Annotated in this window: 216 protein-coding genes, 1 tRNA gene and 2 pseudogenes (2 of these 219 running past the window's edge); 75 read left to right on the top strand and 144 right to left on the bottom strand. The window is 69.4% G+C overall.

The features are described from left to right. A protein-coding gene (locus tag DMH03_RS19985) for a long-chain fatty acid--CoA ligase (protein WP_125793512.1) crosses the window boundary here: on the top strand, positions 1–1164 show its 3' portion. The gene continues 627 nt to the left of window position 1, outside the view; only the last 1164 of its 1791 coding nucleotides appear in the window; the start codon falls outside the window, past its left edge; it ends in the stop codon at positions 1162–1164. Between the two features lie 289 nt (positions 1165–1453). On the opposite strand, the gene DMH03_RS19980 is transcribed toward DMH03_RS19985, so the two are convergent. The 3 genes from DMH03_RS19980 to DMH03_RS19970 all read right to left on the bottom strand — a co-directional run bounded on the left by DMH03_RS19980 (position 1454) and on the right by DMH03_RS19970 (position 5560). After that, on the bottom strand, positions 1454–2563 hold the full coding sequence (locus DMH03_RS19980) for an NAD(P)/FAD-dependent oxidoreductase (RefSeq protein ID WP_125793511.1): 1110 nt from the start codon (positions 2561–2563) through the stop codon (positions 1454–1456). 66 nt (positions 2564–2629) lie between these two features. After that, positions 2630–3577 (bottom strand): ferritin-like domain-containing protein, encoded by a 948-nt coding sequence (locus DMH03_RS19975; protein ID WP_125793510.1) that lies wholly within the window; start codon positions 3575–3577, stop codon positions 2630–2632. A 738-nt stretch (positions 3578–4315) separates the two neighbouring features. Then, on the bottom strand, positions 4316–5560 hold the full coding sequence (locus DMH03_RS19970) for an aminotransferase class I/II-fold pyridoxal phosphate-dependent enzyme (protein WP_125793509.1): 1245 nt from the start codon (positions 5558–5560) through the stop codon (positions 4316–4318). A 177-nt stretch (positions 5561–5737) separates the two neighbouring features. Here DMH03_RS19970 and DMH03_RS19965 point away from each other — a divergent pair, with 177 nt between their 5' ends. After that, positions 5738–6241 (top strand): hypothetical protein, encoded by a 504-nt coding sequence (locus tag DMH03_RS19965; RefSeq protein ID WP_125793508.1) that lies wholly within the window; start codon positions 5738–5740, stop codon positions 6239–6241. Here the strand turns inward: DMH03_RS19965 and DMH03_RS19960 are convergent, their stop codons facing one another. The 13 genes from DMH03_RS19960 to DMH03_RS19900 form a co-directional block, all read right to left on the bottom strand. Then, positions 6242–6736 (bottom strand): hypothetical protein, encoded by a 495-nt coding sequence (locus DMH03_RS19960; protein WP_125793507.1) that lies wholly within the window; start codon positions 6734–6736, stop codon positions 6242–6244. Continuing rightward, on the bottom strand, positions 6733–7221 hold the full coding sequence (locus tag DMH03_RS19955; RefSeq protein ID WP_125793506.1) for a hypothetical protein: 489 nt from the start codon (positions 7219–7221) through the stop codon (positions 6733–6735). Before DMH03_RS19955 ends, DMH03_RS19960 begins: the two co-directional genes overlap by 4 nt. Next, positions 7221–8456, bottom strand: coding sequence for an MCE family protein (locus tag DMH03_RS19950; protein WP_199748943.1), 1236 nt, complete (start codon positions 8454–8456; stop codon positions 7221–7223). Before DMH03_RS19950 ends, DMH03_RS19955 begins: the two co-directional genes overlap by 1 nt. Continuing rightward, positions 8453–9658 (bottom strand): MCE family protein, encoded by a 1206-nt coding sequence (locus tag DMH03_RS19945; protein WP_125793505.1) that lies wholly within the window; start codon positions 9656–9658, stop codon positions 8453–8455. The genes DMH03_RS19950 and DMH03_RS19945 overlap by 4 nt, the downstream gene beginning before the upstream one ends. Then, positions 9655–10836, bottom strand: coding sequence for an MCE family protein (locus DMH03_RS19940; protein WP_125793504.1), 1182 nt, complete (start codon positions 10834–10836; stop codon positions 9655–9657). Before DMH03_RS19940 ends, DMH03_RS19945 begins: the two co-directional genes overlap by 4 nt. Then, a complete protein-coding gene (locus DMH03_RS19935; protein ID WP_199748942.1) occupies positions 10833–11864 on the bottom strand; it encodes an MCE family protein in 1032 nt (343 codons plus the stop codon). Before DMH03_RS19935 ends, DMH03_RS19940 begins: the two co-directional genes overlap by 4 nt. Further along, on the bottom strand, positions 11861–12898 hold the full coding sequence (locus tag DMH03_RS19930) for an MCE family protein (protein WP_125793502.1): 1038 nt from the start codon (positions 12896–12898) through the stop codon (positions 11861–11863). Before DMH03_RS19930 ends, DMH03_RS19935 begins: the two co-directional genes overlap by 4 nt. A gap of 115 nt (positions 12899–13013) precedes the next feature. Beyond that, positions 13014–14330: an MCE family protein gene (locus DMH03_RS19925; RefSeq protein ID WP_125793501.1), complete on the bottom strand. Its 1317-nt coding sequence runs from the start codon at positions 14328–14330 to the stop codon at positions 13014–13016. Then, the gene (locus tag DMH03_RS19920; protein ID WP_125785417.1) at positions 14327–15175 is read right to left on the bottom strand and encodes an ABC transporter permease; all 849 of its coding nucleotides are present in this window, start codon (positions 15173–15175) and stop codon (positions 14327–14329) included. The genes DMH03_RS19925 and DMH03_RS19920 overlap by 4 nt, the downstream gene beginning before the upstream one ends. A gap of 1 nt (position 15176) precedes the next feature. Next, positions 15177–15962, bottom strand: coding sequence for an ABC transporter permease (locus DMH03_RS19915; protein ID WP_091597335.1), 786 nt, complete (start codon positions 15960–15962; stop codon positions 15177–15179). A 91-nt stretch (positions 15963–16053) separates the two neighbouring features. Then, positions 16054–16815 (bottom strand): glucose 1-dehydrogenase, encoded by a 762-nt coding sequence (locus DMH03_RS19910; protein WP_125793500.1) that lies wholly within the window; start codon positions 16813–16815, stop codon positions 16054–16056. A 16-nt stretch (positions 16816–16831) separates the two neighbouring features. Beyond that, positions 16832–17716: a 3-oxoacyl-ACP reductase gene (locus DMH03_RS19905; RefSeq protein ID WP_125793499.1), complete on the bottom strand. Its 885-nt coding sequence runs from the start codon at positions 17714–17716 to the stop codon at positions 16832–16834. 85 nt (positions 17717–17801) lie between these two features. Then, positions 17802–17993, bottom strand: coding sequence for a ferredoxin (locus tag DMH03_RS19900; RefSeq protein WP_007033756.1), 192 nt, complete (start codon positions 17991–17993; stop codon positions 17802–17804). A gap of 103 nt (positions 17994–18096) precedes the next feature. Here DMH03_RS19900 and DMH03_RS19895 point away from each other — a divergent pair, with 103 nt between their 5' ends. The 4 genes from DMH03_RS19895 to DMH03_RS19880 all read left to right on the top strand — a co-directional run bounded on the left by DMH03_RS19895 (position 18097) and on the right by DMH03_RS19880 (position 23276). Continuing rightward, positions 18097–19278 (top strand): acyl-CoA dehydrogenase family protein, encoded by a 1182-nt coding sequence (locus DMH03_RS19895; protein ID WP_125793498.1) that lies wholly within the window; start codon positions 18097–18099, stop codon positions 19276–19278. 175 nt (positions 19279–19453) lie between these two features. Continuing rightward, positions 19454–20527: an acyl-CoA dehydrogenase family protein gene (locus DMH03_RS19890; protein ID WP_125793497.1), complete on the top strand. Its 1074-nt coding sequence runs from the start codon at positions 19454–19456 to the stop codon at positions 20525–20527. Beyond that, positions 20524–22035 (top strand): long-chain-fatty-acid--CoA ligase, encoded by a 1512-nt coding sequence (locus DMH03_RS19885; protein ID WP_125793496.1) that lies wholly within the window; start codon positions 20524–20526, stop codon positions 22033–22035. The genes DMH03_RS19890 and DMH03_RS19885 overlap by 4 nt, the downstream gene beginning before the upstream one ends. A gap of 143 nt (positions 22036–22178) precedes the next feature. Continuing rightward, on the top strand, positions 22179–23276 hold the full coding sequence (locus DMH03_RS19880) for an alpha/beta hydrolase (RefSeq protein WP_125793495.1): 1098 nt from the start codon (positions 22179–22181) through the stop codon (positions 23274–23276). Here the strand turns inward: DMH03_RS19880 and DMH03_RS19875 are convergent. After that, positions 23228–23833, bottom strand: coding sequence for a TetR/AcrR family transcriptional regulator (locus DMH03_RS19875; RefSeq protein ID WP_125793494.1), 606 nt, complete (start codon positions 23831–23833; stop codon positions 23228–23230). The genes DMH03_RS19880 and DMH03_RS19875 overlap by 49 nt on opposite strands. 65 nt (positions 23834–23898) lie before the next feature. Here DMH03_RS19875 and DMH03_RS19870 point away from each other — a divergent pair, with 65 nt between their 5' ends. After that, a complete protein-coding gene (locus tag DMH03_RS19870) occupies positions 23899–24324 on the top strand; it encodes an SgcJ/EcaC family oxidoreductase (protein ID WP_125793493.1) in 426 nt (141 codons plus the stop codon). Positions 24325–24375: 51 nt separating this feature from the next. On the opposite strand, the gene DMH03_RS19865 is transcribed toward DMH03_RS19870, so the two are convergent. From DMH03_RS19865 to DMH03_RS19855, 3 genes are all read right to left on the bottom strand, one after another. Beyond that, entirely contained in the window at positions 24376–27069 is a 2694-nt protein-coding gene (locus DMH03_RS19865; RefSeq protein ID WP_125793492.1) for a bifunctional GNAT family N-acetyltransferase/acetate--CoA ligase family protein, read from the bottom strand. 1 nt (position 27070) lies between these two features. Next, the gene (locus tag DMH03_RS19860; RefSeq protein ID WP_125793491.1) at positions 27071–28243 is read right to left on the bottom strand and encodes an acetoin utilization protein AcuC; all 1173 of its coding nucleotides are present in this window, start codon (positions 28241–28243) and stop codon (positions 27071–27073) included. Between the two features lie 221 nt (positions 28244–28464). Further along, a complete protein-coding gene (locus DMH03_RS19855; RefSeq protein ID WP_125793490.1) occupies positions 28465–29313 on the bottom strand; it encodes a sulfurtransferase in 849 nt (282 codons plus the stop codon). Positions 29314–29421: 108 nt separating this feature from the next. Here DMH03_RS19855 and DMH03_RS19850 point away from each other — a divergent pair, with 108 nt between their 5' ends. The 3 genes from DMH03_RS19850 (at position 29422) to galE (ending at position 32411) form a co-directional block, all read left to right on the top strand. Then, a complete protein-coding gene (locus DMH03_RS19850; RefSeq protein ID WP_125793489.1) occupies positions 29422–30141 on the top strand; it encodes a metal-dependent transcriptional regulator in 720 nt (239 codons plus the stop codon). Further along, entirely contained in the window at positions 30138–31319 is a 1182-nt protein-coding gene (galK, locus tag DMH03_RS19845; RefSeq protein ID WP_125793488.1) for a galactokinase, read from the top strand. The genes DMH03_RS19850 and galK overlap by 4 nt, the downstream gene beginning before the upstream one ends. A gap of 138 nt (positions 31320–31457) precedes the next feature. Then, positions 31458–32411, top strand: a complete 954-nt coding sequence (gene galE, locus DMH03_RS19840; protein ID WP_125785518.1) for a UDP-glucose 4-epimerase GalE — start codon at positions 31458–31460, stop codon at positions 32409–32411. Here galE and DMH03_RS19835 read toward each other — a convergent pair. The 3 genes from DMH03_RS19835 to DMH03_RS19825 form a co-directional block, all read right to left on the bottom strand. Further along, entirely contained in the window at positions 32386–33450 is a 1065-nt protein-coding gene (locus DMH03_RS19835) for a DUF4192 domain-containing protein (RefSeq protein ID WP_125793487.1), read from the bottom strand. The genes galE and DMH03_RS19835 overlap by 26 nt on opposite strands. A 150-nt stretch (positions 33451–33600) precedes the next feature. Continuing rightward, entirely contained in the window at positions 33601–34455 is an 855-nt protein-coding gene (locus DMH03_RS19830) for a M23 family metallopeptidase (RefSeq protein WP_125793486.1), read from the bottom strand. A 216-nt stretch (positions 34456–34671) separates the two neighbouring features. Further along, on the bottom strand, positions 34672–36483 hold the full coding sequence (locus DMH03_RS19825; protein ID WP_125793485.1) for a Xaa-Pro dipeptidyl-peptidase: 1812 nt from the start codon (positions 36481–36483) through the stop codon (positions 34672–34674). Positions 36484–36565: 82 nt separating this feature from the next. Here DMH03_RS19825 and DMH03_RS19820 point away from each other — a divergent pair, with 82 nt between their 5' ends. Next, the gene (locus DMH03_RS19820) at positions 36566–38131 is read left to right on the top strand and encodes a DUF4139 domain-containing protein (protein WP_125793484.1); all 1566 of its coding nucleotides are present in this window, start codon (positions 36566–36568) and stop codon (positions 38129–38131) included. A gap of 18 nt (positions 38132–38149) precedes the next feature. Here DMH03_RS19820 and DMH03_RS19815 read toward each other — a convergent pair whose 3' ends face one another. Next, entirely contained in the window at positions 38150–40798 is a 2649-nt protein-coding gene (locus DMH03_RS19815) for a LuxR C-terminal-related transcriptional regulator (RefSeq protein WP_158633103.1), read from the bottom strand. A gap of 560 nt (positions 40799–41358) precedes the next feature. Between DMH03_RS19815 and DMH03_RS19810 the strand changes: the two are divergent. Further along, a pseudogene (locus DMH03_RS19810) lies at positions 41359–41922 on the top strand (GAP family protein); the annotation flags it as partial. Here the strand turns inward: DMH03_RS19810 and DMH03_RS42590 are convergent. The 3 genes from DMH03_RS42590 to DMH03_RS19795 are packed head-to-tail and all read right to left on the bottom strand — an operon-like array spanning position 41865 to position 44007. Continuing rightward, the gene (locus tag DMH03_RS42590; protein ID WP_125793481.1) at positions 41865–43043 is read right to left on the bottom strand and encodes an AI-2E family transporter; all 1179 of its coding nucleotides are present in this window, start codon (positions 43041–43043) and stop codon (positions 41865–41867) included. The pseudogene DMH03_RS19810 and the gene DMH03_RS42590 overlap by 58 nt on opposite strands. Continuing rightward, positions 43037–43477, bottom strand: a complete 441-nt coding sequence (locus tag DMH03_RS19800; RefSeq protein WP_125793480.1) for a hypothetical protein — start codon at positions 43475–43477, stop codon at positions 43037–43039. The genes DMH03_RS42590 and DMH03_RS19800 overlap by 7 nt, the downstream gene beginning before the upstream one ends. Then, complete coding sequence (locus tag DMH03_RS19795) at positions 43474–44007, bottom strand: DUF1269 domain-containing protein (protein ID WP_125793479.1); 534 nt, start codon at positions 44005–44007, stop codon at positions 43474–43476. Before DMH03_RS19795 ends, DMH03_RS19800 begins: the two co-directional genes overlap by 4 nt. A gap of 194 nt (positions 44008–44201) precedes the next feature. Here DMH03_RS19795 and DMH03_RS19790 point away from each other — a divergent pair, with 194 nt between their 5' ends. Beyond that, positions 44202–46010: a glycoside hydrolase family 15 protein gene (locus DMH03_RS19790; protein ID WP_125793478.1), complete on the top strand. Its 1809-nt coding sequence runs from the start codon at positions 44202–44204 to the stop codon at positions 46008–46010. A 65-nt stretch (positions 46011–46075) separates the two neighbouring features. Here DMH03_RS19790 and DMH03_RS19785 read toward each other — a convergent pair whose 3' ends face one another. Genes DMH03_RS19785 through DMH03_RS19775 form a run of 3 tightly spaced genes read right to left on the bottom strand, consistent with a single transcriptional unit; the run spans position 46076 to position 47962 of the window. After that, positions 46076–46507, bottom strand: coding sequence for a CBS domain-containing protein (locus tag DMH03_RS19785; protein ID WP_125785391.1), 432 nt, complete (start codon positions 46505–46507; stop codon positions 46076–46078). Positions 46508–46550: 43 nt separating this feature from the next. Further along, the gene (locus tag DMH03_RS19780) at positions 46551–47033 is read right to left on the bottom strand and encodes a type IV pilus biogenesis/stability protein PilW (protein ID WP_125793477.1); all 483 of its coding nucleotides are present in this window, start codon (positions 47031–47033) and stop codon (positions 46551–46553) included. Then, the gene (locus DMH03_RS19775) at positions 47030–47962 is read right to left on the bottom strand and encodes a neutral zinc metallopeptidase (RefSeq protein ID WP_125793476.1); all 933 of its coding nucleotides are present in this window, start codon (positions 47960–47962) and stop codon (positions 47030–47032) included. Before DMH03_RS19775 ends, DMH03_RS19780 begins: the two co-directional genes overlap by 4 nt. Before the next feature lie 106 nt (positions 47963–48068). Between DMH03_RS19775 and DMH03_RS19770 the strand changes: the two genes are divergently transcribed. After that, positions 48069–50075, top strand: coding sequence for a prolyl oligopeptidase family protein (locus DMH03_RS19770; RefSeq protein ID WP_125793475.1), 2007 nt, complete (start codon positions 48069–48071; stop codon positions 50073–50075). A 63-nt stretch (positions 50076–50138) separates the two neighbouring features. On the opposite strand, the gene DMH03_RS19765 is transcribed toward DMH03_RS19770, so the two are convergent. After that, positions 50139–50453 (bottom strand): multidrug efflux SMR transporter, encoded by a 315-nt coding sequence (locus tag DMH03_RS19765; RefSeq protein WP_125785387.1) that lies wholly within the window; start codon positions 50451–50453, stop codon positions 50139–50141. Beyond that, entirely contained in the window at positions 50453–51109 is a 657-nt protein-coding gene (locus DMH03_RS19760; RefSeq protein ID WP_125793474.1) for an FMN-dependent NADH-azoreductase, read from the bottom strand. Before DMH03_RS19760 ends, DMH03_RS19765 begins: the two co-directional genes overlap by 1 nt. A gap of 93 nt (positions 51110–51202) precedes the next feature. Between DMH03_RS19760 and DMH03_RS19755 the strand changes: the two genes are divergently transcribed. Continuing rightward, the gene (locus tag DMH03_RS19755; protein ID WP_125793473.1) at positions 51203–51790 is read left to right on the top strand and encodes a TetR/AcrR family transcriptional regulator; all 588 of its coding nucleotides are present in this window, start codon (positions 51203–51205) and stop codon (positions 51788–51790) included. Here DMH03_RS19755 and DMH03_RS19750 read toward each other — a convergent pair whose 3' ends face one another. Next, entirely contained in the window at positions 51791–52189 is a 399-nt protein-coding gene (locus DMH03_RS19750) for an SRPBCC domain-containing protein (protein WP_125793989.1), read from the bottom strand. 55 nt (positions 52190–52244) lie between these two features. Here DMH03_RS19750 and DMH03_RS19745 point away from each other — a divergent pair, with 55 nt between their 5' ends. After that, positions 52245–52844, top strand: a complete 600-nt coding sequence (locus DMH03_RS19745; protein WP_125793472.1) for an ABATE domain-containing protein — start codon at positions 52245–52247, stop codon at positions 52842–52844. Between the two features lie 18 nt (positions 52845–52862). Next, on the top strand, positions 52863–53912 hold the full coding sequence (locus DMH03_RS19740) for a DUF2293 domain-containing protein (RefSeq protein WP_125793471.1): 1050 nt from the start codon (positions 52863–52865) through the stop codon (positions 53910–53912). Between the two features lie 26 nt (positions 53913–53938). On the opposite strand, the gene DMH03_RS19735 is transcribed toward DMH03_RS19740, so the two are convergent. Both DMH03_RS19735 and DMH03_RS19730 read right to left on the bottom strand, forming a co-directional pair. Then, a complete protein-coding gene (locus DMH03_RS19735) occupies positions 53939–54475 on the bottom strand; it encodes a hypothetical protein (protein ID WP_125793470.1) in 537 nt (178 codons plus the stop codon). Next, a complete protein-coding gene (locus DMH03_RS19730) occupies positions 54472–55545 on the bottom strand; it encodes an XRE family transcriptional regulator (RefSeq protein ID WP_199748940.1) in 1074 nt (357 codons plus the stop codon). The genes DMH03_RS19735 and DMH03_RS19730 overlap by 4 nt, the downstream gene beginning before the upstream one ends. Positions 55546–55658: 113 nt before the next feature. Between DMH03_RS19730 and DMH03_RS19725 the strand changes: the two genes are divergently transcribed. Beyond that, positions 55659–56015: a DoxX family protein gene (locus DMH03_RS19725; protein ID WP_125793469.1), complete on the top strand. Its 357-nt coding sequence runs from the start codon at positions 55659–55661 to the stop codon at positions 56013–56015. Here DMH03_RS19725 and DMH03_RS19720 read toward each other — a convergent pair. The 5 genes from DMH03_RS19720 to DMH03_RS19700 all read right to left on the bottom strand — a co-directional run bounded on the left by DMH03_RS19720 (position 56003) and on the right by DMH03_RS19700 (position 61754). Further along, complete coding sequence (locus tag DMH03_RS19720) at positions 56003–56665, bottom strand: hypothetical protein (protein ID WP_125793468.1); 663 nt, start codon at positions 56663–56665, stop codon at positions 56003–56005. The two genes, DMH03_RS19725 and DMH03_RS19720, sit on opposite strands and share 13 nt — an antisense overlap. Beyond that, on the bottom strand, positions 56665–57654 hold the full coding sequence (locus DMH03_RS19715) for a PQQ-binding-like beta-propeller repeat protein (RefSeq protein ID WP_125793467.1): 990 nt from the start codon (positions 57652–57654) through the stop codon (positions 56665–56667). The genes DMH03_RS19720 and DMH03_RS19715 overlap by 1 nt, the downstream gene beginning before the upstream one ends. A 98-nt stretch (positions 57655–57752) precedes the next feature. After that, positions 57753–60569 (bottom strand): vitamin B12-dependent ribonucleotide reductase, encoded by a 2817-nt coding sequence (locus DMH03_RS19710; RefSeq protein ID WP_125793466.1) that lies wholly within the window; start codon positions 60567–60569, stop codon positions 57753–57755. Between the two features lie 34 nt (positions 60570–60603). After that, positions 60604–61092, bottom strand: coding sequence for a transcriptional regulator NrdR (gene nrdR, locus DMH03_RS19705; RefSeq protein WP_034311932.1), 489 nt, complete (start codon positions 61090–61092; stop codon positions 60604–60606). Positions 61093–61394: 302 nt separating this feature from the next. Further along, positions 61395–61754, bottom strand: a complete 360-nt coding sequence (locus tag DMH03_RS19700) for a LysM peptidoglycan-binding domain-containing protein (protein ID WP_233611562.1) — start codon at positions 61752–61754, stop codon at positions 61395–61397. A gap of 454 nt (positions 61755–62208) precedes the next feature. On the opposite strand from DMH03_RS19700, the gene lexA reads away from it, so the two are divergent. After that, positions 62209–62925 carry a transcriptional repressor LexA gene (lexA, locus tag DMH03_RS19695; RefSeq protein WP_125785377.1) on the top strand — a complete coding sequence of 239 codons (717 nt, stop codon included), beginning with the start codon at positions 62209–62211 and terminating at the stop codon, positions 62923–62925. 65 nt (positions 62926–62990) lie between these two features. On the opposite strand, the gene DMH03_RS19690 is transcribed toward lexA, so the two are convergent. The 3 genes from DMH03_RS19690 to DMH03_RS19680 form a co-directional block, all read right to left on the bottom strand. Continuing rightward, positions 62991–64004 carry a hypothetical protein gene (locus tag DMH03_RS19690; protein ID WP_125793465.1) on the bottom strand — a complete coding sequence of 338 codons (1014 nt, stop codon included), beginning with the start codon at positions 64002–64004 and terminating at the stop codon, positions 62991–62993. A 290-nt stretch (positions 64005–64294) separates the two neighbouring features. Further along, positions 64295–65728: a GTPase HflX gene (hflX, locus tag DMH03_RS19685; protein ID WP_125793464.1), complete on the bottom strand. Its 1434-nt coding sequence runs from the start codon at positions 65726–65728 to the stop codon at positions 64295–64297. 43 nt (positions 65729–65771) lie between these two features. Beyond that, a complete protein-coding gene (locus DMH03_RS19680; protein WP_125793463.1) occupies positions 65772–66269 on the bottom strand; it encodes a transcriptional regulator in 498 nt (165 codons plus the stop codon). Between the two features lie 61 nt (positions 66270–66330). On the opposite strand from DMH03_RS19680, the gene DMH03_RS19675 reads away from it, so the two are divergent. Then, complete coding sequence (locus DMH03_RS19675) at positions 66331–67575, top strand: MFS transporter (protein ID WP_125793462.1); 1245 nt, start codon at positions 66331–66333, stop codon at positions 67573–67575. On the opposite strand, the gene dapF is transcribed toward DMH03_RS19675, so the two are convergent. From dapF to DMH03_RS19660, 3 genes are read right to left on the bottom strand one after another with little or no spacing between them, the layout of a single operon-like run. Continuing rightward, positions 67572–68396, bottom strand: coding sequence for a diaminopimelate epimerase (gene dapF, locus DMH03_RS19670; protein ID WP_125793461.1), 825 nt, complete (start codon positions 68394–68396; stop codon positions 67572–67574). The two genes, DMH03_RS19675 and dapF, sit on opposite strands and share 4 nt — an antisense overlap. A 10-nt stretch (positions 68397–68406) precedes the next feature. Beyond that, positions 68407–69309, bottom strand: a complete 903-nt coding sequence (miaA, locus tag DMH03_RS19665; RefSeq protein ID WP_199748939.1) for a tRNA (adenosine(37)-N6)-dimethylallyltransferase MiaA — start codon at positions 69307–69309, stop codon at positions 68407–68409. Further along, on the bottom strand, positions 69306–69995 hold the full coding sequence (locus tag DMH03_RS19660) for a class III extradiol dioxygenase subunit B-like domain-containing protein (protein WP_125793460.1): 690 nt from the start codon (positions 69993–69995) through the stop codon (positions 69306–69308). The genes miaA and DMH03_RS19660 overlap by 4 nt, the downstream gene beginning before the upstream one ends. Before the next feature lie 235 nt (positions 69996–70230). On the opposite strand from DMH03_RS19660, the gene DMH03_RS19655 reads away from it, so the two are divergent. Together DMH03_RS19655 and DMH03_RS19650 are read left to right on the top strand one after the other, a co-directional pair. Continuing rightward, positions 70231–71544 (top strand): DUF349 domain-containing protein, encoded by a 1314-nt coding sequence (locus DMH03_RS19655; protein ID WP_125793459.1) that lies wholly within the window; start codon positions 70231–70233, stop codon positions 71542–71544. Between the two features lie 171 nt (positions 71545–71715). Further along, positions 71716–72174 carry a hypothetical protein gene (locus tag DMH03_RS19650; RefSeq protein ID WP_125793458.1) on the top strand — a complete coding sequence of 153 codons (459 nt, stop codon included), beginning with the start codon at positions 71716–71718 and terminating at the stop codon, positions 72172–72174. On the opposite strand, the gene DMH03_RS19645 is transcribed toward DMH03_RS19650, so the two are convergent. Together DMH03_RS19645 and miaB are read right to left on the bottom strand one after the other, a co-directional pair. Next, positions 72171–72632 carry a hypothetical protein gene (locus DMH03_RS19645; protein WP_125785367.1) on the bottom strand — a complete coding sequence of 154 codons (462 nt, stop codon included), beginning with the start codon at positions 72630–72632 and terminating at the stop codon, positions 72171–72173. The two genes, DMH03_RS19650 and DMH03_RS19645, sit on opposite strands and share 4 nt — an antisense overlap. After that, positions 72629–74143 (bottom strand): tRNA (N6-isopentenyl adenosine(37)-C2)-methylthiotransferase MiaB, encoded by a 1515-nt coding sequence (miaB, locus tag DMH03_RS19640; RefSeq protein WP_199748938.1) that lies wholly within the window; start codon positions 74141–74143, stop codon positions 72629–72631. Before miaB ends, DMH03_RS19645 begins: the two co-directional genes overlap by 4 nt. A 16-nt stretch (positions 74144–74159) precedes the next feature. Between miaB and DMH03_RS19635 the strand changes: the two genes are divergently transcribed. Further along, positions 74160–75071, top strand: a complete 912-nt coding sequence (locus tag DMH03_RS19635) for a TAXI family TRAP transporter solute-binding subunit (protein WP_125793456.1) — start codon at positions 74160–74162, stop codon at positions 75069–75071. On the opposite strand, the gene DMH03_RS19630 is transcribed toward DMH03_RS19635, so the two are convergent. Both DMH03_RS19630 and DMH03_RS19625 read right to left on the bottom strand, forming a co-directional pair. Then, a complete protein-coding gene (locus tag DMH03_RS19630) occupies positions 75061–76470 on the bottom strand; it encodes a HAMP domain-containing sensor histidine kinase (RefSeq protein WP_125793455.1) in 1410 nt (469 codons plus the stop codon). The two genes, DMH03_RS19635 and DMH03_RS19630, sit on opposite strands and share 11 nt — an antisense overlap. A 4-nt stretch (positions 76471–76474) precedes the next feature. Next, positions 76475–77164 (bottom strand): response regulator transcription factor, encoded by a 690-nt coding sequence (locus tag DMH03_RS19625; protein WP_199748980.1) that lies wholly within the window; start codon positions 77162–77164, stop codon positions 76475–76477. A gap of 396 nt (positions 77165–77560) precedes the next feature. Between DMH03_RS19625 and DMH03_RS19620 the strand changes: the two genes are divergently transcribed. The 6 genes from DMH03_RS19620 to DMH03_RS19595 all read left to right on the top strand — a co-directional run bounded on the left by DMH03_RS19620 (position 77561) and on the right by DMH03_RS19595 (position 82497). Further along, positions 77561–78289: an amino acid ABC transporter ATP-binding protein gene (locus DMH03_RS19620; protein ID WP_199746565.1), complete on the top strand. Its 729-nt coding sequence runs from the start codon at positions 77561–77563 to the stop codon at positions 78287–78289. Between the two features lie 56 nt (positions 78290–78345). Then, positions 78346–79263: a glutamate ABC transporter substrate-binding protein gene (locus DMH03_RS19615; protein ID WP_125793453.1), complete on the top strand. Its 918-nt coding sequence runs from the start codon at positions 78346–78348 to the stop codon at positions 79261–79263. Positions 79264–79348: 85 nt separating this feature from the next. After that, positions 79349–79996, top strand: a complete 648-nt coding sequence (locus DMH03_RS19610) for an amino acid ABC transporter permease (RefSeq protein WP_125793452.1) — start codon at positions 79349–79351, stop codon at positions 79994–79996. After that, positions 79993–80862: an amino acid ABC transporter permease gene (locus DMH03_RS19605; protein ID WP_125793451.1), complete on the top strand. Its 870-nt coding sequence runs from the start codon at positions 79993–79995 to the stop codon at positions 80860–80862. The genes DMH03_RS19610 and DMH03_RS19605 overlap by 4 nt, the downstream gene beginning before the upstream one ends. 815 nt (positions 80863–81677) lie before the next feature. Then, positions 81678–81905 carry a hypothetical protein gene (locus DMH03_RS19600; protein WP_125793450.1) on the top strand — a complete coding sequence of 76 codons (228 nt, stop codon included), beginning with the start codon at positions 81678–81680 and terminating at the stop codon, positions 81903–81905. A 148-nt stretch (positions 81906–82053) separates the two neighbouring features. Next, entirely contained in the window at positions 82054–82497 is a 444-nt protein-coding gene (locus DMH03_RS19595; RefSeq protein ID WP_125793449.1) for a class I SAM-dependent methyltransferase, read from the top strand. Between the two features lie 147 nt (positions 82498–82644). Here DMH03_RS19595 and DMH03_RS19590 read toward each other — a convergent pair. The 5 genes from DMH03_RS19590 to DMH03_RS19570 all read right to left on the bottom strand — a co-directional run bounded on the left by DMH03_RS19590 (position 82645) and on the right by DMH03_RS19570 (position 87259). After that, positions 82645–82716, bottom strand: a tRNA-Glu gene (locus tag DMH03_RS19590). A 711-nt stretch (positions 82717–83427) separates the two neighbouring features. Continuing rightward, positions 83428–84180 (bottom strand): succinate dehydrogenase/fumarate reductase iron-sulfur subunit, encoded by a 753-nt coding sequence (locus DMH03_RS19585; RefSeq protein ID WP_125793448.1) that lies wholly within the window; start codon positions 84178–84180, stop codon positions 83428–83430. Next, on the bottom strand, positions 84177–86093 hold the full coding sequence (locus DMH03_RS19580) for a fumarate reductase/succinate dehydrogenase flavoprotein subunit (RefSeq protein WP_125793447.1): 1917 nt from the start codon (positions 86091–86093) through the stop codon (positions 84177–84179). Before DMH03_RS19580 ends, DMH03_RS19585 begins: the two co-directional genes overlap by 4 nt. Positions 86094–86144: 51 nt before the next feature. Then, positions 86145–86975, bottom strand: a complete 831-nt coding sequence (locus DMH03_RS19575; RefSeq protein ID WP_125785357.1) for a hypothetical protein — start codon at positions 86973–86975, stop codon at positions 86145–86147. Further along, positions 86972–87259 carry a hypothetical protein gene (locus DMH03_RS19570; RefSeq protein ID WP_016332714.1) on the bottom strand — a complete coding sequence of 96 codons (288 nt, stop codon included), beginning with the start codon at positions 87257–87259 and terminating at the stop codon, positions 86972–86974. The genes DMH03_RS19575 and DMH03_RS19570 overlap by 4 nt, the downstream gene beginning before the upstream one ends. A 263-nt stretch (positions 87260–87522) precedes the next feature. Here DMH03_RS19570 and edd point away from each other — a divergent pair, with 263 nt between their 5' ends. After that, positions 87523–89412 carry a phosphogluconate dehydratase gene (edd, locus tag DMH03_RS19565; protein WP_125793446.1) on the top strand — a complete coding sequence of 630 codons (1890 nt, stop codon included), beginning with the start codon at positions 87523–87525 and terminating at the stop codon, positions 89410–89412. Then, positions 89409–90029, top strand: coding sequence for a bifunctional 4-hydroxy-2-oxoglutarate aldolase/2-dehydro-3-deoxy-phosphogluconate aldolase (gene eda, locus DMH03_RS19560; protein ID WP_125785355.1), 621 nt, complete (start codon positions 89409–89411; stop codon positions 90027–90029). Before edd ends, eda begins: the two co-directional genes overlap by 4 nt. A 45-nt stretch (positions 90030–90074) precedes the next feature. Here the strand turns inward: eda and DMH03_RS19555 are convergent, their stop codons facing one another. From DMH03_RS19555 to DMH03_RS19525, 7 genes are all read right to left on the bottom strand, one after another. Beyond that, complete coding sequence (locus tag DMH03_RS19555) at positions 90075–90512, bottom strand: GNAT family N-acetyltransferase (RefSeq protein ID WP_125793445.1); 438 nt, start codon at positions 90510–90512, stop codon at positions 90075–90077. Between the two features lie 165 nt (positions 90513–90677). Further along, positions 90678–91118: an iron chaperone gene (locus DMH03_RS19550; protein WP_125793444.1), complete on the bottom strand. Its 441-nt coding sequence runs from the start codon at positions 91116–91118 to the stop codon at positions 90678–90680. A 50-nt stretch (positions 91119–91168) separates the two neighbouring features. Then, entirely contained in the window at positions 91169–91792 is a 624-nt protein-coding gene (locus tag DMH03_RS19545) for a glyoxalase (RefSeq protein ID WP_125793443.1), read from the bottom strand. A gap of 676 nt (positions 91793–92468) precedes the next feature. Continuing rightward, positions 92469–92996 carry a regulatory protein RecX gene (locus DMH03_RS19540; protein WP_199748979.1) on the bottom strand — a complete coding sequence of 176 codons (528 nt, stop codon included), beginning with the start codon at positions 92994–92996 and terminating at the stop codon, positions 92469–92471. Positions 92997–93115: 119 nt separating this feature from the next. Continuing rightward, positions 93116–94156 (bottom strand): recombinase RecA, encoded by a 1041-nt coding sequence (recA, locus tag DMH03_RS19535; RefSeq protein ID WP_101606377.1) that lies wholly within the window; start codon positions 94154–94156, stop codon positions 93116–93118. 206 nt (positions 94157–94362) lie between these two features. Continuing rightward, on the bottom strand, positions 94363–94557 hold the full coding sequence (locus DMH03_RS19530; protein ID WP_125785350.1) for a DUF3046 domain-containing protein: 195 nt from the start codon (positions 94555–94557) through the stop codon (positions 94363–94365). A 99-nt stretch (positions 94558–94656) separates the two neighbouring features. Next, positions 94657–96561, bottom strand: a complete 1905-nt coding sequence (locus DMH03_RS19525) for an Hsp70 family protein (protein ID WP_125793441.1) — start codon at positions 96559–96561, stop codon at positions 94657–94659. Between the two features lie 348 nt (positions 96562–96909). Between DMH03_RS19525 and DMH03_RS19520 the strand changes: the two genes are divergently transcribed. After that, positions 96910–101532: an ATP-dependent helicase gene (locus tag DMH03_RS19520; RefSeq protein ID WP_199748978.1), complete on the top strand. Its 4623-nt coding sequence runs from the start codon at positions 96910–96912 to the stop codon at positions 101530–101532. 37 nt (positions 101533–101569) lie between these two features. Beyond that, positions 101570–102070 (top strand): peptide deformylase, encoded by a 501-nt coding sequence (gene def, locus DMH03_RS19515; RefSeq protein WP_125793439.1) that lies wholly within the window; start codon positions 101570–101572, stop codon positions 102068–102070. A 64-nt stretch (positions 102071–102134) separates the two neighbouring features. On the opposite strand, the gene DMH03_RS19510 is transcribed toward def, so the two are convergent. From DMH03_RS19510 to DMH03_RS19495, 4 genes are all read right to left on the bottom strand, one after another. Next, positions 102135–103220, bottom strand: a complete 1086-nt coding sequence (locus DMH03_RS19510) for a GNAT family N-acetyltransferase (RefSeq protein ID WP_125793438.1) — start codon at positions 103218–103220, stop codon at positions 102135–102137. A 95-nt stretch (positions 103221–103315) separates the two neighbouring features. Next, positions 103316–103999: a VOC family protein gene (locus DMH03_RS19505; protein WP_125793437.1), complete on the bottom strand. Its 684-nt coding sequence runs from the start codon at positions 103997–103999 to the stop codon at positions 103316–103318. 236 nt (positions 104000–104235) lie between these two features. Further along, positions 104236–105000, bottom strand: coding sequence for a maleylpyruvate isomerase family mycothiol-dependent enzyme (locus DMH03_RS19500; RefSeq protein WP_125793436.1), 765 nt, complete (start codon positions 104998–105000; stop codon positions 104236–104238). A 198-nt stretch (positions 105001–105198) separates the two neighbouring features. Beyond that, on the bottom strand, positions 105199–105681 hold the full coding sequence (locus DMH03_RS19495) for an SAV_6107 family HEPN domain-containing protein (protein ID WP_007029300.1): 483 nt from the start codon (positions 105679–105681) through the stop codon (positions 105199–105201). A gap of 221 nt (positions 105682–105902) precedes the next feature. Between DMH03_RS19495 and DMH03_RS19490 the strand changes: the two genes are divergently transcribed. Both DMH03_RS19490 and DMH03_RS19485 read left to right on the top strand, forming a co-directional pair. Then, entirely contained in the window at positions 105903–106433 is a 531-nt protein-coding gene (locus tag DMH03_RS19490; protein WP_125793435.1) for a YbaK/EbsC family protein, read from the top strand. After that, the gene (locus DMH03_RS19485; protein ID WP_125785342.1) at positions 106430–106993 is read left to right on the top strand and encodes an N-acetyltransferase; all 564 of its coding nucleotides are present in this window, start codon (positions 106430–106432) and stop codon (positions 106991–106993) included. The genes DMH03_RS19490 and DMH03_RS19485 overlap by 4 nt, the downstream gene beginning before the upstream one ends. Here the strand turns inward: DMH03_RS19485 and DMH03_RS19480 are convergent. The 3 genes from DMH03_RS19480 to DMH03_RS19470 form a co-directional block, all read right to left on the bottom strand. After that, positions 106990–107871: a DMT family transporter gene (locus tag DMH03_RS19480; protein WP_125793434.1), complete on the bottom strand. Its 882-nt coding sequence runs from the start codon at positions 107869–107871 to the stop codon at positions 106990–106992. The genes DMH03_RS19485 and DMH03_RS19480 overlap by 4 nt on opposite strands. Positions 107872–108329: 458 nt before the next feature. After that, a complete protein-coding gene (locus tag DMH03_RS19475; RefSeq protein ID WP_199748937.1) occupies positions 108330–110015 on the bottom strand; it encodes a DUF885 domain-containing protein in 1686 nt (561 codons plus the stop codon). 42 nt (positions 110016–110057) lie between these two features. Next, positions 110058–110945, bottom strand: a complete 888-nt coding sequence (locus tag DMH03_RS19470; RefSeq protein WP_125793432.1) for a methylenetetrahydrofolate reductase — start codon at positions 110943–110945, stop codon at positions 110058–110060. 135 nt (positions 110946–111080) lie between these two features. On the opposite strand from DMH03_RS19470, the gene merB reads away from it, so the two are divergent. Then, positions 111081–111758, top strand: coding sequence for an organomercurial lyase (gene merB / locus DMH03_RS19465; protein ID WP_125793431.1), 678 nt, complete (start codon positions 111081–111083; stop codon positions 111756–111758). Here merB and DMH03_RS19460 read toward each other — a convergent pair. Both DMH03_RS19460 and DMH03_RS19455 read right to left on the bottom strand, forming a co-directional pair. Beyond that, entirely contained in the window at positions 111755–112060 is a 306-nt protein-coding gene (locus DMH03_RS19460) for an AzlD domain-containing protein (RefSeq protein ID WP_125793430.1), read from the bottom strand. The two genes, merB and DMH03_RS19460, sit on opposite strands and share 4 nt — an antisense overlap. Beyond that, positions 112057–112725, bottom strand: coding sequence for an AzlC family ABC transporter permease (locus tag DMH03_RS19455; protein WP_125793429.1), 669 nt, complete (start codon positions 112723–112725; stop codon positions 112057–112059). Before DMH03_RS19455 ends, DMH03_RS19460 begins: the two co-directional genes overlap by 4 nt. Before the next feature lie 48 nt (positions 112726–112773). Here DMH03_RS19455 and DMH03_RS19450 point away from each other — a divergent pair, with 48 nt between their 5' ends. The 5 genes from DMH03_RS19450 to DMH03_RS19430 all read left to right on the top strand — a co-directional run bounded on the left by DMH03_RS19450 (position 112774) and on the right by DMH03_RS19430 (position 117668). After that, positions 112774–113322, top strand: a complete 549-nt coding sequence (locus DMH03_RS19450) for a CGNR zinc finger domain-containing protein (RefSeq protein WP_125793428.1) — start codon at positions 112774–112776, stop codon at positions 113320–113322. Positions 113323–113390: 68 nt separating this feature from the next. Then, a complete protein-coding gene (locus DMH03_RS19445; protein ID WP_125793427.1) occupies positions 113391–114482 on the top strand; it encodes a polyprenyl synthetase family protein in 1092 nt (363 codons plus the stop codon). Next, positions 114482–115957: a phytoene desaturase family protein gene (gene crtI, locus DMH03_RS19440; protein WP_125793426.1), complete on the top strand. Its 1476-nt coding sequence runs from the start codon at positions 114482–114484 to the stop codon at positions 115955–115957. The genes DMH03_RS19445 and crtI overlap by 1 nt, the downstream gene beginning before the upstream one ends. Beyond that, complete coding sequence (locus tag DMH03_RS19435) at positions 115954–116883, top strand: phytoene/squalene synthase family protein (protein WP_125793425.1); 930 nt, start codon at positions 115954–115956, stop codon at positions 116881–116883. The genes crtI and DMH03_RS19435 overlap by 4 nt, the downstream gene beginning before the upstream one ends. Beyond that, a complete protein-coding gene (locus tag DMH03_RS19430) occupies positions 116880–117668 on the top strand; it encodes an LLM class F420-dependent oxidoreductase (protein WP_125793424.1) in 789 nt (262 codons plus the stop codon). Before DMH03_RS19435 ends, DMH03_RS19430 begins: the two co-directional genes overlap by 4 nt. A 58-nt stretch (positions 117669–117726) precedes the next feature. Here the strand turns inward: DMH03_RS19430 and DMH03_RS19425 are convergent, their stop codons facing one another. After that, positions 117727–118287 (bottom strand): CGNR zinc finger domain-containing protein, encoded by a 561-nt coding sequence (locus DMH03_RS19425; RefSeq protein WP_125793423.1) that lies wholly within the window; start codon positions 118285–118287, stop codon positions 117727–117729. A gap of 22 nt (positions 118288–118309) precedes the next feature. Here DMH03_RS19425 and DMH03_RS19420 point away from each other — a divergent pair, with 22 nt between their 5' ends. Then, positions 118310–119476 carry an MFS transporter gene (locus tag DMH03_RS19420; RefSeq protein ID WP_125793422.1) on the top strand — a complete coding sequence of 389 codons (1167 nt, stop codon included), beginning with the start codon at positions 118310–118312 and terminating at the stop codon, positions 119474–119476. Here the strand turns inward: DMH03_RS19420 and DMH03_RS19415 are convergent. Next, positions 119445–119813: an Rv2175c family DNA-binding protein gene (locus DMH03_RS19415; protein ID WP_125793421.1), complete on the bottom strand. Its 369-nt coding sequence runs from the start codon at positions 119811–119813 to the stop codon at positions 119445–119447. The two genes, DMH03_RS19420 and DMH03_RS19415, sit on opposite strands and share 32 nt — an antisense overlap. Positions 119814–119997: 184 nt before the next feature. On the opposite strand from DMH03_RS19415, the gene DMH03_RS19410 reads away from it, so the two are divergent. Both DMH03_RS19410 and DMH03_RS19405 read left to right on the top strand, forming a co-directional pair. Beyond that, positions 119998–122061, top strand: a complete 2064-nt coding sequence (locus DMH03_RS19410) for a PASTA domain-containing protein (RefSeq protein WP_125793420.1) — start codon at positions 119998–120000, stop codon at positions 122059–122061. A gap of 130 nt (positions 122062–122191) precedes the next feature. Next, entirely contained in the window at positions 122192–122971 is a 780-nt protein-coding gene (locus tag DMH03_RS19405) for a hypothetical protein (RefSeq protein WP_125793419.1), read from the top strand. Positions 122972–123088: 117 nt separating this feature from the next. On the opposite strand, the gene DMH03_RS19400 is transcribed toward DMH03_RS19405, so the two are convergent. Then, entirely contained in the window at positions 123089–123922 is an 834-nt protein-coding gene (locus tag DMH03_RS19400) for an NAD(P)H-binding protein (RefSeq protein WP_125793418.1), read from the bottom strand. Positions 123923–124017: 95 nt separating this feature from the next. Between DMH03_RS19400 and DMH03_RS19395 the strand changes: the two genes are divergently transcribed. Next, positions 124018–124767: a TetR/AcrR family transcriptional regulator gene (locus DMH03_RS19395; protein WP_125793417.1), complete on the top strand. Its 750-nt coding sequence runs from the start codon at positions 124018–124020 to the stop codon at positions 124765–124767. 71 nt (positions 124768–124838) lie between these two features. Here the strand turns inward: DMH03_RS19395 and DMH03_RS19390 are convergent, their stop codons facing one another. The 16 genes from DMH03_RS19390 to DMH03_RS19315 all read right to left on the bottom strand — a co-directional run bounded on the left by DMH03_RS19390 (position 124839) and on the right by DMH03_RS19315 (position 143101). Further along, entirely contained in the window at positions 124839–125648 is an 810-nt protein-coding gene (locus tag DMH03_RS19390) for a cell division protein FtsQ/DivIB (protein WP_125793416.1), read from the bottom strand. 2 nt (positions 125649–125650) lie between these two features. Next, the gene (gene murC / locus DMH03_RS19385; RefSeq protein ID WP_125793415.1) at positions 125651–127060 is read right to left on the bottom strand and encodes a UDP-N-acetylmuramate--L-alanine ligase; all 1410 of its coding nucleotides are present in this window, start codon (positions 127058–127060) and stop codon (positions 125651–125653) included. Continuing rightward, the gene (gene murG / locus DMH03_RS19380) at positions 127053–128180 is read right to left on the bottom strand and encodes an undecaprenyldiphospho-muramoylpentapeptide beta-N-acetylglucosaminyltransferase (protein WP_125793414.1); all 1128 of its coding nucleotides are present in this window, start codon (positions 128178–128180) and stop codon (positions 127053–127055) included. Before murG ends, murC begins: the two co-directional genes overlap by 8 nt. Next, entirely contained in the window at positions 128177–129655 is a 1479-nt protein-coding gene (gene ftsW / locus DMH03_RS19375; RefSeq protein ID WP_125793413.1) for a putative lipid II flippase FtsW, read from the bottom strand. Before ftsW ends, murG begins: the two co-directional genes overlap by 4 nt. After that, entirely contained in the window at positions 129642–131045 is a 1404-nt protein-coding gene (gene murD / locus DMH03_RS19370; RefSeq protein WP_125793412.1) for a UDP-N-acetylmuramoyl-L-alanine--D-glutamate ligase, read from the bottom strand. Before murD ends, ftsW begins: the two co-directional genes overlap by 14 nt. A gap of 3 nt (positions 131046–131048) precedes the next feature. Next, a complete protein-coding gene (gene mraY / locus DMH03_RS19365; protein WP_125793411.1) occupies positions 131049–132134 on the bottom strand; it encodes a phospho-N-acetylmuramoyl-pentapeptide-transferase in 1086 nt (361 codons plus the stop codon). Further along, positions 132131–133660 carry a UDP-N-acetylmuramoyl-tripeptide--D-alanyl-D-alanine ligase gene (murF, locus tag DMH03_RS19360; RefSeq protein WP_125793410.1) on the bottom strand — a complete coding sequence of 510 codons (1530 nt, stop codon included), beginning with the start codon at positions 133658–133660 and terminating at the stop codon, positions 132131–132133. Before murF ends, mraY begins: the two co-directional genes overlap by 4 nt. Beyond that, on the bottom strand, positions 133657–135162 hold the full coding sequence (locus DMH03_RS19355; protein ID WP_125793985.1) for a UDP-N-acetylmuramoyl-L-alanyl-D-glutamate--2,6-diaminopimelate ligase: 1506 nt from the start codon (positions 135160–135162) through the stop codon (positions 133657–133659). The genes murF and DMH03_RS19355 overlap by 4 nt, the downstream gene beginning before the upstream one ends. An 812-nt stretch (positions 135163–135974) precedes the next feature. Continuing rightward, entirely contained in the window at positions 135975–137903 is a 1929-nt protein-coding gene (locus DMH03_RS19350; RefSeq protein ID WP_125793409.1) for a penicillin-binding protein 2, read from the bottom strand. Next, on the bottom strand, positions 137903–138613 hold the full coding sequence (locus DMH03_RS19345; protein ID WP_125793408.1) for a hypothetical protein: 711 nt from the start codon (positions 138611–138613) through the stop codon (positions 137903–137905). The genes DMH03_RS19350 and DMH03_RS19345 overlap by 1 nt, the downstream gene beginning before the upstream one ends. Continuing rightward, positions 138610–139569 carry a 16S rRNA (cytosine(1402)-N(4))-methyltransferase RsmH gene (rsmH, locus tag DMH03_RS19340; RefSeq protein WP_125793407.1) on the bottom strand — a complete coding sequence of 320 codons (960 nt, stop codon included), beginning with the start codon at positions 139567–139569 and terminating at the stop codon, positions 138610–138612. The genes DMH03_RS19345 and rsmH overlap by 4 nt, the downstream gene beginning before the upstream one ends. Before the next feature lie 204 nt (positions 139570–139773). After that, entirely contained in the window at positions 139774–140205 is a 432-nt protein-coding gene (gene mraZ / locus DMH03_RS19335; RefSeq protein ID WP_005156436.1) for a division/cell wall cluster transcriptional repressor MraZ, read from the bottom strand. Positions 140206–140691: 486 nt separating this feature from the next. Then, positions 140692–141444, bottom strand: a complete 753-nt coding sequence (locus DMH03_RS19330; RefSeq protein WP_125793406.1) for an ESX secretion-associated protein EspG — start codon at positions 141442–141444, stop codon at positions 140692–140694. After that, complete coding sequence (locus DMH03_RS19325; protein ID WP_125793405.1) at positions 141441–142019, bottom strand: PPE domain-containing protein; 579 nt, start codon at positions 142017–142019, stop codon at positions 141441–141443. Before DMH03_RS19325 ends, DMH03_RS19330 begins: the two co-directional genes overlap by 4 nt. A 187-nt stretch (positions 142020–142206) precedes the next feature. Beyond that, positions 142207–142743, bottom strand: a complete 537-nt coding sequence (locus tag DMH03_RS19320) for a DUF3558 domain-containing protein (RefSeq protein ID WP_199748936.1) — start codon at positions 142741–142743, stop codon at positions 142207–142209. 4 nt (positions 142744–142747) lie between these two features. After that, positions 142748–143101, bottom strand: coding sequence for a hypothetical protein (locus tag DMH03_RS19315; protein WP_125793404.1), 354 nt, complete (start codon positions 143099–143101; stop codon positions 142748–142750). Between the two features lie 285 nt (positions 143102–143386). On the opposite strand from DMH03_RS19315, the gene DMH03_RS19310 reads away from it, so the two are divergent. Genes DMH03_RS19310 through DMH03_RS19300 form a run of 3 tightly spaced genes read left to right on the top strand, consistent with a single transcriptional unit; the run spans position 143387 to position 148264 of the window. After that, a complete protein-coding gene (locus DMH03_RS19310; protein ID WP_199748935.1) occupies positions 143387–144466 on the top strand; it encodes a MoxR family ATPase in 1080 nt (359 codons plus the stop codon). A gap of 19 nt (positions 144467–144485) precedes the next feature. Continuing rightward, a complete protein-coding gene (locus tag DMH03_RS19305) occupies positions 144486–145760 on the top strand; it encodes a DUF58 domain-containing protein (RefSeq protein WP_125793403.1) in 1275 nt (424 codons plus the stop codon). Continuing rightward, positions 145757–148264 (top strand): DUF3488 and transglutaminase-like domain-containing protein, encoded by a 2508-nt coding sequence (locus tag DMH03_RS19300; RefSeq protein WP_125793402.1) that lies wholly within the window; start codon positions 145757–145759, stop codon positions 148262–148264. Before DMH03_RS19305 ends, DMH03_RS19300 begins: the two co-directional genes overlap by 4 nt. 314 nt (positions 148265–148578) lie before the next feature. On the opposite strand, the gene DMH03_RS19295 is transcribed toward DMH03_RS19300, so the two are convergent. The 3 genes from DMH03_RS19295 to DMH03_RS19285 form a co-directional block, all read right to left on the bottom strand. Beyond that, positions 148579–148995 (bottom strand): DUF3040 domain-containing protein, encoded by a 417-nt coding sequence (locus tag DMH03_RS19295; protein ID WP_125785309.1) that lies wholly within the window; start codon positions 148993–148995, stop codon positions 148579–148581. Between the two features lie 197 nt (positions 148996–149192). Beyond that, complete coding sequence (gene dinB, locus DMH03_RS19290; protein WP_125793982.1) at positions 149193–150410, bottom strand: DNA polymerase IV; 1218 nt, start codon at positions 150408–150410, stop codon at positions 149193–149195. A 197-nt stretch (positions 150411–150607) separates the two neighbouring features. After that, positions 150608–151339 (bottom strand): methyltransferase domain-containing protein, encoded by a 732-nt coding sequence (locus DMH03_RS19285; protein ID WP_125793401.1) that lies wholly within the window; start codon positions 151337–151339, stop codon positions 150608–150610. Between the two features lie 109 nt (positions 151340–151448). On the opposite strand from DMH03_RS19285, the gene DMH03_RS19280 reads away from it, so the two are divergent. The 4 genes from DMH03_RS19280 to DMH03_RS19265 all read left to right on the top strand — a co-directional run bounded on the left by DMH03_RS19280 (position 151449) and on the right by DMH03_RS19265 (position 155242). Beyond that, a complete protein-coding gene (locus DMH03_RS19280) occupies positions 151449–152315 on the top strand; it encodes a ParA family protein (protein WP_125793400.1) in 867 nt (288 codons plus the stop codon). A gap of 6 nt (positions 152316–152321) precedes the next feature. Continuing rightward, positions 152322–153125 carry a DNA-formamidopyrimidine glycosylase family protein gene (locus DMH03_RS19275; protein WP_125793399.1) on the top strand — a complete coding sequence of 268 codons (804 nt, stop codon included), beginning with the start codon at positions 152322–152324 and terminating at the stop codon, positions 153123–153125. A 126-nt stretch (positions 153126–153251) separates the two neighbouring features. After that, positions 153252–154301, top strand: coding sequence for an adenosine deaminase (gene add, locus DMH03_RS19270; RefSeq protein ID WP_125793398.1), 1050 nt, complete (start codon positions 153252–153254; stop codon positions 154299–154301). Between the two features lie 380 nt (positions 154302–154681). Continuing rightward, positions 154682–155242, top strand: a complete 561-nt coding sequence (locus DMH03_RS19265; protein WP_125793397.1) for a GNAT family N-acetyltransferase — start codon at positions 154682–154684, stop codon at positions 155240–155242. On the opposite strand, the gene DMH03_RS19260 is transcribed toward DMH03_RS19265, so the two are convergent. Then, complete coding sequence (locus tag DMH03_RS19260) at positions 155239–156150, bottom strand: SDR family NAD(P)-dependent oxidoreductase (protein WP_233611561.1); 912 nt, start codon at positions 156148–156150, stop codon at positions 155239–155241. The two genes, DMH03_RS19265 and DMH03_RS19260, sit on opposite strands and share 4 nt — an antisense overlap. Positions 156151–156216: 66 nt before the next feature. Here DMH03_RS19260 and DMH03_RS19255 point away from each other — a divergent pair, with 66 nt between their 5' ends. Both DMH03_RS19255 and DMH03_RS19250 read left to right on the top strand, forming a co-directional pair. After that, positions 156217–156807 carry a TetR family transcriptional regulator gene (locus DMH03_RS19255; RefSeq protein WP_125793396.1) on the top strand — a complete coding sequence of 197 codons (591 nt, stop codon included), beginning with the start codon at positions 156217–156219 and terminating at the stop codon, positions 156805–156807. A 21-nt stretch (positions 156808–156828) separates the two neighbouring features. Further along, a complete protein-coding gene (locus DMH03_RS19250; RefSeq protein ID WP_125793395.1) occupies positions 156829–157878 on the top strand; it encodes a quinone-dependent dihydroorotate dehydrogenase in 1050 nt (349 codons plus the stop codon). Here the strand turns inward: DMH03_RS19250 and DMH03_RS19245 are convergent. The 4 genes from DMH03_RS19245 to DMH03_RS19230 form a co-directional block, all read right to left on the bottom strand. Beyond that, complete coding sequence (locus DMH03_RS19245) at positions 157838–159472, bottom strand: amidase family protein (RefSeq protein ID WP_125793394.1); 1635 nt, start codon at positions 159470–159472, stop codon at positions 157838–157840. The two genes, DMH03_RS19250 and DMH03_RS19245, sit on opposite strands and share 41 nt — an antisense overlap. A 396-nt stretch (positions 159473–159868) precedes the next feature. Further along, positions 159869–160852 (bottom strand): hypothetical protein, encoded by a 984-nt coding sequence (locus DMH03_RS19240; RefSeq protein WP_125793393.1) that lies wholly within the window; start codon positions 160850–160852, stop codon positions 159869–159871. 74 nt (positions 160853–160926) lie between these two features. Next, the gene (locus DMH03_RS19235; protein ID WP_125793392.1) at positions 160927–161772 is read right to left on the bottom strand and encodes a PspA/IM30 family protein; all 846 of its coding nucleotides are present in this window, start codon (positions 161770–161772) and stop codon (positions 160927–160929) included. Positions 161773–161992: 220 nt separating this feature from the next. Then, positions 161993–162874 (bottom strand): RNA polymerase sigma-70 factor, encoded by an 882-nt coding sequence (locus tag DMH03_RS19230; RefSeq protein ID WP_125785299.1) that lies wholly within the window; start codon positions 162872–162874, stop codon positions 161993–161995. A 169-nt stretch (positions 162875–163043) separates the two neighbouring features. Between DMH03_RS19230 and DMH03_RS19225 the strand changes: the two genes are divergently transcribed. Continuing rightward, the gene (locus DMH03_RS19225) at positions 163044–163529 is read left to right on the top strand and encodes a carboxymuconolactone decarboxylase family protein (RefSeq protein ID WP_125793391.1); all 486 of its coding nucleotides are present in this window, start codon (positions 163044–163046) and stop codon (positions 163527–163529) included. A 51-nt stretch (positions 163530–163580) separates the two neighbouring features. On the opposite strand, the gene DMH03_RS19220 is transcribed toward DMH03_RS19225, so the two are convergent. The 4 genes from DMH03_RS19220 to rimO all read right to left on the bottom strand — a co-directional run bounded on the left by DMH03_RS19220 (position 163581) and on the right by rimO (position 166676). After that, the gene (locus DMH03_RS19220; protein WP_199748934.1) at positions 163581–164030 is read right to left on the bottom strand and encodes a helix-turn-helix domain-containing protein; all 450 of its coding nucleotides are present in this window, start codon (positions 164028–164030) and stop codon (positions 163581–163583) included. Between the two features lie 101 nt (positions 164031–164131). After that, positions 164132–164593, bottom strand: a complete 462-nt coding sequence (locus DMH03_RS19215) for a CinA family protein (protein ID WP_125793389.1) — start codon at positions 164591–164593, stop codon at positions 164132–164134. Beyond that, positions 164590–165231 (bottom strand): CDP-diacylglycerol--glycerol-3-phosphate 3-phosphatidyltransferase, encoded by a 642-nt coding sequence (gene pgsA, locus DMH03_RS19210; protein WP_125793388.1) that lies wholly within the window; start codon positions 165229–165231, stop codon positions 164590–164592. The genes DMH03_RS19215 and pgsA overlap by 4 nt, the downstream gene beginning before the upstream one ends. Continuing rightward, positions 165228–166676: a 30S ribosomal protein S12 methylthiotransferase RimO gene (rimO, locus tag DMH03_RS19205; protein WP_125793387.1), complete on the bottom strand. Its 1449-nt coding sequence runs from the start codon at positions 166674–166676 to the stop codon at positions 165228–165230. The genes pgsA and rimO overlap by 4 nt, the downstream gene beginning before the upstream one ends. An 88-nt stretch (positions 166677–166764) precedes the next feature. Between rimO and DMH03_RS19200 the strand changes: the two genes are divergently transcribed. Further along, a complete protein-coding gene (locus tag DMH03_RS19200; protein ID WP_199748933.1) occupies positions 166765–167292 on the top strand; it encodes an amino-acid N-acetyltransferase in 528 nt (175 codons plus the stop codon). A gap of 43 nt (positions 167293–167335) precedes the next feature. Here the strand turns inward: DMH03_RS19200 and DMH03_RS19195 are convergent, their stop codons facing one another. Next, a complete protein-coding gene (locus DMH03_RS19195) occupies positions 167336–167869 on the bottom strand; it encodes an ABATE domain-containing protein (protein ID WP_125793385.1) in 534 nt (177 codons plus the stop codon). Between the two features lie 58 nt (positions 167870–167927). On the opposite strand from DMH03_RS19195, the gene DMH03_RS19190 reads away from it, so the two are divergent. Together DMH03_RS19190 and DMH03_RS19185 are read left to right on the top strand one after the other, a co-directional pair. Continuing rightward, complete coding sequence (locus DMH03_RS19190; RefSeq protein WP_125793384.1) at positions 167928–168776, top strand: alpha/beta fold hydrolase; 849 nt, start codon at positions 167928–167930, stop codon at positions 168774–168776. Between the two features lie 10 nt (positions 168777–168786). Further along, positions 168787–169431 (top strand): nitroreductase family protein, encoded by a 645-nt coding sequence (locus DMH03_RS19185; protein ID WP_125793383.1) that lies wholly within the window; start codon positions 168787–168789, stop codon positions 169429–169431. An 84-nt stretch (positions 169432–169515) separates the two neighbouring features. Here DMH03_RS19185 and DMH03_RS19180 read toward each other — a convergent pair whose 3' ends face one another. Together DMH03_RS19180 and DMH03_RS19175 are read right to left on the bottom strand one after the other, a co-directional pair. Then, positions 169516–169980, bottom strand: a complete 465-nt coding sequence (locus DMH03_RS19180; protein ID WP_125793382.1) for a hypothetical protein — start codon at positions 169978–169980, stop codon at positions 169516–169518. A gap of 109 nt (positions 169981–170089) precedes the next feature. After that, positions 170090–172417 carry a DNA translocase FtsK gene (locus DMH03_RS19175; RefSeq protein WP_233611560.1) on the bottom strand — a complete coding sequence of 776 codons (2328 nt, stop codon included), beginning with the start codon at positions 172415–172417 and terminating at the stop codon, positions 170090–170092. A gap of 298 nt (positions 172418–172715) precedes the next feature. Between DMH03_RS19175 and DMH03_RS19170 the strand changes: the two genes are divergently transcribed. The 6 genes from DMH03_RS19170 (at position 172716) to DMH03_RS19145 (ending at position 177820) form a co-directional block, all read left to right on the top strand. Next, positions 172716–173525 (top strand): 1-acyl-sn-glycerol-3-phosphate acyltransferase, encoded by an 810-nt coding sequence (locus DMH03_RS19170; RefSeq protein ID WP_199748932.1) that lies wholly within the window; start codon positions 172716–172718, stop codon positions 173523–173525. Between the two features lie 48 nt (positions 173526–173573). After that, a complete protein-coding gene (gene wrbA, locus DMH03_RS19165) occupies positions 173574–174188 on the top strand; it encodes an NAD(P)H:quinone oxidoreductase (protein WP_125793379.1) in 615 nt (204 codons plus the stop codon). Between the two features lie 70 nt (positions 174189–174258). After that, positions 174259–174549, top strand: coding sequence for a hypothetical protein (locus tag DMH03_RS19160; RefSeq protein ID WP_125793378.1), 291 nt, complete (start codon positions 174259–174261; stop codon positions 174547–174549). Continuing rightward, a complete protein-coding gene (locus DMH03_RS19155) occupies positions 174549–176081 on the top strand; it encodes an alpha/beta hydrolase (RefSeq protein WP_125793377.1) in 1533 nt (510 codons plus the stop codon). The genes DMH03_RS19160 and DMH03_RS19155 overlap by 1 nt, the downstream gene beginning before the upstream one ends. Before the next feature lie 65 nt (positions 176082–176146). Next, positions 176147–176695, top strand: a complete 549-nt coding sequence (locus tag DMH03_RS19150; protein WP_125793376.1) for a hypothetical protein — start codon at positions 176147–176149, stop codon at positions 176693–176695. A gap of 153 nt (positions 176696–176848) precedes the next feature. After that, positions 176849–177820, top strand: coding sequence for a DMT family transporter (locus DMH03_RS19145; RefSeq protein ID WP_125793375.1), 972 nt, complete (start codon positions 176849–176851; stop codon positions 177818–177820). Here the strand turns inward: DMH03_RS19145 and DMH03_RS19140 are convergent. Beyond that, complete coding sequence (locus DMH03_RS19140) at positions 177797–178387, bottom strand: DUF305 domain-containing protein (RefSeq protein ID WP_125793374.1); 591 nt, start codon at positions 178385–178387, stop codon at positions 177797–177799. The two genes, DMH03_RS19145 and DMH03_RS19140, sit on opposite strands and share 24 nt — an antisense overlap. A gap of 152 nt (positions 178388–178539) precedes the next feature. On the opposite strand from DMH03_RS19140, the gene DMH03_RS19135 reads away from it, so the two are divergent. Next, on the top strand, positions 178540–179949 hold the full coding sequence (locus DMH03_RS19135) for an amino acid permease (protein ID WP_125793373.1): 1410 nt from the start codon (positions 178540–178542) through the stop codon (positions 179947–179949). Here the strand turns inward: DMH03_RS19135 and DMH03_RS19130 are convergent. From DMH03_RS19130 to thyX, 7 genes are all read right to left on the bottom strand, one after another. Continuing rightward, positions 179879–181435: a VWA domain-containing protein gene (locus DMH03_RS19130; protein ID WP_125793372.1), complete on the bottom strand. Its 1557-nt coding sequence runs from the start codon at positions 181433–181435 to the stop codon at positions 179879–179881. The genes DMH03_RS19135 and DMH03_RS19130 overlap by 71 nt on opposite strands. Positions 181436–181677: 242 nt before the next feature. Continuing rightward, positions 181678–182511, bottom strand: coding sequence for a pentapeptide repeat-containing protein (locus DMH03_RS19125; protein WP_125793371.1), 834 nt, complete (start codon positions 182509–182511; stop codon positions 181678–181680). Between the two features lie 67 nt (positions 182512–182578). Then, positions 182579–184267 (bottom strand): ribonuclease J, encoded by a 1689-nt coding sequence (locus DMH03_RS19120; protein ID WP_370310846.1) that lies wholly within the window; start codon positions 184265–184267, stop codon positions 182579–182581. Between the two features lie 5 nt (positions 184268–184272). Further along, positions 184273–185286: a 4-hydroxy-tetrahydrodipicolinate synthase gene (gene dapA / locus DMH03_RS19115; RefSeq protein ID WP_125793370.1), complete on the bottom strand. Its 1014-nt coding sequence runs from the start codon at positions 185284–185286 to the stop codon at positions 184273–184275. A gap of 111 nt (positions 185287–185397) precedes the next feature. Next, positions 185398–186906, bottom strand: a complete 1509-nt coding sequence (locus DMH03_RS19110) for a serine/threonine-protein kinase (RefSeq protein WP_125793369.1) — start codon at positions 186904–186906, stop codon at positions 185398–185400. A gap of 82 nt (positions 186907–186988) precedes the next feature. Then, positions 186989–187381, bottom strand: a complete 393-nt coding sequence (locus DMH03_RS19105; RefSeq protein ID WP_125793368.1) for an ACT domain-containing protein — start codon at positions 187379–187381, stop codon at positions 186989–186991. Continuing rightward, a complete protein-coding gene (gene thyX, locus DMH03_RS19100) occupies positions 187381–188133 on the bottom strand; it encodes an FAD-dependent thymidylate synthase (protein WP_005156312.1) in 753 nt (250 codons plus the stop codon). Before thyX ends, DMH03_RS19105 begins: the two co-directional genes overlap by 1 nt. A 133-nt stretch (positions 188134–188266) precedes the next feature. Between thyX and DMH03_RS19095 the strand changes: the two genes are divergently transcribed. Continuing rightward, positions 188267–188791, top strand: a complete 525-nt coding sequence (locus DMH03_RS19095) for a toxin-antitoxin system HicB family antitoxin (protein WP_125793367.1) — start codon at positions 188267–188269, stop codon at positions 188789–188791. An 11-nt stretch (positions 188792–188802) separates the two neighbouring features. Next, positions 188803–189711: a DUF4097 family beta strand repeat-containing protein gene (locus tag DMH03_RS19090; RefSeq protein ID WP_125793366.1), complete on the top strand. Its 909-nt coding sequence runs from the start codon at positions 188803–188805 to the stop codon at positions 189709–189711. A 214-nt stretch (positions 189712–189925) separates the two neighbouring features. Here the strand turns inward: DMH03_RS19090 and DMH03_RS19085 are convergent, their stop codons facing one another. Next, the gene (locus tag DMH03_RS19085) at positions 189926–191146 is read right to left on the bottom strand and encodes a winged helix-turn-helix domain-containing protein (RefSeq protein ID WP_125793365.1); all 1221 of its coding nucleotides are present in this window, start codon (positions 191144–191146) and stop codon (positions 189926–189928) included. 59 nt (positions 191147–191205) lie between these two features. Here DMH03_RS19085 and DMH03_RS19080 point away from each other — a divergent pair, with 59 nt between their 5' ends. Continuing rightward, positions 191206–191766: a GNAT family N-acetyltransferase gene (locus DMH03_RS19080; RefSeq protein WP_233611559.1), complete on the top strand. Its 561-nt coding sequence runs from the start codon at positions 191206–191208 to the stop codon at positions 191764–191766. Between the two features lie 66 nt (positions 191767–191832). Here the strand turns inward: DMH03_RS19080 and DMH03_RS42585 are convergent. Next, a pseudogene (locus tag DMH03_RS42585) lies at positions 191833–192135 on the bottom strand (GtrA family protein); the annotation flags it as partial. A gap of 254 nt (positions 192136–192389) precedes the next feature. Here DMH03_RS42585 and DMH03_RS19070 point away from each other — a divergent pair. Continuing rightward, on the top strand, positions 192390–192911 hold the full coding sequence (locus DMH03_RS19070) for a YqaA family protein (RefSeq protein ID WP_199748930.1): 522 nt from the start codon (positions 192390–192392) through the stop codon (positions 192909–192911). Positions 192912–193049: 138 nt separating this feature from the next. Here the strand turns inward: DMH03_RS19070 and DMH03_RS19065 are convergent, their stop codons facing one another. The 13 genes from DMH03_RS19065 to DMH03_RS19005 form a co-directional block, all read right to left on the bottom strand. Then, complete coding sequence (locus DMH03_RS19065) at positions 193050–193499, bottom strand: tetratricopeptide repeat protein (RefSeq protein ID WP_125793363.1); 450 nt, start codon at positions 193497–193499, stop codon at positions 193050–193052. Next, the gene (gene dapB, locus DMH03_RS19060) at positions 193496–194242 is read right to left on the bottom strand and encodes a 4-hydroxy-tetrahydrodipicolinate reductase (protein ID WP_125793362.1); all 747 of its coding nucleotides are present in this window, start codon (positions 194240–194242) and stop codon (positions 193496–193498) included. The genes DMH03_RS19065 and dapB overlap by 4 nt, the downstream gene beginning before the upstream one ends. Further along, positions 194239–195603 (bottom strand): pitrilysin family protein, encoded by a 1365-nt coding sequence (locus DMH03_RS19055; RefSeq protein WP_125793361.1) that lies wholly within the window; start codon positions 195601–195603, stop codon positions 194239–194241. The genes dapB and DMH03_RS19055 overlap by 4 nt, the downstream gene beginning before the upstream one ends. Positions 195604–195697: 94 nt before the next feature. Beyond that, positions 195698–197962, bottom strand: coding sequence for a polyribonucleotide nucleotidyltransferase (locus DMH03_RS19050; RefSeq protein ID WP_125793360.1), 2265 nt, complete (start codon positions 197960–197962; stop codon positions 195698–195700). A gap of 253 nt (positions 197963–198215) precedes the next feature. Next, positions 198216–198485, bottom strand: a complete 270-nt coding sequence (rpsO, locus tag DMH03_RS19045) for a 30S ribosomal protein S15 (RefSeq protein WP_072028105.1) — start codon at positions 198483–198485, stop codon at positions 198216–198218. A gap of 128 nt (positions 198486–198613) precedes the next feature. Continuing rightward, the gene (gene thpR, locus DMH03_RS19040) at positions 198614–199123 is read right to left on the bottom strand and encodes an RNA 2',3'-cyclic phosphodiesterase (RefSeq protein WP_125793359.1); all 510 of its coding nucleotides are present in this window, start codon (positions 199121–199123) and stop codon (positions 198614–198616) included. Between the two features lie 16 nt (positions 199124–199139). Then, positions 199140–199622 carry a helix-turn-helix transcriptional regulator gene (locus DMH03_RS19035; protein WP_125785266.1) on the bottom strand — a complete coding sequence of 161 codons (483 nt, stop codon included), beginning with the start codon at positions 199620–199622 and terminating at the stop codon, positions 199140–199142. A 114-nt stretch (positions 199623–199736) separates the two neighbouring features. After that, positions 199737–200699, bottom strand: a complete 963-nt coding sequence (locus DMH03_RS19030) for a bifunctional riboflavin kinase/FAD synthetase (protein ID WP_125785265.1) — start codon at positions 200697–200699, stop codon at positions 199737–199739. 39 nt (positions 200700–200738) lie between these two features. After that, positions 200739–201662 carry a tRNA pseudouridine(55) synthase TruB gene (gene truB / locus DMH03_RS19025; RefSeq protein ID WP_125793358.1) on the bottom strand — a complete coding sequence of 308 codons (924 nt, stop codon included), beginning with the start codon at positions 201660–201662 and terminating at the stop codon, positions 200739–200741. 29 nt (positions 201663–201691) lie between these two features. After that, on the bottom strand, positions 201692–203002 hold the full coding sequence (locus DMH03_RS19020) for a nitrate/nitrite transporter (RefSeq protein WP_199748929.1): 1311 nt from the start codon (positions 203000–203002) through the stop codon (positions 201692–201694). 205 nt (positions 203003–203207) lie between these two features. Next, positions 203208–204536, bottom strand: a complete 1329-nt coding sequence (locus DMH03_RS19015) for an MATE family efflux transporter (protein ID WP_370310837.1) — start codon at positions 204534–204536, stop codon at positions 203208–203210. A 56-nt stretch (positions 204537–204592) separates the two neighbouring features. After that, positions 204593–205033, bottom strand: coding sequence for a GbsR/MarR family transcriptional regulator (locus DMH03_RS19010; RefSeq protein WP_125785261.1), 441 nt, complete (start codon positions 205031–205033; stop codon positions 204593–204595). Next, positions 205030–205845, bottom strand: coding sequence for an alpha/beta fold hydrolase (locus DMH03_RS19005; protein ID WP_125793355.1), 816 nt, complete (start codon positions 205843–205845; stop codon positions 205030–205032). Before DMH03_RS19005 ends, DMH03_RS19010 begins: the two co-directional genes overlap by 4 nt. Positions 205846–205934: 89 nt before the next feature. Between DMH03_RS19005 and DMH03_RS19000 the strand changes: the two genes are divergently transcribed. The 3 genes from DMH03_RS19000 to DMH03_RS18995 are packed head-to-tail and all read left to right on the top strand — an operon-like array spanning position 205935 to position 208956. Beyond that, positions 205935–207032, top strand: coding sequence for a TetR/AcrR family transcriptional regulator (locus DMH03_RS19000; RefSeq protein WP_125793354.1), 1098 nt, complete (start codon positions 205935–205937; stop codon positions 207030–207032). Beyond that, positions 207029–207643, top strand: a complete 615-nt coding sequence (locus DMH03_RS42350) for a transcriptional regulator (RefSeq protein WP_233611558.1) — start codon at positions 207029–207031, stop codon at positions 207641–207643. Before DMH03_RS19000 ends, DMH03_RS42350 begins: the two co-directional genes overlap by 4 nt. After that, entirely contained in the window at positions 207640–208956 is a 1317-nt protein-coding gene (locus tag DMH03_RS18995) for a PEP/pyruvate-binding domain-containing protein (protein WP_199748928.1), read from the top strand. The genes DMH03_RS42350 and DMH03_RS18995 overlap by 4 nt, the downstream gene beginning before the upstream one ends. A gap of 365 nt (positions 208957–209321) precedes the next feature. Here DMH03_RS18995 and DMH03_RS18990 read toward each other — a convergent pair whose 3' ends face one another. Genes DMH03_RS18990 through DMH03_RS18980 form a run of 3 tightly spaced genes read right to left on the bottom strand, consistent with a single transcriptional unit; the run spans position 209322 to position 212209 of the window. Then, complete coding sequence (locus DMH03_RS18990; protein WP_125793352.1) at positions 209322–209909, bottom strand: histidine phosphatase family protein; 588 nt, start codon at positions 209907–209909, stop codon at positions 209322–209324. 52 nt (positions 209910–209961) lie between these two features. Continuing rightward, positions 209962–211152 (bottom strand): preprotein translocase subunit SecY, encoded by a 1191-nt coding sequence (locus DMH03_RS18985; RefSeq protein WP_125793351.1) that lies wholly within the window; start codon positions 211150–211152, stop codon positions 209962–209964. Positions 211153–211210: 58 nt separating this feature from the next. Then, a complete protein-coding gene (locus DMH03_RS18980) occupies positions 211211–212209 on the bottom strand; it encodes a bifunctional oligoribonuclease/PAP phosphatase NrnA (RefSeq protein WP_125793979.1) in 999 nt (332 codons plus the stop codon). 40 nt (positions 212210–212249) lie between these two features. Between DMH03_RS18980 and DMH03_RS18975 the strand changes: the two genes are divergently transcribed. Further along, positions 212250–213296 (top strand): TRM11 family methyltransferase, encoded by a 1047-nt coding sequence (locus DMH03_RS18975; RefSeq protein ID WP_199748927.1) that lies wholly within the window; start codon positions 212250–212252, stop codon positions 213294–213296. Between the two features lie 205 nt (positions 213297–213501). Here DMH03_RS18975 and DMH03_RS18970 read toward each other — a convergent pair whose 3' ends face one another. From DMH03_RS18970 to rimP, 7 genes are all read right to left on the bottom strand, one after another. Next, positions 213502–214368, bottom strand: coding sequence for an alpha/beta hydrolase-fold protein (locus tag DMH03_RS18970; RefSeq protein ID WP_199748926.1), 867 nt, complete (start codon positions 214366–214368; stop codon positions 213502–213504). Next, positions 214349–214825, bottom strand: coding sequence for a 30S ribosome-binding factor RbfA (rbfA, locus tag DMH03_RS18965; RefSeq protein WP_125793349.1), 477 nt, complete (start codon positions 214823–214825; stop codon positions 214349–214351). The genes DMH03_RS18970 and rbfA overlap by 20 nt, the downstream gene beginning before the upstream one ends. Positions 214826–214854: 29 nt before the next feature. Continuing rightward, positions 214855–215148 (bottom strand): DUF503 domain-containing protein, encoded by a 294-nt coding sequence (locus tag DMH03_RS18960; RefSeq protein WP_125793348.1) that lies wholly within the window; start codon positions 215146–215148, stop codon positions 214855–214857. Between the two features lie 73 nt (positions 215149–215221). Further along, the gene (infB, locus tag DMH03_RS18955) at positions 215222–218254 is read right to left on the bottom strand and encodes a translation initiation factor IF-2 (RefSeq protein WP_125793347.1); all 3033 of its coding nucleotides are present in this window, start codon (positions 218252–218254) and stop codon (positions 215222–215224) included. A 144-nt stretch (positions 218255–218398) separates the two neighbouring features. Then, the gene (locus DMH03_RS18950) at positions 218399–218701 is read right to left on the bottom strand and encodes a YlxR family protein (RefSeq protein WP_192745667.1); all 303 of its coding nucleotides are present in this window, start codon (positions 218699–218701) and stop codon (positions 218399–218401) included. Between the two features lie 23 nt (positions 218702–218724). After that, positions 218725–219765: a transcription termination factor NusA gene (nusA, locus tag DMH03_RS18945; RefSeq protein ID WP_125793346.1), complete on the bottom strand. Its 1041-nt coding sequence runs from the start codon at positions 219763–219765 to the stop codon at positions 218725–218727. Continuing rightward, positions 219762–220301, bottom strand: coding sequence for a ribosome maturation factor RimP (rimP, locus tag DMH03_RS18940; RefSeq protein WP_125793345.1), 540 nt, complete (start codon positions 220299–220301; stop codon positions 219762–219764). Before rimP ends, nusA begins: the two co-directional genes overlap by 4 nt. Before the next feature lie 135 nt (positions 220302–220436). On the opposite strand from rimP, the gene DMH03_RS18935 reads away from it, so the two are divergent. Continuing rightward, complete coding sequence (locus tag DMH03_RS18935; RefSeq protein ID WP_199748925.1) at positions 220437–221375, top strand: ferritin-like domain-containing protein; 939 nt, start codon at positions 220437–220439, stop codon at positions 221373–221375. Between the two features lie 80 nt (positions 221376–221455). Here DMH03_RS18935 and DMH03_RS18930 read toward each other — a convergent pair whose 3' ends face one another. From DMH03_RS18930 to DMH03_RS18910, 5 genes are all read right to left on the bottom strand, one after another. Further along, positions 221456–222076 (bottom strand): hypothetical protein, encoded by a 621-nt coding sequence (locus DMH03_RS18930; RefSeq protein WP_125793344.1) that lies wholly within the window; start codon positions 222074–222076, stop codon positions 221456–221458. Positions 222077–222164: 88 nt separating this feature from the next. Next, a complete protein-coding gene (locus DMH03_RS18925) occupies positions 222165–223184 on the bottom strand; it encodes an aminotransferase class V-fold PLP-dependent enzyme (RefSeq protein ID WP_125793343.1) in 1020 nt (339 codons plus the stop codon). A 10-nt stretch (positions 223185–223194) separates the two neighbouring features. Next, positions 223195–223956 carry an isocitrate lyase/phosphoenolpyruvate mutase family protein gene (locus DMH03_RS18920; RefSeq protein ID WP_125793342.1) on the bottom strand — a complete coding sequence of 254 codons (762 nt, stop codon included), beginning with the start codon at positions 223954–223956 and terminating at the stop codon, positions 223195–223197. A 132-nt stretch (positions 223957–224088) separates the two neighbouring features. Then, positions 224089–225594 carry a PH domain-containing protein gene (locus tag DMH03_RS18915; protein ID WP_125793341.1) on the bottom strand — a complete coding sequence of 502 codons (1506 nt, stop codon included), beginning with the start codon at positions 225592–225594 and terminating at the stop codon, positions 224089–224091. Further along, the gene (locus tag DMH03_RS18910) at positions 225591–226103 is read right to left on the bottom strand and encodes a PH domain-containing protein (protein ID WP_125793340.1); all 513 of its coding nucleotides are present in this window, start codon (positions 226101–226103) and stop codon (positions 225591–225593) included. Before DMH03_RS18910 ends, DMH03_RS18915 begins: the two co-directional genes overlap by 4 nt. Before the next feature lie 84 nt (positions 226104–226187). Here DMH03_RS18910 and DMH03_RS18905 point away from each other — a divergent pair, with 84 nt between their 5' ends. Continuing rightward, positions 226188–226805 (top strand): TetR/AcrR family transcriptional regulator, encoded by a 618-nt coding sequence (locus tag DMH03_RS18905; RefSeq protein ID WP_125793339.1) that lies wholly within the window; start codon positions 226188–226190, stop codon positions 226803–226805. Here the strand turns inward: DMH03_RS18905 and DMH03_RS18900 are convergent. Continuing rightward, a protein-coding gene (locus DMH03_RS18900) for a helix-turn-helix domain-containing protein (protein ID WP_125793338.1) crosses the window boundary here: on the bottom strand, positions 226790–226903 show its 3' portion. Its footprint extends 249 nt past the window's final position; the window shows 114 of its 363 coding nt (coding positions 250–363); the start codon falls outside the window, past its right edge; the stop codon is at positions 226790–226792. The two genes, DMH03_RS18905 and DMH03_RS18900, sit on opposite strands and share 16 nt — an antisense overlap.

The raw sequence follows: 226903 nt of genomic DNA, 5'->3' as shown, positions 1-226903 counted from the left end.
GACATCGCCGCGTTCCCGCAGCTGATGGAGCAGGGCAACTCGCTGCTGGTGTTCCTGCCGCTCGCGCACGTCCTCGCCCGTGCCATCGCGGTGACGGCGCTCAGCGCGCGAGTGACCCTCGGGCACACCTCGGACGTCAAGAACCTCGTCGCCGACCTCGGTACCTTCCGGCCGACGTTCGTCGTCGCCGTGCCCCGGGTGTTCGAGAAGGTCTACAACGGCGCGAAGCAGAAGGCGCACGGTGACGGCAAGGGCAAGATCTTCGACGCCGCCGAAGCCACCGCTGTCGCGTACAGCCAGGCTCAGGACACCGGCGGCGCCGGGCTGGGCCTCAAGGTCAAGCACGCGCTGTTCGACAAGCTCGTCTTCAGCAAGCTGCGCGCGGCCCTCGGCGGCCGATGTGTCGCCGCGGTGTCCGGCGGTGCCCCGCTCGGCGTGCGGCTGGCGCACTTCTTCCGCGGGATCGGCGTCCCGGTGTTCGAGGGCTACGGCCTGACCGAGACGTCCGCCGCGGCCTGCGTCGGCACCCAGGACGGCTTCCGCGTCGGCACCGTGGGACGCCCGGTCGCCGGCACTTCGGTGCGGATCGCCGAGGACGGCGAAATCCTGCTGAAGGGCGACGTCGTCTTCAGCGGCTACTTCAACAACGCCCAAGCGACCGCCGAAGCGCTCGAAGACGGCTGGTTCCACACCGGCGACCTCGGCGAACTGGACCGCGACGGCTTCCTCAAGATCACCGGGCGCAAGAAGGAGATCATCGTCACCGCGGGCGGCAAGAACGTCGCCCCGTCCGGGCTCGAGGACACCATCAAGGCCAGCCCGCTGATCAGCCAGGCGATGGTCGTCGGCGACCAGCGGCCGTTCATCGGCGCGCTGATCACCATCGACGAGGAGTACTTCCCGTCGTGGAAATCGCAGCACGGCAAGCCTTCCGACGCCTCCGTGTCCGACCTGGCCGACGCCGCCGCACTGCGCGCCGAGGTCCAGCAGGCCGTCGATCAGGCCAACAGCGCGGTTTCGCAGGCCGAGGCGATCAAGAAGTTCACGATCCTCTCGAAGGACTTCACCGAGGCAGGCGGCGAGATCACGCCGAGCCTGAAGCTGAAGCGCAACATCGTGAACAAGAACTACGCGACCGACATCGAAGCGCTGTACAAGAAGTAGCTCTTCGCGCGTGAAGGCAGTCCGTGAGGGCCTCCTTCCCTACCGTGAGGGTAGGCAAGGAGGCCCTCACGGACGAACGAGGTGCGGCTGGGTGCGGCCGGGGCTCAGGCGACGTTGCGAAAGCCACTTTCGCACCGTTGAAGGTTGCTAAAGTGGCTTTCGCAACGACCGCGCAGGCCTGGTGAGCGGGCCTGCGCAGGTATCCAGGCGCCGGTGCGCCCAATGTGGCATTGGGGACACTCAACGTCCCCAATGCCACATTGGGCGCGTCACCACCGCGAGTAGGTGACTAATTGCGGGTGATCTTCGCGTCCCACTCGATGTGGTGCTGGTACAGCCAGTTCCGGTCCCGGTCGGACGTCGTACTGGAAGACACCGAAGCGCTACCGGCCACCAGTTTCTCCACCCGCGCCCGCCGCAGCCGCTCGTAGGCCATGAAAGCCGTTGGTGCGTCAGGAAGATCTCGTAGGCACTGCGCCAGCACGACACTGTCCTCCAGCGCCATCGACGCTCCCTGCCCCGCGGCGGGCGAGGCCGCGTGCGCGGCGTCGCCGACGAGCACCATCGACGCGTTGAACCACACCGGCGTCGAGGGAACGTCGTAGGAATGGCCGCCGAAGACGTCGTCCCCCGTCGACTGGATGATTTCCGCGGCAGGCAACGGTTCCCCGTCGAAAGCCGCGAAGGCCGCCGAGCGCCACTCAGCCGCCGAAAGACCGACGCGGACGCCTTCGGCCGTGGGAAGCCGTGCGAACCAGTACGTCGAGCCGTCGGGTGTGCTCGTGTAGCCGAAGAAGGCGTGCAGGCTTTGAATCATCCGATAGAGGGACGGCGCCTGCGGGATGCTCGTGTCGGTCGTGTAGCCGTAGACGACGTCGAGGCCGGTCGAGCGCGGAGGCGGGCACGCCGGGTCGATGATGGTCCGGACGACCGACCGCAGCCCGTCGGCGCCGATCAGGATGTCCCCCTCGGCGACGGACCCGTCCTCGAAGCGCGCGACTCCCGGCGAGGCGGAAACCAGCCGCTTCCCGCGTTCGAAGGTGATCCCGCGCGAGATCACTTCCTCTTGCAGCGCACGGTAAAGGGACGCGCGGGTCAAGGTGCGCGGCCCGGTGAGCCCGGCTGAGTCCGCTACGTCGAACGACCGCCGCTCGACGGTCTTCCCATCCGGCGTCACGAGTTCCAGCCCGACGGCGGCGAAGGAGTTGTCGACCACCGGAGCCTCGGCGCCGATCGCGCGCAGGGCGTCCATGCCGTTGTGCATGATCGTCAGGAACGCGCCCGCGTCCTCGCCGCCGGACGGGTACGCCTCGTGAACGCTCGCTTCGATCCCGGCCAGCCGCAACGCCATCGCGGTCACCGTGCCCGAGATGCCGCCGCCGATGATCACAGCCTTCACCGCGAACCCCTCCGTCGTGTCGCCGTCACCCGACGGTACCGGGAAACGGCGACACGACAGCGGGAATCACGCGCCGCCGCTGGCGACGATGTCGCCGTTGACCCCCTTGGGGAAGAACCCGCCCTCCTTCACCGGACCGGGGTTCAGGTAGACGATGTTCAGCACCCTGTCGGCGCCGCGGCCGAAACAGATGCCGTTGTTGTCGGTGGGGACGATGTTGGCCTGGTTGCCCAGCAGGATGCCCTGGTCGTCGTCACCGGGGCCGTCGAGCGCGTCGCGGGCGTTGGAGATCTTGGCCGCCGCGTCGCCGAGGTCCCGGTCGAACAGCGACGTCCGGATGGTGGCGGCGTGGTAGGCCTCGGCAGCCAGGATCCCGGCGGCCGCGTCCAGGAACGTCTTGTTGGTGATCAGCGGCGCGGCCCCCTTGTAGGCCGTGACGCCGACGTCTTCGAACAGGTACGCCGCGAGCAGGAAGTTCTTCTCGCTGGCGAACGGGTCGAACTGCTGGTATTCGCTGATCAGCCCGGCCGCCTTGGCCGCGGCGGTGAAGCTGTCCTTGAGGTCGATCTCGGGCCGCGACACCGCGGCCTCGCCCAGCGCGCCGCGCAGGAACTTGACGTGCGCGACCTCGTCGCCCGCGATCTCCTTGGCGAACTGGTGCAGCGTCTTGTCGTGGAACATCACCTTCTTGCCGCCGACCACCCCACCCTGGGTGCCGACGCCACCGGTGATGTCGTCCGGCAGGCCGCGGCCGTGGACGGCGAAGGAGTAGAATTCGGCTTCGAGATACTCCAGGTTGAGCGCGAAGTTGAGCACGGCCGCGTCGCTGGGGGCCTCCGCGGCGGCAGCTGCCTCACCCGTCGCCGAAGCGGACGAAGTGGCCTGCACCCCGAGGTAGGTCGCGCCGACGACCCCGAGCCCCGCCGCGCCGGCCGCCTTCAAGAACCGGCGGCGATCCGTGCGGTTCTCGGCACTGCGTGAGATCAGGGTACGAACGAAGGGCTTTCCGAACACGAGTGGTTCCTCTCGTCTTTGCGGTACACACCCACCCACTCGGACGTTCGGAACCACTCGTGACCCGGATTGGAAAAGATCTCGAACTTATTTCTTCGCCGCCGCGGCAAGGCGAACAGCGACCGTGCCCACGCCACGCTCTCGGTCGGGAAACCGCAGATCAGGGGTCTCGTGAGCGGTAAGGACGGTTCTCTTGTGAAGAAGGTCAAACGTGTCGTGTTCGTGGGTGAGGCTGGTGGTGGGGTGAAGGCTCCCTTCGCCGCGTCTGATGCGACGAAGGGAGCCCTCGCCCCCGGGCACCGACCATGCCACCTTTGCCTTACCCCTGACCTCGGATGTCGTGAAGGGCCCCTTTGAGACCTTCATCGTCTCAAAGGGGCCCTTCACGACATCCCCACGACCGCGACCACTCATGTGAGCGCCTGACCGAGCCTGGCATCAACCGCAGCCGGAACCCACGTAGCTACCTAAGCCACCCTTGGCCCTAACCATCCTTACCACTCACAAGACTTGACCGGCGATGTCACGTGACTGACCGGACGACACACGTGATCCAGCGGACGACACACGTGACGGGATGGACGACACGACCGCGGCCGGGTTCCGCCACGAGTCGTCCGGCCCGTCACGCGTGTCGTCCCTCCCGCCACGTGTGCCGTCCGTTCAATCACGCGAAACCGCCACCCGCGCACCGGCCGTAGGTACCTAAGCCACCCGTCACCTTTGCCTTGCGGCTACTTACTTCTTCGTCGCCGCGGCAAGGCGGACACAGACGGCGAGCCCGCGGATGGCCTCTTCGACTTCGGCCAGCTCGGGGTACGTCGGCGCGATGCGGATGACGGCGTCCTCGGGGTCGTCGCCGTACGGGTGGGTCGCGCCGGCCGGGGTCAGGGCGATACCCGCCTCCTTGGCCAGCCGCACGACCTCCTTGGCGGTCCCCGGCGGCACGGTCAGCGAGATGAAGTACCCGCCGGTCGGCTTGGTCCAGGACGCGAGGCCCGATTCGCCCAGTTCCTTGGTGAGGATCTCGTCGACGGCCGCGAACTTCGGCCCGATGAGCTCGGCGTGCTTGCGCATGTGCTCGCGGACGCCGTCCTCGTCGCGCAGGAACTGCGCGTGCCGCAGCTGGTTGACCTTGTCCGGGCCGATGGTCCGCTTGCCGATGAGGCCGGTCCACCAGGCCAGGTTGGCCTCGGAGGCGCCGAAGAAGCCGACGCCGCCACCCGCGTAGGTGACCTTCGAGGTGGAGCCGAAGACGAACACGCGGTCGGCGTTGCCCGCCTCGGTGGCCAGCGCGAGCAGGTCCGCCAGCCGCGCCTCGTCCTCGGTGAGGTGGTGCACGGCGTAGGCGTTGTCCCAGAAGATCCGGAAATCCGGGGCGGCCGTGACCATCGTCGCCAGGCGGCGCACGGTGTCGTCGCTGTAGGTGACGCCGGTCGGGTTGCTGTACTTCGGCACGCACCAGATGCCCTTGATCGCGGCGTCCTCGGCGACGAGACGCTCGACGAAGCCCATGTTCGGGCCGGTCTCGGTGAGCGGCACCTGGATCAGCTCGATCCCGAAGCGCTCCGCCAGCGCGAAGTGACGGTCGTAGCCCGGCACGGGGCACAGGAACTTGACGCTCGGCTCGTCGGCCCAGCGACGCTCGGCGCCGGGGAGCTTGCTGAGGAAGGCCTGCACGATCGAGTCGTGCATGAGCTCCAGGCTGGAGTTGCCCGCGGCCAGCAGCTGCTCGGCCGGGACCTGCAGCGGTCCGGCGAAGATGCGGCGGAGCTCGGGCAGGCCCTTGAGGCCGCCGTAGTTGCGGACGTCCGTGCCGTCCTCGGCTTTGCGCACGTCTCCGGGCAGGGCGAGCAGCCCGTCGGCGAGGTCCAGCTGGCGAGGGGACGGCTTGCCGCGGGTGATGTCCAGGGAGAGGCCACGGTCGACGAGGGCCGCGTAGTCGCGGCGGGCGCTCTCGACATCGACAGGTGCAGTGGTCATGCCTAACGCTAAACCCGGCGCTGATCCGGCGTGAGACGAGGGTGGCTTCCGGCCCGCGCGCCCAAGATCCGATAACGGTTACGGCGTGTTTTTCAGCATTCGTAACGAGTCCGAATCCCCTAGTGGCGCGTCCATTGTTTCCCGCATTCTCGGTGGCACGAGGAAAAGGGGAGAGAAATGGGAACGATGAATCGGGCGGCGGTGACGCTGATGGCGGCGGGTGCGCTGGCCGCGTGCGCGGTACCCCAGCAGGGAACGGCGGCTCCGGCCGTCGCGGTGGCCGCTCCGCCGACCACGATCGTGATCCAGCCACCCGCGATCGCGGTCCCGCCCCAGACGGTTTATGTCGCACCACCCGCGACACAGACGGTCTATCCCGCACCGGCGGTTTCCGTGGCGCGAACGGTGATCGCGTACTACGACGCGCTCAACCGGCGTGATTTCCCCACCGCGTGGAATCTCGGCGGGCAGCGGCTGGCGAAAGGCGGCGCTTATGCCTCCTACGTCAAGGGATTCGCGACGACTTCCTGGGCGGCCCTCACCGTGACGGGCGAGAGCGGGAACACCGTGCACGTCCATCTTTCGGCGCGCCAGACCGATGGTTCACTGCGTACTTTTTCCGGTTCCTACACCGTTTCCGGTGGCGCGATCTCCGGGGCGAACATGAAACGTGTCTCGTGATCACAGCGGGGTGAGTTGCGAGATCTTCCACCGGCCGTCGATCCGGACAGCGGTGACCGAAAGCTGGGAAACCGACGATTGCGGAGCGGCTCCACCGGGAGTGAGCGTCTGCTGGTCGAGGAACAACAGCACTTCGGCCTGCTCTCCGCGCAGGGACCGGACACCGAGCGATCGGACCGTCGTGGTGCGCACGAGCTTCTGCTCTTCGGCCCGTTTCCGCGCCGAAGCGAACTGATCCCGGTACTGCCTGGTCGCCTCCCCGGTGAGCACGTCGGCCGCGGCCCGTTCGGTCCGCGCGAGGTTGCTGTAGTCGTAGGAGAAGACCGCCTTGACCCCGGCGCCGACCTGGTCCGCGACCTCGGCCGTGGCGGCCCGGTCCACCAGCGCCGCGTTGCCGTCCGAGCCCAGCGAGGACGCCTGGAGACCGAACCACACCGCGCACCCGGTGGCCAGCACGATGAGCGCGATCAGGATCCGCGGGATGCGCCCGGTCACGAGCCCGCCGCCTGTACCGCGCTGACCTTCCAGCCGTCCTCGACGCGCTGGTAGTCCACGGTCAGCCTGCTCACCTTGGGCGCGGCCGATCCGCCGCCGGTGCTGACCCGCACGTCCAGCACGGCCATCAGCCGTGCCGTCCCGGCGCCGGCGTCGAGTTCGGTGACCGCGGCCTGTTTGAGCTTGGCCGTGGCGACGGTCTTGCTCGTGGTCGCGCGGTCGATCTGGACCTTCCGGTCGCCGGTGAGATCCTTGCCGAGGCGTCCGGTGGTGACGCCGAGCCAGCGGTCGACGTCCTGGGCGCCGCTGCGGTAGTCGATCGTGTTGAGCACCTCGAGCTGGCCGGACGCGGCGGCCAGGACGGCCTCGCGCTCCCTGCCGCGGGCAAGGCCGTCGTCCCTGGCGGCGCTCCACCACGACCAGCCGAACCAGGCGGCCGCGAAGACCGCCAGCGCGGCGAAAACGGTGAGGGCACGGGTGAGCACTACTTGCCACCCAGCAACGCGCCCAGCCCGCCCGGCGCGGATCCGGTGAGCAGGCTCAGCACGCCCGGCAGCTGAGCGGATTCGGCCGCCTGCGGGGTCTGCTTCGGACGCTCGGGGACCGCGGGCGGCTTCCCGGCGTACGGGGCGTTCTGCGAACCTCGCACACCCGTGGGACTTCCCGGCGGCTCGGCGCAGTAGGCCTGCGTGTTCACCGGCGCCTCGGTGGTGTCGTTGGCGGGGCGTTGTTTCGTGCCCTCGTAGCCCTTGGTGCACGAGGCCGGGTCGAAGAAGTTGAACACGACGCCGAGGTGACCGGTGCCGTCCGGCGACGTCGAGCGCGAGAAGGCCGAGATGATCGGGTACGCGACGAGGAGTTCCTCGATCGCGTCGGTGCGGGCGGAGGTGATCTGGGCGGTGGTGAGCGTGTTCGCGAACAGCACCCCGAGGTCGGTCCCGGAAACCGCGAGCACGTCGCTGATCTGGCGGCTCAGCTTGGGCGCCTCGTCGATCACCCGCCGCAGATCCGGGTCGGACGTCTTCAGCTGCGCCGCGATCGTCTTGAGCCCGCTGGAGAACTGGGTGATGTTGTCCGCCTGCCGCCGCTGGGTGTCCAGCACCGTCCGCGAGTTGGCGAGCAGGCCCTGGGTGTCGGGCAGGTACTGCGTCGCCGTCGCGGTGAGGGAACCGGTGCTGTTCAGCAGCTGCCGCAGATCCGGACCGGCGTTGGCGAACGCCTCGTACGTCTCGTCGACGACGGTCTTCAACGATTCCGGCTTCACACTCGACACCAATTTGTCCAAATTGGACAATACGGTGTCCGGCGCGAGCGGGATCGACGTCTTGTCCCGTTTGATGACCGATCCCTCGGCCAGGTAGGGCCCGTTTTCGTGCATGGGCAGCAGATCGACGTACTGCTCCCCCACAGCCGACCGGTTCGCGACCGCCGCCTTGGTGTCCGCGGGGATCTTCGGCGCTCCCTCGTCGATGTCGAGGCCGAGGTCGATTCCGTGCTCGGTGAGCGTCATCGAGGCGACCTTGCCGACCGCGACCCCGCGATAGGAGACCTCGGCGTTGACGAAGATCCCGCCGGAGTCCGCGAGCTGGGCGGTGACGAGGTAGCCGCGAGTGCCGAAGAGCCGGTCCAGCCCGGCGTACTTGCCGCCCGCGTAGACGACCGAAACCACCGCGATGACGATGAACACCGCCATCTTGATCTTGGTCTTGCGGGTGATCACCGGCCACCTCCCAGCAGCGGTCCGAGGATCCCGCCGAGCACGCCGCCCAGCACGTCCCCTTGGGGTGTCTGGGGAGTCTGCGGGAGATCGCCGGCGGGCAGCGGCAGCACCGGCGGCGCGGCACCGTTGTTGAACGGGATCGTGCCGGGGGTGCCGGTGCCCTGGGTGCCGGGCAGCTGGATGATCGGCTGCGACGAGTTGTTCATGTTCTCCAGGAACGTGTCCAGGTTCAGGTCGATCTTCGCTTCGACGTTCGCGTAGTCGCCCTTGATCACGTTGCCCGCGTAGTCCGGGAACGGATAGGTGAGCAGGATCCGCAGCGCCGTCGGCAGGTCCTGGCCGGCCTCGGTCAGTTTCTTCAGTGTCGGCTGCAACGCGCGCAGGTTCGCCACCAGCGTGTCCTTGCTCGCCTTGATCGTTTCGGTCGCCACCCCGGACAGCGTGTTCAGCGACTGCAGCATGCCGACGAGCTGATCCCGTTGCTCGGTCACGACCTTGAGCCCCGGCGAAAGATTGTCGAGCGCGTTCGTGAGATTCTGTGTCTGGCCGACCAGGGTTTTGGAGAGTTTGTCGAGGCCGTCGATGGCACGCAGGATCTCACCCTTGTGCCCGTCGAGTTCGGTGGCCAGCTTGTCCACTTGGGACAGCAGTGAGCGCACCTCTGCCTCGTTGCCGGTGAGCGCCTCGTTGAGTTCGTGGCTGATCTTCTGGATCTGCTCGACCCCGCCGCCGTTGAGGAGCAGGGAAAGCGCGCCGAGGACCTCTTCGACCTCGGGGTTGCGGTTCGTGCGGTCCAGCGGGATCTTCGCGCCCTCGGCGAGCGCTCCTTCGGGTTTTTCGGGAGCGTGCAGGTCGACGAACTTCTCCCCCAGCAGACTCGACTGCCGCAGCTCGGCACGCGCGTTCGCGGGCAGCGCGATGTCGCCGTTGACGACCATGCTCACCCACGCCGATCGCGTGTCCGGCGCGAGGTCGATCTTCTCGACCCGCCCGACCGGGACGTCGTTGACCTTCACACTCGCCTGCGGCACGAGGTCGAGGACGTCGGAGAACTGCGCGGAGAGCCGGTACGGATGGTCGCCGAGATCCGCGCCGCCCGGCAAGGGAGTGTTGTACAGCCCGGAAAAGCCGCCGTCACTGCATCCGGCCAGCACCAGGACACCCGCCATCACGCCCGCGATCCGCTGCCGTTGCCGCTTCATTTCGGGAGCCCCTTGGTCATGACGTCGACGAGCGGGAGCGGCAGCGGTGGCAGCTCACCGCTCTGCAATGAGGCCAGCACCTGCGGCACCGACGGGAGTTTCAGCGTGCCGTCGAGGACGGGCGCGAGCTGTTTGCAGATGTTGCCCAGCGCGTCCGGGATCGGCTTCGGCGTACTCGCGCTGATCAGGCGGCACACGGTCAGGATCGGCGGATGCGTCAGCTCGTTCAGGTTGTCCCGCACCGCGATCGTGCCGGATGCCGCGTCGTAGGAGTTGATGAAGTTGGTCGCCCCGGTCGGCGCGATGTCGATCACCTCGGCGAGCGAGGCCCGCTGGTCCACGAGCACCTTCGTCAGGCCCGCCAGTTTGTCCACATTGGATGAAAGCAGGTCCTTGTTCTCCGCGACGAACTTCTCGACGTCGCCCATCGCCGTCGCCAGTGAGTTCAGCGCGGCACCCACGTCGGCGGAATCGGCGGCCAGGAAGCCACTGACGTCCGCGGCGCGGCGGTAGAACTCGTTGAGCTGCTTGTCGCTTTCGGCGAGCGCACCGGTGAAGGAGTTCAGGTTCTGCACCGTGGCGAACAGGTCGCCTTTGGAGCTGTCCAGGGTCTTGGCCAGTTCGGACAGCCGCGTCACCGTGGTGTTGAGGTTCTTCCCGTTGCCGTCGAGGTTCGCGGCCGCGGTGTCGAGCACGTCGGACAGCGCGCCGTTCTTGTTGGCACCGTTGGGTCCGAGGCTGGTCGAGAGCTTGTCGAGACTGGTGTAGAGGTCGTCGAGTTCGGCGGGCGTCGCCGTCTTCTCCTTGGCGATCACCGTGTCCGACGCCATTTCGGGACCGCTCTCGTACGCCGGGGTCAGCTGGACGTACCGGTCGCTGACCAGGCTCGGCGCGACGACGCCGGCGCCCGCGTCGGCCGGGATCGGGGTGTCGCCGTCGATCCGCATGTCGACCCGGACCGCCTCACCCTGCGGCGTGACGCCGGTGATCTCCCCGACCTTCACCCCGAGCACCCGGACCGACGAACCCGCGTAGAGCCCGACCGTCTTCCCGAAGTAGGCGCTGATCCGGGTGCCGCCGGGTTCCTTGAACACCAGCCACAGCCCGGCGGTCAGGAGCAGCACGAGGACGCAGGCGAACGCGATCCAGTCGTACAGCGTGCGGGATCGGGTGCTCATCGTCCGCCCACCCCCTGGTTCGGTGCCGCGATCGGCGGGGTGCAGCCCTCCGGGTTGACCTGGAACGCGCCCGCGATGATCGTCGGCGGCAGCAGCCCGCACAGGTATCCCTCGAACCAGCGCCCGTTGCCGGTCGCGTTGGCGCCGACGCGGGCGAACGGCGCCATCAGCGCGAGGCTGCGGCTGAGGTTGTCCTGGTTGCGCTGCAGGATGTCGGTGACCTTGCCGAGCTTTTCGAGGGTCGGCTTCAGCTGTTGCCGGTTGTCGGCGACGAGACCGGACAGCTGCGCGGAGACCTGTTGCGTGCCCTTGAGCAACGTACTGATCGCGTCCTTCCGGTTCTGCAGTTCGGCGAGCAGGAGGTTGCCGTCGTCGAGGATCCGTTTCAGCTGGGCGTTGCGGTCGGACAGCGTCTTGGACACCTTGCTCGTGTTGGCCAGCAACGTCTTCAGGTCACCGTCGCGTGAGGACACCGTCTTGGACAAGGAAGACAGGCCGCTCAGCGCGTCCTTGAGGTACTGCGGGCTGTCCTTGAGCGCGTCGGAAAGGACGGTGAAACTCGACGCCAGCTGCGCCGTGTCGATCTCGCCGACGGTGCCCGACAGCTCCTGGAACGCGTCCTGCAGTTCGAACGGCGTCCGCGTGCGGTCGAGCCCGATGGTGGTGTTCGGATCCTGGTTCGCCTTGCCCTTCGGGGTCAGCGCGAGGAACTTCTCCCCCAGCAGCGTCTTGATCTCGATCGACGCGGCGGTCGCGTCGCCGACCCTGACGCCGGAGACCCGGAACTTCACCAGCACCTTCTTGCCCGCCAGCTCCACGGAGCTGACCTGGCCGACCTTGACCCCGGCGACCTGGACCTCGTTGTCCGGCGACAGCCCCGCCGACTCGCCGAAGTACGCGGAGTACGTCGTCCCGCTGCCGAACAACGGGATCCGGTCGGAGAAGTACGTCGTCGCCGTGATCAGCACGATCAGGATGAGCGTCACGCCGCCGACCAGGGCCTGGTTGCGTTCCTTGAGCGGCTTCACGGCCCGCACCTCTCCGGTCGCTGCGTGCCGGGCAGCGGCGTGATCGGCAGTTCGATGTTGAGCGACTTGATGCCGATGCTGCCGGAGATCCCGCACAGGTAGTAGTTGAACCAGCTGCCGTAGCTCAGCGTCCTGGTGAACTTCTGCAGGTTGCCCGGCAGCACCTGCAGGAGATGGTCGAGCAGCTGTTCCGAGTCGCCGAGGTTCTGCGACAGCGCGCCGAGCTGCGCGACGTCTTCCTTGAGCGCCGGCCGCGCGTCGGCGAGCAGGCCGGTGGTGGCGACGGTGAGGTCGCCCAGCGCCTTGACCGCCTCCCCGATCGGCTGCCGCTGCTCGTCCAGCCCGGTGACGAGCCGCTGGGTCTGGTCGATCAGCTCGCCCAGCTCCGGCGACCGCTTCTCGACCGTGCCGAGCACCGTGTTGAGGTTCGCGATGACGTCACCGATGATCTTGTCCTTGCCCGCGATGGCCGACGTGACCGACGCGGTGTGCGCGAGCAGGCTGGTGATCGTGCCGCCCTCGCCCTGGAAGACCTGGATGATCTCGTAGGACAGTTTGTTGACGTCCTCGGGGTTCAGCGCGCGGAAGAGCGGTTTGAACCCGTTGAACAGCACGGTCAGGTTCAGCGCCGGTTTGGTGCGCTCGGGCGGGATGACCCCGCCGCGCGGCAACGACTTCTCGTCGCCGATGTCCGTGCCGAGCGAGAGATACCGCTGGCCGACCAGGTTGCGGTACTTGATGGTCGCGGTCACCGACGCGGGCAGCCGATGCGAGGTCTGGACGTCGAAGTGGACCTGCGCGAAGCTGCGGTCGCCCTCCTCGACCTCGATCCTGGCGACCTGCCCGACCTTGACGCCGACGATGCGGACGTCGTCGCCCTCCTTGAGCCCGGACGCGTCGGTGAACTTGGCCGTGTAGCCGGAGGTCTCACCGAAGTTGGTGTTCGCGATGGTGGCGCCGAGGATCGCGGTGAGCAGCACGGTCACCACCGCGAAGATGAGGATCTTGACCAGATCCGGGACGAAGGACCTCATCGGGCCGCCCTCCCGCCTCGTGGGCTGAAGGGGCGGTCCGTGAAGGCCTCCTTCCCTACGCTCAGGGTAGGGAAGGAGGCCTTCACGGCCCCGGAACCCGAGCCCGGCTGAGTCCTCATCGCAGCTCCACCTCCGCCCCGCGGTACAGCGGTCCCACCAGCAGACTGCCCCAGTTCGGCACCTGGTCCGGCGTCGTGCCCATGGCGGGCGACACGAGCAGGTCGATAAGCCGCTGTTCGTCCGGCGTGTTCACCACCGAACCGCCCGCGCTCCCGCCGGCGGGCAGGGTGCCGTCGGGGTCGCGCGGCGGCGCGGGTTTCGAGGACCCGTCGTCGATGGCGCCGTCCGGCGGGTACTGCGGCCAGCGTCCCGGCGGCGGCACCTGCGGATAGCAGCGCGGGCCACGTTTGTCGTCGTACTTCGGCTCATCGACACCGGGCAGGTACTTGCCCCGGCTCGGCGTGAACTCGATGGTCACCCGGCTGACCTCGGGATGCGCGGTGCCCTTGCCGAACGCGAGTTCCGCGCGCGGCACCGATTCGGCCAGCTGTTTGAGCAGGCACGGGTACTCCGGCGCGTACTTCGCGAGGACGTCCAAAGTGGGCTGGAGGTTGGTGGTGAGCCGGATCAGGTTGTCCTGGTTCACTTTCAGGAAGCTCGTCAGGTCGATCGAAGCGGCGGTCACCGTCGAGTAGACGTCGGCGAGACCGCGCTGGCTCTCGACCAGGGTCTTGCTCGTGGTGGTCAGATCCGACAGCGCGGACAGCAGATCCGGCGCGGCCTTGTCGTAGATCGCTGCCGCGTCGGCCAGTCCGGTGATGTCGGCCTTGAGATCGGGCAGCGACGGGTTCACCTTGCCGAGATAGTCCGAAAGCCCGGCCAGCGTCGTGCCGAGCTGTTTGCCCTGACCGTCCAAAGCGGACGCGACGGCGTTGAGCGTGCTGGCCATCTTTTCCGGCTGGACGGCCTGCAGAAGCGGCATGACGTTGCCCAGCACGGTTTCCAGCTCGATCGCGCTGCTGCTGCGGTCCTGCGGGATGACGTCGCCCTCGGCGATGTGCCGCTCGGGTTTCTCGGGCACCTGCAAGGCGACGTACCGCTCACCGAACAACGTCTTCGGCAGCAGGCGCGCGGACACGTTCGACGGGATGACCGAAGTCTTGTCCGGTTGCAGCGCCAGTTCCATCGTCGCGCGGTCACCGTGCGCCCGGATCGTCCGTACCTCGCCGACGACCATCCCGCGCACCTTGACGTCCGCGCCCTCGCGCATCTGGTTGCCGATGCGGTCGGTCTCCAGGTTCACCAGGGTCACCGTGGTGAAGGCCTTCTGGTAGACGGCGATGGTGGTGACGAAGAACAGCACGACCACCACGAGGAAGATCAGCCCCAGCACCTGGTGCCGGAGCCGCTGCAGCAGAATCCTCCTGTTCACCCGGAAATCCTCACCGTCGTCGTGGCGCCCCAGATCGCGAGGCTGAGGAAGAAGTCGAGTACCGAGATCAGCACGATCGACGTCCGCACCGCGCGCCCGACCGCGACGCCGACCCCGGCGGGCCCACCGCTGGCGGTGTAGCCGTAGTAGCAATGGGACAGGATGACGAGCACGCTGAAGATGATCACCTTGAGGAACGACCAGAGCACGTCCTCTGGCGGCAGGAACAGCGTGAAGTAGTGGTCGTAGGTGCCCGCGGACTGGCCGTAGAGCCAGATGGTGATCTGCCGCGAGGCGAGATAGGACGAAAGCAGGCCGACGGCGTAGAGCGGGATGACCGCGGTGACGCCGGCGATCACCCGCGTCGTCACCAGGTACGGCAGGCTCGGCACGCCCATCACTTCGAGCGCGTCGATCTCCTCGGAGATCTTCATCGCGCCCAGCTGCGCGGTGAACCCGCAGCCGACGGTGGCCGAGAGCGCGAGCCCGGCCGAGAGCGGCGCGACCTCGCGGGTGTTGAAGTAGGCCGAGATGAACCCGGTCAGCGCGGCCGTGCCGAGCTGGTTCAGCGCCGAGTAGCCCTGCATGCCGACGATGAGACCGGTGAACAGCGTCATCCCGATCATCACGCCGAGCGTCCCGCCGATCACCGCGAGCGCGCCGGTGCCGAAGCTGACTTCGGTCAGCAGCCGGAAGATCTCGCGGCCGTAGCGCCGGATCGTCCGCGGGGTCCATGCCAGCGCGCGGAAGTAGAACGACAGCTGGCCGCCGAAGCCTTCCAGCATCGCGCCGGGACGCGCGATGATCTCGAGCGTCCGATCCGAAACAGCGGGTTCGCCTGCCATGTCACATCGCCTTCGGCGGCACGATCCGCAGGTAGATCGCGGTCAGCACGACGTTGATCAGGAACAGCAGCAGGAACGTGATGACCACGGCCTGGTTCACCGCGTCGCCGACACCCTTCGGCCCGCCCGCCGGGTTCAGCCCGCGGAACGCCGCGACCACACCGGCGACGAAACCGTAGAGCAGCGCCTTGATCTCACTGATCCACAGGTCCGGCACCTGGGCGAGCGCGTTGAAGCTGGCGAGGTACGCGCCAGGGGTGCCGCCCTGCATGACGACGTTGAAGAAATAGCCGCCGAGCACCCCGACGACACTGACCAAACCGTTCAGCAGTACCGAAACCACGATGGCCGCGAGGACGCGGGGGACGATCAGGCGCTGGATCGGGTTGACCCCGAGTACTTCCATGGCGTCGATCTCTTCGCGGATCTTGCGGGCGCCGATGTCCGCGCAGACCGCGCTGCCGCCCGCGCCCGCCACGAGCAGCGCGGTGATCAGCGGGCTCGCCTGCTGCACGATCGCGAGCGCGCTCGCCGCGCCGGTGAACGACTGCGCGCCGATCTGCTGCGTCAGCGAGCCCAGCTGCAAGGCGATGACGGCGCCGAACGGGATCGCCACCAACGCCGTCGGCAGGATGGTGACGCTGGCGAAGAACCAGCACTGCTGGATCCACTCGCGGAACTGGAACGGGCGTTTGAAGATCGCGCGCAGGACTTCCCACGACAAGGTCGCGAGCCTGCCGACCTGGATGAGCGCACCCGTACCCGGGACGGACACCGATGCGTTCACAGAACCTCCCAGTAGCCTGCCCCGAGTCTTACTCCACCTGTCAACGCCCCATTGCGTTAGCGGTGTTCACTTTGCTCTCGGCACCTCCACGCTAGAACTTGAGTGCGTGCGTCGCGGTCGCACCGCCATCGGCGACGAACTCCGAACCCGTGCTGTACGAACTTTCGTCACTGGCCAGGAACAACACGAGTTTCGCGATGTCCTCCGGCTGTCCGACGCGGCCGAGCGCGACTTTCTTGCCCACCCACGACATGTCGACTTTCTGCCCGCCCGCGGCGGCGGCGACCATCGGGGTGTCGATCGCGCCGGGGTGGACCGAATTGACCCGGATGTTCTTCGCGCCGAGTTCGAGCGCCGCGACCTTGGTCATCCCGCGGATCGCGAACTTGCTCGCGGTGTAGGCGACGAGGAACGGCATCCCGGCGAGGCCTTCCACTGAGGACACGTTGACGATGGAGCCGCCCCCGGCCCCGGTCATCGGTTCAACGACCGAACGCATCCCGAGAAACGCCCCGATCTGGTTGACCCGGATGACGCGTTCGTAGTCGGCGAGCGTGGTCTTGCCCAGTTCCGAGAAATGCAGGATGCCCGCGTTGTTGACCAGCACGGTCGGCGGGCCGAACTCCGAGCGGGTGCGCTCGATCGCGGCGTCCCATTCGGCCTCGTCACCGACGTCGAGATGCTGGTAGACGGCGGACTCGCCGAGATCGGCGGCGAGTTTCTTGCCGTCGAGGTCGTTGATGTCGGCGATCACCACACGCGCGCCCTCGGCCACGAACAGCCGCGCGGCCGCTTCGCCCTGCCCACGGGCACCACCGGTGATCAGGGCCACCTTGCCGTCGAGCCTGCCCATCGTCATCTCCTCTGATTCACGGCAGCGACATGATCTCGGACGCGGCGAACATCCGTTCCTGGTCGCGGTCGGCGAAGTAGCCGCCCACGTTGGCCGCGAGTTCTTCGGTGGTCCAGGTGCCGTTGACGGTGTCGAACCGCTGTTCCACCGACGGCGGCCGCATCAGCGCGACCATCCCGCCGTAGACGAGGAAGACCTGGCCGTTGATCCGGTCGGCTTCCGGCGAGCAGAGGAAGGACACGAACGGCGCGACGTGGTCGACCGAAAGCGGGTCGATCCCCTCCGGCGCGTCGGCTCCGAAGACGGCTTCGGTCATCGCGGTGCGGGCACGCGGGCAGATCGCGTTGGCGCGGACGCCGTAACGGGAAAGGCCGCGGGCGGTCGAGACGGTGAGCGCGGCGATGCCCGCTTTCGCGGCGCCGTAGTTCGGCTGGCCGGGCGCACCGAGCAGGAACGACTCCGACGCGGTGTTGACCACGCGGCCGTACACCGGAGCTCCGTCTACTTTGGACTTGTCGCGCCAGTACGCCCCGGCGTTGCGGGAAAGCAGGAAATGCCCGCGAAGGTGGACCCGGAGCACCGTGTCCCATTCCTCGTCGGACATCGAGAACAGCATCCGGTCGCGCAGCACGCCCGCGTTGTTGACCAGGACGTGCAGTCCGCCGAAGTGGTCGACGGCGGCGGTGAGCAGCGCGTCCGCGGTCGAGGACTCCGAGACGTCGCCGGTGACCGCGACGGCCTTGCCGCCTTCGGCCTCGATCTCGTCGGCCACCGTCCGCGCAGCGGCCGACACGTCGTTGACCACCACCGACGCCCCCGCGTCGGCCAGCGCCAGCGCCTCGGCCCGGCCGAGTCCCGCGCCGGCCCCGGTCACGATGGCCGTCTTGCCGTCCAAACTCACTCCGGGCCTCCCGCCTTCCAACGCACAGCGTCTCCGCACACACTAGAATCTGTTCTCGTCGCACGCAAGCGCCAAATAATCGGCGCTAACCACGTATGAGCAGGGCGTTTTTCGGACAGCTCGCTACAGCTTGAGTAACACGTTCTACTTGATTCTGCGGAACTTCGGCCGACGCGAGGACGAGCTCCTCGTCGTCGTCGAGATCGAAGACCTCCGGCGCGAAGCCGACACAGATCGCGTTCGCCTCGCAGAGCGAGCGATCGACGTCGATCTCCATATTCCCTCCTCGCCGTCACACCTGGTACAACTAGAACAGGTTCTACCCTACCGCCGCGAGCGGCCATGGCACCAGTAACGAGCACCGACGGCAGAGGTGACGGATGCGGATCGACTACACGCCGGAGCAGCGCGCACTGGCCGGGGAACTACGGGAGTACTTCGCCGGGCTGATGACCCCTGAACGCCGTGAAGCCCTTGCCGGTGACGGCGGCGAGTACGGCGACGCCGTGGTGTACAAGGAAATCGTCCGGGACCTCGGCAGTTCGGGCTGGCTCGCGATCGGCTGGCCCCGCGAGTACGGCGGGCAGGACCGGCCAATGCTGGACCAGCTCGTCTTCACCGACGAGGCGGCCGCCGCCGGGGTGCCAGTCCCGTTCCTCACGGTGAACACCGTCGGGCCGACCATCATGCGTTACGGCACCGAAGAACAGAAGGCGTTCTACCTGCCGAAGATCGCCGCCGGCGAGTTGCACTTCGCGATCGGCTACTCCGAACCGGGCGCGGGGACCGACCTGGCGGCGCTGCGCACCCGCGCGATCCGCGACGGCGACGACTACGTCATCAACGGCCAGAAGATGTGGACGAGCCTGATCGAGTACGCCGACTACATCTGGCTGGCCGCCCGCACCGACCCCGAGGCCCACCGGCACAAGGGCCTGAGCATGCTGATCGTGCCGACGTCGGCGCCGGGCTTCTCGTGGACGAAGGTGCACACGGTCGCCGGGCCCGGCACGAGCGCGACCTACTACGACGACGTGCGCGTGCCGGTGACGTCCCGGGTCGCCGGGGAGAACGAGGGCTGGCCGCTCATCACGAACCAGCTCAACCACGAACGGGTCGCGCTGACCTCGGCCGCGCCGATCCAGACGTCGCTGCGCGAGGTGCGGACCTGGGCGCAGACCACGAAACTGCCCGACGGCTCCCGCGTCATCGACCAGCCGTGGGTGCGGCTGCATCTGGCGCGGGTCCACACCCACGCCGAGTACCTGAAACTGCGGAACTGGCGGATCGCCTGGGCGGCCGCGACCGGCGACCTCGGCCCGGCGGAGGCGTCGGCGACCAAGGTGTTCGGCACGGAGTTCGCGACCGAGGCCTACCGGCTGATGATGGAGATCCTCGGCGCGGGCGCCGTCGTCCGCGAGGGCTCCCCCGGCGCCCTGCTGCGCGGCCGGATCGAGCGGCTGCACCGGTCTTCGCTGATCCTCACCTTCGGCGGCGGCGCCAACGAGATCCAGCGGGACATGATCGCCGCGACCGCCCTCGGCCTGCCCGTCACGCGCTAGTGGTTGCGATCGGAAGGTGGGCGGGGGTATTCGGCGGATCCAGATTTCCGCTGGGCGCGCGGCCGGGAGACGCGCGTACCGGTGTCGTACTCGTGTCTTCCGGCCGTGCGTCCAGCGGGAATCTGGGCCGTCGAGACCCCTGCCACCTTTCGATCGTGACCACTAGGAGATATCGATGGACTTCACGCTCACCGAAGCGCAGAAGGATCTCGCGTCGCTCACGAACCGGATCCTGACGGACAAGGTCACCCCCGACGTGCTGGGACCGCACGGTTCCGGTGGCTTCGACGCTCCACTGTGGACCTCACTAGCCCAGGCTGGGGTGCTCGACGCCGCCCTGCCGCAGTCGGTCGGCGGTGGCGGGTTCGGCTTGCTGGAGCAGTGTTCCGTACTGGCCGAGATCGGCCGCGCGGTCGCGCCCGTGCCGTATCTGACGTCGGTCGTGCTGGGCGCCGCGGCGGTGGCCGAATTCGGAGACGGGCGGCTCGTGGAGCGCTGGGTCGTCCCGGTCCTGCGCGGCGACCACGTCCTCGCGGTGGCGCTGCCGGATTACGGTGTGCCCTGCGGTTTCACCGCTGAGGCCGACGGCGACGGCTGGCGCCTGACCGGGGCCCAGACCGCGGTGCCTTCGGGCGCCTTCGCGCACGGATTCCTCGTCGAAGCCGCCATCGACGGCGGGCGGCAGGTGTTCCTGCTCGACCGCGACGCGGTGACCGTCTCCCCGCAGCGGACCGTCGACCACGCCGACGCGGCACTCGTCGAACTGTCCGGCGCGAAAGCCTCGACCTCACTGGGTGACATCGGCGAATGGCTGCGGCTGCGGGCCACCATCGGCGTCTGCGCCCAGCAGCTCGGCGTCGTCGAACGGGCACTGGAACTGACCGCGGCGTACGCGCGGGAGCGCAAGCAGTTCGGCCATCTCATCGGGAGTTTCCAGGCGGTGCGGCAGCGGCTCGCCGACGCCTACGTCGACGTCGAAGCCGTCCGGCTGACGTTGTGGCAGGCCGCCTGGCGGCTCAGTGAAGGCCTTCCGGCGGCCGAAGAGGTCGCGACGGCGAAGTTCTGGGCGGCCGAAGCCGGGCATCGGGTCGCTCACACCGCCGTGCACATCCACGGCGGTGTCGGCATCGACGTCGACCACACGCTGCATCGCTACTTCGTCGCGGCGAAGCGGCTCGAGTTCACGCTGGGCGGCGCGACCACGCAACTGCGCGGACTCGGCGACCTGCTGGCCGCGGACCCGGCATGACCCCCACGGTCACGGAACTCCTGCTCGCGCGGGCGGAGGACCGCTCGACCGGCCTGCTGTTCGAAGACCGGCACTGGACCTGGGCCGAACACGTCCGGGCCTGCGCCGGACACGCGGCCGCGCTCGCCGGGCTCCTGCGGCCCGGCGGGCATTTCGGGCTGCTGGCGGACAACGTCCCCGAGTTCTCGTTCCTGCTCGGCGGCGCGGCGCTTTCGGGGCACGTGCTGGTCGGCCTGAACCCGACGCGCCGGGGCGCGGCGCTGGCCCGCGACATCGCGCTGGCCGACTGCGAGCTGGTGTTCGCCGAGGAAAAGTACCTCCCGCTCCTGTCCGCGGCCGGCGTCCCGGTGCTGCCGCTGAACGAGCTCGAGCCGGCGCGGGAGGCCGTCGTGCCCGTGGCCGCGAAGCCCGAAGACCTGCTGATGCTGATCTTCACCTCCGGCACCAGCGGCGATCCGAAGGCCGTCCGGTGCACGCACGGGAAGATCGCCTACCCCGGCGAGATGCTGGCGACCCGGTTCGGTCTGTCCACAGAGGACAGCGTGTACGTGTCGATGCCGATGTTCCACTCCAACGCCATCATGGCAGGCTGGTCGGTCGGCCTCGCCGCGGGCGCGGGGATCGCGCTGCGGCGGCGGTTCTCCGCCTCGGGCTTCCTGCCGGACGTGCGGAAGTTCGGTGCGACGTACGCCAACTACGTCGGCAAGCCGCTGTCCTATGTGCTCACCACTCCCGAGCGGGACGACGATGCCGAAAACCCGCTGAAACTGGTCTACGGCAACGAAGGTGCGGAAGCCGACCTCGCCGCTTTCGGCAAGCGCTTCGGCTGCCACGTCGTCGACGCGTTCGGCTCGACCGAGGGCGGCGTGAACTTCGGCCGGGACGCCACCACCCCAGCCGGTTCACTCGGCCGCCTGCTCGACGGCGTCGCCGTCCTCGATCCGGAGACCGGGCAACCCTGTCCCCCGGCGGAATTCGACGCGGACGGGAAGCTGCTCAACGCCGCCGAGGCGGTCGGCGAACTGGTCAACACCGGCGGCGCCGGCTTCTTCGCCGGCTACTACGGCGATCCGGCCGCCGAGGCCGAGCGGATGCGCGACGGGATGTATCACACCGGAGACCTGGCGTATCTCGACGCGGACGGTTACTGCTACTTCGCGGGACGGCTCGGCGACTGGCTCCGCGTCGACGGCGAAAACCTCGGTACCGCGCCGATCGAACGCGCGCTCCTTCGCCATCCCGCGGTCAGCGAGGCCGCCGTGTACGGGGTGCCGGATCCGAGGGTGGGCGACCAGGTGATGGCCGCCTTGGTCTGCCGGACGCCGATCGACGCGGCCGAGTTCGCCGCTTTCGTCGCCGCACAAGGTGATCTCGGGCCGAAGCAGTGGCCCCGGTACGTGCGGACGCTCGGCGAACTCCCGCGGACGGCCACGCACAAGATACTCAAACGAGAACTGGCCGCCGAGGGCACACGCGACGCCCAAGAGCTGCACTACCCCCGCGTTTAGTCCTCTGGATGCGGTAGTTCGTGGTGGCAACTACCGCATCCAGAGGACTGAACGCGAAGGGGCGTGACCCGCAGGGATCCCAGGGTCGGCACCGGTGATCTTCCCGATGTCCCGGCACCGGCGCACTGCCTACGTTCGGTGCCATGAACCGAACCACGCGCCGGATCGGCGTACTGGCGGCCGCTCTCGCCCTGCCCGCCGTCCTCCTCGCGCCGCCCGCGTCGGCGGCACCCGTCCGCTTGAGCCTCCCGACGCCGACAGGTCCTTACGCCGTCGGCAGCACCGACCTCCATCTCATCGATCACTCCCGCCAAGACCCGTGGGTTCCCGGCCTGACGCGGGAATTGATGGTCACCGTGCGGTACCCGGCTTTGCCGAGCGGAAAGCCGAAAGCGCCGTACATGGCGCCGGGTGTCGCGAAGGTGGTGGCCGAGGGCGACGCCGTCAAGCTGGGTATGACGGCGGATCAGCTCGACTACCGCTTCCCCACCCACGCCAGGGCCGGCGCACCCGCGATCGGCGGCAAGCGGCCTGTCGTGCTGTATTCACCCGGGGGCACCCTGTCGCGTTCGCACGGCACCACGCACCTGGAACAACTCGCGAGCGAGGGCTACGTCGTCGTGGCCATCGACCACACCCACGAAGCCGAAGCGGTGGAGTTCCCCGATGGGCGCGTCGCGAAGAAGGCCCTGCCGCCGTCGAGCATCGAGGTGTCGAAGCGCGTGATCGACACTCGCGTCCGCGATACGCGTTTCGTCCTCGACTCGCTCGGCCTGACCCAGGCCGGCATGTTCGGCCACTCCGCCGGCGGGTTCACCGCGGGCGAGACGATGGTGACCGATCGGCGCGTCGTCGCCGGGGCGAATCTGGACGGCAGCATGGCCCATTCGCAGTCGCAGCGGATCTTCGGCCGCGTCGCCGACGAGGGATTGGACCGGCCGTTCCTGCTGATGAGTGCAGGTAATCACAGCGCCGCGTCGGACGCGTCCTGGCAGGAGTTCCTCCGCAACCAGCGCGGCTGGACCCGCGAGACGCGGCTGCCGGACGGTGAACACTTCAGCTTCACCGACTACCAGACGCTGTTGCCGCAGCTGGGCAACGCTCCGGCCGCGTTCGTCGGCACCATCGACCCGGCGCGGAGCGTCGCCACGCAGCGCGCTCAGCTCTCGGCGTTCTTCGGCAAGACTCTGCGTCACCGAAGCAGCGACGTGACCAGGGTGTCCTTGAGCCAGGCTTCGTAGTCGTCGTGACTCCACCCGGCCTCGGTGACGAGGCTGGCGTGGACGTCCGCGCTCATCAGGGCCACGGCGATGTCCGCGGCCCTGGGCACCACCGCGCGGCCGCCGTTCCGGACCCGGTCGATGACCAGCTCGACACCGAGCCGGTTGCGCCGGGCGCCTTCCGCCTGTGTCGCGGCGATGTCCGGGTCGACGGCCGCGCCGGAGCCGAGCATCGTGACGATGTCGCCACAGTGCTCCCGGACCTGCCGCGCGACCGTCGCGAGCAGGCCGAGCAACGCGACCGGATCCTCGGTCCGCTGCGCCTCGGCGACGAGGTCGGGAATCCCGGCCTCGTCGTCGAGGAGGTCGACGAGGCCGCCGAGAACACCGGCCTTGGAGCCGAAGTGGGCGTAGATGGTCTGCGGGGACACCCCGGCTTCCTGGGCAATGAGGCGGATCGGCGTCCGCGCGTACCCGCGTTCGGCGAACAGTCCGCGGGCCGCCGTCAGGATCGTGCGCAGCGTCAGCGCCTCACGACGGTCGCGCAACCGGACGATGCCGGGAAGGTCCGCGGGCATGTATGCTCCTCGAAAGTTGGAACGTTGTTCTAACTTATGGATCGCTGTTACAAGAGAGGATAGCGATGACCACCGAGGAGATCATCACCGCGCTGGAACGGGCCTGGAACGCGGGCGACGGCGAGGCGTGGGCCGCGAACTTCGCCGAGGACGCGGACTTCGTCGACGTCGTCGGCCGGATCCAGCGCGGCCGCGCGACGATCGCGCGCGAGAGCCAGAACATCTTCGACACCATCTACCGGGGCAGCACGCTGCGGATCCGGCAGGTGTCGAGCCGTCCGCTCGGCGGCGGCTTCGACCTCGTGCACACCGCGACCACGCTGTCCATCCCCACCGGTCCGCTGGCCGGGGAAGCACAGGCGGTGCAGACGAAACTCGTCCACGACGGGCGGATCGTCGCGTTCCACAACACCATCCGGGGCGACATCGCGGCGTTCACCGGTCACGACGCGGACCTCGGCGCCCGCTCGCCCCAAGAGTGGGATTCCTGACGGGCGGGGTCGCGGTCTGGAAACCGGCGCTCAGCGTCGTGCTGCCCGGGCTCAAGCAGGGGCGTTGATCGGCCGCAGCCTTCGCGGCCCAGTGTCGGGACGGGAAGGCGGCGGGCCCAGCACGATGCGGGCGTTGGCGACGAAAGCGCCGTCGGGTGAGGCCAGGATCGGGTCGAGCGTCATCGAGCGGACCTCGGGGTTGTCCTCCGCGAGCGCCGCGACACGCAGCACGATGTCCTGGAGTGCCGCCAGATCCGCCGGTTCGTCGCCGCGGTACCCGGTGAGCAGCGGCGACGTCCGCGGCTCGCGCAGCAACGTGGCGGCGTCGACGTCGGTGAGCGGGACCGCGCGGTAAGCCCTGTCCCCCAGCAACGTGCTCACCAGCCCGGAGAGACCGAACGACACGAGCGTGCCGAACGACGGATCGTCCTGCAGCCCGACCACGCACGAAATGCCCTTGGGCGCCATCCGCTGGACGTAGACCTCGTCGTCATGGGAGATCTCGCGCAGATCGGCGTACGCCCGGCGCACTCCGTCCACAGAGGACAGATCGAGCCGCACGCCCGCGAGGTCCGGCCTGCCGCGCAGCCGTTCGTCGACGGCCTTGAGGGTGACCGGGAAGCCCAGCTCCTCGGCCGCCTTCACCGCCTCGTCCGCGGACGAGGCGACCCGGAACGGGACGACGTCGATGCCGTAGCAGCCCAGGAACCGGACCACGTCGTCGTCGGACAGCAGCGTCGTCTTGCCTTCCTCGCCCGCCAGCAGTTCGGAGACGATCACCTGCGCCTGCTCGGCATGCAGGCCCGCGGGCCGCACCAGATTGCCCTGCGGCCGCTGCCGCCAGGCGGCGTAGCGCACGACCCGCGCGAGCGCGTTCACCGCTCGTTCGGGGCTGGGGTACGACGGGACCGAACCACGCGTCGGCACGCCGTCCTCGGACAACACGGCCAGCTCGTCCGGCACCCCCTCGACGGCGAGGAAGGTCGACACGATCGGCTTGTCCTTGTCCATCTCGACGACGGCCTCCCGCAGCGCGCGGGCGTAGGCCGTGCCCGGGATCGCGAGCGGCGGCACGAAGACCACGACGAGCGCGTCGACCTCCGGGGAGTTGAGTGCCTCGCGCACGGCGGCGGCGAATTCCTCCGGGCTCGCCTGCGGCCCGACGTCGACAGGGTCGGCGGTCAGCCGGAGGCCGTGCGCCCGCGCGGTGTCTGCGGCGAGCAGCCCGATAGCGCTGGAGTTGCCCACGATGGCGACCCTCGGCCCGGCGGGCAACGGCTGATGCGCGAAGACCAGCGCGGTGTCGAAGAGTTGCGCGAGCGTGTCGACGCGGACGACGCCCGCCTGCTCGAACAGGGCCTGGACACTGGACTCGTCGACCTCCGCCGAAGTCGCGGCAAGCTGCGGGCGGACGGCGTGCCTGCCGGATTTCACCGCCACCACCGGCTTCGTCCGCGCCAGCCGCCGCGCGAGCCGGGCGAACTTGCGCGGGTTGCCGAACGATTCCAGGTACAGCAGGACGAGGTCGGTCGCCGGATCGGTCTCCCAGTACTGGAGCAGGTCGTTGCCGGAGACATCGGCCCGGTTCCCCGCCGAGACGAACGTCGAAAGCCCGAGACCGCGCGCTTCGGCGTCGGCGAGGATCGCGGTGCCCAGCGCGCCGGACTGGCAGAAGAACCCGGTGCGGCCGCGAGCGGGCAGGCGGGGCGCGAGCGTGGCGTTGAGCCGGACCGAGACGTCGGTGTTGAGCACGCCCAGCGCGTTCGGGCCGACGACCCGCATACCGTGCGCCCTGGCCTCCCCGACCAGCCTCAGTTCGGCGTGCAGCCCGTGCGGACCGGCCTCGGCGAACCCGCCCGAGACGATCAGGAGGGTTTTGACCCCCTTGGCCAGCGCACCGTCCAAAACGGACTCGACGGCCTCGGCCGGCACGGCGACCAGCGCGAGGTCGACGTCCTCGGGAATGTCCACGACGGACGGATAGGCACGCACGCCGCGGACGGACTTGTGCTCCGGGTTGACCGGGTAGACCGTGCCGGCGAAGTCGGCGCTGAGCAGGTTGGTGAGGGCGACGTAGCCGATCTTCGTCGGATCGGTGGACGCGCCGATCACCGCGACCGACTTCGGATGCAGCAGGTTGTGCACGCTGCGCGCCTCGGCGGCCTGCTCACGGGAGCGGGCGACCGCGAGCGACTCCTCGGTCGGGTCGATGTCGAACTCCAGGTGCAGCACGCCTTCTTCGATCTCGCGGCTGACCTGGTAGCCCGCGTCGCGGAACACGCGGACCATCGCCGCGTTCTCGGCGAGCACTTCGGCGACGAAGCGGCGAAGCCCGCATTCCGAGGCGGCGGCGGCGAGATGCTCCAGCAAGATCGACCCGAGCCCGCGCCCCTGATGGGCGTCGTCGACGACGAACGCGACCTCGGCCGACGGCCCGTGTTCGAGCCGTTCGTAGCGGCCGACCGCGACGATGTCGTCGCCCAGCAGCGCGACGAAGGCGACCCTGTCGTGGTGATCGACGACGGAGAACCGTTCGAGGTCCCGCTGCGGGATCCGCGGATAGGCGCCGAAGTACCGGAAGTACCGGGTGCGTTCGGACAACCGCCCGTGGAAGGCGACGAGCCCGTCGGCGTCACTCGGGATCACCGGGCGCAGGTGCACCGTGCCGCCGTCGGAGAGCAGGACGTCGGCCTCCCACTCCCGCGGGAAGTCGTAGGGGTCGCGTTTGGTGTCCTCACTGGCCATGTCAGTCCCTCGGATCGTCCGGATCGAGGCCGTGCAGCGGGAAGATCGCCCGGCGGGTGTCGCGGATCGCGATGTCGACCGGCTCGTCCGCCCCATCCCCCCACGGGACGTACGCGGTGTCGCGGTCGTCGGACATGCCGGGCGGGATCTCGGCTTTCGGCGCCGCCCTGGAGATCGACGCGACCCAGTTCGGCGGCAGGGCCGTCGCCGGATCGACGTCGCGGTCGAGCACGGTGGCGAGCAGATGGGTCCAGGACCGCGGCACCACCCGGATCAGCTGGTAGCCACCGCCGCCCACGGCGAGCCAGCGGCCGCCCGCGTGCGCTTCGGACAGTTCACGCAGCCGCCGGTAGATGGCGCGATGGCCGTCCACCGAGAGCGAGAGGTCCGCCAGCGGGTCTTCCTCGTGGGAGTCGACGCCGCATTGGGTGACGAGGAGCTGCGGCCGGAACTGTTCCAGCAGCGACGGCACCACCGCCTCGAACGCCCGCAGCCAGCCGCCGTCACGGGTGCCCGGCGGCAGCGGCAGGTTGACCGCGGTGCCCTCGGCCCCGCCCTTGCCGATCTCCGCCGAGTAGCCCGTGCCCGGCCACAACGTGAACGGATGCTGGTGCAGGGAAACGGTCAGCACCCGGGGGTCGTCGTAGAACGCCTCCTGCACGCCGTCGCCGTGGTGGACGTCGGTGTCGACGTAGGCGATGCGGTCGAAGCCGTGGTCCAGCAACCACGAGATCGCCACCGAACAGTCGTTGTAGACGCAGAAACCCGACGCCTTGCCCGGCATCGCGTGATGCAGGCCGCCGGCGATGTTCACCGCCCTGGTGGCCTCGCCCTCGGCGATCTTGCGCGCCGCCAGCAGCGTCGAGCCGACGACGAGCGCGGAAGCCTCGTGCATACCGGTGAACACCGGGTTGTCCTCGGTGCCGAGCCCGTGCGCGAAATCGGCTCCGGTCATCGGCGCCTGCCGGACGGCCTCGATGTACTCGCCGAGGTGCACCCGGCGCAGCTCGTCTTCGCCAGCCGGGCCGGGGACGAGCAGTTCGACCCCGTCGAGCACGCCGAGTTCGGTGGCGAGCCGGATGGTCAGTTCGAGCCGGACCGGGTTGAACGGATGCTCGCCGCCGAGGTCGTAACCCAGCAGCGAGGAGTCCCATACGACGGCCGGTGCTCGCATGGTCCGAACTCTAGTGCCCTGCGTCGGAAATACGGTGCTTATCCCGGTGGATCCAGGTTTTCGACGGCAAGGCGCCGGTTCGTCCTCGTACCGGGTCGTACTCGGGCGGACCGGCAACGCCGCCGTCGGGAAGCTGGGCCGCCGGGATACGCGCCGGATTTCCGACGCAGGGCACCAGTGCCCTGCGTCGGAACATGCGTCGTTCCGGAACCGCCCGCGGGTCAGCCGGGCAGATCGCCGGTGGCCACCGGACGCTCCGGATCGCGGGACCAGTGCGACCACGAACCCGCATACAGCGCCGCCGGCTCCGGGTGACCGGCGACTTCGAGCGCGAGCACGACGGACGAGGCGGTGACCCCCGATCCACAGTAGACACCGACCGGGGTCTCCGGGGCCACGCCGAGACCTTCGAACCGCTCGGCCAGTTCCGAGGCGTCACGCCAGCGGCCGTCCTCCGCGAGATGCCCGGAGAAGGGCGCGTTGACCGCGCCGGGGATGTGCCCGGCGCGCGGGTCGATCGGCTCGGTCTCCCCCGCGTACCTCGGCCTCGCCCGCGCGTCGAAGAGCAGCCCGTCCCTGGCGAGCGCGGCGAGCTCGTCCGCGTCGAGCACCGGCATGCCGCCGGGCTTCACGACGATGTCGCCCTCCGTTGGCGAGGGGACCTCGCCGGTGAGCGGGCGCCCTTCCTCGGCCCAGGCGGCGAACCCGCCGTCGAGCACGGCGACCTCGGTGTGCCCGGCCCAGCGCAGCAGCCACCACGCCCTGGCCGCGACCGAACCGTCGGAGTCGTCGTAGACCACGACCGGATGCCCGGCGCGGACCCCGGCCGCCCGCAGGTGCCGTTGCAGTGTCGCCGGGTCCGGCAGCGGATGGCGGCCGCCGTCACCCGGCTCTCCGGCGAGCGCCGTGTCGAGGTCGACGTACACCGCGCCCGGGAGATGCGCCTCACGGTAGGAATCGGCACCGGGCGGGCCGGCGAGCCGCCAGCGGACGTCGAGGATCACGGAGCGTGCCGGTTCCGGCCCGGAGAGCTGCGTGGCGAGTTCGCCGGTGGTGATCATGGGGCGCATACGGCCATCTTTCCGTGCCTCACGGCTCCACGCCCAGCTTGGGGGACTTTTCCCGCCTCGGCACTTGTTCTCCCCACGCCTGCGTCGCTGTCGGTGCCAGCGACTACGATGAGCAACGCGGACGAAGGGGACAGCGTGAACGATCTCATCGACACCACAGAGATGTACTTGCGTACGATCTACGAGCTCGAAGAAGAAGGTGTCGTCCCGCTGCGGGCCCGGATCGCGGAGCGGCTGCAGCAGAGCGGCCCGACCGTGAGCCAGACCGTCGCCAGGATGGAGCGCGACGGACTGGTCGTGGTCGCGGACGACAGGCACCTGCAGCTGACCGAACACGGTCGCGAGCTCGCCATCGCGGTCATGCGCAAGCATCGCCTGGCCGAGCGCCTCCTGGTCGATGTCATCGGCCTGGAGTGGGAGCACGTCCACAACGAGGCCTGCCGCTGGGAACACGTGATGAGCGAGGCCGTCGAGCGCAAGCTGGTCAAGCTGCTCGACCACCCCACCACGTCGCCCTACGGCAACCCGATCCCGGGGCTGGACAAGCTCGGCGACGGTGAGCCCGCCCCGCCCGCCGAGGCCGACCTGGTGCGGCTCGACGAGTTCGCCCGCATGGGTGGCGGCGAGGTCGAGATCCGCCGTATCGCCGAGCACGTGCAGCTGGACGAGGCGCTGATGACGGAACTCAAATCCGTCGGCATCGTGCCCGGCAGCCGGGTCAAGGTCGGCAAGGCGGCACCCGGCGGGACCATAGAGGTCACCGGCGGGGACAACACCGCACAGGTTCCCGTGTCGGCGTTGCATGCCGTGCTGGCGCAGGCCAGGTGAGCGCCGCTTCCGACGCCGCGGAGACCTTCCAGGCCCTCCACGGCCGGGCTCCGGCGGGCGTCTGGTCCGCACCCGGCCGGGTGAACCTGATCGGTGAGCACACCGACTACAACGACGGTTTCGTGCTGCCCTTCGCCCTCCCGCACCGGCTCGCCGCCGCGGCGGCCCCGCGCGAGGACGGCGTGCTGACCGTGGCCACGCTCGGCTCGGACGGCAGGGTTCAGGAATCCGGCCCGCTCACGATCGCCGATCTGCGGCCCGGCTCGGTCGAGGGGTGGGCCGCGTACCCGGCGGGAGTCGCGTGGGTGCTGCGTGACCAGGGCCTCGGCGGCGGCGCGGACGTGGCGATCGCGGGGAATGTGCCCTCGGGGGCGGGTCTGTCCTCCTCGCACGCGCTCGAATGCGCGGTCGCGCTCGCCCTCCTGGGGCTGGCGGGCGTCACTCCCGGGGCAGGCGCGGGTTCGCCGAGCCTGCACGAGGTGGCCCGCTGGGTGCAGCGTTCGGAGAACGACTTCGTCGGTGCGCCGACCGGTCTGCTCGACCAGACCGCTTCCCTGTGCTGCACGGAATCGAACGTGCTGTTCCTCGATGTCCGCTCCGGCGAGATGGAGCAGGTGCCGTTCCCGCTGGAGGAATCCGGCGTCCGGATCCTGATCATGGACACCCGCACGAAGCACTCGCACGCCGAGGGCGGCTACGGCGAACGCCGGCGGGGCTGCGAGCGCGCCGCGGAACTGCTCGAGGTGAAAGCACTCAGGGACATCGACGTCGACGGCCTGGACGCCGCGCTCGACAAGCTGCCGTCCGAACTCGTGCCGCTGGTACGCCACGTGGTGACGGAGAACCAGCGCGTCCTCGACACCGTGGAACTCCTGCGGGCGGGCCGGATCACCGAGATCGGCCCCCAGCTGGACGCCTCGCACGTCAGCATGCGCGACGACTACCGGATCTCCACCCGGGAACTCGACCTCGCCGTCGATTCGGCCCGGGAAGCCGGTGCGCTCGGCGCGCGGATGACCGGCGGCGGCTTCGGCGGCTCGGCCATCGCGCTGGTCCGCGAGTCCGATGTGGACTCGGTGGGCCGGGCGGTGAAGGCCGCGTACGAAGCGGCGGATCTGCGCCACCCCAGGCTGTTCACCGCGGTGCCGTCGCGCGGCGCCGGCCGCGACGAGCTCTAGCCCGAGGCCGGATTTCGTGGAGCGCACCTGTACCCCCGGGCGAGCCTCGTGCCCGGGGGCGAGGACACTGGGCCGCGACCGCATCCGCAGCAGAAAGGCGCGAACGTGACCGACGAACCGACCAAGACCCTGAAGCTGATGGTGACGGGCGGAGCCGGTTATGTGGGCAGTGTCTGCGCGGCCCGCCTCATCGAGGCCGGGCACGACGTCACCGTGGTCGACGACCTCTCCACCGGGCACGCTGACGCGGTGCACCCGGACGCCACCTTCGTCGAGGGTGACGCCGCCGAGGTCGCTCAGCGCCTTCTCGGCGACGGCTTCGACGGTGTCCTCCACTTCGCCGCCAAGTCGCTGGTCGGCGAGTCGATGACGGATCCGGCGAAGTACTGGGAAGGCAATGTCCTGACCTCGCTTCGCCTGCTGGAAGCGATGCGCGACCACGGCACGAAGCGGCTGGTGTTCTCTTCCACCGCGGCCACCTACGGCGAACCGGAGTCCTCCCCCATCCCGGAGACGGCGCCGACGCGGCCGACTAACACCTACGGCGCGACGAAGCTGGCCATCGACCACGCGATCACGTCGTTCTCGCGCGCCCACGGCATCGCCGCCGTCAGCCTGCGCTACTTCAACGTCGCCGGCGCCTACGGCTCCTTCGGCGAGCGGCACGCCACCGAAACCCATCTGATCCCCCTCGTGCTCCAGGTCGCCACCGGGGACCGCGAGCGGATCCAGATCTTCGGTGACGACTACCCGACCGCCGACGGCACCGCCATCCGCGACTACATCCACGTGGTCGACCTCGCCGACGCGCATCTGCTGGCGCTGCGCCACGCGGCCGACGGCGAGCACCGCGTCTACAACCTCGGCAGCGGCACCGGTTTCTCCGTGCTCGAGGTGATCGAGGCGTGCCGCCGCACCACCGGTCACGAGATCCCCGCCGCGGTCGCGCCGCGCCGGGCGGGCGACCCGTCGGTGCTGGTGGCCTCCAGCGAGCGGGCGAACGACGAACTCGGCTGGAAGCCCGAGCGCACCGACCTCGACGGCATCGTGGCCGACGCGTGGGCGTTCACCCGGTCCCGCCAGACCGCCTGAGGCGGATCTCGGGAGTTCCTTCGGCCCGCTGCCGCAGGACCGCCCTGGCCAGTTCGGCCGGCTGCACCATCGTGTGCAGTGCCGTGGTCAGCAACTTCGTCAGCCCGTGGTCGGGGTCGGTTTCGCCGGCCCTGACCAGGGCGATCCCGGCGGTCGCCAGGTCGCCGCGGACGTAGGCGGCGTGTGCTTTCAACGCCAGCGCCTCGGCGGCTTCCGGCGCCGGAAGTTCCCGGGCCAGCGTGAGCCAGAGCTCCTCCGCCGTGCGAGCGAGGGGTGACTCCGCGGGGGCTGCGGTGAGCATGCAGGCGCCCCGGACCTCGACCAGGGAAAGGGCCCAGGCCAGCCGGACGGCCTGGTCGTCGGTGACCGTCAGATCGCCGTCGTCGGCGCGGGCGAGCGCGGCGTTCACCTCGCCGGCTCCCGCCCCGACGAGATCTCCGCCTCGCCATGGCGGATCGGCCATTCTCGTGAGGAGATCGGCACGCCTGGCGAGCGTCTCCGGCGCGACGGGGTCGAAGAGGCGCTCGACTTCTTCCCGGCTCGCGTGCGTGATCTGCCCGGCACCGGTGACGACCGCGGCGGCCACCGAGTCGCGCGGATCCGGTAGGCGACCGCCACAGGTTCGGTCCCGGTAGCAGCCCCAGCGCACGTCGGCGGCGATCCGCGGCGCCCACACCGAATGCTTCAGCGAGATGTCGTACTCGGCCAGCGAAGCTTCCAGGCGCCGGATGAACCGGCGTCGCGGTGGCCGCCCCGCCTTGTTCACGGTGCCACCGCCGATCACCGCCACGGTGGCACCGGTGTGGTGGGTCACGGCGAGCCTGATCGCCAGGTCACGCGCCTGGTCGTGTTCCAGGCCCGGCGGTGGCAGGTCCACGCGCATGACGAGGCCCTGTTGCTTGCGTCCCGGGCCGCGCAGGCCGAAGACGACGACGGAGTCCTCGGGATGGAAGCCGAGGAGGTACGGGATCGCGGCGAGCAGGTCCGCCGGATCCGTCAGATCGACCGTGGTCCTGCCGGTCGGGGTGGATGTGGTCATGCCCCCACCCTGCGGCGGGAATGGGGCCGCTGGGTGGGGGCGGGACACATCTGTGGACAGCCGGGGCCGTTGTGGACAACCGCCGCGGGACGGGTCGCGGGGACGCCGATCCTGTCGGTGGGGTGGTCTACAGTGCCCGGCCCCGCGGGGTCAGCCGCAGTGTTCGAACGGGCTCTCGTAAGCGTTCGACCCGACCGAGCCGCCCCACTTGACGCAGGTCGAGGCGGCGGTCTTCTTCACCGGTCCGGCGTAGTAGGTGAAGCTGCCGGAGTCGGTCACACGAGCGGAACCCTGGACTTCGAGGAACGCCGACACCGGCGACGCGGTGCCGAGGGAAACCGCCTTCAGCGTGGTGACGCAGTTGGCCTTCGTCGAGGCGTTGTAGAGCAGGTACGCCGTTCCCGCGCTGTTCGCGAGCCCCTGTGAATCGACGACCGAGAATCCGCTGCCGCACACCTCGGTGGCGTCGTACGGGTTGCCGCCGCACGAGTTCTTGCTGGTGAAGTTGGTGTGGCCGTAGTACGGCACCGCGACCCCGTGCAGCACCGCCTTCTGCGCCACCCCGTTGAGCCGCTGTTCGAAGTGCAGGTGCGGACCGGTCACCCCGCCGGTCGCCCCGGCCGTGCCGAGCTGCTTGCCGACGCTGACGGCCTGGCCGACCGAGACGGACTGGGTCGACAGGTGGGCGTACCGGGTCCGCCAGCCGCCGCCGTGGTCGATCTCGACCCAGCGCCCGTAGCTCGTGCTGCCTTCGTTGGCGACCCGGGTGATGGTGCCGCCCGCCGACGCCAGCACCGGCATCCCGGTGATCCCCGACTTCTGGAAGTCGACCGAGTTCGCCGGGCTGTGCCCGCTGAACGTCGCCGCCGTGACCGTGACACCGCATTTGAAGGGGACCTGGAAGTTCGGGGCGGCCGACGCCTGCGTCGTACCGGCGAGGGTCAGGCCGAGCGCGGGCAGAACGGCGGCCGCGGCGAGCACTGCGAAACGGCGCAACCTGGACATGGAGACCTCCATCAGGTGGGGAAGCCGGACAGGCCGAAGCAAAGCCGGGAGAAATACATTTTCCGTACAAGCCCGAGGTCGGGTGGGTGTTTTCCACCCGGAAACGCCGGATCCCCTCCCGCCGGCACCGCCATCGCGGCACATCGATGACGTAGTGAAGGCCTCCTTCCCTACCCTGAGGGTAAGGAAGGAGGCCTTCACGGAAAGTGGGCTCGCTCAGCCGAAAGCGGCTCGCAGCGCGGGCTTGCCGCCCGCCACCGGCAGCACCAGCGAGGTCCGGTTCAGCTCGACCGAGACACCGGCGCCGGGCTTGGGCCGGAGCGTGTAGTCGTGGTCGCTGGAGGCCACCAGGAACTCGATCTTGTGCCCGGCCGCGAGCAGGTAATCCTTCGCGACCAGCTCGACCTCGACCTTGTAGCTCTCACCGGGGGTGATCGGCTCGGTGCGGGCGGGGTCGCGCCGGTTCTGCGGGTCGGTCCAGCCGCGGGTGATCACCTTCGCCGTCCCGTCCGGAGCGCGGTCGAGGAGCACCGCGGTCACGTTCGCGGCCGGCTTGTCGAAGGACAGCGACAGGTCGGTCTTCACCGTTCCGGAGAGACGCACGGGCTGCTTCGCCGCGGTGGTCGCGTAGAGCAGCCGGTTGCCCGACGACGTCGCGGCGGCGAGCTGTTCGATGGTCTTGCTCGCGTCGTCCGCCAGCGTCTCGACCGCGGCCTTGCCCGGAACGGGGTTGCGCGTGTCGAGCTTGCCCTTCGAGGAACCACCGGGCCACGGGTAGAGCTTCACGTCCTGGGTGCCGGGCAGCGGCCACTCCGGCTCGTCCACCCACGACTTGTCCTCACGCTGGATGGTGGCCTTCGGCTCGCGCTCGATGCCGTTGTCCACGTCGTAGAGGTAGTGCGACATCCACTTGTTCAGGGTGGCGAGCCAGACGTCGCGGCGGAGGCTGTACGGGTCGGCGTGCCCGGCCTGGTGCAGCCAGATCTTGTGCTCGACCCCGTGCCGCTTGAGCATCTCGTACCAGCGGGTGCCCTGGTCGGTCTTGACGTTCCAGTCGCCGAAGCCGTGCACCACGAGCACCGAAGCGCGCACCTTGTTCACGTCGTTGCGGTAGTTGCGCACGTCCCAGAAGCGGCTGTAGTCACCGGTCACCCGGTCCTGGTCGACCGCGATGCTGTCGATCAGCGGGCGGCAGACGGCGCGATCCTGGCGGGTGTAGACGTAATCCGCGAGCACGTCCGCGTCCTCGCCCTGGAAACCGCCCGCCGCGACGACGGCGCCGTCGTTGCGGTAATAGTCGTACCAGCTGGAGATCGCCGCGATCGGGACGATCGTCTCCAGCCCCTCGACGCCCGTGCTGGCCACGGCGTTGGGCAGCGTCCCGTTGTAGGAGACGCCCATCATGCCGGTCTTGCCGGTGCTCCAGTCCGCGACGGCGGCCTTGCCCGCCGCGTCACGGGCCGTCGCGCGGCCGTTCAGCCAGTCCACAATGGACTTCGCGCCGATGGTCTCGTTGACGTCGCCGGTGCTCGGGCAGCCGGTGGACTGGCCGCTGCCGAGCGATTCCCCGTACACCACGGCGAACCCGCGGGCGGTGAAGTAGTCCTGGTACCGCCAGCCGATCGGCGCCGGGTTCGGGCCGACGGTCTTGGTCGCGATCCGCGGGCCCGCGGCGGGCCGCTTCGCGCCGGGCACGTACAGCTCGACGTCGACGTTGTGGTTCGCGACGTCGTTGCCGCCCGCGTAGTACGGGCTGGCCTGGTAGACGACCGGGACCTTCATGCCTTGCTGTGTCGCGCGGGGCCGCACCACCTCCGCGTGCACGAGGTCGTCCTTGCCGTCGCCGTCGCTGTCGACCGGCGCGGTGACCCAGACGTTCTCCCGGATGACGTCGGCCGGGTCGAACACCGGTTGCGCCTGGCCGCCGGAGAAGATCGGCGCCGGTGGCGCGTCGGCCTGGGCGGGCAGCGCGGTCGCCGGAAGAACCAGGACGGCGGTGAACAAGGCGGCGAGTCTGGCGACTCTCACGTGACCCCCAAGGGCGGGCGGGCAAGACGCAGCTGAGGCTTCCGGCCACCCGAACGGGTGTCAAGAGACTAACGTCGGGGGCATGCCGAGCACCCTGGAAGCACCGATCGTCGCCGTCACCGTCTACCCGCACCACGCCCGGATCACGAGGCGGGCTTCGGCGGGCCTGGACGGGGAAACGCGCTTCGCTTTCGCGGGCCTGCCGTGGAACCTGGACACGGATTCGGTTCGCGTCATCGGGACCGGCCCGGCGGTCATCGCCGGGGTCGACGTCGCCGTCGAGCGCCATCCCGCCCCCGCGGACATTTCCCTGCGCGCGCTGACCGAGCGACGGCTGGCCGATCAGGCGGTGGTGGACGAGGTCGCGGACGCTGTCGCCGCCGAGACCACGAAGGTCGATCTGCTGACCGGGGTGGCGAAGCGGAGTGGCGGCAGTTTCGCGAAGGCGCTCGCGGCGGGTACGGCGGAGCCGCCCCGGGTCGCCGAAGTCACCGAGGCGCTCGGCGCGCAACTGGCCCAGGCGCTGGGGAAGCGCCGTGAACTCGGCATCCGCCTCGCCCGGCTCCGTGACGACCTCAAGGCACTGGACCGGGAGATCGAGGCGAAACAAGGCACGTCCGAAGTGGACAGCGCGACGGTCACGGTCGAAGTGGAGAGCCGGGAGGACGGCGCGGAGATCGGCCTCGAACTGTCCTATGTGGTCGCGAACGCGGGCTGGGAACCCGGTTACGACGTCCGAGTCCGCGGTGAAGAGGTCGCGGTGACCTGGTACGGGCGGATCACCCAGCACACCGGCGAGGACTGGCCGGAATGCGAGCTGGCCCTGTCCACCGCGCGGCCGGCGAACACGGTGGAGGTACCGGAACTCGAACCGTGGTTCCTCGACCGCGTCCGGCCGGTCCAGCCGTTGATGGCGCGCGCCGCGTACGGCAGCGCCTCGCCCGCGGGCGGCGGGATCCCCGAGTCGGTGGGCATGGCCGCCCCCGCCGCGCCGCCGATGGCGATGCGGACCGCGGCCGTCGAACAGGGCACCACCGCGGTCACCTACCGGCCGGGACGTCCGGTGGCGGTGCCGTCGGGAGCGCAGGGCCACCGCACGACGCTCGCGCAGCTGGAGCTGACGGCGAAACTCGGCCATGTCACCGCTCCCGCGGTGTCAGGAGAGGCGTACCTGCGGGCGACCGTGGTCAACACCTCGGAGCACACGCTGCGGCCGGGAAAGGCGTCGGTGTTCCACGAGACGGAATTCGTCGGCGCCACACGGCTGGACGTCTGGGCGCCGGGCGAGGAACTCGAACTCGCCCTCGGCGTGGACGACCGGATCCGGGTCGACCGGGAACTCGCGCACCGCTCGGCGAGCAAGGCGACGCTGTCCGGCGCCCGGAAACGGGAGGCCGCCTACACCACGACGATCGTCAACCACAGCCCGCGCGAAGCCGTCGTGACCGTGCTGGACCAGGCACCGGTCTCCCGGGACGACGCGATCACCGTCCGCGACGTGCGCACCGTGCCGGAGCCGGTGGAGCGGACCGAACTGGGCGAGTTCACCTGGCGGCTGACGCTCGCTCCGGGCGCGAAGGGTGTCGTGACGCTCGGGTACCGGGTGGACGTGGCGAAGGGTGTCGAGCTGTCGGGGTGGCGCGAGTAGCCGTCCCGGCCCGAGGGCCTACAACAGGCCGCGCCTTCGCGCGGCGACGACGGCGTCGCGGCGGTGATTGACGCCGAGCTTCCGGTAGATGCCGCGAAGGTGGGTCTTGACCGTGTTCACCGAGACGTAGAGCGAATCGGCGATCTGTTCCGCGGTGCGCATGGACGGCAACTCGGTGAGCAGTTCGAGCTCGCGCGAGGTGAGCGGATCGACCGGCGCCCCGGGGCGGGCCGGTAACGCCTGCAGCACGGCGCTCGCGAACTCTTCGGTGCGGCCGAACCGCCCGGCGCCGCGCACCAGCAGCTCCCGGATGTCCTGCCCCGCGTCGTGGAACGGCCGGAGCGCCTGCTGGGGTGCCGCGAGGTCGAGCGCGTGGTTGACGGCGGCGTGCGCCTGGTTCTGTTCGCCTGCCTGGTCGGCGAGAACCGCTTCGAGGAGCCAGCTTTCGATCAGGGTGTGCGCCACCAGCGTCCTGGTCTGCCGCTCGATGACCGGACGCAGGCGACGGCGGGCGGCGCCGGTCCGGCCGCGATGCAGGTGCACGAGGCTGCTCAGCAGCGCGTGCTCGGCGTAGGGCGCGAGCAGGTGCCGGTGCCGTTCCATCACGTCCATCGCCCACGTGGGTTCTCCGACGCGGAGGGCGAGCCGTTGCTCGACCGGCGCCGTGCAGGCGACGAGCCACGGTGCGACCGACTCCCCTGCGAGCCGTTTCCGGTGGCTCCGCAACGTTTCGACGACCGCGTGGGGATCGGCCGCGAGGCCGAATTCGACGGCGGCACCGAGGGTCACCGTCAGCATTTCCACGGCCGGGTCCACCACCTCGGGCAGAAGCCGTGACGCCAGTGCGGAAAACCGGCGGGCGCTCTCCTGGTCCAGCCGTTGATAAGCCGCCAGCCCGAGAACGGTGTACAGGAAGGCGGTGCGCGAAGTCTCGGTCCAGCCGTGGGACCGGGCCAGTTCGAAGGCGGCGCCGGTGTGCACGGCCAGCCCGGCGAGGTCGCCCTGCACACAGGCGATACCCGCGAGGTGGATCTCGCAATGCAGGCTGACGGCGTCGCGGCGCTCCAGGGTGGCCATCCGCAGCGCGCGTTCCAGATCCTCGGTGGCCCCCGGGATGTCGCCCAGCCACAAGGCGGCCGTCCCCCGGGTTGCCAGCGCCAGCAGGTCGAGGTCGACATCGCCGGTGTCGCCCGCGCTCGTGGCGCGGAGTGCGGTGAGAGCCTTGTTCAGCTCTCCGCCGTACCTCGCGCGAAAGAGGACGGCCACGGCGTTCAACGCGCGCAGCCGTCCGGAACGCAGTGGCTGGGCGGAATTGTCGATCCGGCCGAGGTAGCGGTCCGCCGCCACGAGGTCGTGGTCGTCGAGGGAGGCGATGGCGGCGACGAGCGCGACCTGTGGCCGGGCGAGCAGGTGTTCCGGCAGCGCGCCGAGCAGCTTGTGCAACCGCGTCCCGTGTCCTTTGAGGACGATCTGCAACCCGGATCGCTGAATGTAGCGGGTGATCAGCTCTTCGTCCTTCGCCGCGACGCCGTGCTCCAGCGCCGTGAGCACGTCTCCGGAGTCCGTGAACCATTCCGCCGCCAGCCGGTGGAGCCTGCGATACGCCCGTGGATGGCGCCGGCTCAGTTCCGCGCGAAGGTGTTCGCGCAGCAAAGGATGACAGCGGTACCGAACCTCCGCCCCGCCGTGCCGGGTGACCAGCGTGTTGGTGCGGGTGAGGGTGTACAGGATCTGGCCGGCGTGCTCCTGTCCGGTCAACCGGGCGGCCAGCCCGTCGGTGATTTCGGGACACACCGACATGCTCAGCAGGAAATCGCGGATGTGCGCGGGCTGCGGGCCGACGATCTCCCCGGACAGGTACTCGCCCAGCAGGCGATCGTCACCGGTGAAGGACCGGATGGTCCCGCCGGTGTCCGGTGCGGAGTCCAGCGCGAGGGTGAGGAACCGCAGGCCCGCCGCCCAGCCTTCCGTTCGTTCCGCGATCCGGTCCAGATCCGCCTCGGACAGCGCCAGGTTCTTCCTGGCGAGCAGTTTCCCCGTCTCCTCCTCGGTGAAATTCAACTGGGGCGCCGTGATCTCCCGCAGCCTGCCTTCGAGCCGGAGCTGCGGCAGGATCAGCGGCGGCGGGAACCGGGTCGCGATGACGACCCGTACTCCGGGCGGCAGATAGCGCAGGAGCAGGTTCACGCTCTCGACCGCGTCCGGCGCGGACAGCTCGTGTGCGTTGTCCAGCACCAGGATCACCGGCCGGCGGAGCCGCGCGCACGCGTCGACGAACGCGCCGACGCGTTCGTGCGCGGAGGCGTCCCGCGCGAGCGCGGGCCCGGGGACCACGCCGTGGTCCACCGCCCGGAGGATCGACGACCACAACGGGAAGACCTCGTTGTCATTGGCGTCCAAGGAAACCCAGACCAGATGCTCGCCGGGGTGGTGGCGCGCCCGGCGCCGGAACCAGCTGCCGAGCAGCACGGTCTTCCCGGATCCGGCCGGCGCGTTGAGCAACGTGACGCTGGGGACCTCACCGGACGTGGCCTGATCGAGGACGTCCAGCAACCGGTCCCGTTCGAGGACGTCGGACGCGGGTGGTGGTGGCGCGAGTTTCGGTGAGGGCACCACGACCGCCGCTTCGTCGTGGGCTTCCGGCGGAGTGCCCTCGACGCGGGTCATCGGCCGGCGCATGACATCGCCGCGCTGGAGAGCACATGCCAGGCGAAGCCGAGAACGCGGGACGTCCCGCTGAAGACGAAACCGATACCGGAAAGTACGGCGTCCACCGATGACCGGCTCGGCCCTGGTTGCGCCGAAAGGACCAGCACGAAAGTCAGTGCTGTCAGAACGAGTTTGGCTCTGGACCGACCACGCGGTTCAGTGCTCACCGATTGTCTCCCTTCGATTCCCCAGACGAGTGAGGGAACCGATCTTGCTCACCCCGTGCGACGGTCACCTCCTCCCTGGCGGGTGAGTCGGGTCACCGCTGGTCGCGAAGAGTGTTCACCGAGCGGTGTTTCTCGCGTTGGGTGACGGAATCAAGACGTCGTTTCACCCGCTGCGAACGAAGACCCCCGCACGGCGGCAGCGCATTCTGAAGATCGCGGATCGAGAGGCCCGGCCTCCGCCCAGGGCTCCGGCGGCAAGACCGCCGCGCGAGCGTTGCCCGTCGCCGTCTGGACAAGCGGTGGCGGGCAACGCGATTCGCTGCCGGAACACCCTCGGACGGGAAGTACGGAATGACGGAATCGCTCACGGTGCTCCCGCTCGCGATCACCATGATGGCCGGGCCGCAATTCGTGTCGGCGCTGATCCTGATCACGACGGCGCGCGCGGTGCCGACCTCTCTCGCGTTCGTGGCGGGCGTGGCCACGGCCGTGACGGCGGGAACCGCGCTCACGACCTGGCTGGCAAGCCTTCTGCCACCCGATCCCCTCGTCTCCGGCTCGGACGGTTCGGTCTACACGCTGATCCAGTACGGTCTGGTCGCGCTTCTCCTGGGAGTGGCGATCCGGAACTGGACCCACCGCGAGACCGCGGAACCGCCGAAATGGCTGGGAACACTCATGTCGGCGGGCCCGCGGCGCGGATTCCGCACCGGATTCCTGCTCATCGCGTTCTTTCCGTCGGACGTCGTCGTGATGTGCGTCGTCGGCCTCGACCTCGGCCGCGGCGGGGCCGGGTTCGGCGCGGCGATCCCGTTTCTCCTGACCACCACGCTGATCGCCGCCCTGCCGCTCTTGGCCTATCTCCTCTTCCGGCGGCGAGCCGCCCGGCTCATGCCCGCCGTCCGCGACTGGACGAACGACCACGGCTGGTTGCTGAACATCGTGGCGTGCCTCTTCTTCGTCGTGCTCATCCTGTTCTGATCGCCCGCGGGTCCCCGCCGGGGCGACCCCACCAGCGCGGTGATCCAGCTGCGCCGCGGGTCGTCGACCAGCACGGCCAGCGCCAGCAGGGTCGCCGGAACCGAGAGCAACGTCCCGAGCGGTCCGAGCACCCAGGCCCAGAACACCAGCGCGACGAACGTCGCCGTCGCCGACAGGCCGACCGCGTTGCCGACATACCGCGGCTGGATCAGCGACTGCAGCACGAAATTGATCACGATGTAGACCACCACCACCGCCGCCATGACCCGCCAGCCGCCGTCGAGGAGCGCGAGCGTGGCGGGCGGGCCGAGGCCGAGCAGGAACCCGATCGTCGGGATGTAGTTGGTCACGAACGAAAGCAGACCCCACAACGCCGCGAGCGGAACTCCCAGCAGGACCAGCGCGAGGACGTCGATCGCCGCGACGAGCAGCCCGAAGACCGTGGTCACCGCCAGGTAAACGCGGACGCGGCGGCCGAAGTCACGCAGCGCTTCGGCCGTGCGTGCCCGCTCTCCCGCGATCCCGGCGATCCGGTCGTCGATGTCCGCCGTCTCCGCGCTGAGGAACAGCAAGAGCCCCAGCAGGAAGACCAGGCTCGTGGTGACACCGGTCAGATCGGCGAGCAAGGAACCGGCGTACGAAAGGAGTTCGCCGGGATCGAGAGAGTGGAAGATCTCGCGTACCTGGGCGGGTCCCGCACCGAATTCCGCCAGCACCCCGGCGATTTCCTCGTACAGGGCGGTGATCCGGTCGCCGTAGCGCGGCAACAGCTCCGCGAGCTGGGCGACCGAAACGATCATCGCGACGCAAAAGGCGACGAGAATCCCGTAAACGAACACCACGAGCGCCGCCGTCGCCGCCCAGCGCGGGAAGCCGAAGCGCCGCAGGCCGCCGTGCGCGGGGCTGAGCGTGATCACGATGACGAGCGCCAGCAACGTCGGCGCCGCCAGCCACGCGACCGCTTTGATCCCCGCGATGGCGACCACGATCGCGGCCGCGGCGAGCAGGACGACGAGCGCCCGCGGTGTTCGGCTCGCAGGCCGATCGGTCACCATGACCCGCGGTTCGGGATCTCGTCACCGTGGATGACGACCGCCCAGATGACCGTCACGCACAGGGCGATCACGATCATCGACCACAGCGGATGCGCCGAGAGGAACACCAGATGGGTCACCGCGTTCCCGGCCGCGAAGAGCACCGCGACCACCCTCGCCCAGATGGCTCCCGAGATGAGGAAGCCACCCGCGATCGCCACCAGCGTGCCGCCGACCAGATGGGCCCACGCCCAGCCGGTCACGTCGAGGACGAGCGAGTACTCCGGGCCTGAGATGTAGTAGTCGCCCCGGACCAGCGCCACGATCCCGGCGATGACGTCGAACGCGCCGAGGATGAGCATGATCACGCTGGCGAAGACGATCCATCCGGCCCAGACCGGCCGGATCCCGGATCGATCGGCGAGATCGGCGCCGGCACTCCACTGCCGGCTCATTTCGTCCCCGTTCCCGGCGCCTCGGCGGTCTGGAATTCCTGGTCCGGCAGGAAGCTTTCCCGCAGGGCCGCTTCCTGTTCGGACGTCAGGTTCGTGAAGGCCAGCTCAGGTGTTTCCTCGCCGGTGAAGGCGTCTCGCACTTTGTCGATGACCGCGCCCGAACTCAGCAGGAAAAGAGCCGACGTGCCTTCGGTGACGGTCCCCCTGATCTCCTTGATCAGGTCGTCGTCGATGCCGTAATCCGAAGTGAGCCCGCCGAAAGCACCCGCCGTGGCTCCGAGCGCCGCGCCGAGCAGCGGCACGAGGAAGATCAGGCCGAAGAGCAGTCCCCAGAACGCGCCGCTCAGCGCGCCGCGGCCGGCCAGATTGCGCAACTGGCGGAGCTTCGGTTTGGAGGCGCCCACCGGCCACGACACCGTCGCGGCGTCGTGTACCGAGATGAGCTGGTTCTTCGCCAGGCTCCTCACGGTCTCCGCCGCACGATCCGCGCCTTCGGCCGAGCGGAACGTCCAGATGGTCAACGTGTCCACGGCTCACCGTCCCTTCTGAAAATGGGTGATCTGACGGTGGCCATCGCACAGCGGCGACGGGGGTGCGCACATCACCTGAGGCGGATGAGCGCCAGGACTCCGTCCGGACCCGGAAGTCATCCGGCCAGGGTGACGCCCCGCTTCCCGAGGGCGGGCCAGGGTCGTCGGAAAAGCCCTTCCGGCAAGGAGTCCCCGTGAACCACCATCACCCGCCGATCGCCGACCACGGGCTGATCGGAGACCTGCAGACCGCCGCGCTGGTGAGCACCGGCGGCGCGATCGACTGGTTCTGCTGCCCTCGGTTCGATTCCCCGAGCGTGTTCGGCGCGCTCCTGGATCCCGGCGGCGGCCACTGCCGGATCCGTCCCGTCCGGGAGCCGTACACGTCACGTCAGTTCTATTTCCCCGGCACCGCCGTGCTGATCACCCGGTTCATGACCAGGCTGGGCACCGGCGAGGTCGTCGATTTCCTGCGTCCGGTGACCGGCGGGCACGCCGACGGCGGCCACCGGCTGATCCGGATGGTCCGCTGCGTGCGCGGGCACGTCGAGTTCGCCATGGAGGTCGTCCCGCGCTTCGACTACGCACGCCGCCCGCACACCACCACCGTCACCGAAGACGGCGTGCTGTTCGACAGCGGGGAGTCCACTTTGACCCTGCACGCGGTCCGGGAACCGGGCGATCCGCCGTCGATGCACGCCCACGTCCTCGAAGGCGGCGTCTACGGCTCGGTGAGGCTGGAAACCGGGCAGGCACGGGGTTTCGTGCTCGAGTCGGACGGCGGGGAGCCCCGTGCGATCCCGGTCTCCGAGATCGAGCAGGCCTTCGACGAGACCGTCCGCTTCTGGCAGGACTGGCTGAACCATTCGACCTATCGGGGGCGCTGGCGTGAGATGGTCGACCGGTCCGCGATCACCCTCAAGCTGCTGACCTACGCGCCGACCGGGGCGATGGTCGCCGCGCCGACCACGAGCCTGCCGGAACAGATCGGCGGCGAACGGAACTGGGACTACCGCTACGCCTGGGTGCGGGACGCGTCGTTGTCGGTCTCTTCCTTGCTGGCGTTGGGGTTCACGGACGAAGCGGTCGCGTTCGCCCACTGGCTCCGGGAGCGCCACCTCCACGGCGACGGCAGGCTGAAGATCATGTACCGCGTCGACGGGTCCTCGGATCTGCTGGAGGAATCGCTCGCGCACTGGTCCGGGTACCGCGGCTCGGTGCCGGTGCGCATCGGCAACTCCGCGGCCGAGCAGCTCCAGCTCGACGTCTACGGCGAACTGCTCGACACCGTGTACCAGGCCGACCGGCGGGGCGCCGAGGTCGGGCACGACGGCTGGAAGGCGCTCACCGGCCTGCTCGACTGGCTCGCGGCGAACTGGGACCAGCCCGACGACGGAATCTGGGAGACGCGGGAGGGAAAGGCCGACTTCACCTACGGCAGGCTCATGAGCTGGGTCGCTTTCGATCGCGGCGTCCGCCTCGCGACGGCGCACGGCCTGCCCTGCGCGCTCGACTCCTGGCGGACCGAACGCGACCGGGTCTACGACCAGATCTGGGAGTACGGCTGGAGTCCGCTCAAACAGGCCTTCGTCCAGCGATACGGCTCGGTCTCCCTCGACGCGTCCCTGCTTCGCATGGCCGACGTCGGTTTCATCACCCCGCACGACCCGAGCTGGCTGGCGACCCTGGCCGGCATCGAGAACGAACTGGTGACCGACAGCCTCGTCCACCGCTATGACCCCAGTGCCTCACCCGACGGCCTGCGCGGAGACGAGGGCACGTTCTCGCTGTGCACGTTCGGCTACGTCACCGCTCTCGCCCGTGCCGGGTATCCGGAGAAGGCGCGGCTGGTGTTCGAGAAGATGCTGACCTACGCAAACCACGTCGGCCTCTACGCGGAAGAGATCGGCCCGAGCGGCGAGCAACTCGGCAACTTCCCGCAGGCGTTCACCCACCTCGGCCTCATCGACGCCGCGCTCACGCTCGACAGGGCAATCGGCTGAGCCGAGCGTGCGAAGGGCCGTTCCCGGCTTCGGGAACGGCCCTCCGGTCAGCGTATTTCAGTGGCTCAGCCCTGGGAGATGTACGCCTCCAGCTGTTCCTGGCTCTTCTCCAGCTGTTCCATCCGGGTCTTCACGACGTCGCCGATGCTCACGATCCCTGCCAGCCTGCCGTCCACCACGACCGGGACGTGCCGGATGCGGCGTTCGGTCATCAGGACGGACAGCTGGTCGACCGAGTCCTCGGGGGTGCAGCTGGCGACCATCTTCGTCATGATCGCGGCGACCGATCCGTCGAGCAGCTGGGGTCCGCGCTCGTTGAGCCGCCGCACCACGTCCCGTTCGGAGACGATGCCGACGATCCCGCCCTCGGCGTCGACGACCACCAGGGCGCCGACGTTGTGCTCCGCGAGTCTCTCGAGCAGTTCGGTGACGTTCGTCTCCGGCGAGACGGTCGCGACGGCCGCCCCCTTGTTCCGCAACAGATCGGAAATCCGCATACGCGCTCCTCCCGGGTGACCTGAGTCACTCCAGGTTATGGCCTCACCGCCCGGCGCGAAAGTCCGGAGAGTCCGGTTCCATGCCCAATCTGGTCGCGAGCGCGTCGTAGGCCTGGACGATCCCGGCGCCGTACGGGTCGTCGCCGAGCGCGCCGAGGGTGCCCCGCCCGAGCTCCCACTGGGCCTTCGCGGACTCGTGATCACCGAGTTTGCGGTAATCCTCGGCGAGGTTCAGGTGCAGCGACGGGTAGAAGCCGCGCACGGCCAGCGTCGCGTGGTACTCCTTGGCGCGTTCGTCGGTGAGCGAATCGGCCGCCGCGAGCGCGCGGAGATCCCAGGCGAGTTCGTCGGCCGGGTCGTCGCGGACGTCGGCCATGTAGTGCGCGAGCGCGCACCGGTGCAGCGGGTCGCCTTCCTCGCCGATCCGCTCCCACAGCGCCGCGAACTTCTCGCGCGCGCCGACGCGATCACCGGAGATGTGCAGCTGGAGGCCGGTGTTGATCTCGGCCATCACGTCGTCGGTCATTTGACGTCCGAGGCCGGGGCCGCCCAGGTGTTGCACGCCGACGTCGCTTTCCCGGAGAAGCCGGCCTTCGCCCATTTCAGCTGGTTACGGCGGCTGCCGTGGGTGTCGCTGTCGTCGGCGCGGCCATAGTCGTCGAGGGCCGCGTTGGCCAGCGACTTGCTGATCGAACCGCGTCCGGCGGCGGCCGCGAGGGCGAGCGCGCCGAAGCAGTTCGCCTGCAGTTCGATGCGGCGGACCAGTTCCTTGTCGGCGGGCGAGTTCTCCTCCGGCGACGACATCTTCTCCGCGGCCGCCGACAGGATCCCGCTGGACCGCTGGACGTGGTGCCCGTACTCGTGGGCCATCGTCGCGAGATGACGGGACCGTTCGAGGCCCGCGTCGCCCAGCATCCACTCGGTCGGCGCGTAGATCGTGGTGTCGCCGCCGCAGTAGTAGGCGACGGCCTCGTTCTCGCCCGGTGCCTTCCCGCAGGCGCTGGTCTCGGGCAGCGTCACCTGCACGGTCACCGTCAGCGCGGGCTCGTTCGCCTGGTCCAAGGCGGGTTTCCAGGCTTCGGCCAAGCACGTCACGAAAGTCTTGTAGTAGGTCTCCAGCTTCGCGGGCTCGCGGCTGATCCCGGGCAGGCGGCAGGTGACCGCGCCGAGCGCGACGCCGTCGGCCAGCAGCGGGTTCGTCTCCAGTTCCCGCACCTCCTTGGGCGCGGGTTTCGCGTTCCCGGCCGGGGCCTTGTCGCCTTCCGAGGTGTACTGACCGGACACCGGGAGGGCCTGGCCGTCGATCTTCCTCGGCCCGCCCGCCATCGCCATCCCGGTGGTGGTCAAGGCGGCGACGATGAGCAGACCGACCACGGCGGCCCCCGTATTTCGAGGGCTTTCGGGACGACCCGGCGAGGGCGCGAACGGTCTGGGTACCTCGTCGGTGCCGGTCATGGTGTCCCCCAAACGTGCGAGCCAACAGCATACGGAGTACCGGCAGGGCAGGCGAAAACACCGCACCTGGTGGCGCCGGGACCGGGGCCACGGCGAGACTGTCAGCATGAGTGACGAGGACCCGTACCTGTGGCTGGAAGACGTGACCGGCGAAGAAGCGCTGGACTGGGTGCGAGCCCGCAACGCCGAAGCTCTGGAGGAACTGGCGGGCGGCGAGCGATTCGCCGGGATCCGTGACGAGGTCCGCGAGGTCCTCGACGCCGACGACCGGATTCCCTACATCCGGCGCCGCGGCGAGTACCTGTACAACTTCTGGCAGGACTCGGCCAACCCCCGCGGCCTGTGGCGCCGCACCACCCTGGAGCAGTACCGGCTCGACACGCCGGAGTGGGAGCTCCTGCTCGACGTCGACGCGCTGGCCGAGGCCGACGGCGAGAACTGGGTGTGGCAGGGCGCGGCCGTCCTCCGGCCGGGTTACCAGCGCGCGCTGGTCGAACTGTCGCGAGGCGGCGCCGACGCGACCGTGGTCCGCGAGTTCGACCTCGCCGAGCGACGCTTCGTCGAAGACGGGTTCTTCGTGCCCGAGGCCAAGACCCGGATCGGCTGGATCGACCGCGACCGCGTCTACATCGGCACCGACTTCGGGCCCGGGACGCTGACCAGTTCGGGCTATCCGAGGCTGGCGAAGGAATGGCGGCGCGGCACCCCGCTCGAAGAGGCGACGGTGGTCTTCGAGGGCAAGCCCGACGACGTCTCGGTATCCGCGCACCACGACCCGACCGAGGGTTGGGAACGTGACTTCGTCTACCGCTCGATCGACTTCTACCGCACGGAAAGGTATCTCCGGACGTCCGGCGGGCTCGAACGCATCGAGGTCCCCGAAGACGCGCAGACGTCTTCGCACCGAGAGTGGCTGCTGATCCGGCTTCGCTCGGACTGGACCGTCGAAGGCACGACGTACCCCTCCGGCTCCCTGCTCGCCTCCGGGTTCGACGCGTTCATGGCGGGTGAGCGCACCTTCACGACCCTTTTCACCCCGGACGCGCACACGTCGCTGGAGTATTGGGCCTGGACGCACAACCACCTGTTGCTCTCGACGCTGTCCGACGTCCGGACGGAACTACGCGTGCTCACGCCGTCCGACGGCTGGCGCTCGCAGCCGCTCGCCGGCGCCCCGGAACTGGGCACCGCGCAGATCACCGGCACGGACCCCGACGTCAGCGACGAATACCTGCTCGACTCCAGCGGCTACACCCAGCCGTCGACACTGAGCTACGGGCACGTCGGCGGCGACGTCGAGGTCCTCAAGCGCGCCCCCTCGTTCTTCGACAGCGAGGGCATGACGGTCTCCCAGTACTTCGCGACGTCCGAAGACGGCACGAAGATCCCGTACTTCGTCGTACGCCCCTCCGGCGCCGAAGGCGGCCCGACGCTGCTGACCGGCTACGGCGGCTTCGAGGTCTCGCTGACCCCCGGCTACAGCGGAGTCATCGGCCGCGGCTGGCTCTCGCGCGGCGGCACCTACGTCGTCGCGAACATCCGCGGCGGCGGCGAATACGGGCCGGACTGGCACACCTCGGTGACCAAAGCCAAGCGGTACAAGGTCTACGAGGACTTTTCGGCCGTCGCCGCGGACCTCGTCGAACGCGGCATCAGCGAGCCGGCCCGCCTCGGCATCCAGGGCGGCAGCAACGGCGGGCTGCTGATGGGCGTCATGCTGACGCGCTATCCGCACCTGTTCGGCGCGATCGTGAGCCAGGTGCCGCTGCTGGACATGAAGCGGTATCACAAACTCCTCGCGGGCGCGTCGTGGATGGCCGAGTACGGCGACCCCGACGACCCGGCGGAATGGGACTTCATCGGGAAGTACTCGCCGTACCAGAACGTGCGCGGTGATGGCGAGTACCCGCCGGTCCTGTTCGTCACGTCCACCCGGGACGACCGGGTGCATCCCGCCCACGCGCGCAAGATGGTCGCGCGGATGCGGGAGCAGGGACACGACGTGCGGTACCACGAGAACATCGAGGGCGGGCACGGCGCGGCGGCCGACAACGAGCAACTGGCGTTCAAATGGGCGCTGATGCTCGAATTCCTGTGGGAGAAGCTGGCCTGACCTGTCAGGAAAGGGTCGTTCAAGACGTTTTTCGTCCTGAACGACCCTTTCCTGACACTCGGCTCACTCCGCCACCTTCGCCAGCACCACCCCTCCGACGATCAGCGCCATCGCCGCGAACCGCCCGAAGCTGAGCGGGTCCTTGTGGATCACGATGCCGAACACGATCGCGCCCACCGCGCCGATGCCGGTGAACACGGCGTACGCGGTCCCCACCGGGAGCGAGTCCATCGCCTTCGACAGCAGGTAGACCGCGGCGACGCCGAGCACGAAGCACAGCACGGTCGGCCAGAACCGGGTGAAGTTCTCCGTCGGCTTGATGCTCTGCGACCAGGCGACCTCGACGACTCCCGCCAGGAGCAGGATTCCCCAGCCCATCAAGCTTCCCTTCCGGCCGAGGCCAGCTTTTCGGCATCGAGGAGCGCCTGTTCCCGCGACGCGATCCTGTCTGGATCACGCGGGCTCAGCCGCGGGTCGACGAGAGCGTTCGTGAGTTCGGAATGCAGGAACGTGACGTCGTGGACGTCGTAGTGCCCGGCGAAGAAGTCACGCAGGTAGCGCTCGTGATGGTCGACCGGTTCCCGCGGAGTGCCGGGCAGGTACGTGCCACCGCGCGCTCCCGCGACCACGAAAGCCTTGCCCGCCAAGGACATCTTCGGGAACGTCACCTGGTCGATCCACAGTTTGAGCGTCGCGGGGATCGAGAAGTTGTACATCGGCGCCCCGATCAGCACTACGTCGGCGGCGAGCAGTTCGGCCAGCAGCGGCTCGATGATCGCCCAGGCCTCGCGCTGCTCCGGCGTCTTCACCACCGAGGCGTAGCCGGCCGGATCGGTGATCCCGTTCCGGAGGAGCGCGTCGCAGATCTCGGTCCAAGCCTGGCCGATCGGCGGCACCGGATCGGCGGCCACGTCGCGATAGGTGTAGCCGGCGCCCGGGTTCGCGGCACGCCAGATCTCGGCGAAACGAGCACTCAGCTCGCGGGAGAACGACGCGCTGCGGGCACTGGAGTCGAGGTGGAGAAGGTGGCTCATCGGGGCCTCCCGGACCAGGAAGTGGACACGTTGTCCACTTGTTTCGCCGGGTACAAGTGGACGCCGCGTCCGGATATTCCCTAGGCTGCGGGCATGCCGACGGAAGACCTGCTCGCGGGCGACTCGGAACGGGAACGCTCGGACGCCGCCCGCAACCGCGCGAAGATCCTGAAGGCCGCCGAAGAGCTCTTCGCCGCACGTCCGGCCGCGGACGTCACCATGGAGGACATCGCCAAAGCGGCCGGGGTCGGCCGGGCGACGCTGTACCGCCGCTACCCGGACCGCTCCGCGATCGCCGTCGCACTATTGGACGAACACGAGCGAGAACTCCAGGAGCGACTGCTCACCGGCCCTCCTCCGCTGGGCCCCGGCGCGCCGCCCGCCGAGCGGCTGGCCGCGTTCTACGCGGCGATGATCGGGCTGCTCACCAGGCACGCGCATCTCGTCCTCGGCACCGAGATCGGGCATTCGCGGTTCACCAGCGGGCCGTACCGGCTGTGGCGCACCCACGTCCGTCTCCTCGCCGATGAGGCGAACGTGAAGGATCCGGACGCGCTCGCCGACATCCTGCTGGCGCCGCTGGCCGCGGACGTGTTCCTCTACCAAACAGGCGAGCTCGGCCTGAGCGCGAAACGGATCACCGACACGCTGGCCGAGCAGGCACGGCGGGCACTGGCCTGATCAGCAGGCGAGGCCGTCGGCGACGAGCTTCATCACGGCCTGCCAGTGTTCACGCTGCGCGGCGCGCTCTTCGGGTCCGGCGAGCCGCTCCTGATGGAAGACCACGACCGTCTTGTCCGGCCCGGCCGGACGGAGCCCCACCTGGACCGTGCTCTCGTGGTCCCAGTCCTTCGGCCGCCAGGTGAGGCGGATCTTCTCCTGCTCGCGGTAGCCGCGAACCTCACCGACAGTGCCCTCCGCCGTCTCGTACGGCGCGCCCTTCTCCGGCTCCAGCCGCACTTCGCCCAGCCAGGCCGCGAGGCCCGGACCCGAGAGGTAATCCCAAACCTGCGCCAGCGGATACGGCATCGTCTTGGACACGCCGATCTCCCAGCCCGCGTCCTTGGTCTTCCCGATCATCACGCCTCCACCGTAACCGTCTTACCTGGTTTCCGAAACCGACTATAGTGGTTACATGACTCCGGGAACAAGACTGCTCGTCAGCGCCCAGGGTGAGCGCTATCGATTCGATCCGGGCAGCCTCAGCCTCGAACTCATGCTGACCGGCGGTCCCGGCCCGTACGAGCGCTACGAGATCGCGCACACTCCGTCCGATCTGGCCGAGTGGTTCACCGATTCGCGGCTGGCGCTGACCGCTCCCCTGACCGACGTCCGGATCAAACCCGCCGAACTCGCCGCGCTCAAGGAACTCCGGGACACGCTCTACCGCGTCGCGCCCGCCCTCGCCCGCGGCGAAGCGCCGTCGGACGAAGACCTCGCCTTGCTGAACAGCGCGACCGAGGCGACCCCGAGGCCCCTCGTCGACCCGAAGACCCGGCGGCTCGCCTGGGCGCCACCCGTCACCGGGAAGCAACTCCTCGGCGCCGTCGCCCGCGACGCCATCGGACTCGTCGCGGGCGAACGGTCCGGCCGGGTCCGCGAATGTTCCGCGGACGACTGCCACCTGCTGTTCTTCGACACCTCGCGCTCGGGCAACCGCCGCTGGTGCTCGATGGAACGCTGCGGCAACCGCGCCAAGATCCGGGCCTACCGCGCGCGGACCGAGACCGCCTGATCGCTAGGATTCGCGGCGATGCAAGGTGAGGCGAAACTGGAACAGCGCGTCGTGGAGACGGCGGAGAAGCTGCTGTCCAAACGGAAATCGGTGACCGCGCTCGACATCCTGAGCGGCATCGGCTGGCTGCCGGAGAACGTGCTCACAAGCTGGCAGCAGGGCCGGATCCCCGATCTGTCCACGGCCTTGCCGGTGAGCGTGGAGAAACTGAATTTCGCCCTCGGCGCACTTCAAGGGTGGGCGAAGGAAAAGGCCCTCGAAAGCTCCGAGATCGAGCATGTCGGCGCGACCCGCGACCGGGCTGTCCTCCGGGTGACTTCGGGCGAACTGGCCGGCCTCGAACCGCTGTTCCGGACGCAGTGGCTCATGCCGGGACTGTCCGAAGCGAAGCGTGCGCAAGTCCTCGCCCGCCGGCAGAAGGCGCCGGATCTCGTCGTCTCCGTGGCGCTGAAGGATTGGACATGCGCCGACTGCGAGGGCACCGGCGACCTGCTGTTCATGGAGAACGAAAAGCCACACTGCCTCGACTGCGCCGACCTCGGCCACCTGGTCTTCCTGCCCTCGGGCGACACCGCGCTGACCCGCCGGGCCAAGAAGGCGAGCCGGCTTTCCGCCGTCGTCGTCCGCTTCAACCGGTCGAGGAAACGCAGCGAGCGGCAAGGGCTCCTGGTCGAGGACGCGGCGTTGCGCGCCGCTGAGGAACAGTGTCTCGCGGACGAGGACGTCCGGGAACGACGCCGCGGCCGGGATCGTGAGCGGCGCGCCGAGGAAGACGTCGAGTTCACCGCCCGGTTCCACACCGCGATCACGGAGATGTTCCCCGGCTGCCCGCCGGAACGAGCACGCGCCATCGCCGAACACGCAGGCCAGCGCGGCAGCGGCCGGGTGGGCCGCTCCGCCGCCGGCCGGGAACTGGCCGAACGAGCGGTGTTCCTCGCCGTCGTCGCCTCGATCCGGCACCTGGACACCGAGTACGACGACCTCCTCATGGCAGGTGTGGAACGGCAGGCCGCCCGCGACCGCATCCACTCCGCCATCGAAGCCGTGCTGGACCGCTGGCGATCCTGACCGCTGTCACGTTCCGGGCGCGGACCTCACAACAATCCCTGAACACGAGCCCACTCGCCGAATTCGGCGCCGGTGCAAGGTAGCCGCATGCCCGTGTCCCGAACCGAGTCGATCAGATTCCCGGCGGCGACCTCGGTCAACTTCCCGTCCCGGCAAGCCCGCGCCAGGAGCCAGATCGTTCCGTGAACCTCCAGGCCGTACCGCCTGGCCACCCGGATCGCGGCCTGGTCATCGGTTATCGCCGTGCAGCCCGCCAATTCCGCGACCGCGAAAACGCTGGCCTCGCCCCGATCCCGCTCGCCCGCGCCGATCCTCTCCGCCCACTTCACGAAACATTCGAGCTCGCGAATCGTGTCGAGCCGATGCACCTTGATCCATTCGAGCGCCAAAGCATCCTGAAGAGCAGGATGAGTTGCCGAGCCAAGACGCAGTTCCTCGATGACCACGTAAGTTGTACGACATTCGTCGGAGATCAGCAGGTCCCGGAGGAGGTCCAGCCGATCGGCGCGCGCGAAATGGTTCAAGCACATCGCGTCGAGAACCAGGGGACGAGAAGCGGTCACGAGCCGCTACCCGTTTCGACCTCCGGCAGATCCTCGATCTTGATCTCTCCGTGCATGAGCTCGACGGCTCTCGCAGGCGTGACGAAGTGCTGCCGCAAAGCCTCCATCACCGCGTGGGCGTAACTGGGAGGAACCCGTACCCCCTCGAGGTCTGGCTGCGGAACCCATCCGACGGCATCCCTGAGCTCCGCCCTCGTCGGGGCGTCGGCGAACCACTTCGTCACCCGACCCCCGTCGAGCAGCCCGACGTGGCCCGCCTGACGGACGGTAAGCGACCACGAAGTGCGGAAGACCGCGGACAGCTTGATCAGTTCGCCACGCAGATCGCTCTTCGTCACCTGTTCCAGCACGCCGGACGGGAGCAGGAATTCCGCCGCGAACGCGTCGATGACACGTTCCCTGTCTTCGCGAGACGTCGATACGCCGAGATCGGTCGAGTACTCGTCCCCCAGCACCAAGTGCCCCAGCTCGTGGGCGGCGGTCGCCCGGCGCCTGCCCGGGTCAGCCAGCCTGCTGACGACGGACACGCCGAAATCCCCGTCCATCAGCGACGCCCCGTCGCCGGGAAGGTCCGACACGAGGACGTACTGCCCCGCTCGTTCACACTCCGCCATCAGCGTCCGGATCGGCTCTTGTCCGAGACCGTGCCTGCTCCTGAGCCACAAGGCGGCGTCACGTGCATCCTGCGGATCTGTGACGGTTCGGTCGTACACCGCCGCCTTGCGCGGTTTGAGGAGGTCGAGGGAGATGACTTGGCGAAGGTCGTCCAGCCAGGCCGTCAACTTGGCCTCCAGCCGGTAGGAATCCCTGGAGAGGGCACTGTCCGTGTCGTCGACCAGGCTGGTCCGCCGCGACAGCACCGCCGGCTGCTCGCGAAGGAAGTGCCCCATGGGCACCTTCAGCGCGGCAGCCAGCTTCGCCAGCTCGAGCGCATCGATCTGTCGTCCCCCGGACTCGATCTTGGCGATCTTCGTGCGCTCCAAACCGACAGCGCTCGCCAACTCGGCTTGCGACATACCCGCCGCCAGCCTGCTCTCCCGGACGCGCTCGCCCACCTCAGCCCATTCCACCGGACCAGTGTGGTGCGATTTTCGCACATTCGTCAAGTCGGAGGCCTTTCACCTGGCAAAACCGATTGTCCTGACCGCTGTCACGTTCCGGGCGTGGGCCTCGTCCAGTGGGCATGTCCACCGCATATCTCACCCTGGCCATCGTGATGATCGTGCTCAACGCCGGGATCGCCGCCGCCGACTTCGCGCGGGTCCCGTTCGTCCTGAAGAACTCCGCCGAGGTCGACGTGCCTCAGTCCTGGATCCCGCCACTGGCCTCGCTGAAAGCCGCGGGCGCGGCCGGGCTGCTGCTGGGCCTGCTCGGAGTGCCGTACATCGGGACCGCGGCGGCCGCCGGGCTCGTGCTGTTCTACGTCGGCGCCGTCCTCACCCACGTGCGCGCCCGCGTTTTCTACAACATCGCCTTCCCCGGCGGGCTCCTCGCGCTGGCGGTGGCGACCTTCGTCCTCGATCTCGCTCAGACCAGGTAGGGAGCGAAGTGTTCGGCGACGACGTCCGCGACCGCCTCGGCGTCTGCTGAGCCGTCGATTTCCAGCACCCGGACGCCGAGGCGCTTCGCTGTGCGGACGGCGTCTTCGGCGACAAGACGGTCTCGCGCGATCCGGTTGCGTTGCGCGCGTTCGGGATCGCTGACCCGGTGTGCCATCGCGGCGGCCCGCGGCAGCACGCGAAGCTGATGCTCGCGGAAACCGTCGGTGGGCACCATCACGATCATCCGTCGCGGTGAATCCAGGAGAGGCGCGACCAGTTCCGGGCGCAAACCCCAGCCCTCGGCGAGGGTCGGGCGCCCGGAGACCAACGCGCGCAGATCGTCGAGAGCCCATTCGAACCGCAGCGGGAAACCGGCGATCGTGTCGGCGGCCATCCGTTCGGGAGTGGGGTCGACCCAGACGGCGTCGGGGTCCGGATCCGCCGCGGGCAAACCGCTGCGGACGCGGTGGGCCACGCGCCGGTCCTGGTGCGCGCGGGCGTCGTGGAAGTCGTAGTGATACACGGTGATGCCGTGACGACGCGCGAGAAGCTGGGAGACGGTGGACTTTCCCGCCCACTGGCCGCCGCAGATCCAGAGTGCCTGCTTGAGCGTGCCGAACGGGTCGACGATTCCACTGTCAGCGGTCATCAGAGCCTCCTGGCGTCGACAGCGAGCAAGGACCCCTTCGCGAGCAGAACGAGCCTCGAAGGCGCTTGCTCGCGAAGATCTCGGATCCGCTGGGTTATCCGGACGCGCTCGCTCACCGCTCCGGCCAAGTCGATCCGGAACAACAACCCGCCCTCGTCGGCGATCGCGAACCCTCCGTCCACGGAAGCGACCGTGGGGACGAACCGCCGGTCGTGCCGGATCCTCCACTGCTCGGCGCCGTCCGACGCGTCGACCACTGTGTAGCCACCACGCCGCTCGGCCAGCCAGAGCAAGCCGCCACACAGGTCCACCGCTCTGGGCGCCAGAGCGCGCTCGGCACGGACCACTGTCTCGGCTTTCGCCTCGGACAAGGCGATACGTACGACCGCGTGGTCGCCGCACCGCACGAGGACACCACCGTCGTCGTCCGCACGAAAGGCCGGCCCGGTGTCGGGTCCGGCCAGGGGCTCCGGCAAGGACCAGGTGGCCAGTTCCCGGCCGTCACCTCGATCGATCAAACGTACGGAGTCGCCACCCGGCTTCCCGAGAAGGAAACCGGCCTCGGTCGCTGCCGGCCGGACCGTGCTTCCGCACTCTCCCGCCCGCCAACGCAAAGCACCGGTGCGGAGGTCCATTGCGGACAGTGGCGTATAGCCGCGCCAGCCGCCCACCAGCACGAGTTCTTCGTCTACCACGACATGACCGGCGAACGAGCCCGGCTCCGCCTGCCAGACGTCTTCGCCGGTTTCGACGTCAAGGCAGAGCAGCCTGCTGCTGTTCTGCGGAACCACCAAGCAATACGGTTCGTCGATCACGACCGCACGCGGCCATGTCCCGACGGGAACATCCCAACGCACGGAGCCGTCGGCAGGCTCCAGGCCGGCCAATCGCGTACTCCGCTCGTGTACGACCAAGTGGCGTGCGGTGGCCGCCATCGCGGACGGCGAACCGGCTTGACGCAGCGGCCGTTCCCAGCGGACATCGAACACGAGACCAGTTCAGCAGCGGACGGGCCACCGCACAACCGGGTTCACCGGCGCCTGCTCCGGCGAACGACGTCGGTCGTCCACCGAAGCAGGCATCAGGATCAGCTACAGCCGGAGGTCGCTCCGCAGCCTTCACAGGCGTAGCAGGAACCGGCGGGCCGCATCTTGGTGCCGCAGGTCATGCAGAGCGGCGCGTCGGAAGCAGTGCCGAGGTTCAGTTCCACCAGTTCCGCCGTCGAATGCGCCACCTTGGCGGGAGCGCCGGTCGACGAGTCCACAGTGGACCGGAGCGCGTCGAGGTCGACGTTCTCCGGTTCCGCCGCGGGAGCGGCGCCGTAGCTCGCCTCGACCTGTGCCGAACGCTCGTCGGCGGTGAAGATGCCGAGCTGCGAACGCTTCTCGTACGGCAGGTAGTCCAGCGCCAGCCTGCGGAACAGGTAGTCCATGACACTGGTGGCGATCCGGATGTCCGGGTCGTCGGTCATGCCTGCGGGCTCGAAGCGCAGGTTGGAGAACTTCGAAACGTAGAACTCCAGCGGGATCCCGTGCTGCAGGCCGACCGAGATCGACATCGAGAACGCGTCCATCACGCCCGACAGGGTCGAACCCTGCTTGCCGAGCTTCACGAAGATCTCGCCGAGCCCGTCGTCCGGGTATGAACCCGCGTGCAGGTAGCCCTCGGCGCCACCGACGGTGAACGACACCGTCTGGCTCGGGCGCTTCTTCGGCAGGCGTTTGCGGACCGGCCGGTACTCGACGACCTTTTCTGCCTCGGGGGCGGCCTTTTCCTTCTTGCCGGTGGACAGCGGCTGGCCGACCTTGCAGTTGTCGCGGTAGATCGCGAGCGCCTTGAGGCCGTACTTCCAGCCCTGGAAGTAGATCTCCTCGACCTCTTCGACGGTCGCCGACTCCGGCATGTTGACCGTCTTGGAGATCGCGCCGGACAGGAACGGCTGCACCGCGGCCATCATCCGGACGTGCCCCATCGGCGCGATGGACCGCTCCCCCACCGCGCAGTCGAACACTTCGTAGTGCTCCTGGCGCAGGCCGGGAGCGTCGACGACGTGGCCGTGCTGGGCGATGTACTCGACGATCGCTTCGATCTGCTCGCCCTGGTAGCCGAGCGCGGAGAGGGCGCGCGGGACGGTCTGGTTGACGATCTGCATCGAACCGCCGCCGACCAGCTTCTTGAACTTGACCAGCGAGAAGTCCGGCTCGATGCCGGTCGTGTCGCAGTCCATCATGAAACCGATGGTGCCGGTGGGGGCTAGCACCGAGGCCTGCGCGTTGCGCCAGCCGCCAGCCTCGCCCAGTTCGATGCCGCGCTTCCATTCCTGGGTCGCGAGCGCGCGGACCGCGGCGTCGTTCGCGTGGTAGGTCCGCACCAGTTCGTTGGCGGCGGCGTGCTTGCGCATGACCCGCTGGTGCGCCTCGGCGTTGCGCGCGTAGCCCTCGTACGGCCCGACGACCGCGGCGAGTTCGGCGGAACGGCGGTACGAAACGCCGGTCATCAGCGAGGTGATCGCGGCGGCGAGCGCGCGGCCGCCGTCGGAGTCGTACGCGTGCCCGAGCGCCATCAGCAGCGCGCCGAGGTTCGCGTAGCCGATGCCCAGCTGACGGAACTTACGGGTGGTGTCGCCGATCGCCTCGGTCGGGAAGTCGGCGAAGCAGATCGAGATGTCCATGGCGGTGATGACCAGCTCGACGGCCTTCGCGAACAGCGGCGCGTCGAAACCGCCGTCCTCGGTGGCGAACTTGAGCAGGTTCAGCGAGGCCAGGTTGCAGCTGGAGTTGTCCAGGTGCATGTACTCCGAACACGGGTTGGACGCGGTGATCCGGCCCGATTCGGGGCAGGTGTGCCAGTCGTTGATCGTGTCGTCGTACTGCAGCCCCGGATCGGCGCAGTCCCAAGCGGCCTGCGCGATGGTGCGGAACAGCTTCTTGGCGTCGACGCGGTCGATGACCTCACCGCTCGTCCTGGACCGCAGGCCGAAGTCGCCCTGGGTCTCGACGGCCTGCATGAACTCGTCGGAGACACGGACCGAGTTGTTCGCGTTCTGGTACTGCACGGAGGTGATGTCCGAACCGGAGAGGTCCATGTCGAACCCGGCGTCGCGGAGGACCTTGATCTTCTCCTCTTCGCGGGCCTTGGTCCGCACGAACTCCTCGACGTCCGGGTGGTCGACGTCGAGGACGACCATCTTCGCCGCGCGACGGGTGGCGCCACCGGATTTGATGGTGCCCGCGGAGGCGTCGGCGCCGCGCATGAAGGAGACCGGACCGGACGCGGTGCCGCCGGAGGACAGCAGTTCACGCGAAGAACGGATGCGGGAGAGGTTCAGTCCGGCACCGGAGCCGCCCTTGAAGATCAGGCCCTCTTCGCGGTACCAGTTGAGGATCGACTCCATGGTGTCGTCGACCGAGAGGATGAAACACGCCGAGACCTGCTGCTTCGACGTCGTGCCGACGTTGAACCACACCGGCGAGTTGAAGCTGAACACCTGGTGCAGCAGCATCCAGGTCAGCTCGTGCTCGAAGACCTCGGCGTCGGCGGGGGTCGCGAAGTAGCCGTGTTCGCGGCCCGCGTTGACGTAGGAGTGGACGACGCGGTCGATCAGCTGCTTGAGGCTCTGCTCGCGCTGGGCCGAGCCGACGGCGCCACGGAAGTACTTGCTGGTGACGATGTTCGTCGCGTTGACCGACCAGAAGCCGGGGAACTCGACACCGCGTTGCTCGAAATTGACCGTGCCGTCGCGCCAGTTCGTCATCACGACGTCCCGGTTCTCCCAGGTGACCTGGTCGTACGGGTGGACGCCCTCGGTGGTGAAGACCCGGCGCACGGTGAGCCCGCCCGCCTGCTTCTTCTTCCCACTCGTCCGCGCTGTGGCCGGGTTGCCTGTTCCCACGGTCTCGGTCATGGGTTTTTCCCTCACTCCCACGCGGGAGGCGGCTTCAGCCGTCTTTCGCGTCTTGATCGCTCTCGTCCGGTGTGGCAGCCATGGCTTCACGGAGGTCCGAGATCTCCTTCTCGAAGTCCTCGACCGAGGAGAAGGAGCGGTAGACACTGGCGAACCGGAGATAGGCGACACCGTCGAGTTCGCGCAGGGGGCCCAGGATCGCCAGACCGACCTCGTGACTCGGGATCTCCGCCAGCCCCGCCGACCGGATCGACTCCTCGACCCGCTGCGCCAGCTGCTGCAGCGCGTCGTCGTCGACCGGCCTGCCCTGGCAGGCGCGGCGCACCCCCCGGACCACCTTGTCCCGGCTGAACTGCTCGGTGACCCCGGATCGTTTGACGACGGCGAGCACCATCGTCTCCGACGTGGTGAAGCGACGGCCGCAAGCGGCGCACGAGCGCCTCCGCCGGATCGCTTGACCCTCATCCACCTCTCGGGAGTCGACGACCCGAGAGTCCGCATGCCGGCAGAACGGGCACCTCATCCGCCGATCACCTTCCCCTCCGCGCCGGCCGGTCCCGAGTGGATATCCGCCCCCGTCGCCACGCAACGACGGGAAAGATCGACATGTGGATCGATCTGTGGACATCCGGTGGGTGAACACCGGCCAGCTGTGGACAACTGGTACCGAGTCTACCCCAAGCTATGGACCAACTACAGCCATGTAACTACTACATATAGCGGTGGAGACTAGATCGCAGGTCGGACGCACGCAAGCGCAACGGCCAGGTCGATCGGACACGAACGGGGGGGCTCACCCACAGCGGGTGAGAGCGGCCCTCCGGATCACCTCCCACCCTCCGCGACCTCGGCCGCGACCGGGACCGTGAGCGGCAGTCCGGGCACGAGAACGGCGTTTTCCAGGGAGTTGAGCTCCTTGATCTTGGCCACGACCGCGCCGGTGTCACTGCCTGGCGCGAATCGCGTCGCGAGATCCGTCAGCGTCTCCCCCGTCGAAACGGACACCGTGGTGGTCCGTTCGGGTACGGCGGCCCCCGGAACACCGGCCAAGAACAGACCCGAACCGGTGATGACGCCGGCGACGAGCAAGGCCATCGCGACGAGCGACGGCCACCTGAGCGGAAGCCGCCTCGGCGCCGGGCACGCCGGGGAGGCGGTGGCGACACCGGGGCGACGGCCCGCCACGACCCGTGACCTGGTCGGCGGACGCAAAGGTTCGGCGCGCCTGCCCCGAACCACCCGAACGGGCCTGGTCAACCCTGCCGGAACGGGCCCGGGGGAACTGGGCCGCGCCAGTCCTCGATCGGCCAGAATCGACATAGGAACCTCCTCGCAAGTCCTGCTGCGCTCGGCGCCGGGCCGCGGCCCGGCGATCAAGGTCGAACAGGCGTTCTATCGAACGCCCGTGCGAATGTGTACCACCTACCCCCGACAAAAATCGAGCGACACGGCGTGTCCATCGAACAGATGTTTGAAATCGTCGTCCCGGCGGGCTAACGTCGTTGACCAGGGCGTCTGCTGCGCGGACGCCGCCGGTGCCGTGGGCGGGAAGATCGTCCGCCACCGGCGAAGACATGCGAAGTCGGTCCGGGCGACCGGACGTACTGGGAGGCGACGCAGGAGATGAAGGAGCGATACGGTGGCTAAGGAGAGCAAGGCGGGGAACGCGCCTAGGGGCTCGGGTAAGGTGCGCGCCTTGCCCGAGGTCTACGAGGTGGACGAGACCCTGACCGTGCGGCAGCAGCAGGTGCTCGACGTGATCAAGCTGTGGGTGAGCCGGTTCGGCTACCCGCCGAGTGTGCGTGAGATCGGCGAGGCGGTCGGTTTGACCTCCACCTCTTCGGTGTCGCACCAGTTGCAGGCCCTGCAGCGCAAGGGTTATCTGCGACGCGATCCGAACCGTCCGCGTGCGGTGGGCGTGCTCGCCGCGACGGACGACAACCCGATGGGCATCGACGTCGAGCAGCCGCAGTCGGCCGCGAAGGCCGCGTATGTGCCGCTCGTCGGCCGGATCGCGGCCGGTGGGCCGGTGCTGGCGGAGCAGGCGATCGAAGACGTCTTCCCGCTACCGCGGGAGATCGTCGGTGAGGGTGAGCTCTTCCTGCTCAGCGTCACCGGTGACTCGATGATCAACGCCGCCATCACCGACGGCGACTGGGTCGTCGTGCGCCAGCAGCCCACGGCCGACCCCGGCGAGATCGTGGCCGCGATGATCGACGGCGAGGCGACGGTCAAGACGTTCAAGCGCAAGGACGGCCACATCTGGCTGATGCCGCACAACGAGGCGTACGAACCCATCCCGGGTGACGACGCCACGATCCTCGGCAAGGTCGTCGCCGTTCTTCGCAGGCTGTAGCCCGGAGCCGGAGCAAGTCGGGATCCCGGGTCGCGGAGACCCGGGTCAGACTCGGCAAGCTTCGGTCAGGCTCGCCGTTTGCGGAGCCTGCCGACCAGCAGGAAGCCGCCGATCACGACGATCGCGGCGATACCGACCTGCACGTAGGGGAAGTCGGTTCCCTGGCCCGTGCCACCGGCCGCGGCCGTCCCACCCGACGTGCTGCCCTCGGATTTGGCCGCGTCCACGGCGAGTGCCGCCGCGCCCTTCACCGCACGGATCTGCTCTCCGACGCCCTCCCCGCCGGACAACAGGGTCCCGTCCGGATCGAAGGCGAGCGCCTCGCCCTGTTTCTCGTTCGGCAGCGGCACCCGCACGGGCTCGCGCTGCAGCGCGCTCTTCAGGTCTCCGTCGGTGACGGCGTAGAGATAAGCGTCGGTGTAGGTGCGCAACGCGACCACCGAGCCGTCGGCCATCGACGCCGCGCCGGTCACCGTCATCGAACCGATCGATCCGGCGGGCCCGCCCTGCGTCGAGGTCTCCTTGATCTGCAGTGAGCCCACGTTCTCCAGCGGAGTCGGACCGGGACTGGCGAGCGGCCCTGTCGGCCGGTACACCTTGGAGCTGCCGAAGAGGTCCTTGGTGATCAGGTACGGCGTGCCCGAACGGTCCATGATCAGCGCTTCGACGTCGTGCTGCCCGTCGGGATAGGTGAGCCGGTGCAACGTCGCCTTGCCTTGCGGGGTCAGCGAGATCAGCGCGACCGTGTCCCGCCGCTTGCGGTTGTCACCGGTGTCGGAAAGCCAGAAGGTGCCGTCGGCGGTGCGGGCGAGATCCTCGGGGTCGTACGGGTCCGTCGCGGCCGAGATGACCTTCTGGACCTTGCAATCGCGGCCGAGGACGAAGACCTGCGTCTTGGTGCCGCCGTCGTTGAGGGCGTAGAGATGCTCGCCATCGGAAACGAGGCCGGAAAGCTCGCTGAGCCGGGAATCGCTGTTCTTGCACACCGGCTGCGGAGCCGGGACCTCCTGCGCCACGGCGGGTGTCGTCCCGCCGATGAACGCCGCCAGCACGACCGCGGTCGCGACAATCCCCCGCACATCCACCTCCTTACCGTGGAACCCCTGAAGCCCCACACTACGGAGACGTCCGGGACGGCGCGCAGTTCGGTCGGAACGCCGAGATGGGGCGGAATGTCGCGAAGGCCACTTTCAGCGGCGAGCATCGGTGCCCCGAATGTGGCATTGGGGTCACCCGACGTCCCCAATGCCACATTCGGGGCGCCTTTACCGACCGGTGCTCCCGCCGGAGGCTTGCGCACGCAGAACGCAGTGAAGGCCCCCTTCACTGCGTCTAACGCAGTGAAGGGGGCCTTCACGTACTTGCTTACTTACAGAGCCGAGCCGTTCGTCTGGAAGTCGCTCAGCGCCGCGGCCAGTTCGGGCCTGCCGCGGACGACCAGGCGCGTACCGGTCTCGACGTGCTCTTCCTCCAGCACCTCGCCGTCGGCGTGGGCGCGAGAGACGAGTTCGCCTCGCGAGTACGGGATCAGCACCTCGACCAGGATCTCCGGCCTCGGCAACCGCTCCGCGATCACCTCGGCCAGCTCCGTGATCCCGGCGCCGGTCCGCGCCGACACCTGCACCGATCCGGCCATCTGGTGCCGCAACCGGGCCAGCGACACCTCGTCGGCGGCGTCGGCCTTGTTGATCACCAGCAGCTCCGGCGGGAGCGGCTCGGAACGGCGCTTCGTGATCTCGGCGAGCACTTCGCGCACCGCGTTGACCTGCTCTTCCGGCGTCGGGTCGGCACCGTCGACGACGTGGACGAGCAGGTCGGCGCTGGCCGCCTCCTCCAGCGTCGACCGGAACGCGTCCACCAGCTGGTGCGGCAGGTGCCGGACGAAACCGACGGTGTCGGTCAGCGTGTAGGTACGGCCGTCGGGGGTCTGCGCTCGCCGCGTCGTCGGATCCAGTGTGGCGAACAGCGCGTCCTCGACCAGCACCCCGGCGCCGGTCAGCGCGTTGAGCAGGCTCGACTTGCCGGCGTTGGTGTAGCCGACGATCGCGACGCTCGGCACCTCGTTGGCCACCCGGCGACCGCGTTTGGTCTCGCGGATGGTGTCCATCGCGGCGATTTCGCGGCGCAGCTTCGACACGCGCTTGCTGATCCGCCGCCGGTCGGTTTCGAGCTTCGTCTCACCGGGACCGCGCAGACCGACGCCACCGTTGGCGCCGCCCGCCCGGCCACCGGCCTGCCGGGACAGCGCCGCACCCCACCCGCGAAGCCGCGGGATCAGGTACTGCAGCTGGGCCAGCTCGACCTGTGCCTTGCCCTCCTTGGAGCGGGCGTGCTGCGCGAAGATGTCGAGGATCAGGGCGGTGCGGTCGATGACCTTCACCTTGACCTTCTCCTCCAGCTGGCGCAGCTGGCCCGGCGAAAGCTCGCCGTCGCAGATCACCGTGTCGGCACCAGTGGCCGCCACGATCTCACGCAGTTCCTTGACCTTGCCCGAGCCGATGTAGGTGGCGGGATCCGGGCGGATCCGCCGCTGCACCAGGCCTTCCAGCACCTCGGAGCCCGCCGTTTCGGCGAGCCGGGCGAGTTCGGCGAGCGAGGCCTCGGACTGGAGGGCGCTGCCCTCGGTCCACACACCGACCAGAACGACGCGCTCCAGGCGCAACTGCCGGTATTCGACCTCGGTGACATCCGCGAGTTCGGTGGACAGGCCCGCTACCCGGCGGAGCGAGGCGCGGTCCTCGAGCTCCAATTCGCCGGTCGATGGGTCCAGGTCGTTCAGATCGTTGTGTGTCAGTTCCGTCATCGTGCCTCCATGGTCCCACGTTTCGACGGCGGGACCGAATTCATTACTTGCTGGGATACTTCGACAGGTAGATGGCCGTGCGTTTCGCTTCCGGGTCGACCGGCCGGGAGATGAAGTCGTCGACGAGCTCCATGAGCCGTGCTTCGAACTCCGTGATCTGCTCGTCCGGTACCTGGACGACGATGCGCGTCTGCTGCACCTCGTCGAATCCCACGTCGGCGATCTCGGCCAGGTAGGCCTCGAAGATCGCCTGATCGATCCCCCTGTCGCGGGAATCAAGATGCCAGGACAACCCGGTCGAGCGATAGGGAATTTCTTTCGCGCCGCGCGTGCCGCGTCTCGGCGGGAGCGCTTCGAGGAACCCGGTGTCGACGAGTTTGCGCACGTGGTGCAGCGTCGTCGCGGGGTCGCGATCGAGCCGTTCGGCGAGTTCCTTGTTGGTCAGCGCCTCTGAATAGGTCAACCGGATGATGCGCAGCCTTATTCCGGAAGCCATGGCGGCGATCTCGGCCTCGGTGGCGGCACGTCGTGGTGTGGGCACGGGGACAGCCTAGAGCCGAAAGTGATTGACACTTTCCAATCACTCGGGCCAAGGTGGCGTCGTGCGCAGAGACTCCCTCTTCTTCCACGCGGACTTCCGGCGGCTCTGGGCGGGCGATACGGCCAGCCAGGTGGGCGCCTTCGCCGGTCACACCGTGATTCCCCTGCTCGCGGCCACCGTGCTGGCCGCGACACCGTTCCAGATGGGGCTGCTGACCGCGGCCGAGACGATCGCGTTCCTGATCATCGGGCTGCCCGCCGGCGTATGGGTGGACCGCATGCGGCGGCGGGCGCTGATGCTGCGGGCCGACTTCGTCCGCGCCACGCTGCTGCTCACCATTCCGCTCGCCTGGTGGGCAGACGTCCTGTCGCTGACGCAGTTGATCGTGGTCGCCACGCTCGTCGGCGTCGCGACGGTGTTCTTCGACGTCGCCTACCAGTCGTATCTGCCGTCACTGGTCGGCCGGGAACATCTGCTCGAAGGCAACGCGAAACTCCAGGCCAGCCAGTCGGTGGCGTTCCTGACCGGACCCGGCATCGGCGGCGGGCTGGTCCAGCTCGCGGGCGCGGCCAACGCCGTGCTGATGACCGGGGTGGGTTTCCTGACCTCCGCGCTGTGCCTGCTGCGGATCCGTACCGTCGAAGAGGTTCCCGAGCAGCATGAAGACGCGAAACTGCTCCCCCAGATCGTCGAAGGACTGCGGTTCGTGTTCACCGACGCGGCCCTGCGCTCGATCGTCGCCTGCACCGCGACGGCAAATCTGGCCAACGGCGCCTTCACCACCGTGCAGATCCTGTTCCTGAACCGGGAACTGGGCCTGTCGCCGGCGGCCATCGGTCTCGTACTGGCGACCGGCGGCGTGGGCGGGATCCTCGGGGCGATCCTGGCCGGACGCATCACCCGGCGGATCGGGCAAGCCCGCTCGATCTGGTTCGTCCCCCTGCTGACCTGGCCGTTCCAGTTGCTGCTCCCGCTCGCCGCGCCGGGCTGGCGGATCGTGCTGTTCCCCGCGGCGCTGGCGATCGCGGGGTTCGGGATCATCGTCTACAACGTCGCGCAGGTGTCCTACCGGCAGGCCGTCTGCCCGGACCGGCTGCTCGGCCGCATGAACGCCAGTGTGCGCTTCGTGGTGTGGGGCATGCTGCCGCTGGGCGGACTGGTCGGCGGTGTCCTGGGTGAGACGATCGGGATCCGGGGAACGCTGTGGTTCGCCGCGGTCGGCGAGGCGGCAGCGGTGTTGTGGGTGGTCTTCTCGCCGATCCGGAAACTTCGTGATCTGCCGCGCGAACCGATCGCGGTGGGCTAGACGAGCCCGGCCCACCAGGTTTCGTCGAGTTCGCCGCGCGCGACGATCTCCGCCGGTCCGGTGAGCGTGGAACCGCCGCGGCGCACCTCGACCACCACGCGTCCGCCGGGAATGTCGACGGTCGCTTCGCCGGTGTCGGTGCCCGCGAGGTGCAGGGCGGCGGCGACCGCGGCGACCGTGCCGGTGCCGCAGGACCGCGTCTCGCCGACGCCGCGTTCGTGGACGCGCATCTTCAGCGCGTCTTCGCCCAGCAGGTTGATGAACTCGAGGTTCACGCCTTCCGGGAACACGTCGGAGTCGAAGTCGGGCTGGTCGCGCAGGTCGAGCACGTCGACGTCGTCCTCGACGACCGACACCAGATGCGGGTTGCCGACGTTCACCGCGACACCGGAGAACGGCTGCCCGGCGACCACGGTGACCGAGGTGCCGGTGATGGTCGCCGGCCCCATCTGCACGGTCACCGAACCGTCCGCGTGCATCTGGACCGGCCTGTCGCCGGCGCGGGTCCCGATGACGAAGTCGCGCTCGGTCACCAGCCCGGAGTCGACCAGGTGGCGCACGAAGACCCGGACGCCGTTGCCGCACATCTCCGCGATGGAACCGTCGGCGTTGCGGTAGTCCATGAACCATTCGCCGCCGGACTCGACATCCAGTGCGGACGAACGCACGATCCGGAGCACACCGTCGGCCCCGAGACCGCGCTGACGGTCGCACAGCGCCGCCACTCGCGCTTCGGTCAGCTCGAGGCGGCCGTCGGGGTCGGGAAGCAGCACGAAATCGTTCTGTGTGCCGTGTCCCTTAAGGAATTCGATGCCGCCCATGGCCCCAAGGCTACTGGGCCGTCACCTCGAGGACGCGCTCGGCCAGCCGCTCCGAACCGCCGTCGAACCACTGGATGCGCTTGTCCCGCCGGAACCAGGAACGTTGCCTCCGCACGAACCTCCGGGTGGCCTGCGCGGTGGCCTCGGAAGCGGCTTGGAAGTCGCCGTCGCCGTCGATCGCGGCGATCACCTGCTGGTAGCCCAACGCCCTCGAAGCGGTGAGCCCGTCACGGAGTCCCCGGCCCAGCAACGTCCGGACTTCATCTACGAGCCCGGTTTCGAACATGATCTCCACGCGGCGGTCGACGCGGGCGTCGAGTTCGGCGGGTTCGCGGTCGATGCCGATCAGGACCGTGTCGTAGCGGGCGGGCCCGGGTTTCGGCAGGTTCGCCGAGAACGGTTCCCCGGTGATTTCGATGACCTCCAGCGCGCGCACGATCCGGCGGGTGTTGGTCGGCAGGATGGCCGTGGCGGCGACGGGGTCGAGTCCGGTGAGCCGGGCGTGCATCGCGGCGACGCCGATTTCGTCGGCTTCGGCGGTCAGCCGGGCGCGCACGTCCGGATCGGTGCCCGGGAACTTGAGGTCGTCGAGCACGGCTTGGACGTAGAGACCGGACCCGCCGGCGAGGATCGGCACGCGTCCGGCGTCGAGCAGTTCTTCGACGCGGGCGCGCGCGTCGCGCTGGTACGCGGCGACGGACGCCCTCTCGGTGACGTCGAGGACGTCCAGTAGATGGTGCGGCACACCTCGCCGCTCCTCGGGGGTCGCCTTGGCCGTCCCGATGTCCATCCCGCGGTACAGCTGCAGCGCGTCCGCGTTGACCACCTCACCCCCGAGGGTGAGGGCGAGTTCGACCGCCAGCGCGGTCTTCCCGGTCGCCGTTGGCCCGACGACCGCGACCGGCCGGATCACGCGTGCTCCCAGACCGCGACGTGGTAGGCGACGCCGAACGGCGCGGCCGAATAGAGGACCTCGGCGGTCCAACCGTCGTCCGCGGCGAGACCGGCGAGGACCTGCCACGGCGCGCGGCCGCCCGCCCCGAGTTCGGCGGCGAAGTCCGGGTCGACTGCGGCCAGCGACCCGGCATCGGCCTTGGCCAGCGCGTCGCGGATGCCTGCGTCGAAGCCTTCCGCCCGTTCGTCCTCGCCGCCGGGGGAACGCGGGCCGTGCCTGCTCGAACCGTCGCCGAGGACGAGCACCGCGGCGTGCTCCCCCAGCTCGCGGCCCAGCTGTTCGCACTGGCCGGGAGGGGCGGCGGGATCGACGAGGTGGACCCGGACGGACGACGCGCCGCCCTGCTCGCGCAGCCAGCCGGCCACGAGCGCGGGCAACGGCAGCTCGGTTTCGGGCCCTGTCACCCGGCTGAGTGACACTCCGACGTCGACGCCGAATCCGCGGAAGGTGCCACTCGCGTGTTCCGGCACTTCGGGCGCGCCCGAGGCCGCACCGATGACGACCCAGTCCGGCGAAGCGCTGGTCAGCCGCCTCGCGGCCTCAAGACAGGCTTCGCGCAGCTCGGCGCATTCGTCCGCCGCTCCGGCGGCCAGTTCGGGAATGAGCAGTGGGGGTTGCGGGAGCACGGCGACACGGCGGATCACGGCCGCCGACGTTACCTTCCCCGCCTTCGGGGACCGGCAACCGACCGACACGGAGGGTCCACCGGAAGTAGGATCACTGCCCTCTGGTGGTTCATCCGGTTCCACGGTGGACGCTGAGCTGCTTGAATGCCGCAAGGGGTTGATGCCCCCGAAGCAAGACGGCAACGCATTACCCGGCCCCGTCGGTAGACGGGGCGCCCGCGCCAGCGGGCGTACAGGCGATAAGGAGCCTGCGATGGCCCAGGAGAACACGTCCACCGGTACCCCGGCACCGCACCCGGTACCGCACGCGCTCGGTGGCGGGCATCCCGCACCCCCCGTGCCGCCCGCCGAGCCCAGCCCGTCCGCTTGGGGCAGGGTCGACGACGAAGGAACGGTGTACGTCAACACGCCCGACGGCGAACGTGCGGTCGGGGTCTGGCAGGCCGGGAGCCCGGACGAGGGTCTGCTCCACTACGCGCGCCGCTTCGACGACCTGCGCACCGAGGTCGAGCTGCTGGAGACGCGACTGGAGTCCGGCGCCGGCGATCCGAAGCACGCCCTGGCCACGGCCACACAGCTGCGCGACGGTCTCGCCGAAGCCGCCGTCGTCGGCGACCTCGCCGCGCTGGGCGGCCGCATCGAGCAGGTCATCGCCCACGCCGAGAAGGCGCTTGCCGCGGCCAAGCAGGAGCGTGAAGAGGCCCGCGCGGCCGCCGTCCTGCGCAAGCAGGCCCTCGCCGACGAAGCCGAGAAACTCGCCGCGGAGTCGACCCAGTGGAAGGCCGCCGGCGACCGGCTGCGCGCCATCCTGGACGAGTGGAAGACCGTCAAGGGCGTCGACCGCAAGACCGACGACGAGCTGTGGAAGCGGTTCTCCAAGGCCCGTGAGGCGTTCAACCGCCGCCGTGGCTCGCACTTCGCCGAGCTCGACAAGCAGCGCGCGGGTGCCAAGAACCGCAAGGAAGAACTGATCGCCGAGGCCGAGGCGCTCTCGGAATCCGAGGACTGGGGCGACACGGCGGGCCGCTACAAGGACCTGATGACCGAGTGGAAGGCCGCCGGCCGCGCGCCCAAGGACAGCGACGAGGCGCTCTGGCAGCGTTTCCGCGCGGCGCAGGACAAGTTCTTCGCACGGCGGTCCTCGGTGTTCTCCGAGCGGGACGCCGAGTTCGCGACCAACGCTCAGCAGAAGGAACAGCTGCTCGTCGAGGCCGAGAAGATCGACCCCGCGGCGAACCTCGAAGCGGCGAAGCAGCACATGCGGCGCATCCAGGACCAGTGGGACGAGATCGGCAAGGTTCCGCGCGAGCGCATCCGCGAGCTGGACGGCCGGCTGAAGGCCGTGCAGGACGCGATCAAGTCGGCCGAGGACAACAAGTGGCGGCGGACCGACCCCGAGGCGCAGGCCAGGGCGGCGCAGTTCCGCGAGCGGGTCGAGCAGTTCGAGTCGCAGGCGGCGAAAGCGCGTGCGGCGGGCGACGAGCGTCGTGCGAAGAAGGCGGACGAGCAGGCCGCGCAGTGGCGTGAGTGGCTCGAAGCGGCGGAAGCGGCCATCGCGGACCGTTAGGTTTAGGGGCTCTCTCGTGCAATGAACGGTCCTTTCCTTGCAAATTTTGCAAGGAAAGGACCGTTCATTGCATTCGCGGGCGGGGGTCACTTCATCCCACCGTGGAGGGACGTATCGCTCATTAGTGCGTATTCGGGCGCTCTCCGCGCCCAGCCGTGGTCGACTTCGATCATGAACCAGACACTGATTCCCCCAGTACGCCGGGCGTTCGCCGCCTTGGCGATCAGTTGTGCTCTGGTGGCCGGGCTCGCCCCGGCCGCATCGGCGATCGGCGCTCCCGCACCGGTCCCCGCCTCTTCCGAAGCAGGCAAGAAGAAGGTCAAGCTCGACGCCTCGCTGAGCAAGAAACAGGTCAAGGTCAACGAAAAGGTGACCCTCAAGGGGAGCCTGCGGGCCGAGGACGGGGCCCGTACCGACGGGACCGACAGCCTCGAGGCGATCATCGTCCAGCAGCTTCAAGGAAGTGTCTGGGTGAACATCGCCGACACGACCTGCCGTCCCAACTCGACGTTCTCCCTGAAGCTGAGTTTCTCCTTCAGCGCGGTGATCACGCTGCGGGCCTACCACCCCGAAACGACGCTTTACGCGAGCGCCTACACGTCCAGCAACCTCACCTTGCGCGTCGGCTAGCTCCGCGAGAAGGCGGCACGCATCCAGTAGACGGCCAGCGCGACGGTGGCGAACCAGGCGAGGATCATTCCGAAGCCCGGGCCGCCACCGGCCGCGCCGGTCGCGTGCGAGGACTGCTGGGACCAGATCGCGAGCATCCCGTCGACGGAGGCGAACCAGCCGCCCGCGGCGCAGACCCAGGCCAGCCACCAGCGCCGGGTCACCAGCGTGACGGCGGAGGCGAACACGCCGATCCCGGTGGAGGTCGCGGCGAACAGCTGCGGGATCCCGCCGCCCTTGCCGAGCAGCACCTCCCAGCCGGCGTGCTCGCCGACCCAGGGCAGCAGCTGGGCGACCAGCAGCACGAACGCGAGCACGGCGATGGAGAATCCGCGCCTGCCCAGCTCGATCGTCTTGGCGGCCCGCTCGCCGACCTCGTCGATTTCGGCCGCGAGTTCGTCGATCTTCGGTTCGGTCACAGCGCACACCCGCTCACCGGTTCCGGCGTGACGGCCGGGGCGCCGAAGCCCGGCAGGCCCAGCGTCACGCCGTTGGTCTTCGGCCGGATTCCGGCCTCGGAGTTGTCGCCCGCCTTGGTGCGGCGGTGCGACAGCAGATCGCCGTCGGCGACGAGGTGGTGCGGAGCGCCGTAGGTCACCACGGTCTCGACGACGTCGCCCGGACGCACGGAGCGGTCCACCAGCGGTCCCGTCGGCGCGAAGTGGACGAGCCTGCCGTCACGGGCACGGCCGCTCATCCGGTGCGTTTCGGAGTCCTTGCGGCCCTCGCCGGAGGCGACCAGCAACTCGACGCGGCGGCCGACGATCTTCTTGTTCTCTTCCCAGGAGATGTCGTTCTGCAGCTTCACGAGCCGTTCGTAGCGCTCCTGCACGACCTCCTTCGGCAGCTGCCCGTCCATCTCGGCGGCGGGCGTGCCCGGCCGGATCGAGTACTGGAAGGTGAACGCGCTGGAGAACCGCGCCTGCGCGACGACGTCGAGCGTGGCCTGGAAGTCTTCCTCGGTCTCGCCGGGGAAACCGACGATGATGTCGGTGGTGATCGCGGCGTCGGGCATCGACTCGCGCACGCGGTCGAGGATCTTGAGGTAACGCGCCGAACGGTAGGACCGCTTCATTTCGCGCAGCACCTTGTCCGAACCGGACTGGAGCGGCATGTGCAGCTGGTGGCACACGTTCGGCGTCTCGGCCATGGCGTCGATGACGTCCTCGGTGAACGCGGCGGGATGCGGCGAGGTGAAGCGGACGCGCTCCAGGCCCTCCACCGAACCGCAGGCGCGCAACAGCTTCCCGAACGCGAGCCGGTCGCCGAATTCGACGCCGTAGGAGTTCACGTTCTGGCCGAGCAGGGTCACTTCGAGCACGCCTTCGGCGACGAGCGCCTCGACCTCGGCCAGGATCTCGCCGGGACGGCGGTCGCGTTCCTTGCCGCGCAGCGCCGGGACGATGCAGAAGGTGCAGGTGTTGTTGCAGCCGACCGAAATCGACACCCAGCCCGCGTACGCGGACTCGCGGCGAGCCGGGAGCGTCGAGGGGAAGGTTTCGAGCGCTTCGAGGATCTCGACCTCGGCCTCGGCGTTGTGCCGCGCGCGTTCCAGCAGCGTCGGCAGCGAGCCGATGTTGTGCGTGCCGAACACGACGTCGACCCAGGGCGCGCGTTTGACGATCTCGCCGCGGTCCTTCTGCGCGAGGCAGCCGCCGACGGCGATCTGCATGCCCGGCTTAGCGGTCTTCTGCGGCCGGATATGCCCCAGGGTGCCGTACAGCTTGTTGTCCGCGTTCTCCCGCACCGCGCAGGTGTTGAACACGATCAGGTCGGGTGTGGCCTCGCCGTCACCCGGAACGTAGCCGGCGTCCTCGAGCTGCCCGGCAAGACGTTCGGAGTCATGCACGTTCATCTGGCAGCCGAAGGTGCGGATCTGGTAAGTGCGCGCGCTCATCTCGCCTTCGAGGGTACGCGGGCGGGGTTCCATGGCACGATCGACCCTCATGAGGAGACCAGGGGTGCTGGCGGCGGTGATCGCCGTGGTCTGTGCCCTGGTCGCCGGGTGCGGGCCGGATCTGTCCGGGACGCGGGTGCGGATCGCCGCGGGCCTCAACGGCGGCGTGTACGACAAGCTCGCCGAAGCACTGGCCGACGCGTGGGCCGCGCAGCTGGACACCGACCGGCCCGAGATCCTGGAGACCGAGGGGTCCCCGGACAACATCGGCCGGATCCGCGCGGGGAAGGCCGACGTCGCGTTCGTGGCCGCCGACGTCGCCACCGAGAACACGGCCGGGCTGGCCGCGCTGGCCCGCGTGCACGACGACTACCTGCACGTCATCGTCCGCGCCGACTCGTCGGTCAAGTCGTTCGCCCAGCTGCGCGGGCGCAAGGTCGCGATCGGTTCGCCGGACTCCGGTGTCGAGTTCCTGTCGAAGCAGTTGCTGAAGGCCTCGGGCCTGACCGGCGCGATCGACCAGCGCAACCTCGGCATCAACGAGGCGCTGCCCGCGCTGGAGACCGGTCAGATCGACGCCGTCATCTGGTCCGGCGGGGTGCCGACACCGTCGATCACGGAGCGGGTGCGGACGGTCGGCCTGCGCCTGCTCGACATCACCGACCTCGCGGACGCCCTGCGGGCCACCAGTCCCGTGTACCGCACGGCGACCATCCCGGTGACGGCCTACAACCTGTCGGAGCCGGTGACCACGCTGGTGTTGCCGAACTTCCTCGTGGTGCCCGCTTCGATGTCCGACGACGTCGCCGAGGCGCTGGTGCGCGGGCTGTTCGACGCACGGGATCAGCTGGTCAAAGCGGCCGGGGCGGCGCTGTCGATCGACGTCCATCCCGCCATCGAGACCTCTCCCCTGCCGCTGCACCCGGGCGCGCTGCGCTATTTCAGAGCGCTCAAGGATTAGCGACCGGCAGGGTCACGGTCACTTCGAGGCCGCCGTCCTCGGGTGAGCCCAGCCGCAGCGAACCGTCCGAACGGGCCATGATCTCGGTGACGATCGCCAGGCCGAGGCCGGAGCCGGGCACGTTCTGATGCGCGGTGCTGCGCCAGAACCGGTCCGCCGCGCGTTCCAGTTCGTCGTCGCGCAGGCCGGGCCCGTGATCGCGGACGGCGATGTCGACCTTCCCGTCCGTGACGGTGACGGTGACGCGGACCTCCGTGCCGGGCTCGGTGAACTTGAGCGCGTTGTCCAGCAGCGCGTCCAGCACCACTTCGAGCCCGCGCGCGGGCGTGAGCACCCGCAAGCCGCCGCCCAGCCCGGAGGCGGCCAGCGACACGTCCCGCGTCGCGCCGACCACGGCCCAGTCGGCGACCCGGGCCCCCACGACCTCGTCGAGGCGGACGGGCACCAGCTCGCCGCCCGAGGCCTCGGCGCGGGCCAGCGAAAGGAGTTCGTCGAGGATCTGGTTGAGCCGCCGCGCGTCCACGACAGCGGCTTCGAGGTCTGCCGCGGCCAGGTCGTCGTCGACGTGCCCGTCGAGGTTGCCGAGCCGGATCTTCAACGCCGTCAACGGGTTCCGCAGCTGATGGGAGGCGTCGGCGACGAACGCGCGCTGCGCCGTGAGCGCCTCGTCGACGCTGGCGGCCATCCGGTCGAAGGACCGTTCGAGCTGGCGAAGCTCCGGCGGCCCTCCCGACTCCCCTACCCGCTCGACCTCGCGGCCGCTGACCACCGCGGCGACCAGCGCGCCGGTGGCGTCGTCGAGCCGCCGCACCGGGCGCAGGATCCAGCGCACCACCGGCACCGCGACCAGCAGCGCGAGCCCGAACGCCAGCACCGCGCCCGCCGCGATGAGCAGCCACCACCACACCAGTTCGGTCCGCGCCTTTTCGGTCGAGGACAGGGTGATCACCGCGCCCCGCACCTCGCCGTCGATCAGGATCGGCTCGGCCAGCACCAGCGGTGCGGTGTTCCACGGCATCAGCAGCGCCCCTGGCTCGGAACGCCGCCCCGCCAGCGCCTGCTGCAGATGCGAGGCGATCACGGGATCCTTGAGGTCGATCCGGGCGGCCTGGCCGGGGGCGCCGAGCGCGCTGGCCACGGACTCGCCGTCCTGATCGGCGATCACCACCGGCACCTCGTAGACCTCGGTGTAGCGGCGGAGTTCGTCCTCGATCAGGTCCGGCCGGTTCTCCACCAGCGGGCGCTGGGCCAGCGACGCGAACCGGGACGTGTCGGTGAGCCGGTCGAGGAAGAGGTCGAGCTGCACACTGGCCGCCACGCTGAGCGCGAGCGGGATGCCGAGGCCGAACACGAGCGCCGCGACCAGCGTCAGCACGATCGCCTGGAGCCGGACGCGCACCGGCTCAGCCCTCTTCGGCCGGGCCGTAGGCGCCGCCGAGGCGGTACCCGACGCCGCGCACGGTCTCGATCAGCGCGGGCCTGCCCAGTTTGGTCCGCAGCGTGGCGACGTGGACGTCGAGCGAGCGGCTCTCCGCCGGGCCGCGATGACCCCAGACCTCGGTCAGCACGTGCTCGCGCGAGCACACCGCGCCACGGGCGGAGACGACCAGCGCGAGCACCTGGAACTCCTTGCGGGACAAGGAAACCGGCTGCCCGTCGACCTGCACCTCATGGCGCCCGATATCCACCGAGACATCACCCGCCCGGATGACGCCGGGCGGTTCGGCCGCGGCCGGGCGTTCACCACGGCGACGGCGCACGGCCTCGACACGGGCGACCAGTTCGTCGACGTCGTAGGGCTTCACCAGATAGTCGTCGGCACCGGACCGCAGGCCCTGGATCCGGTCGTCGACCTCGCCCCGCGCCGAAACCACGATCACCGCCACGTCGCTGACCGCGCGGATCCGGCGGCACAGGACGATCCCGTCGACGTCGGGGAGCCCGAGGTCGAGTAGCACGACATCGACCTCGTGCACCAGATCGAGCACCCCCGCGCCGGAGGCCAGGCGTTTGATCGTCAGGCCGCGCCGGGTCAGCGCGGGCGTCAAGGCACCCGCGACCCGGTCGTCGTCCTCCACCAGCAGTACCCGCACCCGTGTTTTCCCTTTCACGCCGTCACCGCCACCGCGACGACTGAAGAACGACTCTATGGGGTGAGTCACGTTCCGCGCTGCCCGTGTCACTGCGCCGTCCGGCCCAGTGAGCACCCCGACGCGGGCGGTAATGGTCACGATGCGTCACAGATCTGTTGTGACCCCGGTTACGAGGCACGCCCGCCTTGTCTAGGCTGATCAGGGCCGGACGGTGGTGGACCGAGGCCGTCCGGTGGCTTGGGAACGATACGGACTTGAAACCCTAAGTATTGGTCAAGCCGCCTTTACAAGCGGTCCGACGGGAGTAGGTTTCCGCCATCGCGTGGTGCCTGACCCCGCAGTCCCCTGCAAACGAACGCTCCTGGAGGCCAGATGACCGCGGAGGTGGCGGCGCCGATGATCAAGGCGGCCGCCGTGAACAAGTACTTCGGCGACCTGCACGTGCTCAAGGAGATCAACCTCGAGGTGCCGCGTGGGCAGGTCGTGGTCGTGCTCGGGCCGTCCGGGTCTGGCAAGTCGACACTGTGCCGGGCGATCAACCGGCTGGAACCCATCAACTCCGGCGAGATCGCGGTGGACGGCGTTCCGCTGCCCGCCGAAGGAAAGGCGCTGGCCGCGCTGCGCGCCGACGTCGGCATGGTGTTCCAGTCGTTCAACCTGTTCGCGCACAAGACGATCGTCGAGAACGTCATGCTCGCGCCGATGAAGGTCCGCAAGGTCAACTCGGCCGAGGCCCGCAAGACCGCGATGGAACTGCTCGAACGCGTCGGCATCGCGAACCAGGCCGACAAGTACCCGGCGCAGCTTTCCGGTGGGCAGCAGCAGCGGGTGGCGATCGCCCGCGCGCTGGCCATGCGCCCCAAGGTGATGCTGTTCGACGAGCCGACCTCGGCACTGGACCCGGAGATGGTCCAGGAGGTCCTCGACGTGATGACCACGCTCGCGAAGGACGGGATGACGATGCTCGTCGTCACCCACGAGATGGGCTTCGCGCGGCGTGCCGCGAACAGGGTGGTCTTCATGTCCGACGGCGAGATCGTCGAAGACTCCACCCCGGACGAGTTCTTCACCAAGCCCAAGACCGACCGGGCGAAGGACTTCCTCGGCAAGATCCTTACCCACTAAGCGTTTCCGCGGCGCGGGCTCGTGCCGCATCGACGGAAGAAACAGGAGAGGTTCACATGAGGATCCGCACCCTAGCGGCGGGACTGCTCGTCGGCAGTCTCGCGCTGACCGCTTGCGGCAAGGAAGGCACGCCCAGCTCGCCGGGCGGCAGCTCCGAAGGCGCGAACGCCGGTGCGCAGCTGCCCCAGTACACGGTGGCGACGAACGTCGACCTCGCGGGCTCCCCGGCCTTCGCGAAGATCAAGGCCGCGGGCAAGCTGACCCTCGGCGCCAAGGACGACCAGCCCGGACTCGGCCGCAAGGACCCGACGAGCGGCAAGTTCACCGGTTTCGACATCGAGATCGCGAAGCTCGTCGCCGCCAGCCTCGGCTTCGGCGAAGACAAGATCACCTTCAAGACGGTCGACTCCGGCGCCCGTGAGCAGGCCATCGTGAACGGCGACGTCGACTACTACGTCGGCACCTACACGATCAACGACAAGCGCAAGGCGCAGATCTCCTTCGCCGGCCCGTACTTCGAAGCCGGCCAGGACCTGCTGGTGCGCAAGGACGAGTCGGCGATCACCGGCCCGGAGACCTTGAAGGGCAAGAAGGTCTGCTCGGTCACCGGTTCGACCCCGATCCAGCGCATTCGCGAGCAGAACCTGACCGAGCCCGGCAACATCGTCGAGTTCCAGAAGTACTCGCAGTGCGTCGAGAAGCTCACCACCAAGGAGGTCGACGCCGTCACCACCGACGACGCGATCCTCAAGGGCTTCGCTTCGGAGGACTCCGAAACCCTCAAGGTCGTCGGCAAGACCTTCTCGAAGGAGCCGTACGGTATCGGCCTGAAGAAGGACGACAAGGTCCTTCGCGACAAGATCAACGACACCCTGCAGAAGGCGCTGGACGACGGCACCTGGCAGAAGATCTACGACGCCACCCTCGGCAAGTCGGGTTCGGCCGCGCAGAAGCCCACCCTCCAGAAGTACTGATGTAGTCCAGCGGCCGGTGGACCCGTGACGGGTTCACCGGCCGCTCCACACCCACCTCCAGTCGACGGCAGCGGGGAAAGGCTCCATGAACGTCCTGCTCGACAACCTGGACCTCTACGGTCCGTTCTTCCTCACCACGATCGAACTGTTCATCTGGGCCGCCATCGGCAGCCTGATCTTCGGCACGATTCTGGCGATGATGCGCGTGAGTCCGGTCCTGGCGTTCCGCGCCGCGGGAACGACCTACGTGACCCTCATCCGCAACACTCCGCTGACCCTCGTCTTCGCGTTCTTCGTGTTCGCGTATCCGTTGCTGGACATCGTCAAGCTCAGCTTCTTCACCGCCGCGGTCGTGGCACTGACCGTGTACACCTCGGCGTTCATCTGCGAGGTCGTCCGATCCGGTATCAACACCGTCCCGGTCGGCCAGGCGGAGGCCGGGCGCGCGCTGGGGCTGACGTTCGGCCAGATCCTCGGCCAGATCGTCCTGCCGCAGGCGCTGCGCTCGGTGGCGCCGCCGATGATCAGCACCCTGATCGCGTTGTTGAAGAACACCACGATCGCCGCGGGTTTCTCGGTCGCCGAGGCCGGCGCGATCCGGTCGTACCTTTCCGAGCGGGGTGACAACCAGCTGATCGGCCTCCTGTGGGTCGCACTCGGCTTCATCATCCTGGTCGCCGTACTTTCCCTCGTCCAGCGGAGCCTGGAGAAGCGCTGGAGCGTGGCCCGATGAGCAGTGTCCTGTTCGACGTCCCCGGCCCCAAAGCCCGGACGCGCCACCGGCTCTACGCGGTCATCGGTGTCCTGGCCATCGCCGCGTTGCTCGCGTTCGTCGTCTACCGGTTCTACGACACCGGCCAGTTCGACGCGCGCAAGTGGGAATGGCTCCAGTACCAGCAGGTCCAGATCGACCTGCTCAACGCAGTGCTCGAGACCCTGCGGGCGTTCGTGGTCGCCGCCGTACTCGCGCTGATCTTCGGTGCCGTGTTCGCCGCGGGCCGCCTGTCCGACCACGTCTGGATCCGCCGTGTCTCCGGGGCGATCGTGGAGTTCTTCCGCGCCATCCCCGCGCTGATCCTGATGTTCCTCTTCTACTTCGGCCTCCCGGCCGTCGGCGTCCCGATGACCCCGTTCCTCGGTGTGGTCTTCGGCCTGACCCTGTACAACGGCTCAGTGCTCGCCGAGGTCTTCCGCGCGGGTATCCAAGCCCTGCCCAAGGGGCAGGCGGAAGCCGCGTACGCGCTCGGCATGCGCAAGACCCAGGTGATGTTCACGGTCCTGCTGCCGCAGGCCATCCGTGCGATGCTGCCGACGATCATCAGCCAGCTGGTCGTGCTGCTCAAGGACACCGCGCTGGGCTTCATCATCACGTTCCAGGAACTGCTGTACTACGCGCGCTACATCGGCACGCAGGGCGAGTTCGGCCGCCCGATCGTGCCGTCGACGCTGGTCGCGACCGGCATCTACGTCGGCCTGTGCCTCCTGCTGACAGCGCTGGCGACGTACCTCGAGAAGCGCAACCGGCGCAGCAAGAAGCACATCGACCTGGACGAGAAGAAGGCCGAGGAGACCGGGCTCGGAGCCGCGGCCTCGGCCTGACGCCAGGCTGACCCCTCCGATAGTTCTCAAGATGCCCCGCTGCGAGCTCGCAGCGGGGCATCTCGCCTTTTCGGCTATTGCCGGGATATGACCACGCCACACTCGAATTCGAATCAGTAGTAGAAATCCACCGCGGAGTTCGTCGCTCGCTCCCCACCTGAGCAATAGGTCGTCGAAAGGCGGTCCTTCGTGGTCCATGAGCCCCACCAGGGCCCGTTACCATTGCACCAGATACCTACGCGATGACGCAGCGACGCCGGCGCATCCGAGGAACACGATGACCAGGCCGCACCACTGCCCTGCTCAGGGTCGTACGGATTCCACGATGAACCACAGGACCAAAGCAACGTTTCCGGAGAAGCATTCGCCACCGGCGCCGAAATCACGCCTGCCGCGATCATTGCCAGTGCAGCCAATAAAGTGCCGAAAGATCTACGCATCACAGAGCCTTCCCCTCAGGAGCAATACTCGCGAAATCAATTTCAAGTAGTACCGCTCCCGCAGACGCCTCCATACCTCCGAACGGATGATCACCTTGTCCACGCCCCCATGCCCCTTCAGGCGGGCCCTCACCGGACCTTGGATCCTTTGGAGCAGGCCACGGTGCCGAACGACCGCCCGCGATCGGCCGCTCGCCGAAATCCGTAGCGAACCACACTGAAAAATCAGGAAATACGACGAATTGAGTCCGTCAAACGCCGCCGTAATAGTCAACCGGGACATCACCCAATCAGCGGAATGATCTTCACATAAAATGGGGGTAACTTTCGACTGTCCGCTCGGACAGAGAAACTTTTGCGACTATGGGGGTTTTGATGAAACGTCTTTCGGTGACCGTCGCGTCCATTGCGGTTGGCATGATTTCCCTGGCAGGAGTCGCGTCGGCAAGTGTCGACACCACCGAGGCCAGTGGCCTCCTTGGACCATTCGAGACCTGGGACAGCTGCGAAAACAACCGCTACTGGCATGATGTCAAGGGATACCAGACCTGGCCTTGCTTCATGGAGGACAACCAGAAATGGTGGTACCACTGGTCCAAGTGATCGTGAGAGTAGACGCTCGGCTATCACATGCGGGCCGGCTCTCTGAGGCCTCCTCCTTACCCTTAGGCGCAGGAAGGGGCCTTCGCGCGCTCTGAGATAGGCCTCTTGGTCCTGTCAGGACGGTGCCGCGTCGGCTAGCGTCGGCCGTATGGCGGACCAGGCCGCAACGCTGCTCGAAGCACTGCCGGACCTGGCGGGCAGGTCGGTCCTGGTCGTCGGGTGCGGCGATGGCCGCTATCCACGCTTGTTCCGCGAAAAGGGCGCACGCCGCGTGGTCGGCGTCGACGCGGATCAGACGCTGATCGCGGCCGCCCAGCGCGAAGAGGAACGCGACCCCGTCGGGATCTCCTACGAGGTCCACCAGCTCGCCCGGTTGCCGGTGATGGGTGCCTTCGACATCGTCCTGGCTTTCCTGGACTCTTCCGGCCCTCTGGGCCGCATCGCCGCGAGCCTCGTGACGGGCGGGCTGCTCGTTGCCGTCGCCACCAACGGGCTCACCTTGGAAGAAGGCTTGCGCGACAACGGCTTCCAGGACATCGTGCTGCATCGCCACGAGAGCGGCGACGTGCACAGCGCCCGCAAAGTGTCCTGAGTCGCGCACCCTGGTGTCGAGCCAGGCTGGCCGGGGCTATGAATCCCGGCCGGTCGCCGGACCGTGCGCGTCTGGCGGTATGGGGCACACGGGCCCCACACCGCCGCACCGGTACGACGGAACAGGTTTCCCCGCCGTGCCGGGGCGTAGCGCGTGTGGGAGTCGAACCCACGTCACCGGGGTGAAAACCCGGTATCCCTTCCGCTGGACCAACGCGCCTTGGCCTGGAACACAGTCCGGCACGCACGCGCACCGGACTGCTTCGTTCCAGAAGTCAGGGTTCACCGAAAGAAAAAGCCGCCCGGTTCGGTTTCCCGAAGGGCGGCTCCACAGTGCGACGTCGTGCTAGTACGACGGCGGGGAGCCGTGTTTCTCTTCCATACCAAGGGCCATGGCGTAACAACGTCGCGTCATGCGTCCTCCTCGGTCGGTGTGCGGTAAGTGTGCGACAGGCGGGTGAGCGGGGGCAAACGAATAAAAGCTCATGAGCGGGAAGGACGGTTAGAACCCAATGCCACGTAGCTTAAGTTGATCTTGAGCGGCTGCCGGCCTGCTCGATCAAGCCGGACAAGTCACCGACAGTGGCCCCGAGGCGCGACTGTCCACACGGGACGCCAGTCCGGATCAAGGTGCCCGATTTGGGTGCTTTGCACAGCTGCGAGCGGGGGTCGTGAGTGGCAATGAGCGTTAGAACGACCTTTGCCACTCACGACCCCTTGAAAGAACCGCCCATTTCGGCATCAATCAGGCATTCAGTCATCGAATTGTGTCCACAGTGGACGCTGGGGCGTGCCGGATCCCGTCGGCCAGGGCAACCGAGCGCTTGACCTGCGGCAACCGTCGCCACTTGCGATCAAAACCCCGTCCAAGATCACCTCAAGCTACGTGGTAAGGACGGTTAGAGCCGTCCTTACCACTCACGAGAGGCGACTACTTGTCCCGCCGGAACAGCTTGTTCCCCAGCCATACGATGGGGTCGTACTTCCGGTCCGCGACGCGTTCCTTCATCGGGATCAGCGCGTTGTCGGTGATGTGGATGCCTTCCGGGCACACGTCCGAGCAGCATTTGGTGATGTTGCAGTAGCCAAGCCCGTGTTCCTCCTGCGCCGAGTCCCGCCGGTCGGCGACGTCGAGGGGGTGCATTTCGAGTTCGGCGATCCGCATCAGGTACCGGGGCCCGGCGAAGGACTCCTTGTTCTCCTCGTGGTCACGCACCACGTGGCAGGTGTTCTGGCACAGGAAGCACTCGATGCACTTGCGGAACTCCTGCGAGCGCTCGACGTCCACCTGCTGCATCCGGTACTCCCCCGGCTTCAGCTCCGGCGGCGGCGTGAACGAGGGGATCTCGCGGGCCTTGGTGTAGTTGAACGACACGTCGGTCACCAGGTCCCGGATCACCGGGAACGTCCGCATCGGCGTCACGGTGATGACCTCGTCCTCGGTGAAGGTCGACATCCGGGTCATGCACAGCAGCCGCGGCTTGCCGTTGATCTCCGCCGAGCACGAACCGCATTTGCCTGCCTTGCAGTTCCACCGCACCGCCAGATCCGAGGCCTGGGTGGCCTGCAACCGGTGGATGATGTCGAGGACGACCTCGCCCTCGTTGACTTCGACGCTGTAGTCCTTCAGCTCACCGGAGTCGGCGTCGCCGCGCCACACCCGGAAACTCGCCTTGTAGCTCATGCCGGGCTCCCGGGGTGCGAGGCCAGTTCTTCGTCGGTGTAGTACTTCCCCAGCTCGGAGAGTTCGAACAGTTCCAGCAGATCCTGCCGCAGCGGGGTCTGTTCCTTGACCTCGATGCCGACTTCCGGCACCACCGGGTTGTCGCCCGGCGTGGCCGAGCAGACCAGGAGTTTGTTGCGCCACTGGGCGTCCATGCCCGGGTGGTCGTCGCGGGTGTGCCCGCCCCGGCTTTCGGTCCGCAGCAACGCGGCCCGCGCCACGCATTCGCTGACCATCAGCATGTTGCGCAGGTCGACGGCGAGATGCCAGCCGGGGTTGAACTGCCGGTGACCTTCGACGGTGACCCGCTTGATCCGCTCGCGCAGTTCCCCGAGCTTCTCCAGCGCCCGCTCGATCTCCTCCGATTTCCGGATGATGCCGACGAGGTCGTTCATCGACTGCTGCAGTTCGGTGTGCAGGCTGTACGGATTCTCCTCGACACCGTCACCCGGCGGGTCGAACGGCGCGAGCGCCATCGCCGCGGCGGCGTCCACATCGGACTGATCGACCTTGGGGCGATCCTTCAGTTCCGACACGTAGGACGCGGCACCGAGTCCCGCGCGGCGGCCGAAGACGAGCAGATCCGAAAGCGAGTTGCCGCCGAGCCGGTTCGAACCGTGCATCCCGCCCGAGCACTCGCCCGCGGCGAACAGCCCCGGCACGCTCGACGACGCGGTGTCCGGGTCGACCTCGATCCCGCCCATCACGTAGTGACAGGTGGGGCCGACCTCCATCGGCTCCTTCGTGATGTCGACGTCGGCGAGTTCCTTGAACTGGTGGTACATCGACGGCAGCCGTTTGCGGATCTCCTCCGCGGGCAGCCTGCTGGCGATGTCGAGGAAGACCCCGCCGTGCGGCGACCCCCGGCCCTCCTTGACCTCGGTGTTGATCGCGCGCGCGACCTCGTCCCGCGGCAGCAGGTCCGGGGTGCGGCGGTTCTTCTCCTGGTCGGTGTACCAGCGGTCGGCTTCTTCCTCGCTGTCCGCGTACTGCCCCTTGAACACGTCGGGGACGTAGGAGAACATGAACCGCTTGTCGTCGGTGTTCTTGAGAACCCCGCCGTCACCACGGACGCCTTCGGTGACCAGGATCCCCTTCACACTCGGCGGCCAGACCATGCCCGTCGGGTGGAACTGGACGAACTCCATGTTGATGAGCGTCGCCCCGGCCCGCAGCGCCAGCGCGTGCCCGTCACCGGTGTACTCCCACGAGTTCGAGGTGACCTTGAACGACTTCCCGATGCCGCCGGTGGCCAGCACCACCGCCGGCGACTCGAACAGGATGAACCGGCCGCTCTCGCGCCAATACCCGAAGGCACCCGAGATCCGGCCGTCGTCGGTCAGCAGCTCGGTGATCGTGCATTCGGCGAAGACCTTGATCCTCGCCTCGTAGTCGCCGGTCTCCTTGAAGTCCTCTTGTTGCAGCGAAACGATTTTCTGCTGCATCGTGCGGATCAGTTCGAGTCCGGTGCGGTCGCCGACGTGCGCCAGCCGCGGATACGTGTGCCCGCCGAAGTTGCGCTGACTGATCCGGCCGTCGGCGGTGCGGTCGAACAGCGCGCCGTAGGTCTCCAGTTCCCAGACCCGGTCCGGCGCCTCCTTCGCATGGAGCTCGGCCATCCGCCAGTTGTTGAGGAACTTCCCGCCACGCATGGTGTCGCGGAAGTGCACCTGCCAGTTGTCGTTCGAGTTCGCGTTGCCCATCGACGCCGCGCAGCCGCCTTCGGCCATCACCGTATGCGCCTTGCCGAACAGCGATTTGCACACCACCGCGACGCTGAAGCCGCGTTCACGGGCTTCGATGACCGCGCGGAGACCGGCGCCGCCTGCCCCGATCACCACCACGTCGTAGTTGAGCCGTTCGACCTCGGTCATAGAAAGAGCCACCTCAAAGCTTGTCGCCGGGGACGGGAGATTCCCGCGCCGCTAGTTGATGAACCGCAGATCCGAAATCGCCCCGCTGGCCACGAGCATCACGTAGAGATCGGTCAGCACGAGCGTGCCGAGCGTCGTCCACGCCAGCGCCATGTGCCGGGTGTTGAGCTTCGTGATCTGCGTCCAGATCCAGTAGCGGACCGGATGTTTCGAGAAGTGCTTGAGCCTGCCGCCGGTCACGTGACGGCACGAGTGGCAGGACAACGTGTAGGCCCACAACAGGATCACGTTGCCGAGCAGCACGATGTTGCCGAGCCCGAAACCGAACCCGCCGGTCTTGCCGTGGAACGCGGTGATCGCGTCGTAGGTGTTGACCAGCGAGACGACCACGGCCACGTAGAAGAAGTAGCGGTGGACGTTCTGCAGGATCAACGGCAAGCGGGTCTCACCGGTGTACTTCGCGTGCGGTTCGGCGACCGCGCACGCGGGCGGCGAGAACCAGACCGCGCGGTAGTACGCCTTGCGGTAGTAGTAGCAGGTCAGCCGGAAGCCGAGCAGGAATGGCAGGACGAGGAAGCCGAGCGGGATGAAGCCCGGCAGTTCACCGAACCAGGCCCCGAAATGCCGGGAGCCTTCGACGCAGGATTCCGAGACACAGGGCGAGTAGAACGGCGTCAGGTAGTGGTACTCGGGCACCCAGTACGCGGTGCGCACGAACGACCTGATCGTCGCGTAGATGATGAAGGCGGAGAGGCCGAGGACGGTCAGCAGCGGGGAAAGCCACCACCGGTCGGTGCGCAGCGTTTTCTCGGTGATCCGGGCCCGCGACGGTGCGCGGACCCCCGTACCCCGTCCGGCCTCGTTGCCGGCGGGGGCGCTCACCGCTGGTCGCGCTTGTAGCCGCCGACGCCTTCGTCATCGGCGCCTTGCCACAGCGCCGGGTCGTAAGGCGTGTCGGGAACCTGGACACGATCGGCGGCCTTCGCCTGCGCGGGCACCGCGTTCGGGGTCGTGTCGAGATCGGTCGCGTCGATGTCGAGCCGCTCGACGTCGTTCGCCAGGCGTCGTACCGCCGAGGCGTCGCCGTATCGGGATCGCAGCGCGCCGACGCACTGCCTCAACTGACCGATGGCTCGCCGAAGCTCGGCGATCTCTGTGGTGGACATCGGTACCTCCCGATGGTCGGTTCGGTTGGCCGCTTGAGCCTTCGAAGGCAAGCGATCCTCGCCGTCTCGACTCTGCCGCGCGTTGTGCAATGTGACAAGTAGCACAGTGGAACCTAGTGACGTGATGGAGGTCACGCGAGTCGATCTTCTGTATCGATTTTGATTCGCGCTTTCCCCCGAGGTACTGTGGCCACTGTCACGACCCAGCGGCGTCAGCGTTGCCGTCCCGCGGACCACCACGACCAGTGATCCGGAGCCGGACAATGAGCACCGCCCCGAACGTCCACCCCATCATCGCCGAAGTCACCGGACGCATCGCCGCCCGCAGCGCCGAAACCCGCGCCGCGTACCTCGAGCGTGTCGCCGCGTCCCACGAAGAAGGGCCGATGCGGCGCGGCCTCGACTGCAGCAACCTCGCCCACGGCTTCGCCGCGATGGAGGGTGTCGACAAAGCGGCACTGCGCGCCGTGCGGGCGCCGGGCGTCGCGATCGTCTCCTCCTACAACGACATGCTTTCGGCGCACCAGCCGATGCAGGAGTACCCGGCGATGGTGAAGGGCTCGGTGCGTCAGGCGGGCGGGGTGGCGCAGTTCGCCGGTGGCGTGCCCGCGATGTGCGACGGCGTCACCCAGGGCCGTCCCGGGATGGAGCTGTCGCTGTTCAGCCGCGAGGTGATCGCGATGTCGACCGCGATCGCGCTCTCCCACGACATGTTCGACGCGGCGCTGCTGCTCGGCGTCTGCGACAAGATCGTGCCGGGCCTGCTGATCGGTGCGCTGTCCTTCGGACACCTCCCGGCGATCCTGGTGCCCGCCGGGCCGATGAACTCCGGCCTGCCGAACAAGGAGAAGGCGCGCGTGCGCCAGCTCTACGCCGAGGGCAAGGCCACTCGCGAAGACCTCCTGGACGCCGAAGCGGCTTCGTACCACTCGGCGGGAACGTGCACCTTCTACGGCACGGCCAACTCGAACCAGATGGTCGTCGAGGTGATGGGCCTGCACCTGCCGGGCGCCAGCTTCGTGCAGCCGAACTCGCCGCTGCGGAAGGCACTCACCGAAGAGGCCGGACGCCGCGTGGTGAAGCTTTCGCGGGGCGAGGAGTACACGCCGATCTCCGGCGTGATCGACGAGAAGGCCGTCGTCAACGGCGTCATCGCGCTGCTCGCCACGGGCGGTTCGACCAACCACACGATGCACCTCGTCGCGATCGCCGCGGCCGCGGGTATCCAGCTGACCTGGGACGACTTCTCCGACCTGTCGGCGGTGATCCCGCTCCTGGCGCGCGTGTACCCGAACGGCAGCGCCGACATCAACCACTTCCACGCCGCCGGGGGCATCCAGTTCCTGGTCGGCACGCTGCTCGACGCCGGCCTGCTGCACGAGGACGTCCGGACCGTCGCCGGACCGGGTCTGCACCGGTACCGGCAGGAGCCGATCCTCTCCGAGGGCGAACTGGTCTGGCGCGACGTCCCGGCGCGCAGCCTCGACGAGGACGTCCTGCGTCCCGTATGGCGGCCGTTCGCTTCCGACGGCGGGCTTCGCATGGTCGCGGGCAACCTCGGCCGCGCGGTGATCAAAGTGTCGGCGGTGGCGCCGGAGCACCGGATCGTCCAGGCCCCGGCGCGGGTGTTCACCGACCAGAAGTCCTTCAAGGACGCTTTCGAGGCCGGCGAGCTGAACCGCGACGTCGTCGTGGTCATCCGGCAGCAGGGCCCGCAGGCCAACGGGATGCCGGAACTGCACGGCCTCACCCCGGCGCTGGGGGTGCTGATGGACCGCGGGCACCAGGTGGCGTTGCTCACCGACGGCCGGATGTCGGGCGCGTCCGGGAAGATCCCGGCGGCGATCCAGGTGACCCCGGAAGCCGCCGCGGGCGGCCCGATCGCGCGGATCGCCGACGGCGACGTCATCCGTCTCGACGCCAAGGCCGGGACGCTCGACGTCTTCGTGGGTGACGAAGAACTCGCCCGCCGTGAACTGGTGGACTCCCCGCCTTCGGAGGCATCCTGGACCGGCACCGGCCGGGAGCTGTTCGCGGCGCTGCGCCGCGCGGTCGGCCCCGCCGATCAAGGCGCGAGCGTGTTCGGACCGCTCACGCCGGAACACTTCGGCGCTCCGGCGCACACGTTGACCCCTGTGGAGGTAACCCAGTGACCACCGGCGCCGACCTGCTCGGCCTGTCCCCCGTGATGCCCGTCGTCGTGCTCGACGACGCCGCCGACGCCGTGCCCACCGCGCGGGCCCTCCTCGCGGGCGGGATCGGCGTGATCGAGCTGACCCTGCGCACCCCGGCGGCGCTCGCCTCCATCGAGCGGATCGCCGCGGAGGTCCCGGAGATCGTCATCGGCGCCGGGACGGTCACCGCCCCCGAACACGCCAAGCAGGCGGCCGCCGCCGGTGCGAAGTTCCTGGTGACCCCGGGCTGCACCGACTCGGTCCTCGACGCGGCGTTCGACACCGGGCTCCCGTTCCTGCCGGGCGCGAGCACGGTTTCGGAGGCGATGCGGCTGGCCGAACGCGGGCTGACCGCGCTGAAGTTCTTCCCCGCCGAGGCCAGCGGCGGCGTGGCGTACCTGAAGTCGATCGGCGGGCCGCTGCCAGGGCTGCGGTTCTGCCCCACCGGCGGGATCACCGTGAAGACCGCGCCGGACTACCTCGCACTGTCCAATGTGGGCTGCATCGGCGGTTCGTGGCTGACCCCGAAGGACGCCTTGGCGGCCAAGGACTTCGGGAAGATCGAGGCTTTCGCGGCGGAGGCGTCGAAGCTCTGATCCGTGTCGTGAAGGCCACCTTCGCGAAGGTGGCCTTCACTGCTTTCAGAGCGGGAGCTGGTACTGGATGAACCCGCGGTTGACCGCCACCTGGTCGTACAGGCGACGCGCGGTGACGTTGGATTCCTTGGTGTGCCAGTAAACCCTGTCACAATCGCGGTCGCGAGCCCAGTCCGCGACGGCATCGATCAGCGCCCGCGCGACACCCTTGCCCCGGGCTTCCGGCGCGGTGAACAGGTCTTGCAGGTAACAGACGTCGGTGAGCGCGGAAGTGCTGGGATGCACCAGGAAGTGCGTGATCCCGACGAGCTCGCCGCCCACGCGGGCACCGAATGCGTGCATCCGCTCCCCCGATCGGAATTCACGCCAGGCGCGGTCGTAGACCTCTTGGGGCGCAACACGTTCGTAGAAGGCGATGTACGCGCGGAACAGGCTTTCCCAGGCTTCGCGGTCTTCAGGCTTCAGTGGAGCGATGGTGATCATGTGGTCCTCCCAGTGATCACCCGAGCGTAGGTGTCCGCCGCCGTCTCGCGAGTGGCCAATCACGCGGTAAAACGAGTTGCCACTCGCGGTGGCCGGAAGGACGTTGCGAAAGTGGCTTTCGCAACACCTCCTGCGGGCTACCTATCGGGTATCGCATGCGGTGGCTCAGCCGACGGCTTGCTTCACCAGGGCCGCGATGCGCTTCTTCACCGCGGGGGTGGCGCCGGTCAGCGCGAAGGCCGTCGCCCACATCTCGCCGTCGTCCAGTTGCGCGGCCTCGTTGAAGCCGAGCGTCGCGTAGCGCGTCTTGAACTTGGCCGCTGCCTGGAAGAAGCAGACGATCTTGCCGTCCAGTGCGTAGGCGGGCTGGCCGTACCAGAGCCTCGGCGCGAGCGTCGGGGCGTTCGCCTTCACGACGGTGTGGACCAGTTCGGCGAGCACCCGGTCCTCATCGGGCATCTCGGCGATCTTCGCCAGCACGTCCTGCTCCGCCGCAGCCGCTTTGTCCGCGGCCGAACCGCGGCGCGCGGCCTTCTTCATGTCCTGGGCGTGTTCCTTCATCGCGGCCTTCTCTTCGGCCGTGAATCCTTCGTACGCGGTGGTCATGGTGGTTTCTCCTTGGTAGGCGGCGAGCGGGGGCATCCGGTAGTGGCACATCAGGACTGGCTGGCGAGCGCGGAGGTCTCCCAGGTGAACCCGTCCGGATCGGTGAACGGGGCGGCACCGCAGATCGCGATGCGGTGTGAGCCGGTGCCTTCGGGCGACACGCCCGCGTCCTTGGCCAGCGCCTTGTGCCGGTACAGGGCCAGCTTCACGGGGCTCGAACCGGCCTCGAACTCGACGTACACGCGGCCGAAGCTCTTCCCCACGGTGAGGCCGTGCTCGACGTAGAACTTCTTGCTCGCGGCCACGTCGGCGACACCCAGCAGCAGCACGATGTCGTCGAACTCGCGGGCGGCAGGCCCGGTGTTCTTCTTAGCCGAGGTGGCGATCTTCCAGATCGCGCCGTCCGGGGCCTGGACGACACCGCCGTAACCCCACATCGATTTCACAGCGGGCTTGAGCACGGTCGCCCCGCTGGCGACGGCGGCGGTGATGAGCGCGTCGGCGTTGGCGGGCTGGGACACCGTGAGGGAAAGGGTGTAGCCGCGGAAGCCGGTGGACGGCTCCTCCGAAGCCCGCAGGCGCAGCTCGGAGCCGAGCCCGAAGGCGGTGGCGTAGAAGCGTTCGGCGGCCTCGGTGTCGGCCACTTCGAGGGTGATGGCGTCGATGAAGTTCATGCCGGTAACGCTATTTCCGAGCAGGCGTCCGGCGCTTCTCGATTCCTGATCGGTCGCGACGGCGCTGGTCAGAGCCTTGCTCGGAGGCGTTTACCGGTCTCCGGTGTCCGCTTCGAGACACCGGGAAGCCCGGGTCGAGGGGTGCCAGTCCGTGCAGGGGGCTTCATGCACTCCAGAGAGGAGTGGGACGGTGGCGTAGTGGTCGTGAGTGGCGATTCGGGTTCTGGCGAGCCTCCTCTTAGGTACCTACTGCGTGGCCTGCGGTGCTCCTTGCGTGATGCCAGGTTCCGAAGTACATGAAGGACCCCTTCCTGTACCTAGGCGCAAGGATGGGGTCCTTCATGTACTTGGGCTGGTGTGAAGGTCGAGTTGGGAAGGGGGCCTTCACGCGCTGTCGCTGTAGCGCTGAGACTCCAGGCGGCGTTCCGGCCTCGGCTCGGGCTGAGCTCAGTCCGGCATGCCGTGAGGGGCTCCTTCCCTACTCTCAGGGTAGGGAAGGAGGCCCTCACGGACCTGCGACCGCGGCCCACCCGCCGTAGGCCCCTAAAACACGGTTCGCTCGCTCTAACCCGAATCGCCACTCACGACCACCTGAACGCGAAACACCGGCCGGCGGGAAAGCGGGCCCGCACGGCCGGTGAGCGGCTCAGGTGAAAGTGACTCAGGTGAAGGTGACTCAGTCGAGGGCGGCGTCGTCCAGGAGCGCCGACTCGGCGCCGAACTCGCGGAGTTCGTCGCGGATCACGGTGTAGGCCAGCCCCTGGGGATAGCCCTTGCGGGCGAGGAAGCCCAGCAGGCGGCGGATCGCCGCCTGCTCGTCGACGTTGCCCAAGGAGCGCATGCGCTTCCGTACCAGCTCTCGGGCGCGCTGCTCCTCTGCCTCTCGGTCCACCTCGTCGGCGGCCTGGACGGCGATATCCCCATCGATTCCTTTGCGTTTGAGTTCGGCTACGAGGGCATTCCGTGCCAGGCCCATGTTGGCATGGCGGGAACGAACCCACATCTCGGCGAACTCGGCGTCGTTGATGAGCCCTGCCTGGTCCAGCTTACCGAGCAGGGTCTCCGTCGTCTCCTCGTCGAAGCCCTTGCGCTTGAGGGCCCGACGCAGTTCCTCCGCGGAGCGCGGGCGCGCGGCCAGGAGATCGAAGCAGATCTCCTTGGCCTTCTTCCTCCGCTCGTCCGGCGGCAGCTCCGCCGGATCCACTTTGGGCGGACGCATTCAGCTACCACTCCTCAGAAGTCCCACAACGAATCGGCACCCGAGCCCCGGAAGGCACGGAGAAGGGACCAGGGCGAGCGCACCTCGCCCAATCCCCTCGTTCCCTAGAAGTCGACCGGCGCGGGGGCGGCTTCGGCGTCGACAACGGCGCCGATGCCGAGCTTCTCCTTGATGCGCTTCTCGACCTCGTTGGCGATGTCCGGGTTCTCGAGCAGGAACTTGCGCGCGTTCTCCTTGCCCTGGCCCAGCTGGTCGCCCTCGTAGGTGTACCAGGCGCCGGACTTGCGCAGAATGCCCTGGTCGACACCCATGTCGATCAGCGAGCCCTCGCGGGAGATGCCCTTCCCGTACAGGATGTCGAACTCGGCCTGCTTGAAGGGCGGCGCGACCTTGTTCTTCACGACCTTGACGCGGGTGCGGTTGCCGACGGGCTCGCCGCCGTCCTTCAGCGTCTCGATCCGGCGGACGTCCAGACGGACCGACGCGTAGAACTTCAGCGCCTTACCACCGGTCGTGGTCTCCGGGGAGCCGAACATGACGCCGATCTTCTCGCGCAGCTGGTTGATGAAGATCGCGGTGGTGCCGGAGTTGCTCATCGCACCGGTCATCTTCCGCAGCGCCTGGCTCATCAGCCGGGCCTGGAGACCGACGTGGCTGTCACCCATCTCGCCCTCGATCTCGGCGCGCGGCACGAGCGCGGCGACCGAGTCGATGACCAGGATGTCGAGCGCGCCGGAGCGGATCAGCATGTCCGCGATCTCGAGCGCCTGCTCACCGGTGTCCGGCTGGGAGACCAGCAGCGCGTCGGTGTCGACGCCGAGCTTCTGGGCGTAGTCCGGGTCCAGCGCGTGCTCCGCGTCGATGAACGCGGCGATGCCGCCGTTTCGCTGCGCGTTGGCGACCGCGTGCAGGGCGACGGTGGTCTTACCGGAGGACTCCGGACCGTAGATCTCGATGACCCGGCCACGGGGCAGGCCACCGATCCCGAGCGCGACGTCGAGCGCGATGGCACCGGTGGGGATGACCTCGATCGGCACACGGCCCTCTTCACCGAGGCGCATGACCGAGCCCTTGCCGTACTGCTTGTCGATCTGGGCGAGGGCCAGTTCGAGCGCCTTGTCCTTGTCGGGTGCTGCTGGTGCCATGGAGTCCACCTCGTTGGTTGAGCCGGTAAGGCTTGTTTCAGTTCTGAGCTGTCGGGTCCGACGCTACGGGCGACCACCGACAATTCCAGGCCTCGCGCCCAAGCTGTGGATCGCTGACCCCGTTGTGGACAACACCATAGACGAACACGTGTTCGAGGCCGTTCCCGACACGCCGTTGCGCTAGAGTTCTTGCCCCTTTGCCGAGGTCAGCGTCGCTCCGGCGGGATCTCGAAGGCGTCGCAGACCGCCCGCCAGACGTCTTTGGCCGAGGTTCCCGCGTCGAGGGCCTGTTCGACGGTCTGCCCCCCGAGTTCACCGAAGACGTGATCCCTGGAGAGGGTTTCCGCACGTCCGGGACCGAATTCGTCGGCCATCAGCCGCCGGAAGACCGTGATACGCATCGGGTGAAGTCTAGCCCCGCCTCGGGCACGAAACGCGTGAAGGCCCCCTTCCCTCGGCTGAGCCGAGGGAAGGGGGCCTTCACGCGCGAACAGCGGGAATCACTCGCCCGGCTGGACGCTCTTTTCGAAGTAGTCGGCCAGTTCGCCCGGCGTCGGGTTCTGTCCTTCGGCCGGGACCTGGTAGATGAAGCCGACCAGCGGCCGGTCGGTCACGGTGAACACCAGTACGGCGGCGTTCCGCCCGGCGGCCGAGGAGTACTGGCCTTCCAGGGCGTTGCCGACCCATTTGGCCTCGGTGCGGTCCCCACCGGCCGCTTTGAGCAGTCCGTCGGTGTAGGCCTTGAGCTTGTCCGCGGAGTCGCTCTGCAGATAGGTCACCTGGGTCCCGGCGCGGCCGGGGGCGGAGCAGGTCGACGTCACGCCGAGGTCCTCGGCCGGTTTCGCCGGCCCGTTGCCCATGCCGGGTTTGCAGTCACCGGTGTCGGCGATCTTCCCGGCGAGCTGGCGCAGGCAGCCGGTGAGGCCCTTGTCGTCGGCCGCGCCGGGCACCTTGCACTCGTCGGCGGTGTAGGTGGTCGCCGACGAGGACGTCAGGAAGTAGGTGAGCCCGGCGGCGATCAGCACGACGACGGCCGCGATGGCGCCGATGACGAGCGGCTTCTTCTTGCTCGCGGGCGCCTTGTCCCCGGCGCCCTGCCCGGCCAGCGAGTACGTCGGGAAGTTCGCCGGCGCGGGCTGCTGCACCTGCTGCGGGCCGCTGTTCGGGTAGCCGGACTGCGGGAAACCGCCGGACTGGCCGGGGCCCCCGCCCGCGTAGCCGGGGATCGACGCGACCTGCTGCGGCGGCGGCGCGTACGGACCCGAAACGCCGGGGTGTGCGCCGGTTCCCGCCGCGACCTGCCCTTCGACGCCCTGCGTACGCGAGCTGATGCCGTCGGAAGCGACGTGCTGGGCGCCGAGCGCGACCGCGGTCTCCGGCTGGTCGAGGCTGCCGGGGACGACGCCGAGCTTCTCCGCGATCAGGCTGCCGACCAGCGGGAGACGGCTCGAACCGCCGACGAGGTAGATGCCGGCGAGCCGGTCCGGGGTCATCCCGGCGGAGCGGACCACGCGCGCCATCAGCTCGACACTGCGCAGCATCGACGGCCGCACCAGCGCTTCGAGTTCGCCTCGCGTGACGAGGACGTCCTCGAACGGCTCCGGCATCGGGACCTCGGTCTGCGGGTGCCGTGAGAGGGCCTCCTTCGCCGCCTTCACGTCCTCCTGCAGCGCGCGTCGCGTACGACGGTCCGGAGTGGACTCGGGCCGCAGGACCCGCTGCCAGCGCTGGGGATCCTTGTGCGAGACCTCACGTCCGACGTGCACCAGCAGCGCCTGGTCGACGTCGAGGCCGCCGAGGTCGGGAAGGCCGTCTTCGGCGACGACGGTGAAGCCGCCGTTCGGGGTCGCGCCGACGATCGCGACGTCGAAGGTGCCGGCGCCGAGGTCGTACACGGCGAGCGCCTGGCCGGGCGCGAGCGTCTTGCCGGGGAACGACGCGAAGTGCGCGGCCGCGGCGACGGGCTCGGGGACGAGCACCAGGTTGCCGCCCATCCCGGCGAGCCGGGCGGCGGACAGGAGCACGTTGCGGCGGGTCTGGCCCCACTGCGCGGGGTGGGTGAGCCGGACCTCGTCGGGGAGCTCGCCGCCGAGCTGGCGGGTGGTCTCGTCGAGGACGCGGCGCAGGATCGCGGCCAGCACCTCGGTGACCGGGATGACGTCGGTGCCGAGCAGGAGCGTCTGCTCGTCGATGCGGCGTTTGGGGTTGGGCTCGAAGCGCGTCGGGTCCAGCCGGGCCCGGCGTTCGGCGTCCCGGCCGACCATGATCGTGCCGTCCTCGGTGGCGAACACCGCGGACGGCATGTTGGCCGAACCGTCGACCTCGACCACCCGCGGCGGCCTCCCGTGCGCCGAAAGGACGGCCACGGTGTTGGACGTCCCGAGGTCCACCGACAGGATCCGCACAGCACTTACCCCTTCACAGACGAACGGCGACCGCCCCAGCACTGATCCGGTCGCGCTGGCCGTGATGCTCCCATGAGCGAGGTCACCGTACGTGCGGAACCCGCCGAACTCGTCCCGACCGGGTGCCGTGTCACAGGGCTGTGTGTCTGTCGGTGAACCCGCATCCGCGATCGACGCCGGCAGGACGCGGCCTGGTCATCGTGGTGAAGCTGATCTCCTCGGACGCCCTGCCACCGCGATAGCGGGGCCTTCGGCCGGGGCGGGTTCACGCGTTCGGTCCTGTTGGCAGGCCCGTCTCGGCTCCGCCGACCAGGGCTCGGAGCGAAACTGTCGGTGGTCCGGCGCACTATGGAGGGCGTGGCAGACGTACTCGACCTCTTCTCCCCCGCGACCAGGGACTGGTTCACCGGGGCCTTCGCCGCGCCCACCCTGGCGCAGGAGGGGGCGTGGCGTGCCGCGCACGCGAAGGAACATGCGCTGGTCGTGGCCCCCACGGGCTCCGGCAAGACGCTCTCGGCGTTCCTCTGGGCACTGGACAGGCTGTCGGTCGAGCCGCCGCCGTCCGAGCCGCGGAAACGCTGCCGCGTCCTCTACGTCTCGCCGCTGAAGGCGCTGGCGGTCGACGTCCAGCGCAACCTGCGGGCACCGCTGGCCGGCATCTCGCAGGCGTCTCGGCGGCTGGGGCTGCCGGTGCCGGACATCGGCGTCGGGATGCGGACGGGCGACACCACCGCCGCCGAGCGGCGCTCGTTCGGCAAGACCCCGCCGGACGTGCTGGTCACCACACCGGAGTCGCTGTTCCTCATCCTCACTTCCTCCGCACGAGACTCGCTGCGCGGCGTGGAGACGGTGATCATCGACGAGGTGCACGCGGTCGCGGGCGGCAAACGTGGCGCGCATCTGGCCTTGTCGCTGGAGCGGCTCGACGCTCTCCTCGAAAAGCCCGCCCAGCGGATCGGGTTGTCGGCGACGGTCCGGCCGATCGACGAGGTCGCCTCGTTCCTGGCGGGCGGCAGGCCGGTCACCATCGTCCAGCCGAAGCTCGCGAAGACGATCGAGGTCCGCGTCGAGGTCCCTGTCGAGGACATGTCCAATCTCGACGGTCCTCAAGGGCCGAAGCAGAACGAAGACCTCGACGCGGGACTGGCCCGGCTCCCCGGCTCGCTCGAGGACATCGACGGCGCACCGCGGCGGCCGTCGATCTGGCCCGCGGTGGAAGGGCGGGTCCTCGAACTGATCCAGGCGCACCGGTCGACGATCGTGTTCGCCAACTCGCGACGGCTCACCGAGCGGATGACCGCGCGGCTCAACGAACTCGTGGCGGAACAGTCCGAACTGGAGCCGGATCAGCGCTATCCGGCCGAGGCGATCGGCCAGTCCGGGCTCACCACCGGCGCGGCGCCGGTGATCGCGCGGGCGCACCACGGCTCGATGTCGCGTGAGCAGCGCACCCACGTCGAAGAGGAACTCAAGACCGGCCGTCTCGCCTGCGTCGTGGCGACGTCGTCCTTGGAGCTGGGCATCGACATGGGCGCGGTCGATCTCGTCGTGCAGATCGAGGCACCGCCGACGGTCGCTTCGGGGCTCCAGCGCGTCGGACGAGCCGGGCACCAGGTCGGCGCGGTGTCGAGCGGGGTGATGTTCCCGAAATTCCGGGGCGACCTCGTCTCCTGCGCGGTGGTCGCGGAACGGATGGCGTCCGGGTCGATCGAGGCGGTGCGGTATCCGCGGAACCCGCTGGACGTGCTCGCGCAGCAGATCGTGGCGATGGTGGCGCTCGAATCGTGGACCGTCGACGAACTCGCCGCCCTCGCCCGCCGCGCGGCGCCGTTCGCGTCCCTGCCGGACGACGCGTTGCTGGCCGTGCTCGACATGCTCGCCGGCCGGTACCCCAGCGAGGAGTTCGGGGAGCTGCGCGCCCGGATCACCTGGGACAGGGTCAGCGGCGAACTGCACGGCCGTCCGGGCTCGCAGCGGCTGGCGGTGACCTCCGGCGGCACGATCCCCGATCGCGGCCTGTTCACCGTGATGACGCCGGGCGGCGACGACAAACCCGGCTCGCGGGTGGGCGAGCTCGACGAGGAGATGGTCTACGAATCCCGCGTCGGGGACACGATCCTGCTCGGCACCTCCTCCTGGCGGGTCACCGACATCACCCACGACCGCGTGATCGTGGTGCCCGCGCCGGGAGAGCCCGCGCGGATGCCGTTCTGGAAGGGCGACGCCCCGGGCCGCCCGCTGGAACTGGGGCGGGCGCTGGGCGCGTTCGTCCGCGAACTGTCCACTTCGGAACCTTCGGTGGCCAGGGAACGCGCGGCCGTCGCCGGGCTGGACGAGTACGCCTGCGACAACCTGCTGGCCTATCTGGAAGAACAGAAGTCCGCCACGCGTCATGTGCCGAACGACAAGACCGTCCTGCTGGAACGCTTCCGCGACGAACTCGGTGACTGGCGGGTCATCCTGCACTCACCGTTCGGCGCTCAGGTCAACGCGCCGTGGGCACTCGCGATCGCGGCCCGGCTGCGGGAGAACCGCGGGGTCGACGCCCAGGTGGCGCATTCCGACGACGGCATCGTGCTGCGGCTGCCGGAAGCCTTGGACTCGGAAGGCTCGGAAATCACCATCGGCGTCGATGACGTGCTGCTCGATCCGGAGGAGGTCGAGCAGCTGATCGTCGCCGAGGTCGGCGGCTCGGCGTTGTTCGCCGCCCGGTTCCGGGAATGCGCGGCGCGGTCGCTGCTGCTCCCCCGCCGGGATCCGCGCCGCCGCACGCCGCTGTGGCAGCAGCGGCAGCGCGCGTCGCAGCTGCTTTCGGTCGCGGCCAAGTACGAGCGGTTCCCCGTCGTGCTGGAGGCGATGCGGGAAGTCCTGCAGGACGTGTACGACGTCGGCGGGCTGCGCGAACTGATGACCGACGTCCGGTCGCGGAAGGTCAAGCTGGTCGAGGTCGAGACGCCGTCGGCGTCCCCGTTCGCGCGCAGCCTGCTCTTCGGCTACGTCGGGATGTTCCTGTACGAGACCGACGCCCCGCTCGCGGAACGACGTGCGGCCGCGCTGGCGCTGGATTCGACGCTGCTGGCCGAACTGCTCGGCACCGAGGCGATCCGGGAGCTGCTGGACGTCGAGGTCGTCGCCGAAGTCGAGCGTTCACTGCAACGGCTCGATCCCGACAGGCATGCCCGCAACGCCGAGGAGGCCGCGGATCTGTTGCGGTTCCTCGGAGATCTCTCGATCGAGGAGGCCGCCGCGCGCGGCATCCAGCGGGAGTGGCTGGAGGAGCTGGAGGCCGCGCGGCGAGTGCTCCGGGTCCGCATCGGTGGCGGCGAACGCTTCATCGCCATCGAGGACGCGGGCCGGGTGCGGGACGCGCTGGGCACCGCGCTGCCGGTCGGCGTGCCGGAGGCGTTCACCGAACCGGTCGACGATCCCGTCGGCGACCTGCTGTCGCGTTACTCGCGCAGCCGTGGCCCGTTCAGCGCCCGTCAGGCCGCCGAGCGGTTCGGGCTCGGGACGGCCGTGGTTACCGATGCGCTAAACAGAATGACCTCACAAGCCAGGCTGGTCCGGGGCGAGCTGAGCCCGGTCGGGCATCCGGAGACCCACGGCGTCGGAATGGAATTCTGCGACGCGTCGGTGCTGCGCAGGCTCAGGCGGGCGTCGCTGGCCCGGCTGCGGGCCGAGGTCGAGCCGGTCGAACCGGCGGCGCTGGGCCGGTTCCTGCCGTCGTGGCACGGCATCGGCGCGCGCGTGCGGTCGGCGCCGACGGCGGACGACGTGCTGTCCGTGGTCGAACAACTGGCTGGTGCCCCGCTCCCGGCGAGCGCCGTCGAGTCGCTGATCCTGCCGAGCAGGCTGCCCGGCTACACCCCCTCGCTGCTGGACGAACTCACCACGGCGGGCGAGGTCACCTGGTGTGGCTGCGGTTCCCTGTCCGGCGGGGACGGCTGGCTGGCGCTCGCCCCCACGGACGTCGCCGATCTGCTGCTGCCCGACCTCGACGACGATCTGCCCTCCGGGCCGCTGCACCAGGCCATTCTGTCCACTTTGGAGGGTGGGGCGCAGTTCTTCCGCCAGCTCGTGGACCGGGCGTCGCCGTTGGTCGAAACCCCGCCCAACGACGGTGAAGTCGTCGCCGCGCTGTGGGATCTGGTGTGGGCCGGGCTCGTGACCGGGGACACGCTGGGCCCGTTGCGGGCGCAGGTCTCCGGTTCCGGCGCGGCGCACAAGCCACGACGGCAAGCTCCTCGTGGCCGGTACGCGCGGCTTCGTGCCGGGCGGCCGGCGATGCCTTCGCGCACCGGTCCGCCGACGGTCGCGGGGCGCTGGGCGCTGACTCCGGACCGCGCGCCGGACCCGACCAGGCGTGCGCTCGCGCGGACGGAGGCGTTCCTGGAACGGCACGGCGTCCTCACCAGGGGCGCGCTCGACACCGAGCGGGTGACAGGCGGGTTTTCCGGGATCTACAAGGTTTTGCGCGGGATGGAGGATTCGGGCCAGGTCGTCCGCGGTTACGTGGTCGAGGGGCTCGGCGCGGCGCAGTTCGCGGCGAAGGGCGCGGTCGACAGGCTGCGCGCGCAGTCCGGGAACCAGCGCACCACCACGGAAGGCGCCGTCGTACTCGCCGCCGCCGACCCGGCCCAGCCCTACGGCGCCGCGTTGCCGTGGCCCGGCGCGACGGGCGACCCGAAGCACCGTCCGGCAAGGAAGGCGGGCGCGCTGGCGGTGCTCGTGGACGGCGTCCCGGCGATGTACGTCGAACGAGGCGGCCGGTCGCTGCTGAGTTTCACCGAGGATCAGGAGACGTTGCGGTCGGCCGCGCGGGCGTTGTCCACGGCGGTGCGGGAAGGCTGGCTGGGTCAGCTCGCGGTGCAGAAGGCCGACGGCGAAGTGGCACTCACCTCGGAGCTTTCCAGCGTCCTCCAGGAGGCAGGATTCCGGGCGACTCCCAAGGGACTGCGCCTGCGGGCCTAGAATCACGGCTCAGACCTGCGGAGAAGGACGTTCGAACATGGTGATGCGCGACCTGCGCTACTTCGGGGATCCCGTGCTCAAGACCGTATGCGACCCGGTCAAGACATTCGACAAGAAGATCGAGTCGCTGGTGACCGATCTGATGGACGGGGTGAAACCGGCCGGACGCGCCGGGCTCGCGGCGCCGCAGATCGGGGTCGGCCTGCGGGTGTTCAGCTACGACGTCGGCGGGCTGAGCGGATACGTGATCAACCCGGAGATCGTCGAGCTGTCCGAAGAGACGCATGAGATCGGCGAGGGCTGCCTGTCCGTGCCGGAACTGTGGTTCCCGGTCGTCCGCGCGAAGCACGCGGTGGTGCGGGGTGTCGACCTGCGCAACGAGCCCGTCGAGGTCGAAGGCTTCGAGGTGCTCGCCCAGTGCCTGCAGCACGAGACCGATCACCTCGACGGCAAGCTCTACCTGGATCGGCTCACACCCGAACGCAAGAAGCGCGCGCTGGGCGAGGCCCGCGGCAAAGACTGGTTCTGGAACCGCTGACCCACTCCCGCATTTAGTCCTCTGAATGCGGTGGTTGGTAGCCCGAACTAACGCATTCAGAGGACTAAATGCGGGGGTTGGGGAGCGTGAGGCGCAGGGTGCCGGAGTCGCCGGGGGCGCGTTCGGGGCGGAGCCCCGCGCGGGCGGCGGTGCGGTAGAGGGAATCGTCGCCGGGCAGGCAGACGGCGGCGAGTTCGCGCTCTCCCTTGGCGGCGGCGAGGACGGCGAGCCTGGTCAGCAAGGCGGTGCCGATGCCTTGGCGCTGCCAGGAATCCTCGACCAAGAGCGAGACTTCGGCCGCGCCGGCGTCGGCCGACGGGATCAGCTGGCCGAGACCGATCACGTCCCGGCCGCAGACCGCGAGCAGGCTGATTCCCCGCGGCGGCATCAGGAGCCGGTGCAGCCAGCGGCGCGGTACGGCGCGCATCCCGGTGTGGTAGCGGTGGAAAAGCGTGGTCATCGAGCATCTCTGGTGCAGCGCGGACACCGCTTCCGCGTCACCGGGGACACCCTTCCGCAGGACGATCGCGGCGCCGTCGGCCCGGTCGAGCACGACCGGACCGGTCACGTTGTCGCGGACGGCGGTCATCAGCCCGGTCAGCGCGACCGCGCGGCTCAGTTCCAATTCGACGAACGGCGACCACCGGCGGCGTGCGACGAACGCGGTGCCGTCGCCCGCCGGGAACACCGCCCGATGCCCGCCCTCCGTGCGGGCCGGGTTCGCCTCGATCGACGGGACCTTCGTGACGACATCGGCCGCGAGGACGCCGCGAAGGACCTCCGCGAGGCCGCTGGGCTCCTCGACGGCTCGCTTGGCCGCGGCGAACGTCGCGGTGGCCGGATCGACCAGTTCGGCCAGATCCGCGTCGATGACGGCGGAGCATTCGCATCCTTCGTCGCGGATGGCGTCGATGAGCAGTTGCCGCGGCAGACCGGTGGCCGGCCGCAGGACGATCTCGTCGAGCACGCCGCCGGGGACCGGGAGCACCGACAACCCGAGGATGTTGCACTCGAGGTCGGCCAGCCGGATCGCGATCCTGGCCAGGGTGCCCGGCCGGTCGTCCACGCGGATCCGGACCCGCCAGGCCGACGCGGTCGTTGTCTCTTCACCGGGGTGAAGCTGGGCTGGCCGGACTCGATAGGTCTCCATGACCTCCACGGTCCCGGCCGGTTGTTGCCTGCCAACGGCGCGGGTGTTTCGCTCAGGTCAGCGTTCGACGCCACCGCGCAACCCCGGCGAAACAACTAGCGGGGTGCGAGCACAGTGAACTCGTTGCCCTCCGGATCCACCATGGCCACGGCGCCTTGCCTGGCCGAACCCTGTCCTGTCGCGCCGAGCTCCCTAAGACGCCGGACTTCGGCCGCCCGGCTCTTGCCTCGCCGTGGCGCGATCTCGAACCGCAGCCTGTTCTTGTGCTGTTTCTCCTCTTTCGTGGCGAGGAACTCGACCCACGGGCCGCGACCGCCCGGTGGCCGCAGACCCACGATCGTCTTCTCGCGGACGCCGATCTCCCAGCCAAGGGCTGCCGCCCAGAACCGCGCGAGCCGCTCCGGGTCGAGAGCGTCGGTGACGACCGAAGCGATCGCGCCGGCGCCCTCGTACTGCTCGCGCGGTTCGAGGACGCAGAACTCGTTGCCCTCGGGGTCCGCGAGCACCACCCACGGCACCCGTTTCTCCTCCGGCGGGCCCTGGCCGATGTCGATATGCCGTGCGCCGAGGGACAGCGCACGGTCCACCAGCTCGGCCTGGTGCCCGGGCGAACGGCTCGTCAGATCCAGGTGCAGCCGGTTCTTGCCCCGTTTGGGGACCGCCTCGGAGCGGAACGCCGGTTGAAACGGGGCGTCCCAGCTGAACAGCCCTTCCCAGAAACCCGCCAGATCTCTGGGAAGGGCCGAGTCGAAGACCAGGTTCACCAGCTGTGATGCCACACCTGTGAACCTAGACGGCACCACCGACACTTCTGTGTCTTGCGGGTGAACCCGCGTCCGCGATCGACGTCGGCAGGGCGCTCGCCGGTCATGCACGTCCCGATGAGCGGGCAGGGCGCCCTGCCACCGCGATCGCGGGGCCTTCGGCCGGGCGGGTTCACGCGCTCGGTTGCTCTTCAGGCCCATCTTCGGCTCCGCCGACTGGCGCTGACCGGTTTGGCTTCCCCACCGACCGGTCATCGAGTCGCGAGCCGCAAAAGGGCCCAAAGTTGTCCCGCCATGTCCTGGTCTCCGCTGACCGTCACCACCGTCGGACCCGCCCGGCCCCAGAGCCAGCGGTAGATCTTGTCCGGATGCCCGGTGATCAGATCGTCCGCGCGCTGGGCCTCCTCGGCGGAGCATCGCCAGGCGACCGTTTCCGTGGGCCCGGCTCTGGCGATCCAGTGGTGGCCCGCGGTGCGCACGCCGACCGATCCGGTTCTGGTGCCGGACAAGCCCAGCAACGGCAGCCGCTGGCCGAACCACAGCACAAGCGCCTCGTCGATCCCGTCGAGTGCCAGGTCTTCGGGGATCACCGACACTTCCCGGCCGGCGGCGGTCTCCGCGTCGATCCGGTGGATCGTCGTCTCGTGCGCCATCCGCCGCCGCCAGAACCCGTAGCTGCGGTCCGCCGGCCACCAGGTCTGCGCCGATGCCTCCGGTTCGTGCGCGGACAGTTCGGCGACGAGCTCGTCCCGGCCCTCGCGGAAGTACTCCTCCAGCGACTGCGTCGGCCCCGGTTTGCGCTGCCAGTGTTCGGGACGCCGTCCGTCGATGATCCAGCGGCGGGTGACCCGGTACACACTGCCGACATGTCTGAGGACCTCACCGAGCGTCCAGCCGGGGCAGGTCGGAACCGGCGCGTCGGCGGACGCGGTGTGCGCCACCTGGGCCATCAGCTCGGTTTCGGCGCCGAGCGCCTCCAGGAACCTGCCCTGGTCGATCATGGCCTGCCCGGCCATCGGGCACCCCCTCTCCATGGTGACTCTGTCGAATAGGTGAACCCGCGTCCGCGATCGGCGTCGGCAGGGCGCGACCTGGTCTTTCAAGTCACGAAGGTGGTGAAGGCGCCCTGCCACCGCGATAGCGGGGCCTTCGGCCGGGCGGGTTCACGGGTATGGCCACTTTCCGGACGAAACCGCAGCTCCGCCGGCAGGCTGCTAAGCCACATGCGCCGAATCACCCATCGGCAGCCCGTGCACCACCCGTCGGACGAGTTCCAGGAACACCGTGGCGGCCCGCGTCAGCTCGTCCGCCAGTTCGACGGTGACCTTGCCGGTGATCCCCGCCTGCGCGGCGGCCCGCGTCGCGGAGTTGGCCGCGAAGAACGCCGCCCACTCCTTCAATTCGGGCGCGACGGAGTCGAGCAGCACCCAGCCGCTCGCCGGCCGGGCCCGGCCCCGGTGCGGACGGCCGCGGGCCTCCAGTACCGCCGCCGCGCCCCGCAGCGCGGCGAGATACGCCCCGATGAACCGCTCCGCGGGATCGTTTTCCCGCTCTGCCTCGGCGAGACCGCGCCTCGCCTGTGCGTACAAGGAGACCGCCGCGGGTGGTGCCGGCGGGCGCAACGACATCGGCAGGGCGGGCTGCGCGGTGCCCCCCGGCCTCTCGGCTTCGTCAGGGGACACGACCGAAACGGACATGACGACCCTCCTCCTGTACGTGAGCGCCGGCCGGTGCCCGGCGCCGAGGCGCTTCCCCCGCCCCCGCGCCGGGCACCTACCGGTGCGCGCTCACCGAATGTCGAACGTCTGTTCGAACAAGACCAATGTAACCCCGAAGTGCCCATTCCTTCAACCCCGTACCGGGGTGATCGCCGCATGTGGTGCGGGACACCGGATCGGTCACGTGATCTCATAGGCTCATGAGCACCATCGACCAGTCCGGGCATCCCTCGGTGGCCAAGGTCGCGGCCGCGCTCGCCGAGGCGGGTCAGCAGGACGCCGCGGACGGGATCCGGATCCTCCCCGCCGAAGTCCGCACGGCCGCGCAAGCCGCCGAAGCGCTCGGTGTCGAGGTCGGCGCGATCGCGAACAGCCTCGTGTTCCGCAGCCGCACCGGCGGGACCGAAACGGCCCTGCTGGCCTTGACCTCGGGCGCGCACCGCGCCGACACCGGCATCCTCGCCTCGCTGACCGGCGCCGACGAGATCGGCAAGGCGGACGCGGATTTCGTCCGCGCGCACACCGGGCAGCCGATCGGCGGCGTCGCTCCGGTCGGTCACCCGAAGGCGTTGACCACCCTCGTCGACTCCGCGTTGCGCGCCCACGACGTCGTCTGGGCCGCCGCCGGACACCCGAAGTCGGTGTACCCCACGACGTTCGCTCGCCTGGTCGCGCTGACCGGGGGCACTCCCGCGGACGTCGCGGGCGCCGGGCAGGATGGGCGCCCGTGACCGCGATGTCCTCGGAATGCACCCGCTACGTCCAGCTGTCCGCGGACGAGTTCCGCGCCCGGCTCCCCGAGGCGCTGACCATCTACGTCAACGCCATGCGCTACCCCGAAGGCACGGCCGAGCAACGCGCGCCGATGTGGCTCACGCACGCGCTGCGCGAAGGCTGGCGCTGCATGGCCGCGCTCGACGCGGACGGTGTCCTGCTCGGGCTCGCCTACGGCTACAAGGGCCGCGGCGGCCAGTGGTGGCACGAACAGGTCCGTCACGGCCTGACCCGCCGCGAGGGCCAGGCCGCCGCCGAGCACTGGATGTCGGACTACTTCGAGCTCACCGAGATCCACGTCAGCCCCGAAAACCAGGGGAAGCGGATCGGCGAGGATCTCCTGCGGCGGCTGCTCGACGGCGTGCCCAACGCCCACGTCCTCCTTTCCACGCCGGAAGGCACCAGCCGGGCCTGGAACCTGTACCGGCGCGTCGGCTTCGTCGATGTGCTGCGGGACTACCACTTCGCCGGGGACCCGCGGGCGTTCGCGATCCTCGGGCGGACGCTGCCGCTCTAAGGTTTCGAGTAGGCGACGGCGAGCACGTCGATGAGCACCGCCGCGCCGCACCAGCCCACGGCGCCGAGCCGTTCACCGAGCAGGGCCATCGACAGCAGCGCGGCGGTCAACGGTTCCAGCAGGGCGGACAACGCGGCCAGTACGGGATGCGCGCCTTCGAGACCGCGGAAGTACGCGGCGTACGCCAGCGCCGTGGGCACGATGCCGAAGTAGACGACGAGCGCGAGCACGTCGGCCTGAACCGGCACGGCCATCCCGAACCACAACGCGGCGGGCGTGAGCGCGGCGCCGCCGATCAGGCAGCCGAACGCCGTGGTGGGCAAGGGATCCAGCCCCTCGACGCGGGTCGCGGTCACCAGCGTCAGCGCGGCGAACCCGGCCGCGGCGAGCAAGGCGAACAGCACCCCGGCGGCGTTGACCTCTTCTCCGGGCGTCCACTGCAACAGCGCCAGCCCGATGAGGGATCCGGCCAGTGACACCGCCGTCCACCGTGTGGGGAGTTTCCTGGACCTGACGACCGTCGCGACGGCGAGCAGAACGGGTGCGCTGCCGATGGTGGTCATCGTCGCGACGCTCACGGAACTCGACGAGACCGCGACGAAGTAACTGGTCTGGAAAAGGGCGAACAAGCCGCCGACCGCCAGGAGGCGACGGCGGACCTGTGTCGTGCGGGGAAGGCCGCGGAGGCCCCCGGTGAGCCAGAGGTAGCCGGTGGCGATCACGCCGCCGATGAGCAGCCGGTACGCGGCGACACTCAGTGGATGGAGCCCCGCGCGGGAGGCGAGCAGGGATCCGGCGAGGCCACCGGTCCCCCAGAGGACACCGGCGAGGACGAGCGCGGCCGACGATCGGGCGCGCGTGGGTACGGCTACGGACATGGGGAAACGCTCCTGCGTCTTGTCGTGTCAGTGGACGGCGACGACGCGGGGTGCTTCAGTGCAGCACGGATCGGCCGGGCGGCTGGAACGCCGCGCGGCCGGAGACACCCCGCTCAGGAGGCGGGGGGTGGGGTGACGAGAAAGATCCGGTGCACGAGGGGGAACGTATCAAGGCTTCGGTGGTGGGGGCACGTGAATTGCGGCACGCGGCGGGCCACGGTGGTCGTGAGTGGCGATTCTTGCGCGCGTCGCTGAGGCTCTTGGTGATGTTGCGAATGTCCGTGAAGGGCCCCTTGAGGGACTCTGGGTCTCTCAAGGGGGCCTTCACGGACATGCGGCCAGCGTCCTCCGGATAGGGTGAAAGCACGCATCCGGAGGGTCCATCTGGATGCCATGAACGGTCCGTTCCTTGCAAATTTTGCAAGGAACGGACCGTTCATGGCACTACCGGGACCGGCTCAGTCCAGTGCGGCCAGCATCTCCCGCAGCGTGTCCAGCCCCATCCCGCCGAGCGCCAGCGCCCGCGTGTGGAACTGCTTGATGTCGAAGGCGTCCCCCTGCCGGGCACGGGCCTCGTCCCGCGCGGCGAGCCACAGGCGTTCGCCGAGTTTGTACGACGGCGCCTGCCCGGGCCAGCCCAGGTAGCGGTCGATCTCGTCATGCACGTGGGCAGGGTCGGTGACGGTGCGGGTGAGCATGAACTCCAGGCCCAGCTCGGGCGTCCAGCGCTCGCCCTCGTGGAAGCCGGTGCCAGCCGGGATCTCCAGTTCCAGGTGCATGCCGATGTCGACGATCACGCGCGCGGCGCGGAACAGCTGCTCGGACAGCATGCCGAGCAGGTCGCCGTCGTCGGCGAGGAAGCCGAGGTCCTGCATCAGCCGCTCGGAGTACAGCGCCCAGCCCTCGGCGTGCCCGGAGGTGAACGCGAGCAGCCGCTGGTACTTGTTCAGCGAGTCGGACTGGTCGACCGCGGTCGCGATCTGCAGGTGGTGACCCGGCGCGCCCTCGTGATAGACGGTGCTGACCTCACGCCAGGTGACGAACTGGTCCCGGCCCTGCGGCAGCGACCACCACATGCGGCCGGGACGCGCGAAGTCCTCGCTCGGGGCGGTGTAGTACGCGCCGACGGTGCCGCCGGGCGGGGCGATCTTGCACTCCAGCTCCATCACCCGGTCGGAGATGTCGAAGTGCTTGCCGCGCAACGACTTCATCGCGTTGTCGGACAAGTTTTGCATCCAGGCCTGGAATTCGGCCCGGCCGCGGACGACGTACTTGGGGTCGGCGTCGAGGACGGCGGCGACCTCGGCGAGGGTGGCGCCGGGTTTGATCCGGCCGGCGACCTCACGCATTTCCGCTTCGATGCGGGTGAATTCGGCCCAGCCCCAGGCGTAGGCCTCGTCCAGGTCGAGGGTGGCTCCGGTGAACAGCCGGGACCACAGTTTGTACACCTCGGCGCCGACGGCGTCCTTGACCGGCGCCAGCGGGGCGAGTTCGGCGCGGAGGAAACCGGCGAACTCCGCGTACGCCTCCTGAGCGGCGTGAGCGGCCTGGCCGAGCTCGGCGCGCAGCTTCTCGTCGACGTCCTTCGCTCCCGAGATCAGCGTCTCGAAGAAACCGGCGTCGTCCTTCAATCCTGCCCAGGTTTCGGCCTGTTCGGCGACCTTGCCGACCTGCCGCAACGCCGACACCCGGCCGGCGTTCGCGGCCGCGAGCAGCGAGGCACGGAGACCGTCGAGCGCTTCGGGCACCTTCGCCATCCGGGCGGCGATCGTCGCCCAGTCCTCCGCGGTGTCGGTGGGCATGAGGTCGAAGACCATGCGCAGTTCCTGCACGGGGCTTTCGATCACGTTCAGCGCCGCGACGTCGAGACCCGCCTCGTGGATCTCCAGCTGCAACCCGATCCGCTCGGTGAACACCGCCTTGGCCGCGCGCTCGCCGTCGTCGGCGGGTTCGGCCGCGTCGATCTCGGCCAGCGCGCGCGTGGCGATCGCCGCCCTGGCCGCGTGTCCGGCAGGCGAGTAGTCGGTCAGTTGGTCGTCGTATCCGGAGATGCCGAACGTCGTCGCGGCGACCGGGTCGGCCGCGGCGTACTCGTCGACGTACCGGTCACAGATCTGGTGCACACTTTGCGCGGTCGAAGCCATGACCGGCACGCTACCGGGACAGCGGGCGACTTCGGTACGGAGTTACGCCCGGGCCGGGACCAGCCCGAGCCTGCTGACCACCTCACGCGTGGCCTTGGACCGGTTGAACGTGTAGAAGTGCAGGTCAGGGACGCCTTCGGCGATGAGCCGCTCGCACAGTTCGGTCACCGCGTCGATCCCTTCCGCGCGGAAGGCCTTCGGGTCGTCCGCCAGCGGCTCGAGCCGGTCCAGCAGCCGCCGCGGCGCGGTGGGCGCGCCGGACAGCTTGATCGACGTGCGCAGTGTCCGCAGCGTGGTCAGCGGCATGATGCCGGGGATGACCAGCGCCTCGCAGCCGGTGGCCGCCACCCGGTCACGCAGGCGGAGGAAGTCTTCCGGCTCGAAGAACAGCTGAGCGATCGCGAAATCCGCTCCCGCACGCAGCTTGCGCACGAGGTACTCGGTGTCGGCTTCGAGGTTCGCCGACCTCGGGTGGCCGTACGGGAACGCCGAGACGCCGACGCAGAAGTCGCCGAGCGAACGCACCAGCTCCACGAGTTCCTCGGCGTAGTTGAGCCCGTCCGGATGCGGGACCCAGTCGCCGTAGACGTCGCCCGGCGGGTCGCCACGCAGCGCGAGGATGTTCCGCACGCCGACGGCGGCGTACCAGCCGATGACGTTGCGCAGTTCCGCGACCGAGTGGTTCACGGCGGTGAGGTGCGCCATCGGCACCAGCGTGGTTTCGGTGGCGACGCGGGCGATACTGCGGATCGTGCCGTCCCGGCTGGAGCCGCCCGCGCCGTAGGTGATCGACATGTACGCCGGGTCCAGCGGCTCGAGTTCCCGGATCGACTTCCACAGCACCGCCTCGTCGGCCGCGTCGCGAGGCGGGAAGAACTCGATGGAGAACACGGGTCCATCACCCTGCAACCGCTCGACCACCGACGTCATACCGCCATGTTAAGGGGGACGTCCGCTGGCTGGGAGCCCCCTCTCAGGCAGTGGGCATGCGACCTCGGCCACTCGCGAGCGGTTGCCGAGCGGCGCCGGCCTGGGGAGACTCGGTGACGAGCACAGGGAGCCGCCATGAGCGCCGAAACCGACACCAGCTGGGACGAGGACGTCCGCGTCGCGGTCTACCGCGCGTTCGCCGAGCACGGGAGGCCGCCGACGGCGCCGGAACTGGCCGACGCCGCCCACGGATCGCTCGCCGTGGCGAAACAGGCGCTGCACCGGCTCGCGGAGCGGCGGCACCTCGTGCTCGACGACTGCGAGCACGTTGTAATGGCGCATCCGTTCGCCGCGATCCCGCTGGGTTTCTCGGTGATGGGTGAGCGGACGCTGTGGTGGGGCGGCTGCGCGTGGGACGCGTTCGCGATCCCGCATCTGGTCAAGGCCGAACCCGAGGTGCTGGTGTCCACGCGCTGCCGGGGCTGCGGCGAACCACGGGCCCTGCTGGTGAACGACCAGGTCCCACCGAAGGGTGATCTGGTCGCGCATTTCCTGGTCCCGGCGGCCCGGATGTGGGACGACGTCGTGCACACCTGCGGGAACCAGCGCCTGTTCTGCGGCGAGTCCTGTGTGGACGATTGGCTGGCGGAAACGGGGCAGGACAAGGGATATGTCATGGATCTGGCGACATTGTGGCGGCTCGCGGCGGGCTGGTACGACGGCAGGCTCGACCACGGCTACACCCGCCGGGATCCGGCCGCCGCGGCCAAGTACTTCGAACAGGCCGGGCTGAGTGGACCGTTCTGGGCCTAGACGAGGAACCGGAGCGCCGCGGTGACGACGACCCCGCAGAGGATCGCGGCGAGCACCGGGACGCGCAGCAGGTAGGTCACGGCGATCGCGGCCAGTCCCGCGCACAGCGTCCAGTCGACCGCGGACCAGGCTGGACCGGTCACGTCGGTCAGCACCAGACCGGCCAGCAGCGCGGGCGCCAGCAACGCGATCACGCCCGCCAGACGCGGCGGCAGCGTCCGGTCGCCGAGCAGGACCGGGCCCGCCGCCTTGAACCCGATGCTGACCAGCGCGACGGCGACGATGGCGATCCAGAGTGTCATCGCCGCGTCCCCAGGCCCAGCAGCGCGGCGGCCGACGCGCCGATCAGCGCGAGCCCGACCGGGACGAACAGCACCAGGATCCCGGCGAGGCAGGCGGCGAGCGCCGCGGTCCGGACCGCCTCGCGGGAACGGCGCAGTTCGTCGATGAGCAGGACCAGGAAGAAACCGGGGAACACGACGTCGAGCCCGAACCGCGCGACGACGTCCGGCGGCGGCGCGGCGAGGACGCCGAGCACCGTCCCCAGCACCCACGCGGGCAACTGGACAAGGGTGCAGCCGATGAGTTTCTCGCGATCGAAACGCCCCTCGCCGAGGTGGGCGGCCACCCACGAACCGTCGACGACGGCCTGGCCCTCCCACGCGCGGCGCAGCCGTCCTCCGCGCAGATCCGCGGCGACGGCGGCGCCCATCGGCAGGAACCGGGCGTTGATCAGGGCCGCGGCGCCGACCGCGACGGCGATGTTGCCGCCGCCCGCGAGCGCGGTGGCCATCGCGAACTGGGCCGAGCCGGAGAACACGAGGATCGACGCGGCGATCGGGGCCGCGATCCCCCAGCCCAGAGTCTGGCTGTACGCGCCGAAAGTGACGCCGAGGACGAAGGTCGCGACACCCAGCCCGAGCCCGACACGGGCGCCGGCCAGGTAGTTCCGCCGGAGCGTTCTCATAGGACCAAGCCTAACAAGCTAAACTAGTTTTGACCATTAGGAGGACTCGTGAACGGCCACTGGGACGGGTACGACAGCATCGGCGGGAGCGTGCCGTTGGACCTGGTCAACACCGTTTCCTGGCGCCGCGATCCGGCCCGGTGGGAAGACCGGCTTTCGACCCCGGATCGGCTGTCGGAGTGGGTCGTCCTGGTCGGCGCGGGCGCCGAACGGCTGGAGATCTCCGAGGCCGTCCTGGACACGGTGAAGGCCTTCCGCGAGACGCTGTACCGCGTGCTCGTGTCGGATCCGCCGGACGTCACGGCGCTGCGAAAGCCCCTGATCGAGGCATACCGGCACGCGTCGCTCCCGCCGTCCTTGCCGCTGCGGTGGGTGGTACCGCTGGAGAGCGCCGAAGCGTTGCCGCATTTCCTCGCGCTGGCGGCCGAAGACCTGCTCCGGACCGGGGATCTGGAGCGGATCCGGGAGTGCGAAGGGCCCGGCTGCGGCTGGGTCTTCACCGACCAGACGCGCAACCGGTCGCGGCGCTGGTGCAGTTCGTCGGACTGCGGCAACCGGGCGCGGGCGAAACGGCACTACGACAAGACCCGCGGCTGACGTCTCGTTCGCCACATTCCACGGCACCCGACTGGGTCATGAAGACGTCCTTCCCGGAGGATGTGCTCATGGACACGTCCGCCTACGACGCCGATCTGCCCGCCAACGTCGAGCGGGCGCTGGCCGGATTCCTCGAGCGCGCCGGTGCCGAAATCCGCCGCACCGAACCGGTCGTCGGGGTCGGGATCGACGCGCTGGCCGGATTCGTGCTGGGCGGCGGCAAACGCCTGCGCCCGACGTTCGCCTGGTGGGGCTGGCGCGGCGCCGGCGGTGATCCGGCCGGGCCGGACGTCGAAGGCGTGCTGCAGGCGGTGGCGAGCCTGGAGCTGATCCAGGCTTGCGCGCTGATCCACGACGACCTCATCGACTCCTCCGATTCACGCCGCGGTTCACCGACCGTGCACATCGCGGGCGCGAAGCTCCACGCCGACAGCGGCTGGCTGGGCTCGCCGAGCACCTTCGGGCTCGCGACCGCCGTCCTGGTCGGCGACCTCGCGCTGGCCTGGGCCGACGACATGTTCGGCGAGGCCCCGCTTCCGCCCGCGGTTCTCGCGGCGGCACGGCCCGCGTGGCGCGCGATGCGCACCGAAGTACTCGCCGGGCAGTACCTCGACGTCCGCACCCAGGCCACCGGCGACGCCTCCCCCGAGGCGGCACTGCACATCTGCAAGCTCAAGACGGCCGCGTACACCGTCCAGCGCCCGCTGCACCTCGGTGCCGCGCTCGGCGGCGCCGACGACGCCCTGATCGCGACGCTGCGCGAGTTCGGCGACGACGTCGGCGTGGCGTTCCAGCTGCGGGACGACCTGCTCGGCGTGTTCGGCGACCCGTCGGTCACCGGCAAACCCGCGGGCGACGACCTGCGTGAGGGCAAGCGGACGCTGCTGGTCGCGCTGGGTCTCCAGCGCGCGGCCGAGCAGGGCAAGGAGGCGGCGGAGAAGGTCATCTCCGCGGCCATCGGCGACGCCCACCTGTCCGAAGACGCCGTCGAGACCGTGCGCGAAGCACTGCGGGACGTCGGCGCGGTCGACGCGGTGGAACGCCGCATCGACGAGCTCACCGACTCCGCGATGGCGGCGCTCGACCGCGCTCACCTGGCCGAGCCCGCTCCCGCCGCGCTGACCGGGCTGGTCGTCAAGGCGACCCAACGGACGTACTGATGCGCACTGTCACCGGTCCGAGTGACCACGTGGTGGTGATCGGTGGCGGGCTCGCCGGGTTGTCGGCGACGCTGCACCTGCTCGGTGCCGGCCGCCGGGTGACCCTGCTGGAGCAGGAAAAGAGTCCAGGGGGCCGAGCCGGTCAGGCGGATTTCGGCGGCAACACCGTCGACACCGGCGCCAGTGTGCTGACCATGCCCGAACTGCTCGACGAGGCCTTTTCCGCGGTCGGCGAATCGCTTGCGGACAACCTGACGCTGACGCGCCTCGACCCGGCCTACCGCGCGAAGTTCGCCGACGGCAGCACGATCGCCGTGCACACCGAGGCGGCGGCGATGGAGGCCGAGATCCGCGCGATCGCCGGTCCCGCCGAAGCCGAGGGCTACCGCCGGTTGCGGCGCTGGCTGACCGAGCTGTACGCGGTGCAGAAGGACCATTTCATCGGCGCGAACTTCGACTCGCCGTTCGATCTCGTACGCCCGGAGCTGGCGAAACTGGCCGCGCTGGGCGGTTTCGGACGGCTCGGCCCGAAGATCGGCGGATTCCTGCGCGACGACCGCGTGCGCCGCCTGTTCTCCTTCCAGTCGCTCTACGCGGGGCTCGATCCGGCGCGCGCGATCGGCGCGTACGGCGTCATCTCCTACATGGACACCGTCGGCGGGGTCTACTACCCGGCGGGCGGGATGGGTGAGATCGCGCGAGCGATGGCGAACGCGGCCGGACGCGCCGGCGCGGAAGTGCGCTTCGGCACCGAAGCCGCTTGGCTGGAAAGGGTTTCCTCGCGGGTGCGCGCGGTACGGACCCGCTCGGGCGAGCGGATCCCTTGCGACACCGTGGTTCTCGCGACCGAGCTCGGCACCGCGTACCGGCTGCTCGGCGCCCGCCCCCGGCGGCCGCTGCCGCTGCGGTACTCGCCGTCGGCCGTCGTGCTCCACGGGCACGCGCCGAAAACATGGCCGGAATTGGGCCACCACACCATCTTCTTCGGCCATGCCTGGGAAAAGACGTTCTCGGAGATCATCCGCGAAGGCAAGCTGATGAGCGACCCGTCGCTGCTGGTGACCCGGCCGACCGCGACCGAACCGGGACTGGCCCCCGGCGGCGATCAGGTGATCTCGGTGCTCGCCCCGGCGCCGAACCTGCGCCGCGGCAAGATCGACTGGCGCCGGGTCGGCCCCGCCTATCGCGAGGAACTCCTGCGTACGCTGGAAAAGCGCGGCTTGACCGGGTTCGCGGACGACTTCACCGTCGACGAGACGATCACCCCGGAGGGCTGGGCGGAACGCGGGCTCACCGCGGGCACCCCGTTCTCGCTCGCGCACACCTTCGCCCAGACCGGCCCGTTCCGGCCGGGGAACCTGATGCGAGTGGCGGAAAACGTCGTACTGGCGGGCTGCGGGACCACACCCGGCGTCGGCATCCCACCGGTGGTGATCTCCGGCAGGCTGGCGGCGGGAAGGGTCACCGGCCGATGAGCGAACTCGACGCCGCGGGCATCACCGGCCCGGCGTTGCGGGCCGCGTACACCGAATGCCGCCGCATCAACGCGCACCACGGCCGCACCTTCTTCCTCGCGACCCGGCTGCTGCCGCCGCGGACGCGGCCGTTCGCGCACGCGCTGTACGGCTTCGCGCGGATGGCGGACGAACTGGTCGACAATCCCGCGCCCGGCACCGATCCCGCGACCGCGCTGGACGACGTCGCCGTCATGGTCGCGCGGATCTTCGACGGTGAAACACCGGTCGATCCGGTCCTGACCGCGCTCGCCGACACCGTGCGCCGCCACGACCTGGACCGCGAGTTGTTCGACGCGTTCCTGCGGTCCATGGCGATGGACCTCAAGATCACCGAGTACGCGACCTACGCCGACCTCCAGGAGTACGTCCACGGATCGGCCGAGGTGATCGGCCAGCAGATGCTGCCCGTCTTCGGCACCGTCGTCCCGGTCGAGGAAGCCGAACCCGGCGCCGCCGCGCTGGGCGAGGCGTTCCAGCTGACCAACTTCCTGCGCGACATCGGCGAGGACCTCGACCGCGGGAGGCTGTACCTGCCCACCGGGGAACTGGCCGCGTTCGGCGTCGACCGCGAACTGCTCGAATGGTCCCGTGCGCGCGGGCTGCCCGACCGGCGGGTGCGGCGCGCGCTCGCGGTCGCCGTGGCACGCAACCGGGCGGTGTACCGTCGCGCCGAAGCGGGCATCCCGTTGCTGCGCGAGGAATCCCGCGACTGCGTGCGGACGGCGCTCGTCCTCTACGAGGGCATTCTCGACGAGATCGAGGCCCTCGGTCACGACGTGCTGAACACCCGCGCGGTCGTCCCCCGCCGCCGTCGGGCGGCCGTCGCCCTGCCGAGGTTACTGACGAGCGCGTGGAGCAACTCCAGGCTTAGGGTGCGAACATGACCACTGCTTCGAACAGGAAGATCAGGATCGGCGTCCAGCTGCAGCCGCAGCACGCCGAGTACAAGGCGATCCGCCGGGCGGCTTCGGAGGCCGAAGACCTCGGTGTGGACATCGTGTTCAACTGGGACCATTTCTACCCGCTCTTCGGTGAGCCCGAGGGCCTGCACTACGAGTGCTGGACCATGCTGGGCGCCTGGGCGGAGTCCACGTCGCGGGTCGAGATCGGCGCGCTCGTGACGTGCAACAGCTACCGCAACCCCGAACTGCTGGCCGACATGGCCCGCACCGTCGACAACATCTCCGACGGACGGCTGATCCTCGGCATCGGCTCCGGCTGGTTCGAGAAGGACTACGACGAGTACGGCTACGAGTTCGGCACCGCGGGCGGGCGGCTCGACAACCTCGCCGAGGCGCTCCCGCGGATCGAGAGCAGGCTCGGCAAGCTGAACCCGCAGCCGGTCCGGGACATCCCGGTGCTGATCGGTGGCGGCGGCGAGAAGAAGACGCTGCGCCTGGTCGCGAAGCACGCCGACATCTGGCACGGCTTCGGCGACCCGGAGGTCGTGGAGCGCAAGGTCAAGATCCTCGACCAGCACTGCGCCGACGTCGGCCGGGACCCGAAGGAGATCGAGCGTTCGGTCGCCGTCGAAGGCGAGCCCGAGGAGCTGGGCCCGAAGCTGCTGGAGCTGGGTGTCTCGCTGTTCACCGTGGCGACCGGCGGGCCGGACTACAACCTCGACAAGCTGCGGTCCTGGATCGCTTGGCGGGACAAGCAGCAGTCCTGACCTCTCACACGCGCTATGAAAGGTCCTTTCCTTGCAAATTTTGCAAGGAAAGGACCTTTCATAGCGTTCGGGACCGACCGCGCCGGTGAGCCGCGACCCGCTCCCGAGTCGCGCACCGCGAAGAGCAGTACCGCCGCGGGCTCCCCCCACCCAAGTGCGCGAACGGCTTCCCACAGCCCGAAGCCGCGCACAGCCCACCCGGCGGCGCCTGACGGTCCGAAAGCAACACCGCCAACGCCAGCGCGGACGACGTCACCAGCCACGCGCCCCAAGGTCCGTCGTCGTCGGCGTCCACGTGCAGATGCCAGCCGAACCCGTCGGCGTGATCGGTCAGCCGCGGCGGATGCGCGTACCGGGCCAGCAACCGGTTGAGCGTCCCGGCCGCCTCCGCGGCATCACGCGCCGCGAAAACCTCACGCAGCTCCGAAGCCGCCTCACGCAACGAAGCCACATCCGAAGGCGCCAGCTCGACCGAGGTCTCGCCGTGTGCCTCCAGAACGGCGCGAACCGACGCGACCGAGGGTTCCGGCGCGAGCAGGACCGCCAGCAGATCCACCGCCCGCTGCGCCGCCGCCCGCGCCGAACGGCCGGGCAGGAAATCCCGCTGCGCTGAAGTCATACCCCACTGTAACGTCTCGCTTATGAGAGGCCGTTACAGTCTCGCCGTCTATTTGACCGGCGCGACGATCGCCAGGACCGGGGACGAACTGTCCGGACCGGCGTTGCTCCTGCTCGGCATGAGCGTCGACGGCTCGGCCGCCACCGGGTCCGCGCTGCTCGCGGGCCTGACGATCTCGGCGGCGGCGGGCGGGCCGTTGCTCGGGGCGCTGCTCGACCGGAGTCCACAGCCGGGACGGCTGCTGGCGTGGGCACTGCTCGCCTACGCGGGCGGGCTCGGCGCGGTGCTCGCTCTGGTCGAACTCCCCGCGGCGATCGCGGTGGCCGTCGCGGTGGGGCTGCTCAATCCCGCTTTGGCGGGCGGCTGGACGGCGCAGCTGCCGAACGTCCGCGGCACGACACCGCTGGCGAGGGCGAGCACCCTCGACGCGATGACGTTCACCGCCGCGAGCCTCGCCGGGCCGGGGCTCGCCGGGCTCGTGGCCGCGTACGCCGGCGCCCCTGCCGCGGTCGCCGTCGCGATCACGCTGGTCGCCGCCGCCTTCCCCGCCGCATGGTCGCTCCCCGTGGCCGAAGCGAAGCCCGTGACACCGATCCGCCGTCAACTCGCCGACGGGTTCACGGTCCTCTTCCGCAACCGGGCGCTGCTGCGGGCCACCGCGACGTCCACGGTGTCCTTCGTCGGCATCGGGGTCGCCGTGGTCTGCTATCCGCTGCTCGGCGCCCAACGGCTGGGCAATCCGGGCTTCGGCGCGCTTCTGCTCACCGTGCTGGCCGCCGCGTCTCTGGTCGCGAACGGCGCGCTGACCCGCAGGCCGCCACCACCGGACGGCACCGTGCTCGCCAGCACCGTTCTGCTGGGCGCGAGTTTCCTGCTCGCGGCGACCGCGCACGACGCGGTGACCCTGCTGGCCGCCGCCGTGCTCGCCGGATTCGCCGAAGGGCCGCAGCTTTCGGCGCTTTTCGCCATCCGGCATCGCGAAACGCCCGCGCGGGTGCGGGCTCAGGTTTTCACGACGGCGGCGAGCGTGAAGATCACCGGACTCGCGGCGGGTGCGGCGGCCGCGGGACCGTTGAGCGCACTCTCCGTGACCACGGCGCTGAGTGCCGCGGCGGGGTGTCAGCTTCTCGCGGCCGCGACGTATGTGCTGGTCAGAGCTAGAACGCCATCGCCTGCGCGCGCCGCTTGACCTCGGTGCCGTGGCTGGTGCGGAGCGCGTTGACCGGGGTGGCCCCGGGCAGGGTCTCGTCCGCGGCGAAGAGCCAGCGCAGCATCTCCGTCCGGGTGAAACCGGAGTCCGCGAGCACGGTGATGGTGCCCGCCAGGCCCTTGACCACGCCGTCCTTCACCAGGAACGCGACCGGGACGTACAGCTCGCCCTTGCGCCGGACGGCGATCAGATGGCCGTCGCGCAGCATCTGGCGGACCTTGTTGGCCGAAACGTTCAACGCGGTCGCGACCTCCGACAGCGGAAGAACGGCCACATCTGCGTCAAGAACGTCGTCGGCGACGGGAATACCACTCACAGGTGACACTGTGCCACATTCCGTCTCCCGCTCCGTTAGTACGCATGGGTGACGACACGGTCATGACGGAGAGTACTCGCCTCGTCACGTATACCGCCGATTCGAGGAAATGACGGAAATCGTGATCCTCGGCGTGCCAGGTCCCGTACACCACAACATGGGTACTTCCGTACGATCCATAGCCGTGACACGCACGGATCCCACTCTGGTGGGCACTCTGCTCGAGGGCCGCTACCGGGTGGACAAGCTGCTCGCACGCGGTGGGATGTCGTCGGTGTACCGCGGCGTCGACACCCGCCTGGACCGCCAGGTCGCCATCAAGATCATGGACCCGCGGTTCGCCGACGACCGGTCCTTCGTCGAACGCTTCGAGCGGGAAGCCCGCTCGGCGGCGCGCCTGCACCACCCGCACGTGGTGGCGGTGCACGACCAGGGTTTCGACACCCCCGGCGGCGAGGAGTCCGGCCGCGCGTTCCTGGTCATGGAACTCGTCGACGGCGGGACCCTGCGTGAACTGCTCACCGAACGCGGCCCACTGGACGTCGCGCTCGCGCTGAGCATCACCGAACCGGTGCTCTCCGCACTGGCCGCGGCGCACGCCGCCGGTCTGGTGCACCGCGACGTCAAACCGGAGAACGTGCTCGTCGGCCGCGGCGGCACGGCGCTTTCGGGCGGCGTGGTCAAGGTGGCCGACTTCGGCCTGGTCCGCGCGATCGCCAGCGCGGGCACCACCAGTTCGAGCGTCATCCTCGGCACCGTCGCCTACGTTTCACCCGAACAGGTCGCCACCGGCGCGACCACCTCGCGCGGCGACGTCTACTCGGCCGGGATCCTGCTGTACGAAATGCTCACCGGACGCCCGCCGTACACCGGCGACACCGCCCTTTCGGTGGCGTACCGGCACGTCAACGACGACGTCCCGCGCCCGAGCGAGCTGCGTCCCGGCATCCCGCCGCAGCTGGACGAGCTGATCCTGCGCGCCACGCGCCGCGATCCCGAGCAGCGCCCGGCCGACGCCGCGGCGTTCCTCGCCGAGCTGAACCATCTGCGCACCGTCCTCGGCGTCCCGGCGGTCCCGGTGCCCGTGCCGCTGCCCGCGGACGCCGACCGCGAGACCGACGCGGAACGCACCACCCCCGGTATCCCCGCCGTCCCGGCGGTCCCGGTGGCGAACCCGGCCATGGCGACGACGGTGCTGGCCCCGGTCGCCGAGGCGACCATGCCGGTCACCGGCCCGCGCGGAACGCAGGCGCTGCTCCGTGAACCGCCGCCGCCCGCCGCCACCCCGCCGCGCACGCCGCCCCCTCGGCCCCAGCCGGCCGCGGACGACGAGCAGCCGGGTTCGCGCAAACGTCTGTACCTGATGATCGCGGCCGCGGTGGTGATCCTCGGCGGCCTGATCGGCGCGTTCGCCTTCATCCTCAACGACTCCGGCCCGAGCTCGTCGTCGGTGCCGAAGCTGGCCGGGATGAACCAGGCCGCCGCCGGAGACGCGCTGCGGTCGGCGAAACTGACTCCGGCCTACACCGAGGAGTACAGCGACACCGCCGCCCAGCACACGGTGATCCGGTCCGACCCCGCCGCGGGCACGTCGCTCGCGCCGGGCGCCACGGTCAACGTCGTGCTGTCGAAGGGCCGTCCGATCGTGCCGGACATCCAGGCCGGGACGAGCCAGCAGGACGCCGAGACGGCGATCAAGGCCGCGCAGCTGACCCCGGTCCAGGGCGAACAGGAGTACAGCGACGTCGCCAAGAACAAGGTGATCCGCGTCGACCCGAGCCCCGGTTCGCAGCTGAACATCGGCGGGCAGGTCACGATCATCCTGTCGAAGGGTCCCGAACCGCTGCCGCCGGTCCCGGACGTCACGGGCCAGAGCAAGGACGCCGCCTTCCAGATCCTGCAGCAGGCGGGCTTCCAGCCGTTCCAGGCGGGCGAGGAGTTCTCCGACCAGTTCGCCGCCGGTCAGGTGATCCGCACCGACCCGAAGGGCGGCGAGAAGGCGAGCAACCGCCGGATCGGGGTGTTCGTTTCGAACGCCGTCGAAGTGCCGAACGTGACCTTCAAGCGGATGGAGGAGGCGATCCAGATCCTGAAACAGGCGGGTCTGGAACCCGACCGTGAGGGTCGCGGAAACGGCAACGGTCACGGCGGCGGAAACGGCGGTTTCGACTTCGTCCTGCAGCAGGATCCGTCGCCGGGCACCAAGGTGCCGAAGGGCACGAAAGTGAAGCTCAAGGGCTTCGGGTGACGCGAAAGGTGCGGTGAAACCGTTCAGTACCGGCATGCTCATCGGATACCGTGAAGCGCATGGTGGTCGTTGACGGCGTGAGCGGCAGGTCGGACAGGTTCACCCCGCGTTCTGCCGCGCCCGGTCCACGATGAGCTTCTTCACCGACGGTCCGCGCAGCCGCCCCCTGTTCCCGGTGCCGGAACAGGAACTGTTCGGCTACAACGGCCGCCCCTGGGTGGAGACGCCGCACGAGTACATCGTGCCGGCGATCCTGCCCTGGTCGATGCCGCTGGGCCGCGCCGAGCGGACCATCGTGGCGCTGCGCGGCATCGAGGTGTGGCCGGAGTCGGTGTCGTTCCAGCTGTCGGTGTACTCGCGGGATCTTCTGCCCGGCGATCCCGGCGAAGGCCTCATCGACCACCGCCGGGTCCCGGACTACAACGCGCTGCTGGTCGGGGTGCTCTTCCCCGACGGCAGGCGGGCCAGTTCGGAGACCATCTCCGTGCCGTCGGCCACCAAACCGGATCAGCCGGTGCTGCGCGCACAGGGGCTGGGCGGTTCGGCCTTCCACGTCGACCACGAGATCTTCCTGTGGCCGCTGCCGCCCGACGGGCCGCTGGAATTCGTCGTCCAGTGGCTCGACCGCGACATCGAGGAGACGCACACCGCGCTCGACGGCACCGCGATCCGCGACGCCGCCAAGGAGGCGGGCGAGATCTGGCCCGGCCTGCCCGCCAGGGAGGCGCACGGCCTGCCGTTCCGCCGGGTCGGGGCGCAGGCGATGATCACCCCCGCCTGGCCCCGCGAGTCGCAGGCCCCGCCGCCCTTGCCGCAGCCGCAACGCCCTGCCCCGCCGCCCGCCGAGGCTCCCGCTCAGCCGGGGCGTGGTGCGCCGCTGCCGACCCGCCTTCCCCGCCGGGCCCGCTGAGGACCGGTAACTCGTATCTCGCGTGCTCCTGGCCGTAACTCGCGTGATTGAGGCCGTAACTCAAGAGTTCCGCCTTCAATCACGCGAGTTACGGCTCCAATCACGCGAGTTACGGGTTCAGCGGAACGCTTCGACGTTCGCCACCGCCCACTCCGCGTAGGTGACGCCGGGCCGTCCGGTGAGTTCCTGGACGACGCCCGTCGGCTTGTCGGGGTTTTCGGTGAAGTACGCGAAGCCGTCGAGCAGCCACTCGGCGATCTCCGCCGGGACGCCGGCGGCGGCCCACTGCTTGTTCGCCTCTTCCCGGGTGAGCTCGTGGAAGACGACGTCCTCCCCGAGCGCGGCCGAAATGGCGGCGACCTGTTCACGCTGGCTGATCGACTCCGGGCCGCTCAGCGTGTGCTTCTTGCCGACGTGCCCCTCGGTCAGGATGACGTGCGCGGCGACGGCGGCGATGTCCGCGAGGTCGATCGGCGTCATCCGGGATTCGGGATAGGCCTCGCGGACCACGCGCTCGGCCTTGATCGTCTCCGCCCAGCCGAGCGTGTTCATCATGAACGCTCCCGGCCGCAGGAACGTCCAGTCGAAGCCCGCCGCCTCGACGGCCTTCTCGACGATCGCGAATTCCACGCCGCTCGAGTTCTCCGGCGGGTCGTCGGCGTTGCTGCCCGACAACGCCACGACCCGGCGCACTCCGGCCTCCTTCGCCAGCTTCACGAAGTCGTCCACCTTGGCCGCCAGCGGCGCCAGGTACACGGTCTCGATGCCTTTGAGCGCCTCCGGCAGTGTCTCCGGCTTGCCGAGATAGCCCTTGGCGACCTCCACCTGTGGCGGCAGCGCCGCCTTCGCCGGGTTGACGGTCAGCGCCCGCACCGGCGCTCCGGCCGCCACCAGTTCGTCGACCACCAGCCTGCCGACGTTTCCGGTCGCACCGGTCACCAGGATCGTCACGATTCCCCACTCCTTCTCGTACGCCCTACGGGATCATTTTAACCGTACCGCATACGAGAATGTAGAATCCAGCTTCACGGCCGAGTGGAGTGTGGATGGACTTCGAGCGCAGCCTCGAACTGTTGTGGCGTGACCGCGGCGAAGCCCGGCAGCCGACCAGGGGGCGGAAGCCGAAACTGACCCTCGACCAGGTGATCGCCACCGCCGTCGCGCTCGCCGACGGCGCGGGCGAGGCGACCGTCTCGATGAGCCAGATCGCCAAGGAACTCGGCGCGGGCACGATGACGCTCTACACCTACGTCCCCGGCAAAACCGAACTGCTCGACCTCATGGTGGATTCGGTACTCGCCGAACGAGACCTCCCCGGCCCCGGCGCCCCCCGGCCGGACGGCTGGCGCGAGCAGGTGCGGCTCTACGCCGACCGCACCCTGGCCGTGTTCCGGGCGCATCCGTGGCTGCGCTCGACGTCGATGGTGCGGCCGGTGCTCGGCCCCGGCTTGATGGCGGGTCAGGAGTACCTGATCGCGGCGGTGTCGGACATCGGGCTGGCGCCGCGCAAGGCGGCCGCGGCCGCGAACAGCATCGAGATCTACGTGCAGGCGAACGCGACCCTGTTCGCCGAGACCGCGCAGGTCGAACAGGAGACCGGGCAGTCGACCGACGCCTGGTGGGGGCAGCGGTCGGTGTTCTGGGAGAAGTACTTCGACGTGGAACGGCATCCGGCGATGACGCGGATCTGGGAAAGCGGCGGTTACGACGCGGACACCTGCGAAGCCGCCGACGAGACCTTCGCTTTCGGCCTGGAGCGCCTGCTGGACGGCATCGAAGCTCTCGTCACCCGCTGACCGTCCCGCAATTCGTCCTCTAAATGCGGTAGTTCGCACCACCAACCACCGCATTCAGAGGACGAATTGCGTCAGGAGACGGTCGGTAGATCGGGTGCCGAGACGTCGTAGACCTTGCCCTCGCGCGTGAGCAGGGCGGCGAGGACCTTCGCCTTGCGTTCGGTGTCGGCCGAGGTCCCCCACCGCACGGTCTTCCCATCGGCCAGCGCGAACTCGACGCTGCCGGGGGTCTTCGCCGTCGCGGTGGTGACCTGCTTGAGCAACTGCTGCGGGATCACGCCGAGGACGCCGGTGACCGCGCGGGTCACCGGGTCGTCGGCCGACACCGACGGCAGCTTGAGTTCGGGCAGCCCGGCGGGCCGCTCCTTGACCGTCTTGAACACCACTCCCCCGCCATCGACGAGGTGGATGCCGTCGCCGCCGGGTCCGCTGTCGAAGAAGGCGATCGCGGCGCGTTCGGTCACGGTGATCTCGATGGTGCTCGGCCACGACCGGGAGACGTCGACGGTGGCGATGCCGGGCATCTGCGCCACCTGGTCGCGGATGTCGTCGGTGTCCAGGCGCAGCATCGGTTTCTGGTCCGGCACCGCCGCCGCGGCGCGGATCTGTTCCGCGGGCACGGAACTCGCCCCGACGACGTCGACCTGCCGCACGCCCAGCATCGAGCTGAACCACAGCAGGTACACGAGGGCGACGACGGTCAGCACCGAAAGCAGCGCGACCCAGCGCCGTCGCATCTCCTTGTGCCTGGCCGGTCGCGTGGTGCGGCGGCGGTCGTACCCGGACCGCTTGCCGCGCCGGGCCTTGACGCGTCGAGCGCGTTCGGTGGGCGGACGCCGACCGGGTTCGGCCGGGCGGCGGCGTTCCCCGGTCTGCGTCATGGCTAGCCTGCCCGCCGGTCCAGTTCGGCCAGGATCTCCGGGCCGAGCTGCGTGACGTCGCCGGCGCCCATGGTCACCAGCAGGTCGCCGGGTTTGACCAGATCCGCCGCGAGTTTCGCCGCGACGTCGAACGCGGGCTGGTAGTGCACGGGGACACCGGAGATCTGATCGGCGATGAGCGCGCCGCTCACGCCGGGTTCCGGCTTCTCACGCGCGCCGAAGACGTCCAGCACGACGACCTCGTCGGCCAGGGACAGCGCGGCCGCGAACTCCTTCGAGAACGTCTTCGTGCGCGAGTACAGATGCGGCTGGAAGACCACGATGACCCGGCCCGAACCCGCGGCCGTCCGCACCGCGCGCAGCTGCGCGTCGACCTCGGTCGGGTGGTGCGCGTAGTCGTCGTACACGCGGACGTCGCCCGAGCGGCCCTTGAACTCGAACCGCCGCCGGACGCCACCGAACGCGGCGAGCCCTTCGGCGAGTCCTTCGACCGGCGCGCCGAGTTCGATCCCGGCCAGCAGCGCGGCGATCGCGTTCAGCGCCATGTGCTCGCCCGGCACCGCGACCCGCAGGACGATTTCCTCGCCCTGCAAGGAGATCCGGACGACGCCGCCGTCGGGGGCGGGCGCGTAGTCCAGCACCTTGGCGTCGTCGGCGCCGGTGACCGAACGCCCGTAGCGACGGACACGGATGCCCTCCGCCGAGGCCCGCGCGCCCAGCTTCTCGGCGCCCTCGTCGTCACCGCAGACGATGAGCAGCCCGCCCGGCACGATCCGGCCGAGGAAGTCGCTGAACACCGAGACGTACGCCTCGGCCGTGCCGTGGTGGTCCAGGTGGTCCGGCTCGACGTTGGTCACCACGGCGACCGAAGGCGAGTAGGCCAGGAAAGACCCGTCGCTCTCGTCTGCCTCGGCGACGAAGACACCGCCCTCACCGTGGTGCGCGTTGGCACCCGACTCGTTGAGGTCGCCGCCGATGGCGAACGACGGGTCGAGCCGGCACTGCTGCAGCGCGACGGTCAGCATCGACGTCGTCGACGTCTTGCCGTGCGTCCCGGCGATGCAGGCGACCCGGTGGCCCTCCATCAGCCCGGCCAGCGCCTCCGCGCGGTGCAGCACGGTGATCCCGCGCTCCCGCGCGGCCGCCAGTTCCGGGTTGGACTCCTTGATCGCGGTCGACACGATCACCGCGGACGGGCCTTCGGGGAAGGCGTCGAGGTTCTCGGCGCGCTGGCCGACGGCGATCTCGGCGCCCTGGGCACGCAGCGAAAGGAACGCGCGCGACTCCTTGGCGTCGGATCCGGAGACCTGGGCGCCGCGAGCCAGCAGGATGCGGGCGATGCCGCTCATCCCGGCACCACCGATCCCGATCAGATGGGCACGCGTGAGCGTGTCGGGAAGTTGATCAGGCACCTGCGGCCTCCAGCACGATCTTGGCAAGGGTCTCGTCGGCCTCCCGGTGGCCGAGGCCTACCGCGGCCGCACTCATCTTCGCGACCCTGTCGGCGTCGGACACCAGCGGGATCACCAGCTCCGCGACCTTGGCGGGGGTGAGGTCGGCGTCGGCGACCAGCAGACCGGCCCCCGCGTCGACCGCGGGCCGGGCGTTGACCGCCTGTTCGCCGTTGCCGTAGGGCAGCGGGACGAACACCGCGGGCAGGCCGACCGCCGAGACCTCGGCGACGGTCATCGCGCCCGAGCGGCACAGCACCGCGTCGGCGGCGGCGTACGCCAGGTCCATGCGTTCCAGGTACGGCACCGGGACGTACGCGGGCCTTCCGGGGAACTCCTGGACGACCAGCGTGTTCTTCGGCCCGTGGGCGTGCAGGACGCCGACACCGGCGTCCGCGAACTCCTTGGCGGCGCCGGAAACGGCGGCGTTGATCGACACCGCGCCCTGCGAACCGCCGAAGACCAGCAGCGTCGGGGCGTCGGGGTCGAGCCCGAAGTGCGCACGTGCTTCGGCGCGCAGCGCGGCCCTGTCGAGCGACGTGATGGAGCGGCGCAGCGGGATGCCGATGACCTCGGCCTTCGCCAGCGGGGTGCCCGGGACGGCGACCGCGACGCGGACGGCGAACCGCGCGCCGACCTTGTTCGCCAGGCCCGGCTTCTCGTTGGCCTCGTGCACCACGATCGGCGTGCGGCCGCGCGCGGCGAGGTACGCCGGAAGCGCGACGTACCCGCCGAAGCCGACGACGACGTCCGCGCCGACCCGGTCGAGGACCTCACGGGTGCGCTTGACCGCGTCGCGGACCTTCAGCGGCATCTTCAGCAGTTCGGGCGTCGGCTTGCGTGGCATCGGCACCGGCGGGATCAGCTCCAGCTGGTAGCCGCGCGCCGGGACGAGTTTGTTCTCCAGCCCGCGCTCGGTCCCCAGCGCGATCACCTTCGCGTCGGGACGCAGGCGCATCACCGCGTCCGCGAGGGCGAGCGCCGGTTCGATATGCCCTGCGGTGCCGCCACCGGCGACCACGACCACCGGCGCCTTGCCGGCGACCTCGGCTGCTGCGTCGGCTCTGACGGGGTTGTTCACCTATGACCTCTCCGATTTGCGGTACCCCGTTTCGCGGTACCGCGGTTCGCCGCCGTTCGCGCGGCCGTCCTCCTGCCGGGTTCCCGCACCGAACGGCGCCGTTCCTGTGCGGGCGAAGGCCTCGCCGTCCTCGGCGCGGGCCTCGCCGCCTTGGCGGCGCCTCCCCTGGCCGCGGCGCCCTTGCGTTTGGCGGGCGGGCGGTACGGCTCGGGCGCGGGAAGCCTCAGCAGGCGTCCGAATTTACCTGGCCCCTGCGAGCGCAGTGCGGCCACCGCCTCCGGTTCGTGCCGGGCGGCGTTGGCGAGGATCCCCATGATGAGCATGGTGATCACCAGCGACGTCCCGCCGTAGGAGATCAACGGCAGCGTCACCCCGGTGACCGGCAGCAGGCCGACGACGTAGCCGATGTTGATGCCCGCCTGCGCGACCAGGAAGACGGTCAGCGTGCCGGACACGATCCGGATCCACGGGTCGAGGTTGCGGGTGGCGATCCGCAGGCCGACGACGGCGACCCCGGCGAACAGCACGAGCACCACCGAGCAGCCGATGAAGCCGAGTTCCTCGCCGATCAGGGCGAAGATGAAGTCGTTCTGCACGTTCGGCAGGTAGCCCCAGTTGGACTGACCCTGGCCGAGGCCCTTGCCGAGGAACCCGCCATCGGCGAGCGCGAGTTTCGCCTGGTTGGCCTGGAAGCCGTCGGCGCTGGTGTCCGGGTCGCCGGAGACGAACGACATGACCCGCGCCAGCCGGTACGGGGCGATGATCGCCAGCACCAGGATCCCGGCGAGGCCACCCGCGAGGATGACCCCGAACAGTCGCTTCGGCGCGCCCGCGAACCACAGCAGGGCCATCAGCACGACCGCGAGGGTGATCGTGCCGCCGAGGTCGGGCTGCATCATGACCAGCGCGAACATCAGCAGCGCGATCGGCACGACCGGGACGAGCAGATGCCGCCACTGGTTGATGATGTTGTACTTGATCACCAGGATGTGCGCGCCCCAGAAGGCCAGCGCGACCTTCGCCGCCTCGACCGGCTGGAAGGCGAAGCCCCCGAGCCGGAACCAGCCCTGCGAGCCGTTGACCTCGGAGCCGAGCGGGGTCAGCACCAGTACGAGCAGCCCGAGGCAGACCACGGTCGCCGTCGCCGAAAGCCGCCGGACACGTTCCAGCGGCACCCGCAGCCCGACCCAGAACACCACCGCGCCGATTCCGACGAACATGAGGTGCTTGCTGAACTGGGCGTACACGCCGGTGCCGGTCTTGGGGTTGTACGAGGCGACCGACGAGGCGGACAGCACCATCACGATGCCGATCACGGTCAGCACGCCGGTGAGCGCCAGCACCAGGTGGAAAGAGGCGAGTGGCCGCGAAAGCCACGCCGTCAGCGCGGTCCGGAAGGCGACGAACGGGCTTTCCTTGCGTTCACGGCGCTTGCGGGGCGCGGACTCGCGCTTTCTTTCCTCAACCGCCGTCACTGGTCTCCCCCGCACCGTCGCGCAGGACACGGACCGCCCGCGCGAACGCGTCGCCGCGCGCGCCGTAGCTCGTGAACATGTCCAACGACGCCGCGGCGGGGGCCAGCAGCACCACATCTCCGGGCCGCGCCAGGGCGCGGGCCGCCTTCACCGCCGCAGTCATGGGGTCATCGTCACCCGGAAGGAGGCTGTTGACCGGGACATCCGGCGCGTGTCGCGCAACAGCGGCGGCGATCACGGGTGAATCCACGCCGAACAGCACGACTCCGCGCAACCGGCCGGCGATCGAGCCGACGAGCTCCTCCACGGAAGTGCCCTTGAGCTGGCCACCGGCGATCCAGACGACGGAAAGGTGCGCGCGCAGGGAGCCGCTCGCCGCGTGCGGATTGGTCGCCTTGGAGTCGTTGATGTACCGGACACCGTCGATCTCGGCGATCTCCTCGGCCCGGTGCGGGGCGGGCCGGTACTCGCGCAGGCCCTTGGCGACGTCCTCGCCGGTGACCCCGTACGCGCGGGCCAGCGCGGCCGCGGAGAGCGCGTTGGAGACGTTGTGCGGCCCGGAAGGGCGCACGTCGGCCAGCGTGCCGAGCTCGTCGGCGCTGGTCGCCGGGTCGGCGACGAAGGCGCGGTCGACCAGCAGGTCCTCCACGATCCCGAGTTCGCCGGGACGCGGGGTGTCCATGCCGAAGGCGACCCGGCGGGCGTCCGCGGGCGCGTGCTCGTCGGCGAGCCGGATCGACCACTCTTCGTGGAGGTTGTGCACCACGTTGCGGGAGTGGGTGTGGACCCGCCCCTTCGCGGCCGCGTACTCCTCCATCGAGCCATGCCAGTCGAGGTGGTCCTCGGCCAGGTTCAGCACCACCGAGGCGTGCGGGGCCAGCGTGGACGACCAGTGCAGCTGGTAGCTCGACAACTCCACGGCGAGCACCTCGTGCCCGGCCCGCACCGCGTCGAGCACCGCGAAGCCGACGTTTCCGCAGGCCACGGCGTCGATCCCGGCGGCGCGCAGGATCGATTCCAGCATCCCGACCGTGGTGGTCTTGCCGTTGGTGCCGGTGATCGCGAGCCACACCGGCGGCTTGTCGCGCAGCTGCCCCACACGCCACGCCAGTTCGACGTCGCCGATCACCTCGACACCCGCCTCGGCCGCCGCCACCAGCAACGGCGAAGACGGCTTCCAGCCGGGACTGGTCACGACCAGCTCGACACCTTCGGGCGGCTCCGTCAGGCCGGGCACGAGTTCCGCGCCGAGCCCTTCCAGCTCCGCCAGCCGTTCGGCGTTGCCGTCGGTGACGGTGATCCGTGCGCCCAGGTCCGCCAGCACGGGGACGATGGACTTGCCGGTGACCCCGGCTCCGGCGACGAGGACGTGACGCCCGGCGAGCTCCACTTGCTAACCCCCGAGGCCGAGCTGTTCGCTGTAGAACAGGCCGAGACCGAACATGCAGCAGACGGCCGAGAGCAGCCAGAACCGGATGATGACCGTGGTCTCCGCCCAGCCCGCGAGTTCGAAGTGGTGATGGAACGGGGCCATCCGGAACAGCCGCCGCCTGGTCGTGCGGAACACCGCGATCTGCGCGACCACCGAGATCATCTCGACCATGAACAGACCGCCGATGACGATGGCGAGCAGTTCGGTGCGGGTGGTCATCGACAGACCGGCGACGAGGCCACCGAGGGCCAGCGAACCGGTGTCACCCATGAAGATCTTCGCCGGGGCCGCGTTCCACCAGAGGAACCCGACGCAGGCGCCGGTCGCCGCCGCGGCCACCACGGCCAGGTCCAGCGGGTCACGGACGTCGTAGCAGGCGGCCTGCGGGGTGACCGCGCACGAGAGGCGGGTCTGCCAGAAGGCGATGACGACGTAGGTCGCCAGCACCATCGCCGCGGTGCCGCCGGCGAGGCCGTCGAGGCCGTCGGTGAAGTTCACCGCGTTCGACCAGCCCGAGATGACGATGTAGCAGAAGATCACGAAGAACACCGACGGGAAGGTGATCAGCGCGAGGTCCCGCACGTAGGACAGGCTCTCCGAGGCGGGCGTCAGGCCTTCGCCGTTGGGGAACCGCAGCGCCAGAACCGCGAAGACGATCGTGACCACCAGCTGGCCGACCAGTTTCGCGGTCTTGTTCAGCCCGAGGTTGCGCTGCTTGCGGATCTTGATGAAGTCGTCGAGGAACCCGACGAGTCCGAGGCCCACCGCCAGGAAAAGGACCAGCAGCCCCGAGGCGGACGGGCCGCCGGTGCCGTTGCCGCCGCTGAGCGAGCTGATCAGATGCGCCACGAAATACCCGACGACCATCGCGATGATGATCGCGACACCACCCATCGTCGGGGTACCGCGTTTGGATTTGTGTCCCTGCGGTCCTTCCTCCCGGATCTCCTGGCCGAAGCCCTGCCGGGAGAACACCCGGATCAGATAGGGAGTGAGGAGGATGGAGACCAGCAGGCCCGCCGCGGCCGCGATCAGGATGCTGATCACGCGTCACCACCGTTCGAGCGTTCTTGAGAGGGGGAAGGGGGTACTACAGGGGTTTCGACGATCGTTCCGGGGGAGGCGAGCACGGCATCGGCCACCCGCCACAGCGCGGCGGCTTTGGAGGCCTTCACCAGCACCACGTCCCCCGCGCGGAGCTGATCATGCAGCAGGGCGATGGCGGCCTCGACGTCGGGTACCAGTACCGACTCCTCGCCCCAGGAGCCCTCCTGCTGGGCACCCTGATGCGTGGCCGCGGCGGCTTGGCCGATGACCACGAGCTTGTCGATGTTGAGCCGGACGACGAGCCTGCCGATGCCGTCGTGCGCCGCGACCGAGTTCTCGCCGAGGTCGCCCATCACGCCGAGCACGGCCCAGGAACGGCGGTTCGCGCTCATCGACGCGAGCGCCTTGAGGGCGGCCCGCATCGACTCGGGGCTGGCGTTGAACGAATCGTTGAGCACCGTGACGCCGTCGGCCCGGGTGGTGACCTCCATGCGGCGGTCCGAGCGCCGTTCGAGGCTCGACAGGCGGGCCGCGACCTCCTCGACCGTCGAGCCCATTTCCAGCGCCACGGCGGCCGCGCTGAGCGCGTTGCCGACGTGGTGCTCGCCGTAGAGCGGCAGTTTCACCGGCGCTTCGCCGTCCGGGGTGACCAGGCGGAACGACGCGCGCGCTTCCCCGTCGAGGGTGATGTCGGCGGCGCGGACCTGCGCGGACGCGCTCTCGCCGACGAAAACCACCCGCGCGGTCGTGCGGCTCGCCATCGCCGCGACGTACGGGTCGTCGAGGTTCAGGATCGCGACGCCGCCGTCCTCCGCGCTCGGCAGCGCCTCCACGAGCTCGCCCTTGCCCTTGGCGATGCCCTCGCGCGAGCCGAACTCGCCCACGTGCGCGGTGCCGACGTTGAGCACGACGCCGATCCGCGGCGGTGCGATGGCCGCCAGTTCGGCGATGTGGCCGGGCCCGCGGGCGGACAGCTCCAGCACGAGCTGCCGGGTCGTGTCGTCGGCCCGCAGCGCCGTCCAGGGGTGGCCCAGCTCGTTGTTGAACGATCCCGGCGGTGCCACCGTCGGGCCGAGCGGTTCCAGCAGCTGGGCGATGATGTCCTTGGTGGAGGTCTTGCCCGCCGAACCGGTGACCCCGACGACGGTCAGGTGGTCGCCGGCGAGCTTCTGGATCACGTGCCGGGCGAGCTTGGCGAGCGCGGCCAGCACCGCGGCGCCCGCTCCGTCCTTGTCCGAGACCAGCGCGAACGCCCGTTCGTGCGTGGCACCGGCGGCCGGCGGCACGATCACGGCCGGGCCGTCGACCTCCCTGGCCGCGAGCACCGCGACGGCGCCGGACTCGATTGCCTGCGCGGCGAAGTCATGGCCGTCGACCTTCGCCCCGGGCAGCGCGACGAACAGACCGCCGGGCGTGATCTCGCGGGTGTCGAATTCGACGCTTCCGGTGACCTCGGCGGTCCCGTCGGTCCGATGCAGCCTGCCGCCGACAATGGCGGCGATCTCGGCCAGGCTGAGCACGATCACTCTGTCTCCAGACGTCTGCGGATGGCGGAGGCCAGCTCTTCCCGGTCGGAGAACGGGTGCACGACACCCTGGACCTCCTGGCCGGTCTCGTGGCCCTTGCCCGCGATGAGCACGATGTCACCGGGCTGGGCGAGCTCGACCGCGTGGACGATGGCTTCCCGGCGGTCGGCGATCTCGACGATCTCGCCGCCCAAGGCGGGCCCGGCGTTGCGGGCACCGGCCAGCATCGCCGCCCGGATCGCGGCCGGATCCTCCGAACGCGGGTTGTCGTCGGTCACGATCAGCACTTCGCTGCGCCGGACCGCCGCCTCGCCCATCATCGGGCGCTTCGCGGTGTCACGGTCCCCGCCGCAGCCGAGGACGGTGATGATCCGGCCCTCGGTGCGGGCGCGCAGCGCGTCGAGCCCCTGCGCCACCGCGGCGGGCTTGTGCGCGTAGTCCACGACGGCGGTGAACGGCTGGCCGAGGTACACCCGCTCCATCCGGCCCGGCACCTCGACCGAGGCGAGCCCGGCGACGATCGCTTCGAGCGGGACACCGGCGGTGTTGAGGATCGCGGCCGCGAGCACGGCGTTCGCCACGTTGAACGCACCCGGCAGCGGGATCATCGCCGACGCGGCGAGCCCGTCGGGTCCGTGGAGGGTGAAGGTCTGCTCCCCCGCCGGGGTGGGTGTCAGGTCGGTGGCGCGCCAAAGCGCGTCCGTTCCCGGCTCGGCGGACACGGTCACCGTGTGCGGGGTGAGGAGTGCGTGGCCCCAGGCGCTGTCGACGACGACCACCTCGGCGGTGGACCGGCCGTCGAACAGCAGCGACTTGGCGGCGAAATACTCCTCCATGTCCTTGTGGAAGTCCAGGTGATCCTGGGAGAGGTTCGTGAAGGCCCCGACCGCGAAGCGCGTGCCGTTGACCCGGCCCAGCGACAGCGCGTGGCTGGAGACCTCCATCGGGACATGCGTCACCCCGCGCTCCACCATCACCGCGAGGAGGGCCTGCAGATCCGGCGCCTCGGGGGTGGTGAACCCGCTGGCCAGCCGCTCGCCCGCGATCCGGGTCTCGACCGTGCCGATCAGCCCGGTGGTCAACCCGGCCGCCTTGAGCCCGGCGTCGACCAGGTACGACGTCGTGGTCTTGCCCGACGTCCCGGTGATCCCGAGGACGGAAAGCTCCAGCGACGGCTCGCCGTAGATCCAGGCGGCGATCTCGCCGAGGGCGGCACGCGGGTCCGGATGCACCAGGATCGGCACGCCGGCGTCGCGGAGCACCGGGAGCTCGGCGCCGGCCTCGTCGGTGAGCACGGCGGCCGCGCCGGCGGCGATGGCCTGGTCGCTGAAGTCCGCGCCGTGGGCACGGGCGCCGGGAAGCGCGGCGAAAAGGTCACCGGGGAGGACGTGCTGCGCGCGCAGCGTGCTGCCCGTGACCGTCAGCTCGGCCGCGGCCGGATAGTCGTCGCCACCCACCACGAGCCGGGCTCCCGCCCTGGCGAGCAGCGTGCCCAGCGGCATCGGCTCGATCCTGGCCGGACGAGGGGGTGCGGCGACGGCCTTGACCGGGCTGTCCGGGACCTGGGCAGCCGTCGCGCCGGACCCGCTTTCGACGGCGGGACCGCTGCGGGGATCTGAAGTAGGCACCGACACAGCCAAGGAGGTTACCGGCGCGGCATTCGGGTGACCGAAGCGGTGCGGTGTGTGCACGCGACGATCACGCCCGTGGTAATGGGTTTCGTGAGCTCTCCTTGGCACGCAAGGGCTTCCGACTGTCGCTTGAGGACAGCGGGGCTCGACGTGCCCAGCCTTTCCGCACGGTACTCGGCGCGGAAGCCCGTTTACACACAGCGACAAGTCACGGTGCTGGGCCGGTGCGCCGTGTGAAGGCCCCCTTCCCTCGGCTCAGCCGGAGAAACGCGCCCTTCACACCTTCCCGAGTACATGAAGGCCCCCTTCACTGCGTCTAGCGCAAGGAAGGGGTCCTTCACGTACTTCAGGGTGCCGGAGCGGGGTGGGCCGGGTTGGTGACTGGATGGACGACACGCGTGTCCATCCGGACGACTCGCGGCGGAACTCGGGTCACGTCGGAGTGTCGTCCGATCAGTCACGCGTGTCGTCTGTCGGAGCACAGTGTCGTCCATCCAGTCGCGCGGAACCGACTCGAACCCGAATCGCCACTCACGACCGCCCGAACCACAGCCCGGCGTGAGGCGAGGGCCTCCTTCCCTACCCTGAGAGTAGGGAAGGAGGCCCTCACGGACCTGCGATCCCGGCTCGCTGGTCGTAGGTACCTAGAAGACGGTCGGCCCTAATCCGAAACGCGTGTCACGTCAGGAGAGCACCAGCGGGACCTGGGGCGACGGGCCGTCCGAAAGCGGGATCTGGAACCGCTGCGCCAGGTACGCGGCCACGGAGTGGAACAGCGGCGCGGCCGAGAGTCCTTGCTGCAGGGTGGCGTCCGGGGCGTCGAGCCGGATGCCGACCACGAACCGCGGGTTGTCGGCGGGCAGGATCCCGGCGAAGGTGATGTTGTACAAGTGGTTGCTGTACGTCTTCGTCTGCGGGTCGACCTGCTGGCCGGTGCCCGTTTTGCCCGAGATCTGATAGCCCTCCAGCGCCGCCTTCGGCCCGGTGCCGCTCTGCTGCCCGCGGCCCTTCTGTGTGACGGCGCGCATCATCTCGCGCACGGTCTTCGCCGCCTGGGGGCTGATGACCTGGACGGTCTTCGGCGCCGGTTCGGGAACGAGTGTCCCGTCCGGGTTGACCTTCGCCTTGACCACGCGGGGTTCCACGCGGAGCCCGTCGTTCGCGATGGCCTGGTACATCCCGGCCATCTGCACGACCGTCATCGAAAGCCCCTGCCCGATCGGCAGGTTCCCGAAGGTCGTGGCCGACCACTGGTTGCGCGGCGGGACGACGCCCGGGCTCTCGCCGGGGAGGCCGAGCCCCGTGCGCTGGCCGAGGCCGAACTTCTTGAGCAGGTCCGCGTACCGGTCCTCGCCGAGCTTCTGCGCCAGCAACAGGGTTCCGACGTTCGACGACTTCGCGAAGATGCCGGTGGTGGTGAACTGCTGCGTGCCGTGATGCCAGGCGTCCTTGACGATCTTGTCCGCGACCTGCAGCGAACCCGGCACCGCCTGCGCCGACTCCGGCGTCGTGATGCCCGCGTCGATCGCGCCCGCGGCGGTGACGATCTTGTTCACCGAACCGGGTTCGAACGGCGTGGTCACCGCGCGGTTGTTCAGGTTCTCCGTCTCACTGCGCGAAGCCGGATCGTTGAGGTTGACGGTCTTGTCGTTGGCCAGCGCGTAGACCTCGCCGGTCTTCGAGTCCATGATGACCGCCTGGCCGCCCTTGGCCTTCGACTTGGCGACGTACTCGCTCAGCTGCCGCTGCAGTTCGTACTGCAGGTCGGTGTCGATCGTGAGCTGCAGATCCGAACCGGGGACGGCGTTCTGGATGTCCCGTTCGGTGCCGGGGATGACAAGGTTGTCGTTGCCGTTCCGGGTGTTGACGATCTTGCGGCCCGGCGTTCCGGCGAGGTCGTTGTCGCGCGAGGCCTCGAGACCGTAACCACCGTGCAGGTTGTGCTTGGAGACGTCCTGGTCGTCGGTGCGCCAGTTCGCGTAGCCGACGATGTTCGCGCCCACCGAGTCACCGGGGTACTCCCGCTTCGAGCGCTTCTCGACGCTGATCCACGGGTATTCCTTGACGATCGCTTCGGCGACCGACGGTTCGATGTCGTGGACCAGGTACGTGAACCCGTCGGGCTTGTGGAACTTGTCCAGCAGTTCCTTCTCGGTGATCACCCCTGGTAGCTTGGCCGCGATGAGCTTCGCCGCGCCCGCCACCTCGGTCTCGAAGTTCTTGCCCTTGGTCGGGTTCTTCGCGGCGAAGTCGTTCATCGTCTTGTGGAGCCAGTTCAGGCTCACCGCGAGCGTCCGCACCTCGACACTGAACGCGATCTTCGTCCCGTTGCGGTCCAGGATGGACCCGCGCTGCGCGGGACTTTCGATCACCGACGTCCGCTGCCGTTCCGCCGCCTCGGACAGCGCGCCCGCCTCGAACCACTGCACCTGCACCAGTTTGAGGCCGGCGAGCACCATCACGACGATCAGCAGGATCCGGACGCCGGTGAACCGGCTCGGGTTTCCGCCGTTGCCCCGCCGCGCGGTGGCACGGCGGGTCCCGGCGGCGTAGGTCCGCCGCGCGCTGCCCGCCGACCGCGCCCTGGCCTGCGCCGGACGGCCGGGCGACATCACTGACCTCCCTGCGCCGGGGCCGCCGCGTTCTCCTGCGGTACCGCGGGCTGGTCGCCCTCGTACGGAGTGCCCTGCTGCGTGCCCTCGGCGGGCGGAGGCGACGTCGAGTCGGGCGTGGTGGCGGGCGCGTCGGCTTCGGCCTTCTTCGGCTCACCGACCACAGTGGACTGTCCATCCGGGCCGACCACGATATGCGCGGGGTCGCCGCCGGGCACCATGCCCAGTTCCCTGGCCTTGGGTGCCAGCGATGCGGGCGACTCGGCCTTCGCGACCTCGCGCTGCAGCCGTTCTTTCGCCTCGGCGAGCCCGGCGTTGGTCGTGCGGAGTTGTTCGAGCCGGTACGAATCGGCGATGGCCTGCGTGGTCAGCCACAGCGTGCACGCCACGCCGACGGCCAGCATGCCCATCATCATCAGCACGAACGACGCGCGCGAACGCGGCCAGCGCAGCTTGAGCTTCTTCGGCTCTTCCCTGCCCGCGCCGCTTTCGGCGTCGGGACGGTTGCGTTGCTGGTCTCGCTGCAGCAGGTCGGCGCGCTGGGCGCGGCGGGCGTAGGCGCGTTCGGCGGCCGACGTGCGGCCGCGGGAGGCGCGAGTGGAAGTCGTGGTCTCGGTGGCGTCCGTCGTCTCGTCGACCGTGCTGGTCGCGCGGGCACGCCGTCCGGGCGCCGGTGTCCGGCGGCCGCGGGACTTCGCGGGAGCGGTCATCGTGCTCGGTCTCCGATCCGTTCGGCGGCTCGCAGCCGCACGGAGGCGGCCCGTGTGTTCTGTTCGGTCTCCGCCTCGCCGGCCTTCTCGGCCCCTCTGGTGAGCAGTTTCAGTTCCGGGCCGTGGCCCGGCAGTTCCACCGGAAGCCCTTCCGGCGTCCGGGATTTCGCCAGTTCCGCGAAGGCCTGCTTGACCAGCCTGTCCTCGAGGGACTGATAGGACTCCACGACGATCCGGCCGCCGACGGCGAGGCAGGACAGTGCTCGCGGCATCGCCCGCCGCAGCACCTCCAGTTCACCGTTGACCTCGATCCGCAACGCCTGGAACGTGCGCTTCGCCGGATGCCCGCCGGTGCGCCTGCTCGCCGCGGGGACCGCGTCGTACAGCAGTTCCACCAGCCGCCCGCTGCGCGTGAAGGGTTCCTTCTCCCGTTCCGTCACAACGGCTTTGACGATCCGCTTGGCGAAGCGTTCCTCGCCGTAGTCGCGCAGGATCCGGATCAGCTCGCCGGGGGCGTAGGTGTTGAGCACGTCGGCCGCGGTGATCCCGGTGGTCGGGTCCATCCGCATGTCGAGCGGGGAATCCTTGGAGTAGGCGAAACCACGCTCGGCGCGGTCCAGCTGCATCGAGGAGACGCCGAGGTCGAACAGGATCCCGTCCACTCTGGACAGTCCGAGACCTTGCAGCGCGGACGGCATCTCGTCGTAGACGGCGTGCACGAAGTCGACACGATCACCGTGCGGCGCAAGCCGTTCCGCGGAGAGTTCCAGCGCGTTGGGGTCACGGTCGAGCGCGACGAGGCGCAGTCCGGGGAACGCGGTGAGCAGCGCGTCGGAGTGACCGCCGAGTCCGACGGTCGCGTCGACCAGCACGGCCTCGCGATCGGAGAAGACCGGCGCGAACAGCTCCACGATACGGTCGAGAAGCACCGGAACGTGCTCGTGTTCGTCTGCCATGTCTTCCCCCCTTTCCTGTAGTGCCGGGGAAGATGCCGGATGCCGTCAGGTCCCTGTCCGCCCGCCTGCTGACCTGGTACCGGGGAAGGTGTACCAGGGCCACTGAGCGGACAGAGGCCTCACGGCATCCGTGTGGACGGTTCCCGGCGTGTCCGAAGCATGAACCCGCGCCCCCCGACGGCGTGGGTGCTTCCTCGGTCACGTCTAGAAGACGCCCGGCAGAACTTCCTCTCGAGCCTTCGCGTAGCTGTCCTCGTGTTCGTCCAGGTAGCCCTGCCACGCTTGGGCGTCCCAGATCTCCAGCCTGGTGATCGCCCCGATCACCACGCACTCCTTGTTCAGCCCGGCATAGCGTCGGAGCTCGGACGCGATCGCGATACGTCCTTGCCCGTCCGGGCGTTGCTCGTCCGTCCCGGCGAAGAGATAACGCTGGTAGGCCCGGACCGCCTCGTTCGTGAACGGGGCGTCGGCGACCTTCCTCGCCATCTGCTCGAACTCGGCCCGGGGAAAGACGAAGAGACAGTGATCCTGTCCCTTGGTGACCATCAGCCCACCGGCGAGCGCGTCGCGGAACTTCGCGGGCAGCGTGAGCCGCCCTTTGTCGTCCAGTTTCGGGGTGTGGGTGCCGAGGAACACCGGCTCCACCTCCCTACCGATCCCGGCTGCGAACAACCAAGCTCGGCCACGGGGCTCCCTTCTGCCCCACTGCGCACCACCGTACCCCACTTTTCACCACAGTCAACGCGTCAAAAGCCGCGACCACTCCGTCGTGTCAGACGTTTTCGCTGGTCAGCCAGGTGGGGCCAGGTGGGGGCGTGGTGGGGGACGGTGGCCAAGATCCCCCTCGGCGGGTATCGAAGCAACCTCATTCATGCCTGATGCGTCCGGATATCGGCCGCCGGAACCCTGCTGTGGGGCGAAATGGGGGCGAAAGTGGGGAATCCGGTAGAGAGCGGTGGGGACACTGTGGAGGGTGACGACGTCGGTTCATCCGATGACATGTCGACAAAGGACCCTCCGGGTCCGCGGGTGCGCCCAATGTGGCATTGGGGACACTCAGCGTCTCCAATGCCACATTGGGCGCACCGAAACCTCGCGAGCCCGTAGCGGCCGGACCCGAGGTCAGCGGTCCGGGTCCAGCAGCGAAGCGAGACGCGCGGCCAGCCGCGGACCGTCCACAGGGGACACAGTGACCCAAGCCTGCCCGCCGCGGCCCTCGGTCCGCGCCGCGCAGTACGCGCCGACGTCGGTGTCGAACCAGGTCAGCCCGCCGGCCCGGTGCGCGCGGCCGTCGCGGTCGCGGGTCCGCACGGTGAACTGGCCCGCGCTGTAAACCGGCCGGGCCTGGATCGCGAGCACCTCGCGCAGCTGACCGTCCGAGGCCGACGAGCGTCCGCCGTCGCCGAACACCGGATCCTCCAGGTCACCGCCGAAGCGCGCGGCGGGCAGGCTGATCCCGTAGCCGGGGCCGGGCCGCAGCTCGGGCAGGACGTCGACGATCGCGGCGAACACCTCGCCGTCGCCGATCCCGGAAAGCGCGATGGTCTGTTCCGGCTGGGTGGCCAGTACGCCGTGCCGTCCGCGCGCGGCCGCGACCGCGCGGAACGGGGCTTCGGCGGTCATGTCGGCCAAAGCCTCGCATTCGACGTAGACCTCGGCGCGGGCGAGCAGGTCCAGCCGCGCTTCGAGGGCGGCGTCGAGCCGGTCCCCGTCATAAAGGCCTCGTTCGGTGAGGTTTTCGTAGACCGCGTCGCGGATCTCCGTGCGTTCCGCTTCCGTGGCGCCGACGCTGCGGACGGACAGCGGCCAGGGCGGGGCCGCGTGTCCCAGGTCGGACCAGAGGACGTCGAACGCCGACGCGGAAACGCGGATCAAGACCGCCCCAGCTCGGGCGGCTTCCCGAAGGAGACCTGCGGAGTCAGCGAACGCAGTGAGGCATCGCGGGTGTTCATGACGTCGACGGCCTTGCGCCGGGCCTCTTCGGCTTCCGCGTGCTTGGCCTCCATCTCGTCGGCGAGGGCGGCGAGGAGCGCGAGGTTCCCGCGGGCGGCGGCGCCGCGGATCATCGCGCCCGGGTCGTAGTCCACCGGCGGCGGCATGTCGGCGCGGGCCCGCGCGGCCGCCTCGGCCTGTCCGGCGACGGCCTTCCCGAGCGCGGACGAGAGGTCCGCCGACCAGGCCAGCCAGCCGGACGCCTTGGCCAGCACGCCGCGGAGCGCGTCGCCCGCTTCCCCGCGCCAGTTCTCTTCGCTGCTGCCGACCAGTCCGGCGAGCTCCGACGTGGCGTCGTTCATACGCCGGGCGAGCGCGTCCCAGGCGGCGCCGATGCCGCCCGCCGCCTCGGGGTCGTTGCCCGCTTCGACTTCGGCGGCCAGCGCCTCGTGGCTGTAGGCCTCGTACCGCGTGGCCGCGACCGGAACCTCACGTCCCGGCGTCTCTCCTTCAGACACGACACCTTCTCCTCAGTATCCGGTGGTGAACCCGCGTCCGCGATCGCGTCGACAGGACGCTGCCTCGTCAGACCTCTCACGTTCACGGGCCAGGGCGCCCTGCCACCTCGATAGAGGGGCCTTCGGCCGGGCGGGTTCACGCGACATGTCCATCTCCCGAGTTCATCCTCAGCTCCGCTGACCAGCCCTAAGGCAGTTTGGGTTCGGCCAATCCCGCCACCTTCACCGCGCGCTCGCAGGCGAGCGGGGTGTCGGTGAAGTTCGTGTTGCTCACGTCGATCTGGACGCTCGCCTTCTCCCCCATGCCGAGCAGGACCGCGCAGGTCCCGTCCGCGGCCTTCTTGTCGGCGACCTTGAGCGCGTCCCGGCCGCCGACCTTGGTCTTGGTGGCGGTCTTGCGCGCGACTTCGAGGTCCGTCAGGCCGTTGCGCTCGTCCACGGTGATGGTGACGCCGAAGGTCGCGGGCACCGTCCAGTCGCAGGCGCGGGCACCGTTGATCTCCTTCGCGACGCCGAGCACGTTGATCCCGGCCGTCGACCGGTCCTGCGGGCCGAGCAGCGCGCACGGGTCCACCCCGCGATCCGGCGCGGGCGCCGAAGACGAAGGAGCCGGGCCGTCGGCGGCGGGCGGAATCTTCGCCTGGCCCGCGGCCCCTTGCCCGCAGGCGGACACTGTCATGACGGCGAGCGCGCCGAGGGCGAGAAGAGGAAGGCGGGAGCTCATGGGTTCAGCCGCCGACACAGTCCACGTCCGCCGCCGCTTGTTCATCCTGTCGGGTGTACCGGGCCAGAGCCTTCTCGATCCGGTTCTTGAGCGCCTCGAGTTCCCTGCCGAACGCCGTCAGCGCCTCGACCGCGGAGCCTTCGGCGCCGATCCCGTATTGCGCCATGAACTTGCCGACCTCGTCCGCGTATCCCCCGCCGAGGGGAACCGTGCGGCCGAGGACCTTCGCCTCGCGGACCATCTGGCCGACCACGTCTTGCAGGGCGGAGATCTTCGCGTGGGCGTCGGCTGCCAGCTCCGGCGCGACCGCGAATCCGCTCAGGTCGAACCGGGGCTTGGCGGTGCTCACCTCGCTCATATGCGATTACGCCTCTCCGTAGTCGAGCGACCTCGCACCGGAGCATACGACAAAACCCGGCGTCAGCGGGAGCACCCGAAAACGCGCTCACCTCACCCGATCGAGGTAAAGTCTCCGGTTGCACAGAGTCATCGACTGGGGTTGACGGGGTTCCCCCCAAGAGTTCGCCCGAGTTTGACACACTTCGTGGGAGGCTGACCGCTGCCCGGGGCATCGCCCGGGCGTTGAAAAGCTGGCCTTCAGCAGACCCAGCGGACATCCAGCCACGCGGCATCAGGAGGTCGAGTGACGTCGAGAATCCAGTCTGCGACGCCCGGCGAACAGCAGGGTGAGCAGGCAACCGGGCAAGCGCCGTATCCCACGGCCGCCGGCTCGGTCAGCGGCCGGCAGAACGGCCGTGCGAGCAGAGCTTCGCTCGACGAACTGCACGAGACCGCGCGGCGGATCGCCGCCAACGTGGAGCGGGTACTGGTCGGCAAACCCGACGTCATCCGCATCGCGCTCGTGACCCTGCTCGCCGAAGGCCACCTCCTCGTCGAGGACGTCCCCGGGGTCGGCAAGACCTCGCTGGCGAAGGCTCTCGCCCGCTCGATCGACTGCACCGTCAGCCGGATCCAGTTCACCCCCGACCTGTTGCCCAGCGACGTCACCGGGGTGTCCATCTACAACCGGCAGAGCGGCGGGTTCGAGTTCCGGCCCGGTCCGGTGTTCGCGAACATCGTGGTCGGCGACGAGATCAACCGCGCCTCGCCGAAGACGCAGTCGGCGCTGCTCGAATGCATGGAAGAGCACCAGGTCACCGTCGACACCTCGACGTACCACCTCGAAGAGCCGTTCATGGTGATCGCCACCCAGAACCCCATCGAGATGGAGGGCACCTACGCGCTGCCCGAGGCCCAGCGGGACCGGTTCACCGCGCGGGTGTCCATCGGCTACCCCGACCAGCAGGCCGAGCTGGCCATGGTCGACGAGCACGCCGGGCACAACCCGCTCGCCGATCTCGAGCCCGTTTCCGACCGCGAGTCGGTGCAGCGGCTGATCGAGACGGTGCGGGCGGTGCACATGTCGCCGGAGATCCGCAAGTACGCCGTCGAGCTGGTGTCCGCGACCCGTCAGGTGCCGGAGATCCGCCTCGGCGCCTCGCCGCGGGCGACCCTGCAGCTGGTCCGCGCCTCCCGCGCGCAGGCCGCGCTGTCCGGCCGCGAGTTCGTCGTCCCGGACGATCTGCACACGGTCGCGGTCCCGGTGCTGGCGCATCGCATGGTGCTCACCACGGAGGCGCACGCGGCTCGCCGTTCGGCCACCGACGTGGTCCGCGCGATCCTGCACCGCGTTCCCGTCCCGCAGGGCTCGAACCACCGCTGAGAGAAAAAGAGACACAGCCATGCTGCGTGCGCTGTCCGGCCTGACCACACGCGGCCGCTGCCTCCTCGCCGCCGGCGTCGCCGCGGCGGCTTGTTCGTTCGTGCTCAACGAACGGGATCTGCTGCGGGTCGCGGTGTTCGTCATCGCCCTGCCGCTGCTGGTCGCCTTCTTCATCTCGGCGACCCGGCTGCGGCTGGGCGCGGCCCGCTCGCTGCGCCCGGAGCGGGTCTCCGTCGGCTCGCCGGGCGAGGTCCAGCTCGAACTCTGGCGCGACGGCAGGCTCCCGGCCGGCGAGGTGCTGCTCGAAGACGGTGTGCCGTACGCGCTGGGTTCGCGGCCGCGGTTCGTCGTCGAACGGCTCCCCCACGATCGCCGGGTCGCGCTGCGTTATCCGCTTCAGCCGGTGCTGCGCGGGATCCAGCAGGTCGGCCCGCTGCGGGCGACGATCACCGACCCGTTCGGGCTGTGCGAGTTCGAACGTGAGCTGATCGGGCATTCCCGGCTGGTCGTCGTGCCGAAGGTGGTCGGCCTGTGGGGGCTGCCCAGCGGCGCCGGGATCGGGGCCGGCGACGACGGCAGCATCCGCCTGCACGCCGGACAGGGCGAGGCGGACGTGATCGTCCGGCAGTACCGCCAGGGCGACGACCTGCGGAAGGTCCACTGGCGCTCCACCGCCCGCCGCGACGAGATCATGGTCCGCGTCGAGGAACGGCCCTGGCGTGGCGGCACGACGGTGCTGCTGGACCACCGCGCCGCCGCGCACCACGGCACCGGTCCCGCCGCGAGCCTCGAATGGGCCGTCTCGTTCGCCGCTTCGGTCGGCCTGCACCTGCGCCGCTCCGGTCACCGCGTCCGGCTGATCACCGAACACGGCCAGACCTTGGCAGACACCCCCGGTGAGGGTGGCGAGCACTACGACAACGTCGTGCTCGACGTCCTCGCCGCGCTCCAGCCCGCGCACCAGCGCGACATCACCCTCGGCCACGACCCGGCCGAAGGACAGGAACTCATCGCCGTGCTCGGCACCGTCAGCAACGAATCCGTGCACGAACTGTCCCGGTACCGCCCGCGCGGGATCCGGAGCCTCGCCGTGCTGCTCGACACCCCCGGCTGGTCCTCCGGCGTCAACCGCCCGGAGAACCGCGCCGCCGCCACCGAGGAGTCGGTGGCGCTGCTGCGCGCCGCGGGCTGGGGCGTCGTCGTCGCCGGACCCGGATCGCCGATGCAGCAGGTGTGGGCCGAACTGTGCCAGACGGCCACCCGCCGGGGCACGCTGATCGGAGGCGGCCTGTGACCGCGACCGCGCCACCTCGCCCGCACACCCCCCGCCCGCGTCCCGAAGCGCCGCCGCCGGTCTGGACGAGCAGTGTGCTCGCCCCGGTCGCGGCCGGGCTCGCCACGCTGTTCGCCTCGACCTCGCTCACCGGCGTCGTCTCCGGGTGGGCGTGGTTCGGCTACCTGCTGGTCGCCGTCGTGCTGATCGCCTCCACCGGGCTCGCCCTGCGCTCGCTGCGCGCGCCGACCATCGTCGTCGGCCTGGCGCAGCTGCTGGTACTGCTGTTCCTGATCACCGGGGCGTTCACCACCAGCGGGATCCTGAAGATCATCCCCGGGCCGGACGCGCTCGAAGAACTGCGCGGCGTACTCGCCGCGGCGGCCGAACAGATCCGTGTCGGACTGCCCCCGATCGAGGGCACGCCGCCGATCCTCTGCCTGGTCACCATCGCGATCGGCTTGGTCGCCGTCCTGGTCGACACGCTCGCCGTGGCCGCCGCCGCGCCCGCCGCGACCGGTTTGGTCCTGCTGTGCGTGTACGCCGTCCCGGCGGCGCTGGCCGAAGACATGCTGCCGTGGTGGACGTTCCTGCTGGGCGCGGCCGCGTTCGCCGCGCTGCTCGCCGTCGACGGCAACCACCGGCACCGCCGCTGGCGCAACCGCGAGGCGCCGGGCCTGGGCAATTCGGCGAGCACCTTGTCCGCGCCCGTCGGCGTGGTGGCCGCGGCGATCGCGATGGGGCTGGTGATCGGCACGGCCGTCACCGGGATCGGCACGGTCGGCAAACTCCCGGGCGCCGAGGGAACCGGCCGCGGTGGTGCGGGCGGCTTCGGTGTCGAGCCGTTCACGCAGCTGCGTGGCCTGCTCGACCAGGGCGAGAACGTGGAACTGTTCAAGGTCTACGGGATGGGCGCGGACAAACGGCTGCTGCGCGCCTTCACCCTCGACACGTACACGCCGAACAAGGGCTGGGGGCTGGCGCAGAACGGCCGCGCCCAGCAGGGGGTGCAGGCCAACAAGGGCCTCCCGCCCGCTCCCGGCGACGACGGCGCCGGCCCCGCACGGGACATCCGGATCGAGCCGACGAACTGGGTCGACAACTGGCTGCCGATCTACGGCGCGCCGCGGTCGATCAACGGGCTGGCCGACAACTGGCTGTACGACCCGGTCGGCGGTGCCGTGTTCACCACGACCAAGCAGAACGCGCCCGCCTACACCGAGACCGCGTCGATCAAGGAACCGTCGAAGGACGAGCTCCGGCTCGACGACCCCCGCCTCGCCGAGGTACCGCAGCAGTTCGTCCAGGTCGACCGCGTCGATCCCCGGGTCGCCGCGAAGGCCAAGCAGCTGACGGAGAACGAGTCCAACAACTTCGACAAGGCGCAGGCGATCTGGTCGTTCTTCACCGCGCAGAACGGCTTCGTCTACGACACCAAGACCGCCGACGCCACCGACTCCGACGCGCTCGCCGACTTCATCCTCAACGGCAAACGCGGATTCTGCGAGCAGTACGCGTCCGCGATGGCCGTGATGCTGCGGTCGGTCGGCATCCCGTCGCGGGTCGCCATCGGCTTCACCTCCGGGACCCCGAAGGGCGACTACCTCTCGATCAGCTCCGAGGACGCGCACGCGTGGGTCGAGGTCTACTTCCAGACGAAGGGCTGGGTCAGCTTCGACCCGACCCCGCTGCTCGACGGCCGCGCGGTCGTCCCGCCGTATCTGCAGACCGACACCAGCAGCTCCGCGACCAACGACACCCAGGAAGTGCCGAGCGCGCCCGCGTCGACCGCCTGCGCCACCGGCACGCCCCGCGACCCGGGCGCGGACCTCGGCGCGGACGGCGACGGTGGTCAGCAGGACGAAGAGCCGCTGTGGCCCGCGATCCTCGCCGGGATCCTCGGTGGCTTGGCGGCCGCGCTGACGGTGGTCGCGATCGTGCGGTCCCGGTTGAGACACCGGGCGCTGATGCGGCCTGGGGCCTCCGCGGCCGCGGACCGCGAGGACAACGGGTTCCTGGACAACCAGAACGTGACGAACTGGCTGCCGCTGATCGCGATCGGCCTGTGGGTGGCGGCGTTCGCGTTCCTGGCGGCCTGGGTGTCGTGGTGGTTCGCGCTGGCGCTGGTGGTCGTCCTCGGCGTGCTCGGCACGCCCACGACGATCCGGGAGATCAAGCGGCGGCTGCGGCTGCAGAAGATCGCGTCCCACTCCCCCGCCGCGGCCGACGCGGCGTGGCGGGAACTGATGGACGAATGCGCGGACCGCGGCCTGCCGCTGTCCGACGGCGACACGGTGCGGGTGGCAGGCCGGAAGGTCGTCGAGAAGCACCGTCTGGACGAGGAAGGCCGCACCGGCCTGCGGACCGTCATCGGCGTCGTGGAGAAGTCCTGGTACTCGGACACGCCGGCGGACGATCAGGAGCTGGGCCCGGCCTTCGACGAGGTGCGCAAGAGCCTGAAACGAAACGCGCCCATGTCGTGGAAGGGCCGCCTGTTCCCGCGGTCACTGCGGCGAGGGAAGTAAGGCCAGGGCTCCTGCGCCGGATCGGTAGGCGGCCGAGCCACCCACCGCAGCGGCCTCGATGTCCTGAAGGCCCCCTTTGAGACGCTGAACGTCTCAAAGGGGGCCTTCAGGACATCGGCGGCAGGGCGGCGCTAGTACATGAAGGACCCCTTCCTTGCGCCTAACGCAAGGAAGGGGTCCTTCATGTACTAGAACCCTTCGCTCAGCAGAGGGCAGGAGGCCTTCACGGACAACGGCCGCCCACGCCCCCGCGCATGAGAACGCGAACATGCCGACGAGGCGGTGCCTCGTCGGCATGTTCGCGTGTGTGAGAGCTACTGCTCCTCGAAGCGCTGCCGGAAGCGCTCTTCCATGCGCTGGGTGAACGAGCTCCGGCGCGGGGACGACTTGCCGCCGCCACCTCCGCCGGCTCCCGGGCCACCGCTGTCCTTACCGCCTTCCGTTTCGGCTCCTTGCCGAATCGATGTGACGGCCATCATGACTCCGAAGAACATCACGAGGAACCCGAGCACGCTGATCACTGGAATTTCGGCGACCCGGATGTTGACCACCACGCCGAGCACCAACAGTGCGACGCCCACTACGAACAGGGCGATGCCCTGCAAACGCCGTCGGCGGGCGGGGCGGCGCAACCGGGTGCCTCGCACCGTGGATGCGAACTTGGGGTCCTCGGCATAGAGCTCGCGCTCGATTTGATCGAGCAGCCGCTGCTCATGCTCGGAGAGTGGCATCTTTCCTCCTCCGGCACAGCTGTCGCGGGCGCCGGGCCGCGCAACGTCATGGACCCAACAGACAACCCCAGGCGGGGTGTCTCTGTCCAGGATACGAGCCCCGCGCTCGTCCGACTACCCGATCCCGTATCCAGAAGGGATCAAATTGGCCGAAACCACCCGACGCGGCTCTCTCGAAGACGGCCGAGCGGCCGATGTCACTGGTCACGGGGGGTCAGCAGTGACGCGGGCCGCACCGCGCCGTCACCGAACTTAGACCTCGCGACGTCGGCGGCGAGTTCCGCGTCCCGCCAACGGGGCTCCGGTGAGTCGAAAAGCAGCTGTTCTCCATCACTCTCCGTGTCCAATCCCTCGACTCTTACGCCGATCAGGCGGACTGCGCCCGTCGGCGCGTGCTCGGCGAGGAGCTCGACAGCGGTGCGGTGGATGTCGCGGGCCACATCCACCGGCACGGCGGTTGTCCTGGCGCGGGTGATGGTCTTGAAATCCGCGAACCGGACCTTGATCGACACCGTCCGCCCGCGCAGCCCGCGGCGGCGCAGGGTGGCGGCCACGCGTTCGGACAGCCGGAGCAGTTCGAGCCCGAGCGCCGAGCGGTCGTGGAGGTCGACGTCGAAGGTCACTTCGGCGCCGATCGACTTGTCCGGCGTCTCCGGGACGACCTCGCGCTCGTCGTGGCCGCGCGCGAGCGCGAACAGGTGCTCCCCCAGCGCCCGTCCGAGCGACCGCCTCAGCCTGGGCAGCGGGGCGGCGGCGACGTCGGCGATGGTGTCGAGGCCCTGCTGCCGCAGGTGCTCCTCGGTGCGCTTGCCGACGCCCCACAGCGCCGACACCGGCAGCGGGTGCAGGAACGCGAGCGTCTCGGCCGCGGGAACGACGACCATGCCGTCCGGTTTCGCCATCCCGGACGCCAGTTTGGCGACGAACTTGACCTTCGCGACGCCGACCGAGCAGCTGATCCCGAAATCGGCGGCGACCCGCTCCCGGATCCAGGCGCCGAGCCGGGCGGGCGAGGAGTCCAGCCGTTTGAGCGCCCCGCTGACGTCCAGGAAGGCCTCGTCCAGGCTCAGCGGCTCCACCAGCGGCGTCAGCTCGCGGAAGATCCCCATGACCCCCTTCGACACCTCGCCGTACAACCCCGGTGTCGGGGTGATGCAGATCAGCTGCGGGCAGAGCCGTTTGGCGGTCGAGAACGGCATGGCCGACCGCACACCGAACTCGCGCGCGGCGTAACTCGCGGCCGCGACGACCGACCTCGGGCCGCCGCCGGAGACGACCACGGGCTTTCCCGCCAGCTCCGGTCGTGTGCGCAGCTCACAGGACACGAAGAAGGCGTCCATGTCGACGTGCAACAGACCGCAGCCGGTGTCGTCGGGCCAGGTGGTGGCCCCGGTCGTCACCCGGTAGCGGGCCATCCCACCGGGCAGTTCAGCGTTTCGTCCCACAGGCAGAAGCTAGCCCGGACCACCGACAGTCTTCCGGTGGCCGGCGTCGAGCTCGGATGTCGTGAAGGGCCCCTTTGAGACCTTCAACGTCTCAAAGGGGCCCTTCACGACATCCCCACGACCGCGAGAACTCACGTGAGCGCCTGACTGTCAAGTCTCACGAGGGGTCAGGGGCGGTGGGCCAGGAAGTGCAGCCTGCTGGAGATGTCCCGCAGCGGCGGAACCGACGCCGCCGCCAGCTCGAACTCCGTCAGCTCCTCTTCCCGCACGCCGCCGGGCACGAAGTCCGCCACGACGCCGTCGCCCTGGAGCGAAGTCACCTCGAGCCCCACGTCGATCAGCTGCGTGCGGAGGGCTTCGGCGTCGAAGCGCCGCAGCACGGTCTCCCGGCCGCCACCGAGCACGCCGCTCTCCGCCGCGAGCAGTTCCCGTGCCTCGCCGAGCCGTCCGGCCAGCGCACGCTGGAGGATCGCGGCGTGGCGGTTCGCCACCAGCACCGAGACCGCGCCGCCGGGTTTGACCGCGGCGGCCAGCGCGGCGAGCACCAGCGCCGGGTCGTCGACGACTTCGAGCAGCCCGTGCGCGAGGACGAGGTCGGCCGAGCCGTCCGCGACGTGGGCGCCGAGCGCGTCGGAGTCGTCGGCGATCACCGTGATGCTGCCGGAGACGCCCTCTTCCTCGGCGCGGCGGCGCAGGGTCGCCAGCGCGTTGGGGTTCGGCTCGACGACGGTCACCAGGCAGCCCGCCGAGGCGAGCGGCACCGCCCAGCCGCCGCTGCCGCCGCCGACGTCGACGACGTGCGGCTGTTGTGCGCCTCGCGCCCGTGCGGCCCGGAGTTCTGCTTCGAGAACCCGGCGAACCGCCCCCGATCCCCGCGTGGCCACGGTGTCCGTCTTCATAAACGCACAGGGTAATGCCCGCCTTCCGGGCGCCGCCGGGTGTAGTCCGATGCGGTGTTCGACACCTTGCCAAGGAGCCACCCCGCCGACTGCCCGTAGGCTGTATCGAGTGCACACGGTCGCTGTTCTCAGCCTGAAGGGTGGCGTCGGTAAAACGACGGTCGCCCTCGGTGTCGCGTCCGCCGCGCTGCGTAGGGGCGCCCGGACTCTCGTGGCCGACCTCGACCCGCAAGGCAACGCCACCACCTCGCTGGACCCGCCCCTCACCGACCGCACGCTGGCCGACGTCCTGGAGACGCCGGTGCGCTCAGTGCTCGAACGAGCGATCGCGCCCAGCGTGTGGAGCGACCGGATCGACGTCCTCGTCGGCGCCGAAGAGCTCGAAATGCTCAACGAACCCGACGCCGACAACCGCCGTCTGGAGAATCTCTCGCGCGCGCTCGACGAACTGCACACGAACCCGCTGCGCGAGGAACCCTACGAACTGGTGATCCTCGACTGCCCGCCGTCGCTGGGCAGGCTGACCCGCTCCGCGTTGGTGGCCGCGGACAGCGCCCTGATCGTCACCGAGCCGACGATGTACGCCGTCTCCGGCGCCCGGCGGGCGCTCGAGGCGATCGAGAAGATCCGCGAGGAGCAGAACCCGGGGCTGCGGCCGATCGGTGTCGTGGTCAACAAGCTCCGCGTGCGTTCCTACGAGCACCAGTTCCGCGTTGCCGAACTGCGGGAGAACTTCGGCCCGCTGGTGATGCCGACGGCCATCCCGGACAGGCTCGCGGTGCAGCAGGCCCAAGGCGCGTGCAGCCCGATCCACGAATGGCACTCCCCCGGCGCGCAGGAGATCGCGCTCACCTTCAACATGGTGCTGGCGAAGGTGCTGCGCTCGAGCCGGGCCGGACGGCATCGCGTCCGCGGCGACGAGGATCCGGAGACCACCGAAAGGCCCGCCAAGCTGAGCGACACCGGCACGGGCTGACGTCCGATGCCCGAAGGCGACACCGTCTTCCTCGCAGGCAAGGTCCTCGACAAGGCACTGGCCGGGAAGACCTTGCTGCGAGGCGAGTTCAGGGTCCCTCAGCTGGCGACGACGGATCTCGCCGGACGCGACGTGCTCGGCGTCGGCACGGTCGGCAAACATCTGCTGACGCGGTTCTCCGACGAGATCACGTTGCACAGCCACCTGCGGATGGACGGCAAGTGGGACGTCTACCGGGCAGGCGCGCGCTGGCGCAACCCGGCGCATCAGGCGAGGGTCATCCTCGCCACCGAGGATCTGCAGGCGATCGGTTTCCGCGTGCACGACCTCGAACTCGTGCCCACGGACGAAGAGCACCGCTTGGTCGGCCACCTCGGCCCGGATCTGCTCGATCCACAGTGGACGGACGAACTCGCGGAGCTGGCGGCGGCCGCGCTGGCCGCGGACCCGGATCGCGAACTGGGCGATGCCTTGCTGGATCAGCGGATCATGGCGGGGATCGGCAACATGTACAAGGTCGAGATGTGCTTCCTGCTCGGCGTCACACCATGGACGCCGGTGTCCGAAGTGGACCCGGCGAAGGCCGTCGCGCTCGGGCGCAAGCTGCTGAAGACCAACGCCTGGCGCACCTCGCAGACGACCACCGGCGATCTGCGCCGCGGCCGTGAACACTGGGTCTACGAACGGACCAAACAAGGTTGCTTCCGCTGCGGCGGACCGCTCCGGGTCGCGCCCCAGGGTGCCGGACACCAGGCGAGGCCGACCTGGTTCTGCCCGAAATGCCAGTCCGGACCCGCTCCGAGCCGCTAAGCTGGCCTGGTGACGCTCTTCAAGCTCCCGCTCTACGGGGCCGACACCGAACGCGGCGACCTCGCTCCCTGAGCCGCCCGCTTCCTCCGCACGTCACCTTCACTTCTTTCCCCAGGGAGCTTTGTCATGCCCGGAATCCTCACGGGCGAGGCGCTGCGCGCGTTCGTGCACGCCCTGCCGAAGGTCGAACTCCACGTCCATCTCGTCGGTTCGGCGAGCCTGCCCACGGTGCTGGAACTGGCCAGGCGCCGCCCGTCCGCGGGGGTGCCGACCGACCCCGCGGCGCTCGCCGAGTTCTTCACCTTCCGCGATTTCCCGCATTTCCTCCGCAACTACCTGGCGGTGACGTCGCTGGTGCGCGACGCCCGCGACATCCACACCCTCGTCACCGGGCTGGCGGCCGATCTGGCCGCGCAGAACGCCCGCTACGCCGAGGTGACCGTGACGCCGTACAACCACGTCCTCGACGGGATGTCGACGGATGATCTCCTCACCGGTCTCGCCACCGGGCGGGCGGCGGCACGGGCGGACCACGGGGTGGAACTGGCCTGGTGCTTCGACATTCCCGGCGAGAAGGGGATCGTCGCCGGCCGGGAGACGGTCGTGTTCGCGCTCCGCGAACGCCCCGAAGGCCTGGTGTCCTTCGGTCTCGGGGGCCCCGAGGTCGGCGTCGGCCGCGCGCAGTTCGCGCCGTTCTTCACCACGGCCAGGGAGGCGGGGCTGCACAGCGTCCCGCACGCGGGCGAGACCACCGGGCCCGCCACCGTCTGGTCGGCGGTGCACGATCTTGGCGCCGAGCGGATCGGGCACGGCGTCGGCGCGCACACCGATCCGGCGTTGCTGGAATACCTTGCCGTGCAACGGATCCCGCTGGAGGTCTGCCCCACGTCGAATGTCCGGACGGGGCAGTTCGCCTCGGTCGCGGCGCATCCCGTGCGGCGGCTGCTCGACCACGGCGTGGTGGTCACGCTCAATACCGACGATCCGCCGATGTTCGGCGCCACCCTCGACGGCGAGTACGTCGCGGTCGCCGAAACGCTGGGCCTGAACGCGTCCGAAATCGCCCGGTTCGCGAAGAACGCCGTGGCGGCGTCTTTTCTGCCTTCGGCGGACAAGACCGTCCTGGAGGCGGAGATCGAAGAAATCTTGTTGCAGGACCCCGAAGTCCTCGCATAGCGTGGCGGTACACGAGAGAGGAGGTGGTCCAAAGTTGTATTCCAACAGGACTCGTGAGGTGACTGTCCGCTAGCGGACGGCACGCGTAGGACTTTTGAGCAGCGATACAACGCAAGTTGGAGCCACCTTCGGCTCGTCGTCTCTGCTTCGCGTGATGCCTGATAGCGAATACCAGGCAGTCACCGGGCCCCCGAGGTTCCCGAGCACCGGTCCGGCTCGGGCCCGGCCGCCGATTCCGGCGTCCGGGAGCCGCCTCGGGGGTACCCTTATATCCGGGATATGGCCCTTTTGCGAGCCCGGAGGGGACCACCCGTCGCCCTGGAGGACCGTCCGCCGCTGTTCCGCCCACGGAACCGGCGCAGACTGGATAGCCTGACGCCATGTTGAGGCCCGACTTCCCGATCATCACCCAGCGCCTGACACTCCGCGCCTTCACCTCGGCGGATCTCGACGAACTCAACTCCTTCCAGTCCCGCGCCGACGTCGCCCGCTACCTCTACTGGGGCCCGCGCAGCCGGGCCGAATCCGCCGCCGCGCTCGCCAAACGGGTGCACAGCAGCAGCCTGTCGAAGGAAGGCCAGTTCCTCGCGGTGGCCGCGGAACTGACCGAGACCGGGCAGCTGATCGGCGACCTGAACCTCGAATACCTCAGCAGCGAGAAGCGCCAGGGCGAGATCGGCTTCGTCTTCCACCCCGACCACCACGGCAAGGGGCTCGCCGCCGAAGCCGCCGTCGAAGTACTCCGGCTCGGCTTCGAAGATCTCGGACTCCACCGGATCATCGGCCGCTGCGACGGCCGCAACACCGCCTCGACCGCGCTGATGGAACGCCTCGGTATGAAGAAGGAGGCGCACCTGCGGCACAACGAACTGGTCAAGGGTGAATGGTGTGACGAACTCGTCTTCGCGATGCTCGAAGACGAGTGGAAGGCGAGCCGCTAGCTCTTCGCGTCGGTGGCCCACTGCCGCACGCGATGGTCGCGCAACTTCTCACACAGGTCCCAGATCGCGTCCCTGGTGTGGTCGTCCAGGACCGCTTCGGGCCAGGGGACGGGCCGAGCCTTGCTGGAGAAGTAGGCCCCGCTCGTGGTCCGGACCTCGGGACTCGCGGCCAGGTGCACGCTCGACTCCGTGGCCTTGAGCAGGGCACGACGGCCGTAGAGCACGGGCATGATCAGGCGCAGCAGCGGCACGATCGGGCGGGCAGGCGGCGGGTAGGTGCCCATGGTGAGCCCCTTGTTCATCGACGTGGAGGCGTGGCCGGGATAAGCGACGTTCAGCGTCACGCCCGTCCCCGCGAGCCGCTCCGCGAAGGTGTAGCTCATCGCCATCTGCGCCAATTTGGTCTGGTTGTAGAACGACAGACCCACATAGGACTTCTCGCCCTGGAGGTTGCCGAGGTCGATCCGGCCGCGAGGGATGCCGCCGGTGATGTTGATGATCCGAGCCGCTTCGGCCTTCTTCAAGGCGGGTAGCAGCCACTGGGTCAGGCTGAACGGCGCGACGACGTTGACCGCGAACGCGCTTTCGATCCCGTCTTCGGTCAGTTCACGACGGGCCCGCGTCGCCCCCGCGTTGTTGATCAGCACGTCCAGACGGCCGGCTCGTGCGGTGACCTCCTCGGCGAGACGGCGTATGTCACGGAGCCGGGACAGGTCGGCCGTGATCGCGTTGACGTCCCTGTTCCCGCTGGACCGGCGCAGTTCCTCCGCCGCCGACTCGGCTCGCGCCTTGTCGCGCCCGACGAGGATCACCCCGGCACCGAGCGAGGCGAGCCGCCGGGCGGTTTCCTTGCCGATGCCACCGGTGCTCCCGGTCACCAGCACCGTCTTGCCTTCCATCGGTTTCATCAGACCTCCAAAGTTGTCACCTGGTGTCATCATAGACACTAAATGACACAAAGTAGACTCGGGTGCATGTCGGAGGGTTTGCGCGAACGAACACGCCGGGCGGTACGGGCCGAACTCGCGGAGGTGGCCATCGGCCTGTTCGCCCGCCAAGGTTTCGAGGAAACGACCGTCGAGGAGATCGCCCGCGCGGCGGGACTGACCAAACGCAGCTTCTTCCGCTACTTCCCCGCCAAGGAGGACGTCGTCCTCGACGGCATCGACCTCACCGGTGAGAAGGTGGTCGCCGACCTCGGCGCACGACCCGCCGAAGAAGATCCTTGGGCCTCCCTCCAGCACGTCCTGCGACGCTGGCAGGAAGAGATCCACGCGAGCGAGCGGACATTGGCGACCCTCCGCCTCATCGAGACGACTCCCGCCCTCGGCGGACGGCTGCAACAACGCCGGGCCGAGTGGCGACAGCGGGTGAGCGACGCGCTGCGTGACCGGCCTGGCGCCGGACTCGACGCGTTCACCGCTGACCTGCTCACGAACGCGGCCACGGCCGTTCTCGATGCCGTGTCGAGTGCGTGGCTGCGGTCCGGGGGCACGGCGGACCGGCTGTCGCTGCTGGACCAAGGCTTCGCCCGGATCCGGCTTGCCGAAAGCGGCGGCGACTGACCCGCCAGGCATGATGGACGCGTGTTCTTCGACAAGATCGTCCGCCCCGCTCTCTACCGGGTCTCCGGCAGCGACCCCGAAACCGTGCACGAACGCACCATCGGCACGCTCGCCAGGCTGAGCCGGGTCTCCCCCGCGCTCGGCGCGCTCGGCCGCGTCTACCGGACGGACGATCCGGTCACCTTCCTCGGTCTCCGCTTCCCGAACCGGGTCGGCCTCGCCGCCGGGATGGACAAGAACGGCCGTGCGCTGCACGCGTGGCCCGCGCTCGGCTTCGGTTTCGTCGAGGTCGGCACGGTCACCCGGCATCCGCAGCCGGGCAACGACAAACCGCGGCTGTTCACCCTCGCCGAGACCGACGCGGTGATCAACCGGATGGGCTTCAACAACGAGGGCGCCGAAGCGCTCGCCGCCCGCCTCGCCGCGGGTGGGAAGCCGCCGGTGCCGCTCGGCGTCAGCATCGGCAAATCCAAGGTGACCCCGCTCGACGAGGCGGTCGAGGACTACCGGTTCTCACTGCGGGCGCTGTACCCGTACGCCGACTACTTCGCGATCAACGTCAGTTCCCCGAACACGCCGGGGCTGCGGGCGTTGCAGGACAAATCCGCGCTGGCCGAACTGCTTTCCGAACTGCGGAAGACCTCGGCCGAGCTCGCCGGCGACGCGAAGCCGACGCCGGTGCTGGTGAAGGTCGCCCCCGATCTCACCGACGAAGCGCTCGCGGAACTGCTGGAGGTCTGCCTCGAACACGGTGTCGCCGGGCTGATCGCGACCAACACGACCTTGTCCCGTGAAGGGATCGCTCCGCCCGAAGCCGCCGTCGGTGAGCAGGCGGGCGGTCTGTCCGGCCGCCCGCTCACCGCGCGCTCGGTCGAGGTGGTGCGGTTCGTGCACGACGAAACCGGCGGCAAGCTGCCGATCATCGGCGTCGGCGGGATCTTCGACGCCGGCGCCGCCGCACGGATGCTCGACGCCGGCGCCGGTCTCGTCCAGCTCTACACCGGTTTCGCCCTGCACGGTCCCGGTCTGGTCAAGCGGGTCGCCCGAGGTCTCGCGGCCCGGCCGTACTGACGAACCTCAGGTAGGCACGCCAGCACCGGTACTTCGTCAGCTCCATCGCGTTTCCCGTGGCGGACTGGTCGCACAGGACGGCCAGCGGCGTCTCCCCGTTCTCCAGCCGGATCCGGCCGAGGACGAACGGGGCGGGCAGCGTGGCCGCGAAGGCACCGAGAGCGGCGGGCGATAGCCGCCAGCGTTCACCCGAAAGCATCGTGTGCTCGCCCGTGGCGTCCACCGGCACCACTCCAGGCTGCGGCGGATCGGACGGCAGCAACACCATCCGGTAGCCCTCGCCGGTCTGGACCAGCCCGGTGAACCGCGCTCCCGCGGCGACCAGCCGCCCGTTCAACGGCTGCCCGCGCAGATGCGCGCCGAACACCACGAGATCCGCACCCGGTGTGGGATAAGGGAAGTCGGCCTGTTCGTCGGTGAGCACGGCGGCGAGGTCGATGGCGATCTGGTCGTCGAACGGCCGCACCACCACCGAAACCCCGTACGGCCCGAGATCCGACGGCGACGCCGGCACCGTGACCCCGGGGAGGTCGAGCAGGTTGACGAAAGCCGTGAAGCGCTCGAGGCGTTTCGTGACACCTTCCGGATCGGACAACGCCTCGGCGACCTCGGGATGGTCGGCGACGGTCGGGAGGACCAAGGCGTCGTACTCGGACAGCATCCGGAGCGCGATCATCCCGGCCTCGGCGACGCGCTGCCTGTCCGCGGTGAAGCCGTCGTCGTGGATCAGCTCGCCCACCGACAGCAGCGCCGAGACCTCCACCGGCTCCACCCGCGCCCCGGACGCCCGCAGCGCCGAAACCGCGCCGAGGAAGGCCGACCGTGATTGGAGCGAAAGACCGGTGAGGGCGTCGGAGCCGGGAATCGCCACGCGCGGCCGATCCCCCGCGGACAGCCGGACGTCCGGCGGCCAGTCCCTGGCGAGTGGGTCGATCCCGTCGGGGCCGGTCATCAGACCCAGCGCGCGCTGGCCCAGCGTGAGACTGCGCGAGAACAGGGAGATCCCGGCACACGGCGCGGCGCCCGTCTTGGGCACGAGGCCCAAGGTCGGCTTCAGCCCAACGATCCCGTTGAGCGACGCGGGCACGCGGCCCGCTCCCGCCGTATCCGTGCCGACCGCCAGATCGACCAGCCCGAGCGCGACGGCGACGGCCGCGCCACTGCTCGCGCTTCCGGACACGCGGGCGGTGTTCAGTGCGGCGCTCACGCCGCCGTACGGGCTGCGGGTGTGCTCGAGGTCGCTGCCGAACCGATCGCAGTTGGTCTTCCCGATCACCACCGCCCCGGCCGCGGTCAGCCGGGACACCGAGGTGGCACCGACACAGCAGACGTCGTCCCCCGCCGTCGGAAGACCGGCGACGTCGAGCACGTCGGCGGCCGCTAGCAGGGTTCCGGCGAGCGGCAGGTCCACACCCGCGCGAACGCGCTCATCGACCGCTTTGGCGTCGACGAGGGCGTCTTCCACCGGGCGGAGGGCGATCCACACGTCGGGCCGGTCGACCTCGGCGATCCGGTCGTAGGCCGCTATGACGCGTTGGTAGGAACTGGGAGTCGGGGCCGGGGTCGGTTCTGGTTCCGGGGGGAGCGTCGTCACTGGGCGTCCTTTCCTCGGTGGGGACGAGAAAGACCACTGCGCGAGATCCACTGTGTCCGGTCCGCCACCCTGGGACGCCCGCTCACGCGGGCTGGGTTCAGGCCCGAGCTGGGAAGAGCACTGCGTGCATGTAGGAAACGTTAAGCATCGCGGGTTGCCGCCACCAGCGGTTTCGGGTTACGCGAGCATTTCGGTATCACACAGTGAGCGAGTCGTTACGCAATGGAGTATTAGCGACGACGAATGAGACGATGGTCCAGGAAAGCGCCTGCTCAGACGCTACCCGCTAAAGCGTAACTCGCGTGATTGAAGGCGTATCTCGCGTGCTTGGAGGCGTAACTCGTGAGTTACGCCTCCAAGCACGCGAGATACGTCTCTGATCACGCGAGTCGCGCGTCAGGAAAGCTCGCGCAGCGCCATGGCCAGTCCGGCGAGCTTGTCGGTCGCGTCGGACAGCTGCTCCTTGGACGACGTCATGCCGTCCGAGCTGGCGGCGACGGTGTGCCCGGCGGCCGCGACGAGACCGCCGTAGCCGTCGAGACCGTCGTCGAGCTGTTCGCGCAGTTGCTTGACGGCGGCGTCGAGGGCGCCCCGTTCGCGCTCGGGCGCGGCGTCCCGTCCGCGTTCGATGGCCTGGATCCGGCCTGCCAGCCCGCGCAGGGCCTGCGCGGCTTCCGTGGCGGTGGTCCGGGCGTCCGCGACGGCGATCTCCGACACCGGCATGGTGCCGAGCGACGTCGGCTGCGAAAGCTGGCGAAGCAGCTCCGTCAGCGAAGCCTCGCTCTCGGCGAGGCGCTCCATCGGCTCTCGCGCCACGGACCGCGCCGGAGGCAGCGGAGGCGGAGCGGCGGGCGCGGCGGGCAGCACGGTGCGCTTGAGTTCCCGCAGCCGCAGCCCCGACCGGACGCCGAAGGTGCCGAAGACGATGGTGAACGCGCCGCCCGCGATGGCCTGGAGGATGTCGGCCTCGCCCGCCTTCAGCAGGCCGGTGCCCGCGACGACGGCGAACAGTCCACAAAGGATGGTGAGGAGGATCCAGAACGTCATCGCGCGGGAGGTCCGGCGCTTGCGTCGCTCCAGTTTGGCGGCCGGTTCGTTCCAGCGGGCCCATTTGGCCTTCGCGTCGGCCACGACCGGGATCTGGCCCGCGGCCATCGACGTCAGCTGCTGCGAGATCTTCGGCATGGCGGGCATCGGCGGCATCTGCGGACGCGGCTTGGGCGGCGCCGGCTGAGCGGGCCGCGAAGAACCCTGCTCGGAGGGCGGGATGTAGCGCTGCAGCTTCTCCTGCGCGCGCTGGGCGTAGTCGGGCAGCTTTTCGATGTGCTTCTCAAGCTTGGCGGTGAACTCCCCGAAGTCCTTGCGCCTGCCCTGGCCCATTGCCCTCGCCCCTGTCGTCAGTGTGAGACCGGTCCCGCACCCCGCGGGGTGCGGGACCGCCTCTAGGTGGTGTGTCAGGCGGGGTTCTTGCCCTGTTCGGCCTGAACCCGAGCCTGGATCTCGCGCTGGATGTCCGCGGAGCCCGACGCCTTCGGCGCCGCGGCCCTGGTCTTGCCGTCCGTCACCTGAGCGACGGAATCGCCCTTCATGGACGCGCGGATCTGCTCCAGGCGGGAGTGCCCCGCGAGCTGCGTGGTGGAGGCCTGGACCTCCATCATCCGGCCCTGGACGGAGTTCTGTGCGAGTTCGGCCGAGCCGAGCGCGGTGGTGTAGCGCTTCTCGATCTTGTCGCGAACGTCTTCCAGTGACGGGGTGTTGCCCGGCGCCGCCAGCTCGCTCATCTGGTTCAGCGAAGCGGAGACCTGCTCCTGCATCTTCGCCTGCTCCAGCTGCGAGAGCAGCTTGGTGCGCTCGGCCAGCTTCTGCTGCAACATGGTCGCGTTGCGCTCGACGGCCTTCTTCGCCTGCGCCGCAGCCTGGAGCGACTGGTCGTGCAGGGTCTTCAGGTCCTCGATGCTCTGCTCGGCGGTGACGAGCTGCGCGGCGAAACTCTCCGCGGCGTTCTCGAACTCGGTCGCCTTCTGCTCGTCGCCCTTGGCGCGCGCCTCGTCGGCGAGCACCAGTGCCTGGCGGGTCGAGGCCTGGAGCTTCTCGACGTCGCCGAGCTGGCGGTTCAGCTTCATCTCCAGCTGACGCTGGTTACCGATCACCGAGGCGGCCTGCTGGGTCAGCGACTGGTGATTGCGCTGCGCCTCCTCGATGGCCTGCTGGATCTGTACCTTCGGGTCGGCGTGCTCGTCGATCTTCGACGAGAACGCCGCCATCATGTACTTCCAGAACTTCACGAACGGGTTGGCCATCTCCTCCGCCTGCCTTCTCGCATCCCACGGGCTGTTACCTCGAGGTGGGGCGTCCCCTCTGTGATGTTGCAACGTCCCGACCCCGGCGTTGAGTTCCATCGTGTCAGGTCGGCGTCCCGCGTTCCAGGCGACCCCGACGGAATTCAGGGATCCCCCTGACTGTGATGTTCGCGACCTTTCGGGTTCACCGTCCGGTGACCGTGGGTGAAAACGGCCGGAGTCAGCGGCGCAAAGCGGTCTCCTGTTCCATGCGTGACAACTTTTCGGGGTTCCGCACCGCGTAGAGCCCGGTGATGAGGCCGTCGTCGACGCGCAGCGCGAGGACGGTGTCGACCTCGTCGCCGAGCCGGAGGATCAGCGCGGGATGCCCGTTGACCTGCGCCGTCCGCATCGTCGCCGCGTCGTCGCGGACCGGGCGGCTCGCGGCAAGCAGCGGCGCGACCATGGCCGCGCCCACGACGGGTTCGAGCACCGCCTGCACCACGCCGCCCCCGTCGCCGAGGAAGACGACGTCCGGCGAGAGGACGTCGAGCAGTCCTTGCAGGTCACCTGTCCGGACCGCGCGGTGGAACGCGTCGAGCACGTCCCGGGTCTCGCCGGGGGACGCGGCACCTCGCGGCCGCCGCGCGGCGACGTGCGCCCGGGCCCGGTGGGCGATCTGGTGGACCGCGGCCGGGGTCTTGCCGACGGCTTCGGCGATCTCGCCGTATGCCACGTCGAACACCTCACGCAGCACGAACACCGCGCGTTCGGTCGGCGTGAGGGTCTCCAGCACCAGCAACATCGCCATCGAGACGCTGTCGGCCAGCTCGACGTCTTCGGCCACGTCGGGTGTGGTGAGCAGCGGTTCAGGCAACCATGGGCCGACGTAGGACTCCTTGCGGCGGCCGAGCGTGCGCAGCCTGCCGAGCGCCTGCCGGGTGGTGATGCGGACCAGATACGCCCGCGGGTTCTCCACGGTGCCGAGATCGACGCCCGACCAGCGCAGCCAGGTCTCCTGGAGGACGTCTTCGGCGTCGGCGGCCGAGCCGAGCATCTCGTAGGCGACGGTGAACAGCAGGTTCCGGTGGGCGACGAACGCCTCGGTGGCGGTGTCGGACATGGATGACTCCTGTTCTCGGCGGCGGTGTCCCCCACCAGACGCCGCGTCCCTCGATTTCTGACACTTCGAGGCCGTGGCGCACGTCACGTTCCGATGCTGTCAGGGCCGCCGGGCTCCCGGCATCTGGTGGTCGTTCGGTTTCAGCACGACCACGAATGAGGACGAGATCATGGATTCCCGTTTCGATCTGAACAGCAACGAGCTCGGCGCGAAGATCGGCAAGCGCTTCGCAGGAGTCAGTGTGGCCATCAAGGGGTCGACGCTGCCGAAGGTCACCCAGGAACTGGTGTCGCTGCGGGCCAGCCAGCTCAACGGCTGCGGTTTCTGCGTCGACGCCCACGCCAAGGACCTGGCGGCCGCCGGCGAACCCGCGGTCCGCGTCAACCTGGTCGCCGCCTGGCGCGAGTCCACCGTGTTCACCGAGGCCGAGCAGGCCGCGCTGGCGCTCGCGGAGGAAGGCAGCCGGATCGCCGACGCGCACCGGGGCGTCTCCGACGAGACCTGGGCCCAGGTGCGGAAGCACTACGACGACGATCAGATCGCCGCGCTGGTCTACCTGGTCGCGATGATCAACGCCGCCAACCGGCTGCTCGTCATCACGCACACCAAGGGCGGCTCGTACCAGGCCGGCACGTTCGACGGCGTCGCGAACTGACGGGAAAGGCCCCAGGCGGACTGCCTGGGGCCTTCTCCGTTCACAACTTTGCTAGGCGGCGACCATCTTCGGTGCGGAGATGGTCGTCCGCAGGGCGGGGCTCATCCGCGGCGGTGGCGAAATCCGCAGATCGGCCAGGTCGTTGCCGATCAGCTCGGACACCAGACGGCCGCCTTCGAGCTCGCCCGCTTCGGTCTTCTCCCGCTCCGGAGCACGCCGCTTTCCGGCCTCGACCTTCTCGTCGACCGGGGCGACCTCGACGTTGTCGATCGCCGAGACGTCCGCCGCGACCTTGTGCAGGAGTTCGCCCAGCGGAAGTTCCAGGGCCTCGCAAATGGACGCCAGCAGCTCGCTGGACGCCTCCTTCTGCCCACGCTCGACCTCGGACAGGTATCCGAGGCTCACCCTGGCGGCGCGGGAGATGTCCCGCAGCGTTCGACGCTGGTTCGTGCGGGCGTGTCGGAGCCGGTCGCCGATCGCCTCGCGCAACAGCACGGTCATCACGCGCCTCCCTTCCAGGACTGACTACCCCCTACGTTACCCAGAGCGGTGCCCCGGGCGCAGGTGTTGACACGGCAATACGCCAAGGGCGAACGCGGCGATCATGCGAGATGTTCCCCCAGCAGGGCGAACGCGCCCTCGATCGCACCGGCCCTGACCGAGGCTCGATCACCGCTCAAGTCCAGCGTACGGACGGTGAGCACGGCCGGGCCCGCGAGCCCGACGTGGACGGTGCCGGGCGCCACGCCGTCCTGTCCGTCCGGACCCGCGACGCCGGTGAGACCGAGGCCCCAAGTGGCGCCGCACCGCTCTTTCGCGCCGACGGCCAGTTGCGCCGCGACCTCGGGATGAACGGCGCCGTGCGCGGCGAGAAGGTCTTCGTCGACGCCGGCCAGCGTCGCCTTGAGATCGGTCGCGTAGACGATCAGGCCGCCGCGGACGACGGCACTCGATCCGGGGATCTCGGTCAGCGTCGCGCAGACCAGCCCGGCGGTCAGCGACTCCGCCGTCGCCACCGTCTCCCCGCGCTCGATCAGGTGAGTGATCAAGGTCTCAGCATTCATGTGCCCGCGGCACGCCTTCCGGCGGCGCGCAGCCGCACCGCGCGCACGACGTAGTCGAGCCCGGTCACGACGGTCAGCACGAGCGCGAGCCCCATCAGCACCCAGCGCACCGGCTCGGCCGACGCGGGCAGGGGCAGCAGATACGCGGTGATGGCCGCGACCTGCGCGAGCGTCTTGGCCTTGCCGCCGCGGCTGGCCGGGATGACCCCGTGCCGGATCACCCAGAACCGCAGCAGCGTCACCCCGATCTCGCGGATCGCGATGACGATGGTGACCCACCAGCCCAGTTCGCCGAGCACGCTCAGCCCGATCAGCGCGGCGCCGATCAGCGCCTTGTCCGCGATCGGGTCGGCGATCTTGCCGAAGTCGGTGATCAGCCCGTACTTGCGCGCCACCCAGCCGTCGACCTGGTCGGTGAACGACGCGATCGCGAACAGCGCGGTGGCGATCGCACGCCAGAAGGTGTCCGTCCCGTCGCCGGTGAACAGCGCCAGCACGAACAGCGGCACCAGCACCAGCCGCGACATCGTGAGCAGGTTCGCCAGGTTCAGGGTCGGGACCGGGGTGGCATCGGGAACCCGGGCGTGCTCACCGCCCGTCCCCTCTCCGGCCCCGGCGTCGCTCGGGGCGGCATTCACCGGTCGGCCTCGGGCGGTGCGGGCCGCACGATCAGGTCGACACCTTCGGAGTCGACGACCTCGCAGCGCACGAAGTCACCCACCGCCAGCGCGGGCAGGTCTTCCGTCTCGATCAGGACGCATTCGCCGTCGACCTCGGGGGCCTGGTGCGCGGCGCGGCCGATGGGGTCCTCGCCGTCCTCGGCCTGCTCGATGAGGACGTCGACGAAGTCACCGATCCGGTCTTCGGCCCGCTGCGAGGTCAGTTCCTCGACCAGCGCGGAGATCCGCGCGACCCGCTCGGTCACCACGGACTCGTCGAGTTTGCCCTCGAAGGTCTCGGCCTCGGTGCCGTCCTCGTCCGAATACCCGAAGACGCCCACCGCGTCCAGCCGCGCACCGTTCAGGAAGCGCTCCAGCTCGGCGAGGTCCTCCTCGGTCTCGCCGGGGAACCCGACGATGACGTTGGTGCGGATGCCGGCGTTGGGCGAGAGGTCCCGGATCTGGTCGCACAGCGCGAGGAAGGAGTCCGTCGAGCCGAAGCGGCGCATGCGGCGCAGCACGGTCTCGCTGGAGTGCTGGAAGGACAGGTCGAAGTAGTCGGCGACGCCCGGCGTGGTCGCGATGGCCTTGACCAGGCCGGGGCGCGTCTCGGCGGGCTGCAGGTACGAGACGCGGACGCGTTCGATCCCGGGCACCGCGGCCAGGCGCGGGACCAGCAGTTCCAGCGCACGGGCGCCGTCACGGCCGAAGTCCTTGCCGTAGGAGGTGGAGTTCTCCGAGACGAGGAAGACCTCCTTGACGCCGTTCTCCGCGAGCCACATCGCCTCGGCGACGATCTCGTCCGGCTGCCGCGACACGAAGGAACCGCGGAACGACGGGATCGCGCAGAACGAGCAGCGCCGGTCGCAGCCGGACGCGATCTTCAGCGCGGCCACCGGGGAGGTGTCGAGCCGGGTCCGCAGCACCCGCGGGCCCCAGCCGCGCTGCGCGTGCCCCGGCACCTCGACCGACTCGGCGGCGTCCGGGCGCTGCACCGGGCTGATCGGCAGCAGCTTGCGGCGGTCGGAGGGGGTGTGGGACTCGATCTTGCGACCGGCCACGACGTCGTCGAGGCGTTCGGAGAGGTCTGCGTAGTGGTCGAAGCCCAGGACCGCGTCTGCCTCCGGCAGGTTCTCGGCCAGCTCGTTGCCGTAGCGCTCGGCCATGCAGCCGACGGCGACGACCTTCTTGCCGGTGTCGGACGCCGCGAGCAGCGTGTCGACCGAGTCCTTCTTGGCGGACTCGACGAAGCCGCAGGTGTTGACGACCACGACGTCGGAGTCCTCGGGCTCGGCGGCGAGCTCCCAGCCGCCCGCCGCCAGCCGTCCGGCGAGTTCCTCGGAATCGACCTCGTTGCGGGCGCAACCGAGGGTCAACAAGGAAACGCGACGGGTGGCGACAGGATCAGTGGTGGGAGAAGGCACGTGCCTTAGGGTAGCTGGCCTGTTCGCGGGGTCGGCGATCGCTCGCTCGGGCGAGCCCTCGACCGGGCGATACCTCGTGGATGGCTTAATGGTGGACGTGCCCTCAGACCCTCTCCTTCGCCGCCCTCCGACCGTCCGCCGGGCGCGGATCGCGGACGTCCGCAAGATCAAGGCGCTGGTCGACTCCGACGCGGGGACGGTGCTGCTGGAGAAGGAGCTCGTCACCCTCTACGAGAGCGTCCAGGAGTTCTGGGTGGTCGAAGACGGTGACGACGTGCTCGGCTGCGGCGCCCTCCACGTGCTGTGGGAGGACATCGCCGAACTGCGCACCATCGCCGTCGACAAGGCCTCCCGTGGTCGCGGCATCGGGCACGCGCTGGTGGAGCAGCTGATCGGCTTCGCCCGCGAGATCGGGCTGAAGCGGCTGTTCGTGCTGACCTTCGAGACCCACTTCTTCGCCGGCCACGGCTTCGTCGAGATCGACGGCACCCCGGTGACCCAGGAGGTCTACGAGGAGATGCGGCGTTCGGCCGACCCGGGTGTCGCGGAGTTCCTCGACCTGCCGTACGTGAAGCCCAACACCTTGGGCAACAGCCGGATGCTGCTGGAGCTGTAGCTGAAGGGGACTTTCACCGCATCGCATGCGGCGATGGTCCCCTTCAGCCCTTCTTCGCGTGGCGGGCGACCCGGACCCGGTTGCCGCACAGCGACGGCGTGCACCAGACACGCCTCCTGTTGGCCGCCACGAACAGCATCGAACAGTCATGCGCGCCGCATCGCCGCAGCTGGGCGGCGCGCGGACCGGACACGAGGTCGATCGCGGCCACCGCGACTGCGGCGAGCGCGATCTCGGCGCCGTCCTCACCATGCCAGAACGTCTTCGCTCCCTCGGCGGTCAGCCGCGGGCTGGTGGGAACGGCGGCCGCGGCCGCGTTGACCCGCTCGACCGCCCACGCCTCGGGCGCCCGGGCGGCCACGGTCGCCTCCAGCACCTCACGCACCGCTGACCGCAACCGCCTCGTCTGCGCGGCCGACGGCGGCCGGATGCCTTCGGGCAGCAGGGGCGCCTGCGTCGACCAGAACCTGTCGTGGCCGTCGTCGAGCAGATCGACCGACGGCGAGACGGCCAGCATCACGGTGTCGGCGAGGTTCACCGCGAGATCGTCACCGGGGAGCGTGTCGAGATCGAGCATGCCTTGACACTATCAGGTACTAATGGTTCAAGACAGTTCTAACCATTAGGGAGTGTTCATGGCGACCATCCGGCACCGCTCGGTCCAACTCGGCGACGTCGAGGTCTTCTATCGCGAGGCCGGTGCCCCCGACGCACCCGTTTTGCTGCTGCTGCACGGCTTCCCGACGTCGTCGCACCAGTTCGTGCGGCTGATGCGCCGTCTCGCCGGCCGGTGGCGGCTCATCGCGCCGGACCTGCCCGGATTCGGGCAGACGGTGACACCCGAGGGCTTCACGTTCACCTTCGACCGGCTCGCCGAGGTGGTCGGCGACTTCGTGGACGCGCTGGAACTGCGCAGATACGCGCTCTACGTCTTCGACTTCGGTGCCCCGGTGGGGCTGCGGCTGGCCGTCTCGCGGCCGTCCGAGGTCACGGCGCTGATCACGCAGAACGGCAACGCCTACGTCGAAGGACTCGGCCCGGCGATGCCGGACTTCGCTTCTCTCACGGACGAAACCGAGGCGCGGCGCGGATTCGCGGAGATCCTCCAGCCGGAACAGATCCAGTGGCAGTACACCGAGGGCGCCCGCGATCCAGAGACGATCGATCCTTCGAACTACCTGCTGGACCAGTACTTCCTCGACCGTCCCGGCCGCGTGGAGGCGATGCAGGACCTGCTTTGGGACTACCGGAACAACCCGCCCGTGTACCCGAAGTTCCAGGCGTGGCTACGGGAAGCGCAGCCGCCCGTACTCGCCGTCTGGGGCCGCGACGACCTGTTCTTCGCCCCTGCGGGAGCCGAAGCGTTCCGGAATGATGTTCCTTCGGCGGAGGTTCACTTCTTCGACACCGGGCACTTCGCGCTGGAGGAGGACGTCGAACCGATCAGCGAGCTGATCGACCGCTTCCTGGCGGCACACCACTGAAAGGCGGGACATGGACACCTCGGTCACCGACCATCTGCTCAGCACGACGCGAGCGGTCCGCCGCAAGCTCGACCTGGACCGGCCGGTGGAACCCGAGGTGCTCGAAGAGTGCCTGCGGCTCGCGTTGCAGGCGCCAACGCCGGGGAACCAGCAGGCGTGGCGATGGCTCGTCGTGCGGGATCAGGCGGTGAAGGACCGGCTGTCCGAACTGTTCCGGCGGGTCGGGAAGGCGTACCTGGAGGCGAACGCGGCGGCGCTGGGCGAGGCGATCACCGAACCCTCCGTCGCGCGGGCGTTCGCCTCGGGACAGCACCTGATCGACGTGATCGACCGGGTTCCGGTGTTCGTCATCCCGTGCCTGACCGGCAGGCCTGCCGGTGACAACGCGACCGACGCCGCGTTCTACGGCGGGATCTTCCCGGCGGTGTGGAACTTCCAGCTGGCGCTGCGCTCACGCGGCCTCGGCTCGACGCTCACGACGTATCACCTGACGCACGAAGCGGAGGCGGCCGAAATCCTCGGCATCCCGGCCGACGTCACGCAGGTGGGGCTGCTGCCGGTCGCCTACACGACGGTGCCGGACTTCAAACCCGCGTCGCGCGTGCCGCTGTCCGAAGTGGCGTACCTCGACGGCTGGGGGAACCCGCTGTCGTGAGCTGGTCGTGAGTGGCAAGTGTCGTTCTAACGACACTTGCCACTCACGACCAGCTGTACCGACCGGCTTCCCCGACGTCGCCAGCTAAGCCTTGGACACCCGCAGGGTGACCTGGTCGCCCCCCGAACTCACGGCGACCAGGTCCACCCGGCAGGCGGCGAACTCGACGGACTGCCGGCCACCCCGCCCGGTGGAGGCGACTTCCGCCGTCGTCCGCTCACCGCGTCCCGGTTCGGCCAAGGCCAGCTCGATCACGGCCTCCCCTTCCCAGACGCAGACCATGCCCGCGGCGCAGCGGGAATCGGACACCAGACGAGCGAACCGGATACTGACGTCCTTCGACGCGACCTCGGTCGTGTCACCGGCGTTGAGGACGACGGTCTCCCCCAGCTCGACGGCGCCCTGGGCAGGCTGGGGCCGCTGTACCGGCGCGGGCTGGACCAGCGTGGGCTGGGTCGCGGCGGGTTGTTCGCGCGCGGCGGAGCTCCCGGCTCCGCAGGCGAGGCCGACCAGGGCGCAGAGGACGACGAGCAGCTTCTTGGGGTCCACGTGTTCTGGACGTAGCGGAGGCTCCGGTCCGTTGCATCGGTTCTTCAGTTGCCCTCGCTGCCCGGGAACTCAGCGACGGTCGTGGGGATGTCAGATCCTCGCGGTCCGCTCAGTCCTCGGAGACGTCGCCGCCGTTCGCGTCCCCGCCGCCGCGGATCATGAACAGCACCGACTCCAGCTCCTCCGGTTTGATCAGCACGTCCCGCGCCTTCGAGCCCTCCGAAGGGCCGACGACGCCGCGGCTTTCCAGCAGGTCCATCAGCCGTCCGGCCTTGGCGAAACCGACGCGCAGCTTCCGCTGCAGCATCGACGTCGAGCCGAACTGCGAGGTGACGATCAGCTCGGCGGCCTGCAGCAGGACGTCGAGGTCGTCGCCGATGTCGGAGTCGATTTCCTTCTTCTCGCCGGCCTTCGCCGCGGTGACGCCGTCCTGGTAGTCCGGCTGCGCCTGCTCCTTGGCGAAGTTCACCACCGCGGAGATCTCTTCGTCGCCGACGAAGGCGCCCTGGATGCGGACCGGTTTCCCGGCACCCATCGGCAGGTACAGCGCGTCACCCATACCGATGAGCTTCTCCGCGCCCGGCTGGTCGAGGATGACCCGCGAGTCGGTGAGCGAGGAGGTCGCGAACGCCAGCCGCGACGGCACGTTGGTCTTGATCAGGCCGGTCACGACGTCGACCGACGGGCGCTGGGTCGCCAGCACCAGGTGGATACCGGCGGCACGCGCCTTCTGGGTGATCCGGACGATCGCGTCCTCGACGTCGCGCGGGGCGGTCATCATCAGGTCGGCGAGCTCGTCGACGATCGCCATGATGTACGGGTACGGCTGGTAGACGCGCTCGCTGCCGGGCGGCGCGGTGATCTCGCCCGAACGCACCTTCTTGTTGTAGTCGTCGATGTGCCGGACCTTGTTGACCTGCATGTCCTGATACCGCTGCTCCATCTCCTCCACCAGCCAGGCCAGCGCGGCGGCGGCCTTCTTCGGCTGGGTGATGATGGGCGTGATCAGGTGCGGGATGCCCTCGTACGGGGTCAGCTCGACCATCTTCGGGTCGATCAGGATCATCCGGCACTCGTCCGGCGTCGCCCGCGCGAGCAGCGACACCAGCATCGAGTTCACGAAGCTCGACTTACCGGAACCGGTGGACCCCGCCACCAGCAGGTGCGGCATCTTCGTCAGGTTCGCGGTGACGAAATGGCCCTCGATGTCCTTGCCGAGCCCGATGACCATCGGGTGGTTGTCCTTGACCGTCGACGGCGCGCGCAGCACGTCGCCGAGGCGCACCATCTCGCGGTCGGAGTTCGGCACCTCGATGCCGACCGCGGATTTGCCGGGGATCGGCGCGAGCAGCCGGACGTTGTCGGTCGCCACCGCGTAGGCGATGTTCTTGGTCAGCGCGGTGATCTTCTCGACCTTCACGCCAGGGCCGAGTTCGACCTCGTACCGGGTGACCGTCGGGCCCCGTGTGAAGCCCGTGACCTGCGCGTCGACGTTGAACTGCTCCAGCACGCCGGTGATCGCCTCGATCATGGCGTCGTTGGCCTTGCTGCGGGACTTCGGCGCGTCGCCGAGCTTCAGCAGATCCGGCGGCGGGAGTTTGTAGTCGCCTTCGACGGTCCTCGTGACCGCCAGCGGAGCCTCGGCCTTCTTCGGCTTCTTCTCTTCGACAGGCTTGGGGGCCGGCTTCGGCGGTCGCAGCGGCGTCGGTGTTTCGGCCAGCGCGGCCTCGATGTCGAGCTGCTCGCCCTCGTGGTCGGCCGCGGCCTGGCGGCGGCGCGACGGCTTCCGCAGGCGGACAGACTTCGGGTCGGCTTCGGTGACGGCGTCGCGTTCGTCGTGGATGGCCTTGCGCTCGGCCTCGGCCTCTTCGATCTCTTCGGGGTCGAGACCCCAGTTCCGCAGCCGGTGCGGGATCTCCCGGACCGGGGTCCCGGTGAACACGAGCGTGCCGAACAGCAGCGCCAGCACCAGCAGCGGCACGGCGACCCAGGTGGTGACGCCCATGGTCAGCAGGCCACCGGAGAACGCGCCGATCACCCCGCCGGCGTACATCCGGCCGTCGTTGGTCTCGGGCAGCGCGGTGAAGATGTGCAGCAGGCCGAGTACCGACAGGATGACCAGCAGCGTGCCGATCACCATCCGCGGCCGGGCCTCCGGCATCGGTTCCGAACGCATCAGCGCGACGGCGACGACGGTGAGCACCAGCGGCAACGTCACCGCCCCGGCGCCCAGCAGCGAGCGCGTGCCGACCTCCACCCAGCCGCCGATCGGGCCCGCGGCCCGCCACCAGACGCCGAAGGCGATCACCAGCGCCAGCGCGATCAGGCCCAGTGCGAGACCGTCCCGGCGGTGTTCCGGTTCGAGTTCACGGCCGCGGCCGACCGTCCGCGCCAGGGTCCCGAGACCCTTCGCGAGCAGGTTCCAGGTGCCGCGCACGCCCTTGGCGAACGTGCCGGACGATTTCTTCCGCGGTGCGGGACGCCGTGGAGCGGGCTTCCTCGCAGCCGTTGACCTGGGCTTCGCCGGGGTACGCGGCTTTCGCGCCGGCCCCTTGCTGCCGCCGCTTCGCGCCGTACTCCGTTTCCTGGTCGTCGACCCGCTAGCCATGTCTCCACGGTAACCGCCTCGACCCTCCAGCCCCGGCTGCCACTCGGAGCACATCTTGAACATTCGTCTCAGGTCACAGCTTGAGCGGCCATCCGGGTGAAAAGCGGTTCATGACATGCTCTGCCCCATGTTCGCGCTGCATCAGGATGAAAATTCGGCTCGCCGCGCCCCGGCCATCTGGCGCACGATGCTGAACATCGACCGGGGGCTGGTCAACTTCGTCGGCAAACTCACCGTGACCGGCGGTGTTCCGGCCGAACTGCGCCGCAAGCCCTTGCTCATGACGGCCAACCACATCGGGGTGTTCGACGCGTTCGTGCTGATGGCGGCCTGCAAACGGATCGGCATCAACCCGCGGTTCATGCTGGCGGGCGGCATCCTCGACGCGCCGGTCATCGGCCCCGCGCTGCGGGTCAGCGGCCACCTGCGGGTCGACCGCAAACAGGCTTCGACGGCCATCGGCCAGTTCACCGAAGCCACCGAAGCGCTGCGCACCACCCATGACCCGTTGATCGTCTATCCCGAGGGCCGGATCAGTCACGATCCCGGCCTGTGGCCGGAGCGCGGCAAGACCGGCGCGGCGCGGCTCGCGCTGGCCGCCGGGGTGCCGGTGATCCCGATCAGTCAGTGGGGCGCGCACGAGGCCGTGTACTGGGGAACGGAGACCGTCAACGGTCCCGCCGACCTGGTGCCGCTCGCGAAGTCCGGGCTGAGCGCGCCCATGCGGCGGCCACGGTTCAAGGTGCATTTCGGCGAGCCGGTGGACCTGTCGGAGGTCGAGCCGGAACGGCCGGGCGCCGGGGTCCGCGCGCACGCCAAGATCATGCAGGCCATCACCGACGGCCTGGTCCCGCTGCGCCGCGACGAACTCGACAAGCCGCGCTTCCACGACCCGACACGGCCGACCGACACCGTCAGTCCCTGGAAGAAGTACTGAGTTCCGGATCCTGAGACGCGTGCTCACGTTCGCCTAGGGTCGGCGGACGTGAGCACCCGCATCCTCGTCGTCTACTACAGCGCGACCGGAAACACCGCGAAACTCGCCACGGCGCTGGCCGACGGCGCCCGCGAGGCCGAAGCCGACGTCCGTGTCCGCACGGTTCCCGAAACGGCCCCGCCCGGTGCGGTGGCGAGCAATCCGCGCTGGCAGGCGTGGGTGGACGCCGGGCCGCACCACGAGACGGCGACGCTGGAAGACCTGGAATGGGCCGACGGTTTCGCGGCCGGGAGCCCGACCCGCTTCGGCGGCCCCGCCGCCCAGCTGAAGTCCTTTTTGGACAGCACCGGTGGCCTGTGGGCCAAGGGAAAGCTGGTGAACAAGGTCGCGACGTCGTTCACCACCGCGTCCACCGCGCACGGCGGGCTCGAATCGACCGTGCTGGCGACCAACAACATCTTCTACCACTGGGGCGCCATCGTCCTGCCGCTCGGTTACCCCGATCCGCGGCTGCTCGAATCGGGCAATCCCTACGGCGGCTCGTTCGTCTCACGCAAATCCGCCGAACCCGACGAACTCGCCCTGGACGCCCTCCGGTTACAGGGGCGACGGCTCGCCACTGTCTCGCGCTACATCGCCGACGGCCTTTTCAAGGACGGGTGAAGGGAACCGCACACCCGCCTCCCACGTCATAGAGTGGTCACACAGCGTCACGCTACGGGGAGGAAGCGGGATGACCGGCGGCTACGAGGTGGTCCTGGAATCGATCGGCGCGGCATCAAGCGCGGCGAAACGGGCTTCGGACGACGTCGGGAAGGTGAACCTCGCGGCCACGCTCGCCGATGTCGCGGCGGGCTTGCCGGGTGGCGTATCCGGTGAAGCGGCCCGGCTGCTCGCCGACGCCTGGGGCCGCGCGGTGCCCGGCTGGGCCGAGAACACCGCCGACTACTCCGCACGACTCGACGCGGCGGCCGTCCGCTACCGCTCGAACGAGCTCGCGGCGTCACGAGAACTCCCCGCCTGATGCTCACCTGGGATGACGTGCGCCGGTGGGATCCGGCCGCGATCGGCCGCGTGGCCGACGCGCTCAACGACGGCTGCACCCGCATCATCGCGGCGAACGACGACGTCGGAGCCATGGCCCGCTTCACGGGCTGGACCGGCGAGGCGGCCACCGCCGCGTCGATCCGGGGCGAATCGCTGACCTCCACCCTGGAACGGCTCGTCGCCGAGGCGTCCGCGGTCCGGCGAGGTGCCCACGAGGTGCAGATCGCGCTGGACCGGATCGTGGCGTTCGTGCGGGAGACCGACGAACTGGCGCACCGGAACGGCCTGGCCATCGGTCCCCGCGGCGAGATCTCCGTCGGCGTCGCGCGGCCCGACCAGTCTCGCGTGATGGCGGAACTGGCCGACCGGATCGAACAGGGCCTGCGCCGCGCGACGGACGTCGACGCCGATTTCGCCGCGATCCTTGGCCGGGCCCTTCGTGGCGAGATCACCGAACAGGGTGGCGGCACCCTCGCCCAAGCGGCGGACGCCGGGGCCGCGCAAAGCGGCCTGTCGATCATCGGCCCGCCGGAGAACGGCTCCCCCGGCGACAACAAGGCCTGGTGGGCAAGCCTGTCGGATACGGCGAAAGTCGCACTGCTGCAAGGAAACCCGGGGCTCGTCGGCAATCTCGACGGTATCCCGGCGGCCGACCGCGACGCCGCCAACCGAGCCGTCCTCGCCCGCGAGATCGCACGGCTCCAGGGCGATCCCAAGCTCAAGGGTCTGGAAGCCATCGAACAGCGGCTGGCCCAGTCGGAGCCGCAGGCGTTCCTGCTGGGGCTGGACACCAGCGGCGACGGGAAGGCGATCGTTTCCGCGGGGAATCCCGACACCGCGGCGAATGTGGCGACCTATGTGCCGGGGACCGGTTCGGAACTGGCGAAGATCGGCGGCGATCTCAACCGGTCCGACAAGATGTGGGCCGCGGCGACCACCTCGGGTTCGCCGTCGACCGCGGTGATCACCTGGCTCGGCTACGACGCGCCGAACGAGATCACCGACGCCGCGAACGCCAAGTACGCCGACGGCGGCAAGGCGGCCCTCGCCGGATTCCAGGACGGGCTAAGGGAAACACACCAAGGACCGCCTTCGCACAACACGGTGCTGGGCCACAGCTACGGCACCACCGTCGTCGGGCACGCGGCGGTCGACGGCGGCCTCGCCGCGGACGAACTCGTCTTCGTGGCGAGCCCCGGCGTCGGCGCGGACGACGGCGGCGAACTGCACCTCGACGGGGTGAACCAGGACGAGATCGGCAAGCACGTGCACGCGACCGTGGCCGAACACGACATGATCAACCTGGCCAACGTCGAGATCGCCGGCTACGACCCGATCCTCGGCCAGGACCCGACCGACGCGGACTTCGGCGGGCAGGTGTTCACTTCGGCGCCGGGCACGGACGGGTGGAGTGGGTACAGCACGGAGGCGCACAGCGAATACTGGGAAGACAACAACCCGTCGCTCCGGAACATCGGCCTGATCATCGCGGGAAAGCCCGCCTCGTGAGACTTCCGCTCCTGACCGCTCTTCTCGTGCTCTTGTCCGCTTGTTCCCCCGGAGGTGGAGACGCCATGAAACCGACCATCACCGAACACGAGGCGAAAGACAAGGTCGAGCGGTACATCGAGGGCGCGCTCTCCGCGTTGCCCGGCTCGGCGAAACGGAAACCGTTCACCCAGCACAGGTCCGAGTGCGCCGACCCCACCGACGACGGTCCCCAAGGCCGCTTCGAGATCTCCGCGACCTATGAGGTCACCGGCCTCGAACCGGCACGGTTCGCGGAATACTTCGACGCGATCGTCCAGTGGTGGTCGGCTCACGACTTCGCGGTCCTGACGGATTCGCGGCCGAAGGATCAGTACGTGTTCGTCAGGAACAAAGCGGACGCTTTCGACATGTCCGTACAGGCGAACGACCTCGGCAAGTTCTACGTCGGGGCGACCTCCCCCTGCGTCTGGCCCAACGGCACGCCCGAACCCCAAGCCGCCGAAGCCACCGAACCCGAGCAACCGGTCGCCGCTCCCCCGGAACCGGAGCCGGTCCGCAAACCGCGCCGCGCCCCCGTCGACGACGAGGACTTCGCGCAGACCAACTGGACCGACGGCGGCGCCTCCTTCTGACGGCCCATGGCCACCGGGAGGGTAGTGGGCTGCTGGAAGCGGGGAAGATTCCGGACGTTGAACGTCCCAAATCTTCCCCGCTCGGCCTGTCGGCGCGCCCAGCCGCTGGGAAAACGGGTCGCCCCGCCGCCACCCGGCCTCTACCCTCCGGCCGTGACCGCCGAACTCGCCGCCGCCCCCGCCCAGCATGTCGCGCATCGCGGCCGGGGCATCACGCTCATCCTGCTCGCCGCGGTCTTCTTCGGGACGTCGGGTGTGCTGGGCAAACCGGCGATGCAGGCGGGGTTGTCGCCGGAGCAGGTCGCGGCGATCCGCATCGGGCTGTCGGCGATCGTGCTGCTCGCGCTGTTCGCCGTCTTCCGGCCGAAGCTCCTCAAAGTGACGAAGCGCGAGTGGCCGCTGCTGCTGGCGTACGGCTCGCTCGGCGTGGCGGGCGTTCAGCTCATGTATTTTCTCGCGGCGGGCCGGATCCCGGTCGGGATCGCGATTTTGCTCGAGTTCACCTCACCGGTGCTGATCGCGCTGTGGGTGCGGTTCGTGCGGCGAGTGCGGTTGCCGAGGGCGATGTGGGCGGGGATCGCGCTGGCGATGACGGGGCTCGTGCTGGTCGCGCAGGTCTGGGAGGGGCTCAGCCTGGACGTCGTCGGGTTGCTCGCCGGGCTGGGCGCGGCCGTCTGTTCGGCGGGCTACTTCCTGCTCGGGGAACGGGGCGTCGCGGATCGCGATCCACTCGGCATGGTCACCTGGGGGATGACGATCGGCGCGGTCCTGGTGTGCGCGGTCGCGCCGCCGTGGACGATCCCGTGGGGCGTGCTCGACGCCCCGGCGTCGTTCGGGCCGTGGGAGCCGCCGGTGTGGTCGCTGCTGATCGCGCTGGTGCTGATCGCGACCGTCCTCGCCTACGCGACGGGCATGGCGGCGCTGCGGCATCTCCCGGCGTCGGTGGCGAGCGTCGTGGGACTGGTGGAGCCGCTGATCGCCGCCACCGCGGCCTGGCTGCTGCTGGGCGAGGCGCTCAGCTGGATCCAAGCCGCGGGCGCGGTCGTGCTGCTGACCGGCGCGTACATCGTCCAGCTGAATTCGAACGTGGTCCAGACGGACTCAACCCTGCTGGAGGCCTCGTAGCTCGCCGATCTCCTGCTGCTGCGAACGCGACGTCGTCGCGGCGAGGTCGCGGGCGTCGGGGTTGCGGCCGTGCTGGGTTTCGGCTTCGGCGATGCGGACACCCGCCTCGCGCTGGCGGATCAGGCGGGCGGTGAACTGGCGGTCGAAGTCCTTTCCGGACAGTCCCGCCAATTCCGCCATGTCGCCGGGGCCGATGTACCCGTCGCGCTGGATGTGTTCGAGGTTCGGGTCGTCCGGCGCGGGCTGGCCCCACGCCTCGATGAGCCCGGAAAGCCGCGCGATCTCCGGCTCGTGCGTGTCGATGACGCGCTTGGCGAGCGCCTTCAGCAGGCCGTTCTCCGCGCGGGTTTCCGCCAGTGAAGCCAGATCCACGCCCTGCTGGTGGTGCGCGAGCGCCTGCCGGGCGAACGCGACATCGGCGTCGTTGAACGGAACGGCGGCCTGTTGCGCCATCGGTGAAGACCCGGGAGGCGCCGTCTGCGACTGGGGTGCCTCGTCCGAGCAGCCCGCGAGCGCGACGGCGGCCATGGCGACGGCGGGCAGGAACCGGAGGACGGCGTGCGACATCGAAGAGCTCCTCGGAACGCGCGGTGGAGGTGCCTAGGTTGGCAGAGTCCACATCGGCCTGTTCACCGGGGGTTGCGCAAACACTTTTCCTCGCGGGCTCGTGGTGCGACAATCCCGCGATCCACCGCCGCTCCGACAGGAGGTAACCGCGAATGGGCGCAGAAACCACGACCGAGCGGCCGGGGTTGCGCCCGGACCTGCGGCAACGCCACGTCCGGATGATCGCCCTCGGCGGCATCATCGGCGCGAGCCTGTTCATCGGCAGCGGCGCGGTCATCCACACCGTCGGCCCGGCGGCCGTCCTCTCCTACGCCATCGGCGGCCTGATCGTCGTGCTCGTGATGCGGATGCTGGGCGAGATGGCGACCGCCGCGCCGTCCCAGGGTTCCTTCATGGAATACGCGCGGACCTCGCTCGGCGGCTGGGCGGGTTTCACCGTCGGCTGGCTTTACTGGTACTTCTGGGTCGGTGTGGTCGCGTTCGAGGCCGTCGCCGGGGCGAAGATCCTGCAGACCTGGATTCCCGTTGTGCCGCAATGGATCTTCTCGCTCGTCCTGATGCTGCTGCTGACCGCGACCAACCTCGCCTCGGCCAAGTCGTTCGGGGAGACGGAGTTCTGGCTCGCGTCGGTCAAGATCGCCACGATCGTGGTGTTCCTCGTGGTGGGCGTCCTGTTCGTGCTCGGCCTCTGGCCCGGCGGTTCGTTCTCGGTCGGCAACATCGCGCAGGACGGCTTCTTCGCCAACGGCGGGTTCTCGGTGGTCCACGGCGTGGTGATCGTGATCTTCTCCTATTTCGGCGCGGAGATCGTCACCATCGCCGCCGCCGAATCGCGGGAGCCGGAAACCGCCGTGCGCAAGGCGACCTCGTCGATCGTCTGGCGGGTCATCGTGTTCTACGTCGGCTCCGTGACGCTGCTGGTGATGATCACCGGCTGGCGGGAGATCCCGACCACGACGAGCCCGTTCGCCGCCGCGTTCGGCCGGTTCGGCATCCCCGCCGCCGAGACCGTGGTCAGCGCGGTGGTGCTGACGGCCGTGCTGTCGGTGCTGAATTCGGGGCTGTACACCGCTTCCCGCATGTTGTTCGCGTTGCACGGCAACGGCTGGGCGCCGAAGTGGATCGCGGACACGAACCGGCGCGGTGTGCCGTGGAAGGCGATCCTGGTGTCCACTTCGGTCGGGTACGTGGCCGTGGTGATGAATTTCGTGTCACCGGACAAGATCTTCTACTTCATCATCAACTCCGCGGGCGCGGTCGCGCTGTTCGTCTACGCGATCATCGCGGGTTCGCAGCTCCGGATGCGGCGCCGTCTGGAGGCCGAGGCGCCGGAGCGGCTGAAGCTGCGCATGTGGGGCTATCCGTGGCTGAGCTGGCTCACGCTCGCCGGGACGCTGGCCGTGGTCGCGTCGATGTTGTTCGTGGACGCGGACACGCGGGCCCAGCTGTACCTGAGCCTGATCAGCCTGGTGGTGATCCTCGGCGTCTACTTCATCCAGCGCCGGCGATCCGGCCGAGAGCACCGTAGAACACCTCTCCGATCTTCGCGGGATCACGGCTGAGGAAGGCCTGGCCGCCGACCGGGACGACGAGCTGCCCGAGTTCGGTCTCGTCGGCGGCCGGGCCGATCCCGAGGGCGATCAACGGTACCGGGTGCTTCCTGTCGTGCAGCTTTCCCAGCTCGGCCAGCAGGTTCTCGCGGCTGATGCCGCCGGGGTCGGTGTTGCGGCCGTCGGTCATCACGATGACCAGGTTCAGTTTCCCCGGCTGCCATTCCGCGCGTGCCAGCCGATAGATGTCGAGGACGCTGTCGTACAGGCCGGTCTGCCCGTCCGGCACGGCGCGGACGGCGCGCAGCCGGTCCACGGCGGCCAGCTGCTGTCCGACCGGCGCCATCGGCAGGATCTCCCGGTAGTCGCGTTCACCGTCCATTTTGGTCGCGAAGGTCAGGAAACGGATCTGTGACGCGGGTTTGAACAGCCGCAGCGCGTTCTCCGCCGCTTCCAGCGTGATCCGCAGCCGGGATTTGCCGGTTCCCGGGACCGGCGCGCTCATCGAACCGGAGACGTCGATCAACACCTGGACCCGGGCGGCCGCGTTCACCCCGGCCCACTGGCGGAGCGCTTCGTCGACATCAGTGGCGGCCGGGATCTCGGCGCTGCGCTGTCCTTGCGCCTCGACACGCTGATCGGTTTCCGCCAACCGCAACGCTTGCCCGCCCGGGGCACGCACGTCGGACCGTGGGCCGGTCGCGGCACCGTGAAGCAGGGCGCGTTTCAGTTCCGCGACGGCCTTGCCCTGCTGCTGGGTCGCGCCCGCGATCTCGACGAACGGGTAGTCGAGCGCGGGGGCCGCGGCGGAGTACGCGGCCACCAGCGCGATCTCGCCGTCGGGCAGCTCGGAGTTGTGCCGCAGCACCGCGTTCTCCGCCGCGGGGAACACCGTCGGCGAAGCGCCGGCCGAGAACTTCCGGAGCAAGGCCACGTACGCGGCGGCCGGATCCGAGGCGCCCTTCGTGACATGGCGCAAGGCCAGCAGCGCCGAAACACCGACGGGGTCGCTCACGGGATCCGGCATCCCGGCGACGATTCCGGCGTGGCCGAGTACTTCCGGCCAGGTCAGCGGCTTACGGGGCCAGCCGAGTTCTTTCGCGACCGGTTCCGCGACCGCGAGCACCACCGGCGAACTGGCCACCGACGGCCCGGAGAGGGGAACACCGCCGGCCCTTCTCAGGAACAGCGTCGAGGACGGGATCCAGGCCTGCGGCCGGGGCGCCGTCCCGGACAGCTCGTCCGCCATCTGGAGGGAATCCCTGGCCTGGACGTCGAACGCGACACAGGCGAGACCGAGGTCGCGGGCGGTCCGGATGACGGCGGGAGCGATGTCGGGCGACGCGGCGACGACGACCCGCTCGGGCTCGCAACCCGGATCGGAACGCGCCAGGGCCACGGTCACCCAGGTGGCCGCGCCGAGCACGGCCGCCAGCGCGAGCGCCAGTAGCGGAAGCAGTATCCGTCTTCGGGTCCGGGCGGTGGTGTGGCGTCCCATGGACTCTCCCGGTCTCCCGGCATGGGGCTCGAGGAGCGTCCGAGGGTACGCCGACCCCACTCTTAGGGGAAGGCTGCGACTTTCGGCGTAGGAGAAACCGTACCGAGGCGGGAGGTGTCCGAACACGGGTCGCGGAACACTTGCCCCGTAAGGAAAACACTCGAAATCGGGGGAATCCGTGACGAACCGGCCCACGCGCGCGGAACAGCGCAAAGCACGCAACGCCCTGTTCGGTCAGGCGATCACGATCGCCTTCGCTCTGCTGATGACGGCGGCCGCGAACCGGTCTTCATCGGGATGAGCCGCGCCTGGGCGACCGGCGAGTTCGCCCAAGGACGCCAGGGCGACGGCCACGAGTGCGCGGCATCGGGGTGCTCCACCCGCGCGTCGGTGAAGTCGGCGCCTTGTGCGAACTCGGCGTCGGCGAAGGTGGTCGTCCCGCTGAACAGCGCGCCGACGAAGGTCGCGTACCTGGGGAACGACGCGGTACGGAAGTCGGTGTCGCCGGTGAAGCACGCTCTGTCGAAGTTGACGTAGGGCGAGAACCGGGTCCCGCGGAAGTTCCCGCGGACGATCAGGCTGTCCTGGAGGTCGGCACCCACCAGGAAGGTGTCCGCGAAGTCGGGTTCGATGAGCACCGCGTCCCGCAGTTCCAGCTCTTCGACCTCCCAGAATTCGAAGGGCTTGGCCTCCCCGGCGGGCCACCTGAAGTGCCGCGTGAGAAGCCTCTGCGCGGCGAGCCGGACTTCGAGCTCTTCCTCGTCTGCGACCGGGTATTCGAAAGGCTTGCGCAGATAGCCGCAGGTCAGCTCGACGACGTCTTCCCTGGCTTCGGGTTCTTCGCGCCCGTAGCGCTCCAGGGCCGCGAAGGATTCGAGGCGCTCTGCGGCGCCCTCGCTGTCCATCATCTCGACGGCGCGCTCCCAGCGGTCCCGCCGGAGCCCGGCGGCCAGTTCGCCGGGCTTCCGCCGCCGATCGCGGCGGATGCCCTCGATGAACGTCCGTCCGAGGTAGACCGCGCCCACTCCCAAGGCCACCCCGGCCAGCGCGCCGACGACGTGCAGTCCGATCATCATGCGGCGATTATGCGCGAGAAGGCCCCTTCACTCGACTGAGTAAAGGGGCCTTCTCACGTGCTCACGGCTAAACGGGGATGACCGTCGGCACGATCATCGGACGGCGCCGGTAGGTGTCGGCGACCCAGCGGCCGACGACGCGGCGCACGGCCTGCGCGATGCGATGGGTGTCGGTGATGCCCTCGGCCTCGGTCCTGGCGAGTTCCATCTCTACCATCGGGAGCACGGCGTCGAGCGCCTTCGGGTCGTCGGAGAAACCGCGTCCGGACACCGTCGGACGGGTCACCGCGCGGCCGGTGCTGGTGTCGACGGCGACGGTGATGGCGATGAAACCGCCCTCGCCGAGCACGAGCCTGTCGGACAGCGTCGACTCGCCGACGTCGCCGACCGAGAGGCCGTCGACGTACACGTGCCCGACCTCGACACGGCCGGTCCGGGTGGCCTTGCCGTCGACGAGGTCGACCACGACGCCGTCCTCGGCGATGACCACGTTCTCCGGCGCGACACCCGTGCGCACGGCCAGTTCACCGTTGGCGCGCAGGTGCTTCCACTCGCCGTGCACCGGCATGACGTTGCTGGGGCGCACCGCGTTGTACAGGTACAGCAGTTCGCCCGCCGACGCGTGCCCGGACACGTGCACCTTGGCGTTGCCCTGGTGCACGACGTTCGCGCCGAGCCGGGTGAGGCCGTTGACGACGCCGAAGACCGCGGTCTCGTTGCCCGGGATCATCGAGCTGGCCAGCACGACGGTGTCGCCGGCGCGGATCGAGATCTGCCGGTGTTCGCCGCGCGCCATCCGCGACAGCGCCGACAGCGGCTCGCCCTGCGAACCGGTCGACACGAACAGCACCTTGCTCTCGGGCAGGTCGCTGGCCTGGTCGAGGTTGACCAGCAGGCCGTCCGGCACGTTCAGCAGGCCAAGGTCGGCGGCGATCCCCATGTTCCGGACCATCGACCGGCCGACGAAGGCGACCCGGCGGCCGTGCCGGGTGGCGGCGTCGAGCACCTGCTGGACGCGGTGCACGTGGCTCGCGAAGCAGGCGACGATGACGCGCTGGTCGACCCTGCGGACGACGTCGTCGAGCACCGGGCCGATGTCGCGTTCCGGCATGACGAATCCGGGCACCTCGGCGTTGGTCGAGTCGACGCAGAACAGGTCCACGCCCTCGTCGCCGAGCCGGGAGAACCCGGCGAGGTCGGTCAGCCTGCCGTCGAGCGGGAGCTGGTCGAGCTTGATGTCGCCGGTGTGCAGCACGACCCCCGCCGGCGTGCGGATGGCCACCGCGAGCGCGTCCGGGATCGAGTGGTTGACCGCGAAGAACTCGAGGTCGAACGCGCCGACCTTGCGGCGTTCGCCCTCGCGGACCTCGATCAGGTTCGGCCGCTGACGGTGCTCCTTGGCCTTGGCCGCGAGCAGCGCGTTCGTGAACCGGGAGCCGTAGATCTTCAGGTCCGGGAAGAGCCGCAGCAGGAACGGGACGGCACCGATGTGGTCCTCGTGCCCGTGGGTGAGGACGAGGCCGTCGATGTCTTCGAGGCGGTCTTCGATCGCGCGGAAGTCGGGCAGGATCAGGTCGACGCCGGGCTGGTCGTCTTCGGGGAAGAGCACCCCGCAGTCGACGATCAGCAGACGGCCGCCGAACTCGAAGACGGTCATGTTGCGGCCGACTTCGCCGATCCCGCCGAGCGCCACGACGCGCAAGGCGCCTTCGGGCAGCGCCGGCGGCGGGTTGGTCGGTCCGGGTCCGGTTGACAATGAACTCACCGAGGCATGGTCCCTACGCTGGTATGTGAGGTCGGCGCCGTGTAGGCCGCCGCTGAATCTGCTTGTGCCACCCGAGCACCATGCCAGTCACTGGCGGCGCTTTCGCCGAGCGGCACGCCTCCCTGGGCGAGATCGGCGGAAATCGCCTGGAGTTGCTCGTCGTTCGCGGCCACGATGGGCAGGCGCGGGTCGCCGATGTCGAAGCCGCGCAGCCGCAGCGCCGCCTTCGCGAACGCGACCCCGCCGACACGGGACATCGCCCGGAGAACCGGCAGCATGCCGCGGTGGTTGGTGCGCGCGGTCGAGGTGTCGCCGGATTCGTAGGCGTCCATCATGCTGCGAATCCGGCCCGCCACGACGTGCCCGATGACGCTGACCACGCCGGTGCCGCCGACGGAGACCCACGGGAGGTTGAGGCCGTCGTCGCCGGAGTAGTAGGCGAGCTGGGTGTTCGCGATGACCTCGGAGCCGGCGATCAGGTCGCCCTTGGCGTCCTTGACCGCGAGGATGCGGGGATGCTCCGCCAGCCGCAGCAGCGTGTCGACCTCGATGGGGACGATCGAGCGCGGCGGGATGTCGTAGAGCATCACCGGCAGCTCGGTGGCGTCGGCGACGGTGGTGAAATGCGCGTAGAGCCCGGCCTGGCTTGGCCGCGAGTAGTACGGCGTGACGACGAGGATGCCGTGGGCGCCCGCCGCTTCGGCCTGCTTCGCCTGCTCGATGCTGTGCGCGGTGTTGTTCGTGCCAGCCCCGGCGACGATCGTCGCGCGGTCACCGACGGCCGCGACGACCGCGCGGATCAGCTCGGCCTTTTCGGCGTCGGTCGTGGTGGGGCTCTCCCCGGTCGTGCCGTTCACGACGAGACCGTCGTTGCCCAGATCCACGAGGTGTTCGGCCAGCTCCTGCGCCCGCTTCAGGTCCAGCGCGCCGTCGGCGTCGAAGGGGGTGGCCATCGCGGTGAGCACGCGCCCGAACGGTCTTCCCGGCGCTGCGGTAGGTGGAGTGGACATGCTGTGAAGGTACCTCCTGCGGCCGTTCGACCCCTTGCCGACGTGGTCATTCCCGAGAATGCGGGAGATTTTCCGCGACGAAGGCGAACTCGGCGCAAACTCTGGCGTGAGCTATTTGACCTTGGTGGTGATCTGCGCGGGGATCTGGCTCCCGTCGGTCTTGGCGAGCAGGCAGAGGTAGCCGCGCGAGTAGCCAGGGTCGTCCTCGTTGGGCGGCCGGTTCCATTCGGCTTCGGTCGGCACCACGGGACGCCAGATCAGCGTCGAACGCTGCTCCGCCGGGACGACGTTCGAGTTGAAGGTCGCCGAGCACAGCGACTCGGCGATCCGGTTGACCGCGTCCGCGCCGGGATACACCGCGACCTGGGCGTCGTCGTCCGAATAGGACTGGACTTCGAGCAGGCTGCCCTTGGCGAAGACCTCCAGCAGGTGGTCCTTGCCGCAGCTGATGCCGTCGTTCAGGTTGACGCCCTCTTTGAGCGGCACGTTGTAGCAGTCACCGGAGGAACCGAGCTTGATCTGCCCGTTGATGCCGTAGGTCAGCGTGGGCTGCGCCTGATTGTTCCCCTCCGGCGCGGCCATCCAGCGACCCAAGAAGATGCCGCCGACCAGGGCGGCGATCACGGCGACGGCGGCCAGGCCGAGCCACAGCGGACGGAGGTTGCGCTTGGCGGGTGCGGGCGCGGGTGCGAGCCGGGTCATCGGCTGGCCGGACTGCGGCATCATCGCGGTGCCGCCCGAGGGCGGGGTCGGCTGGGCCTGCACGCCCTGCGCGGCCGCGAGCAGGCTGCGCACCTGGTCGTACGACATCCGCGCCTCGGGTTTGGTGACCAGCAGGCCGAGGATCGCGGCGGCCAGCGGGCCCTGGATCCGGGTCAGATACGGCGCCTCGGTCATGATCGCGTGCAACGTCGCGGCGGTGGTCGACCGTTCGAACGCGACGATGCCCTCCGCGGCGAAGAACAGCGTCGTGCCCAGCGACCAGAGGTCGGATTCGGGCATCGCGTCGCGGCCTTCGACGCGTTCGGGCGCCATGAACGCGGGCGAACCGACGATCATGCCGCTGGTGGTCAGGCGCGGGTCGTCGGCGGCGTGCGCGATGCCGAAGTCGGTGAGCTTCACCCGGCCGTCCGGCGCGACCATGATGTTCGCGGGTTTGACGTCGCGGTGCACGATCCCGGCGGCGTGCGCGGCCCGCAGCGCGGACAGCACCCGCTCCCCCACCAGCGCGATCTGCTGGGCGGGCAGGGGGCCGCGGTCGCGCACCAGGTCGGCCAGCGTCGGCGCCTCGACCAGTTCCATCACGATGTAGGTCGCGCCGTTCTCGGTGACGACGTCGTACACGGTGACCACGGCCGGATCGTTGAGACGACCGGCGGAGCGGACCTCGCGCAGCATCCGCTCCGTGAGCACCGAAGCGTCCTCGGGCGCGTTCGGGAACTTCAGCTCTTTGATCGCCACCTGACGGCCGATCACCTGGTCCTGCGCGCGCCAGACGATGCCCATCCCGCCGCGGCCGAGCTCGCCCAGCAGGGCGTATCGGCCGGCGACGATCCGCGCGCCGGTGGCCTGCTGCGTCTGCTGGGGCGGCCCGTACGGACGGGTCTGTTCGTCGGTCAAGGTTCGGTGCTCCTTCGGTTCGCGCAGGATGCTAACTCGGACCCGTTCGCGCGCCGAAAGGTTCCTTCTCCGAGCTCGTGGATCAGACCGTGACCTCGTGCCCGGACTCCCGGAGCGCCTTCACCGCGCGCTCCAGCTCGGGAGCCCGGACCAGCACGTGGTCGGTGTCGAAGGTGGACATCGAGAACAGCGCCACCCCGGCGGCGGCCAGTTCGCTCGACAGCGCCGCGATGATGCCGGTCAGCGTGAAGGCCAGCGGCCCGCGGACCGACAGCCATCGCCAGCCGTCCTCGACCGTGGCCCCGGCAGGCGCGAGACCGGCCGGGCAGATCACCGAAAGCTCCTCCGGGGTCCGCGTGATGGAGATCAGCACGGGCTCGCCGGGGTCGAGCAGATTCGCCGGTATCGGCGCGTCCGGGGCGAGGCGGGCGACCGCGTATTCGCCGGGCCGGACGTCGATCGCGAGGCGTCGCATCAGCCCTCGAGGACCTTCGGGCTGGACGCGACCTCGGTGCCGTCGGGCAGCGCGGAGATGGTGAAGTCCGCGAACACGTTGCCCGAGGCCTTCTGCAGCTCGCGCAGGCAGTCGATGGCCAGGGCGCGGATCTCGACGTCGGCGTGCTCGGTGGCGCGCATCGCGATGAAGTGGCGCCAGGCGCGGTAGTTGCCGGTGACCACGATGCGGGTCTCGGTCGCGTTCGGCAGCACGGCGCGGGCGGCCTGGCGGGCCTGCTTGCGGCGCAGGGTCGCGCTCGGCACGTCGGCGAACTTCTCCTCCAGCCCGGCGAGCAGCTCGGTGTAGGCGTCGACGGCGGCCTGCGAGGCGGCGAGGAACTTCGCGTGCAGTTCCGGGTCCTGCGCGATGACGTCGGGCTCGACGAACGCGGCGTCACGCTCCGGGACGTAGCGCTGCGAAAGCTGCGAGTAGGAGAAGTGACGGTGGCGGATCAGCTCGTGCGTCAGCGACCGGGAGATCCCGGTGATGTAGAAGCTGACGGACCCGTGCTCCAGCACCGAAAGGTGGCCGACGTCGATGATGTGCTCGAGGTAGCCGGCGTTGGTGGCCGTCTTCGGGTTCGGCTTCTTCCACGACTGGTAGCAGGCGCGGCCCGCGAATTCGGCCAGCGCCTCACCACCGTCGGCATCGGTCGACCACGGCACGTCCGACGGCGGGAAGAACTCCGTCTTCGCGATCAGTTGAACCTTGGGTGACACGGTCTCGGCCACGTTCGCACTCCTTTTCGACCCCTGCTCCACGACTCCGGGCAGCGTAACCGCAGCCGTCTTCGACGGCGGGGCGACATCACGGTGACGTCATCGTCGCCTTGACTGACATCACTTGTGACGTCATAGTGGTGTCATGGATCTGACGCCGTACATCACAAGCCTTCGCGAGGACCTCGCGAACACGGCTTCGGCCGGCGACGAGCAGACGCGGCGCGCTGCCGCGCTGCTGTCGTCGGCGCTGGAGCCGGCCGCCCGCCTGACCATCATGAACGCCCTCGCCGACCTGGCCGCCGAAGTGACTTCGGCACTGCCGGGGCACGTCGTCGACGTCCGGCTCGATGGCCGCGACGTGCGCGTCGTCGTCACCGGCTCCGCCGAGGGCGCCGAGCAGTCCGCGCCCCGCCAGGAGGCACCGCGGGAAGCTCCGCGCGGCCCCAAGATCGACACCGGCGACATCACCCGCATCACGCTGCGCCTGTTCGAGCAGGTCAAGGGCCAGGCCGAGGCCGCGGCAGCCGCACAGGGCGTTTCGCTGAACACGTTCGTCTCGCAGGCCGTCCAGGGCGCGCTGGGCAAGAGCGGGAGCGAGCACTGGGACTACAAGCAGAAGCCGGGCGGCGGTGCCGGTTCGCACCTGCACGGCTGGGTCCAGGGCTGAGGGGGACGGAAATGACCGAGGAAAACATTCCCGCCGGTGAAGAGACCGTGCGCGTCGAGGACTTCGAGGCCGAGGGCCCGATCGAGATCGACGTGAGCGTGGCCATCGGCCGGGTGACCATCGAACTGACCGGCGAGAGCGGAATCCACGCCGAAGTCCGCCGGGACGGCGGCGAACAGCAGCCGTGGGTGGACGGGATGACGAGCCTGCTCAGCTGGGTGGGCGAACGTTTCGGCGACCAGCTCGGCGGTTCGCCAGCGGGGTCCGCGGGCGACGCTGTGACGCAGACCCGGATCGAGAAGGTCGGCAACCGGCTGGTCGTCCAGGCGCCGAAGGCCTGGCAGCTGAAGAACGTCCCGCTCGCCGTGACCGTCCGGGCGCCCGCCGGTTCGCATCTGGAAGTGCGGGCGGGGGCGGCCGACGTCACGGTCACCGGTTCGGCCGGACGGGCGGACCTCATGACCGGCGCGGGCAAGATCGGCCTGGAACGGGCCGACGGTTCGGCGATCGTCCGCACCGGCACCGGCGACATCAAACTCGGCCCGACGCTGTCCGGCCTGCAACTGCGCACCGGCAGCGGCTCCGTCGAAGCGTCCTCGGTGAGCGGTTCGGCCACGGTCGCGACCGGCACCGGCGACGTCTGGCTCGGCGAGGTCGCGGGCGAGGTCCTGGCGCGCGCCGGCAGCGGCGACCTCTCGGTGGCGGACGCCGCCTCCGGGACCCTGGAGCTGACCACCGGATCGGGTGAGGTCCGGGTCGGGATCCGCGGCGGTGTTCAGGCGGAGATCGACCTTTCGTCGACGACCGGGTCGGTGTCGAGCGAGCTGGACGTCGCGGAGAGCGCGCCTTCGGAGGTTTCGCTGAAGGTGCGGGCACGCACCGGCACCGGCGACGCGGTGGTGACCAGCGCGGCCGGCTGAGCCGCGGGCCCGCAGGGGGATCGAGGGACCTTTGCTCTCACTTTTCCACGGGGGTGGGAGCGAAGGTCCCTCGCTCATTTCTTGAGCGGGGTCTCCGGGCCACTTGGCCGTCCGGAGGCCTCACACGCCCCGTCCGAATGCTATGAACGGTCCGTTCCTTGCAAATTTTGCAAGGAACGGACCGTTCATAGCATTAGCGAGAGGCCACGAGGGCTCAGCGCACGAGGCGCGAAAGCACCGGAGCGAGATCGCCCCGCTCCCCCACCACGACCCCGTCCAGCCCCTGCCATTCCGCCATCAGCCGCAGTTCTCCGGCAAGCTCGCTCGCGACCCGCGCGACATCCACGCCAGGCTCGGCGAAGGCGCCCTGAACGCGAAGCACCCCGGCGGCCCGATCGCATTTGAGGTCGACCCGGCCGACGAGTTCGCCGCCGAGCAGGAACGGGAACACGTAGTAGCCGTAGATCCGTTTCGGCTCGGGAACGTAGATCTCGATGCGGTAGAAGAAATCGAAGATGCGCTCGGTGCGGGCGCGTTCCCAGATCAGCGGGTCGAACGGCGACAGCAGCGCGCGGCCGGTGACCGTGCGAGGCGCCTTCGCCGCGACGTGCCGGTATGCCGGGGCGGGCCAGCCGTCCACGGTCACCGGTTCCAGGACGCCCGCGTCGACCAGTTCGGCCACCGCCCGCTTGCTGACGTCGGGGCCGAGCCGGTAGTAGTCCCGCAGGTCCGGTTCGGTGCCGATGCCCAGCGCGACGGCCGCCCGGGTGATCAGTTCGCGGGCGCCTTCCTCCGGGCTCACGGTCCGCGACAGGATCTCCGGCGGGACGACGCGTTCGGTCAGGTCGTACAGCCGCTCGAACGAGCGGCGCGTGCCGGTGGTCAGCTGGCCCATGCCGAAGAGCCACTCGCAGGCCTTCTTGACCTCCGACCGCTCCCACCACGAGCCGGGTTTGGAACCACCCGACTCACTCTCCAGAGCGCGCTCGATACCGCCCGCGCCGATCGGCCCCTGTTCCTTGACCACGGTGAGGATGTTGTCCACCAGCTGAGGTGTTTGCTCCAGCACCCGCGCGTAGTTCGTCCACCAGCCCATGCGTTTCGCCCCGGACCGCAGCAGCGGCCAGTCCGTGATCGGCAGCAAACTCGCTTCGTGCGCCCAGGATTCGACCAGCATCCGGGGTTTCCGCGCCGAATGGGACCAGGCCGCGTCGTCCACCAGCGCGGGCTCGTACGCGCCGAGCCGGGAGAACAGCGGCATGTAGTGCGCGCGGACCGCGACGTTCACCGAATCCAGTTGCAGCAACTGGACTCGCGACAGCACGCGTTGCAGATGCCGCCTCGTCACGGCCCCGCCCGGACGTGCCTCGGCGAATCCCTGCGCGGCCAGTGCGATCCGGCGCGCGACCGGCCCGCTGATGGTCGTAGTGCTCATTGCCGGAATGCTGCCATCCACCACCGACAGTTTTCGGCCGCACCGCTAATCTGCGCAACATGGCCGCCGCCGAAGTCCGCCCAGCAGTCGTGTCCGACGCCTCCGAAATCGCGCGCATCCAACGCGACACCTGGCGAAGCGCCTACACCGAACTGCTCGGCGAAGCAGCCGTCGCCGAGCTCGAAGACGTCGAACTCGAGAAGACCTGGGCCGAAACGATCGAGTACCCGGGCACGCGCGTCTTCGTCGCCACCGAAGGCGAGTTCACCGTCGGTTTCTGTGTCGCCGGCCGCGCTCCGGCGAGCGAGGTCGCCACCGCGGACGGAGCGCTGCCCGAGGACGCTTCGACGACGGCGCTCATCGCCTCGCTGCTCGTCGAGCCCCGCTGGGGACGACGCGGGCACGCTGGACGGCTGCTGGCGAACGCCTCCGGTTGGCTGCGCGAGGACGGCGCCACCCGCGGGATCAGCTGGGTCGCCCAGACCGATCACGCGTCACTGGGCTTCTTCCGGCGCGCGGGCTGGTCCCCCGACGGGACGGTCCGGATCCTCGACACCGGAAGCACGAACGTGCGCGAAGTCCGGCTCACCGGTGGCCTCGACCTCGAGCTCGCTCCCTGACTTCGCGAACACCACCCAGCGCATCACCGAGTACATGAAGACGCCTTCGCACGCCCCGGCGATGAGCCGGGAGAGCCGGTAGTCGACGCCCAGCGCGGCCAGTCCCGCGCCGACACCGAGCAGGAACGCCACATAGTTGACGACGATCGCGACGACGTACAGCACCGCTTGTCTGCCGACGGGCGCGTGCGAGCGGAAGTTCATGCCGCGGTTCAGCACGAAGCTCAACCCGAACGCCGTCGCGTAGGCGATCGTGATCGCCAGCCACACCGGCAGACCGAGCCAGCTCCGGAGCAGGGTCAGCAAGATCAGGTCGACCCCGAAGGTGAACCCGTTGATGAGCGCGAAACCGAGGAAACTCGGCGCCACCAGCCGGGAAAGCCCGAAGGGGAGGCGCCGGACCACGGCCGCGCAGAAGTCGGCGAAGCGATCCGCGAAATCCTTGCCGCGGACCGCGTCGTGCACGTCGGCCACGGATTCAGCATGGCAGCGGCAGGTGGCCGCGAGCCGACGAACAGGTGATCTTCTGGTGCGGCCCCGAACCCGGGAACGGGGGCTGTCCCCAGTGCGTCCTGGTTTTCAACTGATAGCTTGGAGAAGACGAAGGTAACGGGGAGGCAACGATGGTGGGCTGGTTGCTCCTGTCGTTCGGCGTCGCCTTCGGTTCGGCGATCCTGCCCGTGGTCAGCATCGAGATGTTCCTCATCGGCCTGTGCGCGAGCCAGCCGACGATGCCGTGGCTGCTGCTCGGCGCCATCGTCGCGGCGGGCCAGGTCGGCGGGAAGACGCTCTACTACCTCGCCGCGAAGGGCACGATCAAACTGCCGAAACCGCTGCACGACCGCCTGCACCGGGAGCGGCCGCCGACCCCGCGCCGGGAACGGTGGCAGGCACGGACCAAGAAGATGCGTGCCCGGCTCGACGCCCTGCGTGAACGCTGCCATCGGCATCCGCACTGGATGGCGGGCACGTACGGGGTGAGTTCGGTCGTCGGCCTGCCGCCGTACATGGCCACGAGTGTGCTCGCGGGGCTGGTCCGGATGCCGCTGACGACGTTCCTGGCCACCGGGTTCCTCGGCCGCTGGCTGCGCTTCAGCCTGCTGGCCGCCTCCCCCGCGCTGTTCGCGGGCTGGTTCCACTACTGAGCCCACGCATTCAGAGGACTAAATGCGGGATATGGCGAACGTGACGTGGTGGGTCGGGTTGGTCGCGAAAGCCACTTTCGCGACCTCTGGCGTCCCGAAAGTGGCTTTCGCGACATGCTCGCCGGACGAGGCCCCGCACTAATCGCGGGAAGCGGCTTCGAGTTCGACGGCACGCCGCATCGTCGCGCGGGCTCGTTTCCGGTCGCCGGCGATCTCGTACGCGTACGCCAGCCGGTACCAGACGCGCCAGTTCTCCTGATCCGCCTCGACCTCGGCCCGGCGCTCGTCGAACCAGGCGTCCGCGGCGTCGCGATCCACCCGGCCCGAAGGCCGCCGAGGCAGGTCGGAGACGTCGGGCAGGCCGCCTTCTTCGTCCAGCCGCCGCGAAAGCCGCTGGATCTGGACGCCGGAACGCCAGGTGGTCACGATGATCCAGACGCCGAGCAGCGGCAGCAGCAGGACGCCGATGCCGAAGAGCACCGGCACCGTCTCACCGGTGCGCACCAACGCGATGCCCCGGCCCGCCAGCAGGACGACGTAGACGGCGAGCGCCGCCGTCATCACCAGCGCGAAGTTGCGGGCCCTCACAGGTCGAGGATGTTCTCGAGACCGACCGTCAGGCCGGGCCGGGTGAGCACCGAGCGCACGCCGAGCAGCACGCCCGGCATGAACGACGTGCGGTGCAGCGAATCGTGCCGGATGGTCAGGGTCTCGCCCTCGCCGCCGAACAGGATCTCCTCGTGCGCCACCAGCCCGGGAAGCCGGACCGAGTGCACGCGGACGTCGTCGACGAGTGCGCCGCGGGCACCGTCCATTTCGGACGTCGTCGCGTCGTCGCCCGGTTCGAGACCGGCCGCGGCACGGGCTTCGCCGATCAGCCGCGCGGTGTGCGCGGCGGTGCCGGAAGGCGCGTCGGCCTTGCGGTTGTGGTGCAGTTCGATGACCTCGGCCGAGTTGTAGAACCGCGCCGCCTGCTGGGCGAACCGCATCGCCAGCACCGCGCCGAGCGCGAAGTTCGGCGCGATGAGCACGCCGAGCGACGGGTCGGCCGCGAGCCACGAGCCCAGCTTCTCCAGCCGCTCCTCGCTGAACCCGGTGGTGCCGACGACGGCGTGGATCCCGTTGCCGGTCAGGAACTCCAGGTTGCCCATCACCGCGTCGGGGTGGGTGAAATCGACGACGACCTGCGCCTGCTTGAGCGCCGACAGGTCGTCACCGGCGTCGAGCGCGGCGACGAGCTCCATGTCGTCGGCGCCGTTGACGGCGTTGACCACTTCCTGGCCCATCCGGCCGCGTGCGCCCAGCACACCGACGCGAATTCCAGCGGTCATGATGCGATCACCTCGTGCAGATCGTCCGGAAGGTCGTCGGCGTGAGCGTACGGCCCGACCACCGCCGCCGCCGACACGCCACCAGGGCGGCGCAGCAGAGTGCGAGCGAGCGCACAGACCTCTTCGGTGGTGACGGCGTCGATCCGCGCCACCGTGTCGTCGACGCCGAGATAGCGACCGTAGTTCAGCTCGTTCTTGCCGATCCGCGACATCCGCGACGAGGTGTCCTCGAGACCGAGCACGAGCCCGCCCCGCAACTGCCCCTTCGCCCGCGCGACCTCGGCTTCGCTCAGCCCGTCCTTGCCGACGACTTCGAGCACCTCGCGGATCAGCCCGGCGACCTCGCCGAGCTTCTCCGGCTGGCAGCCCGCGTACACCGCCATGTGCCCGGCGTCGGCGTAGCTCGCGACGGACGAGTACACCTGGTACGCCAGCCCGCGCTTCTCGCGGACCTCCTGGAACAGCCGCGAACTCATGCCGCCGCCGAGCGCGGCGTTGAGCACCGACTGCGCGAACCGGCGGTCGTCGTGCCGCGAAAGGGACCGCAGGCCGAGCATCACGTGCGCCTGCTCGGTGTCGTCGGTGTGCAGCGCGAGCTTCGGCGCCATCGCGATCCGCGCACGGCCGCCGCGCGGCGCCACCGGTGTCGCCGTGCCGGTCAGCTTGTGCCGCAAAGCCTTGCGCACCAAGCGAAGCACCTGAGTGTGCTCGATGTTCCCGGCGACGGCGAGCACCATCCGCGGCAGCGTGTAGCGGCGACGGTAGAACCCGCGCAGCGCCGACGCGGACATCTCCACGATGGACTTCTCGCTGCCGAGCACCGGACGGCCCAGCGCGTGATCCCCCAGGATCGCGCCGACGAACGTCTCGTGCAGCAGGTCTTCGGGGTCGTCGTCACGCATCGAGATCTCTTCGAGCACGACACTGCGCTCGGTCTCGACGTCCTTGTCCGTGCACAGCGCCTCGAACACGACGTCGGTGACGAGATCCATCGCGAGCGGCAGATCCTCGTCGAGCACCTGCGCGTAGTAGCAGGTGTGCTCCTTCGCTGTGAAGGCGTTGAACTCGCCACCGACCGCGTCGATCTCTTCGGCGATCTGAGTGGCGTCGCGGTTCGTGGTGCCCTTGAACAGCAGGTGCTCGAGGTAGTGCGCCGCGCCCTCGACCGACGAAGGCTCGTCACGGGATCCGACCCCGACCCACAGCCCGACCGTCACCGACCGGGAGGCGGGCACATGTTCGGTGATGACCCGCAGCCCTCCGGCGAGCACACTGCGCTTGACCACCGCACCGTCCGAAGTGGACTCCAGCGTGCGGGTGCTGCCGACGGGCTGTTCGTGCCCAAAGATCTGACGAGCCAACGGATCCCTTACTCACATGTCATGAAAGGGTCGTTCAGGACGAAAAATGTCCTGAACGACCCTTTCATGACGTTTCACATCGATCTGGCCGGACCTACTGTGCGTCGACCTTCGGAGCGTCGGCCTTCTCGCCTTCGGCCGCCTTCGCGTCCTTGGCGTCCGCCGTGTCCTCTTCCTGGACCACGATCAGGCTGATCTTGCCGCGGTTGTCGATGTCGGCGATCTCGACGCGGAGCTTGTCGCCCACGTTGACCACGTCTTCGACCTTGTTGATCCGCTTGCCGTTGCCCAGCTTCGAGATGTGCACCAGGCCGTCCTTGCCCGGCAGCAGCGAGACGAACGCGCCGAACGCGGCCGTCTTCACCACGGTGCCGAGGAAGCGCTCGCCGACCTTGGGCAGCTGCGGGTTGGCGATGGCGTTGATCTTGTCGATCGCCGCCTCCGCCGACGGGCCGTCGGCCGCACCGACGTAGATCGTGCCGTCGTCCTCGATGGAGATGTCGGCGCCGGTCTCCTCGGTGATCGAGTTGATCATCTTGCCCTTCGGGCCGATGACCTCGCCGATCTTGTCCACCGGGATCTTCACGCTGGTGACGCGCGGGGCGTACGGGCTCATCTCGTCCGGGCCGTCGATCGCCTCGGCGATGACCTCCAGGATGGTGAGGCGAGCGTCCTTCGCCTGCTTCAGCGCGGCCGCGAGGACCTCCGACGGGATGCCGTCGAGCTTCGTGTCCAGCTGCAGCGCGGTGATGATGTCCTTGGTGCCGGCGACCTTGAAGTCCATGTCGCCCATGGCGTCCTCGGCACCGAGGATGTCGGTCAGCGCGACGTAGCGGGTCTCGCCGTCGACCTCGTCGGAGATGAGGCCCATGGCGATGCCGGCGACCGGCGCCTTCAGCGGGACACCCGCGTTCAGCAGACCCATGGTCGAGGCGCAGACCGAGCCCATCGAGGTGGAGCCGTTGGAGCCCAGCGCCTCGGAGACCTGACGGATCGCGTACGGGAACTCGTCACGCTTCGGCAGGACCGGGACCAGGGCGCGCTCGGCGAGCATGCCGTGGCCGATCTCGCGCCGCTTCGGCGAACCGACGCGGCCGGTCTCGCCGGTGGAGAACGGCGGGAAGTTGTAGTGGTGCAGGTACCGCTTCGTGGTCTCCGGGGAGAGCGAGTCGATCTGCTGCTCCATGCGGAGCATGTTCAGCGTGGTGACGCCCAGGATCTGGGTCTCACCGCGCTCGAACAGCGCGGAACCGTGCGCCCGCGGGATCACGGCGACCTCGGCGGCGAGCGACCGGATGTCGGTCAGGCCGCGGCCGTCCATGCGGATCTTGTCCGTGAGGACGCGCTTGCGCATGATCTTCTTCGACAGGGCCTTGAACGCCGCGCCGATCTCCTTCTCGCGGCCCTGGAAGGCTTCGCCCTCGCCAAGGCCGATCTTCTCCAGCACCGCGGCCTTGACCTGGTCGGTCGCGTTGTCGCGGTCCTGCTTGCCCGCGATGGTCAGGGCGTTGGCGAGGTCGTCGGTCGCGATGGCGGCGACGGCGTCGAACGCGTCCTGCTCGAAGGCGAGGAAGACCGGGAACTCACCGGTCGGCTTGGCGGCGACGTCGGCCAGCTGCTGCTGGGCCTCGCACAGCACCTTGATGAACGGCTTCGAGGCCTCGAGGCCCTCGGCGACGGCGATCTCGTCCGGCGACTTGCCGCCGTCCGCGATCAGGTCGAGCGTCTTGTCGGTGGCCTCGGCCTCGACCATCATGATCGCGACGTCGTCACCGACGATGCGGCCGGCGACCACCATGTTGAAGGTGGCCTCTTCCAGCTGCTTCCAGGTCGGGAACGCGACCCACTGGCCCTCGATCAGCGCGACGCGGACGCCGCCGACCGGACCGGAGAACGGCAGGCCGGCGATCTGGGTCGAGGCCGAAGCCGCGTTGATCGCGAGCACGTCGTACGGGTCGTCCGGGTTGAGGCTCTGGACGGTGATGACGACCTGGATCTCGTTGCGGAGACCGTCGGTGAACGACGGGCGCAGCGGCCGGTCGATCAGGCGGCAGGTCAGGATCGCGTCGGTCGACGGGCGACCCTCGCGACGGAAGAACGCGCCGGGGATGCGTCCGGCGGCGTACATCCGCTCCTCGACGTCCACGGTCAGCGGGAAGAAGTCGAAGTGGTCCTTCGGGTGCTTCGAGGCGGTGGTCGCCGAGAGCAGCATGGTCTCTTCGTCGAGGTACGCGACGACAGCGCCTGCGGCCTGACGGGCCAGACGGCCGGTCTCGAAGCGGACGGTGCGGGTGCCGAAACGGCCGTTGTCGATCACGGCTTCGGTTTCGTGCACGGTGACTCCGGTGGAGTCGGTCATATGGTGTATCTCCTCTTTTGATCCTCTGTAACGGCGCGAGTCTCCCACCCTGGGACCTGTTTCGCCTGCGGACGCTCGAGGAGTGATGCCGGTCTTCGATCGAAGCCCCCGGGCCGTTGCCCGGGAACCACTACCGAGGACCGGCGGACGGTTCCTCGTGCGCGCTCGCGCCACGCTCTTCGAAAAGACAGAGCTTCGGTGTACTTGGACCGAGGGGGAGCGACCGTCGTGGTCACTCCCCCTCGGGTTCAAGCTATCGGCGCAGGCCGAGACGCTGGATCAGCGCACGGTAACGCTCGATGTCCACCTTCATCACGTAGTTCAGCAGCCGGCGGCGGCGGCCGACCAGCAGCAGAAGCCCGCGACGGGAGTGGTGGTCGTGCTTGTGAGCCTTGAGGTGCTCGGTGAGGCCGACGATGCGCTTGGTCAGCAGCGCGACCTGGGCCTCGGGGGATCCGGTGTCCGAGTCGTGCACGCCGTACTCGGCAAGGATCGTCTTCTTTTCTTCGGTGGACAACGCCACTGTGGTGCTCCTAGATATCTGTGCCGTGCGGCCCGGACGATGTCTTCACGCCGGGTGAGACGGTCACGGCCGCCACGGACTGCAGCCGGACCCGATCATCAAGGCTACCAGCCTCGTGATCAGCGGCTTCAGGCGCGGGCGTGGTCCAACGCGTACGACCGGATCATCCGGTAGCGCGACGACCCCTGCTCATGGTCACTGCTCATCAGAACGGCCTCGGTCGCCGTCCAAGTCTCACTGGTGAACCCGGCAAGCCGCTCCACCCACGCGCTCGCGGCTTCCGGCCGGTCGCGGGGAAAGCGGGCCAGTGTCAGGTGGGCCACGTACGGCCTGCCTTCATTCCCCGCACCGGCCTTCGTGGCCAGCTCGTGGAGCCCGGTTCCGGCAACACTCAACCACAGCACCCCGGGGAATGTCGCGGCCTTTTCCAGCCGGAGGTCGATCGAACCCGCGCCCGCCAGCCGCCCGGCGAGCCGTTCGCCTCGCTCGTCCGCGTCGTCCTCGCCGTAGAAACCGAGGGTGATATGCCAGCTTTCCCGCGTTGTCCAGCGGAAACCTTCGTCTTCGGGTGTACCCAGCGCGGCGGCGACCTCGTCGAGGACACCGTCCGGCGGGATCAACGCACTGAAGAGGGTCATGGGCGCGCGACTCGCGTCAGGATCCGTTCCTCGCGGCGCGGCGCAGCAGGTCCGCCAGCGCGGGGAAGTCGTCGTCGAGCACCTTCGCGGCTTCGGTGAGGTCTTCGTCCTCGCCGATGTCCCGCAGCGCCACGAGCACCCCCTGGTCGTCGGCGACGGCGCCGACCGGGATGCTGTCCCTGCCCACCGTCGGCCGCGAATCGCGGACGTCTTCCAGTGCCTCCTGCATGGCCTTGCGGTCCCCCGCGGCGACCGCCGGCACCAGGACCTTGCGCTCCAGCATGATCATCTTGGCGAGTACGACCGGGTTCCCGATCTTCGCGCGGCGCCCGCTCATCACCTGGCTGAGCATGGGCGCGCTGATGCCGAGGACCTCCGCGAGGAAGGCCTGGGAGATGTCGAAGGCGACGACCAGTCTCCGCACGCGATCGCCGAGCGGCTCCCCGTACCACTCCTTCTGCAGCGCGATGTTCCGCTGGACGATCTTGTGGTCCTCCACCTGGTCCGCTCCCCTAACCCCATCGAACGCCATGCGCGGTCCGTGACATCTTGCCACCGGAACGCACGTGGACGGGTGTGTTTGCCGATTGTCATCCGGCCAAGGCCGAAACGATCAGTCCTGCTCGCCGAGCAGGTCCCTGGTCCGGGCGACGTCCTCGTCGATCTGCTTCACCAGGCCCTCCGACGTCGGGAAACGGACCTGATCCCGCAGCTTGGCGACGAAATCGAGCGCGACGTGCTGCCCGTAGAAATCCTCGTCGATGTCGAGGACGAAGGCCTCGACGGTGCGCTCCCGGCCCGAGAAGGTCGGGTTGGTCCCGACCGACACGGCGGCGCGCAGCCGTCGGCTGGAATCCGACGAACGGGTGAACCAGGCGCTGTAGACCCCGTCGGCGGGCACCGCCGCGAAACGCGGCGTCGACAGGTTCGCCGTCGGGTATCCGAGATCGTGTCCCCGGCCGTCGCCCCGGACGACGATGCCCTCCAGCCGGTGTGGCCTGCCGAGCGCTTCGGACGCCGCGATGACGTCTCCGGCGTCGATGCACGAGCGAACGTAGGTCGAGGAGAAGGTGATCTCGTTCTCGGTCTGCTGTTGCGCGAGCAGCCCCTGCAATTCCGCGCCGTAGGCCACGAAGCCGAACCGCTTCCCCAGCGTGCGGAGGAGATTGACGTCACCGGCGGCCTTGGCGCCGAAGGTGAAGTTCTCGCCGACGATCACCGCGGCCGCGTGCAGTTTGTCCACGAGGACCTCGTGCACGAACTCGTGCGCTGTCAGCCTGGACAGTTCCAGCGTGAACGGCAGCACGCAGAAGACGTCGACGCCCATTCCCTCGACCAGTTCCGCCTTGCGGCGCAACGTGGTCAGCTGCGCGGGATGGCTGCCCGGCCGGATCACCTCCGACGGATGCGGGTCGAAGGTGAGCACCACACTCGGCACGCCGCGTTCGGCGGCGGCGCGGACCGTCCTCGAGATCAGCTCCTGATGACCGCGGTGCACGCCGTCGAAGACGCCGATCGTCACCACGCACCGTCCCCAGCTCCCGGGAAGGTCACCCAAACCACGCCAACGCTGCACTTGTGCCCCGTCTCCTCCAGGCTTGCTTCGTGCACCACCCTAAGCGGGCAGCAACACGACCACCGAGCGGGCCAGTTCGCCTTCGTCCGCGGCGAGTGCGAGCACCCGGCCGTCCGGTCCGAACATCCCGTAGGTGCCCTCGATCCCGGCCGCGGGCACCCTCTGTCCATATCGGACCGCCTGTGCCATGCGGACGTCCAGATCGCGGCGCGGGAACGCGGCGGCGACGGCGGCGTCGAGGTCCAGCGACAGGTCCGGCTTGTCTTCGAGCTGATCGAGAGTGCGGGCCTTGGCGAGCGTGAACGGCCCGACCGTGGTGCGCCGCAACGCGAGCAGATGCCCGCCGACGCCGAGCCCGGCGCCGAGGTCGCGGGCCAGCGCCCGCACGTAGGTCCCGGACGAACATTCGACGACGGCGTCGAGTTCGATCCGGCCGGCCTCGCGGCGGGTGGCGAGCAGATCGAAGCGGTGCACGGTGACCGGACGCGGCGGGATCACGACCTCTTCGCCGGCGCGGACCCTGGCGTACGCGCGTTTGCCGTCGATCTTCACCGCGCTGACCGCGCTCGGCACCTGCTGGATGTCGCCGGTCAGCAGGGCGATCCCGGCGGCGATCGCGTCGTCGGTGATCTTCTCGACCGTTTCCGGGGCGGCTTCGGCGATCGGCTCGCCCTCGGCGTCGTCGGTCGTGGTGGACAGTCCCAAGGAGAGGGTCGCGAGGTAGGTCTTGCGGTCCAGCGCGAGATGGCCGAGGAGTTTCGTCGCGCGTTCGATGCCGAGCACCAGCACGCCGGTGGCCATCGGGTCGAGGGTGCCGGCGTGCCCGACCTTGCGGGTGCCCATGAAGCGCCGCGCCCTGGCGACGACGTCGTGGGAGGTCATCCCGGACGGTTTGTCGACGATGACGAGACCGGGCGGCGGAGCGGGACGTTTCTTGGCGGGAACCTGATTGGGGCGCGACACGGGCCGAACCCTATCTTTCGGGCCTTCGCCTAGGACGAGACGGGCATCGGCGCTTCGGCGTCCCAGCGGCGGCGCCGGATCTGCACCGGGATCTCCTCGCCGCGGGCCTCGGCCTCGAACAGCACGGCGCGGGTACGCCGCCACCACACGAGCATCCGGAAGGTGCCGAACGCGAGCACCACCATGACGGACAGCAGCGCCAGGCGGAACGTGCCGCCCGTCCACTCCAGCAGCACGCCGACCGCGAGCGCCGAGATCGTCGTGGCGACGAACCCGCCGACGTTCACGACACCGGTCGCGGTGCCGACGCGCGAGAGCGGGTTGTAGTCCCGCGCCAGCGCGAAGCCGATCATCGACGCGGGGCCGCCGAGGGAGAGGAACGCGAACGCGGGGACCAGGACCGCGACCGGGACCGTCCCGTTCCAGCCGAGCAGCACCGCCCACATCACCGCGGCGCCGCCGATGTACCCGCCGACGAGCGGCATCCGCAGCGACGGCCGCCGTCCGATCAGGCCGCCGACGATCGGGCCGCCGATCATCGAGCCGAACACGAAGACGATCAGCAGCGAACTCGCGGTGGACTTCGGATATCCCTGTCCCTGCACCAGGAACGGGACTCCCCACAGCATGGTCAGCACGTTGGGGGCGAACATCGTGCTGAAGTGCACCCAGAATCCGAGCCGGGTCCCCGGGGTGCGCCACGCGTCGGCGACCTGGCGGCCCAGCACCTTCGGATGCACCTTTTCGCGGACGGGCTCCGGCACACCGCGCGGGATGTCCTCGACGCGGAGAGCGACGACGGCGGTGTACAGCGCTGTCACCAGGCCGACGGCGAGGAACGTCGGGGTCCAGCCGGGGCCGTCGAGCAGTAGACCGAGCGGAAGGGTCGCGGCGAGGTTGCCGACGTAACCGATCGCCCCGGTCAACGCGGCGAGCAACGCGTACTGCCGGCCGGGGAAATGCGCGGCGATCAGCCGCAGGATGCTCACGAAGGTCAGCGCGTCACCGAAACCGACGACGGCGCGGGCGAGCAGGCCGAGCGGGTAGGAATCGGCGACCGCGAGCAGGAGCTGGCCGAGACCGAGGAAGAACACGGCGCCGGTGAGCACGCGGCGCGGGCCGTAGCGGTCGACGAGGACGCCGGTGGGGATCTGCATCGCGGCGTAGACGCCGACCTGCAGCACGGTGAACGTGCCGAGCGCGGCCGCGCCGACGCCGAAGCGGTCGGCGGCCTGGAGCCCGGCGACGCCGAACGACGTGCGGTGGAAGACGGCGAGAAGATAGACGGTGACGGCGGCGAACCAGATGAACCAGGACCGGCGGGTGGCTCGGCCTGTCACAGTGATTCCTCCTCGAGGACGGCTCCGGGCAACAAGAGACGCCCGCGCTGCCGCCTCATATAGTTGTAGCTCCTAAGCAACGGCGAAACATAGCCGTTACCCGGGTGGTTTTCGCCACACGCTTTCCCCTGCCCGCGTTTAGTCCTCTGGATGCGGTACTTGCGTGCGCAACTACCGCATCCAGAGGACTAAACGCGGGGGAAGATCAGGACGCGCGGACGGCGCCTTCCACGGCCCATCGCCCCGAGCGCCACCGCACCAGCAGGGTCGCCAGCCGCAGCAGCATGAACAGCGAGAGCCCGGTCCAGATCCCGGCCAGTCCCCAGCCGAACGCGAGCGACAGCCAGACCAGCGGCAGGAACCCCAGCGCCGCGCTCAGCAACGTCGCGTTGCGCAGGAAGGCGGCGTCGCCGGCGCCGAGCAGGACGCCGTCCAGCGCGAACACCACCCCGGCGATCGGTTGCAGCGCGACGAAGAACCACCACGCGTGCGGGATCTGCCCGAGCACGGCCGCGTCCGAGGTGAACACCTGCGGCAGCACCCCGGCCACCGACGCGAACACGACGCCGAGGAAACAGCCGAATATCAGGCCGTACAGGGTGATCTGGTTCGACACACCGCGCGCCCGTTTGCTCGCACCGGCGCCGAGGGCGGCGCCGACGAGCGACTGCGCGGCGATCGCGAGCGAGTCCAGGACGAGGGCGAGGAACGTCCACAGCTGGAGTACGACCTGGTGCGCGCCGACCGCCTCGGTGGACGTCCGCGCGGCGACCGCGGCGGCGGAGACGAAGCACGCCTGGAAGGCGAGACTGCGCAGCACCAGGTCGCGGCCGAGGCCGAGCTGGGCGCGCATCACCTTCGGCTCCGGGCGCAGCCCGACCCGCTCCCGCACCAGTGCCACGATGAACAGCGACGCCGAGATCACCTGCGCGACGACGTTCGCGATCGCCGAACCTTCCAGTCCCCAGTCCGCGCCGTACACCAGCAGCGGGCACAGCACGGCGGAGATCCCGTTGCCCGCCAAGACATAACGCAACGGTTTCGCGGAGTCCTGCACACCGCGCATCCAGCCGTTGCCCGCCATCGTGATGAGGATGAACGGCGTCCCGAACAGCGCGATCCGCAGCCAGGAGACGGCCGCGTCGGTGATCGCGGCGTCCCCGGAGAGGACCCGGGCGATGGGCGCGGCCAGCAGCTGCCCGGCGACGATCACGACCAGTCCGACGATCACCGCGAGCCAGGTCGCCTGGACACCTTCGCGGACCGCGTCGCCACGACGTCCGGCGCCGTGCAGCCGCGCCGTCCGCGACGTGGTGCCGTACGACAGGAACGTCAGCTGGCTCGAAACCTGCGACAGCACGACACCGCCGACCGCGAGCCCGGCCAGCGGCAACGCGCCGAGATGCCCGACGACGGCCGTGTCCACCAGGACGTACAGCGGTTCGGCCGCGAGGACGCCGAGCGCGGGCACGGCGAGGCCGAGTACGCGTTTCGGCGGGACGCGCTCGTCGAGTTCGGAAGCTTCAGGCACCACCGCAGACTAAAGGTCGGCCGCGGTCACTCGAACGGCTCGTGTGGCGAACGGGGTGATCACGTCCGCCTGCCGCGCAGCATCCGGTCTCCGGCGTCCACATAGGACTCGAAGAATTCGGCGACCTCCTCCAGTCTGGCCTCGGCGGGCTCGCCCTCGGCGGATCGGGCTCCACTCCGGAGCACCCGGACGAAGGCGCGGGTCCGTTCGTGACTGGCGGCGAGGAGCTGCTCGAATCCGCTCACCGCCTCGATGAGCAGACGGCGGCTTCCCGGCTGCGGGATGGTCCTGGCGAGTCCCCACGAGACCAGCTCGCGGACGGCCACGCTCACCGCCCCTTTGCTGAGACCGAGTGCCGCGCCGAGCTCGTCCAGTGACACGGGACCGGAGCCGAGCAGGAGCTGTCCGTAGACCCGGCCCGTCGTTCGGGGCAGGTTCCACGACCCGAGGAAGTCGCCCATGGCCGTGACGAACCCGGCGCGGTCTTCGGCGGCCGTCATGCCGGGGGCTCCGCGTCCCAGCCGTCGATGATGGCCCTGATGGCCTTGGTCGTCGCCTCCGCCGCGTCCAGGGTGACCACGTGCCCGGCACCGGGGATGACGTGCTCGGTCACGCCTTCGGCCCGCGCCCAGCGGGGCATCGCGGACGCGATGTTTCCGGTGCTGTCGCCGTCGCCGCGAACGAGGCCGAGCGGAACCGGCGAGCGGTACCCCGGTTCCGGGGCGACGAGTGACACGGTGGCTCGCCAGACGTCGAGGAACACACGTTTGGGCATCCGGGCGAACACCGCTTCGCAGTCCGCGATCCCCTCCGGCGTCTCGGCCGAGGCGCGGGCCATGATGCCCGGCAGCCGCGACGCGGGGATCAGCGCCAGCGCCGGGGCGGCGAGCTTCAGCAGGAGCCGCTCCCCCGGGCCGAGCGGACCGGCGTTCCAGGTGGATCCCACGACGATGAGGCCGTGGGCGCGCTCGGGAAGGCGGCGGACGAGCGCCTGCGCGAGGTTCCCGCCGAGCGAATGCCCGATGAGGATCGGCCGGTGGAGCTCGAGGTGATCGAGCAAGGCGATCAGGTCGTCGAGCGCCGCCGTCGCGGTGAAACGGGCGCCCGGTGCGAGGCTCGACTCGCCGTGCCCGCGTTGGTCCCAGCTGACGACCCGGTGGCCCGCCTCGTGCAGGGCCTCCGCCTGCGCGTCGAACATCCGGTGGTCCATCCCGGCGCCGTGGGTGAAGACGATCGGACGCCGCTCCCCCGGGAGGTCGCCGTAGCGCAACTCTCCGCCGTCCCGGTGCAGCACCTGGCTCATATTCAGCATTTTCCGAATATAGCAAATCAAGTAACCAGATGTCGCAATCATCGGAATGGTGTTGGTATCCTGCTGGCGAGGCGAGGGAAGGAAGTGTGATGGTCCGGCTGACACGAGCGCAGCAGCAGGCGCGGACCCGTGCCGCGGTCCTGGCGGCGGCGCGGGCGGAGTTCGTCGAGTACGGGTACGGCGCGGCGAAAGTGGATCGCATCGCCGAGCGGGCGGAACTGACCAGAGGGGCGGTGTATTCGAACTTTCCCGGCAAACGCGCGTTGTATCTCGCGGTGCTGGTCGACCTGGTCGAGCAGGCGGACACCCCGCTCGCCGCCGAGGAGCCGGGGTCTGCGGGCGAAGCACTGAGCACGTTCGCGCGGGTCTGGCTGGACAGGCTGCCCCTGGTCGACGACCCCGCCGCCGGCGGGCGCCTGCACTTGCGTTCCCTGACCGGTGTCATCGAGGACGAAACGGGACGAGCGGTCCTCGCCCAGACCGCCCGGCTGGAAGCGCTGCTGCTGGCGCTGACGCTGGAGTCCTGCGCCTCCGAAGACCCGCCGTCGCGCCGTGTCCGCCTGGCCGAGCTGGCGTTGACACTGCTCGGCGGGTCGAGTCTCATCGCGGAACAGGCTCCCGGCTTCGGCGACCCCTTCGACCGGGCACGCGCGTGCGAACACCTGGCGAGCCTCGACCTCACAGACGTCTGGGCACCGGCTCATCTGCCCTACGTGGCACCCGCGGCTCGGGTGCAGGAGCCATGGGCCCCGCCCGCTGATGTCCGCGATCCGCTCACCGCGGACGTGGTCGATCTGACCTCGGACGGCGTGGTGGTCGTGCTGGGAGGCGCGAGGCTTGAGGCGGCCGAGGAGGCGGTGCGGTCGGCGCGGCCCGGTGAGCAGGTCACCATCGTCGTCGTCACCGACGATGCCGCGAACACCGGCCAGCTCATTCGCCTGCGCGTCGGCGACCTGGTGGCGTGCCTCCGACAGGTCTCCCCTTCCCCGCTGCCAGGGCACGTTCATCTCGTGTTCGACGACGATGCTCGCGTCGCGGCCGCGGTCGGCCTGCCGGAAGTCGGCGACAGCACCGAAGCCGCGGTGCGCGTCCGCGGGAAGGCCGTCGTCGCCCGCGCCGAGGGCCGGGGCGCCCCTTACGCCGTCGCGAAACCGGAAACCGCTCGTACCGAAGGAGCCACGACGTGACCCGCGCCGGATCGGATATCGGACTGCTCGTGCTGCATGCCCTGCGCTGCGGCGGTTACGCCGGATTGCCGCGCTTGTCGGCGACCACCGGGTTGAGCGAGTCGGAACTCGAGTCGGAGCTGATCGACCTCGCGGTCGCGGGAGAGGTCACGCGGCTCAGCGGCCTTGACGCCTGGGGTTGCACCGATGCCGGACGCGAAGCCGACGCCGAGCGCATCACCGCACAGCTGGAGGCCGCCGGTGCTCGCGCGGCGGTCAAGGCGGCGTTCGACCGGTTCCTGGTGCTCAACCCGGAACTGCTCGACCTCTGCACCGCATGGCAGCTCCGCCCCGTGGAGGGGGAGCAGATCGTGAACGACCACGAGGACCCGGCCTACGACGCCCGCGTCCTCGATCGCTTCGCCGACCTGCACGAGCGCATGGCGCCGGTGTGCCACGCCTTGGAGACGGCGCTACCGCGCTTCGGCCGATACCGCGTGCGACTGGCGAGCGCCCTCGACCGGGCTCGATCAGGCGACCTGGCCTACGTCGCGGATTCGACCGCGTCGTACCACGTCGTCTGGGCCGAACTGCACGAAGATCTCCTTGCGACACTGGGCATTCCGCGGTGAAGTGGCTGCGACAGCTCACTCCGGACACCCGGGAGGACCCCCGGCTCATCGGCGCGAAGGCCCACGGACTCCTCGACCTGCACCGGCTCGGCCTGCCGGTGCCGGCCGGATTCGTCGTCACCACCGAAGCGTGCCGCGCCTTCCTGCGCGACGGCCACTTCCCCGACGGGCTCCGTGTCGAGCTGACCGCGGCGACACGAACGTTGGAAGAGACCACCGGCTCGTCGCCGCTGACCGTGTCGGTGCGCTCCGGGGCCAGTGTGTCGATGCCCGGCATGATGGACACCATCCTGAATCTCCGGCCCACCGCCGAACAGCTGGAGCCGGCCGTCGAGGCGGTCTTCGCCTCCTGGGAGACACCGCGGGCACGCACCTACCGGGAACTGCACGGCATCGACCACGATCTGGGCACCGCCGTGATCGTCCAGGAAATGGTCTACGGCAACCGAGACGACCGAAGCGGCACCGGAGTCGCCTTCAGCAGGAACCCCGACACCGGGGAGCCCACCCCGTTCGGCGACGTGTTGTTCGGCCATCAAGGGGAGGACGTCGTCGCGGGCACTTCGCCTGTCCTGCCGCTCACCGGCCTCGCCACCCGCGAACCGCACGTCTGGAAGGCACTGACCGAAGCCCTGGACCGGCTGGAAGACCACTACCGCGACGCGGTCTATGTCGAGTTCACCTTCGAAACCGGAGTCCTGTGGCTCCTCCAAGTACGCCCCGGACGCTTCACCGGTGCCGCGGCGATCAGGGTCGCCGTCGACCTCGCCGACGAAGGACGGATCAGCCGAACCGAGGCGGTGCACCGGGTTTCACGCCGTCAGGTCGAGCGTGCCCGCACGCCTCGCATCGCCCCGCAACCGGATACGACCCGGCTCGGTCGCGGAACAGGGGCCTGCCCAGGCGTCGCCACCGGCAGGATCGCCACGACCACCGAGGCGGCGAGACGGATGGCGGCCGACGGCCCGGTCATCCTCGTCCGCCCTGAAACCTCCCCGAACGACATGAACGGACTCGCCGTGGCGGCGGGCATCCTCACCGCACGCGGCGGCCCGGCCAGTCACGCCGCCGTCGTCGCCCGCTCCCTCGGCAAACCCGCCGTGGTCGGCATAGGCACGCTCGCCGTCGACGAGACGAACGCGTCGATCACCGTGGGCGGGCGCATTCTCGACGAAGGAACGCTCGTGACCATCGACGGAACCGGCGGAGAGGTCGCCCTCGGCCGCGTGCCGACGGTCACGAGGGAGACCGGGGACCATCTGGAACGTTTCCTGGCCTGGACCGAAAAAGACGCTCGCCTGCCGCGGTCGTGAGTGGCGATTCGGGTTAGAGCGAGCCGTGTTTCAGGTACCTACGTGGATTCCGGCTGCGGGTTGGTGCCAGGCCGAGTCCGTGAAGGCCTCCTTGAGGGACCCAGAGTCCCTCAAGGAGGCCTTCACGGACTTCGGTGATCGCCACGTTCGCCCCACAGGCACCAGCGGTCACAGCGGCAGCGCGTGAAGGACCCCTTTCCCTCGGCTCAGCCGAGGAAACTCGACCTTCACCCCCTCCCGCAGTACATGAAGGACCCCATCCTTGCGCCCAGGTACAGCAAGGGGGCCTTCATGTACTTCACACAAGAAGCGCCACAGGTACCTAAGAGGAAGGTCACCAGAACCCGAATCGCCACTCACGACGCTCAGGGACGCTGCCCCGGTCCGAAGCCCGTCCATCGCAGCTCTTCCGGGAGATGCCCCATGTCGTTGTACATCAGCAACGACGGGGCGGCGCCGTCGTAGTGGTCGATCACCGTCAACGCGGTGTTCCCGCAGCTCAATCCCAGCCAGCGCTCCGGTGGCGCGTCGAGCGCGTCGCACACCAACCAGGCGACCGGGTAAGCGTGCGTCACCAGCACCTCGTGCGTTTCGACCTCGGCAGGGCGAGCGAAACGCTCCGTCAACGCCGCGGCGATCCGCGCGCCCTCAGCCGCTTCCTCGGGGTCGTAGCCGTCGAACAGCCCGCGCCAGGCCGGAGGCGGATCGGCCGGCACGTGCGGCACGTTGTCCACCAGCTCCGCCGCCTCGCCCACCGGCGCACCCGTGAGGTGCTCGCCGATGATCTCCGCGGTCTTCGCCGCGCGCGACAGCGGTGAATGCCATACGGCGTCCACCGGCAGGCGCGCGAGCCGCTTCGCCAGCAGCTCGCACTGCCGCCGCCCCACTTCCGTCAACTCGCCGAACGGGTCCGCGGCCCCGTGCCGGACCACGTACAGGTGTCTCGTCGCCATGCCGCCCTCGCTCTTGGATGTTGCTACCATCCCAATGGTAACAACATCGGCCTCAGTGGAGGAACGGTTCGTACTGCCGCTGGAGACGGAGTGCCTGGATCTGCCGCGTGGTGTCGAGCGCGACACCGACGAGGAACACGAGGACCACCTGCAAGGCCACGCCGACGACGGGAACTCGCGGACTCACGTCCAGCAAGCCCAGCCCGGCGACCGGGATCAGCGCGACCACTCCCGAGCAGAGCGCTCCGAAGGCGATGATCCGGCGGTTCACGTAGTCGAGGTATTCGGCGGTCCAGTTCCCCGGCCGAATCCCGGGGACGAAGCCGCCGACCCGGATCAGCTCACTCGCCACCTTGTCCATGTCCTGCGCCACGGCCGCCCGCATGAAGGCGAAGAGGCAGACGAGCAGGAAATAGACCGCGATCCGCCTGGGATCTCCCTCGTCACGCAGCCACTCCAGCCAGGTCGCGCCGGGCAGGAGCACCGGCACGGACAGCAGCACCGCGGCCAGCACGGCCGGGCTGTTCGCCTGGGGGAACCGAAGCGGGATGTAGGTCGAGGTCCCGCCGAAGGCACGCCTGCCGATCATCCGCTTGGCGTACTGCACCGGGACGCGACGCTGTCCCTGCGCGACGACGATCGTGATCACCGTGATCGACAGCGTCACCACGGCCATGACCACGATGGCCGCCCAGCCCGTCTTTTCGTACAGGCGCAGGAATTCCGGCGGCAGCACGGCCAGCACCTGCGCGAGCAGCAGGATCCGGACGCCGTCACCGAATCCCCGCTCGGTGATCACCTCGGTCAGCCGCAGGACAAGCGCGGTGCCCACCGTCAGGCACGCCACGGCGACGACCGTGTCGAGGGTCTCCTGACCGCGAAACCCGAGCAGGCCGATCGCGCCCAGCAGGCCGAGTCCGACGGTGAGCCGTCGCCGGTACCGCTTCAGCACACGGGCGCCGGCTTCCCCTTCGGCCCGCAGCGCGGCCAGCCGCGGAATCAGGACGATCAGCGCGCGCAGCACGGGCGGCGCGGCCAGGCAGGGAAGGACACCGAAAGCGAACACCGGCAGCGTGAACAGGCCGCCGCCGGTGAGGAGGTCGAGGAGCCAGCGCAGCGGGTGATCGGCTTCCGGTGCGCGGACGGTCACGGAGGGGGCGGGCACGCTCTGGCCCAGCCGGAACACCACGATCACACCCAGCGTGACCAGGATCCGGCGGCGAAGGGAGGCTCTGTCGTTCATCGTGAGGATCACGCTAGGGACGACCGATGAAATTACGATGACACCGCCCGCGCTCAGGTCACAGCAAAGGCGCCCTCGACAAGGCCGCCCTCAGCTTGTCGAGCACCTCGCCCGCAGTGCCCTCCGCGGTGCATCCGGCCGCCTGGCGATGCCCGCCGCCACCCAGTTCCCCGGCCGCGGCCGAAACGTCGACGCCGCCCGCCGAACGGAGCGAGACCTGCCACCGCTGCTTCGGCCCGGTCGGCTCGGCTTCCTTGAGCACCACGGCGACCCCGGCCTCCCGGGTGGACCGGACGACGTCGATGACCGCTTCGACCTCCTCCGCGCGCACGCTCCGCGCGACGTCGAGGGTCACGACCGCGTGCGCGAGTCCGAAACCGCGCGCCTCGTCCGGCTCGAGCCGGGCCCCGGCGAGCACGTCCGAAAGCATCGGCAGCCACGCGAACGGATGGTCGTCGACGATCTCGCGGACCACCCTGTCCGGGTCCACGCCCGCTTCGAGCAGCTTCGCGGCCATCAGATGGGTGGACGGCCGGGCCCGGCGGAACCCGCTCGTGTCGGTGACAAGCCCCGCGTAGAGGCAGCGCGCGATCGGCTCGTCGATCTCGGCGCCCAGCTCCTGCAGCAACGCGAAAACGAGGACCGCGGTGGCTTCGGCGGTGTCGTCGACGACGTGGTGCGTGCCGTAGAAGACGTTGGACGCGTGATGATCGATCACCAGGACATCGCCCCCGGCCGCGCGGACGGCGTCCACCCGCGGCGCGAGCTTCCCGAGCCTGCCCGGGGTGGGCGTATCCAGCGCGACCAACAGCTGCTCACTCTCCGGCAGCTCGCTCGCGGGGACGTAGAGCCCGCCGACGTCCAGACCCCGCAGGGTTTCGGGCATCTCCTCGGGCTCGCCGACCGAGACGCGGACCTTGACGCCGCCGCGCGACTGGAGGGCCCGGCCCAGCGCCAGCGCGCTGCCGAGCGCGTCGGCGTCCGGACGGACATGGCCGAGCAGGGTCACGTCGTTCGCGCGCGCCAGCAGGGCGGCGGCTTCCTTGAGGTTCGGCACTGGAGTCGCTGTCACAATCAGTCAAGCTACGCTCTACCGGATGTCCGAGTACGCGATCCTGGTCTACCCGTCCGCCAACCGGGTCTACACCGACTCCACCCCGGCCCTGCTGCGCGCGGAGCTGGCGGTGTTCGGTCTGTCCGCTTTGGAGACCGAGGTCTCCGAGATCGGCGAGACGGAACTCGGCGGCGTCGGCTACCTCACCTTCACCACGCCCGCCCCGTTGAGCGACCGCGATCTCGCGCTCCTTTCGAACCTTTCCGCGCTGTACGCGCTGTTCGAACTCGGCGACGGCGTCCTGAAGCCGGTGACGATCAGCCCGCTCGCGAACTTCGACTCGGATCTGCTGACCATCCAGAAGTACCCCGGCAAGACGAACGAGCTGTTCACGAAACTGCTCGTCAACGTCACCCTGCTGTCCACCGCGGACCCGGCCGCGATGCTGGAGAAGCCGCTGCACCTGCTGGATCCGCTCTGCGGCCGCGGCACCACGCTGAACCAGGCGATGATGTACGGCTTCGACGCGACCGGTCTCGACGTCGACGGCAAGGATTTCGACTCCTACGAACTGTTCATCAAGACCTGGCTGAAGCAGAAGCGCGTCAAGCACAGCGCCGAATCCGGTCAGGTGCGCCGTAACAAGGTCCGGCTCGGCAGGCGGCTCGACATCGGCTTCGGGATCACCAAGGAGCAGTACAAGGCCGGCGAGGTGCGCAAGCTGAGCTACCTCAACTGCGACACGCTCACCACGGACGAACTGCTGCGGCCGAACTCGGTGGACCTCATCGTCACCGACGCCCCGTACGGCGTACAGCACGGCAGCCACCGCACCCAGGACGCGTCGCTCGCGCGCAGCCCGCGGGACCTGCTCGCGGCCGCCGTCCCGGTGTGGACCCGGGTGCTGCGGCCCGGCGGTGCGCTCGGCATCTCCTGGAACACCAACGTCGCGCCGCGCGAAGAGCTCGCCGCGATTTTGGACAAGGCTGGACTGCGGGTGCGCGAGGACGGGCCGTTCGCGGAGTTCTCGCACCGCGTGGACCAGGCGATCGTGCGAGACCTGATCGTCGCGGCGAAACCGGCCTCGTGAGCGGTAAGGACGGTTAGAACCAAGGGGGCTTCGTACCTCCGTGATTCCGGCCGCGGTTGATCTCAGCCCGGGTCCGTGAAGGCCCCCGGCAGGCGCTCACGCGAGTTTTCGCGGTCCGTGGGGATGTCGTGAAGGGCCCCTTTGAGACGATGAAGGTCTCAAAGGGGCCCTTCACGACACAAGAACTCGACGCCAGGCCCAACGGTCAGGCGATGCGTTCCCCCACGAACTTCAGCACGTCGGGCATGACTCCGCGCCAGTAGTCGTCGTTGTGCTCACCGTCGGACATCTTCGCGACGGCGGGGTCGAGTGCCTTGATGAGTTTGCGGTCGGCGCGGGCGAAGGGATCCGAATTCCCGCACCACACCCCGGTCGACGACGCCGAGAGATCGCCGGTGTGCAGCAGCGGCTCGTGCGATTCCCATTGCTCGCGATCCGCGAAGACCTTGCGGGACTTGGCATCGGGCCAGCTCACGAAGAGCGCGGCACTCGCCACGGCGACGGCTTTGAGGTTCTTGTGATCGCGGGCGTAGCGCAGTGCGCCGAAGCCGCCCATCGAGATCCCGAAGATCGCCGACGCCGGCCGCAGCTGGCGCTGGGCGAGCCAGCCGGGGAGCTCGTCGGACAGCATCCGCTGCGGGTCGTCGGCCTTGCCGACGTCCACCCAGTAGTTGTCGCCGTCGACGGCGGCCACCGCGAAACCGGGCAAGCCGGCGGCGACGGCTTTGTTCAGCGCGTCCTGAACTCCGAGGTTCAGGAACGTGCGGGCGTCCGCACCCCGCCCGTGGAGGGCGAAGCAGACCGGCATCCCGACCCGGGACACACCGTCCGGCGCGATGATGACGAGGTTGATGTCGCGGTTGCGGGCCGCCGACCGCATCTTCTGCACCGTGACCGCTTCGGTGAGCGGCGTCGGGGTGGACGGTGGGGCCACCGGCGGCGGCCCCACCAAGGGCGGGTTCTCAGCGCCGCAAGCGGAAACCAGCGCCGAGCCGCCGAGAGCCGCGGCTCCCAGCAGCAGGCCACGCCGGCTCACGGCGTGGCCCACTCCCTCAGCTACGGGTCTCCCCATCGGCGAACTCATCGTCTTCGGCCTCTTCCCGCGGCGGCTTGTACGGGTCGGGTTCACCGGCGTGCTGCGCACCGGTCGCCCGCCGGGCGACCTCCGCATCGGCTTCCCTGGCCTTCGCGAGGAGGTCTTCGATGCGCTTGGCGTCCTCAGGAATGCTGTCGGCCACGAAGGCCAGCGTCGGAGTGTAGCGGACTCCCGTGCCCTGACCGACCTTCGTCCGCAGTACACCGCGGGCGGATTCGAGCGCCGCGGCGGCACCGGTGTGATCGGGCGTGGATTCCAGATTCTCGCCGAGCACCGTGTAGTAGACCGTGGCGTCGTGCAGATCCGCCGTGATCTTCGTGTCGGTGATCGTCACGTAATTGAGCCGCGGATCCTTGATGTCGTGCTCGATCGCGTGCGCGACGATCTGTGAGATCCGCTTGGCGAGCTTGCGAGCCCGAGCGGGGTCGGCCATGGGGATTCGTCTCCTCGAAAGATCTTTCGTCAGTCGTCCGGGCCGAGCAGCCGGCGATGGGCGGAGAGCAGTTCGAACTCCGGCCTTCCGGCCACGAAGCGCTCACACGAGTCGAGCACGTCACGGACGTGCACGCCAGTCGCCGCGACCACGGCCACACCGATCAGTGCCCGCCGATGCAGGTCTTGCTGACCGGCTTCGGCGACGGAGACGTCGAAGCGCCTGCGTACCTCGGCCAGCACCGGCTTGATCACGGATCGCTTCTGCTTGAGCGAGTGGACGTCGCCCAGCAGGATGTCGAGCTCAAGAGCTCCTACGTACATAAGGGGTTCTGGGTTGTCGAGAAGTGAAGCGGCGCTCCCCCGCCCAGATGCGAGGGAGCGCCGCCCGTGTCACTTACGCACGCGGCTTTTCGCGCTGCTCGTACGTCTCGATGACGTCGCCGAGCTTCAAATCGCTGTAGTTACCCAAGGTGAGACCACACTCGAAGCCCTCGCGGACCTCGGTGACGTCGTCCTTTTCGCGCTTCAGCGAGTTGATCGGCAGGTTCTCGACGATGACGTTGCCGTCACGGAGGAGACGACCCTTGGCGTTACGCCGGATCTCGCCCGAGATGACCATACAACCGGCGATCGTGCCGACCTTCGACGATTTGAAGATCCCGCGGATCTCGGCCTTGCCGAGCTCGACCTCTTCGAAGATCGGCTTGAGCATGCCCTTGAGCGCGGCTTCGATCTCGTCGATCGCCTGGTAGATGACCGTGTAGTACCGGACGTCGACGCCCTCGCGGGTGGCCCGCTCGGTCGCCTTGCCCTGTGCCCGCACGTTGAAGCCCAGGACGATCGCGTTGGACGCGGTCGCCAGGTCGATGTCGGACTCCGTGACGCCACCGACACCGCGGTGGACCACGTTGAGCTCGACCTCTTCTTCGCCGACATCCAGCTGCATCAGCGAGGCTTCGAGGGCCTCGACCGTACCGGAGTTGTCACCCTTGATGATCAGGTTAAGGGTGCTCGTCTCCTTCAAGGCCTCATCGAGGTCTTCAAGGCTGACCCGCTTACGACGCGACGCGTTGAGCGCGTTGCGGGTACGGGCCGAACGCCGCTCGGCGATCTGCCGGGCGACCCTGTCCTCGTCGACGACGAGGAACGTGTCACCGGCGCCGGGCACCGAGGTGAACCCGATGACCTGGACCGGACGCGACGGGGTCGCTTCGGTGACGTTGACGTTGTGCTCGTCGACCATCTTCCGCACGCGGCCGTACGCGTCACCGGCGACGACGGAGTCACCGACGCGCAGCGTTCCGCGCTGGACCAGCACCGTGGCGACCGGACCGCGACCGCGGTCCAGGTGCGCCTCGATCGCGACACCCTGGGCCTCCATGTTCGGGTTGGCCCGCAGGTCGAGCGCCGCGTCCGCGGTCAGCAGGATCGCCTCGAGGAGACCATCGATGTTGATGTTCTCCCGCGCCGAGATCTCGACGAACATCGTGTCGCCGCCGTACTCCTCGGCCACGAGGTTGTACTCGGTGAGCTGCTGCCGGATCTTGTCCGGGTTCGCGCCCTCCTTGTCGATCTTGTTGATCGCGACCACGATCGGGGCCTTGGCGGCCTGCGCGTGGTTGATCGCCTCGACCGTCTGCGGCATGACGCCGTCGTCGGCCGCGACCACGATGACCGCGATGTCCGTGGCGTTCGCACCACGAGCACGCATGGCGGTGAACGCCTCGTGACCCGGGGTGTCGATGAACGTCACGAGACGCGGGTTGCCCTCGAGCTCGGTCTCGATCTGGTAGGCGCCGATGTGCTGGGTGATGCCACCGGCTTCGCCCTCGCGCACCTTCGTCTTGCGGATCGTGTCGAGCAGCCGGGTCTTACCGTGGTCGACGTGACCCATGATGGTCACGACCGGCGGACGGACCTGCAGATCCTCTTCCTCACCCGCGTCTTCGCCGTAGGTGATGTCGAAGGTCTCCAGCAGCTCGCGGTCTTCTTCCTCCGGGCTGACGACCTGGACGACGTAGTTCATCTCGCCGCCGAGCAGCTCGAGGATGTCGTCCGACACGGACTGCGTCGCCGTGACCATCTCACCGAGGTGGAAGAGCACCTGCACCAGCGAAGCCGGGTTGGCGTCGATCTTCTCGGCGAAGTCGGTCAGCGAAGCACCACGCGGCAGGCGGATCGTTTCGCCGCTGCCCTTGGGCAGGCGAACGCCACCGACGCTGGGCGCCTGCATGTTGTCCATGTACTCCATGCGCTTCTGGCGCTTGGACTTCCGGCCCTTGCGAGCGGGACCACCGGGACGCCCGAAGGCACCCGCGGTACCACCGCGGCCACCGCGGCCGCCACGACCGCCGCCGCCACGGAAACCGCCGCCACCGGCCGGGGCACCGCCGCCGCCACCGGGGCCACCGCCACCGGGACGGAAACCGCCGCCACCGCCGCCGCCGGGACGGAAACCGCCACCGCCGCCGCCACCACCGGGACCGCCGCGGAAGCCTCCGCCGCCGCCACCGGGACCGCCACGAGCGCCGCCACCGGGGCCACCGCGGGCTCCGCCGCCAGGACCACCACGGGCTCCACCGGGACCGCCGGCCGGACGGGCCGGGCGGCCCGGCATCATGCCGGGGTTCGGACGCGGGGGCATGTTGCCCGGGCTCGGCCGGTTACCACCGGGAGCGCCGCCACCGGGACGCGGCGGACGGTTGTCGCCACCCTGCTGGCCACCACCGGGACGCGGAGGACGGGTGTCGCCGCCCTGCTGGCCGCCACCGGGACGGGGGCCGGACGGACGCGGGGCCGGGGAACCGGAACCCACACCGAACGGGTTGTTGCCGACCCGCGGGGTGCGCGGGCCGGGCTTCGGGCCGCCGGGCTTGGGGCCCTGCGGCTTCGGCGGCACGACAGAACCCTGCGACGGCGTCTGGGACGCCGGCGGGGTGGCCGGTGCTGCCGGGGTTTCCTTGGGCTCGGGCTGCTTCGGCTCGGCCGGAGCGGCCTTCGCCGCCGGAGCGACCTCTTCCTTGGGCGCCGGCGGCCTGGGGCCGGGGCGCGGACCCGGGCGGACGCCCGGGGTGTTGGGACGGGACGGCTGCTGGGCCGGGGCCGACGCCGCCGGAGCGGACTCCGCGGGAGCGGCCGGGGCCTCGGTCTTCGCCGCGGGCGCGGGCTGGGCCTGCTTCGCGGCCGGAGCCGGGGCAGCGGGCTTCGCGGGAGGCGCGGGCGAAGGGCGCGGTCCGGGGGTCGGGACCGACTTCTTCTTGCCGTCCTTGGACGGGTACGCGTCACGGAGACGGCGGGCGACCGGCGCCTCGACGGTGGACGACGCGGACTTCACGAACTCGCCCTGTTCCTTCAACTTGGCGAGAACTTCCTTGCTGGTGATGCCGAGCTCTTTCGCGAGCTCATGTACTCGGGCCTTGCCTGGCACAGCTCTCCTCATCTGGGGAGGCCGGCGGCAGACCCGCAGACCTCGTCCTATTGTCGCGCGTTCATTGATTCAGCTTCACGGCTGACTCATGACGGGTCGACCTGCTTCCTGATTCCATCCGGCACCGGGGATGTCCCGGCGCCCTTAGCCTTCGGCGTGCCGCTCCAGGCGTTCGTGGACACCCTGGGCGTCGAGCGACCCTGGAACACGAAGTGCCCGGGGGAACGCCCTGCGCCGCTCGGCCTTGGCCAGACAGTCCGGCACGGGGTGCAACCAGGCACCCCGGCCCGGCAACCGCCGACGTTCGTCGACGATCAACCGACCGTCCGCCGCGACCACTCGCAGCAACTCGCCGATCAAGGCCCGCTTACGGCAACCCACACAGGTGCGAACCGGGACTTCCCGGTCATGCTGGAGGTCGGTTCCCGGCCGCGGGCTCTGAACCACTAGTAAGTCTACCGCTTCGACCTTCACTCAGCCGAACCGGTTGCCGCGGCGGGCCGCGGCTGCCCGGCGTGTGCTTCGTCACCCTGGTCAGGGGCGGCGTCACTGCGGATGTCGATCCGCCAGCCGGTGAGACGGGCGGCGAGGCGGGCGTTCTGCCCTTCCTTGCCGATCGCGAGCGAAAGCTGGTAGTCCGGGACGACGACGCGAGCGGTCTTGGCCCGCTCGTCGACGACCCGTACGGAGACAACCTTCGCGGGCGACAACGCATTCCCGACGAACCTCGCCGGGTCCTCGGAGAAGTCGATGATGTCGATCTTCTCGCCGGCGAGCTCGCTCATCACGTTGCGCACCCGCGCGCCGACCGGGCCGATGCAAGCACCCTTGGCGTTGACGCCGGGCACCGTCGAGCGGACCGCGATCTTGGTGCGGTGCCCGGGTTCCCGCGCGACGGCGGCGATCTCGACCGTGCCGTCGGCGATCTCGGGGACCTCCAGGGCGAACAGCTTGTGCACCAGCTTCGGGTGCGAACGCGACAACGTGATCTGCGGACCGCGGTTGCCCCGCGAGACGGTGACGACGTAGGCCTTGATCCGGTCGCCGTGCTCGTAGGTCTCGCCGGGCACCTGCTCGATCGCGGGCAGCACGCCCTCGATGTCGCCGACCTGGATGATGACCATGCCGCGGGCGTTGGCGCGGGCGTCGCGCTGCACCACGCCGGCGACGATCTCGTTCTCCTTGGCGGAGAACTCGCCGAAGGTCTTCTCGTGCTCGGCGTCGCGCAGACGCTGCAGGATGACCTGGCGCGCGGTGGTCGCGGCGATCCGCCCGAAGCCCTCGGGGGTGTCGTCCCATTCCTCGTCGGTCCGGCCGTCCGGGGTGAGGGTGTGCGCGAGGACGCGGACCAGGCCGCTCTTGCGATCGATGTCGATCCTGGCGTGCGGCTGGTGGCCCTCGGTGTGCTTGTACGCGGTGAGCAACGCGGTTTCGATCGCTTCGATCACCGTCTCGAAGGGGATGTCCTTGTCCCGTTCGATCGCGCGCAGCGCTGCGATGTCGACGTTCACTTCGGCTCCTCCTTCGGCTCCGTGGGGGCGGCGTTCAGGGCCGACGCATCGTTTTCCAACAGTTTCAGGTCCTCGGCAGGTGGTTGCTTGAATTCGATCTCGATGACCGCTTTGGCCACCGAGGCGTAGGGGACGTCCCGGATCTCGCCGTCGACGAGCACGCGCGCGGACTTCTCCCCCGCGTACCCGACACGGCCGACGAAGGCGGTGCCTTCGGCCGGGGTGATCTTGACGAGGCGGAATTTCGCGCGCCGCCAGTGCCGCCGCACGGTCAGCGGCCGGTCGAGGCCGGGCGAGGTGACTTCGAGCGTGTACGCGCTCGCGATCACGTGCTCGTTTTCGTCGAGCGTGGCGGAAACAGCCCGGCTGACGCTCGCCACCTCGTCCAGTCCGACGCCGTCGTCCCCGTCGACGACGACCTTGACCAGCTGACGGCGGCCTGCCTGCTGGACCTCGAAGGAATCGAGGTCGAAACCCGCGGCCTTGACGGCTTCGGCCACGATGGGCTCCAGCCTGCTGGCGAGGTCGTTGGGCACGGTGGAGCGCTCCTGTTCGGCTGTGGGCGACCCGGCGGTGTGGATCCGGGTTCGGTAGTGGTCCAGCTTATCCGGTCACCCCCGCATGACGCGCGAGCGGCGGCCCCGCACGGGGTACTGGCAGGATGGGGCGGCGTGACCGGAAGATCGACAGAGCCCACCTCGCCGAGCCGTCGCACTTTCCTGCGGATGGGAGCGCTGGCCGTGGTGGCCGTGCCGCTGGCCTCCGCCTGCTCCCCCGGCTTCGACGAAACCCCTGATCCGCTGGGCCCGTTGCTGCGTGCGGCGGAGACCGACGCGGCGGGCGCGAAGGCGTTGCCGGGCGCCGAGGGCGAAGCGGTCGCGGCGGCGCTGGAGGCGCACGCGGCGGCGCTCAAGACCGAGGTGGACCGGCTCAACCGGCCGAAACCGGAACAGCAGGGCCCGGCGGAGAACCCGCCGTCGTCGGTGGATGGGCTCAAGGAACGGCTCGCCCAGGCCCGCAAACAAGCCGAAGGTCTCGTGCCTTCACTGCCCCGCTACCGCGCCGGGATGGTCGCCTCGATCGCGGCGGGCTGCGCGGCGCTGCAACAGAGCTCGGACAAACTCGGCCGAGGCGACGACGCCGGAGCCGTCGAGGTGCCCGCCGGAGTCCAGCTCGGCGGGGAGACAACGGAAGCCGTCCAGCAGGCGCTGGCCGCCGAACACGCGGCGGTCTGGGTGTACGGGCTGGTCAGCGCGTACCTGCCGGACGCTTTCACCGGCGCGGTGAGCCGCGGCACGGCCGAGCACGTCAAGCGGCGGAACGTCTGCGAGCGGATGCTCTCCGCCGCCGGGCAGACCCCCACCGGACCGGAGGCCGCGTACGTGCCGCCGAGGCCGGTGACCGAGGCGAACTCGGCGATGGAACTGGTCGCGACGGCCGAATCGGACGCGACGGCGGCCTGGCTCGGCGTGATCGACCGGACCGACGACGTGGCTTTGCGGACGACGGCGCTGAACGCGCTGATCGGCTCGGCTCGGCGGGGGACCGCTTGGCGGGCCGAGTTCGGCGCGAAGCCGGTGGCGATCGCGATGCCGGGCCAGTCGGCTTAAGCGGACACCCATGTCATGAAAGGGTCGTTCAGGACATTTTTTGTCCTGAACGACCCTTTCATGACACTTGGGAGGCGGGGTCAGCGCCGCAGGTCGCCCGAGAGCCGCAAGGCGTCGGTCGCGATCCGCTCCAGCGTCGCCTTGTCGGTCTGCTTGTTGTAGAAACCGGCCAGCACGATGGCCACCTCGGGTCCGGTGACGTGGGAGTCGTAGGCCGCGTCCTGTCCGGAGATCTTCGGGGCGCCCTGTGCCTTGAAGGTGCCGTCGCGCACCAGGTCGGACACGTTGCCCGTGCCGTCCTTGTCGGTGAGCGCCTTGAGCTGGGTCGCGGTGACCTCGCCGGGCATGGTGACGAGGACGACCGACACCAGCGCCTTCTTCCCGCCGGTCTCCGTTGTGTAGAGCGCCCGCGACAGCCGCTTGCACGGCGTCTGCGTGAAGAACTCCTTGGTGTCGCCGTAGGCCTTGCTCGCGCAGTCGGTGGTGACCTGCGGGCCCTCGACCAGCGTGTACTGGAACTGGCCGCTCTTCGTCGGCGTGTCCGCGACCGGGGCGGGCTCGGGCTCGTGCCGGATCAGCCACCAGAGCAGCGCGGAGACGACCGCGATGGCGACCAGCCCGGCGCCTTTCAGCGCCAGGCCCTTGGTGTCCCTCGACGGCGACGGCGCGGACGACGGCCCGCCCGGCCCTGCCGGTCGCACCGGCTGAAGCCGGGCCGTTTCCGTCGGTCCCGGGGTAAATTGCGCACCAACCACGGGAACATACGGTAGTTCACGCCGCTCCGGCGGTTCACCTGAACGTGCTTATCACCCGTTCGACGTCGTCAGCCGTGTTGTAGAGATGGAACCCGAATCGCTGCCTTCCGGCCCGGGTACCGGCCACGATGCCGGCTTCCTTCACCCGGGCGGCGTCGGCGTCGAGCGAGACGATCGCGCTCCCCTGACCGGGTGAGCCGAGCGCTTCGAGGAGCGAGTCGGCGAGGCCTGCACAGTGCGCGCGGACGGCTTCGAGGTCCAGGGAGCCGAGGTAGTCCAGCGAGACGGCGGCGCCGACGAACGAGAGCCAGGCCGGGGACAGGTCGAGCGACCGGGTGCCCTCCGCGAGCCGCAGCGGGAGGCCGTAGACGGTCTGCCAGCGGTCCTCCCCCGCGTACCAGTTCGCGGCGACCGGCACGGCCCGCTCCAGCACCCGCGGATGCGCGGCCAGCCACGCCGCCCCGCGCGGCGCGAGCAGCCATTTGTACCCCGCGGCGACCACCCAGTCGGCCCAGCCGAGGTCGAGCGGCTGCCAGCCGGCGGCCTGGGTGGCGTCGAGCAGGACCGCCGCACCCGCCGCCTCGGCCGCGGCGCGGAGCGCGCCGAGGTCGATCCGGGCGCCGTCCGCCGACTGGACGACGCTGACCGCGACGAGGTCGTGCCCCTCGACGCGTTCGGTCAGCTCGGTCAACGGGACCTCGGTGACTTTCACCCCGCGGTGCGCCTGGGCCGCGAACGGGAAGGTGACGCTCGTGAAGTCGTTCCCGGCGACCAGCACACTGGCGCCGTCGGGCAGTCCGGCCGCCACGTTCGCGATCAGCTGCGAAACCGACGCCCCGATCGCGACCCGCTCCGCCGGGACCCCGATCAGCGCGCCGAACCCGGCCCGGGTCCGCGCGACGGGCTCGTCGAAGTCCGCCGGGCGGGCCTCGCCGCGCCGCCACCGCTCGACCGCCTCGGCCACCGCGTCGGCCGCGTGCGACGGCGGGATGCCGATACTGGGCGTGTTCAGATAACCGGGCGGGACGGCGAATTCGGCTCCGAAGGTCTGCATGCCCCCGAGATTAATGAGATTCCGGGAGCAGGGCCGCGACGTCGCCGTAGGACGGCGGGGTCAGCGGGAGTTCGCCGCCGTCGCGAACGGCCGTCACCGTGCGCAGTGTGGCGGCCAGCGCCATCCGGTACGGCAGCGATCCGAGGCTGATCCGTGCGACGCCGAGTTCCGCCGCTCCCGCGACGGTGACCTTGCCGGGGACGAACAGCAGGTTCAGCGGTTTCGCGACGGCCTTCACCAACCGCTCGACGTCCGCGGGTTCGGCGAGCCCCGGCACGAACACTCCGTCGGCTCCAGCGTCCACATAGGACCGGCAGCGTTCGATCGCGGTGCCGATGTCGGGCTCCCCCAGCCAATGCGTGTCCGTCCGCGCGTTGACGAAGAGGTCCGGAGCGTGCTCCTTCGCCGCCGCGACCTTGGCCGCGTGCCGCACAGGGTCGCCGAGGGCGTCTTCGAGGTTGATGCCCGCGACACCTGCTTCGGCGAGTTCCGCGGCCAGCGCCCCGACCTCGCCCGGGTCGTCGCTGAACCCGTCCGCGAGGTCGACGCTGATCAGCACGTCCAGCTCGGCGAGCCGCCGCGCCAGCCGGACGGTGGCGTCCTTGGAGGACGGTGCGCCGTCCGGCTCGCCCTCGGCGGCCGAGACCCCGAGGCTCGTCGTGCCGAGCGCCGGGAAGCCTTGCGCGGCCAGGAAGGCGGCCGTGCCGAACTCCCAGACGTTCGGCAGGAGCAGCGGGGTTCCGGGGACGTGGAGTGCGGCGAATGCGGTCATGGCACGACGGTAGCGAGCGGACGCTTCGGCGACGGCCGACGTGTCCGGCCTGCCGCGCGGGAAGTCCGTGAGGGCCTCCTTCCCTACTTTGAGGGTAGGGAAGGAGGCCCTCACGGACCTGGCACAGCCCCGTCAGGCCCGTTCCAGGAAAGGCGTCAGCAGGTCCGGCACTGACTCCTCGGCGAACAGCAGCCCCTGGTCCTCCCCGGCGTCGTACACCGCGTACGCCCCGCCTCCGGCGGCCGTGGTCGCCACGACGGTCAGCAAACCCTTGCGCCGCTGGAAGATCGACTGTTTCACCGTCCACCCGATCACGCCTTCGCGTTCCAGCGCGAACGTGCTCCGCCGCACCGTCCCGTGCCGTCCGACGAGGTAGCGCCCGGTGATCCCGTGTCCGAGGTTGCGGTAGGCGTCCAGCGCCAGCAGCACCGAAACCGGCAGCAGCACGACACCGAGCGCGCCGCCGATCACCAGCAGGACGTCGGTCAGCAGGAGGCCGAGGATCGCGAAGATCGCCAGCAGGGCCACCACCGAACCGATCCACCAGCGCAGCAGCCGTCCCCGCGCGGCGCGCGGATGTCCGGTGAGCCGGACGGCTTCGGTCGGCGAGACGGGTTCACGCAGCACCGTCGCGGCGACCCGGTTGGCGATCGCGACGGGCGCGGCCGGCAGGAGCGTGTGGTAGTCGGTCTTGTCCTTGTCGTCGCTCTGCCGCATGCCCGTGGCGATCGCGTCGACGCGCGCCGCGCCGGAGATCCGGTTCCCGAGCGGCTCGACGAGGTCGATGCCGCGCATCCGGCGTTCCTCGATCGAGATCGAGCGGGTGGTGAACAGCCCGCGGCGCACCCGCAGGGTGCCGCCGGCTTCGCGGTCGAGCCGGTAGTTCCACCACATCTCGATCCACAGGCCCAGCGCGCCGACCACGCCGACGACCATCGCGATCGCCAGCAGGATCAGGATCGCCGCCACCAGCGGGATCCCGCGGAACAGGCCGATCACCCAGTCGATCAGACCTTTCTGCAGGCCAGCCCATTCGGAGATCTGCATGAGGCCACCGCCCGCGGCGAGCCCCAGGGTCGGGGTCAGGAACGACATCGGCGCGTAGCGGATCCAGCCCCGGTCCAGTTCGGCTAGCGGCGCGTCCTCGTCGGTCTCCGTGGTTTCCGCACGGCGCAGCAGGTCCGCGCGCAGTCGCTCGGCCTCGGCGCGCGAGACGGGGTTGAGTTTGATCCGGCCCTGGCCGCCCGATTCGTTCGAGCCGGTGCCGATGGTCACCACCGCGACGCCGAACAGGCGGTGCAGCGGGTTGGCCGTCAGGTCGACGTTGCGGATCCGTTCGCGCTGCAGGGATTTCCGCGAGCGGAAGACCAGGGTGAACGCCGTCTCCAGCCGGTCCGGCGTGAGCCGGTACCGCACCCCTTTCCAGTAGAACAGCTCCGCCAGTACGCCGCCGCCGATGATGATCACCCCGCCGGCGACGACCCAGGCGAGGGCGACCCAGAGCCTCGCGCCGCCGCCCACGATCGCGAGCGTGGTCGGGATCGCGGCACCGACGGCCACGCCGGTCATCATCAGCGCGGTGACGGCGAGCGTGCGTTTGTCGAGGGTGCTCCAGCCTTCGAACTCGCCCGAGGTCATGTCGCGTCCCCCGGCGTCGCCTGCGTCGTTTCGGTGAGCTGCTCCGCCAGGCTCGCGGCCAGTTCGTGGTCGAGCCCGCGGATCTTGACCGCGCCCCGCGCCGAGGCCGTGGTGACCGTGACGGTCGCGAGCTTGAACACCTGCTGCAACGGCCCGCGCAGGGTGTCCACGGTCTGGATCCGCGACATCGGCGCGACCCGCCATTCCTGCCAGAAGAACCCGGAGCGCGCGTACACCGCCGTCTCCGTGACTTCCCAGCGATGCACCTTGAACCACCACAGCGGCATCGCGATCACCCACACCAGCCCCAGCACCGCGAACACCGCCGCCGGTGTCAGCAGCCAGAACCGCGCGGGCGTGATGAGCAGCCCGAGCACCACCAGTACCAGCACCGGCGTACCCCAGAAAAGCGTTCCCTGCAGCCGCCACCAGCCCACGACCCGCTGATCCAGCGCGTTCCGCGGCGGCCTCAACCGCACCTTCCCCCGTTCGGCTTCCACCGAGTTCACCCCCGAGATCGTTTACAATGCGATCGCATCGTAATAGCATGCGACCGTAGTGGCAATGCGATCGCATTGCAAACAGCGGAACGGATGGTGAAGGTGCCGAAGCAGGTGGATCACGCCGCGCGGCGGGCGGAGATCGCCGAGGCGCTGACGCGGCTGACGGCCACACGAGGCCTCGAGGGAGTCAGCCTCCGGCACGTCGCCGCCGAAGCGGGCATGTCGATGGGCTTGGTACAGCACTACTTCAAGACCAAGGACGAGATGCTGCTGTTCGCCGTCGAACGCCGCTCACACGTGTACGAAGCGCGTATCAAAGCCCAGCTGGAAGCCGGCGAACTGCCGTCGACACCGAAGGCCATCATCCGCGCGATCTTGACCGAGATCCTGCCGCTCGACGAGCGCAGGCGCGGTGACTGGCTGATGGGCGTCGCATTCTTCATCCGGGCGATCTCGGATCCCGCCTTCGCGGCCGCGTTCACCGACGGCGTCCCCCAGTTGTTCGACCTGCTCGCCCTCCTGATCCGGCAGGGACAGGACGCGGGCGATGTCGGCAAGTCCGCCGACCCGATGCAGGAGTCCGCGATCCTCTGGGCGCTCGCCGACTCGCAGGGCACCAACATCGTGATGAAGCACCGCACCCCGGATGAGGCGCTGTCCACTGTGGACTACTACCTCGACCGGCTGTTCGGTCAGGCGGTGAGCTGACCGTCGTAGCTCTTGCGCGCGTCGAGCACTTCGCCCATGTGGACGCGAGCCCACTTGTCGAGCATGTCGAGCGGTTCGGCGAGGTTGCGCCCGAGCTC

Source organism: Amycolatopsis sp. WAC 01376 (genome assembly GCF_003947415.1).
GTDB lineage: Bacteria > Actinomycetota > Actinomycetes > Mycobacteriales > Pseudonocardiaceae > Amycolatopsis.
This window is presented reverse-complemented; position numbering and strand designations above follow the sequence as displayed.

Excerpts from the sequence above, each read along its gene's own strand:
- DMH03_RS18970 (WP_199748926.1), bottom strand. The coding sequence starts at position 214,368 with ATGGGGAGACCCGTAGCTGAGGGAGTGGGCCACGCCGTGAGCCGGCGT.
- rsmH (WP_125793407.1), bottom strand. The coding sequence starts at position 139,569 with ATGGCAGACGAACACGAGCACGTTCCGGTGCTTCTCGACCGTATCGTG.
- DMH03_RS18975 (WP_199748927.1), top strand. The coding sequence starts at position 212,250 with ATGTCCGAGTACGCGATCCTGGTCTACCCGTCCGCCAACCGGGTCTAC.
- galE (WP_125785518.1), top strand. The coding sequence starts at position 31,458 with ATGGTGACGGGCGGAGCCGGTTATGTGGGCAGTGTCTGCGCGGCCCGC.
- DMH03_RS19480 (WP_125793434.1), bottom strand. The coding sequence starts at position 107,871 with ATGTCCGTAGCCGTACCCACGCGCGCCCGATCGTCGGCCGCGCTCGTC.
- DMH03_RS19815 (WP_158633103.1), bottom strand. The coding sequence starts at position 40,798 with ATGACCCGCGTCGAGGGCACTCCGCCGGAAGCCCACGACGAAGCGGCG.
- DMH03_RS19940 (WP_125793504.1), bottom strand. The coding sequence starts at position 10,836 with ATGAGCACCCGATCCCGCACGCTGTACGACTGGATCGCGTTCGCCTGC.
- DMH03_RS19745 (WP_125793472.1), top strand. The coding sequence starts at position 52,245 with ATGACTCCGGGAACAAGACTGCTCGTCAGCGCCCAGGGTGAGCGCTAT.
- DMH03_RS19830 (WP_125793486.1), bottom strand. The coding sequence starts at position 34,455 with ATGTCCAGGTTGCGCCGTTTCGCAGTGCTCGCCGCGGCCGCCGTTCTG.
- DMH03_RS19275 (WP_125793399.1), top strand. The coding sequence starts at position 152,322 with ATGCCCGAAGGCGACACCGTCTTCCTCGCAGGCAAGGTCCTCGACAAG.
- DMH03_RS19635 (WP_125793456.1), top strand. The coding sequence starts at position 74,160 with ATGAGGAGACCAGGGGTGCTGGCGGCGGTGATCGCCGTGGTCTGTGCC.
- hflX (WP_125793464.1), bottom strand. The coding sequence starts at position 65,728 with ATGACGGAACTGACACACAACGATCTGAACGACCTGGACCCATCGACC.
- DMH03_RS19150 (WP_125793376.1), top strand. The coding sequence starts at position 176,147 with ATGAAACCGACCATCACCGAACACGAGGCGAAAGACAAGGTCGAGCGG.
- DMH03_RS19235 (WP_125793392.1), bottom strand. The coding sequence starts at position 161,772 with ATGGCCAACCCGTTCGTGAAGTTCTGGAAGTACATGATGGCGGCGTTC.
- DMH03_RS19460 (WP_125793430.1), bottom strand. The coding sequence starts at position 112,060 with ATGACACTCTGGATCGCCATCGTCGCCGTCGCGCTGGTCAGCATCGGG.
- DMH03_RS19655 (WP_125793459.1), top strand. The coding sequence starts at position 70,231 with ATGGCCCAGGAGAACACGTCCACCGGTACCCCGGCACCGCACCCGGTA.
- DMH03_RS19570 (WP_016332714.1), bottom strand. The coding sequence starts at position 87,259 with ATGTCCACCACAGAGATCGCCGAGCTTCGGCGAGCCATCGGTCAGTTG.
- DMH03_RS19620 (WP_199746565.1), top strand. The coding sequence starts at position 77,561 with ATGATCAAGGCGGCCGCCGTGAACAAGTACTTCGGCGACCTGCACGTG.
- DMH03_RS18905 (WP_125793339.1), top strand. The coding sequence starts at position 226,188 with ATGGTGAAGGTGCCGAAGCAGGTGGATCACGCCGCGCGGCGGGCGGAG.
- DMH03_RS19390 (WP_125793416.1), bottom strand. The coding sequence starts at position 125,648 with ATGACGCAGACCGGGGAACGCCGCCGCCCGGCCGAACCCGGTCGGCGT.
- DMH03_RS19740 (WP_125793471.1), top strand. The coding sequence starts at position 52,863 with ATGCAAGGTGAGGCGAAACTGGAACAGCGCGTCGTGGAGACGGCGGAG.
- DMH03_RS19965 (WP_125793508.1), top strand. The coding sequence starts at position 5,738 with ATGGGAACGATGAATCGGGCGGCGGTGACGCTGATGGCGGCGGGTGCG.
- DMH03_RS19080 (WP_233611559.1), top strand. The coding sequence starts at position 191,206 with ATGGCCGCCGCCGAAGTCCGCCCAGCAGTCGTGTCCGACGCCTCCGAA.
- DMH03_RS19605 (WP_125793451.1), top strand. The coding sequence starts at position 79,993 with ATGAGCAGTGTCCTGTTCGACGTCCCCGGCCCCAAAGCCCGGACGCGC.
- DMH03_RS19435 (WP_125793425.1), top strand. The coding sequence starts at position 115,954 with ATGAGCGAACTCGACGCCGCGGGCATCACCGGCCCGGCGTTGCGGGCC.
- DMH03_RS19295 (WP_125785309.1), bottom strand. The coding sequence starts at position 148,995 with ATGCCACTCTCCGAGCATGAGCAGCGGCTGCTCGATCAAATCGAGCGC.
- DMH03_RS19220 (WP_199748934.1), bottom strand. The coding sequence starts at position 164,030 with ATGACCGTGCTGTTGCGCGAGGCGATCGGCGACCGGCTCCGACACGCC.
- DMH03_RS19785 (WP_125785391.1), bottom strand. The coding sequence starts at position 46,507 with ATGCGGATTTCCGATCTGTTGCGGAACAAGGGGGCGGCCGTCGCGACC.
- def (WP_125793439.1), top strand. The coding sequence starts at position 101,570 with ATGGTGATGCGCGACCTGCGCTACTTCGGGGATCCCGTGCTCAAGACC.
- DMH03_RS19800 (WP_125793480.1), bottom strand. The coding sequence starts at position 43,477 with ATGAGCCGGCAGTGGAGTGCCGGCGCCGATCTCGCCGATCGATCCGGG.
- DMH03_RS19880 (WP_125793495.1), top strand. The coding sequence starts at position 22,179 with ATGAACCGAACCACGCGCCGGATCGGCGTACTGGCGGCCGCTCTCGCC.
- DMH03_RS19850 (WP_125793489.1), top strand. The coding sequence starts at position 29,422 with ATGAGCAACGCGGACGAAGGGGACAGCGTGAACGATCTCATCGACACC.
- DMH03_RS19900 (WP_007033756.1), bottom strand. The coding sequence starts at position 17,993 with ATGGAGATCGACGTCGATCGCTCGCTCTGCGAGGCGAACGCGATCTGT.
- DMH03_RS19610 (WP_125793452.1), top strand. The coding sequence starts at position 79,349 with ATGAACGTCCTGCTCGACAACCTGGACCTCTACGGTCCGTTCTTCCTC.
- DMH03_RS19855 (WP_125793490.1), bottom strand. The coding sequence starts at position 29,313 with ATGCGCCCCATGATCACCACCGGCGAACTCGCCACGCAGCTCTCCGGG.
- DMH03_RS19650 (WP_125793458.1), top strand. The coding sequence starts at position 71,716 with ATGAACCAGACACTGATTCCCCCAGTACGCCGGGCGTTCGCCGCCTTG.
- DMH03_RS19510 (WP_125793438.1), bottom strand. The coding sequence starts at position 103,220 with ATGGAGACCTATCGAGTCCGGCCAGCCCAGCTTCACCCCGGTGAAGAG.
- DMH03_RS19500 (WP_125793436.1), bottom strand. The coding sequence starts at position 105,000 with ATGGCCGGGCAGGCCATGATCGACCAGGGCAGGTTCCTGGAGGCGCTC.
- DMH03_RS19155 (WP_125793377.1), top strand. The coding sequence starts at position 174,549 with ATGCTCACCTGGGATGACGTGCGCCGGTGGGATCCGGCCGCGATCGGC.
- DMH03_RS19455 (WP_125793429.1), bottom strand. The coding sequence starts at position 112,725 with ATGAGAACGCTCCGGCGGAACTACCTGGCCGGCGCCCGTGTCGGGCTC.
- DMH03_RS19550 (WP_125793444.1), bottom strand. The coding sequence starts at position 91,118 with ATGACCACCGCGTACGAAGGATTCACGGCCGAAGAGAAGGCCGCGATG.
- DMH03_RS19305 (WP_125793403.1), top strand. The coding sequence starts at position 144,486 with ATGCTGCGTGCGCTGTCCGGCCTGACCACACGCGGCCGCTGCCTCCTC.
- add (WP_125793398.1), top strand. The coding sequence starts at position 153,252 with ATGCCCGGAATCCTCACGGGCGAGGCGCTGCGCGCGTTCGTGCACGCC.
- merB (WP_125793431.1), top strand. The coding sequence starts at position 111,081 with ATGAGCGCCGAAACCGACACCAGCTGGGACGAGGACGTCCGCGTCGCG.
- DMH03_RS19420 (WP_125793422.1), top strand. The coding sequence starts at position 118,310 with ATGAGAGGCCGTTACAGTCTCGCCGTCTATTTGACCGGCGCGACGATC.
- DMH03_RS19130 (WP_125793372.1), bottom strand. The coding sequence starts at position 181,435 with ATGGGACGCCACACCACCGCCCGGACCCGAAGACGGATACTGCTTCCG.
- DMH03_RS19185 (WP_125793383.1), top strand. The coding sequence starts at position 168,787 with ATGGACACCTCGGTCACCGACCATCTGCTCAGCACGACGCGAGCGGTC.
- DMH03_RS18990 (WP_125793352.1), bottom strand. The coding sequence starts at position 209,909 with ATGGCGACGAGACACCTGTACGTGGTCCGGCACGGGGCCGCGGACCCG.
- DMH03_RS19265 (WP_125793397.1), top strand. The coding sequence starts at position 154,682 with ATGTTGAGGCCCGACTTCCCGATCATCACCCAGCGCCTGACACTCCGC.
- DMH03_RS19070 (WP_199748930.1), top strand. The coding sequence starts at position 192,390 with ATGGTGGGCTGGTTGCTCCTGTCGTTCGGCGTCGCCTTCGGTTCGGCG.
- dapA (WP_125793370.1), bottom strand. The coding sequence starts at position 185,286 with ATGTCCACTCCACCTACCGCAGCGCCGGGAAGACCGTTCGGGCGCGTG.
- DMH03_RS19320 (WP_199748936.1), bottom strand. The coding sequence starts at position 142,743 with ATGAGCTCCCGCCTTCCTCTTCTCGCCCTCGGCGCGCTCGCCGTCATG.
- DMH03_RS19580 (WP_125793447.1), bottom strand. The coding sequence starts at position 86,093 with ATGACCGAGGTCGAACGGCTCAACTACGACGTGGTGGTGATCGGGGCA.
- DMH03_RS19895 (WP_125793498.1), top strand. The coding sequence starts at position 18,097 with ATGCGGATCGACTACACGCCGGAGCAGCGCGCACTGGCCGGGGAACTA.
- DMH03_RS19225 (WP_125793391.1), top strand. The coding sequence starts at position 163,044 with ATGGATTCCCGTTTCGATCTGAACAGCAACGAGCTCGGCGCGAAGATC.
- DMH03_RS19910 (WP_125793500.1), bottom strand. The coding sequence starts at position 16,815 with ATGGGCAGGCTCGACGGCAAGGTGGCCCTGATCACCGGTGGTGCCCGT.
- DMH03_RS19520 (WP_199748978.1), top strand. The coding sequence starts at position 96,910 with ATGGAGGGCGTGGCAGACGTACTCGACCTCTTCTCCCCCGCGACCAGG.
- DMH03_RS19595 (WP_125793449.1), top strand. The coding sequence starts at position 82,054 with ATGGCGGACCAGGCCGCAACGCTGCTCGAAGCACTGCCGGACCTGGCG.
- DMH03_RS19140 (WP_125793374.1), bottom strand. The coding sequence starts at position 178,387 with ATGTCGCACGCCGTCCTCCGGTTCCTGCCCGCCGTCGCCATGGCCGCC.
- DMH03_RS19495 (WP_007029300.1), bottom strand. The coding sequence starts at position 105,681 with ATGTCCGTTTCGGTCGTGTCCCCTGACGAAGCCGAGAGGCCGGGGGGC.
- DMH03_RS19085 (WP_125793365.1), bottom strand. The coding sequence starts at position 191,146 with ATGAGCACTACGACCATCAGCGGGCCGGTCGCGCGCCGGATCGCACTG.
- DMH03_RS19090 (WP_125793366.1), top strand. The coding sequence starts at position 188,803 with ATGACCGAGGAAAACATTCCCGCCGGTGAAGAGACCGTGCGCGTCGAG.
- DMH03_RS19835 (WP_125793487.1), bottom strand. The coding sequence starts at position 33,450 with ATGACCACATCCACCCCGACCGGCAGGACCACGGTCGATCTGACGGAT.
- DMH03_RS19395 (WP_125793417.1), top strand. The coding sequence starts at position 124,018 with ATGGACTTCGAGCGCAGCCTCGAACTGTTGTGGCGTGACCGCGGCGAA.
- DMH03_RS19470 (WP_125793432.1), bottom strand. The coding sequence starts at position 110,945 with ATGACGTCGGTGGTCGAGCGGTTGCAGGGTGATGGACCCGTGTTCTCC.
- recA (WP_101606377.1), bottom strand. The coding sequence starts at position 94,156 with ATGGCACCAGCAGCACCCGACAAGGACAAGGCGCTCGAACTGGCCCTC.
- DMH03_RS19430 (WP_125793424.1), top strand. The coding sequence starts at position 116,880 with ATGACCACTGCTTCGAACAGGAAGATCAGGATCGGCGTCCAGCTGCAG.
- DMH03_RS19555 (WP_125793445.1), bottom strand. The coding sequence starts at position 90,512 with ATGATCACCATCGCTCCACTGAAGCCTGAAGACCGCGAAGCCTGGGAA.
- DMH03_RS19260 (WP_233611561.1), bottom strand. The coding sequence starts at position 156,150 with ATGAAACCGATGGAAGGCAAGACGGTGCTGGTGACCGGGAGCACCGGT.
- DMH03_RS19970 (WP_125793509.1), bottom strand. The coding sequence starts at position 5,560 with ATGACCACTGCACCTGTCGATGTCGAGAGCGCCCGCCGCGACTACGCG.
- DMH03_RS19005 (WP_125793355.1), bottom strand. The coding sequence starts at position 205,845 with ATGCTGAATATGAGCCAGGTGCTGCACCGGGACGGCGGAGAGTTGCGC.
- DMH03_RS19425 (WP_125793423.1), bottom strand. The coding sequence starts at position 118,287 with ATGACTTCAGCGCAGCGGGATTTCCTGCCCGGCCGTTCGGCGCGGGCG.
- DMH03_RS19720 (WP_125793468.1), bottom strand. The coding sequence starts at position 56,665 with ATGACCGCTGACAGTGGAATCGTCGACCCGTTCGGCACGCTCAAGCAG.
- miaB (WP_199748938.1), bottom strand. The coding sequence starts at position 74,143 with ATGGAACCCCGCCCGCGTACCCTCGAAGGCGAGATGAGCGCGCGCACT.
- DMH03_RS19600 (WP_125793450.1), top strand. The coding sequence starts at position 81,678 with ATGAAACGTCTTTCGGTGACCGTCGCGTCCATTGCGGTTGGCATGATT.
- dinB (WP_125793982.1), bottom strand. The coding sequence starts at position 150,410 with ATGGCCCGCTACCGGGTGACGACCGGGGCCACCACCTGGCCCGACGAC.
- DMH03_RS19200 (WP_199748933.1), top strand. The coding sequence starts at position 166,765 with ATGGTGGACGTGCCCTCAGACCCTCTCCTTCGCCGCCCTCCGACCGTC.
- nrdR (WP_034311932.1), bottom strand. The coding sequence starts at position 61,092 with ATGAGGTGCCCGTTCTGCCGGCATGCGGACTCTCGGGTCGTCGACTCC.
- DMH03_RS19870 (WP_125793493.1), top strand. The coding sequence starts at position 23,899 with ATGACCACCGAGGAGATCATCACCGCGCTGGAACGGGCCTGGAACGCG.
- DMH03_RS19760 (WP_125793474.1), bottom strand. The coding sequence starts at position 51,109 with ATGAGCCACCTTCTCCACCTCGACTCCAGTGCCCGCAGCGCGTCGTTC.
- DMH03_RS19725 (WP_125793469.1), top strand. The coding sequence starts at position 55,659 with ATGTCCACCGCATATCTCACCCTGGCCATCGTGATGATCGTGCTCAAC.
- DMH03_RS19125 (WP_125793371.1), bottom strand. The coding sequence starts at position 182,511 with ATGATGATCGGACTGCACGTCGTCGGCGCGCTGGCCGGGGTGGCCTTG.
- DMH03_RS42590 (WP_125793481.1), bottom strand. The coding sequence starts at position 43,043 with ATGGTGACCGATCGGCCTGCGAGCCGAACACCGCGGGCGCTCGTCGTC.
- DMH03_RS18960 (WP_125793348.1), bottom strand. The coding sequence starts at position 215,148 with ATGTACGTAGGAGCTCTTGAGCTCGACATCCTGCTGGGCGACGTCCAC.
- DMH03_RS19475 (WP_199748937.1), bottom strand. The coding sequence starts at position 110,015 with ATGGCTTCGACCGCGCAAAGTGTGCACCAGATCTGTGACCGGTACGTC.
- DMH03_RS19770 (WP_125793475.1), top strand. The coding sequence starts at position 48,069 with ATGAGTGACGAGGACCCGTACCTGTGGCTGGAAGACGTGACCGGCGAA.
- DMH03_RS19050 (WP_125793360.1), bottom strand. The coding sequence starts at position 197,962 with ATGACCGACTCCACCGGAGTCACCGTGCACGAAACCGAAGCCGTGATC.
- dapB (WP_125793362.1), bottom strand. The coding sequence starts at position 194,242 with ATGACCGCTGGAATTCGCGTCGGTGTGCTGGGCGCACGCGGCCGGATG.
- DMH03_RS19820 (WP_125793484.1), top strand. The coding sequence starts at position 36,566 with ATGCCGAGCACCCTGGAAGCACCGATCGTCGCCGTCACCGTCTACCCG.
- dapF (WP_125793461.1), bottom strand. The coding sequence starts at position 68,396 with ATGGGCGGCATCGAATTCCTTAAGGGACACGGCACACAGAACGATTTC.
- DMH03_RS18915 (WP_125793341.1), bottom strand. The coding sequence starts at position 225,594 with ATGACCTCGGGCGAGTTCGAAGGCTGGAGCACCCTCGACAAACGCACG.
- DMH03_RS19775 (WP_125793476.1), bottom strand. The coding sequence starts at position 47,962 with ATGACCGGCACCGACGAGGTACCCAGACCGTTCGCGCCCTCGCCGGGT.
- DMH03_RS19105 (WP_125793368.1), bottom strand. The coding sequence starts at position 187,381 with ATGCGACGCCTCGCGATCGACGTCCGGCCCGGCGAATACGCGGTCGCC.
- crtI (WP_125793426.1), top strand. The coding sequence starts at position 114,482 with ATGCGCACTGTCACCGGTCCGAGTGACCACGTGGTGGTGATCGGTGGC.
- DMH03_RS19755 (WP_125793473.1), top strand. The coding sequence starts at position 51,203 with ATGCCGACGGAAGACCTGCTCGCGGGCGACTCGGAACGGGAACGCTCG.
- DMH03_RS19865 (WP_125793492.1), bottom strand. The coding sequence starts at position 27,069 with ATGGCCAGTGAGGACACCAAACGCGACCCCTACGACTTCCCGCGGGAG.
- DMH03_RS19010 (WP_125785261.1), bottom strand. The coding sequence starts at position 205,033 with ATGACGGCCGCCGAAGACCGCGCCGGGTTCGTCACGGCCATGGGCGAC.
- DMH03_RS19345 (WP_125793408.1), bottom strand. The coding sequence starts at position 138,613 with ATGACCGCTCCCGCGAAGTCCCGCGGCCGCCGGACACCGGCGCCCGGA.
- DMH03_RS19885 (WP_125793496.1), top strand. The coding sequence starts at position 20,524 with ATGACCCCCACGGTCACGGAACTCCTGCTCGCGCGGGCGGAGGACCGC.
- DMH03_RS19585 (WP_125793448.1), bottom strand. The coding sequence starts at position 84,180 with ATGAGCTACAAGGCGAGTTTCCGGGTGTGGCGCGGCGACGCCGACTCC.
- DMH03_RS19615 (WP_125793453.1), top strand. The coding sequence starts at position 78,346 with ATGAGGATCCGCACCCTAGCGGCGGGACTGCTCGTCGGCAGTCTCGCG.
- DMH03_RS19920 (WP_125785417.1), bottom strand. The coding sequence starts at position 15,175 with ATGGCAGGCGAACCCGCTGTTTCGGATCGGACGCTCGAGATCATCGCG.
- DMH03_RS19930 (WP_125793502.1), bottom strand. The coding sequence starts at position 12,898 with ATGAGGTCCTTCGTCCCGGATCTGGTCAAGATCCTCATCTTCGCGGTG.
- DMH03_RS19875 (WP_125793494.1), bottom strand. The coding sequence starts at position 23,833 with ATGCCCGCGGACCTTCCCGGCATCGTCCGGTTGCGCGACCGTCGTGAG.
- DMH03_RS18920 (WP_125793342.1), bottom strand. The coding sequence starts at position 223,956 with ATGACCGCATTCGCCGCACTCCACGTCCCCGGAACCCCGCTGCTCCTG.
- DMH03_RS19000 (WP_125793354.1), top strand. The coding sequence starts at position 205,935 with ATGGTCCGGCTGACACGAGCGCAGCAGCAGGCGCGGACCCGTGCCGCG.
- DMH03_RS19750 (WP_125793989.1), bottom strand. The coding sequence starts at position 52,189 with ATGATCGGGAAGACCAAGGACGCGGGCTGGGAGATCGGCGTGTCCAAG.
- DMH03_RS19190 (WP_125793384.1), top strand. The coding sequence starts at position 167,928 with ATGGCGACCATCCGGCACCGCTCGGTCCAACTCGGCGACGTCGAGGTC.
- DMH03_RS19135 (WP_125793373.1), top strand. The coding sequence starts at position 178,540 with ATGGGCGCAGAAACCACGACCGAGCGGCCGGGGTTGCGCCCGGACCTG.
- DMH03_RS19710 (WP_125793466.1), bottom strand. The coding sequence starts at position 60,569 with ATGACCGAGACCGTGGGAACAGGCAACCCGGCCACAGCGCGGACGAGT.
- DMH03_RS19405 (WP_125793419.1), top strand. The coding sequence starts at position 122,192 with ATGAGCTTCTTCACCGACGGTCCGCGCAGCCGCCCCCTGTTCCCGGTG.
- DMH03_RS19315 (WP_125793404.1), bottom strand. The coding sequence starts at position 143,101 with ATGAGCGAGGTGAGCACCGCCAAGCCCCGGTTCGACCTGAGCGGATTC.
- edd (WP_125793446.1), top strand. The coding sequence starts at position 87,523 with ATGAGCACCGCCCCGAACGTCCACCCCATCATCGCCGAAGTCACCGGA.
- DMH03_RS19240 (WP_125793393.1), bottom strand. The coding sequence starts at position 160,852 with ATGGGCCAGGGCAGGCGCAAGGACTTCGGGGAGTTCACCGCCAAGCTT.
- DMH03_RS19765 (WP_125785387.1), bottom strand. The coding sequence starts at position 50,453 with ATGGGCTGGGGAATCCTGCTCCTGGCGGGAGTCGTCGAGGTCGCCTGG.
- rbfA (WP_125793349.1), bottom strand. The coding sequence starts at position 214,825 with ATGGCCGACCCCGCTCGGGCTCGCAAGCTCGCCAAGCGGATCTCACAG.
- DMH03_RS19170 (WP_199748932.1), top strand. The coding sequence starts at position 172,716 with ATGTTCGCGCTGCATCAGGATGAAAATTCGGCTCGCCGCGCCCCGGCC.
- DMH03_RS19255 (WP_125793396.1), top strand. The coding sequence starts at position 156,217 with ATGTCGGAGGGTTTGCGCGAACGAACACGCCGGGCGGTACGGGCCGAA.
- DMH03_RS19445 (WP_125793427.1), top strand. The coding sequence starts at position 113,391 with ATGGACACGTCCGCCTACGACGCCGATCTGCCCGCCAACGTCGAGCGG.
- DMH03_RS19215 (WP_125793389.1), bottom strand. The coding sequence starts at position 164,593 with ATGAATGCTGAGACCTTGATCACTCACCTGATCGAGCGCGGGGAGACG.
- DMH03_RS19780 (WP_125793477.1), bottom strand. The coding sequence starts at position 47,033 with ATGACCGACGACGTGATGGCCGAGATCAACACCGGCCTCCAGCTGCAC.
- DMH03_RS19860 (WP_125793491.1), bottom strand. The coding sequence starts at position 28,243 with ATGCGAGCACCGGCCGTCGTATGGGACTCCTCGCTGCTGGGTTACGAC.
- DMH03_RS19285 (WP_125793401.1), bottom strand. The coding sequence starts at position 151,339 with ATGAAGACGGACACCGTGGCCACGCGGGGATCGGGGGCGGTTCGCCGG.
- DMH03_RS19350 (WP_125793409.1), bottom strand. The coding sequence starts at position 137,903 with ATGTCGCCCGGCCGTCCGGCGCAGGCCAGGGCGCGGTCGGCGGGCAGC.
- DMH03_RS19945 (WP_125793505.1), bottom strand. The coding sequence starts at position 9,658 with ATGAAGCGGCAACGGCAGCGGATCGCGGGCGTGATGGCGGGTGTCCTG.
- DMH03_RS19545 (WP_125793443.1), bottom strand. The coding sequence starts at position 91,792 with ATGAACTTCATCGACGCCATCACCCTCGAAGTGGCCGACACCGAGGCC.
- DMH03_RS19195 (WP_125793385.1), bottom strand. The coding sequence starts at position 167,869 with ATGCTCGATCTCGACACGCTCCCCGGTGACGATCTCGCGGTGAACCTC.
- DMH03_RS19355 (WP_125793985.1), bottom strand. The coding sequence starts at position 135,162 with ATGCCGCTGGGCACGCTGCTCGCCAGGGCGGGAGCCCGGCTCGTGGTG.
- DMH03_RS19160 (WP_125793378.1), top strand. The coding sequence starts at position 174,259 with ATGACCGGCGGCTACGAGGTGGTCCTGGAATCGATCGGCGCGGCATCA.
- DMH03_RS19890 (WP_125793497.1), top strand. The coding sequence starts at position 19,454 with ATGGACTTCACGCTCACCGAAGCGCAGAAGGATCTCGCGTCGCTCACG.
- DMH03_RS19230 (WP_125785299.1), bottom strand. The coding sequence starts at position 162,874 with ATGTCCGACACCGCCACCGAGGCGTTCGTCGCCCACCGGAACCTGCTG.
- DMH03_RS18985 (WP_125793351.1), bottom strand. The coding sequence starts at position 211,152 with ATGAACGACAGAGCCTCCCTTCGCCGCCGGATCCTGGTCACGCTGGGT.
- DMH03_RS19490 (WP_125793435.1), top strand. The coding sequence starts at position 105,903 with ATGAGCACCATCGACCAGTCCGGGCATCCCTCGGTGGCCAAGGTCGCG.
- thpR (WP_125793359.1), bottom strand. The coding sequence starts at position 199,123 with ATGACCCTCTTCAGTGCGTTGATCCCGCCGGACGGTGTCCTCGACGAG.
- DMH03_RS18925 (WP_125793343.1), bottom strand. The coding sequence starts at position 223,184 with ATGCAGACCTTCGGAGCCGAATTCGCCGTCCCGCCCGGTTATCTGAAC.
- DMH03_RS19095 (WP_125793367.1), top strand. The coding sequence starts at position 188,267 with ATGGATCTGACGCCGTACATCACAAGCCTTCGCGAGGACCTCGCGAAC.
- DMH03_RS19530 (WP_125785350.1), bottom strand. The coding sequence starts at position 94,557 with ATGCGTATCACGGTCTTCCGGCGGCTGATGGCCGACGAATTCGGTCCC.